The following is a 222,963-nucleotide window of genomic DNA, read 5'->3' as shown; positions in this document are numbered from 1 at the left end:
GCTCATGCTCGCGCTGCGCGACCAGGAGTGGATCGGCAACTCCAGGAACAACGCCGATGAGATCGCGATCGGCGTGCTCGCATCGCTCGCCGACTACGAGCCGAACGTCACCCACCAGTCCGACGACCTGGCCCTCGTCGAAGACCTCATCGCCGCCGAGTTCGGGGTCGGGATGCTGCCCCTCACGAGGCAGCAGCGCGACAACGTGCGGATCGTGCGGATGCAGGACCCGCCCATGCTGCGCGCATCCGCCGCGTACCTCCGCGGCACCGCGGAGTGGCCGCTGCTGCGCCACGTGCTCGACCGGCTCACCCCCGGCTGACCTGGTTGCGCCCGCTCCTGGTGGCCTTCCGTCCGCAGTCCGCCCGGTGTTCGCTCCGCATCCAGGCCCCCTGGCCCCTGGCCCCCTGGCCCCCTGGCTCTCGGGATGGGTTCCACGCTTCGGGATGGGTTGCAAGCCATCTGCGTGCGTTGGAGCCATCCCGAAGCGTCGGTGTCCTCCTGACCTGAGTCCGCGGTCGCCGACGGCCGACCGGATTGGCGCGGCGGACCGGACGCGGTTCCGCGAATCTCCCTCGCGCGTGGGTGTGGCTGCTGTTTCGCGATGGGTTCCACGCCTCGGGGTGGGTTGCAAGCCATCCCGAGGCGTGGAACCCATCCCGAAACGGGGTGGTGGGTGGCCGATCCGCCGCGCTGGAGCCGCCGCGCTAGATCCAGCCGCGCTCGCGGGCCACGACGGTCGCCTGCTGCCGGGTCGAAACGGCGAGCTTGCCGAGCGCCGACGACACGTGGTTGCGGACGGTGCCGGGGGAGAGGTGCAGGGTGCGGGCGATCTCCGCGATCGTCTCGCCGCGCTGCCCGGCCCGCAGCACGTCGAGCTCTCGGTCGGTGAGGGGGCTGCGTTCGTCGGCGAGCGCATCCGCGGCGATCTCCGGGTCGACGTAGCGTCGGCCAGCGGCGACGCGGCGGATGATGTCGGCCACCTCCTCGGCGCGGCGGGACTTCGGGATGAACCCCTCCACCCCGGCGGAGAGCGCCCGACGCAGGACCCCGGGCCTCGCGTGCCTCGTGACGACGATGCACCGAACCTCGGGCAGCCCCTGCAGGCGCTCGGCGACTTCGACACCGTCGAGGCCGGGCATCTCGAGGTCGAGCAGGCAGATGTCGGGCTTGAGGCGCAGGGCCGTCTCGACGGCGGCCGTACCCGTGCTGCACTCGGCGATCACCTCGAGGTCGTCCTCGAGGCGCAGGAGCGACGCGAGCGCCGTGCGGATCATGTCCTCGTCGTCGGCGAGCAGGACCCGGATCATGCGTGTCCCTCCGCGCTCGCCGCAGCCTGCTGGGCGGCGATGGGCAGTCGCACCTGCACCGTGAAGCTCGTGCCGTCGTTCCAGGCTTCGACTTCACCGCCGCTCGACTCGAGGCGCTCGCCCATGCCCGTGAGGCCGCTGCCCCAGGCGATGTCGGCACCGGCGTGAGCCCCGGAATGAGTACCGGCCCCGGCCCCGACCCCGCTGCTCTCACTGCCGCCGGCGGCGTCGTTCACCATCCGGTAGAGCCACGTGTCGCCGTCACGGCTGAGCTCGATCCGAGCGCGGGCGCCGTCGCCGTGCTTGAGCACGTTGGTGACGCTCTCGCGCACGATCGGTCCGAGCACGGCGGCTGGGGCGGATGCGGTGCCCGGTCCCACGTGCATCCGCACGTCGTGGCCGGCGGCGCGCAGCAGGTCGGCCGCGTTCTCGAGCTCGTCGGGCAGGGGCACGCCTCGGAAGCTCGTCGCGAGCGCTCGGGTGCCGGCGCGCGCCTCGTCGACGGCGCCCTGGGCGGCGCGGATCTGCTCTGCAGCCGCCGCCGGGTCCTTCGCGAGGAGCCGCTCGGCGAGCTCGAGCTGCAGCGCGATCACCTGCAGGTGGTGGCCTTGCAGGTCGTGGACGTCGTTGGCGAGGCGAAGGCGCTCGCGGGTCGCGGCGAGCTGGCTCTCGGCGGCGCGGGCCCGGTCGAGTTCGAGGACGATCTCCCACCACCAGAGGGAGAAGGCGGTCATGGTGGGGAGCATCACAATGAAGAACGCGGGTGCCGTGAACGCGTTCGAGGGAATGCCCTGCCTCGTGAAGCTGGACGCCTCTACGAAGACGAGCGCGGTGACGAGCACCGTCGCCCCGACGACGACACGCCACCGCACGCCGGGGGTCCACGGCCGGACGGCCAGGACGAACCCGACAACCCCGACCGCAGCGAGTACGGACGACGTGCCGACTCCGAGCAGCAGCGCGCCCAGTGCGGCGAACGCGAACCCGGTCATGTTGAGCGGCGACCGCGGGTGCCGTTCGCCGTCACGGGCGGCGTGCACGCTCGGTCGGTAGTCGAGGAGCAGGAAGATGCTGGATGCGATCCACGCGGCCCCGCCGGCGATCGCGACGGGGAGCCGCCAGGGTGCGTCGAGCGCCGGCGACGCCCAGGCCCATAAGGCCCAGAACATGCCCGTGAACGCCACGAAGGAGACGACCCCAACCGCCGTGTACCACCAGGTGGCGGTCACGCCGCGGGCCAGCGCGATCTCGCCGATGCGTGGAGTGCTCATCCCTCCACGGTAGGCCAGCGGCGGGTGCCCGACCCGTGACATATGTCACGAACCGGCACGCGCATCCTCACGAGGAGTGGTGACGCGGTGACACTGCCGCTGCGCGAGCATCCCGACTGGAATGGAGTCATCACCGCGGTACTCCGACGCGGCAGCCCAGATCTCAGCTTCGAAAGGCCACACCATGAATCCCATCGCAGAGCTCATCCTCGGCTTCCAGAACCTGATGGCGCAGCTGCCCGAGTGGCTTCAGCCGCTCATCGTGGCGCTCGCCGGCGCGGTTCCCTTCATCGAGGGGGAAGGTGCGGCGACGATCGGCATCATCGGCGGCATCAACCCGGTCATCGCCGCGGTGGCGGGCGCCGTCGGGAACTTCATCGCGGTAGCGCTGGTCGTGTACCTGGGTGCTGCCATCCGGGCCCGCTTCGCGAAGTCACCGGCGGATGCGAAGCCGAAGACCGCGAGCCGCGAGAAGTTCCAGCGCGCGTTCAACCGCTACGGGGTCGCCGGTGTAAGCCTCCTCGGCCCACTCCTGCTCCCGACGCACTTCACGGCCGCCGCGCTCGCGGGAAGCGGCATCGCGAAGGGGCGTGTGCTGGTGTGGCAGGCGGCCGCGATCGTCCTGTGGACGACCCTGCTGACGCTCATCATCACGGGCGTCATCCAGTTCGCGGTCTGACGGCTCGCTGTTCGAGCCGACGCCACGTCAGGCTGAGGATGGCGGCTGGCGCGGGTCAGCTCTGAGGGGTCCACCCGAACGGGGTGGGTCCCTCGAGCGTCGCGCGCTCGCGGTCGGCTGCCGCTGACCAGCCCTGGGCCGCATCCACGGCGTCGAACCCGCCGCGCGCGACGCGGAACCCGACGTCCTCGTGGTGCATGCGGGGTGCACCGCCGCGGCGAACGGAGGCGCGGACGCTCCAGGTGTCGTCGGCGTAGCCGCCGCCTCTGAACACGCGGTAGTCGTCGTAGCGGGCCGGGTCGAGGTGATCCCAGCACCATTCCCACGTGTTGCCGAGGGTGTCGAACAGGCCGTTGAGGTTGGGGTGCTTGCCGCCGACGGGCTGCGGACTGGTGACACCGTCGAGGCTCGTCCAGGCGACGTCGGCGAGTGGCCCGTACTGGGCGGTGGTCGACCCGGCGCGGCACGCGAACTCCCACTCCGATTCGGTGGGGAGGCGGATGCCGTCGGAGTCGACGTGCCACGTGACCTGCTCGCCGTCGTACGAGTAGGCGGGGTCGAGCCCTTCCCATTCGGAGGCGGCGTTGCAGAAGCGGATGGCGCGCAGCCAGCTGACGTCGGTCGCTGGCCGTTCGGGGTGGCTGGTCCCATCGTCGGTGGCTTCGCCGAGGAGCTCGCCGAGCTGCGACTGGGTGACGGCGTAGACGCCGATCTCGAACGGCTCCAGCTCGACGCGCCTGCGCAGCTTCCGTCGGGCGTCGTGCAGCTCGACGGTGCCGCCCTCGATGGCCGAGAATTCGATATCCATTGGGGCCATCCTCGCACCGGAGGCTGCCACTGGCGCCTGTCGGGTGGTTGTCGGGGCGTGAGAGCATGCCGGGATGATCGACTCCGCCGCTTTCTTGACCACCCCCGACGGTCGTCGCCTGCGCACGTTCGCGAGCGGGCCGCTCGATGCAGGCACGGTGGTCGTGCTCGAGGCGGGCCTCGGTGCGAGCGGCCTGTACTGGGGGCTCGTGCACCTGATGCTCGCGGAGCGCGTGCGGGTCGTCGCCTACGAGCGTGCCGGGTATGGGGAGAGCACACCGGATCCCGCCCCGCGCACGCTGGAGCGGCTCGCGGATGACCTCGACGCGGTGGTGAACGCGCAGGAGCCCGCTCGGCTGGTGCTCGTCGGCCACAGTTGGGGTGGGCCCATCGTGCGGCGCTTGGCAGCACGTCGCCTGGCGGCGGGTGCGCCGATGGATGGGGTTGTGCTGGTCGACCAGAGCGACGAGCACGCGGCCCTGTATTTCCGGCCCTCGACGCGGCGGCTGTTCGCGTTCTCGGCCGCGGTGCTGGAGCCCGCCGCCCGACTCGGCCTGCTGCGTGTGCAGCTGCGGAGCCTCGTCGATGGGATGGACCCGATCGCGGCGGCGCAGGCGCTGGATGCGTCGACGAACCCGGCCGCGGCACGGGCCGCCGCCGCAGAGCAGCGAATGGTGGGGAGCGAGCTCGCCGGGTTGCGATCGCGCCCGCCGCGGCTTGGCGACCTGCCTATGCGGGTGATCTCGGGCATGCAGGAGACACCGGCGGATCGCACGCGTGGCCCGCTGATCACGGCGCACCTCGAGACGGTCGCCGCGCATCCTGGGGCCGTGCACGTGCGGGCGGAGCGGTCGGGCCACGTGATCACCGCGTCCGAGCCAGAACTGGTGGCGCAGCAGGTGCTCGAGTTGGCGCTGCACGCCGGCGATCGCGGGGTCGACTCGCGTGCATCCGGAGACGATTCATCGATCTGAGGGCCAAAGGGACGCGGTCGCCAACGCCCCCGAGCCCGCCAGGATCAGCGGCGCGGTCTCACGGTTCCAGAGCATCGAGGATCGTGGCGATAGGCCCCTCTTTCGCCTCTCGCCAGCCCTGTCCTGCCCAGAGGTTGACGAGCGTGCTGTCGCCCGCGGCCGTGGCTTTCGCCCGCATGGTGCGGGTCAGGTGATGCAGCGCTGGGTACCCCACTGGCGCATCCACGTGGCTTTCGACGAAGGCGTTGACGAGCGCACGTGCGGGTCGACCGGTAAATGCCCGCGTGAAGGCCGTCTCGGTGTACTGCTCATCTGCGAGCGCGGCCTTGTGCACCGCAGATGCTCCGCTCTCGTCTGACCGAAGCACCGCGGTGCCGACCGCGACCATGTCAGCGCCTGCGCCGAGGAGCTCGAGCACCTGCTCGCGACGCGTGATCCCGCCCGATGCGATCAGTGGCAGGTCCGTGACCGTCCGGACGCGCTCGATGAGCGTCGCGAGCGCGATGTTCTCGGGGAAGGTGTCCGGATCCCACACGCCGCTGTGTCCGCCGGCGTCGTGCCCCTGAACGGTGAGGGCGTCGGCGCCGGCTGCCGCGGCCTGTCGGGCCTCATCGACGGACGTCACCGTCTGGATCGTGAGGACCCCTGCCGCCTGCAGCCTCCGAAACGTCCCCGCAGAGGGGAGCCCGAACGTGAAGCTCACCACCGGCGTCCGGCTGAGGATGACCGCATCCAGCTTCTCGGACCATTCGTCGTCGTCTTCCAGTCTGGCGGCCATGGTCGCGGCATCATCGTGCGTCGACGCGTGCTCGCGGATGTTCTCCCAGTACGCGGCGTATCCCGCTTCGTCGATGGGGTGGGGGTTGGGGACGAAGAGATTGACGCCGAACACCGACACCCCGGCCTCGGTCACCTCGGCGATCTGTGCGTTCAGCGCCGCCGCCGTCTTGTACCCGCCGGCGAGCTGCGCGAAGTGTCCTGCGCGGGCCGCGGCGACGACGAGACCAGGGCTGTTCGGGCCGCCAGCCATGGGTGCGACGGCAACGGACTTGAGTGTGTCCAGTGGGGAGGGGAGCGTCATGGTCATGCCTTTCCGCGGGTGTGCATTGGTTCGGTGATGCGGGTCACAGTGGCCCCATGAGGGACCCGTGCGTGTGATGGATGTGCGCGCGGAGCTCGGCGAGGAACGCGCCTCGATCCCCGGTGCGCACGTGCTCGACGAGGCGTCGGTGCTCCGCGATGAACTCCGACCACCGGCCAGCGACGTCGTCGTAGGTTCGGAGCGTCATCGCCGCCTGACGCTGTCGGAGCTTGTCGTAGAACTCCAACAGGATCGGGTTCCCTCCTGCTTCGACGAAGATGCGGTGGAAGTCGATCGTGAGCTGCACGACGCGGTCGTAGCTGCCCTGCTCGAGCTCGGTCAGCTGATCCTGGATGGACTTCTCGAGCCGGATGCACAACCGCTGCCGTGCCTCGACGGACAGGGAGTCCAGGGCGGCAGACTCGAGTACCTGCCTCGCGTCCGCGACGGCTCGCGCTTCCTCGGCCGTGAGGGTGCGGACCAGCGCCCCGCGCTGCGGGAAGATCGTCACCAGCCCATCTGCTTCCAGGCGACGGAGGGCGCCTCGCACCGGAGTGCGGCTGACCGCCAGGCGCTTCGACAGGTCGTTCTCGCTCAGCATGCTGCCTTGCGGGAGTGTGCCGTCGCGCAGCCACGCGAGCATCTGCTGGTAGGCCACCTCGGTCGCGGTGGGTGGTAGTGGCGTCTTCATGGGCCGAGTGTACAACTGGGATCCCAGTTGTACGGGAAGTTCAGCTGGGATCAATACTCCGAGGCGGCCACCCGGGTCAAGCCGTCACCGGTTTTCGGCGGTCGTTCACGCCCCGCAGGTAGTCTGCTTAGAGCGGTTGGGCCTCCTTGTGTGTCGCCGACCTTTCCGCGGTTCCCCCATTCGAAGGATGTTCATGAGTTCCCAGCCCTCCCCAGGACCGAGTCGTCGGGCCGTCGTCACCACCGCCGCCTGGGCGTTGCCGACCGTCAGTGCCGCGCTCGCCGCGCCCCTCGCGGTCGCCTCGACCGCGCCGGCTCCAGAACCCCTGACGCTGGGTCCTGATGGGGCGGTCGTCTCCGACGGTGAATCCACGGTCTCGCTGCGCGGGTTCGCGGCCACGACAGAGGCGGGGACCCGTCCGCAGACCGTGCAGCTCGCATACTCTTCGCCGATCACGGGCCCATCGAGCGCCGCCGTCGATTCCGAGACGGGTGAGTTCGAATTCACGGTCAACGTGAGCGGCTTCTATGCGGGGGCGAGCTCGGGCCAGGAATTCACGGGCACCGTCTCCGCTTCGATCACTGACGGCGCGTCGGTGTCGGTGACGGTGGACGTCATCGCCCCGCGCACCGCGCCCGGAGAGACGACCGGCACCATCAACTTCTCCCCCAACCAGTACCGGGGCAGCGAGGTCGACGGGGTCACGATCTTCCCGACGCTCACCGGCGTCGTCACCGTCAATCGCGGTGCGCTCCCGGCCGAGGTCATCCTCAGCTTCTCCGACGTCAGCGAAGGGCGCGTGGATCTGCGCCGCGACGCGGGGCTGATCGTGCCGATCAACCCGACCACGGGCGCGTTCAGCGTAGACGGCGTGTACAACGCCATCACCGGCGGAGAGAACCCGTTCGGCTTCATCTACGCGGGCGTCAACAACGCCGCGAATGTCACCTACGGCCTCGCGGTTGCGGAGCTCGACGGGTAGTCGAGCGCCCAACTCCACGCGCACTGAACTCAGCCCCTGACTGCCAAGTCGGGGGCTGATTCGTATGCCAGGCCAGGCCAGGCCAGGCCAGGCCAGGCCAGGCCAGGCCAGGCCAGGCGGGGCTCAGCTCGACTCAGAGGGAGTGCCCGTGCGCGTGGGCTGCTCAGGCTAGGCGCGAGGGTGCGCTTCCGAGGAGCTCGGTGATTCGCGCGAGGTCGGACTCGTCGATATTGGCGAACGGCGAGCTGGTCGAGGCGAGCTCGACGATCGCGTCGCGAGCTGCACGGCCCTCGGGCGTGAGCTCGATGACACGCTGTCGGAGGTCGGTCGGGGACGGTTTTCGAGTGACGAGACCCTTGGCCTCGAGCTGGTGGCACATGAAGGTCACGTTCTGCGGGGTGCAGTGCGTTCGTTCGGCGGCCGTGCGCATCGACGGTGCGGGCGCGTCGGGGTCGATCACCCAGAGAAGGTGAGCGGTGACTGCCGTGAGTCCGAACTCTGCAAGTGCCGGCTCGAGCGCATCGTTCGTGCGCGCGACGACGTCGTATGCGGCGAAGAGGGCCTCCGACAGCTTCTGTGCGCGTTCGTCTCCCATGTGCACACCCTAGCACTTGCTACAAGACTTGAAGCTTCTGCTACAGTAACTTCAGAACTTGAAGGAAGTGGGTGGTTGGTGTGCAACAGAAGACACGAGTGCTGTGGGTAGTGGCCCTGGCGCAGGCGCTGATCGCGGTGGACAGCACCGTCATGAACGTCGCTCTGCCGACGCTGCAGGCCGCCCTGGGATTCGACGAGACGGTGTCGCACTGGGTCATCACGTCGTACGCCTTGGCCTTCGGTGCGTTCCTCCTCCCCGGTGCCCGCGTCGTCGCTCGCATAGGAGCCCGGCGAGGGCTGGTCTGGGGAGGAATCCTGTTCGGGATGGCATCGCTGGTCGGGGGACTCGCTGGGTCCTTCGAACTGCTCATCCTCAGCCGTGGCGCGCAGGGCGTCGCGGCCGCACTCATCGCTCCCGCGGCACTGACCGCCCTGGGGGAGAGCTTCCCGTCAGGCGTCGAACGAGTTCGCGCGTTCGGCGTCTACGGAGCCGTCGGCGTCGCCGGCATGGCAGCAGGCCTCTTCTTGGGAGGTCCACTTGCCCAGTTCCTGGGCTGGCGTTCGGCCTTGCTGTTGCTCGCGGTCCTCGCAGGAGTCCTCGTGGCCGGAGCAGTTGCGTCCGTTCCCAGATCGGTGCAGAGCAGGTCCCGGCTGCTGCCCGCTCGCAGCGTCATCCTCAGCGTCAGCGGGGTGTTCCTGGTCGTGCTCTCACTCGCGATCCTGGAGACCGCCGGGGTCACGGCTGGACTCCCGCTGCTCGCCCTTGGCCTGCTGCTGCTCACCGTGCTCACCTGGTCCGAACGACGCGAGCGAGATCCGCTCATCCCACGCGTGGTCTTCGCCAACCGGGATCGAGTCGCGTCGCTTGCCGTGCTCGGTCTTGGCACAGCGGGGCTGTTCGCGGTGTTCCTCTTCGTCGTGTACTACCTCCAAGGGCCTCTCGGCCTCGACCCGGTCGGATCGAGCCTCGCGATCCTGCCCTTCCCGATCGTCGCGGCGCTTGGCTCCGTCTTCCTCGCGCCTGTCCTTGGTCGCATTCTGGGACCACGTCTCACGCTCGTCGCAGCTGCTGCCCTCGCCGCCGCGGGCATGGGATGGATCGCGGTGGAAGCAGCGGACGCGAACAGCGTCGTCGCGCTCATGCCGGGCATCGTGCTGACCGCAGCCGGGATGGGAGCCATCTTTGCGATCGCCCCCGACCGCGCGACGCTCGGACTCGATGACGGGGATCGGGCAGCTGGATCCTCGCTCGTCCACGCCGTGCAGCAGATCGGCGGAGCCGCCGGGCTTGCGCTGCTCAGCCTTCTCGTCTCCGTCAGTGGCGTTGGCTCATCTCCTGCCGTCTACCAGCTCGTCTTCACTGCCACGGCAGTCATCTTCCTGGTCGCCGCGGCGGCAGGTGCAGCTGCCGCTTGGCTACCCCTCAAACGCAACCAATTGCGCGCCTCCGCGCCTGAACAGAAAGCCTGAGCAATGGACACACCACGACTCGATGGACAGTCGATCATCGTCACCGGCGCAACCAGCGGCATCGGCTTCTTCGTCGCGGAAGGGCTCGCTCGCCTCGGTGCGCAGATCACCGTGGCAGCCCGCTCCGCGGAGAAAGCGCAGAGCGCCATCGCACTCCTCCCGGAACCCGCCCGCCACCGCCACCTCGAACTCGACCTCGCGGACCTCGAATCCGTTCGCGCAGCCGGGTCGCGCATCGGCGCCGGTCCGCCGGTCCACGGTCTCGTGATGAATGCCGGCGTCATCGCCGCTCACCCCACCTACAGCGAAGGTCCGTTCGGGGTCGAGTCCACGGTCGGAGTCAACGTCCTCGCGCACCTCGAGTTCCTGAGATTGAGCTTTCCTGCGCTCACGTACGCGCCTGAGGCGCGGGTGATCAGCACAGGCAGTTTCCTCACGAAGAAGATCCCGTTCGATGCGGACGGCTGGCTCGCTCCGTCCGCGTATCGTCCTCGCGCCGCCTACGCGATGTCGAAGCATGCCGCGGAGATCGTCGGATTCGAGCTCGACCGACGTCTCGTCGCGCGCGGTTCTCGCGTGAGATCGGTTGTCAGCCACCCCGGTTCCGCGATCGACGCGTTGACGCCGGACCGGCCCCCACTGCATCAGCGCTCCGCGCTCGTCCGCACGCTCGCGACAGCCCTTGCTCCAGTGTTCTCGAGGGTGGTGCAGGGCAAGGATGCGGCTGCGCAGCCGGCGATCGCCGCGATGACGACACCCGTGCTCCCAGCCGCCGCCTACTTCGGCCCTCGGACGGGAGCCACCGGTGCGCCGATCCTCGCGACCCCGGTGCCGACAAGCCTCAATCCTGAACTCGGTCGAAGCGTCTGGCAGCAGGTCGAAGAGCGTCTCGGAGCTCCGATCATCTTTGAGTGATGAACGCGCGCGCGCCATCGCCGGAGCCGATGGAGGAGAGCAGGAGTTGGCCACACGTTCACCCTTCGTTCGGTCGCAAGCTGGGCCTCGGACTCGTCGCTGTAGTGGGCGCCATGGAACCTGAGCGAGGCCCGAACATCTCGGGTCGAATCTTCTGAGGGGTATCCGTGTCTCGCGAATCCGTGTCTCCACAGCGACCACGCTGGTTTCGGCATCTGTATGTCTGGGTGCTCGTCGGAATGATCGCCGGCATCATCGTCGGATTTCTCGCCCCCGAATTCGGGGCGTCCCTCGAACCGGTCGGCGATGCGTTCATCGCACTGATCACGATGCTGCTCGGTCCGATCATCTTCTGCATGGTCGTCGCGGGCATCGCCGCGGTCCGTGATCTGCGCAAGCTCGGCGCGGTGGCGCTGCGCTCGCTGATCTACTTCGAGATCGTCACGACCATCGCGATGATCTTCGGGCTCGTCGCCGTCAACATCGTCCGTCCCGGATCCGATCTTCGGGTGGATCCCGCGTCGATCGAGGTGTCCGCTGCGGCCGAGGAACGGATCGATGCTGCGACGGGAATGCACTGGTCGGACTACTTCACGCAGCTCATCCCATCGAACATCGTCGAGAGCTTCGCAACCGGTTCGATCCTGCAGATCCTCGTCTTCTCTGTGCTATTCGGGATCGCGCTCACCGTCGTCGGAGAACCGGCGAAGGCAGTCGCACGAGGCGTGGAGCGGCTCAGCACGGTGCTGTTCACGATCGTGCGATTCGTCACCTACCTCGCGCCGATCGGCGTCTTCGGAGCGATGGCGTACACGGTCGGAGCCCATGGCGCGGCGGTGATCGCCGGGCTGCTCAAGCTCATCGCCACGTTCTACACGACCTCCGCGCTCTTCATCGTCATCGTCCTCGGCGGTGTCCTGCTCCTGGTGCGCTTGAACCCGTTCCATACCCTGCGCTATTTCCGGGAGGAGGTGCTCCTGGCGCTCGGAGCGTCCTCCTCCGAGGTCGCCTTGCCCGGGATCATTCGCAAGCTCGAGCGCATCGGCGTCGACAAGGGAACGGCTGGCGTCACCGTCAGCGCCGGCTATTCCTTCAACCTCGACGGCACCTCGATCTACTTGTCACTCACGACGGTGTTCATCGCGCAGGCGCTTGGGATCGACCTCGACCTCGGGGAGCAGCTTCTGCTGCTCGTGATCATGCTGCTGTCCTCGAAGGGCACGGGAGGCGTCACCGGTGGCGGCTTTGTGATGCTGAACGCAACGGTCGCGTCCACGGGGCTGGTGCCCGTCGCGGGAACCATGCTCGTCCTCGGCATCGACCGGTTCATGTCGGAGTGCCGGGCCGTGGTCAACTCCTTGGGCAACGCGGTCGCGGGTCTGGTCATCGCTCGCTGGCAGGGGGAAGTCACCGCGCCCTCCGCCAACGCGATCATGAGTGGCCGCGACACGGGTGCCACCGGAGATGAGCACGACGATCAGCATGACGATCGTCCTGCGATCGGGCCGATCGGGGCCACCACGGCAGAGCGGAGCTCGCAGTGACGATCAACCTGCAACGACTGCAGACGTTCATCTGTGTCGTCGACCTCGGCGGTGTCACGGCTGCCGCACGCGCTCTTGGCGTCGCCCAGTCGTCCGTATCCGCAGCGGTCAGCCAGCTCGAATCAGACGTCGGGGCGCGATTGATCGCACGAGAGGCGCGGCGCCTCCAGGTCACGGAGGCGGGTCGCGCGCTCGTCGACCATGGCCGAACCCTGCTCCTGAGCGCTGAGGAGGTGCTGGACAGCGTCATGCGCGCGCGCGATGCCCCCGTCGGCGGCCTGCTGCGGGCTGGAGCGACGACCACAGCCGCGGAGCACGTCCTTCCCCAGGCGCTGGCGGGGTTCCTCGAGAGCTATCCGGATGTGGATGTGGATGTCACCGTCGCCCGCACCGAGCAGATCATCGGGCACGTCGTCGACGGCGTTCTTCCGTTTGCGCTGATCGCGGGCGTCAGCGATGACCCGCGCCTCATCTGCGAGCCGATAGCGATGGAGGAGCAGGCGGTCATCATCGGGCCCGAGCATCTTCTGGCCGGTCAGAAGATCGATCCGTCTGTGCTGCGCGGTACTCGCCTCCTCCTCCGCGAACGCGGCTCAGCGACGCGTGAGCAGCAGCTTCATCTCGCGGGGCAGTGGCAGATCCCGGGCGTGCAGCACAGCACCCTCACCGGCACCTCCGCGATCCTCGCCGCAGTCTCACATGGACTCGGGATCACCTGCCTCTCCCGATCCGTCATCGAGGTCCACCTGCGGGCGGGCGCCGTGGCCGAGATCGAATTCCCCATCCCGGTTCCGGCGCGTGCCATCTCGCTGGTCCGACGTCCACGCCACACACCACACCTGCTCGAGGAGCTCTTCCTCGCGCACCTGAAGAAAGGCCGCTCCGCATGAGCATCACTGTCAACGACCGCACCTATAACGCCCCGGAGCGCACCGTCGTCGTCTTCACCGTCGACGGTGGAGACCCCCGCTACTTCGACGATGCCCTCAGGCGCGACACCATGCCGCGCCTGGCCGCGATGCTCGCCCATGGCGGCTCCTACGCCCTCGGCGCCTCCGAGATGCCAAGCCTCACCAACCCCAACAACATCTCCATCGTCACCGGCGTCTCTCCGGCGATCCACGGCATCCCCGGCAACTACTGCCGCCTCTCCGACGGCACGCTCGAGCTGCTCAACGACCCTCGCTTCCTGCGGGCGCCGAGCATCCACGCAGCGTTCGAGGCGGCGGGTGTGCCCACGCTGATGGTGACGACGAAAGACAAGCTGCGTCTGCTGCTCGGGAACGGAGGGGTGCCCTCGGTCAGTGTCGAACGCGCAGCGGGCGCCAGCCTCGAGGCCTACGGGATCGAGGATGTCGAGGAGCTCGTCGGGGAGCCCGCGCCGGGGGTCTACGAACCACGGGCGAGCCACTACGCGATGCGCATCGGCCTTGCAGCCTTGGAGCGCACCCCCCAGCTGAAGCTGATCTACGTCTCGCTCACCGACCGCGTGCAGCACGCATCCGCACCGGGGGAGCAGCTCTCCGACGAGTTCTTCATCGAGTTCGACAGGCTGCTCGGGCAGTACCTCGATGCCGGATGCCTCGTCGCGATCACCGCCGATCACGGCATGAACAGCAAGCACGACGAAGCTGGCGAAGCGCGCGTCGTCTACCTCGAGGACACGCTGCGTGCCGCAGGTATCGCCATCGACGAGGTCGTGCTCCCGATCACGGACCCGTACACGAAGCACCACGGGGCGCTCGGCTCCTTCGCCTGGATCTACCTCGACGACGCAGACCGTGAACGCGCTCGCCGGGCGCTCGCGGCGACCCCGGGTATCGAGGAGGTGTGGGACCGCGAGGCCTCGGCCACGATCTACGAGCACCCCATCGATCGGATCGGCGATCTCGCCGTCACGGCCGCCGCGGACACCGCCTTGGGCCGCACCGCCTCCGCCCATGACCTCACGCAGCTGCACAGCGCCTTGCGTTCGCACGGTGGTCGCTACGAGCAGCTGGTCCCGCTGATCATCAGCGAGCCCGTGACGGGACCACTCGCGGAACGCTACGCCGCGAACGTGCTCCGCAGCCGCGACATCCACGACCTGGTCCTCAACAACACCTGACCGGATGAGCGTGCCCTCGAGGCTCCCCGAAGGGCACGCGTCGTCGTCTGCGGCTGCGGACGGCGACCGCAGGGGGACGGTACTCGCTGAGGTGCACCGCAGGGCTCGGTGCACCTCAGCCCGCTCCTCGGCACGCTCGGCGTGCGCCCGAGCGTACAGGTAAGGCTATCCTTAGCGAGCCAGTCGGCAGACTCGACTCGATCCAGGGAGCCCATGTGCGTCAGCGCGCCACCTTCAGCCTCGTCCTCACCGCCGCAGTCGTCCTCGGGCTCTCCGGATGCGGAGCGTCGGAGGCGGTCGAATCCAACTCGGCTGCGAGCGCGGGAGACGGGGCGACGCAGTACCCGCTGACACTCGACAACTGCGGAACGCAGGTGACGATCGACGCGGCCCCGGAGAGGGTCGTCTCGCTCGACCAGAACTCGACGGAGATCCTCCTGTCGCTCGGGCTCCAGGACCGCATGGTCGGCACGGCATCCTGGACCGACCCGGTCCTCGAATCGCTGGCTGACGCCAACGCCGCCGTCCCGAGGTTGGCCGACAACGCCCCCACCTACGAGGTTGTTCTCGGCGCGGACCCCGACTTCGTGACCGCCTCCTTCGGCCGGCACTTCGCTGAAGGCGGGGTCACCTCGCGCGAACGATTCGCTGAGACGGGCGTCAACAGCTACCTCTCGCCGACGGACTGCGACAACGGGACCAGCATCAACGGCGGAGGGACGCGGACGACACCGCTCGAGGTCGATGCGCTGTACGCGGAGATCACGGAGCTCGGTGAGGTCTTCGACGTCGCAGATCGCGCGGCCGAGCTCGTGAGCGATCTGCAGACGCGCGCGGCAGCGGCGACCGAGGGCGTCGACTTCGATGGCGCGAGCGCTGCGTACTGGTTCGCCGACACCAAGACGCCCTACGTCGCGGGTGGCCTGGGTTCTGCCGCCATGCTCGGATCATCCACGGGGCTCACGAATGTCTTCGCGGACCTCGACGACGACTGGCCCGCGACGACCTGGGAGGACATCGTCGATCGGAACCCGCAGGTGCTCATCCTGGGCGACCTGCAGCGAGACCGATTCCCTGGCGACCGTCTGGACGAGAAGGTCGCGTTCCTGGAATCCGACCCGCTGACCAAGACGATGGATGCCGTGCAGAACAAGCGCTACATCGACTTGCACGGGGCGGAGCTCAACCCCTCCATACGCTTCGTGGACGGCCTCGAGAAGATCAAGGCGTGGTGGGACGAGCACGGGGAGGAACTCTGACCTCCGCCACGGGCCAGCGTTCCGTCGAACGCGTGAGCACCGAATCTTCGCGCGCGCCCCGGCCGCGACGCGTGCTGATCGCGTGCGCCCTGGTGCTCGCCGGTCTGCTTCTGCTCGTCGTCTCGGTCGGGACTGCGATCACGCTCGGACCGGCGGATATCCTGCCAGTCAACGTCCGTGACATCGTCACGAACCACCTCGGCCTGACCGACATCCCGGTGAAGGTGTCGAAGGACGCGATCGTCTGGGAGGAGCGGCTTCCTCGCGCCTTCGTGGCCGCCGCGTGCGGAATCGGCCTCGGGCTCTGCGGCGTGGTCATGCAGTCGCTCCTGCGCAATCCGCTCGCCGACCCCTTCATTCTCGGCATCTCATCCGGCGCATCGACGGGTGCCGTCGCAATCGGTGTCCTCGGGCTCGGTGGCGCCGCGATCGGGCTCTCCGGTGGCGCGTTCATCGGCGCACTCGTCGCGTTCGGGCTCGTCCTCCTGCTCTCTCAGCTCTCCGGCGGCGGGACCGACCGAGTTGTCCTCGCGGGGGTCGCGAGCACGCAGCTGTTCTCCGCCTTGACATCGCTGATCATCTTCGCCTTCGCGGATTCCGACGAGACGAGGGGCGTCATGTTCTGGATGCTGGGCTCCCTGGAAGGGGTGAGGTGGGATGACGTCGTGCTCTGCGTCGTCGTCGTGGGCGCCGGGACCGTGCTCTGCGCGAGGTACGCCCACGCCCTCGACGCCTTCGCGTTCGGGGCAGACGTCGCGGCGTCCCTCGGTATCCATGTCGCGCGTACTCGAGCCGTCCTCCTCGTCGCGACCGCCCTCATCACCGCCACGCTGGTCAGCGTCGCGGGAGCCATCGGATTCGTCGGCCTCGTCCTGCCGCACGCCGCCCGGCTGCTCGTCGGCCCGCGACACTCACGCCTCATCCCGGCGACCGCAGTCATCGGAGCGATCTTCATGGTCTGGGTCGACGCCGGATCGCGAGTCGCGTTCTCGCCCACCCCGCTCCCCGTCGGTGTCGGCACGGCCCTCGTCGGGGTGCCCGTCTTCATCGCGCTCCTCGCCCGGAAGAGGAAGCGCACGTGACGATCAACGCGGAGGGCGTCTCGTGGAGTCGAGGCGGAGCGCTCGTCGTGGACGGCGTCAGCCTGCACCCCCAGCCGGGCCAGACCGTCGGACTGCTCGGACCGAACGGGTCCGGCAAATCGTCGTTGCTCCGAGTGCTGCACGGGTTCGTGAAACCGAGCGCTGGCCTCGTGACCCTCGACGGCGTCGACATCAGCACCGTCGGGCGTCGTCACATCGCCCGGTCCGTGGCGTCGGTGACCCAGCATGCGGACACCGACGTGGACATCACCGTGCGCGACATCGCGCGCCTCGGACGGATCCCGCACCGCTCAGGACTCGGAGGAGACACCGCCGCCGACGATCGCGCGGTCGACCGCGCCCTCGACCACGTCGGTCTGCTCGAGCAGGCCAACCGCTTCTGGCACACCCTCTCGGGCGGCGAGCGCCAGCGCGCCCAGATCGCCCGCGCCCTCGCCCAGGAGCCCCACGAACTGCTCCTCGACGAGCCGACCAACCACCTCGACATCCGACACCAGCTGGAGCTGCTGGAGCTCATACGCGCACTGCCGGTCACGACCATCATCGCCATCCACGACCTCAACCTCGCGGCCATGTACTGCGACGTCCTGGTCGTGCTCCGGGATGGAGCCGTGGTCGCCGCAGGCACGCCGACCGAGGTGCTCACCCCTGAGCTCATCGAAGACGTCTACGGCGTGACCGCCGAAGTCTCCGTCGACGCCCGCCGGCAGACCCCCGTCGTCACCTTCACGAGACCGGGCTGAGCGGGAGCGTTCGGCGGTGAGTCGCAGAACGCTCGGCGCGTGAGGCGCCCGACAGCACCCCACCCCGGTACCGGACTGCCTCGATCGCTACCGCGCTCGCCACTGCCCTCGCAGCTCGTGCCCGAGGATCACCGCGTGGACCCTGTCGCGCAGGTGCAGCTTGGCGAAGATGCGGTTCACGTGGGTCTTCACCGTTGCGGGGGAGAGGTGGAGCGTCTCGCAGATCTCGCTGTTGGAGAGCCCGGCGACCATGCACCCGAACACGTCACGCTCGCGCGGGCTGAGCTGGCCGAGCGGGTCGGCGTTCTCGGAACCCATTGAGCGCCCATGCGGTGACCCGCCGGAGGCGTAGTGATCGATCAGCTGTCTCGTGATTCTGGGTTCGACCACGGCCTCGCCCGAATGGACGGTCCTCACCGCCTCACGGAGCCGATCTGGCGGGGTGCTCTTGAGGAGGAAGGCGCTTGCCCCCGCGTCCAGGCCGCCGAAGGCATACTCGTCGACGTCGAACGTGGTGAGCACGAGCACCCTCGTGCTGGGGTGCACGGTCGTGATGATCCTGGTCGCCTCGATGCCCCCCATGCCGGGCATCCGCACATCCATCAGCACGACGTCGGGCTTCAGTTCCCGCGTGCGGCGGATCGCCGACTCACCCGTGTCTGCCTCGCCGACGACCTCAATATCGTCGGCGGCGTCGAGGGTGAGAGCCGTACCCATCCGAACGAGCTCCTGGTCGTCGACCAGTAGGACCCTGATCTTCGGCGAACTGCGGCCGGTCATGTTCTGGTTGCCTCGTCGATCTGCAGGGTGGCTCGCGTCATCCAGCCGCCGCCCGGGCGCGGGCCAGCTGCGCTCGTCCCGCCGTACGTCGCGGCACGCTCAGCGACGCCGAGCAGGCCACGGCCGGTCCCCTGGCTCCGGGCCCTGCCCGAGTGCGGTCCGGCGCAGCCGTCGTCGGTGACCTGCACCGTGACCGTGCCACCTGCGACGTCGATGCTGACCTCGACTCGTGTGGCTCCTGTCGCGTACCGCAGCACGTTGGTGAGCGACTCCTGGACGATCCGGTACACCGTCGTCGCCAGTGTGGGGCTGTCGGGCATCGTCTCGCCGGAGCGGGCGAGTGTGACGGGCACGCCGGTGCCGCGAAAGACCTCGACCACCTCCTCCAACTCCGGCACGTTGTGGCCCGAGCGTTGGAGACTCTCGTCCAAGACCGCGTCCTCCCCCCGAAGCACCCGCAGGACCCTGTTCATGTCGGCAAGTGCGCTTCGCCCGACGTCGCCGAGCCTGCCGAGCGCGAGAGCCGACCGCTCCGGGTGCGTTTCCCAGCCCTTCGATGCACCGTCGGCGAGAGCGATCATCGTCGAGAGCGAGTGAGCGACGATGTCGTGCATCTCTGCCGAGATGCGCTGCCGCTCCACGACCCGAGCCGTGCTGAGCCGTTGGTTCACCAACTCCGCGAGCGCCTCTCGGCGCCGCGCTGCGCTGCGGACGGCGATACCGAGAGCGAGAGCGATCAGCGCCAGGGGGTCGAGGAGCGACGGTGCACGGGGGACTCCCGTCGTCAGGAACATAAGGAGCATGCCTGCTGCGGGCAACCCCACGGCGACTGCGTACCCCAGGAGTGCGGTCGTGATGGGAGTCAATGAGGCCAGGGTGTACAGCGCGACGGCGGCGGGCAGTCCGAGGAGCGCGACCGGGGTGGGGAGGAGCAAGCCCGCCGTGCTCACCGAGGCGACTGCCGCGAGGATGGTGCGGGGAAATCGTCGCCGCCACAGGAGGAGGCCGCAGGAGAGTGGCACGAGGAGCAGGCCGGCGGAGGGATTCTGGGCACCTGGGAGCACGAGGACGAGCATCTGGGCTCCCAGGCACAGCAGGGCGACGACCGCGTCGACCGTCCTGGGGTGAGCGCCGAACCAGAGCAGGAGCCGCGTGCTGAGGACGCGGTCGACCTCCGCGGCATCCACCCCTGGCGGTGATGAGCGAGCACTCATACCCCGACCTCCATCCCGAGCTGTGCTCCCATTCTCGCTGCCAGCCCGCCCATGAGCGTGCTCAGGCGTCGCGGCGCTTGAGCACGATGGCTGCGCTCACGAACAGCGCCAGCGCCCAGAGCAGCAGGACGGCAGAACCGCCCCACGGTCCCATCGGGTCAGTGCCGGCGGGCGCCAGGAGCAGCGAGCCGGCTTGGATCGGGAAGAAGCGCATGATCTCAGTGCCGTACTCGGAGAACATCTGCGGGATCACGGGCACGATGATGAGGAAGACGATCGTCGCCAGTACCGCGGCGATGACGTTGCGGATGATCGCGCCGAGCGCGATGCCGATGACGCTGATGGCAGCGAGGTAGAAGCCCGAGCCGACGACCAGCCGGAGCAGGTCGGGTGTCTCGAGGACGTAGCTGTACCCACCACCGGCGAGGATGGGCGGTGCGAGCGCGAACCCGATCGCTGAGCTGACGACGCCGATGACGAAGGCGACGCTCGCGATGATCGCCGCCTTCGCGAGCAGTGCCGGCGTCCGGCGCGGAACCGAGAGCAGCGTGGTGCTGATCTGCCCGGAGCGATACTCGTTCGTGACCATCAGCACCGCGAGCACGGCGAGCACGATGCCGACGTAGCCGGTCTTGTCGACGACCATCTCGGGGTACGCGTCGTAGTTCGCCTGGGGTGAACCGCGGTCGCGGAAGACGTACGCCCATGGCATCGCGATGCCGTTGGCGACCAGGAGGAGGAACGTGAACCCTGCGAGGACGTTGTTCGAGGCCAGCCCGCGGAACTTGATCCATTCGGAGCGGACTGCGCCGCCCAGGCTGACGTTCCGCACGGGGAACTGGCGCACGATGCGGGGAGGCGTGGCGGTTGTGATGGTGCCCATGAGGATGGTCCTTTCGTGAAGCAAGCGAGATCAGGCTGAGGCGTACTCGACGGAGTCGCGCGTGAGGTGGTTGTAGGCCTCTTCGAGGGTTTGCCGCAGGGGCGTCAGCTCGGTGATGAGCACCCCCGTCTCGCGGGCGGCGCGGGCGATCTGCTCGGCGGTGAGGCCTTCCACCTCCAACAGCTCGGGCTCGCTCGAGACGATCCTCACCCCCGTGCTCGTCATTCGGCGAGTGAGCGTGAGCGCATCCGGCGTGCGCACGCGGACGCGGAGGCCGTTCTGCTCGGTGAGCGCGCTGAGCGGTGAGTCCGCGATGATCTCGCCGCGGCCGATGATGATGACGTGGTCCGCGATGAGCGCCAGCTCGCTCAGCAGGTGCGATGAGAGGAAGACCGTTCTCCCCTCGGCCGCCAGCCGCGCCAGGAGTTCGCGGACCCAGGTCACGCCCTCGGGGTCCAGGCCGTTGACCGGCTCGTCGAGGATGAGCGTGCCCGGGTCGCCCAGCAGCGCCGCGGCGATGCCGAGACGCTGCCCCATGCCGAGGGAGAACCCGCCGACCTTCTTCCGGGTCACGGCGCTGAGGCCGGTGGCCTCGAGGACCTCGTCGACGCGCGAGCGCGGAATCCGGTGCGTCGCCGCGATCGAGGTGAGGTGGTTCAGCGCCGTGCGGGACTTGTGCGCCGCCTTCGCGTCGAGCAGAGCACCGACCTCGCGCAGCGGCGCCGCGAACGCCCGGTACTCGGTGCCGTCGATGCGTGCACGCCCGGAGGTGGGGTGGTCGAGGCCGACGATCGAGCGCATGGTCGTGGACTTGCCTGCCCCATTCGGGCCAAGGAACCCGGTGACCTTGCCCGGCTGGACCGTGAAGCTCACATCCCGCACTGCGTGCTTTCCCTTGTAGGTCTTGGTCAGGGCCTCAACTTCGATCGTCATCTCGTCGCGCTCCTCGTCATAGCGGTTGTCTCGTGCTCACGACGCTACGGACGAGGGGGTGGTGGCGGATGCCAACCAGGGGTTGAACTGCGGATGATCGCGACCGGCGGGTCGAAGCGGTCTCAGCAAACTCGCGGGCACCCCGCTTCTCATTTAGCTAGGTTAACTAGATAAATATCTGCAGGGCTCGAGGGAGAGCGGCCAGCTCCGACCCCCTCACAGAGAGAGGGTCGCCATGTCGAACTCAGGTCGGTGCACGTCGAGCTGTGGCCCGGTGCGAGGCGGCGCGCGATGAGCGCGGTCGTGGCAGAGCGGCCACGTGCCGACGGGGGATCGGAGTCAGGAGACGAGAGGCTGGATGCAGATCTCGTGCTCGTGGGATCCGGAGACCGTGCAGCGCTGTCTCGTCTCTACGACGCCCTGAGCCCGACGATGTTCGCGCTGGCGCTCAGACTCCTCAATCGGGAAGATCGAGCACAGGAAGCCACCACCCACGCCTGGTTGACGATCTGGCAGTGCGCGCCTCGTCTTCCGCAGGGGCGTGCGCGGCAGACGATCCTGGCCGCGACGGTTCGATCGGTCTCGAAGTTGGCAGAGGTCAAGTGACCCCGAGCGCGAGGAGAAGCTCCAGCTGCTCGACCTGCTCATCGCCACCGACAGCGGGTTCGACCTGTCCGGTGCCGAGTTCGATCTCTACGACGAGGACTCGACCGCCGACGCGTGGGAACGGGAGATGACAACGGCGTTGGCCGACGTCACCGCGAGCGACGTCTTCCGAGGGGCAGACACGGCGCCATTGATTCACGTCCGGTGGCGATAGCACCGTGGAGCGTCAGTCTTCCTCCGCGTCGTCATGCGGGGAGAGCAGGCGGTGTGCGTAGGGCGGCAGCTCCGTGACCAAGACCACCACGACATCCTGCAGCTTCCAGTCGAGACCCCGGCACGCTTCGGTGAGCTGCGCGCATTCGATCAGGCCCACACCGGCCGGGGCGCGGGGGACGACGAAGACTTCCGCATGCAGCTCATGACCCTGATCCCGCAGCCGGCACCCGGTGTGCTCGACCCAGTCGTGGGCCGCGACAAGGGTGTTGAGTTCCGCGGCGAGTGGGTGGGGACGTTTCCCGTCGTAGGTGCGCGCCTGCTCGTCCATGAGGTCGAGCACGGCGATGCGCAGGTTGCGCACACCGTCCCACATGATGCTCCCGGAGATGAACAGAGCGGCCACCGAGTCGAGCCACCACAGACCGATTCCGATGCCGGCCACGCCGACTGCGGAGCCGACCGCGGTCTGCCAGTCGGCCTTGTTCATGTCCGCGTCGGCGTAGAGCACCTTGTCGTGCAGCTTGGCGGCGAGCTTGATCTTCTTGCGTCCGATGATCACCGGGGGCCAGGCGATGAGGAGCATGACGGCGATCATGAGCCACCCCAGCCACACCCGCTGCTCGAAGATCTCGATCGTGCCGATCGTCGGGTGTTCGGCACGAAGCAGCCCGCTCCCGGAATCGACGATGAGGAACACCGCCATCGAGGTCAGCGCGATCCCGGACACAAGGTGACCGATGGCGACGGCACGGTGGAAGCCGTAGGGGTGACTGATCGTCGCGGCTCGTCGACTGACGCGAACGGCGATGAGGAAGGCGATGGGCGGGATGAACGAGAGCAGGTCCTCGAGCCAGGCGGCTTTCATCGCCTGCGAGTTCCCGAGCACGAGGTAGACCAGGGTCACGGTCACCGCGAGGAAGGCGATCGTTATCCACTCGAGCCGGATGGCCTTGCGTCTTGCCTCGAGGTGTTCATCTGGGAGGTGCGTCATCGCGTGGCCTTGGCCAGATAGATCTCGAGTTCCGTCAGGAAGGCGTTCTCGCCGGCCGGGACGAGCATGACGTGGCGCACGGGTGAACCGTCGGGTGCCAGCGTCTCCAGGTACGTGTCTGTGGCCCCCACCTCGTCCGTGTAGGGGGAGTCGTCACGAAACCCTGCGACGGCGAGGTCGAGGTTTCCGTCCTCGAGTCCCTGGACAAGCGCAGCTTCCGATCCCGAGGTCCAGACGACGGTCGACTCGAGCTGATTCGCGAATCCGCGCACCAGGTCCGCCTCGATCCCGGTCGGCTCGGCATCCGCCTCGAGAGCGGTGAGGGGTGGGTTGTGGGAGATGCCCACGCGCAACTCGCCGGCACGCACCCGATCGAGTGTGCCGTCGGGGTCGCTCGGCACACTGATGGAACATCCGGCGAGAAGGACAACGCTCAACGCCAGAAGAGTCCAGGTCCGCAACAGCGACCTCACCGTCTGCACCATGCCCCGAGCATAGAACTTCCGACACAAGGCAGCAGCCCGCGGATCGGTGTCAAGCCCTAGGTCCCCTGGAGAGTACAGCTCTAGCGTGTCCGGATGACGAAACACGACGATCGGGAACTTGTCGAGCTCATTGCTGACCGGCTGCAGGCGAGAGGGTTCTCGTTGGCCGCTGCTGAGTCGCTGACCTGCGGACGGCTGGTCTCATCGCTGGGCCGTGGGCCGGACGCGAAGACGTGGCTTCGCGGTGGGATCGTGGCCTATCAATCCGAAGTGAAGCAGCAGGTGCTCGGGGTCACACCGGGACCGGTCATCACGGCCCGCTGTGCCGAGGAACTCGCCGTCGGCGCGGCGAGGGTGTTCGCGGCCGACCTGGCGATCACCACGACCGGTGCGGGTGGACCAGGGCCCGAGGAGGGGGAGCCGGCAGGGACGGTCTACCTCGGCTGGAGTGTCGAAGGAGCTGTGGGCAGCGAACGCTTCGAGTTCGATGGGGACCCCGACGACATTCTGAGCCAGACGGTTTACGCCGCGCTCCAACAGCTCGAGGTCCTGCTCCGCACTGAATGAACCGTATCCGCGCCGCGCACCACGAGAATGCGAGCGCCGACGCCGCCTCCTACGAATCGGACCCGTGGGATCCGCCCGAGTGGCTCAGTTGGCTCTGTGACTGAGGCCTCCCCGCCTTCGCAGGGGGTCTGCGTTGGCTGAGGTGTGCCGCAGCACGCTCGGTCTGCGGTTCCGGAGTGAGGCGCATCCCGGCGTGCGAATCAGCCGTATCGATGATCGCCCGCAGCCAATCGGCATTGACATTCGGAAGCCGACTGCCGAGGAACCGGAACCGCAGCTCGATCGACGGCGATATCCACAGCGTTTCGCGACCCCCACCCCGTGACACAGGGCGCGGGTGGGAGAACGCGAAGCTCTGCCCTGCACGGAGCAGACCCGTCATCGCGATCTTCAGATGTGCGAGCGCGCGATCGTTGATCTCCACGGAGTGGTCGCTGCTGCCGTAGTAGAGAAAACCCAAGACCAACCCTTTCCACCACCCTCAGGAACCAGACAGGTCGAGAGCCCGTCCGCTTGGAGCGTTCGCTGAGGCCAGCATGGCCGTAGCCAGTGCTGCTGCTTCTTTCTTCGATCAATTCTTGCGCTCAGCGGCAGAATCGCCTGGAGTCTTGACCTTTCGCCGCAAGGCCCACTCAGATACGCGCGGCGGCCGCGGCCTTCGCCTCATACTCCCGGTGTCGGGCTTCGTCAAGCACCGCGTCGGATCGGAGGGTGCGTGCGTATGGTCCAGATCATGAGCCAATACGACAAGAAGAACCCTGTCGACCTCTACCCGATTCCGCCGTTTCCAGAACAAGAGCAGTCGCTCCCGGGGCTCGCGCAGAAGATGACTCCGAAACCGGACCACGGTGAGCAGAGCTACGTGGGGCTCGGGCGCCTCAAGGGCTTTCGTGGTGTCGTGACCGGTGGAGACTCCGGTATCGGCAGGGCCGCGGCCATCGGCTTGAGCCGAGAGGGTGCCGATCTCGTCATCACCTACCTGCCGAGCGAGCAAGCTGACGCGGAAGAAGTGCGCGATCTCCTCGAGGGCGAGGGGCGCAAGGTCGTGCTCATTCCCGGGGACATCAGCGACGAGGAGTTCTGCCGGGCCCTCATCGATCAGGCGGTCGAAGAACTCGGCGGCCTGGACACACTGGTCATGGTCGCAGGCCACCAGGAAAGCCACGGCGACATCGCCACGATGACGACCGAGAGCATCGACCAGACGCTGAAGACGAACGTCTACTCCCTGTTCTGGCTCACCCAGGCCGCGCTGCCGCACCTCGAACCGGGATCCTCGATCGTGACGACGGGTTCCATCCAGGGCGCGGAACCGTCTCCAGACAAGCTGGACTACGCGCTCACGAAGGGTGCGATCGGTGTCTTCACGGCAGGACTCGCGCAGCAGCTCGCCCCGAAGGGCATCCGCGTCAACTCTGTCGCACCTGGCCCCATCTGGACGCCACTTCAGCCTGCCTCTCAGGACGGGCAGCGGGTCGCGCACTTCGGCGAGGAATCACCGTATGGCCGGCCTGGGCAGCCAGCGGAACTCGCGGCTGCGTACGTGCACCTCGTGAGTCCCGAGTCGAGCTACACGAGCGGAGCGACGATCACGGTTGCCGGAGGGACACCCGCTTTCTGAGTCGGCCTGAATGCGACGGTGTGGGCGGGACCAGGTCGACACGGTGCTGCGCCTGCCATGCGTGCTCGGCCAGCTCAAGTCCTTCCGGTTTTCAGAGGCCTTCGAGACGCTGCGCGTCGACGGACGAGGAGGTCCACATGGAATCTCACCAGCCTCAGGCGGTCGCGGGAGCGCCAATCCAAGACTGCGTTCCTGGCGTCGCCGACGTTAACGTGGAAATGTACGCACTGACCGGAGTCAGCCCACTTCTTCGCACTCGAAGGGAGCTTTCATGACCTCTCCTGAAGCAACGTCCACTTCTCGGCCCTCGATCCGCCAGCTCGACCAGCCCGGGGACCTCGCCTGGGTACTGCTCACTCACAAGGTCTTCTCGGACTCCTTCGAGGATGGCCGCACCTACGAACGTCTTGTCGCGCACGCCATCGAGGGCTATGCCGCCGTCGAGGAACGCGAGCGTGAAGGGGCATGGATCGCCGAGCTCGACGGAAGACGCGTGGGGTGCATCTTTTGTATGCCAGGGGAGGACGGCGAGGCCGCCCTCTTGCGGCTGCTGATCGTCACACCCGACGCGCGGCGCCTCGGCATCGGCCGGGCACTCGTCGAGACTGGCATCGACTTCGCCCGGCGACGAAACGCGCCAAGTGTCGAGGTCTGGAGTGCCCGGGAATTCACTGCCGCCGCTGGTTTCCTCCAGAGCGCTGGCTTCTCCCTGCTCTCCCAGGAGCTCGACCCGCGATTCGAACGGGACGTCGTCGGGCAGCGATGGGCTCGCCCCCTCGAGGCCTTCTCCACTCGCTGAGCGGCGGATGTTCCCCGCGACCGAGCGTCGCGGGGTGTCGACGGGCACATATTGGTGTCGGGAGAGAATGAGACACTGCCGTGATGACTGAGCAGACCCCGCATCTCGTGACTCTCGACCTGACCGACGAAGATCGCCACTCCGTCCTCATCAACGCACTCCAGGAGTACGCCGACGCCGCCCTCGACAAGGTCGAGCGCCCGGAGAGCACCACCGCGGAGCGCGACCACTTCCAGATCGTGGCGACCACCGCCCAGGGCTTCGTCGACGAGATTCTGGCCGCAAGCGGTCATGCAGCTCCGGTCCCGGCACCTGATCTGTCCTCGACCTGACGATCGCGCGGACCCGGAGCCCCGAAGGCCGCTGACTGGCCGCGTGGGCAGGCGCGACTGTTCGCATGGATGGGGTGCCAAGCGGCGCGTTTCGTCACGCTGGATGCATGGAAACGCAACGAACCGCAGACGCACACCCCACCGATCCAGCAACGAACGTTCGAAGCGGCAAGCCCAGGAAGGCGACCGCAGTGATCGCCGCTGCCGGCGTGCTCGCCGCCGGCGCGATCGGCGTCGGTGCGTGGTCGAACGCTGCCAACGCCGACGCCAGTCCGGATCCGCACGAGGCGACGATGCAGGCGCTCGTCGACGCGGGATACCCCGGCGTGCTCGCATCCGTCACCGACAGCGAGGGCAGGACCTCGAACCTCGCTCTCGGAAAAGGGGACATCGCCACGGGGGAGGCGCCGCCCCTGGACGGGGAGGTGCGCATCGGCAGCAACACGAAGATGTTCGTCTCGACGATCGTCCTCCAGCTCGCCGATGAGGGGCAGGTTGCCCTCGACGAGCCGATCGACACGTACCTGCCCGGTCTCATCACGGGGGACGGGGTCGACGGCACGAAGATCTCCGTGCGCCAGCTCCTCCAGCACACCGCTGGCCTGCCCGAGTACGCGGACAAGATCGCGGCGGACGCGTTCGGCGCGCAGGAGACGTACATCTCTCCCCGGGCCATGCTCGATGTCGCGTTCGAGCGGCCCGCGGCGTTCGCTCCAGGGGAGCGGTGGGGATACAGCAACACCAACTACCTGGTGCTCGGACTCATGATCGAGGCCGTCACGAAACGGGCACTCGCCACCCAGATCGACGAGCGCATCGTCGCGCCGCTCGGCCTCGAGCACACCTACCTGCCCGCGCCAGGCGAACGGCAGCTGCGCGGCGAGCACCCCCGCGGGTACCACGCTGAGACGGCCGGCGACCTCCGGGACATCTCCGAGCTGGACCCCGCGTTCGGCTGGGCCGCCGGCGCTCTCGTGTCCACGCCGTCCGAGCTCAACACCTTCATGCGCGCCCTCCTCGACGGCCGACTCCTGAGCGAGGCGGCGCTCGCGGAGATGCAGACGACCGTCCCCGCCGGGGATGAGCTGACCCCTGGTGCCGCGTACGGCCTCGGCCTGCAGCGCTACCCGCTGTCCTGCGGCGGAGTCGCCTGGGGGCACGGGGGAGACATCCCCGGAACGCAGACCCGCAACGCCATCGGCCCGGACGGCACCGCCGTGACGATCGCCGTCACCGCGCTCCCCTGGGCGGTCGTCTCGCCCGACGACAACGAGCGGCTTCTCGCGCAGTACCGCATGGTCATCGATGCCCTCGACGAGACGCTGTGCGGGCAGTAGCGGACGACGAGTTCGCGCCGGGTGATGGCCTCGTCAGGGGCCACCACCCAGCGTGGTTGAATCGGGTCATGCGCTCATCGCCGCGGAACTCGGCCGTGATGGTCGCCCTCTGGTCGGTGACGCCCAGTCTCCTCGTGCTGGCGGGTGCCGTCGGATTCCTTGCGATCGGCACCTGGGATCGCGCCCTCTTCGCGTCGGTCCCCGGAACCGGGTCACCGCTGGTGCTGGCGAGCCTCATCGCCGTCCAGGCGCTGCTGCTGTGGCCGAGCCGCTTCCGCCCGCTGCCCGTGTTCGCGGCGATCGTCGGCATCGATCTCGCGATCCTCGGCACGACGGCCGGGGAGCTCGGCATCGGCGCGCTCGCCGTGGGCGTCGCGTCGTACCGGGTCGTGCGGCAGCTGCCCCTCAGGGCGGCGCTCATCGCACTCGGCGTCGGGGCGGCCGCGACGACCACGGTCGGTGGCGTCGCAATGCTGCTCGGGTCACGCGAGGCGCCGCTCGTCCTGACCGCCACGCTTCTCCTGCGCATCCTGCTCCTCTACGTCCTTCCCGCGGGCATCGCCGACTACGTGCTCGGTCGGGAACGCTTGACGGATGCGCTCCGAGAGCAGGCGCGCATGGCCGAGCAGCGTCAGGCGGAACGGGCCCGCGGCGAACTCAGGGCGGAGCGCGCTGCCCTCGCACGCGAACTCCACGACATCGCCGGCCACCACCTGTCGGGCATCATCGTCAGCGCGCAGGCGGCAACCACCCTGACCCGCTCCGACCCTGACCGGGCGAGGGCCATGATGCAGGGCATCCAGGACGACGCACGCACGACGCTCGTCGATCTCCGGCGCACCGTTGGACTGCTGCGCAGCGACGACGATGACGAACGCACGGGCGGCCCTGAGCGCCCGAGCCCCACCCCGAACCTGGAGGGGATCGCGACGCTCGTGGATGCCGCGCGGGAGCGTGGTCAGGCCGTCGACTTCCGTGTAGCCGGTGCGCCTCGACTGCTCGGCCCGCTGACGGAGGCCACCGCGTACCGCATGGTGCAGGAGTCATTGGCGAACGCGGCACGTCACGCCCGGGGTGCACGCAGCGACGTCAGCGTGCGGTTCGGTGACGACGGCGTGGAGATCATCGTCGCGAACGCGCCAATCAGGCCCGGAGCGGATGCGGTCGTGCCACCTGCGCCCGCGCAGCCGGGGTACGGGCTCTCCGGCATGGCCGAACGAGCCGAGCTCGTGGGTGCGACCCTGAGCACTGGACCGACGAGCGACGGCGGGTGGCGGAATGCACTCACGATCCGTGGCACGTGCCAAAGCCCGAACCGTGACAGGGAGATCTCATGATCCGTATCCTCATCGCCGACGACCAGGCGGTCGTGCGCGCCGGGCTGTCGGTGATCCTCGGCGCGGAGCCCGACTTCGACGTCGTCGCCGAAGCCGTCGACGGTGCAGAGGCGGTCCGGCTCGCTCGCGAGCTGAGCCCCGATGTGGTCTGCATGGACATCCGCATGCCGGGAACCGACGGCATCGCTGCGACGCGGATGATCGCTGCAGAACCGTCGCTCGACGCTGCGGTGCTCATCCTCACCACCTTCGACGTCGATGCGGACGTGTTCGCGGCGCTCGAGGCCGGGGCGGCCGGGTTCCTCCTCAAGGGCGCGGATGAGGCGACGCTGCTCGCCGCGGTCCGCTCGGTCGCCGCAGGGCACGGGACGCTCGACCAGCGCCTCACCAGGCGCATCCTCCACGAATTCGCCGAGCGGCGGCGGCCCGTGTCGCAGCCAGCCCCGACGGCCGGGGTCGAGTTGACGGAGCGGGAACTCGACGTCCTCGGGCTCCTCGCGCGCGGCCTGTCCAACGCGGAGATCGCCGGTGAGCTGTTCGTCGAACCCACCACGGTGAAGTACCACCTCGCGGGGCTCCTCCAGAAGACCGCGTCGAGGGACCGCCTGCAGGTCGTGCTCTGGGGCATCCGCGCGGGCCTTCTCGATGTCCGCTGAGCCCAGTCGCAGCGAAGCGCGGATGACGTGCCCTGACGGCTGCCAGGTTGCAACACGGTGACGTCGTCCCGCGCCGGGGAGCCGTGCGGTACCGACTGGGTAGACTGGCGGCAGATCGTGAGGAGCGAACGATGACGATGCAAGTGGGGCCTACAGCAGTCCCGGAACGCCTGTGGATGTCGATGATCGCCCGCGCCGTGCCCGCGCTCATCATCGCCGCCGTCATCACCTTCTCCCAAGACCACTCTGCGGCGTTCGGGTTCATCACGTTCGGTGCGTTCGCGCTCGCATCCGGCGTGCTCATCGGCTTCGAAGCCGTCGGCTTCAAGGACCACCCGGCGCGCGCGCTCACGTTCGCGCGAGCCGTCGTCTCAGCGCTCGCCGGAGGCTTCGCGCTCTTCATGGGCACCGCAGAGACCGAGCACGCGACCGCCGCCGCGTTCATCGCGACCGTCGCCACCTGGGCCCTCGTCACGGGAGCGCTCGAACTCATCAGCGCCCGCGTGGGCCGCGCCACCAAGTTCTTCTCGCGCGAGGTGCTCATCACCGGCGCCGTCACCGTGCTCCTCGGACTCCTCGTCGCGATCATCCCGCCAGACCTCCGCGTCGACTACGGCGGAATCGAGCAGGTCGAGGGCACCCTCACCGCATCCGTGCAGACCGTCGGCTACGTCGGCGCCTACCTCGCAGTGCTCGGCGTGCTGCTGGTCATCGAGGGGATCACCCTCCGCGGCATCCTCGCGGATGCGCCGGCCGCCGAGCCAGAACTCACCAAGAAAGCCTGATTCCCCAGTGACACAACCCAAGCGCCGCGCGCTCATGAAGCCCTTCGAGCTGCTCGGCATCTCCGCCGTGATGGCGGGCTTCGTGCTCCTCATCCTGCTGCTCACGACACAGGACTTCCTGCTCGGCATCATCTTCGCCGGTGTCGCCTTCATCGTCTCGATCCTCGTGCTGGCGATGCTCGTGCTCTCCTACTCGCCGAACCCCGAGAACGAGATCTACCTCGACCGCTTCGAGAACGCAGAGCAGGGCGTCTCCCGCAGCGACGAAGGCGAGCAGAGCCGCGCGGCCACGCAGGCGGCGGCCGCAGACGAGACGGTACCCGTCGTCGACGAGGCTGCAGCCGAAGCGGAGCCCTCGGAGCGCATCGACGCACCGGAGCAGGCCGCGGCGACCGAGGAGCCCGCAGCCACGCTCCCGGCAGATGCAGAAGAGGCCCCGCTCGACGAGACGACGTCGAACGAGGCCCCAACCAGCAAGTAGCTGGAGAACCAGCGGGCGTTCCGCCCGCGCGCTCAGCTCAGGTGGTCGACGAGACGCGACGAGGCGCCCGTGTAGCTGCCGGGCGTGAGGGCGAGGAGTGAATCCTTCGCCTCCTGGCCGATGTCGAGGCCCGTCACGAACTCCACGAGATCGGCCTTGCCGATGCGGCGGCCGCGCGTCAGGTCCTTCAGCACGGCGTACGGGTCGGCGATGGATGAACGACCAGCGACGATCTCGGCTCGGATGACGGTCTGGATCGCCTCGCCGAGCACCTCCCAGTTGCCGTCGAGCTCGTTCGCCAGCAGCTCCTCGTCGACGGCGATCTCGCGCAGTCCACGCGTCACGTTGTCGAGCGCGAGCAGTGAGTGGCCGAACGCGACACCGATGTTGCGCTGCGCGCTCGAGTCGGTGAGGTCGCGCTGCAGGCGCGAGGTGACGAGCGTCGAGGCCAGCGAGTCGAGGAGAGCGCTCGAGATCTCGAGGTTCGCCTCCGCGTTCTCGAAGCGGATCGGGTTGATCTTGTGCGGCATCGTGGACGAGCCCGTCGAGCCGGCCTGCGGGATCTGACGGAAGACACCGCGCGAGATGTAGGTCCACACGTCGGTGCAGAAGTTGTGCAGGATGCGGTTGAAGCGCGACACGTCCGAGTACAGCTCGGCCTGCCAGTCGTGCGACTCGATCTGCGTGGTCAGCGGGTTCCAAGTGAGGCCGAGGCCGCTCACGAACTCGTCGGCAAGCGTCTCCCAGTCGGTGTCGACACTTGCCGCCTGGTGCGCGGCGAAGTTGCCCGTGGCACCGGCGAACTTCCCGAGATACGAGGTTTCCTCGACGCGCTTCAGCTGGCGGCGCAGTCGGTGTGTGAACACGGCGAGCTCCTTGCCCAGCGTGGTCGGCGTCGCCGGCTGGCCGTGCGTGAGCGACAGCAGGGGCACATCCCGCAGCTCGACGGCGAGCTCCGCGATGCGGTCCGCGAGACCGGAAGCCGAGGGGAGCCAGACGTCGGTGACGGCGTCGCGGATGGTGACCGCGTACGAGAGGTTGTTGATGTCCTCGCTCGTGCAGGCGAAGTGGGTGAGCTCGGCGAGCTCGCTCAGCCCGAGCTCCTCCAGGCGGGCGCGCACGTAGTACTCGACGGCCTTCACGTCGTGACGGGTGCGAGCCTCGACCTCGGCCAGCTCGTCGATGTCCTTCTGGCCGAAGTCGGTGACGAGGGCACGCAGTGCTGCGGCCTTGTCTGCATCGATCTTGTGCGAGCCGAACATCTCACGGTCGGTGAGGAACAGCAGCCACTCGACCTCCACGTGCACGCGGGCACGGTTCAGCGCGGCCTCGGAGAGGTGCTCGCCGAGACCTTCGACGCTCTTGCGGTAGCGCGAGTCGAGGGGGCTCAGCATCTGGGGAGGGAGGGGGCTCATTGTGCTCCTTGGGACGAGGACGATCCGGCGCGCGCCGTCAGCGCTGCCCGGACGACCGGCTCGATCTGACGAAGAAGCTCCTCGCACGCGCTTGTGATCATGTCGCGCACGTGGTCGAAGAGCTGATCGTTGCCATAGTACGGGTCTGGGACTTCCGTGATCCCGCCCGGGGGCGCCGGGTGGAAGGTGAGGAGGGGCTGCACGAGCGAGCGTTGCTCGTCGTCGGAGGCCCACGCCTTGAGGATGCGCCGCTGGCCGCGGTCGAAGGTGATGATGAGGTCGAACGTGTCGAACCAGTCGACCTCGAACTGCTTCGCGCGATGGTTCTCCGCCGTGAACCCGGCCCGCTCGAGCGCGGACTGCGTGCGGGGGTCCGCCTTCTCGCCCACGTGCCATTCGCCGGTTCCCGCCGAGCTGATGCTCACGGCGCTGCCGAGGCCGATCTGCTCGACCATGTCGCGGAAGATGACCTCCGCCATCGGGGAGCGGCAGATGTTGCCGGTGCAGACGAAGATGATGCGAAAGACCGCGTCCTTGCTGTTTTTCGCCATGACGCCCATTGTCACGCATTCAGCACCGGTTCGCGTGCGTGTTCACCCGCTCTTTCGCTGCCCGTCGGAGCGAAGCCGCACTCTGCAGGCATCCGGCCTGTGGATGCGCGTCCCTCCACACCCGTGGGCGTGCATGCGTCGCCGCTTCTCCTGCCGCCGCAGGATCGGAGTCTCCGACGCACGAGAGGACCACCGCGAATGCCAGAGACCACGTCTTTCGTTCCCATCGCACCGTCGACGATCGGCCAGACACTGCCGTTCGTCGATGCCGCGAGGGAGCAGATCATCCACGCCCTGCAGCTCATCGCCCTCGACAACGCTCGCGCCCTGTACGCCTTCGGCTCGGGCACCACCGATATCTGCACGGGCCTCAGGCTGCTCGCGGTCTCCGACGCGTGGAGCTCGCCAGCGCAGCGCTGCCTTGCCATCGAGGCCGAGCTCCTCGCCGACGCGATCGGACTCGTCGCGACCGCCGCAGGGCTCGCCGAGGCCGAGTACCGCCGAGCGCATGGGGCATTAGGTCTCGAGCTCGAGGCGTTGGGGGCCCGATGAGCGGCGAGCTTGTCGTCGTCGGGCCCAGCGACGTCCGCGCCGTCGCCGTGCGCGCCGGGCTCTTCGCCGACGACTTCGAAGCGCTCCGCACGATCCTCGCCGGTCAGGAGTGGCTGCCGCCGTCCGTATGGCTGAGCGGCTCGGGCCTCACATTCGCTGCAGCGGCGGCGCAGGCCGAGGTCGCCTTCTTCGGAGGGGCGCCGCTGGAAACCCAGCTGTCCTCGCTGGGCGAGCGCATCCAGCTTGCCGCCGAGCTGTACGAGCGGGCCGAGGCGGTCTCCGCGGCCGTCGTCCAAGCAGCGGGCGCAAGCGCCGCCAACTTCCTCGGACGCTCGTTGCCGCTGACGGTCGCGCTCCTCGGCCCGGCGGCTGGAATCGTGGCGCTCGCGGCTCTTGCGGGGGAGGCTCCGACGCTGAGCGACCCGCGGGTGCAGGAGCTCATCCGCGTCACCGTGGAGAACGCCGACGACTTCGCGCTCGGGATGCTCGGCCTCCCGCCGGTCCCCGGCGCCGACGGCAGCACTCTCGTGTCGTGGGCGCTCGCCGGGGCAGGTGTGGCGGGGCTGACCCCGAGCGATCGCTTCAGGGTGGGGAGCGCCAGCGCTCCGCTCGATGGCAGAGATGCGGCTCCCACGGGACTCCAGTCGCTGGTCGCCGCCATCCCTCCCTCGGTCGACGGAGGGCCGCAGGTGCGCGTCACGAGCTACGTCGACGCGGCCGGAGCCCAGCTCTACGAGGTCGCGATCACGGGCACCTCGAACCAGTCGTACGGCACGACGGGGAACCCCTTCGACCTGGCCGGCAACCTCGCGGCGTACGCGGGGATCGACTCGCAGTCGGTGTCCGCCGTCCTCGCTGCGATGGCAGAGGCGGGTATCGAGCCGGGCGATGCCGTCGTGTTCGCCGGCTACTCGCAGGGTGCGCTCGTCGCTGCGTCGATCGCCGGGCTGGGGAGGTTCGACACGAAGGGCCTCGTCTCGATCGGGGGTCCCATCGACGCCGAACGGCTGAGGGCGCAGCTGCAGCACCAGCAGGCTGATGGTCGGGGCGATGATGCGTCGCCCGGGAGCCGAGCCCCGATCATCGAGATCCAGCACCGGGAAGACCCGATCGTCGGCCTACAGGGGCTCGCCCCAGACGGCGAGGATTCAACGGTCGTGCTCGCCGAGGCCGATGCGGTGACGCCGTTCGACGACGACCCGCTCGCCGCCCACGCGCAGACGCGCTACCTCGAGACCGCCGGCATGGCCGACGCGAGCGGGGTGCCTTCCCTGGATGCGGCCCGCACGGACCTCCTCGACGTCTACGACGGCTTCGAGCTCGACGAGTCGAGGCTCTACACGGTTGACCGGCTCGACCCGCTTCCGGAACCCGGTGAGGCCATCGACGAGGTGAATCGTCTCATCGAGGAGAAGTTCGCGCCCATCACGAGCAACCTCAAGCCAGACGACATCAAGATCTGAACGCCTCGATCAGGCTTCCCGACGGCGACGCTCATCGCTCTTGAGCTTCGAGTCGGCACCGCGCACCCAGCCGCCGAGCACCGCGGTGACCACCGACATGATGAGCGCTGCGAGCACCGCCCACCAGAAGCCGGAGACCTCGATGCCGAAGCCGATGCTGTCGCTGATGACCCCGACGAGCCAGAACAGGAAGCCGTTGACGATGAACGAGATGAGGCCGAGCGTGAGGATGTAGAGGGGGAACGCGACGACACGCACGACCCCGCCCACCACGGCGTTCACGACGCCCCAGATCAGCCCGAACAGTGCGAGCGTGCCGATGACGCCCCAAGTCGACTCCTCGAACGGGATGACCTGGACATGCGCTTGCAGGATGAGGGTCACGACCCAGAGGGCCACGGCGTTGATGAGGATGCTCAAGATGGCTCGCATGCCCCCATTCTCCCCGATCCTGCGGTGAAGCGGCTGGGGCGCTCGCCCGCCTCGTGTCGTCGATGCCGTGCAGGGTCGGCCCGAACTGTTGGAGGATTTCTCCTGAACGGCCATGGGGTGGAGAACTAGACTGGCGAAATCTCGGGCAACCGCATGCGAGATCGGAACAGCAGGAAGGCGCCACACGACGTGACTCCAGGCGACGAGACCGTGCAGATCCTCACTCCAGAGGGAGAGGTGAAGCCGACGAAGGCCGCCGAGCCCTTCCTGGAGCAGCTTGAGCTGCTCACCACGGAGGACTACCTTCGCGCCTATCGCGACATGAGCTACGTGCGGGCGTTCGACCGTGAGTCGACCATGCTGCAGCGCCAGGGACAGCTGTCGCTGTACGTCCCCGCCGAGGGACAGGAGGCCGCCCAGATCGGCTCCGCCTACGCCATGCGCCCGCAAGATGCGGTCTTCCCCTCTTACCGCGAGCACGGCGTCGCCTTCGTGCGCGGCGTCGACCTCGTCGACGTGCTGCGCCTGCTGCGCGGCGTGACCCACAGCGGATGGTCGCCGGAGGGCCACGGCGTGCGCCCCTACACGCTGGTCATCGGCTCGCAGACCCTCCACGCGACGGGCTACGCGCTCGGCCAGAAGTTCGACGGCGCCACCGGCACCGGCGACCTCGACAAGGACGAGGCGACCGTCGTGTACTTCGGCGACGGCGCGACCAGCCAGGGCGACACCAACGAGGCCTACATCTTCGCGACGAGCTACCAGGTGCCGCTCGTCTTCTTCCTGCAGAACAACCAGTGGGCCATCTCCGTGCCCGTCTCCGTGCAGGCCAACAACCCGCTCTACAAGCGCGCGGGCGGCTTCGGCATGCCCTCGACGCACATCGACGGCAACGACGTCATGGCGAGCTTCGCCGTCACGCGCGCGCACCTCGAGCGGGCGCGCGCCGGCGGTGGCCCCGGCTTCATCGAGGCTGAGACCTACCGGATGGGCGCCCACACGACGACGGACGACCCCACCAAGTACCGCACGAGGGACGAGGAGGAGTCGTGGCGCCGCCGCGACCCGATCGCCCGCCTCGGCGCGTACCTGCGCGCGCAGGACGTGGGCGAGGACTTCTTCACCGGCGTCGACGAGGCAGCGAAGGACTACGCGGCCGACGTGCGCCGCGGCGTCTTCGAGATCGAAGAGCCCGACAACGACTCCATGTTCGAGAACGTGTACAGCGACGCGCATCCGCAGCTCGAGGAAGAGAAGCAGTGGCTGCGCCGGTACGAGGCGTCCTTCGATGACAACGCGAGCCAGGAGGCAGCCCGATGACCGACGTCGCCACGAGCACCACAACGCCCGAGTCGCAGACGGATGCGCCAGAGACGGTCACCATGCCGCTCGCGAAGGCCATCAACGCGGGGCTGCGCCGCGCCATGGAGGACGACGACAAGGTCGTGCAGCTCGGTGAGGACATCGGCACGCTCGGCGGTGTCTTCCGCGTCACCGAGCACCTGAAGCGCGACTTCGGCGAGAACCGCGTGCTCGACACCCCGCTTGCGGAGTCCGGCATCATCGGCACCGCCATCGGCCTCGCCATGCGCGGCTACCGGCCCGTGTGCGAGATCCAGTTCGACGGCTTCATCTTCCCCGGCTTCGATCAGATCACGACGCAGCTCGCGAAGCTCACGAACCGCAACGAGGGCCGCCTGCAGATGCCGGTTGTCATCCGCGTGCCCTACGGCGGGCACATCGGCGCCGTCGAGCACCACCAGGAGAGCCCTGAGGCATACTTCGCGCACACCGCCGGACTCCGTCTCATCTCCCCGTCGACGCCGAACGACGCGTACTGGATGATCCAGCAGGCCATCAAGAGCAACGACCCCGTCATGTTCTTCGAGCCGAAGAGCAAGTACTGGCAGAAGGGCGAGGTCAGCCTCGCCGCCCCCGCTGCTGGGATGCACGCGAGCCGGGTCGCCCGCGTCGGCACCGACGTGACGCTCGTCGCGCACGGCGCCATGACCGCGGTAGCGCTGCAGGCGGCGGCGGTCGCCGAGGCCGAGGGCATCAGCCTCGAGGTCATCGACCTGCGCTCACTGAGCCCCATCGACTACGCGCCGATCGTGGAGTCCGTGCGCAAGACGGGTCGCCTCGTCATCGCGCAGGAAGCCCCCTCGAACGCCAGCATCGGCTCCGAGATCGCCGCGACCGTGCAGGAGCGAGTGTTCTTCTCGCTCGAGGCGCCCGTGCTTCGCGTGTCGGGCTTCAACGTTCCCTTCCCGCCAGCGAAGCTCGAGGCGAGCTACCTGCCGGACGCAGACCGCATCCTCGAAGCCGTCGACCGCTCGCTCGAGTACTGAACCAAGCCCGCACAGATAGAGGCAAGCACACCAATGAGCACCGAGAACTTCGAACTCCCCGACGTCGGCGAGGGACTCACCGAGGCCGAGATCGTCTCCTGGCACGTGAAGGCCGGCGACAGCGTCGAGCTGAACCAGACGCTGTGCGAGATCGAGACGGCCAAGTCGATCGTCGAGCTGCCCAGCCCCTTCGAGGGGCGCGTCGTCGAGCTCTTCGCGAGCGAGGGCCAGACCGTCGACGTGGGCAAGCACATCCTCTCCATCGAGACCGCAGGCTCCTCGAGCAGCTCCGAGGTGCCCGCCGCGCCTGAGGCACCGGCTGCCGACCTCGAATTCGATGCGGCACAGGCGGATGCGGCTTCCACCGTCTCCAGCGAGGGCGCCGAGTCCGGCGCCAACTCGGTGCTCGTCGGCTACGGACTCGGTGACGCGCCCACGACGCGCCGACGCAAGAAGTCGGCCGTACCAGCCCAGCCGACGCGCCCCGCGCAGATCCCCGCCCCGGCTCAGCCGTCGCATCGCCCGGCCGCGCAGGCTCCCGCTCCAGCGTCTGGGGTAGCGCGGACGCAGGTCCGCCCAGGGTCGGTGCCCGCCGCATCCGCGTCGCCGATCATCGCGAAGCCCCCGATTCGCAAGCTCGCGAAGGACCTCGCCGTCGACCTGTCGCAGGTCGAGCCAACCGGGCTCGCCGGTGAGACGACCCGCGACGACGTCATCCGCCACGCGCAGCAGGCGAGTGTCTTCAAGAACCTCGAGACCCCCATCTGGGGCGAGGTCCGCGAGGAGAAGCACCCCGTCAAGGGCGTGCGCAAGGCAACGGCGAACGCCATGGTCTCGTCGATGTTCACGGCACCGCACGTGACGCTCTTCACCGACGTCGACGCGACGCGCACGATGGAGTTCGTGAAGCGCCTCAAGGCGTCGCCCGACTTCGCCGGCGTGAAGGTGTCGCCGCTGCTCATCGTGGCGCGAGCCGTGATGTGGGCGATCCGCCGCAACCCGATGGTCAACGCCGCGTGGACCGACGAGGAGTACACGGTCAAGCACTACGTGAACCTCGGCCTCGCCGCCGCGACCCCGCGTGGGCTCATCGTGCCGAACATCAAGGATGCGCACGCCATGACCCTGCACCAGCTGGCGCAGGCCATCGAGCAGCTCACGTATCGCGCCCGCGACGGGAAGACGCCGCCGACAGAGATGCGCGACGGCACCTTCACGATCACCAACATCGGGGTGTTCGGGATGGACACGGGCACGCCCGTCATCAACCCCGGCGAGGTGGGCATCCTCGCGCTCGGCACGATCAAGCTGAAGCCGTGGGTGTTCGAGGATGAAGTTCGCCCCCGCATGGTGACGACGCTCGGCGCTTCCTTCGACCACCGCCTGGTCGACGGGGACGTCGCGAGCCGCTTCCTCGCCGACGTCGCGACGATCGTCGAGGAGCCTGCGCTGCTGCTCGACTGAGCCCCGCTGGCCGCGGTCGGACGCGTCCGCCCGCCCGCCCGCGCCCGCAACGGCGGCCAGAGTTGTGGCTAAACGCTGTTCCGCGTTCGCCAAGGCGCACTTCGCCACAACTCTGGTCACTGGTTGCGCCGGCTCCGGGGAGGCGTGCCCCTCGCGCGTGCCCCTCGCGCGTGCCCACCGCGTTGCACAGAGTTGTGGCGGGGTGTCGTTGGCGCGGGTCTTAGCAGCGTCTATCCACAACTCTGTGCCCAGTTACCGAGCTACCCAGCCGCCGGGGCGCCCGGGCGCGGGCTCGGTTCCCGGCCCGTGAGGTGAGGGCGGATGGGGAGATCCGCGCTCGCCGCGTTGCACAGAGTTGTGGCGGGGTGTCATTGGTGCGGGTTGCAGTAGCGTCTATCCACAACTCTGTGCCCAGCCACCCAGCCACCGAGCTGCCGGGCTGCCGGGCCGCCGGGCCGCCGGGCTGCCGGGCCGCCGGGCTGCCGGGCCGCCGGGCAGCCACGGGACCCACCGAGCTACCGACCGCAATTCCCAGCCCGCGCAATTGACATTGATTCTCAGTACGAATTACACTCCACGGGTGAACCTTCGCTCTCCTGCCCTCATCGCCCTCGCCGGCCTGTCCACCCTTGCGCTCGCGGCCTGCTCCGGTCCGACCGCGGCAACCGACAGTGCCGCGGCACCCACCGCGGAGGGCGAGTCGTTCACCGTCGTCGCGACCACCACGCAGGTCGCCGACTTCACCCGCGAGCTCACCGAGGGCCTGAACGTCGAGGTCACGCAGCTGCTGCAGCCCGGCATGAGCGCGCACAGCTTCGAGCCGACCCCCGCCGACCTCGTCGCGCTCGGCTCGGCCGATCTCGTCGTCTCGAGCGGCGCTGGACTCGAGGAGTGGCTCGACGCGGCCGTCTCGTCGAGCGGCTACTCGGGCGAGGTCGTGGATGCCTCGGCCAACGTCACGCTGTCGGGCAGCCACGAGCACGAGCATGGTGAGGAAGAGCACGCCGAGGACGAGCACACGCACGCCGAGGGCGAAGAGCACAGCCACGAGGAGGAGGCGCACGCAGAGGGTGAGGCGCACACTGAGGAGGCGCACGCCGAGGGCAACCCCCACACGTGGACCTCACCCGCGAACGCGAAGCTCATGGCGGCTGAGATCGCCACGCACCTCGAGGAGCTCCCCGGCATCGACGCCGCCGCGGTGCAGGCGAACGCCGACGCCTATGACGCCGAGCTGACCGAGCTCGACACGTGGATCGCAGCGAACGTCGACGCCGTCCCCGAGGCCGAGCGGGTCATCGTCACCAACCACGACGCGCTCCACTACTACCTCGACCAGTACGGCATCACGTTCGTCGGCTCGATCATGCCGAGCTTCGACGACAGCGCCGAGCCGAGTGCCGCGGAGATCGACTCCCTCATCGCCGAGATCAAGGAGCACAACGTGAAGGCCATCTTCACCGAGACGCAGCTCTCCCCGCAGAATGCGGAGACCATCGCGGCGCAGACCGGAGCGAAGGTGTTCTCGGGTGAGGAGGCGCTGGCGACGGATGCGCTCGGCGAGCCGGGAACCCCGACGGGCACGTATGTCGGTGCGACGGTGCACAATACTCAGATGATCATCGATTCCTGGGGCGCCACCGCGACCGACGTGCCTGAGGTGCTCGCGCAGCAGTGACGCATCCAACCCCGCTCGTCTCGTACCGCGACGCCTCCATTGCCTATGGCAGGGAGGCGCCTGCGTTGACCGGTGTGTCGTTCGAGCTGGGTGAGGGCGACGCGGTCGCGCTGCTCGGCCCGAACGGCGCGGGCAAGTCGACGCTGCTGCAGTCGCTGCTCGGTCTCCTGTCGACCAGCGGCACCGCGGAGGTGCTCGGCTCGGCTCCGGGGTCTCGCGCGTCGGAGGTCGGCTACCTGCCGCAGTCGACGCACATCGACCCCGACTTCCCCGTCTCGCTCCGCCAGGTCGTGATGATGGGCCGCTACCGGCGCATCGGGCTGCTCCGGTGGCCGCGAGCAGCTGACCGCGAGATCGTGCGTCGCGCCATCGAGACGGTCGGGCTCACCGAGCTCGCCAACACGACTTTCGGGGAGCTGTCGGGGGGTCAGCGGCAGCGCGGCCTGCTCGCTCGGGCGCTCGCCACCGAGCCGAGGCTCATCCTCCTCGACGAGCCGTTCAACGGCCTCGACCGCGCCAATCGGGATGCGCTCATCGCGACCCTGCGCCGCCTCCGAGAGACGGGGGTCGGCATCGTCGTCTCCACGCACGACCTCGAGCTCGCGCATGAGGTGTGCTCCCACGTGCTGTTGCTCAACGGCAGGCAGATTGCCGGCGGGCCCATCTCGGAGGCGTTGACGGATGCGGCGCTCGCGGCGGCGTTCTCCGGCACGTCCGCAGACACCGAGGCGCACGGCGGCGCCCACGGCACGGTCTGCGCGCCGGGCGGCGACGACAGCGACGATCACGAGCGGGCCCGGGTGTGACCGATCTCTCCGTCCTGCTGCAGCTGCCGTTCGTGCAGAGCGCGGCCGTCGCCATCATCGTGCTCGCGGTCGCGAGTGCCATCGTCGGCACGGCCCTCGCGTTGCGCGGCCTCGAGTTCCTCAGCGATGGCCTGGTGCATTCGGTGTTCCCCGGCGTCGTGATCGGCTTCATTGCGGCGGGCACCGACGGCGTCTACGTCGGCGCCGGCATCGCGGCCCTGATCGCGACGGTTGCACTGACCATCGCCTCGGCGCGTGGCATCGGCTCAGACGCGACCATCGCCGTGGTCCTCGCCGGTGCGTTCTCCCTCGGCATCGTCATCGTCTCGCGCAGCGTCGACTACGCGTCAGGACTCGAGCATCTCCTCTTCGGGCAGCTCCTCACGGTCTCGAGCGCTGACATCGTCGCGATCTGCGTGCTCGGCGGCGCCGCCGTGCTGCTGGTCCTCGGCACCTGGAAGGAGCAGCTGCTCGTCTCCTTCGACCGCAAGCAGGCGCAGGCGTCCGGCATGCGGGTGCTCGCCTACGAGCTGGCGCTGAACATCGCGATCGCGCTCGTGGTCGTCGCAGCCGCACGTGCGGTCGGCAACCTGCTTGTGCTCGCCCTCCTCATCGTGCCGGTCGCCGTCGCTCGCCTCGTCACGCGTCGGGTCTGGGCGATCGCCGTGGTTTCGCTCCTCGTGTCGGTCGGCTGCGGGCTCGTCGGCCTCTGGGCTGGCCTCTGGCTGTCGCTGGATGCTGGCATCCAGGCTTCCCCGAGCGCCGTGCTCGTGCTCGTGCTCGTCGCGCTGTACCTCGTGGTGGTCATCGTGACGAGGCTCACCGCGTTCGCCGCCGCCCGCCGCCGAGCCGCCGCCGCCGCTGCTGGCCGTGCCCCCGCATCCGCTGCCGGGGTGGTCTCGTAGCCATGGACTACTTCGCTCTCGCGCTGCTCACGGGCACGCTGGTCGGCCTCCTCAGCGGTCTCGTCGGTGTGCTGGTGCTGCTGCGCCAGCGTGCCTTCTACACCGTCGCCCTCACGCACGCGACGTTCCCCGGCGGTGTCTTCGCGGCCGTCGTGGGCATCAACATCGTCGTGGGCGCATCCATCTTCAGCCTGCTGCTCGTGGCGCTCATGGCCGCGCTCTCGCGAGTGCCGCGGCAGGGCAAGCAGGTGGCGGCCGGCATCATCCTGAGCTTCGGCTACGCGCTCGGCATGCTCTTCGCGTCGCTCAACCGCGGCCAGTCGGTGCGCGTCGACTCGTACCTGACGGGGTCGATTCTCGCCATGAACCCCACCAACGTGTGGCTGCTCGGTGCGGCGCTCGTGATTGTCCTCGGCGTGTACGCGCTCTTCGGCAAGCAGTTGCTGTTCTCGAGCTTCGACGCCCGCGGCTTCCGCGCGGCCGGCTTCCGCGAGGGAGTCTGGGATCTCGTGGCGCTGGCGCTCATCACGCTCACGGTGGTCGTCGCGATGCCGGCGATCGGGTCCATCCTCGCGATCGCCATGATCGCGGCTCCCGCGGCGGCGGCCAGGCTCCTCACGAAGCGCATCGGGTGGATGCTCGCCCTGTCCTGCGCGTTCGGCGTCACCGCCGCCGTGGTCGGCCTGCAGGTGTCCCGCACCCTGTCGTTCGCGGCCGGCGGGTCGATGGCGCTCACCGCGGTCGCGATCTTCGTCATCGCGCTGCTCGCGAAGGGCGTCGTCGACCGGTTCGCGCAGGGCGTCTCGCAACGCGCATCCGCCCCCGGTATGGTCGGCTGATATGAGTGACGAGACGAACGTCGAGGGCGGCGCGACCGCCGGTGCTGCCGCGGCCCCCGTCAAGAGGAACACCCGTCAGCGCGAGGCCGTGCGCCGCGCTCTGGCCGAGTCGTCGGAGTTCGTGAGCGCCCAGGTGTTGCACCAGCGGCTGTCGGCGGCTGGCGAGCGCATCGGGTTGGCGACCGTGTACCGCACGCTTGGCACGCTGAGCGAGAGCGAGGAGGCCGACTCGCTGCAGAACGCCGAGGGGGAGGTCGTCTACCGCGCCTGCGTCATGGGCGAGCACCACCACCACCTCATCTGCCGCAACTGCGGAGCGGCCGTCGAGATCACGGCTGACCCCGTCGAGCAGTGGGCGTCGAGCGTCGCCGCGAAGCACGGCTACACGCAGGCGAGGCACGTCGTCGACATCTTCGGCCTGTGCCCGAAGTGCACGGCTGCAGCTGCGGCGTCCGCCTAAACCGCGCGGGGCGACCCCGCAGTGGAGCCGCCCGCGAAGCCGCTCACCACCGGGCGTGGACCGTCTGGCGGAAGAACCGGTCGTAGATCTCGTGCACGTTCGCGTCGAGATCCGCGGGCAGCTCGAGCGAGGCGGCGGATGCGTTCGACTCCGCCTGCGCTCGGTTGCGTGCGCCGGGGATGACACTCGTCACCCCGTCTTGCGCTGCGACCCAGGCGATGGCCGCCGCGGTGGAGGAGATGCCCTCGGGAAGCGCCGCGGTAAAGGCCCGGGCCGCCTCGACGCCGGTGCCGAAGTCGACGCCTGAGAAGGTCTCCCCGACGTCGAAGGCGCTGCCGTCGCGGTTGTAGGTGCGGTGGTCGTCGGCCGAGAAGGTCGTTTCCTTCGTGTACTTGCCGCTCAGGAGGCCGGAGGCGAGGGGCACTCGGGCGATGATGCCGACGCCAGCCTCGCGCGCTGCCGGCAGCACGAGGTCGAGCGGCTTCAGGCGGAACGCGTTGAAGACGATCTGCACGGACGCGGTTCCCGGCCTGGCGATCGCGGCGAGGGCCTCATCCGCGGTCTCGACGCTGACGCCGTAGGCGGCGATCGCACCTTCAGCGACGAGTGTGTCGAGAGCGTCGTAGACGGCATCGTTCGAGAACACGGGGGTGGGCGGGCAATGCAGCTGCACCAGATCCAGGGTGTCGACGCCCAGGTTGCTCCGCGAGCGGTCCGTCCAGGCCCGGAAGTTGTCGAGTGTGAACTCGGCGGGGTCCTGTGGGCCCCTGCGTCCCATCTTCGTGGCGACGAAGACGTCGGCGTTCGGGTTCTCGCGTCGGAACGTCCCGATCAGCGTCTCGCTCCGACCGTCACCGTAGACGTCGGCGGTGTCGAAGAAGGTGACGCCGCTCTCGACGGCGGCGCTGAGGACGTCGAGCGCTGCGTGCTCTTCGACGTCACCCCAGTCGGCGCCGAGCTGCCAGGTGCCGAGGCCGACGATGGACACTGGGCGGCCGGTACGGCCGAGGGTTCGCTGAAGCATCCCCGATGCTAACGCGCCGCACCTGACCTAGGCCCGTATGACCCGTGGCCGCAGCCGACACCCGCGGCCGACTCGTCGACGTCGCGTCCAGTTGCCGCTCGTAGGGTTGTGGGCATGAAGCCCGAGCAGGAAGCCGCTCCCCAGCAGGTCGCCGTCTGGTACTTCGTTGCCGCCACCTTCATCTTCGCCGGCCCGGCGCTCATCGCGGATCTTCCCGTCTGGGTGCGCATCGCGTCGCTGGTCGTCGGCCTCGTGCTCGTCGTCTTCGGCGGGCGGCAGCTGGGCCGCGAGACGGCGGCCCGCCGACGGTCGAGGGATGCGGCGCGGCCCGAAACCCAGGACGGCTCGGCGTCCGACCCGATCGGGCCGACGAGCGACCGGTAGGCGTGCAGCTGGCCGAGATGTGCGGGGCTAGCGGAAGTCGCGGAGGTCCTTCAGGTACGTGTTGACCTCGCGGGACTTCGCCACCTCCGAGGGCGTGACCTCAGCGCTCAGCAGCTCGGTGTCGTCGCGACCGGCGATGGCGAGAGTGTTGCCGTAGGGGCTCGCGATGCAGCTGAGCCCCGTGAATCCCGGACCCGAGTGGTTCGCGTAGGCGATGTACAGCCCATTCTCGAGGGCCCGCACGGGCACCATGTGCGTCGAGATGACCTCGGCGTTGTACGAGTGCCCCGGCTGGTCGCCCGCGACGTCGCCCGTCGACGGGACGGCCGTCGGGATGAGCAGTGCCTCCGCGCCCGCGACCGCGGCACGTCGAGCGATCTCGGGGAACTCGATGTCGTAGCAGATGGCGAGCGCGACCCTGAGGCCCGCGACCTCGACGACCTCGGCGGCGGCATCCCCGAGGTCGAAGACCCGCTGCTCCTCAGCGCCGAAGAGGTTCGACTTGCGGTAGCGGGTGAGTTCGTTGCCGTCGCTCGCGAAGAGCGAAGCCGAGATGAAGCGGCGCTCGGTCGTGGCGTTGGCGGCGAACCCGGCTGAGCGTTCGATGGTGTGCTCGACCGTGGATGCGACGATCGCGATGCCGGAGTCGGCGGCGATGCGTGCGATCTGCTCGCGGATGGCCGAGCCGTCCTCGCCGGCGACTCGCTCTGGCGCATAGCCGGTGGCGAAGAGCTCTGGCGTGACGAGGATGTCGGTGCCAGCCTCGGCCGCTCGCCCGGCGAAGGAGCGGAGAAGGTCGAGGTTCTCCTCGACGGCGCCGACGGCGCCCTGTGCCTGCAGTACGGAAATCAGCGCCATTGCCAGCCTCACATCGTCGTCGTGGTCGCTCGGATCTCGAGCCTGCCGTGTCTCTCGAAAAGTAGTTCTTGACATGGCCGGGGGAGCAGCCTCAGGATAGCCGAAACCGAAAGTAATTCGGTTCTTCTGGATTCGACGACGAAGGCTGGACCCATGGACATGCGCGACCCGGAGATCACGGCAGATCTCGCGAGACGACTCGACTCTATCGCGACCGCCGAAGCCGGCGACATCGCGCACGAACCCCTGAGCGGCCGTGACATCGGCCTCTTCGCACTCACCTGCGTGGCCCTCGTGGCCGCTGGCGCCCTCGTGGTGATCCTGTGAGCGGCGGCGCCGGGCGAAAGGTCGAGGGTGCGTCCACCGAACTCGACCAAGCGGCGACGTTCGGCTCGCTGCCGCTCCTCAAGAAGGAGCGCATCTGGTCCGGCTGGGACTACAGCTGGGTGAACCTGAGCCTCGCGATCGCGACCTGGGCGTTCCTCGTCGGCGGTTCGACCGCGCTGCTCGTCGGCTTCCAGGACGGCATCGCCGCGATGGTCATCGGCAACGCGATCGGCCTCGGCATCATGGTGCCGGCCGCCACGGCGGCGAGCGCACGCTTCGGCGTCGAGCAGTACACGATCCTCCGCCCCGTGTTCGGGCTCATCGGCGTGGGCGTGCTCGTCTTCACGGTCATCCTCGTCACCGAGATGGGCTGGTCGTCGCTCCTCGCCATCATGGTCGGCCGCGCCGTCACGCAGGTCGCCAACGGTGCCGCAGGCACCGACTTCGGCTCTGGCAGCCTCCTCGTCACGGTTGTCGGCCTCGTCGCGATCCTCATCGCGTGGCTCATCCTGTCGCGTGGCCCCGTCACGATCGGCAAGCTCAACCGCTTCGTCGCCCCGGGCCTCGTGCTCGTCACGGTCTTCATGCTGTTCTTCCTCGTCTCGAACACGTCCTGGGAGGCGCTCTTCGCAGCCGAGCCCCTCGCGCCGTTCGAGGAATCGCAGCTGAACTTCATGCTCGCCGTCGAGTTCAACGTGGCCGTCGGCTTCTCCTGGTACCCCGTTATGGGCTCCATGGCGCGCATGACCCGCTCGCCCAAGGCGGCGCTCTGGCCCGCGTTCACCGGCCTCATCGTCGGCACGCTCGTCGCCCAGGTCGTCGGCATGGCCGCGGCGCTCACCCTCGGCGACTCCGACCCGACGGTGTGGATGCTCCCCCTCGGCGGTCCGATCCTCGGCGCGTTCATGCTGCTGTTCATCTCGTTCGCCAACATCACGAGCATGTCCTCCATCGTCTACTCGACGGTGCTCGCGATCAGGCAGGCGAGCGGCAACCTCCTCGGGCGCGTGCCCTGGCCGCTGCTCTGCGGCTCGTTCTTCGTGCTCCCAGCGATCCTCACGTTCTTCCCGGACTTCATGTACCAGCAGTTCATGGTGTTCGTCACGATCTCCGGCGCCTTCCTGGCCGCCATGTGCGGGGCGATCCTCGCCGACTACTTCGTGCTCCGACGCCAGTGGGTTCGCCTCCCCGACCTCTACCGGCTCCGAGGCGAGAGCGCTTACCACTTCACGGGCGGCGTCAACTGGGCCGGCATCATCTCGGTTGTCGTCGGTGCGGCGTTCTACCTGTGGATCTACAACCCGGTGACGCTCGAGACGCATCCGCTCTTCCTGATCCTCACCGCCTCGGCTCCAGCCACCGTGCTCTCGGGCGGCGTGTACCTGCTGCTCGCCCAGCTGCTCTACCGGCGCCGCGGCGTCGGCGCGTTCTCGGACACGGAAGCCACGACCACTCACCAGACGACCACCCGGAAAGGGGTCTGACCATGCGCGCACAAGCGGCAGTTCACTTCGAGGGAAGCAACCAGCTCGAGATCCGCGAGATCGAGGTCGCTGAGCCGGGGCCGGGCACCGTGCTCGTGAAGCTCGGCGCGTCCGGCGTCTGCGGCTCCGACCGGCACGTGCTCGACGGCGACTGGCAGCTGCCATCGCCCACCGTCATGGGCCACGAGGGTGCCGGCGAGGTCATCGCCATCGGCGAAGGCGTCGTCGACGTCGAACCGGGCGACCACGTCATTCTCAGCTGGTTCTACCCCTGCCGCCGGTGCACCGCCTGCCTCAGCGGTCGCGCCTACGTGTGCACGGGCAGCCGCAGCGAGGAGTGCCTCCTCCCCGACGGCACGACGCCCCTGTCGCTCGACGGCGAACCCGTGTACCCGTACCTCACGGCCGGCACGATGAGCGAGTACGCGGTGGTGCCGGAGTCGGCGGCCATCAAGGTTCCCCGTGAGGTGCCGTTCGACGTCGCGAGCCTCATCGGCTGCTCGATCGCCACCGGCATCGGCACGGTCGTCAACGACGCCTCCGTCGACGCGGGCGAGTCAGCGGTTGTCATCGGCGCCGGTGGCGTCGGGCAGAGCATCATCATGGGCCTGCACCTCGTGGGAGCGAACCCCATCATCGCCATCGACCTCAACGAGGACAAGCTCGCCGCGGCCCGCGAGCTCGGGGCGACCCACACGATCGTGCCTGGGCCCGATCTCGCCGCCCAGGTGGCTGAGATCACGGGTGGCGGCGCCGAATACGCGTTCGAGGCCATCGGACGCGTGCAGACCATCGAGTCCCTGCCCAGCCTCATCGCGCCGGGCGGCACCGCCGTCATCGTCGGACTCCCGCCGGTCGACGCCCCGGTCTCGATCGACGCCCTGATGCTCGCCGAGACCGGCAAGCGCCTCATCGGCACGAACTACGGCTCCACGGTGCCCGGCCGCGACTTCCCGAAGCTCGCCGCGCTCTACCTCGCCGGGCGCCTGCCCGTCGACAAGCTCATCAGCGAACGCATCCAGCTGAGCGACGTCAACGACGCGTTCGATGCCATGCGGAGAGGCGAGCGCGCGAGAAGCGTCATAGTCTTCTAGACCGATCCATCTCCACGCTCTGCCGTGGATCGAGAACTGGGAGTGTGACCATGGCTCGTCCGCGGGTACCGATCCTGTCGCCCGAGAAGATCTGTCTGGCTGCGCTCGACCAGATCGACCGAAAGGGTGACTTCTCCATCCCGGTCCTCGCGAAGGAGCTCGGCGTGAGCGCTTCGTCGATGTACCACCACGTGCAGGGGCGGGCGGGCATCGTCAACGGCATCCGCAGTCTCATCAGCACCGAGCTCTCGCTCGCGATCGGGCTCGAGGATGCCACCGACGAGGACCTCGCGGCGCTCGCCGCCCTGAGCTGGCAGGACCAGGTCCGACGATGGTCGAAGGACTACACCTCGGCCCTCGCGAAGCATCCGCTCGCCCTGCCGATCATGGTGCAGGAACCCGTGAGCGACGAGGAGACGCTCAACGTCTACGAGGCCATCGCGATCACGTTCCGCGCGGTGGGGTTCACCGACGAGCAGGCGCTCGTCGCGATCGCCGTGCTCGAAGGGCTCACCTTCGGGCGAGTCGTGGATGCGGCATCCCCGCCCATTCCGTGGCCGGCCGACCCTGTCGCGCACCCCGTCCTCCACGGCGTGACGACGTCGCTCGAGCCGTCGCGTCGCCTCGAGCTGGCCTTCGACTTCGGACTCGAGGCGATCATCACGCGACTCGAGAGCGTCTTGGAGGCGAACGCTCGTGGCTGAGGCGCGAACGGTCGTCATCACGGGCGGCTCGGACGGGATCGGAGCTGCGGCGGCGCGGGCCCTCGCAGCCAAGGGGTGGCGCGTGGTCGTCGTCGGGCGCAACGCGGAGAAGACAGCCACCGTCGCTGAAGCGATCGGGGCCGAGCGCTTCGTCGCCGACTTCTCCCACCTCGACGAGGTGCGGGAGCTCGCGGCGAGACTCGTCGAGCAGGTCGGCCCGATCGACGTGCTCGCGAACAACGCCGGCGGCATCTTCGGCGACCGAACGCGCACCGTCGACGGCCACGAGTTGACCCTGCAGGTGAACCATCTGGCGCCGTTCCTGCTCACGAACCTCCTGCTCGACCAGGTCACCGTGGGGGCCGTCGTGAACACGGCGAGCATCGCGGCACGGCTCATGGGCCGCATCGACCTCGACGACCTCAACAACGACGCCCGTTTCAGCGCGAACAAGGCCTACGGCGACGCGAAGCTCGCGAACATCCTCTTCACCAAGGGGCTGCACCGAGGCCTGGCGGGGCGGCCCGTCGCGAGCGTCGCCTTCCACCCCGGGGTCGTCGGCACGAACTTCTCCTCCGACTCGACGAGCCTCATGCGCCTGCTCTACCGCACACCGCTCGCGAAGCTCTTCACGATCAGCGCGGCCAAGGGCGGCGAGACGCTCGAGTGGTTCATCGCCGGGCAGCCCGGCGTGACCTGGCAGGCGGGGGAGTACTACGACGAACGGCACCACGCGACCAACGTGAATCCGCAGATCTTCGACGAGGACCTCATCGAGGGCCTGTGGAAACGCAGCGCGGAGCTGGTGGGCCTCGACGCCCGGTGACGAGCAGGGCCGTGGACCTGTGCGCGGTGGTTCTCAGCTCAGCTCAGCTCAGCTCTCGGTCGCGGGGCTCAGCCTGCGGCGAGCTCGACCGCCTTGCGCACGCTTCCCTCAGCCTCGGTGAGCAGGGCGGCGGCCCGCTGCGCGTCGCAGTCGGCGAGCAGCATGACCACGGCGGTCTTCGCGTGATCGCTCGCCGATGCGAGCGCAGCGTCGGAGTCGGCGCGTGACGCCCCCGTCGCCTCGGCGACGATGCGCTGAGCCCGGTCGACCAGCTTGGCGTTGGATGGGCGGACGTCGACCATGAGGTTGCCGTAGGCCTTGCCACCGCGGACCATGCTGGCCGTCGAGAGCATGTTGCACACGAGCTTCTGAGCGGTGCCGGCCTTGAGTCTGGTCGACCCCGTGAGGACCTCGGGCCGGGTCACGACCTCGATCGCGATATCGGCTTCCGCGCTGATGGGCGCGCCCGCGTTGCAGGCGATGGAGATGGTCGCGGCGCCGCGGCGCCTGGCGGCCTTGAGCCCGCCGATGACGTACGGCGTGCGTCCGCTCGCTGCGAGTCCCACGACGACGTCCTCTGCCCGCAGGGCGACCGCGTCGAGTTCCCGCTCAGCCAGTTCGGGGTCGTCCTCGGCGCCCTCGACGGCGCGCACGAACGCTTGCGACCCACCGGCCATGACGCCGAGGACATCCTCGGGGGAGGTGCCGAAGGTCGGAGGGCACTCGACCGCGTCGAGGAGGCCGATGCGGCCGCTGGTGCCAGCGCCGAGGTAGATGAGTCGCCCGCCGGCACGCCGCGCCTCCGCGATGCGATCGGCGGCCTGGGCGATGACGGGGAGCGCGGCGCGGACGGCGCCGGCGACGGTCGCATCCTCGTCGTTCATGAGGCGCAGGATCTGCTCGGTTTCGAGCGTGTCGAGCTCCATGCTGCGCGGGTTGCGCCCCTCGGTCGAGAGTGCCGCGAGTGTCGAGATCTCTGTGTCTGGCATGCTCGTCTCCGGTCCTCGGCTCGCCACCGTGCGATCCTGAGTTATGAAAGTACACGAGATGCGGTGGGTAAGTAAATAAACTTCCGCGGCGCGGCGCGGTCGAGCCTCGCTACGCTGTCCTCGGAAAGCAGGTGGATCGTGAGCACTCAAGGCACTGAGGCGAACTCTCGCACTGTACTGGTCGAGCTTCGGGCGCTGCTGCCCTCGCTCCGGCCATCGGAGCGTCGCATCGCCGAGGCGCTCCTCGCCGACCCCGAGGGTTTCGCGTCGAAGTCGATGGCGGAGATCGCGGAGCTCGCCGACACCTCGACGACCACGGTCGTGCGGTTCACGCGACGTGCCGGATACGCGCGCTTCCGGGATCTGCGTCGCGACCTTACCGAGCAGAACCTGCGAGAGCGCCTCGCCTCGAGCGGAGGTGTTGCCCCGGCGGCAGACATCTCACCGAGCGATTCGCTCGCCGACGTCGTCGCCAAGATCGCGATGAACGAGACGCTCTCGATCGCGGACACCGCCGAGGTCCTCGATATCGACTCCCTGGCGGACGCCGTCGCGGCCATCGCGGGCGCCGCCCGTGTCGACATCCACGGGATCGGGGCGAGTTCCGTAGTCGGTGTCGACCTGCAGCGCAAGCTCTCTCGAATCGGGCGCATCGCCCTCGAGTGGCCGGAGGCCCATGCGGCATGGACGGCCGCGGCTGTGCTCGACGATCGGTCTGTCGCGATCGCGATCTCGCACTCAGGCGAGACCGCTGGGGTGGTCGAGTTCCTCCGCATCGCGAAGTCGACGGGAGCGACGACGATCGCGATCACGAACCATGAGCGGTCATCGCTTGCCGGTCTCGCCGACATCGTCCTGCGCACCGCTGCCCGGGAGACTCCGTTGCGTTCCGCGGCGCTCGGCAGTCGAATCGCGCAGCTCATGGTCGTCGACTGCGTCTTCACCGGGGTCGCGCAGGTCGACTACGAGGGTTCTGTCGCGGCCATCGAGAAGACGCATCGGGCGGTCCCGCGGGGCTGAGGTTCGGCGACGAGCGTGAATGAGGTCGCAGGGGCCCGTCGCGCCGTGGTGGATCGCGCTGGCTCACGCCGACGGAGGGAACTTTTTTACCTTTTCTTCGATCATCCTGGTACTGTTCTTCAGAATTCGAGCAACGTCGCGAGAAGAGGATGCCCATGAGCGCAAACGACGATCTCGCCAGCGAGCTGCTGAAGCTGCTCGGTGGCCCAGGCAACATCGCCGGCGTCGAGAACTGCATGACGCGGATGCGGGTCTCTCTCGTCGACCGCGACCTGGTCGACGACGGCGCGATCACATCGCTCTCCGGCGTGCTGGGCGTTGTCGATGACGACACCTACCAGGTCGTGCTCGGACCAGGCAAGGTCACCAAGGTGACCGACGGGTTCCGTCGAGCGCTCGGTGCCTCAGGTGCTGACGCCGAGGCCCTCGCCGCGCGTGGCGCGGCCATCAAGGCTGGTCAGAAGCAGCGCAACAACACCCCGTTCAAGAACTTCATCCGCAAGATCGCCAATATCTTCGTGCCGCTCATCCCGGCGCTCATCGGAGCCGGCATCGTGGCCGCCGTTCGCGGGCTCCTCGTCAACTGGGTCACGGTCGGGACGGCTCCTGAGTTCGTCGAGGCGGTGGTTCCGGCTCTCACCGTCATCGGCTCGGCGTTCTTCGCGTTCCTGCCGATCTTCGCCGGCATCAACGCCGCCAAGGAGTTCGGCGGCACACCCGCGCTCGGTGGCGCCGTCGCGGCGATCATCGTCTTCGCCGGCATCAGCGACGTGCAGTACAGCCTCCCCGTCCTCGGCGACATCGTGCTCGCACCCGGGCAGGGCGGCGTCATCGGGGCTATCTTCGCCGCCGGGCTCTGCGCCTGGATCGAGCGCAGTCTGCGCGGGAAGATCCCGGATGCCATCGACATCCTCGTCACGCCGACGCTGGCTCTCCTCATCTCCGGACTCGCCACGATCTTCGTGTTCATGTTCGTCGCGGGCAACATCGCGACTGCAATCGGCACGGGCGCGATCTGGCTGCTCGACAACTCCGGTCTCCTTGCCGGGTTCGTGCTCGGCGGGCTCTTCCTGCCGCTCGTGATGCTCGGCCTCCACCAGGCGCTCATCCCCATCCACGCGACGCTCATCGAGCAGGTGGGCTTCACGCCGCTCCTCACGATCCTCGCGATGGCGGGAGCGGGACAGGTCGGCGCCGCGCTCGCGATCTACTTCAGGCTGAACCGGAACAGGTCCCTGCGGACGACGATCAAGGGTGCCCTCCCGGTCGGCATCCTGGGCGTCGGGGAGCCGCTGATCTACGCGGTCACGCTGCCGCTGGGGCGCCCCTTCCTCACCGCCTGCCTCGGCGGTGCCGTCGGCGGTGCAGTCGCTGGGGCCTTCAACCAGTTCGCGGGTGCCTTCGGCGCGACGGCGATCGGCCCCTCTGGGTGGGCGCTGCTGCCGTTGCTGCAGAGCGACAACGGGCAGGGATACGCGATCCTCGCGTATGTCGTCGGGCTCCTCGCCGGGTACATCTCCGGTTTCCTGATCACCTACTTCTGGGGCTTCACGCCGGCGCTCCTCGCCGAGCACAACGCGAATCAGGGCGACGAGAAGAACAAGCTGCTCGGCGACGAGGCCGCGCTGGAGGGCGCTGCGGCCACGGCCGGCGTGACCGGCGGGGCTGCTGGCATTGCAGGCGTTGCGGGCCAGCGCATCGACGTCCTCGCCCCGGTCGAAGGAACGGTGATCCGCCTCTCCGACGTCGAGGACGAGGCGTTCTCCGCTGGCACGATGGGTGACGGCTTCGCGGTCGAGCCGACGTCCGGCGACTTCCGCAGTCCCGTATCCGGAACCATCACGGCGTTGTTCCCGACCGGCCACGCGTTCGGCGTCACGACCCCCGAAGGGCTCGAGGTCCTCGTGCACATCGGCCTCGGCACCGTCGACCTGCACGGCGAGGGGTTCGACCTCAAACGAGCGGAGGGTGACGTCGTCGAGGCCGGTGACGTGATCGTCAAGGTGGATCTCGACGCCGTGCGTGCCCGGGTCCGCTCGCTCGCCACCCCCGTGGTGGTGCTGAACGGCGCAGCATTCCCGATCGTGGAGCGCCGATCCCAGGGCGGCCCGCCGCTCACCGTCGAAGCGGTTGCCGCCGCCACGTCAGCCCGAAGCTGAAACGTGAGGTGGCCGGTGCTCAGTGCTGGCCACCCACCTCGACGAGCAGCACCCCGGCGCCGATGAGGGCGATGCCGGCCGCCATCATCCACGTGAACGGCTCCTTGAAGATGAAGTGGCTGAGCACGGCGGTGAGTGCGACGCCGACGGCCGCCCAGATGCCGTAGGCGACGCCGAGCGGGACCCCCTGCGCCAAGGTCAGCGACAGCAGCGTGAAGGCGGTCACGTAGCCGACGGCGACGGGCAGGTACCAGAGGCGGCTGCCGTCGACGGTCTTCCGCAGGGAGAGCGTGCCGCCGACCTCGGTGAGGATCGCGCCGGCGAGGAAGAGCCAGCCGAGCGTCACGCGGACACCCCGTCGGCCCTCTGCGTCTGATCCTTCAGTCGTTCGGCGCGGTCGTGCGCGCGCTGCGATCCCAGCTCGACGAGCAGCACGCCGCCGATGATGAGCACGATGCCGAGGCCCATGAGTGCGGTGAGCGGTTCGGCGAAGAGCGCCGCCGACAGCAGGGCGGTCAGGGCGACCCCCAGGGCACCCCAGATGCCGTAGGCGACGCCGAGGGGCAAGCCGGCGCGCAGCACAAGTGCGAGGAACGCGAACGAAGCCAGGTACCCGGTGACGACGACCGCGTACAGAGCGGGGGCATCCAGTGCCCCCTTGAGGGAGAGGGATGCGGTGACCTCGCACGAGATCGCCGCGGCCAGGAGCAGCCATTTGCGCATGCGCGGATTCTCGCAGGTTCGGATGGCGGACAGAAGCGGCAGCTCCCGGGGCTCTCGGACCTGGGCTCGATAGCGTGGGGTGAGGGCGGCAAGTGGTGCGGGCGACGATGGAGCGGAGGAGCGACATGGGTACTGCAGCGAACGGCAGGTTCGAGCGTCTGCCGGAGCGGGTCGACCCGAGTGGCTACTCGATCGACGTTCCTGCGTCCGACCCGGCGAGTGTGACGGAGCAGCTCCCACCGGCCGGGTCACCGGAGCTGATAGCCGCGACGCAGCTCGCGCAGACATCGAGCAGCATCGGCTCGCGGCGACGTCCGCAGATGCGCATCGGTGTCGCCGTGCTCGCGGCTGTCCTGGGCGGAGTCGCGCTGCTCGCCGTCGTCCAGATCCTCTTCTAGCCCCCTGCCCCTTCTCTCCCTCGTCTTCTAGCCCCTCTTTCTTTCTATCCCGCTCCTCTTTCGGCCCCTCCGTGTTCGACGCGCTGGCGTTGGTGCGGTGACGTCGGCGCGACAACATCCACCCGGTGATGTCTGCTCGGTGAGGTTGACCCGCCGGTGCTCGGGATGCGGCGTCTTGTCGTTCTCAGTCCGTCACGGCGTCGACGACGGCAGCGGCGAGTTCTGCGGGCTTCGTGAGCTGCGGCCAGTGGCCCGTCGGGAGTTCGACGATGCGAACTGAGCGTGCGCGAGCGAGTTCTGCGACGTAGGGGTGGCCGCCCTCCATGAACTGCCGGAGCAGTGGTTCCGGCATGGTGCTGGTGATGACGACAGCTGGCACGTCGTAGCGGCGTTCGTCGCTCAGCTGCTGCTTCTCGGTCGCGACGCCGGCGGGTTCGGGCACGGCGATTGCCTCGAGCCGTTTCCAGACCTCCTCGCTCATGTCGACCAGCTCGGGCTCTCCGAAGGCGCTGCGGTCGGGCAGCGGGAGGGTGGTGCCGGACGCTTCCAGTTCGTCGTTGATGACGCCGCCGTCTGCGAGCGGGCCGGAGTCGACGTAGACGACCTTCGCGACGCGATCGGGTCGCGCATCCACGACGCCGTAGGCCACGGCTCCGCCGCCGCTGTGCCCGACGACCGCGACGTTGCCGTCGAGCGAGTCGACGAGCGCGATGACGGCCTCGATGTGGGTGCGAAGGCCGACGCCGGCTTGGTCCTCACCGGGGCCCTTGCCAGGCAGGGTCAGAGGATGCACGGTGTGGCCAGCCGCTTCGAGCGCCTGTGTGACGGGGGCCCAGGAATCGCCCGTGAGCCAGAAGCCGGGAATGAGGATGATGTTCATGCGGCGACGCTAACGGCGACCACCGACAAAGTCGGATGAGAGTGGATGACGTCAGTCGAGAACCCGGGAGTCAGCTTCCTCGTGCTCGCCGATCCAACCGACGCAGTCGTTCGTTCAGGACTGTGAGCGGGCCGGCTTCCGAAGCGCGACGAAGCTCGCGATCGGCCCGATCGCCAGCACAACAAACGCGTACTGCCAGCCGACGACGCTGGCCAGAGCTGCGACGAGGGCGATCGCACCGATGCTGAGGAAATACCCCAGACCCATTTGCGTGGCGATGGCGCTGCCGACCTGCTGCGGGGGAGCGGCGTCCCCGACCATGGCGGAGTAGAGGGGGGAATCGGCGATCGCGGATGCACTCCAGACGGCGAGGATCACGAGTGCGAATGCGACCGGGAGTGCGACCAGAGCCGGCGTCGCGAGGGCGCAAGTGGCCGAGATCCCAACTGACCAGCGCGCCGTGACTCGCTTGCCGTAGCGGCTCGCGACCACCCCGCCGATGACGCAGCCGACAGCGCCAGCCAGCCCGACGATGCTGAACGCCCAGAGGCCTATCTGCTGTCCGATCCACCCGGGAAGGGTGAGAAGCAGCGCCGGAAGCCAGACCCAGAGTCCGTAGACTTCCCACATGTGGCCGATGTAGGCCAAGGTGATGCGTTGCTGCTGTCGCGAACCGAGGGGCGAGGTTGTGAGGGCGCTCGCTCGCTCGCACCTCTCCGTTGGCACGTCGCCAGCGGATGAGCGCCGAGCTGCGTGGCCTCCCGTCCGCAGGGTGAGGCCGAGGAGCGCTGCAACGGTGGCTGAGGCGCTGCAGGCGACGAGCACACCTCGCCAATCCTCAACCGGCGTTGCCTCAAGCAGATGCGGCGCTGCAGTCCCCAGCGTGAGTGCGGCGACGACACCTGAGACCGCCAGGCCCCGCCAGCGCGGTGTCGACCAGGACACGGTTGCACGCATCCCTGCGGGGTAGACGCAGGAGAGTGTGACGCCGACAAGCACTCGAGAAGCCACAAGCAGCGCGAGGCTCTCGGAAGCGAGCAACGGCAAGAGCGTGACAAGCGCGGTAGCGAGCGAGCCGACAGGGATCAGGAGCTGGGGGTCGAGACGATCGGTGATGCGAGAAAGCCCTACGGCAACCGCGCCCAGCGCGAACCCCGCCTGCACCGCGGCGACCAGCAGCGTCCGCCCCGTCGCATCAAGATCGAACTCGATGGTGAGCGATGGGACGGCGGCGGCTGTAGCGAACCAGCACGAGATCGCCAGGATCTGGACGACGATACCGATCGAGATCTGCCAGAGCGCGATGATCAGTCGAGGCTGGTCCACACCGTCTTCGTTTCGAGGTAGGACTCGAGGTTCGCATGCCCCATGTCGCGGCCGTAGCCGGACATCTTGTACCCGCCGAAAGGGGCGGCCGCGTCGGTGGCGCCGTACATGTTGATGTACACGGTTCCTGCTTGAAGGCGCCGAGCGAGGCGATTCGCTCGGCCGATGTCGCGTGTCCAGATTCCAGCCGCCAATCCATAGGGGGAGTCGTTGGCGCGCCTGGCGATCTCGTCGACGTCGTCGAACGGCTGCGCGACGACGACGGGACCGAAGATCTCTTCCCGAACTGCCGTGAAGGTGTCGTCGACATCCGTCAGGATGGTCGGCCGCACGTAGTAGCCCGCCGAGTCGACGCCGTCGGGAAGCTGCGATCCGCCCGCGGCGGCTGTGGCGCCCTGCTGCAGGGCGCCGTCGATGAATCCGAGGACGCGCTCGTGTTGCGTGCGACTGATCAGCGGACCGAGTTGCGACTGCTCTACAAGACCGTGACCGACACGCAGCGACTCGGCGATCGTTGCGAGCTCGCCGACGACCTCCTCGAAGATGCCGCGCTGGATGTACAGGCGTGAGCCTGCTGAGCAGGATTGTCCAGCGTTCGAGAAGATCGCCGATGCGGCGCCTCGCGCGGCCTCCGGTACCGGGCTGTCGTCGAAGACGATGTTCGGGCTCTTGCCGCCGAGCTCGAGTGTGACGCGTTTGACCATGGGGGCCGCCCGCTGTGCGATCCGAGTTCCGACTGCCGTTGAGCCGGTGAAAGCGACCTTGTCGACGCCGGGATGATCGACGAGGGCTTCCCCGGCTTCAGCCCCATATCCCGTCACGATGTTGAGGACGCCCGGCGGAATGCCCGCTTCGAGCGCCAGTTGACCGAAGCGCAGGGCGCTCAGCGGAGTGTTCTCGGCTGGCTTGAGGATGATGGTGCACCCGGCGGCCAATGCGGGGGCGATCTTCCACATGGCCATGAGAAGTGGGTAGTTCCACGGCACGATCTGCGCGACGACTCCGACGGGTTCTCGCTCCGTCCTCACCATCGCGTCTGGGATCGATACGGGGATCGTGTTCCCCTCGATCTTGGAGGTCCAGCCTGCGAAGTAGTCGAGATGACGGATGGCGAGCGGGAAGTCGCCGGCTTCCACGTCACGGCGAAGCTTGCCTCCGTCGATGACCTCGAGGTCGATGATCTCTTCGCGGTGTTCCTCGAGAATGCGTGCGAAGCGAGAGATCGCGAGGCCTCGATCCAGCGCGCTCATTCGGCGCCACGGTGAGGTGTCGGCAAAAGCCCGGCGAGCCGCGCGGACTGCACGATCCGCATCCACTGCATCCGCGGCAGCGGCTCGAGCGATCACGCGCCCGGTGCCCGGGTCGACGACGTCCGTCGTGCGAGCAGAGTGCGCTTCCACCATCTCGCCGTCGATCAGCAGGCGAGGGGGTGCAGCGAGGAAGACACGCGTGGCACTGCTCAGGTCGGGGCCAAGCGCGGTTTCGAGGTTCGGGGCCTGCTGGTTGAGGTGCGTCATGAAGTCCTCCAGTTGTCTTGTCCGGTCACGCGTGGTGCAATGCGGCGAATGCGTCGGCCGGCATCGTGGTTGTCGTATCTCCAAGGAGAAGCGCCCTGTACGTCGCGGTCGCTGCCTCCTCGAGGTTCAGTGCACGGCGGTAGGCCATGGAGATGGTCTCCCCGAGCGCAGAGCAGCCGTGGTTGCCCATGACGATGCAGTTGTGGGATTTTGCCTGCTCAGCAGCGGAATCGGCCAGTTCGTCGGAGCCGTTCGGGTAGTACGGCGTGGTGCCGATCGAGCGGACGTAGTACGCGTGGTCGAGTGTGATGAGCCGAATCTCGTGGCCCAGCGCGTCGAGGAGAACAGCGTGCTGGGGGTGAACGTGCACGACGGAGTTGATGTCCTGGCGCTCCTCGTACGTCCGCTGGTGCAACTTCCATTCGCTGGACGGAGAAGGGTTGCCGGCTACGACTTCTCCGGCGAGGTTCATCACAGTGAAGTCGTCGGGGGTGAGTCGGTCGAGCCAGGTGCCTGACGCGGTGACGACGAAGGTGGTGTCGTCGACGCGTGCCGAGAGGTTGCCTCCGGAAGCGAGGGCCAGGCCCCGCTCGACGACGCCGAGTCCCGTTTCGCTGAGTTCTGCAGTGAGCGCTTCGACGCGCTGTTGTGTGGTCATGTGTCACTCCGAGTTTTGGCGAGATGTGGATGGATCAGGTGGCGATGGGGGCAGGTGTCGATGAGGCGGACGACATCTGGTCCGCCGTGACGCCTGGCTTCGAGGGCTTGAGCATGAACGTCAGGACGAACCCGACGAGGTACAGGCTGGCGATGACCCAGATCGTTCCCTGGATCCCGATCGGGGTCACCAGTCCGGCGATCACTGGGCCGATGAACTGGCTGAGTCCAGCGCCGAGGTTGAGGATGGCGACCGCAGCCGCCTTGTGCATGGGGGCGAGGAGGGGAACGATCGCCGAAAGTGGCACGAACATGCCGAGCGCGAGTCCGTAGGCGATCGCGATGGCGATGGTGACTGCGAAGTTCGGCCCAATGGCGGTCGGCACGTAGTACAGGGCAAGGATCGTCACGAAGCAGCCGATGCCGCCGGCCCAGGCGACGACGTTGACACGCCCGATCCAGTCAGACAGGTAGCCGGAGATGAGGTTGGCGGCGACGTTGGCGGCGAGCATCGTGCCCCAGATGACCTGCCACTCGGCGACTGCGAACCCGACGTCTCGAACCATGTACGTCGTCAGGAAGACCACGAACGCGTAGAACGAGAGGGTATTGATGAGGCGCACGATGCCGCCGATGCCGATCTTGGGGTTCGTGCCGACGATCGTGATGCTGCTCACCACACCCCGAAGGCTGTTCGCGACCGTGACCTTCTTGCTGACTGGGTTGCGGAGGAGGAGAGCGACCATGAGGCCGCCGACCGTGACGAATGCAAGCGAGAGCCAGAGCGTCGCCAGCTCTCCGATGACCGGGATGATCGCCCCGGCGAAGTAGGAGCTGAGGACGCCGAGGCCGAGGGTGGAGAAGAACCAATACCAGCCGACCGCCTTGCCCATTACGTTCTCCGGCGTTCCCATCGTGACCCACACGAGGAATCCGTACGCGAACATCGGGTAGCCAAAGCCCCTGATGCCGAAGGCCAGCAACATGATGCTGAAGTTCTCGGCCATTACTCCGAAGACGAGGAAGAGCACCTGGAAGACGACCCAGATACCGAAGCCGAGCATCATGACTCGCTTCGGACCCCAGGCTTCAGCCAGCGCACCGCTGAGCCAGGCGGCTGCGGCGACGACGATGCCGTACGTCGCCCAGAGTGCGGTGATCTGTCCGGCGTCGAAGCCCTGCTGATCAAGGTACGGCGAGAGGAAGCCCGCCTCGATGCCGTCGCCGATCATGAAGATCGTCAGCGCGACGAATCCCCACGCGATGGGGCGAGCGATGCCCTGCGTGCGCAGGAGCCGCGCGAACCGACTCTCGGTACTGGAGGGAGAACTGATTGCCATAGGGAGACTCCTCATTGAGTACGTACTGGCTAGTGGTGTACATTTGTTCACAACAGTGAACTTATGCTCCACACATAGTGGGCGTCGAATCCGGCCGTGTCAAGTACTCGATCGAGAACGAGATCGGCGACCGTGGCGGAGCTCCATGGGAGGATTGCGGCATGCTGCTGGGACGCGTTGCACGGATGTACTACGAACACGGCCTCACTCACCAGGAGATCGCGAACGCGCTCGGCCTGTCTCGAATTCGCGTCACCAGGTTGCTCGCAGAGGCGCGCGAATCCGGCCTCGTCGAGATCGTCGTGCACGTTCAGGACTCCCTCTTCGCTGACGAAGAGCGTGACCTGGCGGCACGCTACGACCTTCGCCAGGCGTGGGTCGCACCGAGTGTGGCCGATTCCGCGAAAGCCGACCGGGCCTTCGCGGCCGTCGGCGCCGAAGCGCTCGTCAGCGTCATCGAGAAGGATGCGGTCGTCGCGCTCGGGATCTCGACCGCTGTGGCGCTCGTCGCCGCCCAGGTGCCGGAGCAGGCGCTCGGTGCCAAGTTCGTGCCGATCGCCGGAAGTGGCGGCGGTCTCGTCAATGGCGCGAACCCGCATGAGCTCGCATCGACGCTCGGTCGACGAACCAGTGGACAGGCATTCCACTTGCCCGCCCCGCTCCTTGCGGCGTCAGCTGACGCGGCGAAGAGTGCGTACGCCGACCCCGGCGTGCAAGAGGTGCTGCGTCTTGCGTGCGGGGCGGGTGTGCTGGTCGCGGGTCTCGGTGGAACCGAGGCGAACCAGGGGCTCCTGCTCAAGTCGCTGGATGCTGATGCGAGGGCCGCGCTCACGGCGCAGGGTGCTGTCGGAGACTTGGCTGGTCGATTCTTCGATGCGCAGGGTGAGGCCGTCCTCGGCGCTCTCGATGAGCGCATCGTCGGGCTGACGCTCGAGCAGATGCGCACGATCCCGCGGAGGCTCGTCATGGCGCATGGCGTGACGAAGCTGCCTGCGCTCCGTGCTGCGCTCGGCAGTGGCCTGATCAACATGCTCGTGACCGACTCGGAGACTGCCGCGGCGCTTCTCCGCTGAGTCGGTGAGAAGCGCCCTCCGTTCAGCGTGCGAACGGAGGGCGCACGAGGGTGTCAGGATGCGGTTGCCGTCGTGAGAGCCTTGGCGTTCGCGACGCCGGGGAGCGGCTCTCCGGCGAGCCAGAGCTGCAGAGCGTGGGCCGCGATGCGCGAGTGCTCGGCGATGACATCGTCGGAGGCGCCGGCAATATGAGGTGTCATCGTGACGTTGTCGAGCGCGAAGAGCTCGGAGTCGTAGGGGAGTGGCTCTTGGTAGAAGACATCGAAGCCTGCGCCCGCGATGCGGTGCTCGCGGAGGACCGCCATCAGCGCCTGTTCGTCGATGATCGCCGCACGACCCGCGTTGATGAGGAACGCATCGCTCTTCATCAGCGCAAGCTCCCGCGCGCCGATGAGTCCTTCCGTCTCTGCCATGAGGGGCACGTGGACCGTCACGATGTCCGAGGTCGACATCACCTCGTCGAGGGTGGCGACTACCGCGTCTGATCCGAAGGCGTCAGCTGGGAGGAATGGATCGTAGACCTTGACCTTCATCCCGAACCCGAGTGCACGTCGGAGCATTCTGCGGCCGACTGCTCCGCCGCCGAGAATTCCGAGCGTTCGCCCGCCCAGGCCGATGCTCCTGAAGCGTTCGTAGGGTTCGAAGACATCGCTCTCTGTCCAATTCTTGGCGCGTAGCCAGCGCTCAGACGCTGACACGTGGCGCACAGTCGCCATGAGGAGGGCGAAGCTGAGGTCGGCGGTCACCTCTGCATTGCGGCCGGGTGTGGTGATCACGGGGATTCCCCGGGAAGAGCACGCGTCAAGGTCGACGTTGACGGGTTTCGCCCTGCAGGAGACCACGGCCGCGAGGTTCGGTGCAAGGGCCAGTGTCGCCTCGTCGATGAGGTCGAGCTCTGCGACGATCACCTCCGCGGCCGCGAGCTGCTCGTCGATGCCTCTCTGGGCCAGAGAGGTGCCATCCATCGAAGGGGCGATGCTGGTGACCTCGAAGCTGGTCCGCAGCAGCGCCAGCTGGTGCGCGTCAAACGGTGCGGTGATCAATACGGATGGGCGGGAGTCGGTCACAGGGATCCTCCTTGGTGGACGTGCGTGCTTCTGGTTGGGTGGCTGGGCGCGGGTCGTGGTGGCTCGGATTTCGGATACTCGGTGGACACGGCGAGAGCCGTTGATCGCTCGCGCAACGCGCGCAGCTGGGGCCAGACCGGCCTCAGCGCATCGCGCGTCTCGATGAAGGTCGTGTAGGCGTCTCGGTAGATCTCGGCTCGCTCACGGGAAGGGGTGAAGGTGCTCGAGGCGGGTGCCAACATGTGGACGGCGTCTTCCAGGCTCGATGCGTGTTCCCCCGCGAGAAGCGCCAGGGTGGCGGCGCCCCGGGCTCCGACCTCTGGGGCCTGCTGTCGGATGATGCTGCGACCGCTGACATCGGCCAGGACCGAGCAGAGCAGGTTCGATTCCGACCCACCACCGCAGACGAGAAGATCACCGTCGAGGCCGAGCATGTCGAGACACTCCGTCAGTGCATACGCCAGGCCCTCGTAGACGCTTCGGAGGAGTTGCGCGGGAGTTGTGGTGATGCTCATCCCGAGCCAGCCGGCCGAAGCCGCCGGGTCGAAGAAGGGTGCGCGTTCGCCGCTCGGGGCCCCGTATGGAAGGTAGATGACACCGCCGCTGCCCGGAGGGACGACGTCGGCCTGCAACTCCACGGCCGCCCAGTGCTCGTGGGTGAGTCCCAGCGTGTCTCTGACCCAGTCGAGGTTCGGTGTCCCGGTCATTGGGGCCATCGATTCCAGCACTTGGCCGCCGCGTCCGGTGAAGAGCACGATGCTCTCGCGGGTCCTCACTTCGGTGCGGGACGGGTGGTTCACGCCTATGAACCCGGTTGTTCCCAGGATCGCGTAGCCCTGGCCGTCGCCGATCGCACCGAGTCCGACCCCTGCGGCGGCCGTGTCGACAAGGCCTATGGCGACGGGAATTCCGGCGGGAAGGCCGAGCTGTTCCGCGACCTGGGGGAGGAGCGTCCCACCGACTGATTCTGGCGGTTGCACCGGAGGTAGGGCGTTCCGGAGCCGTTCGTGGCTCAGGGCTCTCAGGAGTTCATCCGAGTAGGCGCCAACGGCTGTGTCGAGGTAGGTGCGGGAAGCTTCGCTGGGGTCGGTGGCGACGATGCCAGTCAGGTTCCAGCGCAGCCAGTCCTTGCAGTTCAGGTGGTACCCGAGGCGGTCGTTGTCGAGTGCACCGGTTTCCTGGAGCTCGTCGACGAGGAGGGGGAGTGCACCGGCGAAGAGGGGGGAGCCGGTGATGTCGTTGACGGTCGCTGCCCGACCGTCCTCGAGCCAGTCGGCGAGGCGTGCGTTCGCCCGTCCATCGAGCCAGAGTGCTGCGGGTCGCATCGGATGGAGGTCGCTGTCTACCAGCCAAGCGCCATCGCCTTGGCCGGTGACGCCGATCGCGATGACGTCGGTGTCTCCGAGCTCGTGGACGACTTCGGTGATGGTCGCGGACGCGGCCTGCCAGACGAGGGCCATATCGACCTCGGCGCGGCCGTCGTCGTCTCTGTGGATGCGAACACTGGATTTCGCATCGGCAAGGATCGTGCCGTCGAGGGCGAAGGCGACGGTCTTCACTGAGGTGGTTCCCGCGTCGATTCCGAGGATGGCTTGGATGCGTCCTTGCATTCGTAGCTCCGAACATTAGTGCGTCATTGCGATCAGATGTTCAGTATGGACGAAGTCGACATGTCCCGCAACCGCTGTGGCCTCCGGATAGCTCTCGGCGCCCCCGGTTCAGAGCGCGCGGTTCGCAGCCTCCGCGCTCGCGGGATCCGGATGCGTCGACGCCCAGTTCGACAGCAACTGCAGGCGCTCGTGGGATGCGCTCCCCGGCTCCGCGGAGAACACGAGCATGAGCAGTCCGCGGTCAGAGGCGAGATCCATGCTCTGGTAGGTGAGGTCGAGGTCGCCTACGACGGGGTGGTGCACGCGCTTCAGCCCGTCGCGGTGCTCGCGCACGTCGTGAGCTCCCCAGAGCCTGCGGAAGAGCTCGCTGCGAGTGGAGAGCTCGCCAACGAGGTTGCTGAGGTTGCGGTCGTGCGGGGAGCGGCCAGCCTCGGATCGGAGGAGTGCCACGATCTGACGCGTGTTGCCCTCCCAGTCGCGGTAGAAGTCATGCGAGCGCTCGTCGAGAAAGAGGAACCGGGCCGCGTTGACAGGCGAGCGGGCATCCTCGAACATCGGGGCGAACAGCGCACGACCGAGCGTGTTGGTCGCGATCGCGTCGAGTCTGCCGTTCTGGATGAACACGGGCACCGTCGACATGGCGTCGATGGTCTGCTGCATGGCTGCGCTGAGCTGCTGCTTCTTGGTGCGGCGCTGTCGCTGCGGGCGCGTGCCCTCATTGGCCGCCCTCACCAGTTCGTGCAGGTGCGCATGCTCGGCCTCGTCGAGGTGCAGGGCACGGCTCACGCCGTCGAGCACGGCCTCGGAGACACCGCCGGCGTTGCCTCGCTCGAGTCGCTTGTAGTACTCGGCGCTCATCCCCGCGAGCAGTGCGACCTCCTCGCGGCGAAGCCCAGGAACGCGGCGTCGACCACCGAAGTCGGGCAACCCCGCCTGCGACGGCGTGAGCTTCGCGCGTCGGGAGGTGAGGAACGCGCTCAGGTCGTCATGGATGTCCATGCCAGCGACCATACGCCGCAGCTCGCTGCCCAGAGGGGCCCTGTCAGTGCACCTCACATCAGGGCCGCGCTGTCGTCGATGGATGCGGATTGACTGCTTTCCATGAAGCACATCACTCTCGGAGGCCTCGAGGTCTCCCGCATCGGACTCGGCGCCATGACCATGGCGGGTACCTACACAAGCGAGGGCGCACTCGACCACTCCGAATCGATCGCGACCATCGACCGAGCCCTCGAACTCGGCGTGACCCACATCGACACGGCAGAGATCTACGGCCCCTTCCTCAGCGAGGAGATCGTCGGCGAGGCGATCAAGGGGCGCCGCGACGAGGTCAAGATCGCGACGAAGTTCGGTCTCTACTCCCACGCCGAGCGGCGGCCGGGTGTCGATAGCAGCCCAGAGAACATCCGTGCCGCCGTCGAAGGCTCGTTGCGCCGACTCGGCACCGACCACATCGACCTCTACTACCAGCACCGCGTCGACCGGAACACTCCCATCGAGGACACGGCGGGTGCCGTCTCCGAGCTGGTCGCCGAGGGCAAGGTCCTGCATTTCGGGCTATCGGAGGCATCCCCCGAGACGATCCGGGGGGCGCACGCCGTGCATCCCGTCACCGCGCTGCAGACCGAGTACTCGCTGTGGACGCGTGACGTGGAGGCTGAGATCCTCCCGCTGCTTCGAGAACTCGGCATCGGATTCGTGCCGTATTCCCCGCTGGGCCACGGGCTCCTCACCGGTCAGATCCGTTCGGTCGCCGATTTCGCGGACGACGACTGGCGCAAGTCGAACCCGCGATTCACGGGCGAGAACTTCGAGCGCAACCTGCGCATCGTCGACGAGGTCCGTGCGATCGGGGAGGAGATCGGCGCGACGCCAGCCCAGACGGCGCTGGCCTGGATCCTCACGCGCGGCGACGACATCGCCCCCATCCCGGGTACACGCCGCGTGAGCCGCGTCGAGGAGAACACCGCCGCCGACGCGATTGAGCTCACCGAGTCGCAGATCACTCGCCTCGATGCGCTCGAGCCGGCCGCGGGTGCCAGGCACGACGCCGCGAACATGGCGTCCATCGACCAGTGAGTCGTACGCGGTGAGGAGCGGGGTCGTGAGAAGCCGGGCATACGTGGCTCGCCGCGGCCCCGCTGACGCGAATCGACGAGATCGTAGGGTGGAAACATGAGCAGCGTCGCCCGCGGAGGTCAAGGCACGCGAAGTCTGCGCGCCAGCGTCTCGCTTGCCGTGGTTGCCGCACTCGCGGTGGGGCTCTCCGGGTGCTCCGCAGCTCCGGAGCCGACGCCCAGTCCGCCCTCGCCAGTGAGCCCGGCCGGGCTCGTCGAAGAAGCCGCGCACATCCTGGAAGAGCACGGCCTCTACTCGGGCGGAGATTGGTCGCTCGAACGGGATGCCCTCATCGCGGCGGGCGCGCAGGCGGAAGACCTCGAGGAGGTGTACGAACTCATCGCGGCAGCTGCCGGCGACGCCGGAGGAAGGCACGCGAGGTTCCTCCCCGCGGACGAGCGGGATGCTCTGTACGCGGAAGCACCGAGCGCCCCGCCGACGGTCAAGGCAACTGACGGACGCACCGTCACGATCACCGTGTCGCCAATCGGGCACGACGGTCAGCTCGCCGAGGAGTATGCGCGCGCCGGTGTCGAGGGGCTGGCCGCGCTCGCGGACGCGGAGACGTGCGGCTTCGTCGTGGACCTGCGCGGCAACTGGGGCGGCAGCGCATTCCCGATGCTCGGCGCGGTCTCGCCGCTCTTCGACACGAACGACGTCGCGGGATTCGTGGACCGCGACGGCACACGCAGCGCGATCACCGTGACCACGGAGAGCGCGACGTCAGACGACGGTTACGAGCTGCGCTTCGACTCGGAAGTGGACATCGACACGAACGTCTTCGACGGCAAGCCGATCGCCGTCCTGCAGGATTTCTACACGGCCTCCGCTGCTGAGATGGTGCTGACCGCGTTCACCGGGCAGAGCAACGTGACGACCTTCGGGGAGAAGAGCAACGGCCTCGCGACCGGCGTCGACGGCTTCATGCTCGCCGACGGCTCAGAGATCCTCCTCACGACCTCCCGCTACACGGACCGAACCGGCGCGGTCATGCCAGAGCCCATCCAGCCGGACGTGTCCGCGCTCACGGGTGAGGCCCCGGCGCTGGCCCACGACTGGCTTGCGGGGCAGTGCGCGGCAGTCTGACTGTGTCTCGGTCGCGCCCGGCGACCAGCAGCGCCACCAGCACGATCAGCATCAGGTGCACGACGGAGGCGGTGCCGCCTCTGGTCAGCCAGCCTTCGATCCACGGGGCCGGCCCGGTGTTGAGGTCCAGCACCTCGAAGCGCTGCGAGAGCATGACGAAAGCCGCACCGACCAGGACAGCCGTCGCTACCGCGAAGCCGAGCCGCACCGCGAAGCCGAGCCGCAGCGCGAAGCGGGCGGCAGGGTCCAGGTTGCGCACGCCTCGGGTGAGGACGAGGAGCGCGCCGCCGCCGACGTGATTGTGCTCACCGAGTCGCAGATCGCCCGTCGCGACGCGCTCCAGCTCACCGCGGGTACCAGGCGCGATGTCGCGAACATGGCCTCCATCGACGAGTGCGGCCTCCATCGACACTCGCCACGACGGCCTGTCCGTGCACTGCGCACGAGAGGTGCTGGGTCCGGTGCCATGAGCCGCTTTTCCAGGGCGGGAGCACCGGTTTGACGTTGCGGAGCCCGAGGGGGAACGAGCCGTGCTCCTGTCCCGTGACGACTGGGCTGCGTCCCAGTGGGAGGTGTCACCTCGTGCTGGGTGCTCGCAACGGTGACGGGTTCTGCGGATGCGCGTGCGGGGTTTCGGCAACCGGTGATGGGTAAAAACCCATCACCGTTGCGAAAAGTCCGCACGGCCGGGCAGACCAGGTGCGCGGCGTCTCGACGCCAGGTGCCGTTCCCGCATCGCGAGGAACAGCGGCAGGGCGAACGCGAACGCCACGCCGAAGCACAGGATGTATACCCACAGGCGCCGCATGCCCTGGCGGCGGCCCTCGACGATGATGAACACGACGCCAACCGTGGCGGCGACGAGCACGTCGATCACGATCGACGTGACGGCGGGACCGCTGCCGAAGTAGTCGCCGATGAAGGCGCTGCCCTCCATGCCGGCGATGACGTTGAAGGTCCACGTCACGGCACCGCCGACGATGGCGAGAAGGAGGTAGACGATCGCGAGGGGAGTCCAGGTGGATGCGCGCATGCGGCAAGAATCGCACGCCCGGCCCCGCGCACCCCGAGCCTGCCCCGACCTCATCCCGGCCCTCGATGCGAGTCCCGCGGCCGAGGGCTGAATTGTGGTCGTCAAGACTTGCTGGAAGCGACCATAAGTCGGCTCTGGGCGGTGGGGGACGGCCCGGCCGCGCGCATCCCGAACGTGTCCCGAGCCCGCGCATCCCGAACCTGTCCCGACCTCATCCCGGGCCTCGATGCGAGTCCCGCGGCCGAGGGCTGAGTTGTGGTCGTCAAGACTTGCTGGAAGCGACCACAAGTCGGCTCTGGGCGGTGGGGGATGGCCCGGCCGCGCGCATCCCGAACGTGTCCCGAGGCCGCGCACCCCGAACCTGTCCCGACCTCATCCCGGGCCTCGATGCGAGCGCGGCGGCCGAGGGCTGAGTTGTGGTCGTCAAGAATCGCTGGAAGCGACCATAAGTCAGCTCTCGGCGGTGGGGGATGGTGCGGCCTCGCGCATCCCGAACGTGTCCCGAGCCCGCGCATCCAGAACCTGTTCCGACCTCATCCCGGGCCTCGATGCGAGTCCCGCGGCCGAGGGCTGAGTTGTGGTCGTCAAGAATCGCTGGAAGCGACCATAAGTCGGCTCTGGGCGGTGGGGATGGCCCGGCCTCGCGCATCCCGCGTCTGCGCATCCCAAATCTGTCCCGAGGCCGCGCACCCCGAACCTGTCCCGACCTCATCCCGGGCCTCGATGCGAGCGCGGCGGCCGAGGGCTGAGTTGTGGTCGTCAAGACTTGCTGGAAGCGACCACAAGTCAGCTCTCGGCGGTGCGGGATGGTGCGGGCAGGCGGCGCGGTGGGGGATGGTGCGGGCAGGCGGCGCGGCGCGGGCAGGCGGCGCGGCGCGGGCCGGCGTGGGGCGGGGCGCGCCGGCGCTGCGCGGGCTGGCGGCGCAGACGCAGAACGGGCGCCCGCTCCCGGAAGCCCGCTGGGGGTTCCGAGGGCAAGCGCCCGTTGATCGTTGCGGCGCTGCTAGCTGCGTCGTTCCGCGTCCTGCAACGTCGCGCCTTCGAACTCGTCCTGCTCGCGGTCCGACGTCGAGGCGGTGGAGCGCTTGATGGTCTCCTCCACCTCCTCGTCGGTCTCGTCGGAGAAGGCGACGTCGCCGCGGGGCGCGTTGTAGAGCTTCTCGTTGAGGATGCCCTCGCGCTTCGCGACGATCATCGGCACGAGTGCCTGGCCGGCGACGTTGGTCGCGGTGCGGCCCATGTCGAGGATCGGGTCGATGGCGAGCAGCAGGCCGACGCCCTCGAGGGGCAGGCCGAGCGTCGACAGGGTGAGCGTGAGCATGACGGTCGCACCCGTCGTGCCGGCCGTCGCGGCCGAACCGACGACGGAGACGACCACAATGAGGATGTACTGCATGATCGACAGCTCGATGCCGAAGAACTGGGCGACGAAGATCGCGGCGATGGCCGGGTAGATCGCGGCGCATCCGTCCATCTTCGTGGTCGCGCCGAACGGCACGGCGAAGGATGCGTACTCGCGGGGCACGCCGAGGTTGCGCTCGGTGACGCGCTGCGTGAGGGGGAGCGTGCCGATGGACGAGCGGCTCACGAACGCGAGCTGCACGGCCGGCCACACGCCGGAGAAGAAGCGGCCGACCGAGAGGCCGTGCGCCTTCACGAGGATCGGGTACACGACGAACAGCACGAGGGCGAGGCCCACGTAGATGGCGATCGCGAACCAGGCGAGGCTCGTGAGCTTCTCCCAGCCGTAGTCGACGACGGCGCTCGCGATGAGCCCGAGCGTGCCGAGTGGGGCGATGCGGATGATCCACCACAGGACCTTCTGGATGACCGCGAGGGCAGAGGCCGTGAACTCGAGGAACGGCTCGGCGCGCTTGCCGAGGCGAAGGGCCGCGATGCCGATGACAACAGCGATGACGATGACCTGCAGCACGTTGAACGCGATCGTCGAGGTCACGTCGCCCGTCTCGGCGTCGACGCGCGAGCGCACGCCCATGCCGAGGAAGTTCTGCGGCACGAGGCCGGTGAGGAAATTCCACCAGGTGCCGACGGAGGAGGGCTCGCCCGTCTCGAGCTGCGACTGGTCGACGCGGTTGCCCGGCTGGATGGTGACGCCGAGCGTGATGCCGATCGTCACGGCGATGAGTGCCGTGATGCCGAACCAGAGCAGCGTCTGGCCCGCGAGCCTCGCCGCGTTCGTCACGAGGCGCAGCTGCGCGATGCTCGAGATGACGGCGGTCAGGATGAGCGGGACGACGGCGGCCGTCAGGATCGTGACGTACGAGCTGCCGATGGTGTCGAGTGTCGCCGCGAGCCCGTTCGGGTTGCCTTCAGCGTCGTCGCCGAGGTTGCGGGCGACGAGTCCGAGGACAACACCCAGAACGAGGGCGGCGAGGATCTGGAATCCGAACGAGGTGAGGAGCTTGCGCGCGCGACTCTTGGGGCGCGGCGTGTCCTCTGCTCCGGTGGCGTTGGATGCCACCTCGGAGGTGGGGGTGCCTGGGGTGTTGGCCGACATGGAAGATCTCCCGATGCGATTTCTCAGCTCGCGAGATTTCTCACGAACTGAGCGAGGCTACGCCTGGACCATCGGTCTGGCCAGGGTGTGACGCTTCGTGACACGCAACAAATGGTGCGCCGGAGGATGTCATGAGCGGTCAGGGAGGGAATGAAACGGCACCATCACCTCGTTCATCTCGGCCTCGAAAGTAGTTAAACAATTGAGCAAAGTTCCAGAATCGCGGGCGTAGTCTCACCTCGTCCTCCTCGTTCCACAGCAGAAGAAGTGAGCATCATGGCGGAGTCAGCGCGTCGTCGGTGGGTTGGTCTGGTCTTCATCAGCGTCGCGGTCGCGCTCATCATCGTCGACTCGACGATCGTGAACGTCGCCGTGCCGTCGATCGTGACGGAGCTCGGCATCACGTCGACCGAGGTCCAGTGGGTGCAGGAGGCGTACACGCTGGTGTTCGCGTCGCTGCTGCTCCTGTTCGGCAGCCTCGCCGACCGCGTCGGGCGACGGCGGCTGATGCTGATCGGGGTCGTGATCTTCGCGCTCGCCTCGGTGGCTGCCGCGCTCGCGCCGACCGGCGGGCTGCTGATCCTCGCCCGCCTCGTGCAGGGTGTGGGCGGCGCCATGATCCTGCCGACCACGCTGTCGATCATCAACGCGACCTTCCGCGGCCGGGAGCGGGGCATCGCGTTCGCCGTCTGGGGGTCGACGATCGGCGGCATGGCGGCCGTCGGGCCGCTGCTCGGCGGCTGGCTCACGACTGCGTTCTCGTGGCGGTGGGCGTTCGGCATCAACGTGCCGCTCGGCATCATCATCGTCGTCGGCGTCCTGCTCTTCGTGAACGAGTCGCGGGAGCCGACGCAGAAGCGCCTCGACCTCGTCGGCGCGGCCCTCTCCGTGGTCACGTTCGGGGCGCTCGTCTTCGGGCTCATCGAGGGGCGCACCTACGGCTGGTGGGCGGTCGACGAGACGTTCACGATCGGGTCGTTCGAGTGGCCCCTCCCCATCTCGCCGGTGCCGGTGGCGTTCGCCATCTCGGCCGTGGCGCTCGCCCTCTTCATCGTGCGAGGCGTGTCCCGTTCCCGTCGGGGCGAGTCGACGCTCCTCGAGTTCTCCCTCTTCCGCATCTCGTCGTTCCGCAACGGCAACGTGGCGGCGCTTGTCGTCGCCCTCGGGGAGTTCGGCATCATCCTGTCGCTGCCGCTGTGGCTGCAGTTCGTGCTCGGTTTCGATGCACTGCAGACCGGGTTCGTGCTCCTGGCGCTCGCGGCCGGCTCGTTCGTCGCGAGCGGCTTCGCGGGGGCGAGCAGTGGCAAGGTGAGCGCGGTGGTCATCGTGCGCGTCGGCATCCTCGCGGAGATCGTCGGCATTGCCTGGGCGGGGTTCATCATCGCCCCGGATGCGCAGTGGGGCTGGCTCATCCCCGCCTTGTTCGTGTACGGCTTCGGTGTCGGGCTCGCCACGGCGCAGCTGACGGGTGTCGTGCTGCAGGATGTGCCCGTCGAGCTCTCCGGGCAGGGGTCCGGCACGCAGTCCACGTCCCGGCAGGTGGGCTCGGCGCTCGGCGTCGCCATCCTCGGCACCATCCTGTTCACCACGACGGGCGCCTCCCTTGGCGCTTCGCTCGACGACGCCCAGGTGCCCGCCGAGCAGCGAGATCAGGTGGTCTCGGCGGTCGTCGACTCTGCCGGCGGCGCGATCGCGGGCCTCGGCGAGAACCCAGCAACGGCCGACTTCGCCGACGACGCCAAGGCAGCGCTCTCCGACGGCACCCGCGCGTCAGCGTTCACCGCCGCCGCGTTCCTGGCCCTCGGACTCGCCGCGACGATCCGGCTCGGATCGGGGAAGCGAGAGGACGAGGAGTCGTCTCAGGCGGAAGCTAGCCCGCCGTCACGTAGCTGAGGTCGTGGATGCGCCTCCCGGCCTTCTCGGCCTTCCGCTCGAACACCGTGAGGGTCCTGCCTTCGAAGCGCGGGGCCCAGCTGCCCGGGTGCTCGCTCGTGAACTCGGGAGCCGCATCCAGCACCTCGCGCATCTGGAACGCGTAGTCCTCCCAGTCCGTCGCGAGCCGCATGCGGCCGCCGGCGCGGAGGGACCTTGCTGCGACGGCACCGAAGCCATCGCGCACCAGCCGACGCTTCGTGTGCTTCGCCTTATGCCACGGGTCGGGGAAGAAGATCCAGAGCTCCTCGACACTGCCCGCGGGAAGCATGTGCTCGAGCACCTCGACGGCGTTCGCCTCGACGAGTCGCACGTTCGAGAGCCCCGCGTCCTCGACGCGCCGAAGGGTGCGCGCGAGACCCGCCACGAACACCTCGACCGCCAGGAAGTTCCATTCGGGATGCGCGGCGGCCGCCGCCACAACCGCTTCACCGGTGCCCGAGCCGACCTCGACGACAAGCGGCGCATCCCGGCCGAACAGCTCGGCCGGGTCGACCCGGAAGGTCGGGCTCACGGAGAAGTCCAGCTCCGCGCGCTCGACCTCGACGAGGTACTTCGGGCCGAGCGACTCCCACGACGTCTGCTGGCCGTCGGTGAGGCGGCCGCTGCGTCGCGAGAACGAGAAGATCGGTCGATGCGAGGGATCCTGCGCCGGCTGGGTGGTTGCTTCGTCTGACACCCGACCAACCTAGGCGATGCGGGCGGCGGCCCGAGAGTCGGCGCCTTCGAAGGCTCCCCGACGCGGCAAAGTGTGCCAGCCTCCGCCAGGGGCAGGCGGGAAGGCGGTGAAGACGCCGCGGATGGTGGATGCTGGGGAGTGGAAGAGATCACCCCGGTTCGGAGGTTCAGGATGCCGTATCGCAGCAAGGAAGTGCTCGAGTCATGGGCTCGCGAGTTCGAGGGCCTCGGCTATGTCGAGCCCGGGGTCGTCAACGTCATCGTGCAGGACGGCGATGAAGGGCACGACACCGGCCTCGTCCGGGTGCAGCTGACGCACGTGCCCACTGACGTCTACCTGCAGCCGGGCACGCGGGAGAGCCCGCGCTGGTCGGTCACCATGGAACCGCGCGAGCACACGCTCCACCTGTCTGCCGCCGACGTGCACGCGCTCTCGCAGGAGCTCGCGGTCGTCTCAGCGCTCTGCACCTTCCTGCAGGCGAAGTCGATCGTGCTGGTCGCCGAACTCCACTCGCAGACCGGGCGCACTCCCGTGTCGGCTGAGGCGACCTCCTAGCTCTGGCCAGGTGCGGCGGCGTCTGCGCCGGCATCTGCGCTCGATTCGTTGCCGACGCTGAGGGCGTGTGTCAGCAGCTCCGCCAGGCGCAGGAGCGTCTCTGGCTCGGCCTCGGCCGCGATGGCCGCGGCGAGGTCGCGGTCGAATTCGCCGAGGCGATTCCACGGCTCCGCGTCGAGGTCGACGATGACGGTCAGCAGGCTCGCGCGGCGGTCGCTCGGGTCGATGTCGCGATGGATCGTGCCCCGCTCGATGAGGCGGTCGCACAGGGTGGAGACACCGGCGGACGTGAGCCCGAGGTGCGCGCGAAGGGCGCTGGGCCTGGCGCCCGGGTTCTCCGTGAGGTAGGCGAGGGCACGAGCATCCATCTCGCCGATGCCGAGCGAGCGGCGTGCCCCGCTCTGCGACGCGGATCGTGCTTCGGCATACTTGGTAAGCGCCATGCTCAGCAGCAGCGCCGGGCTCTGCTCGGCCGTCGGGGTGGGGCTCTGGCCGTCGTCCTGGCCGTCGCGCTCGGCGGCAGAGATGTTCGGCATGGCAGCGCTCCCCTTGATCTCCGTGGTGCCGCCCAGAGTACACGCAGGGAGCATGCGGCCACCCGTCACGGTCAGGCGCCGGTCAGCCCCCGGTCAGGCGCCGCCAGCCGGTCGCTCAGACTCTGCCGGCTGCGTCCCACTCCAGGGTGAGCAGCGCGAGTTGGACGCGGTTGGTGACGTGGACCTTCGAGAACAGGCTCGCGAGGTGCGTCTTGACCGTCGCCTGGCTGACGTAGAGCGCGGCAGCGATCTCCGCGTTGGTCATGCCCTGTGCGACGTAGCGGGCGATCTCCCGCTCTCGGCTCGTGACGCTCGCGAGGAGCTCGTCGCCCCGTGCGTCGCGAGCCGGGCGCTGACCGCCGCCGCTGCCTCTGTGGTGAGCGCCATCCTTCGAGCCGTTCGCGGCCGCGCGAACGAGCCGGTCGAGGGCGCTCGGCGAGAAGACGGCCTTGCCTCGCGCGGCGTCGAGCACCGCCCCGACGATGTCCTCGGGTGGGGCGTCCTTCAGCAGGAAGGAGACCGCGCCTGCCCGGAGCGCATCCAGGAGGAACTCCTCGGTGTCGAACGCCGTGAGCATGACGACCTTCGCCCTCGAACCGGAGGCGGTGAGTCGCTCGACGGCGTCGATGCCGGTGAGCCCGGGCATCCGAACGTCCATGAGGATCACGTCGGCGTGCTGTTCGGCGGCGAGCGCGAGCGCCTCTTCGCCGTTGGTGCCCTCGCCGACGACACGAATGCCCTCTGCGCCATCGATGAGCAGGCGCAGGCCGAGACGGATGCCCGCCTCGTCGTCGACGATGAGCACGCGGATGCTGTCGGGGTTCACCACGGGAGCCTCACCTCCACCACGAAGTCGCCGTCTGCGCGAGTTCCTGCCTCGAGCGTGCCGCCCACGAGGTGGATGCGCTCCCGAGCGCCGATGAGTCCGTAGCCGGTGCCCGGCGCGGGAGCCTGCCCCTGCTGGACGGCGTTCGCGACCGAGATGGCCATCTCGGTGTCGCCGCCGGCGAGCTCGACGCGCACCTCCGCTCCCGGTGCGTGCTTCCCAGCGTTGACGAACAGCTCGGAGAGGGTGCGGTGGAGCGCGCGGATGCGCTCCTCGGAGAGCTTCGAGAGGTCTCCTGGCCCGACGGTGAGCCAGGTCATCTGAGGCGGCGCGTGTGCGGGGATGCCGTCGACGAGGAGGGACGCGAGCCCGTCCAGGTCAGGGAGTGGCGTGTCGTCTCGCCCGGTCTCGCTCGGCTCGCGCATGCCCTGCAGCACCTCCCGGAGTTGCGTGTTCGCTCGCGCAGCGGACTCGCGAACCGTGGCGGCCGTCTCCCTGACCAGCTCGGGTGACAGATCGCTGCGGTAGGCGAGCGCGCCGGCCTGCGTGGCGACGACCGCGAGGTCGTGGGAGATGGAGTCGTGCATGTCGCGGGCGATGGCGGCGCGCTCCTCGGCGCGTGCGCGCTCGATGTCGGAGGCGCGGCTCTGGGCCAGGGCCGCGCGTTCGCGCTCAGCCGAGGCGGCCTGGGCCCGCAGCGACGTGATGAGCGCGGCTCGCGTGCCCCGTGACCGGCCGAAGAGCAGGGCGATGATCGTCGAGAGCGCGACGACGACGATGTAGAAGATCGGTGCGTCCATGGGCGCGCGGCCGGAGATGCTCGATTCGAACCAGTCCCAGAGGATGCCGCCGACCACGACGATCGCGACGACCGAGACATCCATGGGCAGCGAACGCCTGGCTCCGAGGCGCATGACGGCGACGAGCCAGGCCGCGAAAGCGAGCGAGCTCGCCATGCCGACGGCGACGATCCACAGGTTTCCGGCGCGCGACCCGCGAACCGGGCCGATGGCGATGCAGGCCGCGAGGCCGACGACCACGTTGACGATCAGGAACCCGACGAAGGCGCCAGATTCCGAGTCCGTTGCGGGATCCTCCACCTGGACCGCGAGCGTGAGCACGAACAGGAGCGCCCCGCCGAGGAACGAGCCGAGCGAGATGGTCACCGCGCGCATCCACGGCTTCCAGCGTCGGTTCTCCACCGGAGCTTCAGCCGACCGCAGGTCGCTCTGCGTCAGCCCACCGGCCGTCTCCACGCCGTCGAGGGCCAGTTCGTCCACGAGGGGCGGAGCTTTCGGCAGCGGAACGGTCATGCAGCGAGTCTAGGAACCACCACCGACATGCGGATCGGCCGTTCGGTTGAACTCGGGCAGCCCGACTCAGGTGCCGCAGAAGGTGCGGTAGGCGCCGAAGTCCGCCGGCGCCCCGGCCGCGTAGCGCTCGCGGCCCGCTCGAATGTCGTAGGGACTGGTCACGACCTCGAGGAGATCGGCGAGCGGCTGGAGGTCGTCGGCGTCTGCGGCGGCGAGGGCCTCCTCGACAAGATGATTGCGGGGGATGTACACGGGGTTGACCTGATCCATCGCGCCCGCGCTCGGCGCGAGCGCCAGCCAGGCCTGAGCCCAGGTGCGGAACGAGGGGGCAGCCTCACCGAACGCGGCGAGAGCGGGTGCGCGGTCGCCGCGCGCGTACGCGCTGAGCGCACGGAAGGTGGAGGTGGAGTCGGCCCCGCTCTTCTGCAGCAGCGCGAGCAGCTCGGTGACGAGACGATCGCTCGCCTCCGAGTCGACCTCCTCGCCCAGGCCGAGCTTGCGCCGCATCCCTGCGTTCCAGGCATCCTCGTAGGCAGGGCCGAACGCTGAGACGCTGCGCTCAGCAAGAGCGATGGCCTCGTCCTCGTCCTCGGCGAAGAGTGGCAGGAGGGCTTCCGCGAACCTCGCGAGGTTCCAGGCAGCGGCCGGCGGCTGGTTCCGGAAGGCGTACCGCCCGCGGTGATCGATGGAGCTGAAGACCGCCTCTGGATCGAACGTGTCGATGAACGCGCACGGCCCGTAGTCGATCGTCTCGCCCGAGATCGTCATGTTGTCCGTGTTCATGACCCCGTGCACGAAGCCGACGAGCATCCACTGCGCGACGAGCCTCGCCTGTGCGGCCACCACCTGCTCGAAGAACTCGAGATAGGGGGCCTCGGCGCCCGCCACGGACGGGTAATGCCGGGCGATGGCGTGATCGGCGAGGCGACGCAGCAGCTGCAGGTCGTCGGTGGCCCGCGCGTACTGGAACGAGCCCACGCGCAGGTGGCTGCTGGCCACCCTCGTGAGCACCGCGCCAGGCTCGATGTCGTCGCGCTGGACGTGGCGTCCCGTCGCGGTCACCGCGAGCGCGCGGGTCGTCGGGATGCCGAGGGCGTGCATCGCCTCGCTCACGAGGTACTCGCGCAGCATGGGACCAAGCACGGCGCGCCCATCGCCGCCGCGAGAGAACGGGGTGCGGCCGGAGCCCTTGAGGTGGATGTCGTGCAGCCGTCCGCGCACATCCGTCACCTCTCCCAGGAGCAGCGCACGGCCATCGCCGAGGCTCGGCGAGTACTGCCCGAACTGGTGGCCCGCGTAGGCCTGCGCGACCGGGGTGGCCCCTTCGGGAACGGAGGTGCCGAGCAGGATCGCGACGCCGTCCTCCGAGCTGAGGAACGCCGGCTCGAAGCCGAGCTCCCCGGCGAGGTCCTCGTTGAGGAGCAGCAATCGCGGTGCAGGGGCTGGTTCGGCCTCCCAGGGAAGGGCGAGCTCGGGGAACTCGCGCGCGAAGCGATTCCCGAAGAGGAGGCCCTCGTGCGTTGTCGCAGTCATGCGGGACACAGTAGGCGCAGCGGCGGGGTGCTGCGTGGGAGCGCGCGGCTGGGTGGCGCTGAGAGCTGCGATCGGCAGGCCGCCTCGAGGGTAGCCCGCCTGCCTACTTCACACCCCACTCATTGGCTCCGGGCGTACGGTCGCGCTCCCCTGCGCAGCCCCCGCTGCGGCACAGTGCCACGCTCCGTCTCGGAGCACGAGTGAACGCTGAACCGAGGTCCGGAATGCACGATCGATGCGACGTCCGCCACTCCTGCACGTCCCTCCGCGCGTGGTGAGCGCCTGGGAGGACTCGGGCGAGCAGGTGTTCGTGGTCAGGAACGAGCACCGGCAGCACTCGCTCTGGCCGGACTTCGCCCAGACCCCCACCGGGTGGGTCCGCGTCTTCGGCCCGGCGACCGCGGAGGACTGCCGCGCCTACGTGGCGAGACAACCGCCGGGTCGCGACTACCGGACCTCTTCGAACTCGTAGATGCCAGCAGGCCCAAGGGCAAGCAGCTCCTGTCGGTACTCGTCCGAGAAGAGCTCAGGCTCGATGCCGAGGATGTTGCGATTTAGCTCGACGTCCATGCGAGCGGAGACGAGCCCCTTGTCGTTCTCCATCCAGACGGACAGGATCGCCAGGTTCGACGTGCAGAGCTCCGCGTAGGAGTACTCGACGAGCTCCGGTGCGAAGGATGCGCCCTCCGCTTCGATGCCGGCCGCGGCGGCCTCCACTTCCGGTGATGCGTCGCGCAGCGCCGTCCATGCGGCTGCAGCCTCGTCGCCGGCCTCCGCGGATCCGACGACGAAGACGGATACCGTGCCGCGCGGGCTGAGGTCGGCCGCGACGTCCACGTTGTCGAAGCCGCCGACCGCATCGGGCAGGAGGAAGAGCAGCTCCTGCTCATACGCCGAGATGCGCGTGTACAGGTCAGGCGACGTCGTGCCCGCGGGAAGGTCGATCCACTTCGCGTGCTGCGTGAGGCACTGCGTCATCTGCACGGACACCGGCTGCTGGGTCATCTCCTGCATCGGGATGCCCTCGAGCGACGCCTGGGAGGGGGCAGTCTCCGAGGGCGCCGACTCGACACTGGCGCTCGCGGTCTGCGCCGGGGTGGATGCGGAACCCACGACGCTCGGGGCGTCCGCGGGCGCGCATCCGACGAGCAGCACCGCGAGCGCGGCGCAGACGATCGTCGCTGGAGTGAGACGGCGAGAAGGCATGAACCGACCCTACGAACCCGGCGGCCCGCATCCGGTCACGGAACCCTATCGACCCTCATCGCGAGCATCACGATTCGGAATCGGCGCATGGCGCCCCTCGCGCATCGAGGGCTACATTCGGAGCACCGAGCCAGCACGCCCACCGGGGAGAGCACCGTGATCCTGACGTTCCAGTTCCAACCCGTCGACGACCTCGAAGCCGCCGTGCAGCACTACCTCGACCTCGGCTGGGAGGAGGCGTGGCGCGAGGGCGAGCACACGGTGTCGCTGCAGATGCCGGAGCTCGAGATCGAGCTGATGCTCGACGACGAGCCCGGTTGGGGCGCAGCGGGCCCCATGTACTTCGTCGACGACGTGGCTGCGTGGCGAGCCGAGCATCCGACGGTTGTGACGGGCGAGCCACGCGACATCCCGGGCGGGAGGGTCGTCGAGGTCTCGGCGCCCGGCCACACCTACTACGTGTTCTCGGTGATCGAGCCCGGGCCATGACCCTGGACGCAGCGATCCGCCCAGGTGTCAGCTGACTCAGACCGTCCCGACGGGCCGCACCGTCGCAGTGAAGCCCGCCATAGGAGCGCCCACCGGCAAGCTGAAGGGCAGAAGTCCCCTCTCCCTGGATCAGACGTCGTCTTCCGCAGTGCACTGCAGCCAGTAATTGGCGACACAGGTGAACGGGTCGTCGCCCCGCAACCAGACCTTCCCGGTGTACAGGCACAACGGTGCGTTGGAGGGCATGTCGATGCTGCCGCCGAGGATGAGCTCTGCTCCCGGCGGAAGATCCAGCGTGTACAGGCCGATACCGGTCTCGATGGCGATCGTCTCGAAGCTGACGCACGCACCACTGGCGAAGGCATGGCTCCACGATGCCGTCTCCGGCAGGAACGGAGTGAACTCCGTGAGCTCGCCGAACGTGTCCCTGACGGTGAAGGTGACCGGCTCGCTTGACGAGTAGTGCCGCAGCTCGACGCGTTGTCCAACGTCGGTGAGATTCCGAATGCCGATCTCGTTGATGCCAGGCGGGTCGGTGACGAACGCGAAATCGACGTTGCACACTCCCGTGCTGAAGTCGTTGCAGCCGCCACCGGTGCCGGCACTTGCCGCCGCTTGCGGCGCCGCCGCCGCGACGGCGAGCACCGGGACGCCCCACGCTCCGGCGTGCAGCACGGCGCGACGATCTGAAGCCGCATCGGTCATGAGAATCCCCCCGAATTCGCGAACCCCCCGTCGATGCGTCGGCGTCGAGGCCCCGACGCCGAGTCTGTCAGGATTCTCAACAGCGAGTGAGCCCAGCGGGAGTTAACAAATATTCTTCGATCTGTTGAGGAATATTCCTCTTTCGCTGGATCACTTTCCGCACAGCGGCAGCCGCTCCAGCTGGGTCAAGGGGCTCGCGATTCGGAAACGGCGCACGGCATCGCGATAATCGGACCGTGATCATCGGGTCCGGGACGCTCTTGAACGTCGCACTCATCCTCGTCGGCGGCCTGCTCGGCATCCTCCTCGGCGACCGCCTCAAGGACCGGACGAAGGCGACCGTCACCGCCGTCCTCGGGCTGTTCGTGATCGTCCTCGGAGGGATGAGCGTCGCCGACATGGGCTCTCAGGCGCTCGCGGACGCGGCTGGTCCGTTCGCGATGATCGTCATCCTGCTGTCGCTCGTGTTCGGCGCGCTCTTCGGCTCCTGGCTGCGCATCGAGGACCGGCTCGAAGGCGTCGCCGGCTGGGTGCGACGCCGCCTCACCTCGGACGCGAACGGCGACGGTCGCTTCGTCGACGGGATGGTGACTGCGACGCTGCTCTTCTGCGTCGGTCCGCTCTCCATCCTCGGATCCATCTCCGACGGTCTGGGACTCGGCGCCGACCAGCTCTACGTGAAGGCCGTGCTCGACGGCTTCGCTGCGATGGCCTTCGCCTCGACCTTCGGGAAGGGCGTGCTCTTCGCCGCCATCCCGGTCGCGATCCTGCAAGGCGCGTTCACGCTCGTGGGATTCCTCGCGGGCGACGTCTTCAGCGACGCCCAGATCGACGGGCTTTCGGCGGTGGGTGGCCTCATCCTGATCGCGCTCGGCGTCCGCCTGGTCCCCCTGAAGCCGATCCCCGTCGGCGACCTGCTGCCAGCGCTGGTCATCGCCCCCGTGGCCCTGGCCTTCCTCTCCTAACGGTGCGCGCCCCGTGGGCTGCGGTCAGCGCCCGCGGGTCGCGAGGCGCCGGAAGGTCGCAACCCCGGGAATGCTGTCGGTGCCGGTCGGCAGGGTTCCGCGGGCGAAGTCGCCCCAGACGGCGCGCAGCCGCTTGCCCTCGCGATCGATCTCCGCCCAGCTCGCGCCGCGCACGAGCGGTGCCCGATGCCACGTCTTCTCGCTGCCGAACAGCAGCGGCAGCTCGATCATGTGGCAGGCACCCCACACGTTGTGCGGCGCCTTCCAGCTCACGACGTACGTCGATGCTCGGCCGCCTGCGCGCACGTGCCGCTTCGCGAACGTCGCCGCGTCGCGTCGGTAGACGAGCCACGTGAGCGCAGCGACGACGGCCCTCGTGAGCGGCTTCCCGACGATCGGCAGCTCGCTCAGGCGCTTGGTGGCCGGGATGCGCGGCACGAAGAGGAGTGCCTCCTCCGCGGTGAAGCCGATGAGCAGGTCGATCGCCGCAGCGTTCGCGTCCCGCCCGGCGAGCACGCCGGCATCGTCGGGCAGCGGATGCTGACCGTGCTGCGGGCTGAACGACATCGCCCCCTGCAATCCGTACGCGGACGAGGCACGCAGCGCGGCTGCTTGCGCCCGCACCACCTCGCTGACAGGGCTCGCGGTCGTGAGGTCGTCCGTCGCGTCGAGCATCCTGCCCTGCATCTCCTCCCGCCCGCCCGCCACGTTGAGGGGCGCGCTCTGGATGATGGCCCGCCGGAACAGGCTCGCCGCCTCCGGCAGTGCCATCAGCTGCACGATCGCGTGCGCGCCGGCCGACTGCCCGTAGGCGGTCACCTGACGCGGATCGCCGCCGAACGCCGCGATGTTGCGCTGCACCCAGCGGAACGCCTCGAGGATGTCGAGCAGCCCCAGGTTCGCGGGGCGCGCATCCGTGCCCCCGAGGAACCCGAACAGGCCGAGTCGGAACGTGACGTTGACGGCGACCACACGCTGCTCGGCGACGATCGGTGCCGGGTCCATCGCCGCAGCGTCGCCGGCGGCAGAGACATACGAGCCGCCGTGGATCCACACCATCACGGGCAGCTGCTCCCCGGGCCCCACATCATCGGGCAGCGTGATCGACAGCCGCTGGCAGTCCTCGTCGACGCCGAGCTCGTCGATGCCGCTCCCCAGCACCTCCTCGAGCACGGGCATGGGCGCCTGCGGGCACGCGGGCGCCCAGCTCGTCGCAGCGAAGGTCTCGCCGTGGTCGGGTTCTGGCCGCGGGGCCCCGAACCTGTCGGCCCTCGCGTAGCGGATGCCCGTTGCCCGCACGATCTGCCGGCCACCGGGCCAGTCCTCCGTCCAGCCGGTGATCGGGCCGCAGGGAGGGGAGAAGCCGGGGGAGGAGACCATGCTCGAGTCTTGCATCCCGTCGCAGCGCTTCTCCTGATGCAGGCTTGCGCTTCCCCGGGCGTGTCGCCTAAGCTCGACCCTTGGTGCGCCGGGGTTCCCCTCTGGCGCGACCGTGTTGGTGTGCAACCGCCATCGACGCAGACAAGAGATCTTGGGCGGGGCCTTCTGGTTCCCGCGGTATCTACGGAGGAAACAATGGCAGCAGTGTGCCAGGTGACCGGGGCGGTTCCCGGATTCGGTCACAACATCTCGCACTCGCACCGACGGACCAACCGTCGGTTCGACCCGAACATCCAGAAGAAGAAGTACTTCGTGCCTTCCATGAAGCGCACGATCACGCTGACGCTTTCGGCTAAGGGCATCAAGGTCATCGACGCACGCGGCATCGAGTCCGTCGTCGCTGAGCTTCGTGCGAAGGGAGTCAAGTTCTAATGGCGAAGAAGAGCCAGGACGTACGTCCGATCATCAAGCTTCGCTCCACCGCTGGAACGGGCTACACCTACGTGACGAAGAAGAACCGTCGCAACACGCCTGACCGCCTCGTGCTGAAGAAGTACGACCCGGTCATCCGCAAGCACGTCGAATTCCGAGAGGAGCGCTAAACATGGCCAAGAAGAGCAAGATCGCCAAGAACGAGCAGCGCAAGGTCATCGTCGAGCGCTACGCGGAACGCCGCGCAGAGCTGAAGAAGGCGCTTGTCGACCCGAACGGCACCGACGAGTCGCGCGAGGCAGCTCGCGTCGGCCTCCAGAAGCTTCCCCGCAACGCTTCGCCGGTCCGCGTTCGCAACCGCGACAGCATCGACGGACGCCCCCGCGGCCACGTCTCGAAGTTCGGCATCTCGCGTGTCCGCTTCCGCGACATGGCACACCGTGGCGAGCTGCCAGGAATCACGAAGTCGAGCTGGTAACCACCGGCCCGCCAGCAATGGCGTAGTGCTTTCCGAAACCCCCGAGCGTCTTCGCTCGGGGGTTTCGTGCGTGCGGGGGATCGGGTCGCTGGAGTTCCGTGAGTGCTGGTTTTGCGTGCTTGGGCGCGGAACGGCGGGGGTGCGTGCGTGCGGGGGTGCGGAACGGCGGCCCGGTCGCGTTTTTCGGTCTCGTGCCCGGGGCTCTCGCATCCTGGCCTGGGCAACTCTCGGGCCCCCTCCCGCCACTTGCGACCCCTCGCGGGCTCACGCACGTTCCCTGTCGGGCTCACGCAGCCCTCCGGCGCGCCGCGTACCTCCGGCGCGCCGCGTACCTCCGGCGCGCCGCGTACCTCCGGCGCGCCGCGTACCTCCGGCGCACTCTCGCTCTCGGGATGGCTTGCGCGCCTCCGGATGGGTTGCAATGCATCCGGAAGCGTGGAGGGCATCCCGAAACGAGCTATGAGTCCGGGGTTGCGCATCCAGCCATATCGTTTATCGTTATGCATATCGAGAAACGATATGGAGGAAGATCATGAACGCACGACAGAACGCAACAGGTTCGGACCGCGAAGCGAAGGAACTCGGCTACCTGTGGCCGCTCGGCATCGCCGCCGCCGGACTCGTCGTCCTCAAGCCGCTCGAGAACGTCATCGGCTTCCTCATCGACGGCCAGGTGCGCGTCAACGCATCGTTCGAGGGGGCGGCCGTTTCGCTCCCCACTCCTGTCGGTGCCGACGTCCCGCTTGACGGGGCCTCGACGATCCTCGTCGCGAGCGACCTCATCCCCACCGGCGCCCTCGTGCTGCTGCTCATCGGCCAGGTCATCGGTGCGCTCCTGAGCCTCGCCGCCGTGTGGATGCTCCTCCTCTTCGCCAGGAACCTCGCGAAGGGCGACTTCTTCGGCGGCAAGAGCATCCGCCTCCTCGACTGGTCGTCGGGGCTCGTCATCGCGGCCCTCGCCGCACCGGGGTTCTTCGAACTCCTTGGTACGAACTGGACGATTGCGAAGCTCGGCTGGGACGGACGAGACGCCCCGGAGCCGACGGTCCTCGACCAGACGTGGACGTTCCTGCTCATCCTCGTGATCGTGCTCGTCGTGAACCTCATCATGCGCCGCGGCGCTCGCCTGCAGCAGGACCAGGAAGGGCTCGTCTGATGGTGCCGGACCCCTTCGAGGAGCCGAACCACATCGTGTGCCACCTCGGGGAGATCATGGCGAGGCGCGGGATCACGCTCGTGGAGCTCTCGGAACGTGTGGGGATCAGCGTGGTCAATCTGTCAGTCCTCAAGAACAACCGCGCCAAGGCGGTGCGCTTCGAGACGCTCGCGAGGCTCTGCGCGGTCCTCGAGTGCAAGCCGGGCGAGCTGCTCGACTACCTCCCGCCAAGCTGAGCCCCGCCACCCCGCCGCCTCATCCGGTCCGCGGGTCCGCGGGTCCGCGAGTAGGGCGGTTTCCTCCCGTTTCGGGCGCGGGGATGGGGCGAAGCTGCCCTATCCCGGCCCGTCCTGCCCCGCCCGGTCCGTGAGTGGGGCAGTTTCCTCCCGTCCTGGGGGCGTGGATGGGAGGAAGCTGCCCTATCCGCGCCGCGCCCCGCCGCGCCGCGCCCCGCCGCGCCGCGCCCCGCCGCGCCGCGCCTCCCGCGGTCCGTGCTCCCGCCGCGTCGGGTCCGCGAATGGGGCAGTTTCCTCCCGTTTCGGGCGCGGGGATGGGGCGAAGCTGGCCTATCCCGGCCGCTCTCGCGCCTCCGCGGTGTCGGGTCCGCGAATGGGGCAGTTTCCTCCCGTTTCGGGCGCGGGGATGGGGCGAAGCTGCCCTATCCCGCCCCGTCCTGCCCCGCCCGGTCCGTGAGTGGGGCGGTTTCCTCCCGTCTCGGCCTCGTGGGTGGGAGGAAGCTGCCCTATCCGCGCCCCGCCCCGGCCCGCCGCGCCCGGCACCTCCCGCTGCGTCCGCCACGCGAATGGGGCAGTTTCCTCCCGTTTCGGGGGCGTGGATGGGCGGAAACTGCCCTATCAGAGCGAAGGTCTTTGTCGGCGGGGTGCGTGAGAATGGCACGCATGTCAGAAGTTCGAGGCGCAGACGCCTTCCGCAGCGCACGTGACCAGCTGCTCGCCCTCCGCACAGACGCCGGGCGCGCGAGCCGGGAGTTCGAATGGCCCGAAGTCGGAGACAGCTTCAACTGGGCGCTCGACTGGTTCGACCAGATCGCCGAGGGCAACGACCGCACCGCGCTCTGGATCGTGGAGGACGACGGCAGCGAGGCGAAGTACAGCTTCGACGACCTGCGCCGGCGATCCAACCGGGTCGCGAACTGGCTCGAGGCGCAGGGTATCCGCCGCGGTGACGTCGTCATGCTCATGCTCGGCAATCGCCGCGAGCTCTGGGAGGCGATGCTCGGCGCGCTCAAGCTCGGCGCCGTCATCCTCCCCACGTCCGTGGTGCTCGGCCCGCACGACCTCGACGATCGCGTCGAACGTGCCAGGGTGCGCCTCGTCATCGCCGAGGAGGCCGACGCGGTGAAGTTCGACAACGTCCTCGGCAGCTACCGCATCGCGCAGGTGGGTGCTGGCCTGGAGGGGGCCGCGCGGGAGGCGTGGCTCGACTTCAACGACATCTACGACACGTCGGATGCGCCGATCGAGAAGCGGACGGCAAGCGACGACGCCGCCCTCATCTACTTCACCTCCGGTACGACGAGCCACCCGAAGATCGTGGTCCACTCGCACCGCTCCTACCCCGTCGGGCACCTCTCGACGATGTACTGGATCGGCGTCGAGCCGGGCGGCGTGCACCTCGCGATCAGTGCGGCGGGCTGGGGCAAGCACGCATGGAGCAGCTTCTTCGCGCCCTGGAACGCCGAGGCGACGGTCTTCGTCGTCAACTACCAGCGCTTCGACGCGGCCCTCCTGCTCGACCAGCTCGACAAGGCGGGCGCAACCTCGTTCTGTGCCCCGCCGACGGTGTGGCGCATCCTGGTGCAGCACGGCAAGTCAGCGAAGCCCCGGGCGATGCGGGAGCTGCTCTCAGCCGGTGAGCCACTGAACCCCGAGGTCATCGCGCGCATCCACGCCTGGTGGGGGCTCGAGATCCGCGACGGCTACGGCCAGACCGAGACGACCGCCCTCATCGCGAATGCACCGGGCGATGTCATCAAGCCGGGTGCCATGGGGCATCCGCTGCCCGGGATGAACGTGGTGCTCCTCGACCCGGTGACGGGCGTCGAAGGCGACGAGGGGGAGATCTGCCTCGACATGCGTGGTGAGCGCCCCGTGAACCTCATGACCGAGTACCTCGGCTCACCCGCGGCGACCGACAACGCGGTGCGCGACGGCTTCTTCCACACCGGTGACGTCGCGGTGCGCGATGAGAACGGATGCATCACCTTCGTCGGGCGCACCGACGACGTGTTCAAGTCGTCCGACTTCAAGGTGTCGCCGTTCGAGGTTGAGAGCCTCCTCCTGGAGCACGATGCCGTCGCGGAGGCGGGCGTCGTCGGGGCGCCGGACGCGACGAAGCTCAACATCACGAAGGCCTACGTGACGCTCGCGGCTGGCTGGGAGTCGAACCGGCAGACCGCGCTCGAGGTGCTCCGGCACGCCCGCGCGGTCATGCCGCCGTACATGCGGGTTCGGCGTCTCGAGTTCTTCGAGCTGCCGAAGACGGCGTCCGGCAAGATCCGTCGCGTCGAACTCCGCAATCGCGAGATCGAGGCCGATGGCACCCGCCTCGCCGAGGAGTGGCGCGACGACGACTTCCCGGAGATCAAGCGGCGCTGAGTGGTCTCCGTCGCTGCTGGGGCGACGCCACCACTTGGGCCCATCAAGCGCCGATACGGGCATCGATCCGGTCCAGAACGGCCACGAACCGGTGAATTCCGTGGCAAGACGCGGCGTGTCAGGCGAATCTGCAAGCGAGAGGCCCTGGTTTTGGTAGGTTGACGAAGGTCCTGCCGCGGAATCCCGCGGAACTGCAGGACTTCTGAACCCAACATGCTGCACTCGCAAGGGCGGGGCTGCGTCCTAAGGAGGACATATGGCAGACAAGACTGTGAACAAGACCGAACTCGTTGCCGCGATCGCGACCGAGACCGGCCAGAGCCAGGCTGTTGTTGGAAGCGTCCTCGACGCACTCTTCAGCGAACTCGCCTCGAACGTTGCCAAGGGCACGAAGGTCACGATCCCGGGCTGGCTCTCCGTTGAGCAGACCGCTCGTGCCGCGCGCACCGGCCGCAACCCTCAGACGGGTGAAGCCATCCAGATCGCCGCCTCGAAGGGTGTCAAGATCTCGGCTGGCTCGAAGCTCAAGGCCGCAGCTAAGTAGTCTTCGCGCCTGAATGCACGCGGGGTCGCTTCCACTCGGAAGCGGCCCCGCGTTCTTGTCCCAGCCGGTCGCTTCCCCTGTGGATGACAAGCCCGAGCGCCAGCGACGATCTACACTTGATGATCATGCCTACGCCCCTCGATTCCGGTTCCACGATCGAGGCGGCGGCAACTGCGGATAGGGGCGGCAGCAAGGCCGAGCGCAATCGCGCGAGCGCCGACTCCTGGTCGCTGCACACGAAGCGCATGATCGTGCTCGGGCCGGCGATCTTCCTCCTCGCGGCCCTCGTGGCGGTCATCTGGGGGCTCGCCTACGGTGGCGGAGCGACCCCGCTCATCGTCTCCGACCCTGGACCCATCGTCATGTGGGGTGTGCCGGTTGCGCGTCTCGCGCTGAACCTGTCGGCCTCGGTCACAATCGGCGCCCTGGTGCTGGCGGCGTGGGCGGCGAGTCGCAAGCAGCCCGAGTTCGAGCGGGCCATGACGATCGCCTCGTCCGGTGCCGCGGCCTGGGTGGTGTCCACGGCGGCTGCGGCCTTCCTCACCTACCTGCAGATCTCCAACGCCGCGTTCTCGCTCGACGCCGCCTTCGGGCAGGGACTGCTCTTCTTCTTCACCTCGCTCGAGCTCGGCCAGGCGTGGGTGCTGGCGCTCGGCATGGTGCTGCTGCTGTCGGTTGTGGTGTTCGCGAGCCGCAGCCCGTGGATGGTCGGGCTCTCGGCTGCGTTCTCGCTCTTCTGCCTGTGGCCGCTCGGGGCGCAGGGTCACGCCGCGGGCGCCGCGAACCACGAGACCGTCGTGGGTGGCATCACCCTGCACTACATGGGCGCCGCGCTCTGGCTCGGTGGCCTCCTCGTCGTCGCGATCCTCGCGCCGCGCATGCCGGACGTCCGTCGCCTCGCAGTGATCGAGCGCTACTCGTCGCTCGCCCTCGTCGCCTTCATCGTGGTCGCCGCATCCGGTGTCGTCGCGAGCGTCGCCAACATCGGCTCGTTCGCCGAGCTCGCCTCGCCATACGGGGTCATCGTCATCGTGAAGGCGGTTGTGCTCGTGGTGCTCGGCTTCATCGGCTGGGCGCAGCGGCGGGGACTCATCAACCGGATGCGCGCTGCCGTCGAGCAGGGAGCATCCACCCGCAAGCCCATGGTGTGGCTCATCTCGCTCGAACTCGCCTTCATGGGCATCGCGTCCGGTGCCGCCGCGGCGCTCGGTCGTACCCCGTCGCCCGTCACGGAGGTCACGGCCGACCAGCTCGCGGCCCCGACGCCGGCGCAGCTGCTCACGGGCGAGCTGCTGCCTCCTGAGTTCGAGCCGTTCCGTCTGCTCACCGAGTGGCGTCTCGACCCGATGTGGACAACGCTGTGCCTCTTCGGCCTGTTCTTCTACATCGCCGGGGTCCTGCGCCTGCGTCGCCGGGGCGACGAGTGGCCGCTTGGTCGCACGATCTCGTTTGTCCTCGGCATCGTGATCCTGCTCTACCTCGTCAACGGCTCGCTCATCGTCTACGGCAAGTTCGTCTTCAGCTTCCACATGACGCAGCACATGTTCCTCACCATGCTGGTGCCGATCATGTTCGTGCTGTCGGCCCCCATGACGCTCCTCCTGCGCAGCGTGCACGCGCGCCACGACGGCAGCCTCGGCACGCGCGAGTGGGCGCTCAAGTTCGTGCACTCGAGGTGGGCGAAGTTCTTCTCGCACCCCATCGTGTCCGCCGTCGTCTTCGCGGGCTCGCTGCTCGTCTTCTACTACACTCCGCTGTTCCGCTGGGCGGTGACCGACCACGTCGGGCACATGTGGATGATCGCCGACTTCCTTGTCGTCGGCTACCTCTTCGCCAACGCGCTCATCGGCATCGACCCGATCGGCACGCGCGCCCCCTACCCGATGCGCCTCATCGCCCTCGTGCTGGTCATGACGTTCCACGCCTTCTTCGGCCTCAGCATCATGAGTGGCACGGGCCTGCTGCTCGCCGACTGGTATGGCGCGATGGGCAGGCCGTGGGGAGCTGATGCCATCACCGACCAGCAGATCGGCGGTGCCATAGCTTGGGGTGTCGGCGAGGTGCCGACGGTGCTCCTCGCGATGCTCGTCGCCTACTCGTGGTCCCGGTCCGACGACCGGGAGGCGAAGCGGCGCGACCGGAAGGCCGACCGTGACGGCGACGCGGAGCTCGAGGCGTACAACGCGCAGCTCAAGGTGATGGCCGACCGCACGGAGGCGCTGGAGAAGCGCAAGCAGGAGCGGCTCCAGCGCGAGCAGCAGCAGGAGTCCACCAAGTGACGATCGTCCTCACCCCGGAGCAGCAGGGTGTGTTCGACGCCATCGAGCACACGCGCGAGCACCTGTTCGTGACGGGGCGCGCCGGCACGGGCAAGTCGACGCTCCTCAACCACCTCGCGTGGCACACGTCGAAGCAGCTCGTCATCGCGGCACCTACGGGAGTCGCGGCCCTCAACGTGGGTGGGCAGACCATCCACTCGCTCTTCAAGCTGCCGATCGGCGTCATCGGGGATGCGCCCATCGAGCAGAACGGGGATGTGCGGAAGCTGCTCAACAAGATCGACACGCTCGTCATCGACGAGGTGTCGATGGTGAGCGCCGACCTCATGGACGCCATCGACCGCTCGCTGCGGCAGGCGCGCCAGCGGAAGAACGAGGCGTTCGGCGGCGTGCAGCTCGTGATGTTCGGCGACCCGTTCCAGCTGGCGCCGGTGCCGCCGTCGGACCCCGATGAGCGCGCGTACTTCCGCGACCACTACCGTTCGCTGTGGTTCTTCGACGCGAGGGTGTGGCAGGAGGCGGAGCTGCGCATCCACGCCCTGCGCGAGATCCACCGGCAGCACGAGGACGAGTTCAAGAACATCCTCACGGCCGTCAGGTACGGGCAGGTCACGGCCGACATGGCGAACCGCCTCAATACGGTCGGCGCGAGGCCCGCCCCGGCCGACGGCACGATCACGCTCGCGTCGCGCAACGCGCAGGTCTCTCGCATCAACGCGCAGAACCTCGAGCGCCTGCCCGGGGCGTCGATGACCGCGAACGCCGACATCTCGGGGGAGTTCGGCGGCCGCAACTTCCCCGCGGATGAGCGCCTCGATCTGAAGGTCGGCGCGCAGGTCATGTTCCTGCGCAACGACTCTGACGGGCGCTGGGTGAACGGCTCGATCGGCGAGGTCACGCGCATCGACAAGACCGTCTACGTTGAGATCGATGGCGACGAGCACGAGGTGGAGCCCCTCGTGTGGGAGAAGCTGAAGTACTCGTACTCGCCGGATACGCGGGAGCTGTCGCGTGACGTCGTGGGGGAGTTCACGCAGTTCCCGCTGCGGCTCGCGTGGGCGGTGACCATCCACAAGTCGCAGGGGAAGACCTACGATCGCGCCGTCGTCGACCTCGGGGCGAGGGCCTTCTCGCCCGGGCAGACCTACGTGGCCCTGTCGCGCATCCGGGCGCTCGATGGGCTGCATCTGTCGCGGCCGCTGCAGCCGAACGACATCTTCGTGGATGACAATGTGCTGCGGTTCATGAAGTCGGTCAGCGACGCCGCGAAGCAGCAGCAGGGCTAGCTCGGACGGCTGGCCGCCGAGGCTGTCGTCCCGTTTCCCAAAGATTTCCCTGGGCGTCGGAATACCGTCACAGTTCTATGCGTTTGAATAACTTGTATCCGCAACAATGTGTTACGTTGTCCAGGACTTGACCGAGACAGCACCCAACGACCCTTCAGGAGAAGACATGAGCATCAGCGCAGCAGACATCAACGGCTGGACCGCCGGCACCTGGAACATCGACCCCACGCACACCGAGGTCGGCTTCGTCGTTCGCCACCTCGCGATCAGCAAGGTCCGTGGCGGCTTCGAGACCTTCTCGGGCACCATCACGACGGGTGAGACGATCGAGGAGTCCACGGTCAACGCCGAGGTCGAGGTCGCATCGGTCAACACGAAGCAGCCTGCTCGTGACCAGCACCTCGCGACCTCCGACTTCTTCCTCGCCGAGGAGTTCCCGACCTTCACGTTCGCCTCCTCCGCCACGCGCGTCGAGGGCGACTCGGTCAAGGTCGACGGCGAGCTCACGCTCCGCGGCGTCACCAAGCCCGTCACGTTCGATGTCGAGTTCGGTGGCATCACGACCGACGGCTACGGCCAGAAGAAGCTCGGCTTCGAGGCTGTCACGAAGATCAACCGCAAGGACTTCGGCGTCAACTGGAACGCACCGACCGAGGCCGGCGGCCTCACGCTCGGTGACACCGTCACGATCAACCTCGACGTGCAGGCGACGCTCGCCGTCTAAGGACGAACCAGGTCGCTTCGGCGGCCGAGGCGCGATCCCCCGATCGTGCTGCGCGTCTCCCCTGAACGCGCACAAGATGGCCGGACACCCTGCGTCCGGCCATCTTCGTGTCTCCGCCGCCGACCGCCCCGGGCGAGCTCGAGCGGCACCAGGGCACCAGGGCACCAGGCCAGCGAGGGCCAGCGAGTGCCGGAGGGCGAACGTAGGGTTCCAGAGTGTCAGCTCCTGCAGGATCCCCGGAATTCCCCCCTCGGCGTGTGCTGATCGCGGGTGCCGCCGGCGTCGGGAAGACGGCGGTTGCGCGCCGGGTGGAGCGCACAGCGAACCTCCCGCACACGGAGATCGACGCCCTGTTCCATGGCCCGGGATGGACGGTGCAGCCCGGGTTCCTCGAGTCCGTCGACGCGTTCACCAGCGAGGAGCGCTGGGTCACGGAGTGGCAGTACGCGACTCAGCTCGGTGACCTGCTCACGAGCCGGGCCGACACGCTCGTGTTCCTCGACTACTCGGTCTGGACGCACATGTCGCGGCTCGTGCGGCGCACGCTCCGCAGAAGGCTGCGGCGCGTCGAACTGTGGAACGGCAACATCGAGCCTCCCCTGCACACGATCCTCGTCGACCCGGAGCACATCGTACGGTGGGGGTGGAAGGGGCGCGCCAAGATTCGCCGGAGAGTGGACGCGGCCGAGCGGGCCTGGCCGAACCTCCGCGTGGTCCGTCTCCGGTCGCAGGCCGAGGCCGACGACTGGCTTCGGAGCCTGCGCCCGCATCGCTGACGTGACGAGCCCCGCGTGTTGCGATGCACGCCCCGTAGGCTCTGCCCATGGGAACGACGAACTACGCGAGCACGTTCATCCAGATCGCCGACGACTGCCCCGTCGACGAGGCTGAGGCGCCGCCCGAGTCGGCGAAGGGGCCGACCATCGCGAGCCTCCAGCACGCCCTCATCGCCGCGCACCCGTACGAGTACACGTCCGACGATGTGCTCTTCGAGACCTACGCCGTGCGCAACGCGGTACCGGCTGAGGAGCGGGACGCGGCCAGGGTCGCCTTCTTCGCCAAGGACCAGGCGTGCCTTCGCGCGTCTCCCCTCGGGAAGCGCTGGGGGTGGGGCATCCACTCCGACGATGAGGCGCGAGTCGCGCTCGTGCCGCTCGGCTCGGACGAGTACGAGGAGAAAGCGGGCGACGCGTCGCTCACGCAGCTCAAGGCGATGCGCTCGAAGCGCGCATGAGCGGCGCGAACCGAAGTGGCGTGCTTGTCGTCGGGAGCGTCTCCGCCGACCTCACCGCCTTCTCCGCCCGGCCGCCGGAACCCGGCGAGACGCTGCGGGGCGACAGCTTCAGCCTGGCCCTCGGGGGGAAAGGGGCGAACCAGGCCGTCGCGGCCGCCCGCGCTGGCGCATCCACCTCGTTCATCGCGTGCGTCGGCGACGACACGTTCGGCACGATGGTCACGCGCGAGCTCGTCGACGCCGGCGTGGGTGTCGACAGGCTGCGGACGGTGTCAGGGGAGACGGGTATCGCGCACATCCGCGTGGATGCGAGCGGCGAGAACTCCATCGTCATCGTGCCGGGAGCGAACGACGCGCTCGATGAGGCGACCGTCGTGCAGGGCATCCGCGACTCCGCGGCCACGAGCTCGGTGCTGCTCACCCAGCTCGAGACGCCCGCGCGGCTGACCGCGAGCATCCTGCGCACGGCGCGGGATGCCGGGATCACGACGATCCTCGACCCGGCGCCCGCCGCACCTCTCGACGAGGAGGTGTGGGGCCTCGTCGACCTCGTCACCCCCAACGAAACGGAGGCGCGGATGCTCACGGGCATCGTCGTCGACTCGGAGGCGAGCGCCGTCGAGGCCGGACGGTGGTTCCTCGACCGCGGCGTCGGGGCGGTGCTCATAACGCGCGGCGGGGACGGGACGACGCTCGTGACGCCCGAACGCGCGGAGACGTTCCCCGTGATCGAGGTCGACGCCGTCGATACGACGGCGGCCGGCGACGCCTTCGCCGGTGCGCTCGGGGCTGCGCTCGCTGGCGGGGGATCGCTGGAAGCGGCGATCCGGTTCGGGGCGGCCGCTGGTGCTCTCGCCGTCTCGAAGCGCGGGGCCTCGCCGAGCATCCCGACGGCCGCCGAGATCGAGAAGTTGCTCGCCAGCTGATGCGGCCAACTTGCGTGATGGATCGGCGCTCGCCGCGTTGAGAGTAGCGTCTTGGCCTCGTTGATCACGGAAGTTGGCCGCCGGGCGGCGCGCGCGGCAGGGTGTGGAGCGGAGCCCACCGGCTGCCGTCGAGCGCCCCGGCTGCGCAGTCGCTGTCCAACTTCAGTGCAATATCGGGCCGAGCGGCGTCAAAACAGCGCTTTCGGCCCAATATCGCACTGAAGTTGGTCAGCGGACCCCTGCGCTTACGCGGACAGCGCCGCGCTTCGGTCCTGCACGTGCCACGGCGAACCGTAGCCGGCGGGCTCCGCCGAGCCGAGCAGCTCCAGGAACGGCTTCGCGTCGAACGCCTCGGGCGCGAGCACGCCGGCACCAGACCAGACGCCCGTCGCGAGCAGCTCGAGGGCGATGACCGGGTTGATAGCGGTCTGCCAGACGACGGCCTGCGAATTGTCCTTCGCCATCGTCTGCTCGTTGTCGGCCACGTGGTACAGGTACACCTGCTTCGGCTCGCCGTCCTTGCCCTTGCCGGTCACGAGGAGGCCCGCGCAGGTCTTGCCGCGCATCCGGTCGCCCAGCTTCGCTGGGTCCGGCAGCACCGCGGCGACGACATCGCGAGGCGACACCTGCTGGCCCTTGACGCTGACCGGGTCGGTGCTGTCGAGGCCGAGCATGTGCAGCGTCTTGAGCACGTCGATGAACTCCTGGCCGAGTCCGTACTTGAACGTGACGCGCTTCGCGTCGGTCCACCGCGGCATGAGGAGCACCTCCTCGTGCTCGACGTTGACGCACTCGACGGGGCCGATGCCCTCGGGGAAGTCGAACACCTCAGCCTCGCTGAAGGGCGGCGTCGTGTACCAGCCGCGCTCGCGCTCGAAGATGACGGGCGGGTTGAGGCATTCCTCGATGGTCGTCCAGATCGAGAAGGACGGGGCGAAGTCGTAGCCCTCGACGGTCAGGTTGGCGCCGTCGCGCACGCCGAGCTCGTCGATCTCCGAGAACAGCTCATCTTCCGCATAGCGGGCGAACACGTCCGAGAGGCCCGGCTCGACGCCGATGCCGCACAGCGCCAGGACGCCGCGCTCCTTCAGTGCCGCATCGTGCTCGAACTGCTCGTCGCCGAGCTTCACGCCGGTCTGCTCGTGCGGATGCTCGGGGTGCGGCTTCGAGAGGCTCATCGCCATGTCGAGGTAGGTCGCGCCGGCACCGGTGACGCCGGTGAAGATGGGCATCACGAAGCGGGGGTCGACCGCGTTGAGGACGTGGGTGATGCCGTTGTCGCGCACGAGCGCCTCGACGGCACCGGGGTCGGACGCATCCACCTGGGCCGCGCGGAATCGGTCGTCGCCGAGTTCGGCGACGAGATCCTGCGGGCGGGAGGGGTCGTAGTCGGCGATGAGGCAGGAGTCGAAGAAGCTGCGTCGCTTCGCGATGCGGGCAGCGGCTGCGCCGACGCCTCCGGCACCGATGATGAGGATATGCACGAAAGGCCTTTCTCTGATCACGTGCGGTGGATGTGCTGCCCGGTCCACGGTGTGGACCTTGCGGTTGGTAGGTCGTGCGGTGCGGCTCGAGTGCCCAGCCGAGAGGCGGGACGCCCTGGCCGCGGGTCAGTCTTCCGGGGCGAGGATCGCCGAGTGGCGGTTGATGGTGCGCTTCTCGAAGTAGTCCTTCGAACCTGGCATCGCGGCCCAGACGAACATGAGGATGAAGCCGATGACAAACGAGCCGATGCCGATGACGAACGCGCTGCCGAGGCCGAAGAAGGTCGTGTATCCGTATTCGGGGTTGGCCATGTCGATCGCCGACTGGAAGAACGCCCACACCATGAACACGCCGCCGAGCAGCGGGAACAGGAACCGGTAGAGGAAGTTGCGGGTCGACGTGAAGAGGCTCGTGCGGAAGTACCAGATGCAGGCGAAGCTCGCGATGCCGTAGAAGAACGCGATGGCGAGGCCGATCGAGAGGATCGAGTCCTGCAGCACGCTGTTCGACACGAAGCTCATGCCGACGTAGTAGACGATCGCGACGATGCCCATGAGGAGTGTCGAGAACGTCGGGGTCTTCGACTTCTCGCTCACCACGGCGAAGCGCTTCGGCAGGGCCTTGTACACGCCCATCGCGAAGGTGCCGCGGGCGGTGGGGAGGATCGTGGTCTGCGACGACGACAGCGACGAGACGGCGACGGCGAGCACGAGGAACCAGCCCCACGGGCCCATCGCGAGGTCGGTGAGCACCGAGAAGACGTCGTCCGCGTTCTCCTCGTTGGCGAGGCCCGTGCCGGTCTCGCCGAGGCCGGCGTACATCATGACGACGATCGTGATGCCGACGTACGTGATGAGCAGCAGCACGGTCGAGAGCACGGCGGCGCGGCCCGGGGTCTTCTTCGGGTCCTTCGTCTCCTCGGTCAGGGCGAGGCAGGTGTCCCAGCCCCAGTAGATGAAGAGCGCGAGGATGATCGCCTGCACCATGCCGGTGCCGTCCGCGAGGAACGGGTTGAACCAGTCGATGCTGACGGGCGTCGGGTCGGGCGCCGTGCCGTTGAAGTAGCCGACGAGGCAGCCGACGACAAACGCCGCCATGGCCGCGTACTGGATGACGAGCAGGACGACCTGCATCTTCTCGCCCAGTTCGATGCCGCGCATGGAGATCCACGTCATGACGGCGATGATGACGGCGCCGAAGAGTGTCACGACGACCCGGTTCTCGGCGAGCGATCCGTCTCCGACGAGCAGCAGGATGTAGACGGAGGCGATCTCCGCGAGGTTCGCCATGACCAGGATCCCGGCGACCGCGAGGGCCCAGCCCGACATCCAGCCGGTGCGAGGGCCGAAGGCCTTGGCCGCCCAGGTGAAGACGGTGCCGCAGTCGTTGAGCTCGTTGTTGAGCTCGCGGTACGCGAAGGCCGTGAACATCATCGGGATGAACGCGAGGATGAACGCGATGGGCGCCTGCTCGCCGACGGCGATCACGACGAAGCCGAGGGTCGCGGCGAGGGAGAAGAGGGGCGCCGTCGAGGCGAGGCCGATGACGGTCGACCCCCAGATGCCGAGTCGAGCTGGGGCGAGCCCCTTGCCGATGGGCGTCTGGGTGGCGAGGGCCTCGGTAATGGGGCCAGGCTGTGCGTTGGTCATCGTTGTCTCCCGCATCAAAGGGCCTGCCGCGTTCGCGGAGTGAGCACGAACTTACCATTTGGTCGGTGATGCGCCGAGAGTTTTCCCGCATCCCGTCGTAACGGTTGTGTTTCCGCGCAGGACGCTGCAGTCGGCGGGAGCGAGAGACCCGCCCCGCCCCGCCCCGCCCCGCCCGGCAGGCTGCGCTGCTGCTGGCCCTAGGCGCGCAGCTGCGCGATCGCGTCCATGATCTCGGCCGTCGACTCCGCGTTGATGAACTTCTCGTTCTCCGAGTCCACGCTGAGCAGCGCGTTGTGGTTCATGCCGTCACCGACGAACAGTACGAGTCGAGCGACCGAGGCGTCGCCGATAGCGCGAACCAGGGCGTCGAACCAGCCCTCGCGGCACTGGCGGAGCACGTCGAGCGCGTCCTTGTCACCGGTCTGCGCGAGGCGGTAGACCGCTTCCACGAGCCGTTCGAGGAGGCTGTCCCGATCCTGCGAGGAGACGATGTAGTACGAGACGGCGTTGTCGAGGTCGGCGAGCATGTTGTCGGCGTCGACCCGCGCCTGCCCCCGCAGCTCTTCGAGGAGCGCATCCCCGAGCGCCTGCTTCGACGAGAAATGGTGCAGCACCCCGGCCTTGGAGAGCTTGCAGGTGGTGCCAACGGCCTCGAGGGTCGTCCCGCGCACGCCGGAGTCGACGAGCAGGTTCATATATGCGGTGAGGATCTTCTCCCGCTGACCGGAGACGGTGAGCATTCCGCCATGGTACCGAGGAAAGCGCCCGGGTTGAGTGCGGGTAGCGTGGGGTCATGACTGACGTTGACGTGCTCATCATCGGCGGCGGCGCGATGGGCCTGTCGACCGCGTGGCAGCTGGCGAGGCGCGGCAGGCGCGTGCGCCTGCTCGAGCAGTTCCAGCCCGGTCACCACATGGGCGCATCCCACGGGGCGACCCGCAACTTCAACACGTCGTACACGCAGCCGGATCTCGTCGCGATGCTGCACGAGTCTCGGGCGCTGTGGGGCGAGCTCGAGCTCGACTCGGGCCGCCAGATCCTCGACCTCGTTGGTCTCGTGAACCACGGACCGGGGGCGGCGAGCCCCGAGGTGCACGGCGCGATCTCCGCGAGCGGCGAACCGGCCGAGCTGCTCTCGACGCAGGATGCGGGCGAACGGTGGCCTGGCATCCGCTTCGACACCGAGGTGCTGCACCTCCCGAGGGCGGGACGCGTGCGGGCCGCGGATGCGCTGACGAGCATGGCCGAGCTGGCCGCTGCGAGCGGCGCGGAGCTGAGCTGGGGCATGCGAGCAGTGAACGTCGTCGAGCAGGCCGAACACGTGGTCGTCGAGGCGCACTCCTGGGGTGAGGAGGCAGAGCATCGCGGTCACGCGCGCGAGACGATCACGGCGAAGGTCGTCGTCTCTGCGGTGAACGCGTGGACCCGCACGCTGCTCGGCGGGGCCGTCGAGCTGCCGCGCCTGCGCGTCACGCAGGAGGCGCCCGTGCACTTCCGCGAGTTCAACGGGTACGTCGACTGGCCGAGCTTCAACCACCTGCCGGCGCTCGGGAGGCCCGGCTACGAGGGGTGGCTCTCGCCCGTGTACGGGATGCTCACCCCCGGCGAGGGGATCAAGGCGGGATGGCACGGGGTCGGGCCCGTCGTCGATCCGGACTCGCGGGACTTCCTGCCGGTGTCCGCGCAGCTCGACGCCATCAGGCAGTACGCGCGGGACTGGCTGCCCGGCGTCGACGCGGACAGCGCCGACCCGATCAGCTGCACCTACACGACGACCGACGACGCCAGGTTCGTGATCGACCGGGTCGGCCGCATCGTGGTGCTCGCTGGCTTCGCGGGGGAGGGGTTCAAGTTCGTTCCCTCGATCGGCCGCCTCGGGGCCGACCTCGCCGAGAACGGTGCCGGTGCAGCTCCCGAGCTGTTCTCGATCAGCCGACCGCGCTCGCTCGCCCCGCAGCCCCTCCGGTAGCAACCGTGCGCATCCGTCGCGGGGCCGTCGGACCCGCAACCCGCGACCGTCTGCGTCTGCGTCTCCGGGTGGGTTTCGCGCCTGCGGATGCTCTGCAAGCCATCCGCAGGCGCGAAACCCATCCCGAAAGAGAGGGTCGTCGTGGCGTGAGCCGGACCGTCGACCAGGCCCTCGGCCAGACCGCGGGGGAAGCTGCTCAGGTGGCGCCGCCTACGCGGTGAGGGTGCGGAGCGTCTCGGCGAGCGTCGTCGTGGGGCGTCCGGACACTCGGGAGAGGTCGCCGGTGGTCAGGGCGAGCCCTCCGTCGCGGATGTTCGCGTCGAGGCCCGTGATGAAGCCGATGGTGCCTTCGTCGAGCCCGTTCGAGGTGAGGGCGGCCTTGTGCTCCTCCGTGGTGAGGGCGCGGTACTCGACGTCGCGGCCGATCGCGTCGGCGAGGGTCTTCGCGAACTCCTCGAAGTCCCAGGCCTTGTCGCCGGAGAACTCGTAGACCTTGCCTTCGTGGCCGTCTTCGAGGGCGATCGCGGCGATGCCGGCGGCGTAGTCGGCGCGGGAGGCGCTGGCGACGCGGCCCTTGCCTGCGCTGTTGACGATGACCCCCGTCGTCTCGCCCTGGGCGATGTCGGCGACGTAGTTCTCCGTGTACCAGCCGTTGCGCGCGATGGTGGCGGGAAGGCCGGATTCGCGGATGAGCGACTCGGTCGCGACGTGCTCAGGCGCGAGGATGAGGGCATCCGGGTCGCCGCCGAGGACGCTCGTGTAGACGATGCGGGCCGCGCCCTTCGCCTTCGCCGCGTCGATGACCGCTTCGTGCTGCGCGACGCGGGTGCCCACTTCGCTGCTGGAGATGAGCACGACGGTGTCGCCAGCGTTGATGGCGGCGGTCGCGGTGTCTGGCTTCGAGTAGTCGATGGTGGCGGTGCGAACGCCCTTCGCTGCGAGCTGCGCGAGTCGCTCGGCGTTGCGGCCGCCGGCGACGATCTCGGTGGGGGTCGCGCCGCGCTCGAGGAGGCTGTCGATGACGAGGGTTCCGAGCTGTCCGGTCGCGCCGGTGATGACGATTGCCATGCTTGCTGTTCCTTCCGAGAAGTGGATGCTTGCAGCTACAACAACCGATGGGGTATCCGGCGTATTCCGAACGCGCTGGGAAGTCGACGGAGCAGATCACCCGGGCCTGAGTCTGTGCATCCGCTGGTCATCTGCCCCGAATCCTGGCGTGCCCTGAGGGCGGCCAATAGCCTCGAAACACTGCGTAACAGAGACGTTCGCAGGGTTGCACCGTCGTGTGCACCGCATGCAGAACCCGCTCAACTCAAAGGAGAGATCATGGCGAGTAACAGAGCCGTCGCGTACAAGGGGCCGAACGAGGTCGAGGTCATCGACATCCCGTATCCCGAGTTCGAGCTGAAGGATGGACCGGGCGTGAACCCGGCGAACGTGGGCCGTCAGGTGCGGCACGGGGCCATCCTGCGCACCGTGACAACGAACATCTGCGGGTCCGACCAGCACATGGTGCGCGGGCGCACGACCGCTCCGGTCGACCTCGTGCTCGGTCACGAGATCACGGGTGAGGTCATCGAGGTCGGCCCGGACGTCGAGTTCATCAAGGTCGGCGACATCGTGTCGGTTCCGTTCAACATCGCGTGCGGGCGGTGTCGCAACTGCAAGTCGGGCAAGACGGGCATCTGCCTCAACGTGAACCCGGACCGCCCCGGCAGCGCCTACGGCTACGTCGACATGGGCGGCTGGGTCGGCGGGCAGGCGGAGTACGTGCTGGTGCCGTACGCCGACTGGAACCTCCTGAAGTTCCCGGACCGTGACCAGGCGCTCGAGAAGATCCTCGATCTGACGATGCTCTCCGACATCTTCCCGACGGGCTTCCACGGTGCCTACACCGCGGGGGTCGGCCCAGGGTCGACGGTCTACATCGCCGGCGCCGGTCCGGTGGGACTCGCTGCGGCAGTCAGCGCGCAGCTGCTCGGCGCCGCGTGCGTCATCGTGGGCGACCTCAACGAAGAGCGCCTCGCGCAGGCGCGGTCGTTCGGCTGCGAGACGGTCGATGTCTCGAAGGGCGACCCCGGTGAGCAGATCGAGCAGATCCTCGGCGTGCCGGAGGTCGAGTGCGGTGTGGATGCTGTGGGCTTCGAGGCTCGCGGGCACGGTTCCGATGCGGGGCACGAGGCGCCGGCGACGGTGCTGAACTCGCTCATGACGGTGACGGAGGCTGGTGGTGCCCTCGGTATTCCCGGCCTCTATGTGACGGGTGACCCGGGCGGAGTGGACGAGGCGGCGAAGGTCGGCTCGCTGTCGATCCGGCTCGGCCTGGGCTGGGCCAAGTCGCTGTCGTTCACGACCGGACAGTGCCCGGTCATGAAGTACAACCGGCAGCTCATGCAGGCGATCCTCTTCGACAAGGTGAAGATCGCCGACGCCGTGCAGGCGACGCCGATCACCCTCGACGAGGCCCCGAAGGGCTACGCCGACTTCGATGCGGGCGCGCCGAAGAAGTACGTGCTCAACCCCAACGGCTACGTGAAGTAGCCCGGCGCGGGGACACCAGACCGCGACAGAGCGTGGAGGGCGGCGGGCCCCATGCTGCAGGGAGGACTGCAGCGTGGGGCCCGTCGTGTGCGTGGGGTTGCCACCACACGAGATCGGTCAGATCGCCGTGTACCCGCCGTCGATGACGATCTGCTGCGCGGTGAGGTAGCTCGACGCGTCCGAGGCGAGGAAGCGAACGAGGCCGGTGAGGTCTGCGGGGGTGGCCATGCGGCCGAGCGGGATGCGGGAGACCCAGTCCTCGAGGAGTTCCGGCTCGCGATCGATGATCTGCTGGGTGAGGTCGGTGAGGACGTAGCCGGGCGCGATCGAGTTGACGCGGATGCCTGCGCTGGCCCATTCGACAGCCAGGGATTTTCCGAGATGGGAGACTGCTGCCTTCGACGAGTTGTAGGAGGCGGCCCACTGCGGCACGTTGACGATGGAGCCCGACATGGATGCGATGAGGACGGCGCTCCCCGGAAGCCCCGACTTCAGGAGACCCGCGCCGAAGGCCTGCGCGGAGAAGAACGTCCCCGTCAGGTTCACATCGATGACCTTCCGCCACTGGGCTGCGGTGACGTCGATCGAGTCGCCGTTGATCTCGATGCCGGCCGCTGTGAGGAGAATCTGCGGGGTGCCCAGCAGTTCCGTGACCTCCGCGAAGACGGTCGCTGTCGCGTCCTGATCGATGACATCGAGTCTCCGCCCGACGGCCTTGACGCCGAACTCGTCTGCGAGCTGTGCTGCGGTGTCCTCGACACTGTCGAGAAGATCGAGGAGCGCGACGTCGGCACCGTTTTCGGCAAGTGAACGGGCGACGGTGAGCCCGATCCCTCGGCCTCCACCCGTTACGACTGCGGTCCTGCCTGCCAGTTCTCTGCTCATGTTCTGTCTCCTTCGTTGTGGTGGACGTGCCGGGGTGCGGCGAGTGCCTCGTCGAACCCCTGTCTGGTGGATGCGATGAACGTGCGAGCTGCGTCCGACCGGTCGTGCGCACCGAGCACGCCACTCGTCGATCCCGTGCCGTCCGCGCCGGCGGCCATGATGTGCCTGGCGATGGTGGGGGAGGCGACGCCTCCCGCGTGCATCATGAGAACTGCCCCGCCGGTGTCGCGGACCGCCGTATTCGCTTCGGGGATCCAGGAGCGGCTGACGGCACCCGAGGTCCCGATGAGTGCGGGCGGTTCGAGGAGGATCGCCGTCGGGTTCAGAAGCGAGAGGCGAACGGCATCGCCGATCGTGCCAGCGCAGACGATGGTGAGCAGCCCGACCTCGTGAGCGCGGGACACGGTTTCGTCGAGTGTTCCTGGGTCGAGTTGGCGGCTCTCGTGATTGAGCATGACGCCGTGGGCGCCCGCGTCGACGAGCGCCTCCGCGGTCGTGGAACCGAAGGTGGCGCCGATCGTGTCCGCGTCCATGGCCTGCGCGAAGACGAGCACGCCTGAATCGAGCTCTGCGGTTCGCGTGACGAGTGCGTTCGGGACGGTCAGGACGACGTCGACTTCGTGTTCGGCCCCCGCCGCTCCCGCTGCGACGGCCAGCGCCTCGATCTCGGTCTGACGCAGCAGGTTCTTCGGTCCGATCTCGAAGAACGGCGGAGTGAGGAGCCTGTTCATGCGTCGATCAGTGCCCGCAGGAAGCGGGCTGTCTCCGGCAGGCTCCGCTCAGGATCGCCGTGAGTGGAGCATTCGAGATTCAGCGAGCCCGTGTATCCGATGTCTCGGAGGGCTCCGATGATCGAGGGCCAGTCGAGCGAGCCATGACCTGGAAGGAGTCGGTTGTTCTCCCCGAGGTGCACCTGCTTGACGTGGCCACCGCAGTGACGCAGCGTCGCGGCGATGTCCGCTTCCTCGATCGACATGTGGAACGTGTCCGGGAGGAGGCCGGCGCTCGGATGGTCGATCATCTCGAGGAGGTGGACGTTGTCAGAGGCGCGGTTGAGGTACCGGCTCTCGTACCGGTTGAGCGGTTCGAGGAGCACGCGCCCGGTGGTCCCGTCAACGACGTCGAGCATCTCGGCGTAGAAGTTCAGGAAGCCCTCCTGCTGGCGGGAGTCGAGCTGCAGGAACGGGTCGAAGAGGGGCAAGGGATTCTGGGCGCCGTACTCGAACTCGATCTCGGTGACGAGGCCAAGCTCAGCGCAGACCGATGCCGCCTCCAGGTACATCCCTCGGCATCGGCCCCGGAGATCCGCGTCTGGGGACATGGCGTTGCCGTAGACGTCGTCAGTCAGTACGAACTCGACTGGGCGCACCCCGGTCTGCGACTCGAGCTCGCCGAGCTCCGACCGGATGTCGTCGTTCCAATCGGCGAACGGCTGGAAGATCGCGATCGTGTCGTACCCCCAGGCCGAGAGGCGTTCCGCCTTCTCCGTGAGAGTCGCGCCGGGAACCATCGGCGACGAGCAGCACAGTTTCATCTTCACTCCATTTTTCTCGACCTCGTGTGAGGTGGTTTTCAGGTCGTCGTCTGCACGCTGGTGCAGGTGTCAGGTCGCGTAGAGGCGCTGCAGGGAGTCTTCGAACAGCGCGTAGCGCTCGGCACGGTTGACGAGTTCGGTCCTGGACCGCCCGTGAGACGGCTGGTAGCGCGCGGTCAGCGGTGGGTTGAGTTTCGCCGCGTCGTGGATGCTCGCGAGCTCTCCTGCCGCGACGAGGGCGAGCACCGCGGCGCCTCTGCAGGTCGCCTCCCGCTCGTTGGGGACGACGACGTCCACCTCGCAGACGTCCGCCTTGAGCTGGTTCCTGAAGGTCGATGCAGTGCCACCGCCGGTGGACACGATCTGCTGCGCACGCGCTCCAGTGAAAGAGTCGATGTTGCGTTTCAACAGGTGGGCGAGGCCTTCTTCGACCGCGTAGGCGAGGTCGAAGCGGTCATGGCTGAGAGAGATGCCCACGAAAGCTCCGCGAGCATCCGGAAGGTAATCGGGCGGATTCAGGCCTGTCAGGTAGGGCAGGAAGACGGGCACGCCCAACGCCGATCGGGAGGTGAGCTCGCGTTCGAGCTCTGCATGGGAGAGGTTCTGGAGACCTTCCCTTCTGAACCACTCGAGAACAACCCCTCCGCTGTCTGCGCCGTTGAAGAGGACGATGTCGTCGGGGTGGAGTCCGGTGTGGAACGAGATCCTGCGGCTGGGATCGAAGCGCCAGTCGCTCGCGAGCATCGAGAGCGAGAGCACCGTTCCGGCGGATTCGCTGATGATGCCAGCCCGGTAGGAGCCGGTTCCTGCCATCGCACAGAAGTGGTCGAGCGCCCCCACGTTCACCCGATACGCGACAGCTTCCGGCAGCTGAGCGACGACATCCCGCATGACTGGGCCGACATCGGAGCCGGCAGCGGCGACCTCCGGCAGCTGGTCCGAGGTGATGCCGCAGAACTCGAGCATCTCTGCCCAGTACTCGGATCGTCGGACATCCCACAGGTACGTGAAACCACGTGTCGAGACCTCGCCGACGCTGCGACCAGTGAAGCAGCGGATGAGATAGTCCTTCACCATCAGCACCTCGTGGGTTCCCGCCATCGTCTCCGGCTCGTGTGCTCGGAGCCAGCGCAGTTTGGCGGCGGGCCAGGCAGCTGACGCGAATGGCTGCCCGCTGGTCTCGAACGCGGCGTCAGCTGAGAACGACGCAGCCATGAGCTCGGCCTCGACACCGGCTCTGCTATCCAGCCAGGAGAGGGCTGGACGTACGGGACGACCGGAGGCATCCACGAGAACCAGCGACTCCGCCTGTCCCGTGAACGCGAGTACTGCGTCGTGCTCACGAGTTGTCACCGCCGCGCGCCGCGCGCAATCGGCCACGAGCGCCAGGATGGTCTGGAACAGCGCTTCGGCATCGAACTCGACGCGGTCGCCTGACCTTTCGTAGCTCACGGGCCCGGATGCGCTCGCAAGAACCGCGAGCCGCTCGTCATAGAGCACGACCTTGAGGTTGGTGGTGCCGACGTCGATGGCGTAGACGAGCATCGTCATTCACCCATGAACTGGAAGTGCACGACGCGTGTGCGCGGGCGCACACCGTCGAGATCGCCGAAGTAGATGCGTCCGAACTCACCGAGTACGGCCGCGCCATCGACGACGGGAATGACCTCGGAACGGCCGAGGATCGACGAGATGATGTGACCGTCGGTGTTGAGGCCCCATTCGGGCAGCTCATCGCGCAGCGCGGCGGCGTTCTTGATGTGGATTGGCCCCGGATGCAGGTACTGGCCCTCATGGCGAGTAGGGGGAGCGATCTTCGCGAGGACGTTGAGTGTGTCCTGCAGAATCAGCTGCGTGCCGTAATACGTCACGTCTTCGGACTCCTCCTGGAGGAAGACCGTGCAGCTCGTATGCGCCGTGTAGGCGGTGAGGAGTCCATTTCTGGCACCGAGCTCGGCGAGGAACGTCTGCGCCTCGTCGGTGATGTCGAAGAACTCCTGCCGCGCGGGTGTGTCGATCGAATGCGACCCGCTGTGAACGCCCATGTTCTGCTCCTCAAATGAAGTCGTGTGAGTGACTTCATCCTGATCTCGAATCTCTCCGAGCGGAAAGACGAAGCTACGATGAGTTCATAAGCTGCATCTATCACTGACTCTTGGAGGAGCGATGACCGGAGACGTGACCCTGCGGCAGCTTCGCTACGTCAACGCGGTCGCAGCGGACCTGAACTATCGGCGAGCTGCCGAGAAGCTCTTCATCACCCAGCCCGCCCTCTCCTCCGCCATCCGTCAACTGGAGGAGCAGCTGGGTGCGAAGGTCTTCGACCGCGACACCCGGTCCGTCACGCTGACCGCATTCGGACGCGAGTGGCTCCCCCATGTGCGTGCGGCGCTGCGCGCTGTGGACGAGACTCTCGACATCGCCTCGACGCTCATCGATCACGCCGAAGTGCGCATCGGGTATCTCATCGGGACGGGAGCGGATCTCCTCTTCACCCTGCTCGAGGACGTGGAGCGGGACCTGCCGGGCATCACGATCGAGATGACGGAATACGACTTCGCCGACCCGACGGCCGGGCTCGCGAGTGGGAAGTCCGACATCGCGCTCATCCGCCCTCCTGTCGGGGCGTTCGGGCTGGAGATCGCAGTGGTGGAGGAGGAGACCTGGGTGGCCTGTCTGCCGAGGGCGCACCGGCTCGCGGGCAAGAGCGAGCTGCGGATCGAGGAGCTCCTCGACGAGCCGCTGATCGTCGCCCCCGAGTCGGCAGGAGCCTGGCGAGACTACTGGATGGCTGCCGACGCGCGACACGGCAAGCCAGCGTTGATCGCCGGTGAGGCTGCGACCTACGAGACTGAGACGACGATGGTCTCGCGCGGCATCGGCGTGAGCTTCACGACCTCGTCGATGACCAGGCTCTACGACCGGCCGGGCATCACGTTCGTCCCCATCGTGGACAGACCCGTCAGCTACTCCGCGCTCGCTTGGCACCCCGACCGGGTGTCACCCTCTGCGCGAAGGCTCGTCCAGCGCATGCTCGACCGGGCGCAGGTGCGGCAATCGGACTCGGACCGATAGACCAGAGTTATCAATCCATAAGAGGACCGGACTTCCAGAGTGCTGGGCCACTGGGTTCACTGTCTCCAAGGACACGGCCGGATCATGGTCGTTCCACGCAAAGAGGCGAGGAGATGCAGTGATAAATCCACTGAAGAGGTCCAGGCGTGATCCTCTGCCTGAACCATCGAGTTCAGGCACGGACGAGGATGCGCGGCTCGCGGAATTCGGGTATGACCAGAAACTCGATAGATCTGTTGGGAAGATCGCATCCTTCGCAATCGGATTCTCGACGATCAGCGCGACCACGGCGGTCTTCTCCGGATTCGCGGCCGGCTATTCAAATGCGGGAGCTCCATTCATCTGGACCCTGTTCATCGCGATCCCGGTATTCCTGCTCTGGACGCTCATCGCGGCTGACATCTCGGCCAAGATCCCCCTCGCCGGCTACGCCTACCAGTGGACAAGCCGACTGAACGGGCCGGTATTCGGCTGGTTCACCGGCTTCGCGGCGCTCATCGGCTGGACCAGCGGCATGACCAGCCTCGGCTACGTGTTCGCCGGCTATCTCGGCAGCGTCTTCGGCTGGGAGCTCTCGCAGCCCAACCAGATCTTCCTCGCCATCGCGGTCGTCGTCGTATGCGTGCTCATCAACGCCTACCGAGTCAGGCTCGCGACGCTCATCAACAACATCGGGGTGGGCCTGGAGTTCGTCGTCACCATCGGCGTCACACTCGTGATCGCGTTCGTGGCCTTCGTCATCCCTGGCAACGCGCAGCCGTTCTCGTCGCTGTTCGAGGGCAACAGCCCCGATGACGCGACTCCGTACCTGCTGGCATGGCTCGCCGCATCCCTCGGGCCGTTCTTCGGACTCGTCGGGGTGGAAGCGGTCGCCGACGTGGCGGAGGAGACGAAGGACGCGCGCCGCGTCATCCCCCGCACCATGTTCTACGCGTTCGCGGCGTCCTGCATCATCGAGTTCGCCATGTACCTCGTGTACACGCTCGCGATCAAGGACCCTGCGGGAGTGCTCGCCTCCTCGGCGCCCATCGACGAGATCATCTCGCAGCAGCTCGGCCCCGTCGTCTCGAAGATCGTCATCGCCATCGCGCTCACCAACATCCTCGTGTGCCTGCTCGCCAACGTCTTGGTCGGCACCCGGCTGCTCTACTCGATGTCGCGAGACAACATGATGCCCTTCTCGAAAGCGCTCCGCCACGTGAGCCCCACCCGCAAGACCCCATCCACAGCAGTGCTCACGCTCGGGGTGGTCTCGGTGCTCCTGCTCCTGTCTGCGCTCGTCAGTCCCGCCGCCTTCAACTACTTCCTCGGCATCGCGACTCTTGCGTTCTTCAGCACCTACGTCCTGCAGACGATCGGTCTGTTGATCGCGTCGTACAAGGGCCGTATCCCGGCGCCAGAACCGGGCACCTTCGACCTCGGGCGCGCCAGGCGGCCGCTGCTCATCATCAGTCTCGTGGTGTTCCTGATCGTCGAGATCGCACTGCTGTTCCTCCCCGCGTTCGCTGGCAACGGCTTCGTGTTCGCAGGAGCTCTCGGGCTGGCATTCCTCTGGTGGCTGCTGGTGCTCAGGAAGCGGTTGAGCACGGGCCACGCTGGTTCCAACTACGCGCGTGAGCACCCAGACGAGGAACTGGCTGCCGCTCGGTAACGAGGCGAGGAGGAAACGCCTCAGACGGGCCGCGAGGGTGCAGACTTGCCTCGCGGCCCGCATTCGCTGGAGGGCCGACGGCAGCGCTCAAGGGTGAGGGAGCAGGAACATGGTCGCAGCAGAAGAGCCGGGCACGGGCGGGGTTCGCGTCGATCGCGAGACGGTCCTGTCGGCGGATGGAACGCGCATCGCCTACGAGATCCGCGGCTCGGGGCCCGTGGTGCTCATCGTGAACGGCGCGTTCTCGACGGCGCGTGACGTGACGGAGTTCGCGCTGGCACTCGTCAGGGCCGGCTTCGCGGCCGTCGCCTATGATCGGCGTGCCCGCGGCGACAGCGGTGATACGAAGCCGTCGGCGCCAGAGCGTGAAGCGGAAGATCTTGCCGCCGTCATCGGCGCGGTCGGTGGCCAGGTGAGCGTGGTGGGGCATTCCTCCGGGGCCGTGCTTGCGCTCTTCGCCGCCTCCCTCGGTGTTCCCGTGCAGCACCTGTTCCTGTCGGAGCCTCCGTTCCGGTTCGGGCAGCACGAGCCGGCGCCCGACCTGGCCGAGCGCCTGCAGCGGCTCGTCGACGACGGCGACTCGGCAACCGCGGTGTCGACGTTCCAGCTCGAGGGGGTTGGACTCGACCCTGCCCTCGTCGAGCAGATTCGGCAGAGCCCGATCTTCCCCGGCCTCATGCCGCTCGCGCAGTCGACGGTCTACGACGCGCAGCTCGTGCGGCAGGTGTCGACGCCGACGGCGGCGATGGTCGACGTGCAGGTGCCCGTGACGATCGTCGTGGGCGGCGACACGTTCCCGTTCCTCGCGAGCGCCGCGAGGCGGCTGGCCGAGACGCTGCCTGGGTCGGAGCTCGTCGAGGTCGCCGAGTCGGTCGGGCACCGCGTGCATCCCGAGGCGACGGCGAAGGTCCTCGCGGAGCGGCTGCTGTGACCCCGGCCTCGCAGCGCGATCAGCAGCTCGAGCGCGTGATCCTCGACCTGCTCGCCAAGCGGGCCGAGGGCGCCACCATCTGCCCGTCCGAGGCGGCGCGAGCCGTCGGGGGAGACGAGTGGCGCGGCGAGATGGACGCGGCGAGGGCAGCCGCGCTGCGCCTCGTGGCGGCCGGCGACGTCGACATCACCCAGGGCGGCGAAGTCGTCGACGGCGCCTCGGCGAAGGGGCCGATCCGCATCCGCCGCCGAGCCTGAGGCCCCACCGCCCAGGGTGGCGGGCGCTTCCCATGGCGAAGGAGATGCTCGCTTCAGCTGTCGAGCTTCTCCAGTCGAACGACGATCGACTTCGAGGTCGGCGTGTTGCTGACATCGGCGGTCGAGTCGAGCGGCACGAGCACGTTCGTCTCCGGGTAGTACGCGGCGACGCAGCCGCGCGGGGTGGAGTAGACGACGATGCGGTGGCGTTCGCTGCGGCGCTCTTCGAGAGACCCGTCGCGGCCGGGCCACTCCGACACGATGTCGACGTGGTCGCCGTCGGCGAGGCCGCGGTCCCGTGCATCCGCCTCGTTGACGAAGACGACCCTCCTGGCGCTCTTCACGCCCCGGTACCGGTCGTCCTTGCCGTAGATGGTGGTGTTGAACTGGTCGTGCGAGCGCAGCGTCTGCAGTAGCAGGCGCCCCTCGGGGACCTTCGGGTACTCGAGCTCGTTGGCTGTGAACTTCGCAGTGCCGCCGATGCTCGAGAAGTCGCGGCCGTCGCGCGGCCCGTTCGGCAGGACGAACCCGCCGGGCTCGTCGATCTTCGCCTCGAAGTCCTCGAACCCGGGAATGACCCGGGAGATGGATGCGCGCACGTTCGCGTAGTCGGCGCGCAGCTCGGCCCAGTTCACCTGCGGCACGTTCGGGCGCGAACGGGTGAGGACCCGCTCGGCGAGCATCGTGACGATGGCGACCTCGCTGAGCAGTTCATCGCTTGCCGGCTCGAGCCGCCCGTGGGAGGCATGCACGGCGCTCATGGAGTCCTCGACGGTCACGCGCTGCGTGCCGCCCGCCTGCCGGTCGCGTTCCGTGCGGCCGAGGGTGGGGAGGATGAGCGCTCGGCGCCCCGTTGCGACGTGCGAGCGGTTCAGCTTCGTCGATACCTGCACCGTAAGGGCAAGCGACGCCATGGCCGCCTCCGTCACCGCCGTGTCGGGTGTCGCCCTGGAGAAGTTGCCGCCCATGGCCATGAAGACGCGGGCCTTGCCGTCGCGCATGGCGCGGATCGCCTCGACCGTGTCGTAGCCGTGCTCGCGGGGAGACGCGAACGAGAACTCGGCGTCGAGCTTGTCGTGGAACGACTCCGGCATCCGCTCGAAGATGCCCATCGTGCGGTCGCCCTGCACGTTCGAGTGCCCGCGCACGGGGCAGACGCCCGCGCCGGGCTTGCCGATGTTGCCCTGCAGGAGCAGCAGGTTGACGCAGTCGCGCAGTGTCGGCACGGAGTGCTTGTGCTGGGTGAGGCCCATCGCCCAGCAGACGATCGTCGATTTTGAAGCGAGCAGCAGCTCACCGGCCTCGCGGATCTCCGCCTCGCTCAGGCCGGTCGCGGTCTCGACCTCGGCCCAGTCGAGCGTGCGGAGGGACTCGAGGTACGCATCCACGCCCGACGTCTTCGCGGCGATGAAGTCGTGGTCGAAGACGGTGCCGGGGTTCGCCTCCTCTGCGTCGAGCAGGATGCGGCCCAGAGCCTGGAAGAGCGCCTGGTCGCCGCCCAGCTTGATCTGCAGGAACAGGTCGTTGAGGGCGGTGCCGCCGAGCACCATGCCGCGCACAGTCTGCGGGTTCTCGTACCGCATGAGCGCCGCCTCGGGCAGCGGGTTCACGGCGATGATCTTGCCCCCGTTGAGCTTCGCCTTCTCGAGCGCGGTGAGCATGCGCGGGTGGTTGGTGCCGGGGTTCTGGCCGGCGATGATGATGAGGTCGGCCTCGTGGAGGTCCTCGAGGCTCACCGAGCCCTTGCCGATGCCGAGCGTCTCGCCGAGTGCGGAACCGCTCGACTCGTGGCACATGTTGGAGCAGTCGGGGAGGTTGTTCGTGCCGAGGCCGCGCACGAACAGCTGGTACACGAACGCCGCCTCGTTCGAGGTGCGGCCGGAGGTGTAGAAGATCGCCTCGTCTGGGCTCGACATCTGCGCGAACTCATCGGCGATGATGTCGAACGCGTCGTCCCAGCTCACGGCCCGGTAGTGCGTGCCGCCCTCCTCGAGGAGCATCGGATGCGTGAGGCGGCCCTGCTGGCCGAGCGAGTAGTCGTCCCAGGTACGCAACTCCTCGATGGAGTGCTCGGCGAAGAAGCTCGGGGGAACGCGCCGTTTCGTGGCCTCCTCGGCGACGGCCTTCGCGCCGTTCTCGCAGAACTCGGCCGGGCTGCGGTGCTTGCCCTCCGGCCACGCGCATCCGGGGCAGTCGAAGCCGTCCTTCTGGTTGATGCGCAGCAGGGTGCGGGCTGTGCGGGCTGGGCCCATCTGCGCCGTCGTCACCTTGAGCGAGTTGAACACTGCGGGGATGCCGACGGCGGTGATCTTCGGCTCGGAGAACATGGCCGCGGTCTCGTCGATGTTCTCGACGATGCGCGCCACGCCGGCTTCCGGCTTCGCGCGCTTCTCTGGATGCTTCGGTTCGGGCATCGTTGCTCCTCCCGGTGAATCCGCCCAGTCTACGCGTGCGGCGCGGGGCACGGGCTGAGCCATCTTGACAGTTAGAACTCTAACTGTCATAGTTCTAACTATGTCGGATGCAGCCCCAGCCCCACGCACGCCCCTCGAGTTCGTCCGATGGATCAGCTGGGCGCAGATGAAGGCCGGGGAGGACTGGACACGTGAGCGCGAGCTCACCCGGCCGCAGAGCTTCGTGCTCGGCTACCTCGTGCAGAGCCCAGGGGCGAGCCAATCGGAGCTCGCTCGAATGAGTCGCACAACCCCGGCGAGCGTCTCGAGTCTGCTCCGCGGCCTCGAGGGGCGAGGGCTCATCGAACGCCGAACCGAGGGCGGCGACGAGCGCACCAAGCGCGTCTACGCCACGCCCGCCGGGGCCGAGCTCATCGCGGGCTTCGAGGAGGCCATGATCGCCGCAGACGAGACGATCCTCGCGCCGCTCGATGCCGATGAACGAGTCGCGTTCCAGGCGCTCCTCGCCAAGATCACGGCTCAGCTCCCGCAGCCAGTGCGCGACTAGCCCTCCGAGGCGCGCGACCGAGTCGCGCATCCCCTCACGTGCCGACGAGTGTCGGCGCGCGCTCCGTCCTGCCCAGAAAGAAGCAACCATGAGCACACCACCAGAAACACAAGCCACGGCCGATCTGTCGACAGCCCGTGACGCCGCCCCGGATGCGGTGCACACGAACCGCTGGTACCTCTCGTCGGCACCGATCGTCAGTGCACTCCTGCACCTCTGCGTGCCCATGGCGGCCGCGATGATCGTCGGAGCGATCTACAACCTCACCAATGCGGGGTTCATCGGCTCGCTCGGGGACACGGCCCTGCTGGCCGCCATCACCCTGGGCTCGCCGGTCCTCATCCTCGTCATGGGGGTCGGGAACGTCTTCGGGGTCGGGGGAGGGGCGCTCGTGTCGCGCCTCCTCGGCGGGGCCGAACGCGACCCCTCGAAGGCGGCGACCATCAAGCGGGTCGCGTCCTACTCGCTCTGGGGCTCGGTGGTCGTGGGGGCCGTGGTCGCCGCCATCGGGCTCGTGTTCCTCTCGCCGCTCGTCTCGCTGCTCGGCGCCGACGCATCCGTCGCGGCGCCCACGGCTGCCTTCGTCGGGGTACTGCTCGGCTTCGTGCCCGTCCTCGCCGCGGCGGTCTGCCTCGAGCAGCTCGTCCGGGCGGAAGGCGCGGCGAAGCAGGTCATGGTCGCGCTCGTGCTCTCCGCCGTCGTGAACCTGGCTCTCGACGCCCTGTTCATCCTGGTGCTCAACTGGGGCGTGGCGGGGGCGGCCGTGGCGACGGGGCTCGCGAACCTCGTCGTCGTCGCGTACTTCGTTCTCTGGCTCACGCGCAACAGCGAGCACGTGAGTCTCTCTCCTCGCTGGTTCACCCTCGCGGGCTCCGTGCAGAAGCCGGTCCTCGGCGTCGGCATCGGCACGCTGCTGCAGTCGGCGTTCCTCATCGTCACGGCGCTGGTGCTCAACAACCTCGCCGCAGCCTACGGTGAGGGGCCGCTCGCGGCGATGGGCGTCGCCGTGCGTATCGCCCAGGTGCCCGAGTTCCTCATCATGGGTGTCACCCTCGGCGTGCTGCCGCTTCTGGCCTACTCGTACGGCAAGGGCGACGGCGCACGCTTCGGGTCGGCGCTGCGAGCATCCGCCATCACGGTCGGCGCGGTCGCCGCGCTCGCGGCCATCCTCCTGCTGTGCTTCCGAGAGCAGGTGTTCGCGCTCTTCGTGGTCGACGCATCCGTGCTCGCGATCGGCGTCGTGGTGCTCGCGGCGCAGCTCATCGCGATGATCGCGAACGGCTTCACCGGCCTCATCACGTCGCTGTTCCAGGCAACCGGCCGTGCCCTTCCCGCGACCATCATGTCGGCCGCCCAAGGGGTGCTGTTCATCCCCGTGGTGATCGCGGGGAGCATCTGGTTCGGCCTGCCCGGCATCATCTGGGCGCTCACCGTGACCGAGGTCGCGGTGCTCGCTGTCGGGGTGGTCCTGTGTGTCGCGTTGGCTCCGGCCCTCAAGCGCGGCCTTGCGGAGGGCAGCGCGGAGCGTGCGGAGGAGGCGCTCGAGATGGCGGCGGCCTGATCGCGCCTCGCGCCTCGAGGCGCATGCCGGCGAGCTCGAGGCGTCTGGTCCAACCGGGCAGGTCTGCGGAGTGACCCCGCTTGACTCTCCTCCTACGGGAGGCGGCAGGCTTGAGGCATGCTCACCATCGGGGAATTCGCGAACACGACCGGCATCAGCGTGAAGGCGCTGCGTCACTACGACGAGACGAAGGCGCTCGTCCCGTACGAAGTGGATGCGGTGACCGGGTACCGCAGGTACGCCGAGTCGCAGGTGCGCGACGGCGCCCTCCTGCAGGCGCTGCGGGCGGCCGGGGTGCCGCTGCCCTCCGCCGCGAGGGCGCTCCGAGACGGAGACGCAGCCGACGTGCTGCGTCACCATCGTGCCGAAGTGGTGCGGAAACGTGACGTCGAGGATGCAGCCATGACGGCTGCGGACGCCGTGCTCACCGCATTCGCGCGCCCGGTTCTCGTCGAGGAGCGGCGACTCGGGGCCACGCCGTTCGTCGCGCGCGTCATTCCGCTGCCCGCTGACCTCGATGCGGCCGGCGGGGGCGTCGCTCGCGGGGACGGCGCCGGTGCGGCGCCGAGCGATGAGGACGCGAACCGGGAATTCGCCGAACTGCATCGGCGCAGTGTCGAGGCTGGGCTCGAGCCGGGGCCCGGGTTCTGGACGTCCTTCCGGGAGGCCCCCGGCAGCACGGCACGAGCATCCGAGCTGCAGATGCTCTTCTGCTGGCCGGTCGCGCGCCTCCCGGAAGCCGACGACGAGTCGTGGCACGACGGGCGCATCCTCGCGGATGAGCTGCCGCCGCGAACCGACCTCGTGGCCGTGTGGCGCTCGCACGGTGCCGATCTGCCGGAGGGGTCCGTGCATCCGGCCGTCGTGGCCCTCTTCGACGCGCTCGCGGAGCGCGGGGTGGCGCTCACATCGCCCGAGGTGCGCCAGCGTGTCATCGGAGAGGATGCGAACGACGTCGTCGTGGAGGTCGCCGTCACGCTGCGGTGACGCTCGCGTGAGCCGGTGTCCGGGCGCGCCCACTAGCATTGCGAGTTCGGAGGTCACCATGGCGAGAGCGTCGCTTGTTCAGTCGGTCAGCGACCGGCTCCTCGATGACATCATCTCGGGGGCGCTGCCCCAGGGGGCGCCGCTGCCGCGTGAGATCGACCTCGCCGAGCGGCTCGGCGTGAACCGCCTCACGCTGCGCGAGGCCCTCAAGACGCTGCAGGCGCAGGGAGTCGTTCAGCCGGTTCCCGGGACTCGCGGTCGCGTGCTTCCCATGGAGGACTGGACCGGCATCGAGCCGCTCCTGCGCGCCGCGACGTCGACCGGCGGCAAGGCGCAGGCCTCGGTGCAGCTCGTCCAGCTTCGACGGATGATCGAGACGGGTGCCTGCGAGCTCGCTGCCCCGTTGCGCACCGCCGACGACCTCGAGAAGCTCGAGGGGTACCTCGAGGAGATGCGCGCGGCGAGCGCCGCGAACGACGTGCACACCTTCGTCACCGCCGACATCGCGTTCCACGATGTCGTGCTGCGGGCGAGCGGCAACCCGTTCCTGCGCGTGCTGCTCGAGCCGCTCGGGAAGTTCATGTACGAGCGCCGCTACGAGACCTCCGCGGTGCCGCAGGTGCAGGTGAATGCCATCCGCGAGCATGCGGGGATCCTCGAGGCGCTGCGCTCCGGCGACGGCCCAGCCGCGCGAGCGGCGATGGAGTCGCACATGCAGCAGACGGCGGACGACCTGCAGGAGTACGTGCTCACCCCTCGAGCCTGATCGCCGCACTTCCTTCCGGCGGCGGTGCGTCGCAGGCGTCACCCGGTTCCCTCCCTCGAGATATCAGATATCTCCTTGACAACACCCTTTGGCGGGCGCAAGATATCTGATATCCGATTACAAGGGAGTTCTCTGATGGATGAAAGCCGACTGCTCGAGCAGTACCCCGCCCCGGTGCGCGTCGACGCTGCGGAGGTCGCCGACCGGGTCCGCGAATCCGGAGTGACCCTCATCGTGCTCGACGACGATCCCACCGGGACGCAGTCAGTCGCCGATCTTCCCGTCCTCACCCGCTGGGAGCAGGACGACCTCGTCTGGGCCCTCGAACAGGGCCGCGACGCCGTGTACGTCCTCACGAACACGCGCAGCCTCGACGCCGAATCCGCCGCCGCACGCAACCGCGAGGTCGTGACGGCAGCCCTCGCCGCGGCGGAGCGCCTCGAGCGCCGAATCGCCTTCGTGAGCCGCGGCGACAGCACGCTGCGCGGCCACTTCCCCCTCGAGACCGACGTCATCGCGGCAACGCTCGCCGAGCTCGGCGGCCCGGTGCCGGACGGCGTCCTCATCGTTCCCGCATTTCCCGACGCTGGAAGGGTCACGATCGGGGGCATCCACTACTACCGGCAGAACGGCGAGCTCGTGCCGGTCGCCGAGACGGAGTTCGCGAAGGATGCGACGTTCGGCTTCCGCAGCTCCGCGCTGCCCGAATGGGTCGAGGAGAAGACGAAGGGCCGCTGGGCCGCCGCAGATGTGACGGTGCTCTCGCTCGATATCATCCGTCGCGGCCCAGAAGCGGTCGCAAGCGTGCTGCAGGATGCGCGCGACGGTCAGCCGATCGTCGTCGACGTGCTCATCGAGGACGACATCCGCATCGTCGCCCTCGGGCTCGAGCTCGCGGAGGCCGACGGCAAGCAGTTCCTCTACCGCGTCGGGCCGCCGTTCGTGCGAGCCCGCATCGGGCAGGAGATCGCCTCCCCACTCGCCCCGGCGCAGCTGGCGCGCGACGGGGCGACCGGGCCCGCTGCCGGCGGCCTGATCGTCGTCGGCTCGCACGTCGACCTCACGACACGGCAGCTCGCAGCCCTCCGGGCCGAGCATCCCCACCTGCCGACCGTCGAGCTCTCCGTCTCGGCGATCATCGACGCGGACGCCCGAGACGCGCACATCGGCGAGGCGAAGGCTCGCGTCGTCGAAGCGCTCGCGAGCGGCGACGTGATCCTCCACACGAGCCGCGAGCTCGTGAAGACCGACGACGCGGACGCTTCCCTCGCGATCTCCAGAGACGTCTCTGCTGCCGTCTGCGAGGTCGTCGCGCACGCGCTCCGCGTGACGCCGCCGAGCTTCGTCATCGCCAAGGGCGGGATCACCTCGAGCGACGTCGCCACGAACGGCCTCGAGATCCGTCACGCCGTCGTCCGCGGCCCCATGCTGCCCGGCATCGTCTCCCTCTGGCAGGCGGTCGGGGGACCGGCCGACGGCATCCCCTACGTCGTGTTCGCCGGGAACGTCGGCGACGAGGACTCGCTCGCGCGGGTCGTCGAGAAGTTCCACGCGAGCGCCGCTGTCGGCGTCGACGCACCTGCATCCGCACCCATTCCCGCATCCAACTGATCAGCAACAGCGCTGAGATCTCCACACGCACCGAGAAACGAGCAACCATGACCTCCTCCACCTACTCCGTCGCCGTCCTCGGGCTCGGCGCGATGGGCCTGCCGATGGCGACCCGCCTCAGCAGCCAGCTCACGGTCAACGGCTTCGACATCGCGCAGCCGCGCCTCGACCTCGCGGCCGCCGCGGGCATCGTGCCGCACGCCTCCGCGGCCAGCGCGGTCGCCGGCGTCGACGCGGTCCTCCTCGCCGTCCGCAACGGCGAGCAGCTGCACGAAGTGCTGTTCGGAGAGAACGGCATCGCCGACAAGCTCGACGAGGGCGCAGTCGTGATCCTCACGAGCACCGTCGGAACCGACGGCATCGCCGACGTCGTCGCTCGCCTCGAGCAGCACTCGGTCGAGCTCGTGGATGCGCCCCTCTCCGGCGGCCCCGTCCGCGCGGGCGAGGGCGACCTGCTCATCGTCGTCGGTGCGACGCCGGCAGCGCGAGAGAAGGCGCAGCCCGTGCTCGGCCTCCTCGCATCCACCCTCACCGTGGTCGGCGACCGCCCCGGCGACGGTCAGGCGCTGAAGACCGTCAACCAGCTGCTCTGCGGCGTGCACATCGCGGCCGCAGCGGAGGCGCTCGCGCTCGCCGAGCGCCTCGGGCTCGACCCGGCCAAGACCCTCGAGACGCTCGGCGCCGGAGCAGCGGGCTCGTTCATGCTCGCGAACCGCGGCCCCCGCATCCTCGAGGCGTACGACGAGGACGGCGCCGAAGTGCTCAGCCGCCTCGATATCTTCGTGAAGGACATGGGCATCGTCGGCAAGGCGAGCCGCGCCGTCGGACTCCCGACACCGGTCGCCGCCGCCGCCGAGCAGCTGTACCTCCTTGGCCAGGCACAGGGACTCGGTGCGTCCGACGACTCAGCCGTCATCCTCGCCCTCGCCCCGAAGACCACCGACTCGTAAGCAAGAGCCCCCGCTCTCACCCAAACAACGCGCTCGTCAGCGTCCTCGTCAGCGCTTTCGTCGGCGCCCTCGTCAAAGGAGACGGACTTGTCTACATTCCTACTGCTCGCGATCGCAGCCGGAGGCATCGGCCTCCTCCTGCTGCTGATCATCAAACTCAAGGTGCACGCCTTCCTGGCCCTGCTCATCGTGAGCGTCCTCCTGGGCCTCGCGACGGGACTGCCGCTCGTGACGGTGCCCGAGACGGAACTCGAACCGGCACGCGTCGGCATCATCGAGTCGATCATCGCCGGAATGGGCGGTGTGCTCGGGTCGGTCGCGATCCTCGTCGCGCTCGGCGCGATGCTCGGGAAGATCATCGAGATCTCCGGCGGTGCCTCCAGCCTCGCCGGGCGCTTCACGAAGCTGCTCGGGCCGAAGCGCGTCGCCGGTGCCCTCACGGCCGCCGCGCTCGTGCTCGCGATCCCCGTCTTCTTCGACGTCGGGTTCATCATCCTCGTGCCGATCATCTACGGCTTCTGCAAGGCGGCAGGCGTCGACCCGGTGAAGTTCGGGCTGCCGATCGGCGGCATCATGCTCGCCGTGCACGTCGCGATGCCCCCGCACCCCGGAATCGTCGGAGGCGCCGGAATCCTCGGCGCCGACCTCGGTTGGGTGACCATGATCGGCCTCCCCATCTGCCTCCTGCTCGCCGTCGTCTCGCACTTCTTCTCGAAGTGGCTCAACCGCAAGAACTTCACGATGCTGCCGGCCACTGCCAAGTCGTTCGCTGAGTTCGGCACGGAGAAAGCGACTGCGATTGTCGCCGACGCCGAAGGGGCGTCCGGCTCGGAAAGCGGCGCGTCCGGCGCGTCCGGCACAGCCACCAAGGCCCGCACGGTCGCGCCGCCGAGCGCAGGCATGGTCATGGCGCTCATCGTCACGCCGCTCATCATGATCGCCCTCGGCACGGTCGGCGCCACGCTGCTGCCGGTCGGCGACCCCATCCGCAACGTGCTCGCGTTCATCGGAGCGCCACTGTTCGCGCTCCTCGTGACGGTGCTCCTCGCGAGCTTCTTCCTCGGCATCCGCCGCGGCTGGAGCGCATCGCAGCTCGGCGACGTCGTCGAAGCGGCGCTGCCCCCAGTTGCGGTCGTCCTCCTCGTCACGGGTGGTGGCGGCGCGTTCGCCCGCGTCCTCACCGAGAGCGGGATCGGTACGGCACTCAGCGAGACGCTGCTCGCCACGGGCATGCCGCTCATGATCATGGCGTACCTCATCTCGCTCGCGCTGCGCGCGGCGCAGGGGTCGGCGACGGTCGCGATCCTCACGACGGCTGGCCTCCTCAGCGCGTCGATCCTCGGCGGCGGATACTCGACGATTCAAGTCGCGCTGCTCGCCCTCGCCATCGCCTTCGGCGCGCTCGGCCTCTCGCACGTCAACGACTCCGGCTTCTGGGTCGTCACCCGCTACCTGGGCCTCGGCGTCGCGGACGGTCTCCGCACGTGGACCGTCCTCACGACGGTGCTCGGCCTCGTCGGCTTCCTGCTCTGCTTCGTCGTCTGGCTGCTCGTGGGCGTCGCCTAGCGACGGCTTCGGCAACACCACTGCGATCGCTGCCAGCCGATGTGCCCTTCACCGAGTTCGGGAAGGGGCACATCGGCTGGCAGCGATCGGCGTCCGCGCTGAGGTCTCTCGCGTCAGTAGCCCGAGTTGTTGCCGTGATCGAAGCGGATGCTCGTCGGCGCCGGGCCCGGGTTCTCGGCCCGTCGGCGCCGTTCGTCTGGGGAGAGCTCGGAGTCGCGCGGTGGGCGAGGGGCGGCGCGCAGCATCCACACCAGGAGGAGCGTGACCGCCGCGAAGCCCAGCGCGATGACGGCAACCACCAGGGCGGGGTTCTCGGTCATGGGATGCTCCGCTCGCTCAGGCGCCGCACGCGCGTCTTCCGGGGAGTCCCCCACGCCGGCCGGGGAAGCGCTCGCTGCTCGCTGCTCGGTCATCCTCGCTGGCCCGTGGCGGCCAAGCGGTCGTCGAGGGCCTGGGTGCCAACGCTGCCAGCCAAGTGCCCCTTCCGCCGGGCGTGTTGCTGGCCACTTGGCTGGCAGCGTTTGCCTGCGCGGACGTGGCAGCGGACTCGCCTCAGGTGGCGGCGGTTGGCCTGCTGGCCCGCGCTACGGCGCCTGCGGGCCCTTCTGCACGGGGATGATGCCCGTGCGTGCCGGCGGGTTCGGGAAGAACCAGAGGATCGCGCCGGAGAGGATCCAGATGATGGCCATCCCGGCGATCAGCCAGCCGGCGTCGAAGCCCGCGATGAGCCCGGCGATGGCCGCGCCGACGGCGGCCGCCGTGACCCGCAGGCCGGCGCCGATCGTGAAGACCTGCGAGCGCACGTTCGGCTTGCTCTCCTTGTCGCGGAGCAGCATCATGGCGGCGTTCGCGGGTGCCGCGAAGAGGCCCGAGATGAGGACAGCCGCGAACGCGAACCCGATCGGCAGCGCCGGCACCGCGATGAGGAGGAAGACACCCGTCGCGACGAAGCCCATCCCCATGACCCAGACCGGGCCCCGGGTGGTCCAGGTCCTGACCGCCATGAAGAGGGCGCCGGCGAGGCCGCCGATCGCATAGGCGGTGACGAGCCAGGCGGCGGGCGCCTCGGAGCCGGTCCGCTCCAGGGAGATGGCGATGGCGGCGATGCCGAGCGCGCCACCGGCGACCTGGCTGACGGTGCCGGCGATCGTGACGATCGCGATCGGCTTGTGCTTGACGAGGTACGTCATGCCGCGAGCGATCGTCCGCCCGAGGCCTTCCACCGGGCCGTTCTTCGCGTGCATCCGGATGCCGAACCCGGCCACCGCCCCGATGAGGGCGAGGCTCGCGAGGAGCACCATCGCGAGTCGTGCTGAGCCCGCCAGTGGGATCGCGAGCGCCGCCAGCGCCGGACCACCGACCGAGGCGATCGTGTAGGAGAGCGCGTCCTGCGCGTAGGCCTTCCTGGCCGGCTCGATGTTGTCGGTTGCGAAACTCGAGAGGCCGCCCATATAGGCGGGGGTCACGAACCCGGCGACCGCGAGGATGACGGCGATGACGCCGATCGGCAGCGTGCCCAGCTGCGAGGCGAAGAGGTAGGCGGCCGCCGTGATCGTCCCCCCGATGATGAGGAGCAGCTTCGGGCGGCGCATCCGGTCGAGGAGGGCGCCAACGAGCGGTGCCGCGATGACGCTCGGGAAGAGGGCGACGGCGACGAGGAAACCGCCGACGGCGACGTCCCCGAGCTGCTCGACGGCAAGCAGGGGAAGAGCGACAACTGCTCCGGCGTTCGCCAGTCGAAGGGGGATCGAGGTCGACTGGTACCGCCAGATGCCGCTCATCCGTGAACCGAACTCCTCACTGCAACGCCGTCGAGAGACGCGGCAGAGCATGCCGCGCAGGCAAGCCTACGTCGCGTTCGAGCCACCCGTCAGCGGCCGGAATCGAGCCTCGCGGGAGGGCGACATACCTTGTTATCGGCGGTTCGCGGGGCGGCGGAGTCCACCGCACGCCTGGGCAGCTGGTGCCGGAATTCCGACGTTCAGTCGCCGAGCTTCTGGTCGAAGTCCTTCGGTGCAAGCGAGAGGTTCTTCGCTTCATCGCGGTTGCGCTGCTCTGCCTCGCGGCGGGACTTCCGCGAGTTCAGGAGGTAGTGGATGCTCGTGGGCACCACGGTCGCGAGCACCGCGACGATCAGGATCACGTCGATGTACTCGCGGATGAAGTCGCCGAGTACCGGCACATAGCCGAGGAGGTAGCCGGCGAAGGTGAGGCCGGCGCCCCAGATGAGCGCGCCGATGAGGTTGTAGATCGTGTACTTGCGGTAGTCCATCTTGCCGACGCCCGCGGCCACCGGAGCGAAGGTGCGCACGACAGGAACGAAGCGGGCGATGATGACCGCGAGGCCGCCGAAGCGCTCGAAGAAAGCGTTGGTCCGTTCGACGTTCTTCACGCTGAAGAGGCCGCTCTCCTTGCGCTCGAAGATCCTCGGCCCCGCTTTTCGCCCTATCAGGTAGCCGACCTCGCCGCCGAGGAACGCGGCGAATCCGATGGCGAGGCACACCCACCAGATGTCGAAGCCGATGCCCGGGTAGAACGCGAGCAGTCCCGTGATGAGCAACAGTGTGTCGCCGGGCAGCAGGAAGCCGACGAGGAGCCCGGTCTCCGAGAACACGATGAGGCACACGACAAGAAGCGCCCAGGGGCCCGCACCGTGAATGATCGTTTCAGGGTCGAGCCAGGGGAAGAGTGTGGGAGCCACGGAAGGATGCGTCCAGTCGCTGAGATGCAGGGGCGGTAAGTGAAGCAGAGGTGATCGAAAGAGTATCCCGCGCGCGCCCTGGGAGGAACACAGCTTGGACGGGGCACCCGCGGGGTGCTCTCGCCCGCCGAATGTCGGCGGCCAGAAGTAGCGTCGAAGGTGTGCTGGGAGGCGCGCGGGCTCGCCTGCGTTGCTGGTGATTCCAGCGTCCGGTTACTGTTCTGTGACGTGGAATTTCTCCACAGAGCACGAATATATGTTCGATGCACGATAGGCTGGGACTGGCTTCGGGGGAAGCCAGCTCGGCACGCGAATCCGCAGGCAGAAATGCCTTGGGTGGAGGGTGCCGGGACAATGAGGGGGGATTCGATGGGCGACGACGAACACGCATTGGGTGGAGTATCTGGTGCTGGTGCTGGTGCTGGGGCAGGGGCTGGAGTCCTCGCGGGTCTACCGGCGAGCGTTGCTGCTGCCGAGCGAGAGTCCGGCATCGCAGCCACGGCCGTCGTCACGGCGCTCGTCGACGGGCGACAGCCCGTCTCGTCGGTGCTCGACGCCGAGTTCTTCGCCGCGTTCGAAGAGCTGGCCGCTCGCAAGCGGATGCTCGACGCGACGATCTTGGAGATGACGGCCGAGCTGCTCGGGCGAGACGAGATCACGCCGGTGGCCTTCTCTGGTTCTCTGGTGCGTCGGGGTGGGTACCGGTCCGTGCACGAGGCCGTGCGGCAGACCTTCGGCCTTCGCCGAGCCGAGGCGGCCAAGCTTCGCGAGGTCGCCGAGGCGACGCGCGAGCGCATCAGCATGACGGGCGAGGCGCTTCGGCCCACACGGAGCCAGGTCGCGGTCGCGGTCGCGGAAGGGCGGGTGACGCTCTCGCAGGCGTCTGCGATCGTCGCAGGGCTGCGCGAAGCGGGCGGCAGCGTCGATATCGGCGACCTCGATCGCGCAGAGTACGAGCTCGTCCAGGCCGCGTGCGGGCTCACCCAGGAGGACGACGAGCCGGCGTCGCCGGAGCGTCTGGCCAAGCAGGCCGCCATGTGGGTGGCCTTCCTCGACCCAGACGGCGCGGAGCCCAACGCGGAACGTCAAGCCGCGAAGCGAGGACTCTCCTTCACCCGTCGCGCTGACGGCATGGTGCAGGGCAGGCTCCTCGCGACCCCGGAGCAGGGCGAGACCATCATGCGCGTCCTCGACGCGTATCTCTCGCCGCGGCGCGACCACGCGTGCGAAGCAGGTGACGAGCCCAGCGGCACCCTCGCTCCTCAGGAGGAGCCGCAGATCCGGGACGATCGCAGCTTCTCTCAGCGACGCATCGACGCGCTCGTCTCGGTCTTCGCTCAGCATGCCGAGTCCCCAGGCGCGCCCCGGACCGGTGGCGAAGCGCCCACCCTGGTCATGACCGTCACGCGGGCCGGTCTCGCGGGAGCCGCCGAGACGCCGGCGGACATCTCGCGGCTCGAGCACAGCGGCGAGCCTGTCCCGGTCGAGGCGGCCCAGCGCATCCTCTGCGATGGCATCATCCGGGTTGCGCTCGTCGACGACGACGGCGAAGTCCTCAAGCTCGGCCGCAAGCGAAGACTCTTCAGCCCGGCTCAACGGAGAGCGGTCTTCGCCCGAGACGGCGGGTGCAGAGCGCCCGCGTGCGAGCTCCCCTTCGACACCGTCGAGATCCACCATGTCACCCCGTGGTCGAGAGGTGGACGCACCGACACGAGCAACGGCATCGCGCTCTGCACCTTCCATCACCACGAAGTGCACCTGGGTCGGCTCACCATCTCGCCCGCGCAGAGCCGGACGTGGAAGGTCGAACCCGCAACCGGCCCCAGGGTGGCTCGCACGCGCATCCGCGAGACACCGGGCGCGGTCCAGTTCCAAGCAACACCCAGCAGCGCCGAGGAGGCGCTTGGAAAGATGAGCGCATGACCGCATTCCGAACTCGGCAGTTCCCCACCATCGAGGTAATCAGGGGGCGTTGGGCGCTCGCTGCGGCCATCGAGACCGCGATCCTCGGCGAGGGTGGCGACAACTCCCGCGCCGACGAGCACGGCTGGTTCTACTCCGACGGGGGTGGCAGCTGGGCTCGGCTCACCCCGCTCCCCGACGGCCGGGCCGTCCTCGCCGGCATCGACCGCGACCACTCCGAGACGTACAGGCGGGGCTTCGACCTCATCACCGGCATGCCCGAGTGGGGAGTGGCGCACGCCGAAGCCGCCGTCAGCTCGGAATCGGGACGCCGCTGGGTGGCAGGCGGGGAGCAGCCCTGGCTCGGATTCGTCTACTGGCGCGAGAACGCGGGGGAGGCCTGGCGCACCGTCGACCTCGGCGTCGTCGACGGACTCGACCGGCATCTGCTCCCCGTGCTCAGCGAGGAGCAGATGCTCGCCGCCGCCGCCGACTGGTTCGAGGGTGCCGTCATGGACCTCGACGACCCGGAATCAGCCCCCGAGCAGGTCGACGCGGAAGCCGTCCAGCGAGGCGCAGAGCTGGGCCCGGAGCTCACCGGAGAGGCTCTCACTGCGGTCCTCCCCTTCGAGGGGATGCAGGTCGAAGCAGCCCTCCGCGCGGCACGCGCGTTCTCGACGGCACCCCGCTAGTCGCGGCTCCTCGGCCCGTTTGAGTTGAGCTTCTTCGGCTCCACGCCCGGGGTGGCACCATCGCCCGCCTCGTGGTTCTCCCGACTCTCCCGAGCTGCCGCGTCGAGCTGTTCCGCCTCTTCCCCGCCGACCGCCTCGCCACGAGCCACAAGCCCGGCAACATCAGAGAGGGGGATCTGCTTCAGGAAGAGCGAGAGCAGGAACGCGAGCGCGATGAACGGCACCAGGTACCAGAAGACGGGAGCCAGAGCGTCGGCGTAGGCCGTGACGATCCCGTCCCGAACCTCGTCCGGCAGCTGTGAGAGCGTCTGCGGGTCGATCGTGGAGGTCGCCGTCGCAGCATCAGCCGGGCTGGCGCCGCTCGCCGTGAATACCGAGGTGAGGTTCTCCGTCAGTCGCGTCGTGAAGATTGCACCGAACACCGCCGTGCCGAGCGCCGCCCCAACCTCACGGAAGTAGTTGTTCGTACTCGTCGCCGTGCCGATCTCGGCCGCTGGCACCGCGTTCTGAACGACCAGGACGACAACCTGCATGATGAGCCCGAGCCCCGCCCCGAAGAAGAACAGGAACACGCAGATGAGCCAGATGGGCGTATCCGCCGTCAAGGTGGTCATCGCCACCATCGCGAGACCGGTCAGCACCGTGCCCACGATCGGGTAGATGCGGTACCGCCCCGTCTTCGAGATGAGGATTCCCGAAGCGATGGACGTGCCCATGAGGCCCACCATCATCGGCAGCATGAGCAGTCCCGAGGCTGCGGCCGACGTGCCAGACGACATCTGCAGGAACGTCGGGACGAAGCCGATCGCCGCGAACATGCCGATGCCGAGCGTCAGGCCGATGGCCGTCGCGTTCACGAAGATCGGGTTCTTGAAGAGGCCCAGCGGGATGATCGGATCCTCCGCGCGCGACTCGACGAAGACGAACATCGCCGCCGCCACGAGGAGGCCGAGGCCCCATGCCCACGTGACCATCGACGCCCACCCGTGCTGCGCATCCGCACCGAAGTCGGTGAAGAAGATGAGGCAGGTCGTCGCAGCAGACAAGAAGAGCACGCCGAGGTAGTCGATGCGCTTCGTCGCCTTCTTGCTCGGCAGCTTCAGCGCCACCACGGCGATGACAAACGCCGCGATGCCGACCGGGATGTTGATGTAGAACGCCCACTGCCACGTCAGGTGGTCGACGAAGTAGCCACCCAGCAGTGGGCCACCGACGGCCGAGAGCCCGAAGACCGCGCCGAGCGGGCCCAGGTACTTGCCGCGTTCGCTGGCCGGCACGATGTCGGCGATGATCGCCTGCGACAGGATGATGAGCCCGCCGCCGCCGAGGCCCTGGATGGCGCGGAACACCACGAACGCCCAGAAGCTGTCCGCGAAGGCGCAGCCCACCGACGCGAGCGTGAAGATCGCGATCGCGATGAGGAAGAGGTTCCGTCGCCCGAGCACGTCACCGAACTTGCCGTAGATCGGCATGACGATGGTCGTCGCGAGGAGGTAGGCGGTCGTAATCCACACCTGGTGGTCGACCCCGCCGAGCTCGCCCACGATCGTCGGCATCGCTGTCGAGACGATCGTCTGGTCGAGGCTCGAGAGGAGCATGCCGGCGATGAGGGCGCCGAAGATGGTCCAGATCCTGCGCTTCGTGAGCAGGAACTGCGGCGCAGCTGGCGCCGGTGCACTGGTGGTCATGCGTGGGTCCATTCGAGGAGTGCGGTGCGGGAAGAAGAGGGAAGGAAGAGAAGGGTGGGGGAGAGAGGAAGGCTGGAGAGCGGGAGGAGGCGTGGCCGAGAAGAGGGGCAGGTGCCGCCCTCAGCGCTGCACTACGGCGCGCATGGCGGCGACGCGTCTGGAGACGACCGTCTCCATGTCGTCGGTGTTGTCGGTCGTGAAGAACTCGAAGGCACTCGCCCGCATGATGGACATGAGGAGCTGCACGGCTGCGGAGGCGCGAAGGTCCCCGGTCGGGAGCCCCTCTCGACGCTCGACGAGGGCGACGTCTCGCTTCTCGTCGCTCGACATGTGCTCGAGCACCCGCTTGAAGAGCTTCGGCTCCTGGTCGATGACGGCCATGACTTCGCGGATGTCGCCGGAGTTCGGCTCCGGGTCGGACTCGCGCCACCGCTCGAGTGCCAGGTGTGTCAGCGCTTCGAGGAGGTCAGGGCTCAGCTGCTCGCTCCCGGGGTCGCCGCCGGCCACGAAGCGCTCGTCGAGGTGGGTCGTGTCTCGTCGGGCCGAGATGCCGAGAACGGCGTCTTCCTTCGAGGCGAAGTAGTTGAAGAACGTCCTTCGGGAGATGCCGACCTGCTCGCAGAGCTCCTCGATCGTGAAGCCGGGAAGGCCGACATCGAGGGCGCGGCGTCGGGCCATCGACGAGATGTCGCGGCTCGTCCGCGCCATCTTGCGAGCCCGCAGATTCGTTGCACTATCAGTCACTAGTGCAGTATTGCACTAATCGAGGAAAGTGCAACAATTTCTGGGCGCGGATGCACGTCCCGCTCACGCCCATCCCTTGGCCTACGCTGTCCCCTAGTACCCCGAGGAGACCCGATGGCCGAGATCCCGCACATCACGATCAGCGCTGGCTTCATCTTCGCGATCATCGACCTGATCATCCGAGTCATCGCGATCATCGTCGTGCCACGCAACCGGAAGCCGAGCGTCGGCATCGCCTGGCTCATGGCGATCTTCCTCATCCCGTACGTCGGCGTCATCGCGTTCCTGCTCCTCGGCAGCTTCCGTCTCCCCGCGAAGCGCATGGAGCGCCAGCAGGAGGTCACGACCTTCATCAACATGGCCGTCGGGAGCGTCGAGGTCGAGCCGACCAAGCACAGCGACCCGGCCTGGTTCGACTCCGTCGTCGCCCTCAACCGCACGTACACGGCCATCCCCCTCATCAGCGACAACGAGGTCGTCCTGCAGGGCGACTACGAGGAGACCATCGTCGCGATGGCCGCCGAGATCGATACGGCAGAGAAGTGGGTGCATGTCGAGTTCTACATCCTCGCCTGCGACCACACCACGCTGCCGATCTTCGATGCTCTCGACCGAGCGGTCGCCCGAGGCGTGAGCGTTCGCATCCTGCTCGACCACATCGCCTCCATCCGCGTGCCCGGCTACCGCAAGCACACGCTGTCGCGGCTCAAGGCCCTCGAGCGGGCCGGCGCCGAGTGGCACTACATGCTCCCCGTCCGCCCCTGGCGCGGCGAGTACCAGCGGCCAGACCTGCGAAACCACCGCAAGCTCCTCATCGTCGACGGCAACTCCGCCTACCTCGGCTCGCAGAATGTCGTCGACTCGACGTACAACAAGCGCGGCAACATCCGCCGCGGCCTCCACTGGCACGACCTCATGGTCCGCCTCGAGGGGCCAGCCGTGCACGCCGTCAGCGCCGTCTTCATCACCGACTGGTACTCGGAGTCGGGAACGATCATCCCGGAAGACCTCACCGACGTCGAGACGATGCCGCAGGAAGCGCGGATGGACTGCCAGATCGTGCCGAGCGGCCCCGGGTATCCCAGCGAGAACAACCTCCGCCTCTTCCTTAACCTCCTCTACGTCGCCCAGAAGTCGATCATCATCACGAGCCCCTACTTCGTTCCGGACGAGTCGATGCTGTACGCCATCACGACCGCGACGGCACGCGGGGTGGTCGTCGAGCTGTTCGTCTCGGAGATCGGCGACCAGGCCATGGTCTACCACGCGCAGCGCTCCTACTACGAGGCCCTGCTGCTCGCGGGGGTGCGCATCTGGATGTACAAGTCGCCGACCATCCTGCACGCCAAGCACTTCACGATCGACGACGAGGTTGCCGTCATCGGGTCGTCCAATATGGACATGCGCTCCTTCTCGCTGAACTTCGAGGTGTCGCTCATGGTGCGCAGCGCGGACTTCGTGGAGGACCTCCGAGAGGTGCAGCAGGACTACCGCGAGCAGTCACGAGAGCTGACGATGTTCGAGTGGCGGAAGCAGCCGCTGCGCTCGACCGTCCTCGACAACCTCGCGAGACTCACCGCGGGTCTGCAGTAGCCGAACCCTGGGTGTTCGCTCCCACTCGAGCACGAGGCTCGCCGCCGTTGTCGGGGGTCGGGAGTAATTTTGCGAGTGGGCCCGACCGGGCTCAGATCGACCGACGCGTGCAGGAGCAGCGAGTCATGCAGAAGATCATCCCGAACCTCTGGTTCACCAAGAATGCCGAAGAAGCCGGCGAGTTCTACGCTTCCAGCTTCCCCAAGACGACGACGTCCGTGGAAGCCCGATACCCCGAGACCGACCTCCTCGACTTCCAGAAGGACTTCGCGGGCCTGCCGCTCGTCGTGGGCGTGGAGATCGACGAGTACCGGTTCACGCTCATCAACGCCGGCGACCAGTTCAGGCCGAACCCGTCGGTCTCGTTCATGCTCAACTTCGACCCGCGCGTGCTCGGCGGCGACGCGGCGTCGGTGCGAGCGAGCCTCGACAAGCTCTGGACTGCGCTCAGCGATGGCGGCAAGGTGCTCATGCCGCTGCAGGAGTACCCCTTCAGCCCGCACTACGGCTGGGTCGAGGACCGCTACGGCGTGAGCTGGCAGCTCATGTTCGTCGATCCCGCCGGGCTGAGCACGGCCGACGAGGCCCGGCCGTTCATCGTGCCGAGTCTGCTCTTCGGCGGAGCGGCGCAGAACAGGGCGCGCGAGGCCATCGACTTCTACGTCTCCCTGTTCCCGGATGCGCGCATCGGCACGGTCGCCGAGTACCCGGCGCCTTCGGGTCCCGCTCCGGCGGGTGCCGTCATGTACGCCGACTTCCAGCTCGCCGGGCAGTGGTTCGTCGCGATGGACAACGGGGCCGGCCAGGAGTTCGGCTTCGACTGCGGCGTCTCACTCGAGGTCGACTGCGCCGACCAGGCGGAGATCGACCACTACTGGAACGCGATGAGCGCCGTCCCGGAGGCCGAGCAGTGCGGCTGGCTGGCGGACAGGTTCGGAGTGAGCTGGCAGATCGTGCCCACGAACATGGGGGAGCTCATGGCGAAACCGGATGGCTACGAGCACATGATGCAGATGAAGAAGCTGGTCATCGCCGACTTCTGATACCTACCACCGTGTGGCATCGAGGGCGCTCGGGTTCGAACACATCTTCCCAGGATTCGTCGGGTCGCCAGCCAGGCGAGCCGCCTATTCTCGCCGGTATGGCAGAGACACACGAAGGTGAAATGCTCGGAGCAACCGAGCCCGATGAGAACGGCACGGAGAAGGACCCCTCGAACTGGGTCACCGGCGACGAGCCGATGACCGGCGCGCAGCGCAGCTACCTCGACACGCTTGCCCGCGAGGCTGGCGAAGAGATCCCTGCGGACATCACAAAAGCCGAGGCGTCGGAGCATATCGACCGCCTCCAGCAGAAGACAGGTCGCGGCGAGAGCTGACCGCGGCAAGAGAAAGGGCCAGGCCAGGTCGCGTCCAGCGACCGGCCTGGCCTTTTTCGTGGAGCGGATGACGGGAATCGAACCCGCGCTATCAGCTTGGGAAGCTGAAGTTCTGCCATTGAACTACATCCGCGCATTCAGCACCCTTGGGCGATGAACTCCACCATCGTACAACGAAGCCACCTGGGGGTGGTGGCGGCGCGGCCGTGAGGGCCTGCCTGAGGTGCCCACCCAACTCCCCGGAATGTTGCGGTCCAATCGGCAGTCTGTCATCGTGGACTGCACATCGCAGTGAGGCCAGACGTAGGGGAATGTCGGTTCACTGTTCAGCAACTCCGGGGGGAAACATGAGCGATATTCTGCGCGCCGAAAAACAGGGGCCGAGTCGACGGGCGGTCGCATCCGCGGCGGCGTGGGCGCTGCCGACGATCGCCATCGCGGTCTCCGCTCCAGCCCAGGCGAGCTCAGAAATACCGGCGCAGCCGGCGGGTCTGAACGGGTGGATCGCCTTCAGCTGGCCGCAGGCGGGGCGTGGCACCTACGGCATCGAGGGGCGCCCCGGTCAGAAGCACATGTACGGACGCTACGGGCTCTGGGTGACGAATACGACGAGCAAATCCGTCATTGCGAACACGCGAATCGTGGTGCACTACCTTCCCGGTCCGAGCTCATGGTCGCCGAGCGTTTCCTCGTCCTGGAGTGATCTCGAACCGATCGGCACACACGACTTCCCTGAGGGCAGGCACGAGAGCTACCAGATGACCTACCTGCGTACGATCGTGCCGACGGAGGGTGTCACGAACCTCGTCAGCGACATGGTCTTCAAGGGCGACGTCCGCGTTGACGGCAACAAACCGTCCATCTACATCGACAGGTACGTGACGGTGGATGGTGTGGAACTCGCGTTCCGACGGAAGATGGGCACGAACGTGTACACGCCGCTCAACGACAACACCCCACCGAACATGCCGAACACTCCTCGTGACCAGCGCGCATTCAGCGCACCCGACGAGGAACTCGAGGCGAACGTCATCCCCGCCTGAGGCTGCGCTCCTGAGGGGGAGTGACCGAACTGAACCTCTGAACCCGACCGGCACCGCGCCGGTCGGGTTCAGTCGCGTTTGGCGACGAGCGCGCGGATGACGAAGAACACGATGACGGCAACCACGGCGACGATGCTCAGTCGAGCCACCATCCAGGCCAAGTGGAAGAGCACGTCGACGAGCCACCACGCGATCACGACGGCCACGATGACGCCGATGACGGTCCACACGTTTCTGCTCACGTCATCAGCCTAGCCTCGCGCATCCGCCGACCAACTAGGCTGACGACGTGCTTCTCAGCGATCGCGACATCAAGCAGGGCGTCGAAGCGGGCCGTATCGGCCTCGAGCCGTACGAGCCCGGGCTCGTGCAGCCCTCGAGCATCGACGTGCGCCTCGACAGGTACTTCCGGCTGTTCGACAACCACAGGTACCCGTTCATCGACCCGGCAGAGGAGCAGCCGGAGCTGACGAGGCTGGTCACGTCGAAGCCAGACGAGCCGTTCGTGCTGCACCCAGGCGAGTTCGTGCTCGCCTCCACGTTCGAACGCGTCACCCTCGGCGACGATGTCGCTGCTCGGCTCGAAGGCAAGAGCTCGCTCGGCAGGCTCGGGCTGCTCACGCACTCGACAGCCGGATTCATCGACCCCGGGTTCACGGGGCACGTCACGTTGGAGCTGTCGAACGTCGCGACGCTCCCCATCAAGCTCTGGCCCGGCATGAAGATCGGCCAGCTCTGCTTCTTCCAGCTCTCGAGTGCCGCGGAGCACCCCTACGGCTCCGCGATCTACAGCTCCCGCTACCTCGGGCAGCGCGGCCCGACCGCTTCGAGGTCGTTCATGAACTTCACCCGCGCCGACGTCTCGGTCACCGAGGCGGGCGCGGCCGGCGAGTAGCTCGAGAGGGGCGGCGAGGCGCTCCGCTCCGGTGCGCCGAACTTCTCTGCGAGGTTGCGGAAACCGGGGCGTGCGCACGTAGCGTTGGGGCAACGTTGTCAACGATGCCCGTGCTCCATTCGGGCTCGAGGCGTCCCCACGAAGGATGCATGGCCCATGCCGCAGACACCACCCCCGCAGCCGCAGCGCGGGCCCGGAACCGGGGATCTCTCTCGCGAGCCGAGCGCTGCCGACATTCGCCGCTGGCGCCGCTACCTCGCCGATGAGCGCGCCGAAGGGTCCGTGTACCGAGACCTCGCGGCGAAGCGCGAGGGCGAGGAGCGTGAGATCCTGCTGGGTCTCGCGAGCGCCGAGGTGCGGCACGAGGAGCACTGGCTGAGCCTCCTCGGCCCGGCGGGCGACGGCGGGGTGCGCGCGCAACTCGGCACGCGCCTCTTCGGCTGGTTCGCGCGCCGCTTCGGCTCTCTCTTCGTGCTGGCGCTCATCCAACGAGCAGAGTCACGTTCGCCGTACGAGCGCGAAGCAGACGCGACCCCCGAGATGGCGGCAGACGAGCGCATCCACGAGGAGGTCGTGCGGGGCCTGGCAATGCGCAGCCGCTCCCGCATGTCTGGCGGCTTCCGGGCGGCGGTGTTCGGCGCCAACGACGGGCTCGTCTCGAACCTCGCCCTCGTGCTCGGCATCGGCGCGACCGGTGCGCCCACGGTGATCATCCTCGCGACGGGCCTCTCCGGGCTCCTCGCCGGAGCGTTGTCGATGGCGGCGGGCGAGTACGTGTCCGTCCGTTCGCAGCGTGAGCTCCTTGAGGCGTCGACGCCAAGCCCGGATACTCCCCAGACCATCCAGCGGCTCGACGTGAACGCGAACGAGCTGGAGCTCGTCTACCGTGCCCGCGGCATGGGCGAGGACGAGGCTCGCAGCTACGCGCACCGCGTGTTCGCGCTGCAGGGCGCCGACCCGGAATCCGGTCCGATCTCGCTGCAGTCCGCCGAGGAAGAGCACGAGGAGCTCGGTACCGCATGGACCGCGGCCCTCTCCAGCTTCTGCTTCTTCGCCGGCGGCGCGCTCCTCCCGGTGCTTCCCTACATCTTCGGAATGAGCGGGATCGCCGCCGTGGTGGTGTCCGCGGCGGTCGTCGGAGTCGCGCTTCTCTCGACGGGCGCCATCGTCGGCGTGCTGTCGGGCGGTCCGCCGTGGCGTCGCGCCGGACGCCAGCTGCTCATCGGCTTCGGGGCCGCGGCCGTGACGTACGTGCTCGGCCTCGTCTTCGGAGTTGCGGTTGGATAGGGCCCATGCCCATTCCTGAGTTCGTCGCCGAGCTGCGCGCCAAGATCGGGCCGGAGCATCCGCTCTGGCTTGCTGGTTCGACTGCCGTCATCATCCGCCCCGCGATGGCACCCGCTGGTGTGCCCGCTGCCAGCGGTGAGGAGGTGCTGCTCGTGCGGCGTTCCGACAATGGGGTGTGGAGCCCGGTGACGGGCATCGTCGACCCGGGCGAGCATCCGGCGACGGCTGCCGTGCGGGAGAGCCTCGAGGAGGCGATGGTCGAAGTCCGCGTCGAGCGGCTCGTGCGCCTCAGCGTCTCGCCGAAGATCGTGCACGCGACGGGTGACCGCGCCCAGTACTGCGACCTGGTGTTCCGCTGCTCCTGGGTGTCCGGGGAGGCGGCGGTCGGCGACGACGAGTCGGTGGATGTCGCCTGGTTCCCCGTGGATGCCCTGCCCGAGATGCCCGAGCATCTCGCCTCCCGTGTGGCCGTCGCCGTCGCGGACCGGCCCGAGTGCGAGCTGCTCGTGGACGGGGTGCCGCTGCCGATCGTCGGACCCGGAGGCTCTCGGTAGGCGTTCTGGCGCCGGTCGCTGGTGCTCGTCCTGGCGCGCGCCCGTGTGAGTGCGGGGTGCGGGGTGCGGGGTGCGAGGTGCGAGGTGCGAGGTGCGGGGTGCGGGTGGAGTTTCCCCTGCCGGGCTACTCCGGGGCGCCGACGACGACCTGGCCGTCGGCTGACGAGACGGTGACGGTCACGGACTGCTCCTGCTCGGCGTACGTGAACGTGCATTGGAACTCGGCGCCTTGATCGGCCTTGACCTGCTCTGGGCAGACGACGTCGGTCACCTCGACGAGACCGAAGTCGTCTTGCAGCACGCGCGTGACCTCAGCCTGCAGCGGCTCCGCGGCGAGCACGCTGCCGTTGCTCTGTCCGATGAAGTAGCCACCGAGACCTGCGATGAGCGCCGCCGCGGGAATCGCGAGGATCAGGAGCAGACGAGAGTTGCGCTTCGGCTTGCCTGCCGGAGCCAGCCCTGGCCCTGAACCGAACTGCTGGCCTTGGACGCCGGGCCCTTGGGTGCCTGGTCCTTGGGTGCCTGAGCCTGGGTAGCCAACCGGCGGCTGCTGGTAGCCGAAGCCCTGCTGTGTCGAGGATGCGGGAGCTGGCACCCCGTAGGTGGCGCTCGGAACACCGTAGGCGGCGTTCGGGGTCGCATACCCGGAGCCATACCCGGAGCCGTACCCGGAACCATCTCCAGGTCCGAAGCCGGACGCCGATGCCGCGTGAGCGCCGGAACCGTACGCGCTGGGGGTTGACCTCGCGCCTGGTGCCGTCCCGAACTGGCTGGTCTGGTTGGTCTGGCTGGTCTGGCCGGCCTGACCGGCGTTGCTCGCACCTGGCGTCGCCGATGCGGCCGGGTACCCGGGCTGGGGGTACGGCTGGCCGTACTGCGAAGGCTGCTGATGCTGTGCCGGCTGCTGGCCCTGACCCTGCTGGCCCGGCGCATATTGCTGGTTCTGGCCCTGGCCCTGGCCCTGGCCCTGGCCCTGGCCCTGGCCCTGGTTCTGGTTCTGACCGTAATGCTGTTCCGGCCCCGACCCCTGGCCGGGCCCGTGCGGTCGATGAGCCTGCTGCCCCTGCTGCGGGTCGCGCGGATCGTTGGGGTCGCGCGGCCTCTGCGGGCCGCCCTGCGGTGGGAAGGTCATCGTGGTTCCTCCAGCTTGCTTGCTGCGACGTGCATGAGCGGGCCCGGCCTAACCGGTTCTCGCGTTCCCGATCGCATCCCAGAACGCGCTCGCCTGATCTGCAGTCACATTGGTCACGTACTGGGGCGCGAGCGACGCGGGGTCATCCGGCAGATCGTCGGCAGTCGGCGTGCCCGTGATCTCGAATCCGAACTGCACCTCGACGTCGAGCGATGCCGCATCCATCGTGCCGTTCACCTCGATCTTCTGCACGATGCCATCCGTGCCGACCCACACGTGCAGGGGAAGCAGCGTGCCGAGCTCATCGTCGCTGAGCTGCGAGCGGAGATCGTCGCCCAGCGTGTACAGCCCGGCCTCCTCGAGCGAGTCGAACGTGACCGCCGACGTGAAGTGCTTGCTGCCATCTGCCGAGACCTCGAGCTTCTCGGGAAGCTCCTCGCCGTTGCTCTCCTTCGACAGCTGCCATGCCTTCACCAGATTGCACATGTAGATGACGGTGCCGAGGATGCACGTGCGCTGCGGGTCGTTCGCGCGGTCGAGGTCGCCCATCGGCAGGCGTGCCCACGGGGTCGAGACGACCGTCGTGTATGCGCTGCCGAAGAGGTAGTAGGTGTAGTCGCTGCCAGCGATGTGGACCTCGTCGATGGAGGTTCCCGCCTCGGCGGTCGACTCCTTCGTGACGTAGGACGCGCCGACCACGCTCGTCTCGTGCTGTGTGCTGAGCGTTGCCCCGGTCGAGGCCTTGCCGTGCGTGTAGGCGGTGGCGGAGAAATTCTCGACCTTGGCGAGGCCCTCGACGAGGGAGTCGCCGAGCAGCTCCGCGCCGGTGTCGGCGTGGTACTCGAGCTTCGCCTCGTGGTTCGCGACCGCTGTCGGGGTCGTCGTCGCGCATCCGGAGAGCACGAGCCCGACGAGCAGCGCGGTCGCACCTGCGATGAGGCGTTGGGTGCGCATCAGGACCCCCCGAGCTCGTTGTACAGCGACAGCGCGGTCTGGCCGAGCACCGAGCCCTCCCACCGGAACGGCGGGTTTGCCGACGAGAGGACTGTCGACGAGGTTGCGGCGACGTAGCCGGCCCCGATCGCCGTGTCGTAGTAGACGAGCCAGGCCCCACCCGAGCCTCCGGGCGTCATGCTGCACATGTGGGTGTACCCGCCTGCTGAGCCCTCCCGCCACTGGCTGGAGGCGCACATGTACTCCTCAGAGCCGTCGTAGGGGCTCGCACTCGGATAGCCGACCTGCGTGATCGCCTTGGCCGGGACCCCGAAGGCGATGCCCTGCCCGCCCGTCACGTCCTGGATGCGCTTGCCGTCTTTCTCCTCCATCACGAGGAACGCGAAGTCGTTGTTCCAGCCCTCCCCGTACACGCCCTGGTCGCCGTAGTTGGCGTTATCGAGGAAGTGCTGCGGGATGCTGTAGTCGGTGGCTGCCCAGCGACCGTACGGCTGCTCGGCCCCGTCGCCGCGGTCGCCGGGGATGAAGACGACGTTGCTCGCGATGGCCTTGTTGCTCTCGAAGTCGACGAGGCAGTGCGCCGCCGTGACGACGATGTTGCGCTCGCCGGAGTTCACGACCGTCGCCGAGCACACCGCGAGACCGCTCGCGAACGACATGTACAGGCGACCGAAGGTGGATGCGCCGAGCCCGGCACGGTCGTAGGGCACCGCCTCCGAGACATCTCCGTAGCCGTTCGCCGACTCGGCAGCGGGCACCGGGGTGGTCGGCGGGACGAACGCGCCGGTCGCCGGGTCGCCGACGCCGACCGTGATGCCGTTGTCTGGTGCCGTGTAGTCGAAGCCCTCGGCGTTCTTGAACATGTCGGGGTCTGACCAGAAGTCGTGCGATTCCTGCGCCGAGGACTCGAACGAGTCGCGCAGGCTGACCGTGCCGCCCTCGATGGGCGCGTCGACGGCGTCGTACCCATTTGCCGAGGGAGTCGCCGTCGCGCTCACCGAGCACCCCGCGAGCAAGGCGACCGCAGCGAGCGCGCCGATGCTCGCGAGCAGAGCCCGTGGTCGGCGGCGGTGTCGGGTCATGGGATCTCCTTCGGCACGCTGGGTATGCCGTTCGTTGTCATGCTACGCAGAGCCACCGACACTCAGGCCGCGAACCTGCCGAAAACCCCGGTGGTGGGGACTTCTCCCCGTGAGGCTGCCGAGGCCATCCAGGAATAGCGGCGGGATGGTGCGCGTTGCCCCGACCATGCCAGGAACGCCCACGCTCTCCGTGCTCGACCTCATCCCCGTTGCCGAAGGGCAGTCGAGTGCCGACGCCGTGGCCGCATCCGCCCGCCTGGTGCGGCGAGCCGACGAGCTCGGGTACCACCGCTACTGGGTCGCCGAGCACCACAACACCGAACTCGTCGCCTCGACGACACCGCCCGTGCTGCTCGCGGCTCTCGGCGCGGGAACGCAGCGTATCCGCCTCGGCTCGGGCGGCGTCATGCTGCCGAACCACGCACCCTTCGTCATCGCCGAGCAGTTCGCGACCCTCGAGTCGCTCTACCCCGGGCGCATCGACCTCGGACTGGGCCGCGCGCCCGGCACCGACCCGTTCACCGCCGCCGCGATGCGTCGCGATCTCTCCCGTGATCGCGTCGACGAGTTCCCCAACGACGTGCTCGAGCTCATGGGCTACCTGGGCGATGTGAGGGCGGAGCACGACCGTGAGGTGCTCAATCGCCTCCGAGTCAGCCCGGGGGCGAAGACGAATCCCCAGATCTGGCTCCTCGGCTCGAGCCTCTACGGGGCAGAGCTGGCCGCCGCCTTCGGCCTGCCGTACACCTTCGCGCACCACTTCGCGATGCACGCTGACCCGAAGGCCGCCGCCGACCACTACCGCGACCACTTCGTGCCGTCGCCCGTGCTCGCCGAACCGCACTTCATGGTGTCGGTCTCCGCGATCGCCGCGGAGACGGTCGATGAGGCCACCCGCCTCGCGCTCCCCAGCAGGGCGGCCATGCACCAGATCCGGTTCGGCCGCCCCACGAGGGTCCTCTCCCCAGAGGGCGCCGCCGCGTACGCGGACCGGATGCAGGACCGCTCCCTCTACGACGCGACGACCGGCACGCAGCTCGTCGGGACCCCCGAGATGGTCGCCGACGGCATCGACCGCCTCATCGAGCGCACGGGGGCCGACGAGGTGATCCTCGCCGCCACGACGCACGACGTGGAAGTGCGGATCCGCACGATCGAGGCGATCGCGGAGCTGCGCGATCCGGCAGCCTGGGAGCCGCGCGCGACTGTCGGTGCACATCCGCATAATTGACGGGTGACTTCCCACGCGCGCCATGCCTCTTCCGCCTCCACTCCTGACGACTTCACGTTCGACGACCCGAGCGACGCCCCCGACAGCACCGACGAGGCGCTGCTCCGCGCGCTCGCGGTGACATTCGCCGGCGCTGGCTTCACCGTCGACGGGGTCGAGTCGCGTCTGGGGGCCGAAGCGGCGGATGCGCTGCACCGCGACCTGCTCGAGCCTGCGTCGTTCGCCCTCTCGCGTGAGCCGGACGACGCGCTCTCCGCGCTCATCCGCCTGTTCGTGCTCGCGGAGACCGTCGAGGCGGGCGACGTCCCGGCACTCGACAAGTTGCTCGCGGCCCGCCTCGTTGCTCGCGTCCCGCGCCTGAGCCCCACGGAGTCGGCTCAGGAGGCCAGCGCCGAGGAGCTCGCGGACGAGCTCGTGGTCGCACTCGTCGACGTGCGCCCGTACGCGAGCGAGGGCGTCAACGGCAGCGTCGAGATGTGGGTCGCTTCCGACCTCGGCGGTGTGCAGCTGGGCCGCGACCAGCCGCTGCGCCGCGACCACGTCGTCGGCATCGGGCCGGCGACGACGCTGCTCGCCCAGCTCACCCCGCGGGAACCCGTCGCCCGCGCCCTCGACCTCGGCGTCGGCATGGGCGTGCAGACCATGCACCTGCTCGCCCACACCAGGCACGTCGTCGCGACCGACATCTCGGAGCGCGCCCTCGCGTTCGCGAAGTTCAACCTGCTGCTCAACGCCGAGGCGCTCGGCATCGCCCCCGGCGGCCTCGAGGACCGCGTGAGCCTGCGCCTCGGAAACATGCTCGAGCCCGTCGCCGGCGAGCACTTCGACCTGTTCGTGTCGAATCCGCCGTTTGTCATCACGCCCCGACGCGAGGGCGAAGGCGGAAGCGACCAGTACACGTACCGTGACGGTGGCAAGCCGGGTGACAGCATCGTCGAGGGGCTCGTGCGCGACCTCGGCACGGTGCTCGCTCCGGGCGGCGTCGCCTGCATGCTCGGCAACTGGGAGGTGCGGGAGGGCGACGCCAACTGGCACTCGCGCCTCGAGACGTGGCCCGCGAACGATGTCGACCTGTGGGTCGTGCAGCGCGAGGACGCGACACCGGTGGAGTACGCCGACATGTGGTTGAAGGATGCGGCTGAGAACGCCGAGCTCTCGAGCTGGCAGCACGCCTTCCGCCGCTACCTGCAGGACTTCGCGAGCCGCGATGTCGAGCGCATCGGCATGGGCATGTTCTTCCTCCGCCGCACCCACGAGGGCGCCGTCGGCGGTCCGCTGCGCCGATTCGAGCACCTCACGCACGCGCTCGGCCACCCGCTCGCCGCGCACATCCGCGACGGCTTCGAGGCCATCACCTGGCTGCGCGGGGTCGACGACGACGAGCTCTTCGACGAGCCGCTCGTCGTGGCCGCCGACGTGACCGAGGAGCGCCACTCGCGGCCAGGCGACGAGGACCCGAGCATCATCATGCTCCGCCAGGGCGCGGGGTTCCGCCGCACCATGTCGATGTCGACGGAACTCACCGGCTTCGTGTCGGTGTGCGACGGGGAGCTCGTCGGGTCGCAGATCGTCACCGCCATCGCATCGCTCGTCGATGTCGAGGAAGAGGCCCTGCGCGCGAGCCTCGTGCCCGACGTGCGCGAGCTCGTGGCGCTCGGCTTCCTCGAGCCGCGCTGGCGATAGGAGGTCAGCCGGGCCGGCGACGCCGAGCGTGCTCGCTTCCCGCCGTCATGGGTGCGCCACGACGTTCTCCGGCGCCTCGCCGGCCAGAAGCGCGCGCAGCTGGCGGTCGATGAGTGCGACCATGCGCGGATGCATCGCCGAGGAAGCGCCCCCGACGTGCGGGGTGATGAGTGCGCCGTCGAGATCCCAGAGCCGGTGCCCCGGCGGCAGCGGCTCGGGGTCGGTGACGTCGAGGGCGGCCCGGATGCGGCCGGCCTCGAGCGCGGCGATGAGCGCCTCCGAGTCGATGACTGGTCCGCGCGCGACGTTCACGAGGAGCGACCCCTGTCGCATCGCGGCGAGGAAGCTCGCATCGACGAGGTGTCTGGTCTCGTCGGTCAGCGGCACCGTGAGGATCACCACGTCTACCCCGGGGAGCAGCGCCTCGAGGCTCGAGATGGGGTGCACGCGGTCGGGCCCGCCATCGGCTCCGCGGGCGGAGCGCGCGAACCGGAGCACGTTCGCCTCGAAGCCGCTCAGTCGATGCTCGATGGCCTTGCCGACGCCGCCGTATCCGACGATGGCCACCGTGCGGTCGGCGAGGCTCTGGCCGGGCTGCTGGTGCCACACGTGCCGCTGCCCCGCCGTCGTGTACTCGGGGATGCGGCGGAGCGACGCGAACGTGAGCCCGAGTGCGAGCTCGGCCGTCGAGGCCTCGTGCACGGAGCGCGCGTTGGCAACCGTGTGACCAGCGGGCAGGTGGGCGAGCACGTCCTCGTACCCGATCGTCTGGGCCTGGACGAGTCGCGTCGTCGTGCGCCCGAGGCTCGCGGTGAGGCTCGGGTCCTGCTGATAGGGGAGCACGACGAGGTCGATGTGCGGGGCGGGTGACGGCGTCGTCAGATCCCAGGTGATGCACTCGAGGCTGGCGGCGATCTCGAGCTGCGTGATCGAGGCCGCGAGGGCGGGGGTCGGCACCGAGACGAGGAGCTGTTCGCTGCGGGTCACGATACGGGCTCTTGCTTACATAATGAGTTCATGCACATAATGTAAGCCAGACGCGGTCCCAGGCCAAGCAACTCCTGTTCTCCCCCAGCGAGGCCGAGACCGCGCGAGACCCCACCTCGATTGGACGACAATGACGTCAGAGATCATCACGATCATCCACACGGCGATCGCCATCCTCGGCGTCGTCGTGCTCATCACGCGCTTCCGGCTGAACCCCGCCGTCGCCCTCGTGATCGGCTCCCTCTACCTGGGACTCGCCACGGGGCATCCGCCGACCGAGACCATCGGCACGATCACCGGCGGCTTCGGGGAGATCATGGCCGAGGTCGGCCTCCTCATCACCTTCGGCGTGCTGCTCGGCTCGATGCTCAGCGAGATGAACGCCATCCAGCGACTCGTCTCGCACCTGCTGCGCATCTTCGGCCCCAAGGGGCTGCCGTACGCGATGGGGCTCACGATCGGCACCGTGCTCCAGTCGATCTTCCTCGACGTGCTCCTCGTGATCTCCGCGCCGCTCGCTCGCAAGATGGCGCCGCTCATCGGCAAGCACGGCACGCCACGCATCGCGACGGCCCTCGCCATCGGCCTCGAATGCGGGATCGTCTTCATGGTGCCCGGCGTCGCAGCCCTCGCGCTCGCGGGCGTGCTCGGTGTTCCCCTCGGACAGATGCTGCTCTTCGGCCTCATCGTGATCGTGCCGACCATCGTCATCTCGATCTTCATCATGACGCTGCTGTTCCGCATCGGCTTCTGGAAGGAGAAGCTGGACGAGACGCAGCCCGTCGAAGGTGAGGACGGAGCGGACGACAGCATCGACGCCTCCCCAGAGCCCGTCGCGCCCCTCAAGACCGAGAGCATCCCAGTCGGCGACCGACTCAGCAAGGTCGGCGGCGTCCCCCGCGGCGTCGCCGTCGCCGAGCGCACCACGACCTCCGAGCCGAAGCTCATCCTGCTCTTCGCGCCGCTCCTGCTCTGCCTCGGCCTCATCGCGACGGGCGCGATCCTGCAGATCGTCGGCGTCGAGATCGACGCGCTTGTCCTCGTGACCGACCCCGTCTTCGCGCTGCTCCTCGCCGTGCTCGGCACGAGCATCATCGGCAGGCTCACGGTCGGCGGCAAGGCGGTCGAGAAGTCGGTTGTCGCGGGCTTCCGCGAAAGCGGTCAGATCCTCATCCTCACCGGGGTGGGCGGTTCGCTCGCGGCGACCGTCGCGGCGACCGGCCTCGGCGACATCCTCGGGCAGGCGTTCAGCGCCAACAGCTTCGCGCCGCTCCTCATCGTCTGGGCCATCGCGGCCGTGCTGCACATCGCCGTCGGCTCGGTGACGATCTCGGCGATCACCGCCGCAGGCATCCTCGCGCCCATCGCGTCCGTCATCGGCCTCGACCCGATCCTCATCGCCCTCGCGGCGGGAGCCGGCTCGCTCTTCGCGGTGCACGTCACCAGCAACACGTTCTGGCTCCTGCAGTCGTTGCTCGGACAGACGACACGGGGCACGCTCAAGACATGCACCGTCGGTGTGTCCGTCGCCTCGGTGGTCGCGTTGCTCGTGACCCTTGTCCTCAGCATCTTCATCTGACCCGCACGCACCGACCGATCACGTCCGGAAAGGACCGACATGCACACCAACGCCAAGATCGCCCCGCTCGCGGGAGTCCGCGTGCTCGAGCTCGGGAACTTCATCGCAGCCCCGACGGCAGGGCGGATGCTCGCCGACTTCGGCGCCGAGGTCGTCAAGGTCGAGCGGCCCGGAACGGGAGACGAGCTGCGCTCGTGGCGCCTGCATCCCGGTGCGACGACGTCCATGCTGTTCCACACCATCAACCGCAACAAGAAGTCGATCACCCTCGATCTCCGGACCGAGGAGGGGCGGGATGCGGTGCGCGCGCTCGCCGCCGACTGCGACGTGGTCCTCGAGAACTTCCGTCCGGGCACCATCGAGCGGTGGGGCATCGGGCCGGACGTGCTCAACGAGATCAACCCGGAAATCGTCATCGGCCGTATCTCCGCTTTCGGGCAGACGGGGCCCCTCTCGAGCCGGCCGGGGTTCGCCGCCGTCGCGGAGGCCATGGGCGGGTTCAGGAACCTCGTCGGCGACCCCGACCGCGCCCCGGTCCGCGTCGGCGTCTCGATCGGCGACTCCATCGCGGGCGTGTACGCCGCCTACGGCGTGATGATGGCGATGTTCCAGCGTGAGCAGCGCCGCGGCGCCGGCCTCGAGCCGGCCCCGCTCGAGGAGCGCGTCATCGACGTCGCCCTCAACGAGGCCATGTTCTCCATGATGGAGTCGCTCATCCCGGACTACCAGGCGCACGGGGTGGTGCGCGAGCGGGTCGGCGGGCGCATGGAGGGCATCGCCCCCACCAACGCGTACGTGTGCGGGGATGCGAAGAGCGTCGTGATCGCGGGCAACGCCGACGCGATCTTCGTGCGCTTCATGGGCATCATCGGGAGAGACGACCTCGCTCGCGACCCGGGCCTCGCGACCAACAATCTCCGCTGGGATCGGCGCGACGAGCTCGACGCCGCGATCGGCGCGTGGACGGCGACGCTCCCGGCCGAGGAGGTGCTCGACATCCTCGACGACGCCGGCGTCCCCTCTGGCCCGATCTACACTGCCGAGGACATCAGCGCGAGCCCGCAGTACGCGGCCCGCGACATGATCCAGAAGTTCGACGTGACCGACGGAGACACCACCGTCGAGGGTGTCGGCTTCCCCGGCATCGTCCCGGTCCTCGGCGGCGCCTCCCTGCCGATTCGCACGCTCGCCCCCGGGCTCGGCCAGGACACGGAAGCGGTGCTCGCGGCCTACGCGGGCCGCAGCGGGCAGACCCAGACCGACGACAGCAGCAAGGTGGACGCACGATGAGCCAGAACCCGATCACCTCCGCGCGTCTGCGCGACGTCACCCTGCGCGACGGCCTGCAGCTCACCGGCAAGCTGCTGTCGACCCAGCGCAAGGTCGAGCTCGCGCGCGAGCTCTTCTCGGCCGGGGTGCCAGAGCTCGAGATCGGCTCGATGGCGCGCGGCGACCTCGTCCCGCCCATGGCCAACACGCTCGAGGTCATCGAGGCGCTCACCCCGGAGGAGCTCGAGCACAGCTGGGTGTGGGTCGCGACCCCGCGGCACATCGAGAAGGCCGCGGCCGCCGGGGCGAAGAACTTCCAGTACTGCTTCTCGGTCTCCGACGCCCACAACCAGGCGAACATCGGGCGTACCACCGACACGAGTCTCGCGGCCATGCCGGACGCCGTCGCCCTGACCCGTCAGGCCGGCGGGCGCATCCAGCTGTGCCTCGCGACCTCCTTCACGTGCCCCTTCGACGGGCAGGTCGACCCGGACCGGGTCATCCGGATCGCCAACGACCCCAGGGCCGAGGGCGCTGAGGACATCGTCATCTGCGACACCCTGGGCCAAGCGCACCCCGGACAGGTGTCCTCGCTCATCTCCAGGGTCGTCGCCGAGTCGCCGAAGCGGGAGATCGTGTTCCACGGCCACGACACCTGGGGTGCGGGCGTCACGAACTCGATCGCGGCGGTCCTCGCGGGTGCGAGCGTCGTCGACGGCGCGCTCGGAGGGCTCGGCGGATGCCCGTTCGCTCCGGGGGCCAGCGGCAACACGGCCACGGAGGACCTGCTCTTCGCGATGCGCCCCGAGTGGCTCACTCCGGCGGCGTTCGCCCAGATCGTCCGCGAATCGGAGGCGCTGCTCGTCGACCTCGAAGAGCCGAACCGGTCGAAGGCCCGCCAGGGTGCTCGCTCCAAGGCCCCCGCGTTCGAATGGGTCGTGCCGGCGTAGGCTGCGCCGCTACTCGGCGGGAGCGCGACCGCCGATGAGGCGCGTCGCGCGTTCGGCCGTCTCGACGAGCATCGGAGCCCAGTCCTCGAGCATCTGGGGCTGGATGCGGGCGGCCGGCCCGCTCACCCCCAGCGCCATCCGCACCCGACCGCTCGGCTCGAACACCGGGGCCGCCACCCCGACGAGCCCGTCGATGCGCTCGTTGCGGGTGATCGCGAACCCGTCGTCCCTGGTCTGCTCGAGCACGGCACGCAGCTCGACCGGGTCGGTGATGGTGCTCGCCGCGAGGTCCGGGATCGGCCCGGCGAGGATGCTCTCGCGGAGGTCCGCGTTCCAAGCGAGCAGGACCCGGCCCGCGGAACCGACCGTGAGCGGCGCGACCTTGCCGACGTGCACATCCTGCTTCAGCTCATGCCGCGTCTCGTCGACGGCGATGCAGACGCGGTAGTCGTCGTCCGCCCGGAAGAGGGTTGCGCTCTCGCCGGTCGCCTGACGCAGCTCGCGCAGGAGCGGCGCGAGCAGGTCGATCGCCTTGATGCCGCGAACGGCTGGCGCAGACCAATACGCCATCCGCAACCCGATCCGGAACCGGTCGTCGTCGCGGTCGAGGAAGCCCTGCGCGACGAGATTCGTCACGAGGCGCTGCGTCGTGGAGGTGGGGAGACCGGTCTTCGTGCGGATCTCCGCGAGCGACAGTGAGGGCGACTCAAGCGTGAAGCTGTCGAGGATGTCCGTGATCTTGCCGAGCACCAGCAGCGGAGCGACGCCCGAGTTTCCGGTGGCTGGCGGGGCTGCGCTGCCGGAATCAGTCATACATGGAATCTAGAGCATCGGCTCGCTCGATCGCCCACGACGGCGTGGTTCAGCGCTGGCCCCGAGCGTCGTCGCGCCGGAACGGGGTGAGCAGCTCGCGCCGGTCTCGCCACGCGGCGGTCGACCAGAGCGCCAGCGCGATGAGCAGCACCTGGAACGGCAGGCGGATGAGCCGGGCCGCGTCGGTATCCAGGCCGAATGCGTCCGTCCCCGTGACGTACTGGGAGATGTTGCCGGGGAAGACCGCCAGGAAGAACGCGGCGACGACGAAGCCGACGGCGACCCGCCAGCGGCCCGCCGCAATGAGCGCCAGCCCCAGCAGCACCTCGACGACGCCGGAGGCGAGCACGACGAAGTCCGCGTCGAGCGGCAGCCACGTCGGCACCTGCGCCTGGAACTCGGCGCGTGCGAACGACAGGTGCGCGGCCCCCGCGAACAGCAGGAATCCGCCGAGCACCACGCGGGCGATCGTCCGCGGCACCGAGGTCCGGGGCGTGCGCCCCGCGTGCGTCGTGCGCGCGTCCTGTGGCGCGCTCGGCGGCACGCTGGAGCCGGCCGGTCGGTGGTCTGCTGGCGGTGAAGTCTGCATCCGCCAAGTCTGCGCCCTCCGCTACGGGTGCACCTGCGGGTTGACCTGGTGCAGCTGCGGCGCCACCCGCGCCGGCGCGGGCTTGGGCGGCGTGAACTGCTTCGTCGCGAGGAGCACGGCCACGAAGATGAGCGGCACGATCCATCCGGTCCAGCCGAGGATCGTGGCCTGCGTCGTGTCGACCCGCTCGCCGGCCGCGGCGAACAGCAGGTACGAGCCGGCTGCGGCGTTGAAGGCACCGTGCGCGAGCGCGGCCGGCCACACCGATTCCGAGCGTATGCGCAGCCACGCGAACACGGCCCCGACGAGGATGCACATCCCCGTCATCATGGTCAGCCCGAGCCATCCTGGCGCATCCACGTAGTTGTAGCCGAGGAGGATCAGCGGTGCGTGCCAGAGGCCCCAGATGACGCCCGAGATGAGCAGCGCGGGGACGGTGCCGAGCCTCAGAAGCTTCGGGAGCAGCCAGCCGCGCCACCCCAGCTCCTCGCCGAGGGCGGGGATGAGGTTGAGGAACGCGCCGACGGGGATGCTCACGAGCTGCAGCAGCATGAGCACGGCAACCGGGAGGGGGAGCTCGAGGTTGCCGACGCCCTCGGCGGCGAGCTGCTCGTCGAGCATCGCATGGAAGCCGGAGAAGTTCACGAGGTCCATGGAGTAGACGCCGAAGAGGGCGCCGATGGGCAGGGCGGCGAAGATGAGGGCAACCGGGACGACGACGGCGAGCGCCAGGTACGCGATGAGTCTGCCCGCCGGCTTCAGCGGCACGAGGCCGAGCGCGCGCCACGGCCGTGCAGGGCGTTCGACGGCGAACACCGTGACGAGGGCGGCGATGGCCGGGGTCAGCATCATGGCGATCGAGATGACGGGGAACCAGGGGTTGGCGAGCCCATCGCCGAGCCAGAGGGGGAGCGCGACCAGCCAGGAGAGGCCGAACGCCAACGCCAGGAAGACCCCGACGGAGAGCTTGTCGCGGGTGGACGGTCTGGTCGGCGTTGTCGTCTGCACCGTTCCAGCCTGTCGTCACCGAACGCGTCCTGTCAAAGAAACGCGAGCAACGCGGCGAGAAGCGGCGGTGGATGCGGCAGCGGATGCGGAAAAGGGATGCTCCCGCCCGTTTCCGAGCGGGAGCATCCCTTCTGCGGGATCGAAGCGGCGGGCTACGCGGCCGCGGAGGTCGCGTTCACCTCGCCGACGAGCACCTCGAGGACGTCCTCGAGGAACAGGAGACCCGTCACCCTGCCGTCGGTGTCGAGCGCCTTGGCGACGTGCGCGCCGCGGTCGCGGAGCACCGCCATGGCGTCCTCGAGTTCCGCGTCGCGCGACACGGAGACGAGGCTCCGCAGTCGCTTCTGGGGGATGGGCGACGTGAAGGCGTCAGCACCCATGAGGTCCATGACGTCCTTCATGTGGATGTAGCTCGTCGGCTCTCCTCGCTCGTCGGTGACGACGTAGCGGGAGAAGCCGTGCTCGGCGACGGCCTTCTGCACGTCGATGGGGCGCGCGCCTGCCGGCAGGAGCACCATCTCGGCGATGGGCACATCCACGTCGCTGACCTTCTTCTCGGTGAACTCGAACGCGCCAGCGAGCGTGCCGGACGTGTCGCTCAGCGTTCCCTCTCGGGTCGACTGCTCGACGATTCCGGCCACCTCCTCGAGCGTGTACGTGCTCGTCGCCTCGTCCTTCGGCTCGACCTTGAAGAGGCGCAGCACGCCGTTCGCGATCGTGTTGAGGCTCCAGATGATCGGGTTGAAGATCTTGGAGACCACGACGAGCGGCGGGGCGAGAAGGAGCGACGCGCGGTCAGGCACCGAGAACGCGAGGTTCTTGGGGATCATCTCGCCGAACACGACGTGCAGGAACGTGACCAGCACGAGCGCGACCGCGAACGCGATCACGCTGATGGCCTCGGCCGACAGCGCGGTGAGCCCGAGCGGGATCTCGAGCAGGTGGTGGATGGCCGGCTCGGAGACGTTCAGGATGAGCAGCGAGCAGACGGTGATGCCCAGCTGGCTCGTCGCCAGCATGAGCGTCGCGTGCTCCATCGCCCACAGGGTGGTCTTCGCGGCGCGGCTGCCCCGCTCGGCGAGGGGCTCGATCTGGGATCGCTTCGCCGAGATGACGGCGAACTCGGCGCCGACGAAGAAGGCGTTGCCGATGAGGAGGACGAACAGCCACAGGATTCCTGGCAGGTACTCACTCATTGGTCATCACCTCCTTGACTCGGTCGTGGGCTCTGTCGAGCGCAAGCTCCTGGTTCGTCATGAGGCTCTGGTCGCCGTCCGGTTCGTCGGGCAGGTAGCGGACCCGCACGATGCGCGTGCCGTCGATGCGCTCGACGCGCAGCATGCCCGACTCGATGGCGACCTCGTCGCCCAGTTCGGGGAGACGCTCGAGGGTGTCGGTGATGAATCCGCCGACGGTGTCGTAGTCGCCGTCCTCCGGCACCTCGATGGCGAGGCGGTCGAGGACTTCGTCCGGGCGCCAGGAGGCGTCGAACGTGACGGACCGGCCGCGCCGGATAAACCCGGTCTGGTGTCGGTCGTGTTCGTCCTCGAGCTCCCCGACGATCTCCTCGACGAGGTCTTCGAGCGTGACGATGCCAGCGGTGCCGCCGTGCTCATCCACGACGACGGCAACCTGGTGGCGTTCGGCGCGCAGGAGGGTCAGCAGGGCGGATGCGCCCATCGACTCCGGCACGCGGAGCGCCTCGGTCTGCAGCTCGCCGGCGGTGACCTCGGTCTGGCGCTCCACGGCGACCGCGAACGCCTGTTTGGCGTGCACGAACCCCGTGATGTTGTCCGGGGTGCCGTCGACGACCGGGAACCGGGAGTAGCCGGTCTCGATGGCGAGGGCGATGATCGCCTGCGCCGTGTCGTCGACCTCCACGCTCGCCATGCGCACGCGGGGCGTCATGACGTCGGACGCGTCGTGCTCGGCGAACTTGAGGGTGCGTCGCAGCAGGGCCGCGTCGTCTTCCTCGAGCAGGCCGGACAGCGCGGAGTGGCGAATGAGGTACGACAGCTCGTCGGCGCTTCTGGCACCGGAGAGCTCCTCCTTGGGCTCGATGCCCATGGAGCGGATGATGGCGTTCGCGGTGTTGTTCAGGAGCAGGATCACGGGCTTGAACACCGTCGTGAAGAGCGCCTGGAACGGGATGACGACCTTCGCGGTCGCCCTGGGGAGGGCGAGTGCGAAGTTCTTCGGGACGAGCTCGCCGATGATCATCGAGAACAGCGTCGCGAGGATGATGCCGACGATGGCTCCCGCTACGGGCACGAGGCCCGCGGGAACGCCGACTCCGGTGAGGGGTTCCTCGAGGAGGGAGCTGACGGCCGGCTCGAACGTGTATCCCGTGAGCAGGGTCGTGAGCGTGATCCCGAGCTGCGCGCTGGAGAGGTGCGTCGACGTGATCTTCAGGGCCTTGATGGTGGGCCCGAGTCGCTTCTCTCCGCGGCTTTGCCGTTTTTCGAGTTCGTTTCGGTCGAGGTTGACGAGCGCGAATTCACTCGCGACGAACAACCCGGTTCCTACTGTGAGAACGAGGCCGATGCCGAGCATCACCCATTCGTTCATGCGTGGTGCCTCCAGACTGTGGCGGCCGAGGGTTCGGCCGGAACGTCGAGAGGCTTGGGACTATGACTGGGAGGGTCTTCCATGAAGAGAGATTCTAGTTGCCCTTCGTTTGCCCGCAACTCGCCAAGCTGGGGATCCGCCTGGTCAGGATCGGGCGAGCTGGGCCTCTTCCCGGCCCTGGGAGGTCCAGGCGGGGTCGGCGGAGCGGTGGCCGACGACTCGGTCGGCGAGCGCGTCCAGCTGCTGCAGCTGCTCGACGTTCAGCTCGAGGCCGATGGCACGCAGGTTCTCGTCGACGCGCTGCGGGCTGCGGGTTCCGGGAATGGGGGAGACGCGCACGCCGAACTCCGCCGACTTCGCGTAGACCCAGGCGAGGGCGACCTCGGCGACCGAGACGTGGCGGTCGTGCACTTCGCTGAGCTGCTGGGCGACAGCGGCGACCTCGCCGGCAAGCGCGCGATTCACGGGCAGGTTCTCGGGGAAGAAGCGGGGGAAGTTGGCGCGCACATTGGGGGAGACGGCGTCGAGCTCCGCCCACGAGTCGGTGAGCAGGCCGCGGCTGACGGGCGAGTAGGGCACGAACCCGGCTCCGACCTCGCGGATGGCGGGGATGACGTACGCCTCCAGGTCGCGGCTGAAGATGCTGTACTCGCTCTGCACCGCGGCGATCGGGTGGATGGCGGCCGCGCGGATGATCTCGGCGCCCGTCGGCTCGCTCAGCCCGATGTGGCGGACCTTGCCTTCGGCGACGAGCTCGGAGACGAACCCGACCGTGTCCTCGATCGGCACGTTCGGGTCGACGCGGTGCTGGTAGTAGAGGTCGATGTGGTCGGTGCCGAGGCGCGTGAGGGAGAGCTCGACCTGCTCGCGGACGTGCTCGCGGTCGCCGCGCACTCCGCGCTTGCCGACGCCGTCGCCCTTCGTGATGCCGAACTTCGTGGCGAGCTGGATGCGCTCCCGCTGTGCCGGGAAGATCTTCGCGATGGTGCGCTCGCTGCGGCCGTCGCCGTAGATGTTGGCGGTGTCGAGGAACGTGATGCCCGCATCCACCGAATGCTGCAGCGTGCGCAGCGCCTGCGCGTCGTCGATGGGCCCGTAGGCATCGCTGAGGCTCATCGCGCCGTAGCCCTGCACGGTCGTAACGAGGCCGTCGCCGAGGAGTGTCGTGGGGAGCTGGCCTTCCGAGCTGTTCGTCATGGCGTCAAGTCTTGTGCCGACCACCGACATTTCGCCACCGAGTTGCGCCCCGGGGGTAACACTCGGGGCGCGGCTCGCTACCTCGCCACGTTGAAGGCGACGAGCCGAGCCGAGCCGTCGTGCTGCACGTCGATCGCCGTGAGGCTCGGCGCGGCGACAGGCTCGATGAGGTCCGCGGTGAGACCGATGTAGCGCGCGAGGACCGCGCGGATCGTGCCACCGTGGGTGACGACCAGCACGGGTCCTGGCCGCCTGGCGGCATCGGCGACGGCGCCCTCGATGCGGGCTCGAAGCGCCGGCGCCGACTCTCCGCCAGGCGGCACGAGCCGCCCCGCACGCCACTCGGCGTAGTCCGGCCCGATCTCCGCTGGCACGCGCCCCTCCCATTCGCCGAGCGTCGCCTCCGCCCAGCGCTCGTCGATCGACGGCTCGAGGTCGCTGAGGGCCGACGCTGTGGAGCGAGCACGGAGCAGCGGCGAGGCGACCACGCTGGAGGGTGCCCACAGCGAGACGGCATCCCGCAGCGCCGCCGCATCCGCCCGGCCCTTGGCGGTGAGGTCGATGTCGGTGCGCCCCTGCAGGCGGCGCTCGGCGGTCCATGAGGTCGCGCCGTGGCGAACCAGCAGCAGCGCGGTCATCGGGCCGCCCCCGCGAGCTCGGTCCCCGCCGCATCCCCGGCGGCCGAGAGCCGCGAGCCGTCCGCCGAGAAGATCGCGTCCGGATGCTCCGGCGGCTGCAGGCGCGTCGCCTCGCCAGGCTGGTGGGCCCGGTCGGTGACGATCGAGAGGCGGTCTGCGCCCGCGAGGCCCGTCGTGATCCATCGTCCTGCGACCGGGGTCGACTCGAGCACCTCGAACTCGAGGAGCCCGCCGGGCCCGACCGAGATCGACTCCGGCGCGTACATGGCGTGCAGCGTCGCCCCGTCCGGGACGCCGGGCACCTCGGCGAGCGGGGCCACGCCCCGGAAGAGGCGCCCCCGCCCGACCTCCCCGCGGAGCATGACCTTCGCGGGGCTCCCCAGGAAGGAGGCGACGAACGCGGTCGCGGGCCGATCGAGCAGCTCCTGCGGCGTGCCGAACTGCTCGATCGCCCCATCACGCATCACCGCGATGTGGGTCGCCATGGCAAGCGCCTCCACCTGGTCGTGCGTGACGTACACGCTCGTCGCACCGCTCAGCCGGTGCACATTCACGAGCTCGGCCCGCGTGTCGAGCCGCAGGCGCGCGTCCAGATTGGAGAGGGGCTCGTCGAAGAGGAGCACGCCGGGCTTCGGCGCGACGGTGCGGGCGATGGCGACGCGCTGCTGCTGGCCGCCGGAGAGCTCGGCGGGGAAGCGATCGGCGAGGCCGTCGAGCTCGAGCATGCCGAGCACCTCGGCGACTCGAGCGTCACGCTCTGCGGAGCCCCAGCTGGCGACCTTGAGCGGCCAGCCGATGTTGTCGCGCACGCGCATGTGCGGCCACAGCGCGTAGCTCTGGAACACCATGCCGAGCCCGCGCTTGCTCGCCGGCACGGACGCGCCCGTGTCGCCGTCGGCGACGACCCGGTCGCCGAAGCAGATGCGCCCCGCCGTCGGCTCCTCGAGCCCCGCGAGCATGCGCAGCGTCGTGGTCTTCCCGCATCCGGAGGGTCCGAGCAGCACGACGAAGGCGCCGTCCGGGATATCGAGATCGATGTCGCGCACCGCGCTCTGGCGGCCGAACGCCTTCGCGAGGCGGTCGAGGGTGATGGCGGTCACGTGGTGCTCCCGGCGTTTCGGTCGCCCTGCAGTCTGCGGGCGAGGAGGGTGGCGGCCACCGAGATGGCGGCGATGATGAGGGTGATGGCGTTGGCGTGCTGGGTGAATCCCTCGGAGGCATACCGGAAGGTCATGGTCGAGAGCAGCGGGGTGGCTGGCGTGACGAGCAGCACGACAAGCGACAGGTCGCGCACCATGGTCACGAAGACGAGCACGCCTCCGCCCACCACGCCCCTGGCCGAGAGGGGCAGCAGGATGCGCGCCAGCCGTCGCGGTCCACGGGCCCCGGCGACGGTCGCTGCCTCCTCGAGCTCGCTCGAGACCTGGCCGAGCGCGGCCCGTGAGGTCTGGAACGCGAACGGGACGCTCGCCGCGACGCCGGCGAGGATCAGGATCCAGAAGGTGCCGTAGAGCGAGGGGAGCGGGCCGATCGGCGTCCCGAACTGCGCGATGAACGCGGCCCCGAACGCGACGCCAGGGATGAGGAAGGGCACGTACGACAGGAACGAGATCGTCCCGGACGTGACGCGCGCTCGCGGGAGGCGACGCAGCACGTAGGCGCCGAGCACGCCGAGCACGATCGCCCCGACCGCGACGGAGGCCCCGAGCGCGAGGGTGCCGCCGAGCGCGGTGATGACGGTCGGGTCGGTGAGGATGCCCCGAACGCCCTGCGCGATGCCGGGGTCGGACCCGCCGGTCCAGAAGTGCAGCGTGAAGCCGCCGTCGACGCGCCCCGTGCGCCGCAGCACGGTGCTCACGGCGAGCACGATGCCGGGGACGATCGCCGTGACCAGCACCAGCGAGGATGCGGCGACGAGCAGCGGGATGCGCCAGACGCCGGTCCGCACGGCGCGGGCCCGCGTCGCCTTGCCGGTGAGCGTCGCGAACGAGCCGCGCCCCGTGGCCTTCGTGCCGAGGAAGAGCACGGCCGCCGCGATGACGACGAGGAGGATCGAGAGCACGTAGCCACGTTCGACGTCGCCCGTCGAGATGGACCCGTAGAGGCGGGTGCTCAGGGTCTGGAAGCGGACAGGCAGGCCGAGCAGGGCTGGCACGGCGAAGTTGCTGACCCCTTCGGCGAAGGCCAGCAGGAACCCGGCGAGGAGCGCGGGGGCGACCGAGGGCAGCGTCACGCGCAGGGCGATGTGCAGCCTGGAGGCCCCGGTCAGCTCGGCGGCCGCGAGCAGGTCCCCGCCGACGTTCGCGAGGGCTGCGGCGACGACGAGGAAGGACAGCGAGAAGTAGTGCGCGACGAGCGTGAGCGTGATCGGCACGGCTCCCCAGGCCAGCGCATCCGGAACCGCGATGCCGAACGACTGGAGGAGGCCGGGGGAGCCGCCGATGCGGTCGTTGCGGAAGACCGTCTCCCAGGCGAGCGCGATGGCGAAGCTCGGCAGGGCGAAGGGCACGGCGGCGAGCGCGCCGATGATCGTCCGGCCGGGCACGTCGCTCATGACGACGACCCAGGCGAGGAACGCGCCGATCACGGTCGAGAGGAGTCCCGTTCCGAGGCCGACGAGCAGCGAGTTCCCGAGCGGCTGCCAGAAGAGGTTGCCCGCGATGCGCCCGACGAACACGTCGCCCCATGCGCCGGCACCCCGTTCGCCGACGGTCGCGGCGACGAGGCCGCCGAGGGGGAGCGCCACGAGGACGACGAGGATGGCGATGACGACCGCCGCGAGCACGCCGATGCGGCCTCGCGATGCGACCGTCCGCCAGCCGCGGCCCCGCGAGGGGGTGGGGCGGCGGCCGACGGACGTGGTGAGGAGCGTCACTGGATGCTGAGGAGGAAGTCGGCGATCTCGTCGCGGCGCTCGGCGGACGATTCCGGCTCGATGCGCCACGCGCCGAGCTCGTCGAGCGAGACGGCGTCGGCTGGCGCGACCACGTCGCTGCGCGTCGGGTAGTCGCCTGCGACGTAGAACGGCTCGAAGCCCTCTCCGCCCGTCTCGGTGTCATCGCCCATCATGTAGTCGATGAGGAGTCGCGCGGCTGCCGGGTTCTGGGCGTTCGCGGTAACGCCGAGCATCGCGGGGAACGCGATGCCGGGCGACGGGGCGACGTTCGCGGCCACCTGCAGCGCCCATCCCTCGTCCTCGTTGTCGCGGCGGTCGGAGTACGAGGTGAAGCCGACGGGAGGGTTCGCCTGGCCGGTGGCGCCGATCGCGGCGTTGACCGTGTCGGTGTCGTCGACGAGCACGACGTCGTTCGCGTAGAGCTCGGAGATGAACTGCAGGCCCGCGTCGTCCACGCCCTCGTCGAGCACGACCGGCGTGCCGAAGTGCTCCTCGTAGGCGGCGGCCATCTCGTCGGCGCGCAGCGACATCTCGGTCACGAGGTCGAGGTAGTCTCCGCGCACGTTCGGGTCGACCATGACGACCTTGCCCGCCCACGCCGGCTCGGTCAGCTCCCACAGGTTGTCGACCGGGGCGCCATCCGGATGCGCCTCCTCGTTGTACATGAGCACCTTCGTCGAGAGGCGGTTCGCGACGAGGGGCGCCTGGAACTCGGCGGGCAGCGACTCGGCGACGCGCGGCGGCACGTAGGGGGTCAGCACGCCGTCGGCGAGCAGCTCGGTGACGACGACCGGGGCGTCGCTCACGTAGGCGACATCCGCGGTCGTGCTGCCCGCGGTGTGCTCGCTCGCGAGTCGCTGGATGAGCTCGGTCGAGGAGAGGTCGCTCGAGACGACGTCGATGCCGGGGTAGGCGGCCTCGAAGCTCTCCTCGATGCTCGCGACGCGGCTCGTGAAGGCGTACACGGAGACCGTGCCCTCCGCTTCGGCCATCGCGACGAGCTCGTCGTGGCTGAGGGAGTCCCAGTCGACTGCGGATGCCGCGTCGTCGCCGGTGGTCGGGGTGGTGGAGCATCCGGCGAGGAGCGCGAGGGCGGTGAGCGCCGCGGCGGACGTCACGAGAGGGCGGGCGGGGAAGCGCATGGGTGTTCCTTCGTTGTCTGTGGAGCGCAGAGCGGTGAGGGGTGGATGCGTCGAGGCGCATCCGGGTGCGAGGTGAAGCTGGTCGTGGTGCAGGTCAGGAGTCGAGGCGGTCGAGGAGCGTGCCGAGGCGGTCGAGGGAGCGCAGGGAGGGCTCGGCACGGCGGGCGATGGTGAGGATGAGTGCGTTGCTGATCGCCATCGGCACGGTCAGGGAGAGGTAGTCGTCGCTGCCGCCGCGGGGCGCGGCGATGATGGTCGACGGGCGCGGGGCGGGCCACACGACGGTGTCGGTGATGAGGGCGCTGTGCGCGCCCGCCTCCGCCGCCACGTCGAGCAGCGGCCCGAGCACGGCGGGCGCCCGGCGGAAGGCGAAGGCCAGGAGGAGGTCGCCCGCCGAGAGCCGCGCGATCCGCTCGGCGATGTCGCGGCGCGACCCCGTGAGCTGCACGGTGCGCATCCCGAACCGCTGCAGGCGGCGGCTCATGAGGTCGACGAGCACGGTCGCGTTGCCCTGCGCGAAGAGGTGCACCTCGCCGGCGCGCAGCACCTGCTCGGCGAGCGCATCCAGCTCGCCCTGCTGGACGTGGCGGGGGAGGTCGGAGAGCGCAGCGAGCTCGTCGTCGACGAATCCACCGAGCACGTCGCTCGCCTGATGGCGCTCGAGACGACCCCTGATGCGCTGCGAGGGGCCATCGCCGCCGTGGTAGTCGGCGCGCAGCGCATCCCGAAGCTGCGGGTAGCCCTCGAAGCCGAGACGCTGCGCGAGCCGGGTGGCCGCGGACTGGTGCAGCTGCAGCGGGCCGGTCAGCTCGGCCGCGCTCCAGAAGGTGGCCTCGAGCGGCTGCGACTGCAGGGCCGACACGAGCCGACGGTCGGTCGGCGTGAGCAGGTGACCCTGCTGCTTGGCGAGGCTGATGATGAGCACGCGAGGAACGCTAAGTGCAAAAGAACTTGCAATGGGTGCAAGTCCTGCACGTTCACGTGCCGTTCATCGAGTGTCCGATTCGGCGTTCCCTGAGGCGCCGCCGGAGTGCCGCCGGAGCGCCGCGGAGTCCGCGCTACGCGCTCGCCTGCTTCACCTTGCTCGGCACGGGCAGCATCATGAGGAAGCCGACGGCGAGCACGATGCCGATGCCGATGATGCCCATCTTCGGGTTGCCGGAGAGGAACACGAAGAGGCTGAACAGGGCGGGCGTGATGAAGCTCGCGACGCGGTTCGTGGTGGCGTAGAGGCCGAACAGCTCGCCCTCGCGCCCGGGAGGCGTCGCGCGCGACAGGTAGGAGCGACTCGCCGCCTGCGCGGGACCCACGAAGAGGCACAGGGCGAGGCCGAAGATCCAGAACACGGTCTGCTCGGACGGCAGGAAGAGGAGCACTACGGAGAACGCGGTGAGCGACACGAGCGACGCCATGATGACGAGCTTCGGGCCGAAGCGGTCGTCGAACCAGCCGGCAGCGAGCGTGCCGAGGCCGGCGACGAGGTTCGCGGCGACCGCGAAGTAGATGACCTCGCTCGGCGCGAAGCCGTACACCTGCGCCGCGAGGATCGCCCCGAACGCGAAGATCGCCTGCAGGCCGTCGCGGAAGACGGCGCTCGCGGCGAGGAACAGGAGGAGCTTCGGGTCGCTCTTCGCGAGCTTCCCGATCACGCGGAAGAGAACGCCGTAGGAGGCGAGGAAGCCCACCTTCGGGCGGTTCTCGTCCTTCGCGATCTCCGGCACCTTGAACATGACGGGGAGCGCGAAGACGACGTACCAGACGGCCGCGAGCACGATGGCGAAGCGGATGTCGAGCGCGCCCCCATCCACCCCGCTCGGCACCCCGAGCACCCCGTTCCTGCCCTCCGCGCCGAACGACTGGATGAACAGCACGAGCAGCAGCACGAGCAGCACGATGCTGCCCAGGTAGCCGAGGCCCCAGCCGATGCCGGAGATGCGGCCCACGTTCTTGGGCGTCGACACCTGCGAGAGCATGGCGTTGTAGTTGACGCCGCTCAGCTCGGCGAAGATCGTGCCGACCGCGAGCAGCAGCGCGCCCCAGAACAGGTACTCCTCGCCCGGCTGGATGAAGAACATGGCGAGCATGATGAGCACGGTGATGCCCGTGAAGATGCCGAGCCACAGCTTGCGCTTGCCTGAGCCGTCCGAGCGCTGTCCGAGGACCGGCGCGATGAGTGCGACGAGCAGGCCCGCGACGGTGCTCAGGTTCGCGATGACGTTCGTGGATGCGGCCTGAGCCGCCAGGTACTGCGGGTCGAGCGGGTTCGCCTCCCCGAGCGCCGCGATCTGCGGGTCGATGAAGAGGTCGCTCGCGAGGTAGGTGGCGAAGACGAACGTGACGACGACGGCCTGGAAGGCGGAGTTGCCCACGTCCCACAATGCCCAGGCGGTTGCACGCTTCTTGAGTTCCTTCGGCGTCACCGCCGCCCCGCCGTCGACGGTCTCGACCCGCCCGCTCGGGGTCGCATCGCTGAGGGAGGTGGCGCCGTCGTCGGCGCGGCCGGGGAGTGCCATGCGCGGAGTCTATGCGCGGGAGGCGGCGCGCAGGCGAACGCGCGGACGGTGGGGTCCGCGTGGACGTCGGCCCATCCCGGCCCGGCCAACTTCCGTGATGGTTCGGGGCTGCCCGCCCGGATGGACGTCAGCCGGGCCGAAGCATCACGGAAGTTGGCCAGTGCAGTGCCTGCGTGCAGGCGCGCCGCCGGCGGAGTTCGCCCGGAGTTCGTCTGCAGTGAACCGGCCCGTGACCTGCGCGTGGCACCGTTGGGAGAAAGGGAGAGGTTGGCGCATGCGGATCACAACGAGAGTGTCGCTGGCCGCCGTCGTGCTCGTCCTGATCGGCATCGCGCTCGGTGTCGCGACGCTGTTCAGCTGGATGGTGAACGAGACCCACTTCGATCGCCCGACCGCGCAGTTCGACGAGTTCGCGGACCGCGTCGAGGCGCTGCCGGGCGTCAGCGACGTCCAGCACGAGCGCTGGGTCGAGGCGCCGCTCTTCGTCGACCCGATCTCGTGGGTCGGGGTGGACGTCGAACAGGAGCACCTGCCCGGCCTCCTGGCCGAGCTCTGCGCATCGGCCCATCCCGAGGCGATCAGCTGGTCGATCGACGTCGCGGCGGCCGCTGGGGGCGAAACGTCACTGCACAGCCAGACCGACTCATCGAGACGATCGCTGTCCGGAGGTGTCTGTCCGAGCTTCGGGTTCGACGCCGTGCCGCTTGTCGACGCGCTCGACGCAGTCGTGCCCGGCCTTGCCGTGCAGCCGTCGATCTGGGAGAACGGCCGCTTCGCCCTGGTGTCGATAGCGGAGGCGCCGAACGGGTATCTCCATCTCCTGCCGCTCGTCGAGAACACCGAGGCGCTGCTCGCCGCAGCGGGCCTGGAGCAAGACCAGGAGCTCGAGATCAACTCCACGACGCTCGGCGCCTCGATCCTTCCCGGTCAGCAGGAGCCCTACCTCGCGCTGCTCACCGAGCTCGCCGAGCGTCACGAGGTCAGCTTCTTCTGGGCAGACGGCGGCGGCACGCCCATCGACGGCGTCGAGCGCGTCAATATCACCGCACCCGCCTCGCAGCACTCGGCGATCGAGTCCGCGATCGGCGCATCCGGTCTGCACATCGCCGACTTCCCGGTGGAGTTCCAGGAGCCGTGAGGTGGCCGGCCGCCGAACCACGGCGGCACCTGCGCCCCACGTTCCGCGGTCGCGCCGACATCGTCCGCTGGCGCCGAGAGGTCTCGAACGCCTTCACGTTCACCGCGAGGCTCCTCGACTCGGAGCGCGACGGGTTGCGCGCCGCCGTGACGGAACGGCTCGAGGGAGATTTCCCGGGAGGACGGGTGGACCTCACGAGCACCTTCGACCTCGGGTCCGACGGACTCATCGAACGGCTGGTTATCCGGGTCGCCTGATGGTGCTGGCCTCTGTGCGCAGACTTGAGTCGTTCCCACTCAACTCTCAGCCGCCCAGCTTGACGCGTGCACCGTGCTGAGTAAACTTGAGCGCAGACGGCTCAGGTCTTCATGCCTCCGATTCGGAGCACAGAACCAGAGCCGACGAAGACTCAGAACAGACAAGCACTACAAAAGGAGAACCACACATGTCACGTGCTGTTGGAATCGACCTCGGAACCACGAACTCCTGCGTCTCGGTCCTCGAGGGTGGTGAGCCCAAGGTCATCGCAAACGCCGAGGGCTTCCGCACCACCCCGTCGATCGTCGCATTCACGAAGGACGGCGACGTCCTCGTCGGCGAGACCGCCAAGCGCCAGGCCGTCACGAACGTCGACCGCACCATCGGATCCGTCAAGCGCCACATGGGCACCACCTGGACCCAGGCCATCGACGACAAGAAGTACACCGCGCAGGAGATCTCCGCGCGCATCCTCGGCAAGCTCAAGCGCGACGCAGAGCAGTACCTCGGTGACAAGGTGACCGACGCGGTCATCACCGTCCCCGCGTACTTCAACGACGCCGAGCGCCAGGCCACGAAGGAAGCCGGCGAGATCGCCGGCCTCAACGTGCTCCGCATCATCAACGAGCCGACCGCCGCCGCACTCGCGTATGGCCTCGACAAGGGCAAGGAAGACGAGCTCATCCTCGTCTTCGACCTCGGTGGCGGAACGTTCGACGTCTCCCTCCTCGAAGTGGGCAAGGACGACGACTTCTCCACCATCCAGGTGCGCTCCACCGCAGGTGACAACCGCCTCGGCGGCGACGACTGGGACGACCGTCTCGTCAAGTACCTCATCACCGAGTTCAAGTCGCAGACCGGCGTCGACGTCGCGAACGACAAGATCGCGCTCCAGCGCCTCAAGGAAGCCGCTGAGCAGGCGAAGAAGGAGCTCTCCAGCTCCACCAGCGCCAGCATCCAGCTGCCGTACCTCTCCCTCACGGAGAACGGCCCCGCGAACCTCGACACGAGCATCACGCGTGCGAAGTTCGAGGACCTCACGAAGGACCTCCTCGAGCGCACCCGCAAGCCGTTCGAAGACGTCATCCGCGAAGCCGGCATCAAGGTCGACGAGATCGACCACGTCGTCCTCGTCGGTGGCTCCACCCGCATGCCCGCCGTCGCCGAGCTCGTCAAGAAGCTCAGCGGCAAGGAGGCCAACAAGGGCGTCAACCCGGATGAGGTCGTCGCAGTCGGCGCCGCACTCCAGGCTGGCGTGCTGAAGGGCGAGCGCAAGGACGTCCTCCTCATCGACGTCACGCCCCTCTCCCTCGGCATCGAGACCAAGGGCGGCATCATGACCAAGCTCATCGAGCGCAACACGGCCATCCCGACCAAGCGCAGCGAGACCTTCACGACGGCCGACGACAACCAGCCGTCCGTGCAGATCCAGGTCTTCCAGGGCGAGCGCGAGTTCACCCGCGACAACAAGAACCTCGGCACCTTCGAGCTCACCGGCATCGCACCGGCCCCCCGTGGCATGCCGCAGATCGAGGTCACGTTCGACATCGACGCCAACGGCATCGTGCACGTCTCCGCAAAGGACAAGGGCACGGGCAAGGAGCAGTCGATGACGATCACCGGCGGCTCCAGCCTCGGCAAGGAAGACATCGAGCGCATGGTCCGCGAAGCTGAAGAGCACGCGGAAGAAGACAAGAAGCGCCGCGAAGGCGCCGAGCAGCGCAACATCGCCGAGACCACGGTCTACCAGGTCGAGAAGGTGCTCACCGAGAACGACGACAAGCTCCCCGCCGACGTCAAGAACGAGGTCCAGGGCGATGTCGACGCGCTCAAGACGGCCCTCGCAGGCGACGACGACGCGGCCGTGAAGTCGGCGCTCGACAAGCTCAACACCAGCCAGACGAAGCTCGGCGAGGCCATCTACGCCGCAGCCCAGGCTGAGCAGGCAGCAGAGGCCCCCGCGGCCGACGCACCCGCCGGAGACCAGGCAGCCGACGATGACATCGTCGACGCCGAGGTCGTGGACGACGAGGACGACAAGGACAAGAAGTAACCATGGCTGAAGAGCGAAACGAGTCAGAAGCACGCGGCCCCGAGAACTCGGGAGAAGCAAACGAGCCGATCATCAACGACAAGCGTCGGATCGACCCGGAGACTGGCGAAGTTCGCGACCTCGGCACGGCTGCTGGGGCCGAGTCGGCGGAGTCCACACCGGACGACGCCGACCCGGCCGCCGGCCAGGCTGCTGAAGCCGCGGCTGAAGGCCTGAGCGTCGAGGATCTCGAGAAGCTCCTCAGCGGCGAAGGTGCAGAAGACGCGCCAACGGAAGGCACCCCCGGCGAGAGCGATCTCGCAGTGGAGCGCCTCCACGACCTGCAGCGCGTCCAGGCGGAGTACGCCAACTACCGCCGCCGCACCGACCGCGAGAAGGCCGAGGCCTACGACGCCACCAAGGCGGAAGTGCTCCGGTCCCTCCTCCCCGTCCTCGACGACCTCGACCGTGCCCAGAAGCACGGCGACCTCATCGAGGACACCCCGGTCGCCGTCATCGCGAACAAGCTGCGCACCGCAGTCGAGCGCCTCGGCCTCACCGCCTACGGTGAAGCCGGAGAGGCCTTCGACCCCCAGCGGTACGAGGCCATCGCACAGCTGCCGAACCCCGAGGTCACGAGCGACACGATCGCTGACGTCGTCGAACGCGGCTACACCATCGGCGAGCGCGTCGTCCGCGTCGCGAAGGCAGCCGTCTTCGTACCCGCTTCATAAGCACCGCGATCGGCGCATCCGCCCGATCGAACACGGGAGGGGGCACCGCAGCTGCGGGCCCCCTCTTGTCTTCATCCGGAAGACACGTGCTCATCCCTAGGAACAGAAGGACCATATGGCCAGTCAGGATTGGTTTGACAAGGACTTCTACGCGGTGCTCGGCGTATCGAAGGACGTAGACGAAAAAGACCTCAAGAAGCAGTACCGGAAGCTCGCGCGTCAGTATCACCCTGACTCGCACCCGGGCGACACTGCCGCAGAGGCGAAGTTCAAGGAGATCTCCGAGGCCTACTCGGTCATCTCCGACCCAGAGCACCGCGCCGAGTACGACCAGATGCGCGCCATGGGCTCGGGTGCCCGCTTCCAGCAGGGGCCAGGCGGTCCAGGTGGCGCGGGATTCGAGGACGTGTTCGGCGGCATGTTCAACGGTGGCGGCGGACGCCGCGGCGCGTCGAACGCCGACTTCGAGGATCTCCTCGGTTCCATGTTCGGCGGCGGGGGCGGCGGCTTCGGGGCAGGCAGCTTCGGCGGCGGCGCCGGTGGGCCCGCCGGGTTCCAGACCGGACCGCAGAAGGGTCGCGACCAGAGCGCATCCACGACGCTCAGCTTCATGACCGCGATCCACGGCGACACGGTCGAGCTGCAGGGGCAGGATGGGCGGGTCGTGAAGGTCCGCGTTCCCGCCGGCGTCGAGGACGGGCAGAAGATCCGCCTCCGCGGCAAGGGCGGGCAGAGCCCGAACGGCGGCGAAGCCGGAGACCTCATCCTCACGGTCGCCGTGCGACCCGACCCCGTCTTCACGCGCTCGGGCCTCAACCTGGAGGTGACCGTGCCGGTCTCCTTTGCTGAGGCAGTCCTCGGCGCCACCATCGAGGTGCCGACCGTCGACGGCAAGACCGTGCGCGTCAAGGTCGCGCCGGGGACGCCGAACGGGAAGACGCTCCGCGTGAAGGGCAGAGGCATCGAGTCGAAGAAGGGCAAGGGCGACCTGCTCGTGCACCTCGAAGTGGCCGTGCCGAATCACCTGTCGAGCGCGCAGGAGAAGGCGCTCGCCGACTTCGTCGCCGCATCCGGAGACGAGAGCCCCCGCGAGGACCTGCTGCGTCTCGCGCGCCAAGGCAGGTAGGGGACGCCCATGGCATTCCCCTCCGACCTCGACGAGGACGCCCCGATCTTCGCGATCGCCATGGCGGCGGAGCTCGCGAACATGCACCCGCAGACGCTTCGCCAGTACGACCGGATGGGCCTCGTCACGCCTCGGCGCACGGCCGGGCGCGTGCGGCGGTATTCGCTTCGCGACGTCGCGCAGCTGCGTGAGATCGCGGTGCTGTCGAACGAGGGCGTGAGCCTCGAGGGCATCGCCCGCGTGCTCGAGCTGCAGCGCGAGGTGCTGGGACTGCGCCGCCGCGTCCGGGCGCTCGAGGCGGAACTCGCCGACGAGCGCCTCACGAGGCTCGGTGGTCGCATCTTCGCGGCCGGGGAGCGCGGCGATGTCGTGCCCCTCGCCCACGGTCGCCGCACGGCCCGCCGCACCGAGGTCGTCGTGTGGCGGCCGGCGCGCATCCACGATGCCGAGGACGAAGCCGACGCCGACGCCGACGAGCGGCGCCCGAAGCGCACCCGCGCGAAAGCCTCGGCACCGCGTACGCGCGCTTCCCGCGCCAAGCGCCCGCCGGAGGCCTAACCCCGCGCCGCCCGCGCCCGGGCTCCCGCTGCGCCTGCGCCCGCGCCCGGGCTCCCGCTGCGCCTGCGCCCGCGCCCGGGCTCCCGCTGCGCCTGCGCCTGCGCCCGCGCCCGCCGTGCCCGTGCCCGCGCTCGCTTCGCGCCCGCCGCCTCCCGCTACCCGCATCTCGCGCGCCGAAAAGGTCAGTTTGGCCCCATCCTGAGGCCCAGGATGGGGCCAAACTGACCTTTTTCGGCGTTCGCGCCGCTTCGTGCGCCGCACGCGCCGCTCCCGAGCCGCGCTGGCTTCCGCGCCGCGCGCGCCGGCCGCTTCGCGACCGCCGCCTTCCGCGCCGCCTCCCGCTACCCGCGTCTCGAGCGCCGAAGAGGTCAGTTTCGCCCCATCCTGAGGCCCAGGATGGGGCGAAACTGACCTCTTCGCGTCGGGGTGGGTGCGCGGGGTGCGGGGCGCGGGCGCGGGTGTGGGGGCGGGGAGCGCGGGGTTAGCGGGCCCCGTTGCCGCCGTCGACGCGCCACTGCGCGCCGGTCACGAACGACGCCTCGTCGGAGCCCAGGAACACGACGACTCGAGCGATATCCAGCGGCTCGGCGTAGCGGCCCATCGGGATAGCGGCCTGGAACCCGGCCTTCGCGGCCTCCGTGTCGCCGCCGCCGAAGCCCTCCTCCAGCCGCCGAACCATCTGCGTGTTCACGCCGGACGGGTGGATGCTGTTGACTCGTACCCCGGTCGGGGCGACCTCGAGCGCGGCGGACTTCGTGAAGCCGACCACGGCGTGCTTCGACGCGACGTAGGCGGAGACGCCGGGCGCCCCGTCGAGGCCCGCCTCCGAGGACGTATTGATGATGCTGCCGCTGCCGCGCTCGGTCATGACCTTGAGGACATGCTTCATGCCGAGGAAGACGCCGCGCACGTTGACGGCGAAGACCTTCTCGTAGTTGTCGACGCTCGCTTCCGTGAGCGGGCCGACGGCGCCTTCGATGCCCGCGTTGTTGAAGAACACGTCGATCGTCCCGAACGCCTCGACGGTCTCGGCGACGTAGCGCTCGACGTCGGCCTCGTCGGTGACATCCGCGGCGATCGCGATGACCTCGCCGTGCGCCGAGAGGCGTTCGCGCGCGGCCTCGAGGGGCTCCGGGAAGAGGTCGACCAGGGCCACGCGTGCGCCCAGCTTGAGGAACTCCTCAGCTGTCGCCGCGCCGATGCCGCCCGCGCCGCCGGTGATGACCACTGAGCGTCCGGTGAAATCTGTCATGTCGCAACTCCTTTGTCGTCTGGTTGTCCGCGTGACGTCGCTCGCCCGCGGCAGTCGTCGACCGCCGGAGCTGTATCTCCGACGGCGCCGCCAGGTTAGGTGCCACGCATGCGCATCCACTGTGTACCGACACAGCGAATGCGCCGAAAGCATGCGCCCCGCCCCGCCCCGCCCCCCGAGCAGGGTCACGGCCACCGCAGAGTTGTGGCGTGACGTCGTGGCGACGTCGCGCAGCAGCAACAAGCCACAACTCCACGGCCTGGGCGCGCGCGTTCGGGTGCAGGGTGCCGGGACGCGGGATGCGGGACGCCGGACGTTCGGGTGCCGGGCGCCGGGCGGCGGACGCTGGGTGCCGGACGCCGGGTGTCAGGCGTCGGCGGTGAGGCGCTGCGTGCCGATGACCGAGAGCAGCTGCAGCCGGTCGTAGCTCTCCGTGCCAGGCGTGGCCGTCAGCACGAGCAGCGTCTGGTGCTGCGCGGGGTCGATGAGGAACTGGCAGTGCACCTCCATGACCCCGAGCTCGGGATGCTGAACTCGCTTCTCGAGCTCGTGCGTCGCGTTGATCTCGTGGTCGGCCCAGATTGCGGCGAACTCCGGGCTCTCGGCGAGGAGCGCATCCACGACCCGCTGCGCTCGAGAGCCTGGACCCTGCTGGGCGGCGAAGCTGCGAGCATCCGCAGCGAACGCTCGAGACAGCTTCTCGTGGTCGGTCGACGGGTAGACGTCGCGGGCGCTGGGCGCCGTGAACCAGCGGTAGACGACGCTGCGGGCGTTGCCGACGAAGCGGGTCTCGTCGCCGAAGAGGGCACGCGCAGCCGGTGTCTGCACGAGCGTCTCGCCCATGGCCGTCATGACCTGCGCCGGGGTATCGGCCAGGCGATCGAGGATGCGCATGAGGCCGGGGGCCACGTGCTCACCGCTGATGGCACGCCGCGGTGCCTGGTGGCCGGCGAGGTGGAAGAGGTGGTCGCGTTCCGCGGCCGTCAGCCGCAGCCCACGGGCCATGGCGGCGAGCATCTGCTCCGACGGCTGGGGGCCGCGGCTCTGCTCGAGGCGACTGTAGTAGTCGACCGACATGTCGCTGAGCGCAGCGACCTCCTCGCGCCGCAGCCCCTGCGTGCGTCGGCGGGGTCCCTTCGTCAGGCCGACGTCCTCGGGTTGGAGCGCCTCGCGGCGGCTGCGAAGGAAATCGGCGAGCTGGGCTCTGTCCATGAGGCGAGGCTAGCGGGCGACGTGCTCGGCGACGAGCTGCTCGGAGAGCTCCCACAGGCGGCGCGCATCCGCTTCGCTCGCGACGCGCGAGTAGAGCTTCTGCTCGGCCGGGCGGCCGCCGATGTGGCCTGGGCCCTTCGGGCCGTAGAGGCGGCCACCCTTCGCGCCGGGGCTCGTGGCCGCGAGGACTGCGGGGAGGGCGGCGCTCTGCGGGGTGCCGGTGATGCCGACCCGCGAGAGGAGGCGGATGACCTTGACCTCGGTGGTGTCGCTGGCTCGCCCCATGCCCGGCTGCGCGGCGAGGAGGTTCGTGGGGGAGACGCCAGGGTGTGAGAGGTTGCTCTGGATGCCCCAGTCGTTCGCCTCGCTGAGGCGGTGCAGGTGCATCCCGAGCAGGCCGGTCGCGATCTTCGACGAGCTGTACGACCCCATCTTGCTGTAGCTGCGCTCCCAGTTCAGGTCGTCCCAGTGCACGGCGCCCTGGTTGGCGGCGATGCTGATCTGCGTCGTGACGTGCGCCTTGCCCTCCGTGAGGAGGGGGAGCAGGCCGGTCGTGAGGGCGAAGTGGCCGAGGTGGTTGGTGCCGAACTGCAGCTCGAAGCCGTCGCTCGTGGTGCGGCGCTCTGGTGGTGTCATCACCCCGGCGTTGTTGATCAGGATGTTGATGGGGCGCCCGTCTTCGACGAGTTCATCGGTGAGGGTCGAGACCGATGCCAGCGAGGAGAGGTCCAGCTGGCGCAGCTCGAGCTTCGCATTCGGGTTCGCGCCTCGGATGCGCGCCGCCGCCTTCTCGCCCTTGGCGCGGTTGCGGACCGGCATGATGACCGTCGCGCCGGCACGGGCGAGCCTGGCGGCGACGTTGATGCCGATGCCGTCGCTCGCACCCGTGACGAGGGCGCGCTTGCCGGTGAGGGATGGGGCTGGGATGTCGCTGTTCTTGGGCACGGGATGCTCCTGAGTGGTGTCGGTGTCGAGATCGCTTCACCGGTGAGGCGAAGGTGCAGTCTGGCTGCTGGAACCACTCTGCTGGGTTGATCTTCTTCGATTCAGGGCTCGCTCATCCAGGGATCGGTGATCCCTGGGTAAGGCTGGTTGACAGAATTACTGAGTTAACTCAGAATTGAGTAAGCTCGGCAAATGCGGAGCGATTCAGCAACTCGATCCCCGAATCCGGAGCCTCACCCATGCGAGCGTTCACCTTCTCCACGCACAAGACGTCCCTGCGAGAGGCCGATATCCCGGAGCCGATCATGGGAGAGCACGACGTGCTTGTCCAGGTGCAGGCCGCCGGCGTGAACCAGCTCGACGAGAAGATCCGCATCGGCGAGTTCAAGCAGATCCTGCCGTACAAGCTGCCGCTGACCCTCGGGCACGATGTCGCAGGCACGGTGCTGCGGGTCGGCGCCGCGGTTCGCGGGTTCCGTCCGGGAGACGAGGTCTACGCGAGGCCCCGCGACCACCGCATCGGCACGTTCGCCGAGCGCATCGCGATCGACGAAGCGGATGTGGCGCCCAAACCGTCCTCCATCTCCATGGAAGAGGCGGGTTCGCTCCCGCTTGTCGCCCTCACCGCCTGGCAGGCGCTCGTCGAGATCGGCAACGTGCAGCGTGGGCAGAAGGTCCTCATCCACGCCGGCTCGGGTGGTGTCGGATCCATCGCGATCCAGCTCGCCAAGCACCTCGGAGCAGAGGTCGCCACCACCGTCAGCGCATCCAGCGCGGCGTTCGCTCGCGAGCTCGGCGCCGACCACACGATCGACTACCGCAATGAGGATTTCGAGCAGCTCCTCAGCGGCTACGACTTCGTGCTCGACAGCCTCGGCGGCGAGAACCTCGAGAAGTCGCTCCGCATCCTGGGGCCTGGCGGAATCGCCGTCGGCATCTCCGGTCCCCCCACCCCCGACTTCGCCCGGAGTGCCGGCCTGAACCCCGTGCTGCGCCTCGCGATCACTGGGCTCAGCGGCAAGATCCGCAAGCAGGCGAAACGACTCGGCGTCGACTACCGCTTCCTCTTCATGCGCGCGAGCGGCGAGCAGCTGCGTGAGATATCCGCGCTCATCGAGCGTCGAGCGATCAAGCCGATAGTGGGGCGAGTCTTCCCCTTCGAAGAGACCGTGCGCGCGCTCGAGTCGCTGAGGGACGGCGGCCTTCGCGGCAAGGCAGTCATCAGCAGCCGCTGACCATCGGCGGTCACACCCCACCAACCCCCTCAAAGTTCCAAGAGAGAACATCATGAGCACTGCATCCAGTGAGCCCGTCGTCACCTCCTACACGCTCGCCCCGGCGAAGAGCATCACCGTGGGCGGCATCAGCTACGCCTACCGGGAGCTGGGCCCGAAGGAGGAAATCCCCGTCATCTTCTTCGTGCACCTCGCGGCCACGCTCGACAACTGGGACCCCCGCATCGTCGACCCCATCGCCGAGAAGCGCCACGTCATCACCTTCGACCAGCGCGGCGTCGGCGCCTCGACGGGCGTCGTCCCCGGCACCATCGAGGAAGCTGCCGACCACGCGTACGAGTTCATCACCGCGCTCGGCTACGACAAGGTCGACATCTTCTCGTTCTCCATGGGCGGGATGATCGCGCAGGACCTCGTCGTCAAGCACCCGGACCTCGTGCGCCGGCTCGTGCTCACGGGCACCGGTCCGCGCGGCGGCAAGGACATGGACAAGGTCGTCGGCGTCACCTACCTCGACCTCGTGCGCTCCATCCTCACCCGCTCCGACATCAAGGAGTTTCTCTTCTTTAACCGAGACGACCGAGGCAAGCGGGCTGCGAAAGCGTTCGTCGCCCGGTTGTCCGAGCGCACGGTCGACCGCGACACGTCGATCAGCTTGAAGGCGTTCCAGACGCAGCTGAGGGCCATTCAGCGCTACGGACGCTCCGCACCCTCCGACCTCTCGAAGCTCGCGCAGCCGACCCTCATCGCCAACGGAGATAACGACCGCATGGTGCCGTCGGTGCTCTCCAACGACCTGCACAGGCGCATCGCCGGCTCCGAGCTCGTCATGTACTCCGACTCGGGCCACGGCGGCATCTTCCAGTACCACCACCAGTTCGCCCCGGTCGCCGTCGAGTTCCTCACCCGCTGATTGCAGCGGGTGGACAGTCCTAGACCCGCAGGACAACAGCACGCGAACCCTCGACCGTCCCGATGCGGGGAACATTGGACGCGAGGCATTTATAGGTAGGTGCCGGATCTTGCGGCCGAGGCCTGCGGCTAGCGGACCTGCTAGTCGTCGAGACGCCTTCGAGTCGTCTGCTTCGTTGCGCGCGGCTCAAGCGAGGGGCGTTCTCGCTCATCGAGAGGGGAGTAAGGATGGCGGTGGCTTCCAACGAGTGCGTTGTCGGAAGCCACCGCGGGACACCTCACCGAGCTGGACGTTGCGCGCACTTTGTCCCCTGACGCGTGTGCCGCATGCGACGGTCCGCACGAGGTTCCCCAACCGGTGCCGCTGAGTGAGGTGGGCCGTGGCCAGCATTCCGCGTTGGTGCGGCGCTGGTTGAAGGGTGGTTAGCCGTTGAAGATGTTGTAGTTCCAGAGCGGGGTGCCGGAGCCCTGGGTCGCGGAGGAGCTCTGCGAGCGTCCGTTGACGACGAGTCGGGAGTTGAGCGATGTGCCATCGCACGAGTTGGGCAGGGCAACCTGTGCGACCGGGAAGTCGGCATTGCCGTTGTAGGACGTCGAAGATCGAGCGAAGCTGGTGATGGTGATGGTGGTGTTGGCTGGAATCGGCTGCGTCGTCGTGTACACCATCACCGGGTTCGTCGACGTCACGTCTGCAGGAGAGGTCAGGCTCCCGGCTGGCGCTCCGCTGATGGATGTCTGACCGAGAGTGATCTGGCGTATGGCGTCTGCATATTCGACGTTGATTCGTGAGCCGACCGGGAGCGGCTGCGGTCCGGTGTACGTGAAGGTGGTCGTGATGGCGATGTTGGTGTTGGTGGGGACGCGATAGATCTCGCCTGAACCGAGGCCGTTTTCGCGAGGGAAGTTCCGCGCACCGGTGCTGGCGATCGTGTAGGCGTACTGGCTCGCGTTTGCGGCGGGGATGCAGTTCGACGCGGCGTACGCAGGCGCGGCGACCGCGGTCGCGATCACTGGGAGGGACCAGGCAGCGCCTTGGACGATTGATCGGCGGGTGACTGTGGACTGCTGCTGCTGCTCGGGGGAAGGCACGGGGAGTATCACTTTCTTGAGTATGTGAGGTAATACAAGTGTTGTGCGGCTTCGATGTTGAAGTGAACGCACAGCCGCTGGCTGAGCATAAGCACATACGGACCCCTCTGTGGGGAGCATAAGACAGTCACACCCAGGACATCAGGGGCCATAAGAGGCATTTGATCTGGTGTTTCTCTCGACTAGCGCACCCATGAGCGCGGCGGTACGATCTTCATTCTGCTTTGCGACCAAAATCATTCTTGCCCGCAAGCGGCAGTTCGCGTGTTCTCGGAATCCCATGCCAAGGAAAGGAACTACTGGACTTCTCGTCGCGAAACGCCTGGCGTTGCCGCGTCGTAGTGTCTCTCCTTGGTCGGGAGCGAAAGAAAGATAGCGGTGGCCTCCGACAAATGCGCTGTCGGAGACCACCGCGTGGCACCTCACCGAGCGGGACGTCGCGCGCATGCCCCCAGAGAACTGCGCTGAGTGCGACTGCCCGCACGAGGTTCCCCAACCTGTGCTGCCGGGTGAGGTGGTTTGTGGCCGCATCGAGGCGGCAACTCCACGGGAACGCTGTGGTCCCGCGCGCGTTGCATCGTCGAGGGCTGCGCGACCTCAGAGGCGGTGAGCCCTCCGGAGGAAGGAGGTTCCGGGTGCTTGCGCCTCGAGGCTGCTCCTAGTTCGGGTAGCTCTGCTCGACGAACTGAGGGTAGTTCGGGTTTCCGTTGTTCGTGACGGTGGCGTAGGCCGCTCCGTCACAATGGAGTGACGACGTGGCGCTGGCCTCAACGGGGATCGAGCCCTGGTAGCCAGATGGTGCTGTGGCTGAGGCCGTAAAGGTGCGCGTCTCACCCGGAGCGATGGGTGTGGTTGATGTGAAAGTCCACGCCTGCGTGCGGTTGCTGAGCTCCCCGAGCGTCGAGGTCAGGACGAATCCGGTTGGTGCGGCGTACGTCGGCCCTCCCCACGGGATTACGTTCTTGCCAATCCGGATTGTGACCACCACGCCGGCTGGAATCGGAGCGCTCCCGGTGTTCTGAACGGGGAACGCCCACGTCACTCGCGTGCCCGCCGGGTACCCCCACCGGAGTGCGTTCTGGGTGGTTCGTCCGCCGGTCGCGGGGGCGTCGTTCCTCGTAACGAGGAGCGTGCTCTTCTGCGCATCCGTCAACGGGCGGCACGACGCGGCCTCGGCGGGCGCGGCGACCGTCATCGCGATGACGGGAATGGACCACGCGCCACTCTTGACGAGCGTTCGGCGGGTGACGGAGAACTGCTGATCTGGGTTGGACAAGGAGCTACCACTTTCTTCAGTGCGGGGACAAGACGGTTGACGTGCGGCGCACGCCACGAAGTGAACTTGAAGCCGCGCCGAGAGCATAGGCACAGGTCGTCCGCTCGTTGAGCGTCAAAATGAACGTCATTTACCTCAGCTTGGAGCTCTTTTACGCCACTTGATCTGGGGTTTTCGTTTGCTTTGACGGCCAGAAGCCTCCCAATGCCATTTCCTCTCCGGCGATCGGCCAAAATCCTTCAGATGGATGGCCCGGTGGGGGCAGCATTCTTCGCTGGACAACTTTCGTTCTCGCGGTGAACGGAAATCGTTCAAGAGAACGCTGGAGCGCGCTGTGTGATCCGCTATTTCCAGGGCCGCAAGAGGGGTTATCCGGGGATTTGTTGGCGGTGCGCGCGTCACTGACGGGAGTCGGCGTCCCATAACGTGACAAAAGACCCTTTGACCTCGTCTCATCTTCGAGCCGAGCAACCGCTAAAGCACTGCCGCCCGATGTGTCGTCGTGCGTTCTGGCTTCTCCCCCTCACCTCCGACGATTGGAGTTTCTGTGTCCCGACAGCCCAAGAATTCCGAATACGAACCTCGTGAAGGCGCCGTGCCCGCAGAGCTCGCGCGGGTGATGTCGCTTTCGGTCGATGAGGTTGGTCAGGCTGCGGTGGAGACGGCGCGAGCCTGGGGTTGGCACATTCGATCGCCCGGTGAGGGGTTCGAACTGCATGGTGACGTGGTGAAGAGTGAGACCTTCGCGCTGAGTCGATATCGACACACGGCAGCGTCGTTCCGCTACGTGGTCCCGCGGGTGTTTGCGGGGGGAGCTGCTCGGTTGCTCCTGGCGTGTCTCGAGGGCGAGCTCGAGGTCGAGGTGGCTGGGCGCACCGAGCGGCTGACGCCTGGCCGCGTGCTCTTCGCGAACCCCGAAGACATCGTCAGCAAGCGTGCCGAGCTGCCGGTCAGCAACCTGATGGTGCTCTTCCCTCGCCCACAACCGGTCACGGACAACTATGTGAGCGTTTCCGCTGCGTCGGAGGCGTACCTGCAGATTCTGATCGCTGCCTCAGCGTCGATTCTCGACAGCCGAGCGAGCCCGCAGGACGAGGCCTTCAAGCGCGTTGGGCTGGCCCTCGAGGCGCTGATCTGGGCGCTCGCGACCCACACCGAGCTTCGCTCGCTGTCGGGTGCGGACAGTGAGCTCGCTCGCGTCTACAACGAGGCTGTGAAGTATGTCGCCCTGTTCGCGGGAGATGCGGCGACCACGGTGTATTCGATGGCGACCGCGCTCGGGGTCTCGCAGCCGCATCTCTATCGCGCTTTCGCCGCAACTGGCGAGACCCCGTCGGTTTATCTACGACGCGCGCGGGTACGTCTTGCTGAGCGATTGATCGCAGGTGGTGTGACTCCTGACATGGCGGCGAGAGGGGCTGGCTTCGGAACTGTCAGGCGCATGAGAAGCGCACTTGCCGGCAGATTGAATTCCGACCCCAAAGACGGTGTGCCTCATTAAACGAGTCCTACTCGCGCAGGGTCTGCGTGACTGCTCTCTCCGGCGACTCGCGCGGCCACTGCTCCACCGCATCTTGGAGATTGGCATGTCCGCTGGGCTCGAACGTCACACCACTCTGCGGTTCTGCCGCTAGCTGGTCGCCCGGCTGAGCTGCGGGTAGACCGCTTCGAGCGGGGCGCTGAGCCCTGCCCTCAGCTGCACCGACGTCTCGTCGGCGAGCACCTCGTACTCGCCGGCCTCGGTCGCGTCGAAGACCTTCGAGACGAGCACGGCCGGGTCGGTCTTCGGGTCATCGGTGTGCGCCGCCATCGCCGTGTCGACCCAGCCGACGTGGACGCCCACGACGTGCACGCCGGCTGGCTGGAGTTCGAGGCGCAGCGAGTTCGTCGCCGACCAGAGTGCTGCCTTCGTGGCGCTGTAGATGCCGTTGACGGCGTACCAGCTGAGTGCCGAGTGCACGTCGATGATGGCTGCGCCCTCACGGTTCGAGAGGAGCGGCGCGTAGGCGCGCGCGAGGAAGACGGGTCCGAGGAAGTTGGTCGCGACGTTCGCCCGGATCTCCTCGTCGCTGTGCGACAGGATGCCCGGGGACGAGACCGAGGCCCCGGCGTTGTTGATGAGCACGGTCACGTCGGGTGCCGCCTCGACGACGGCGGCGATGGATGCCGAGTCGGTGACGTCGAGGGCGAGGGGCACGACCCGCTCGTCGTCCCAGGTTCGTGGCGTGCGGGCCGTGGCGTAGACCTTGGCGGCGCCGCGGGCGAGGGCCTCGCGGACGAAGTTCGTGCCGATGCCCCCGTTCGCGCCGGTGACGAGGACAACTGCTCCGTTGAGGGAAGGCATGTGGGGTTCTTTCTAGTCGGTGGATTGTCGCGGACCTCGGGCAGCGGATGGGTGCTGCGGCGGCGTGGAAGAATCGGCACGGGTACCGAACCCAAACGTTAGCGACTAAACTCATAACTGAGCATGCTCACGAATTATTCCCGGGGAGATCTGGATGACCACCGACGCCCGCCCGATGGGTCGCCGCGAGCGAAACAAGCTCGACAAGCTCGAGCGCATCACGGCGGCTGCTGGCGAGCTCTTCGCCGAGCGCGGGGTCGATGACGTCACCACGCAGGAGATCGCGGACCGCGCCGACATCGGCACCGGAACGCTGTTCCTCTACGCCAAGACCAAGGGCGAGCTGCTGCTGCTCGTGCAGAACTCCATGTACGAGGCTGCGCTCGAGGAGGGTCGGGCGGCTGTGGCCGAGACGACCGGCGCGCTCGACGGCGTGCTTGCCGTGCTTCGCCCCGTCGTCGCCTGCAACCGCAAGCAGATCGAGAACGGGCGAACCTACCTGCGGGAGATGGTCTTCGGCGACCCGGAAGAGCCTCGGCATGCAGAGGCGCTGGCACTGACGAGCCAGACCCAGGACCTGGTCGCCGACGTCATCGAGCGGGAGACCGCCGCCACGAACGACACCGCGCGCACGCTTGCGCAGGTCGTCTCCGCCATCATGTTCACGACCATGGCCGCGTCGATCAACGCCTCGTTGTCCGACGACGACCTCGTCGAGCAGGTGCGCGCGCAGGTCCGGGCGGTGCTGCCCGCCTGACTCGACGTGCCGGTCCGCGAATCCCCGGACCGGCACGTCGCCGGCGCTCCGCTCGCCCTTCGCGCTCTCCGTTAGCTCTTCGCGTTCTGCACGAGCCCGCCGAGCGCCGCCTCATCGAGTGGGCTGCCGGGGAACGCAGCTACTCGCCCGAGCGGCATGGAGCCGAGCATCTTGAGCATCTCCGGGTCGGCCAGCATTCCGGTCAGGCCGCTGTCGCCCTCGAGCAGTGCGGTGCGCAGCAGTGGGCCACCCCGCTCGTCGTCGAGCCACTCGGCGATCGTCGAGGTCTCGTCGAGGGGGAGCGCGAGCTCGTCACCCGCGACCGCTACCTGCGTCGAGGCGCGGAGGTCGCGGCTCGAGGCACCAACCTCGACGAGGTACTCGCCGCCCTCGACCGTCCACTGCCCGGCGATCGGGTGGAAGTAGGCGAGCTCGGAGCGAGGCACCTCGATGGTGACGGGGACCGTCGAGCCGGCAGCCACCTCGGCGACAGCGAACGCAGCGAGCGAGCGCGTCGCGCGCGGCACGGCGGAGTCGGGGAGGCCCGTGTAGACCTGCACGACCTCGCGGCCGTCCCTGCTCCCCGTGTTGGTGAGATCCACCTGGATGCGCAAACCGCTGTCGTCGACCGCGACGGCGAGGTTGTCGTAGGCGAAGCTCGTGTACGACAGGCCGTGGCCGAAGGGGAACGAGACCTCGCTGTTCCGCGCGTCGTAGCCGCGGTAGCCGACGAAGATGTCCTCGCCGTAGCGCACGTGGCCGAACGCGCCGGGGAACCCGACGTGCGCCGGGGAATCCTCGAGGCGCACGGGAACCGTCTCGGCGAGGCGCCCGGACGGGTTCACGACGCCGAAGAGCACGTCGGCGATTGCGCCGCCGCCTGCCTGCCCGAGGAGCCAGCCCTCGACGATCGACGGGGCGAGGTCCTGCCACGTCGAGGTGCGGACGACGCCGCCGTTGGAGAGCACGACGACGACGTGCTCGTTCGCCGCGTGCACGGCCTCGAGCAGCTCGAGCTGGTCGGCGGGGAGGTCGATGTGCGCGCGGTCGAAGCCCTCGGACTCCTCGTGCGCGGGCAGGCCGAGGAAGAGGAGCGCGACGGATGCGCTCGCGGCGGCCTCGACCGCATCCGCTCGCAGCGCGTCGGCGTCGCCGGAGTCGTCGAGCGTGAAGCCGGGCGCGAATCGGACCCGGTCGCCGGCGACCCGGCTCAGCTCCGTGAGGGCGTCGTCGAGCCGGGTCGGGTTGATGAGCGAGCTGCCGGCGCCCTGGTAGCGGGGAGTGCGCGCGAACTCGCCGATCACCGCGATGCTCTCGCTCGAAGCGGGGTCGAGTGGCAGCAGCTCGCCCTCGTTCTTCAGCAGCACGATGCTGCGCCCGGCGGCCTCGCGGGCAAGCGCGTGGTGCGCCTCCGCGTCGTAGCTTGCGGATGCGTCTGCGCCCGCGACGATCTTGTCGACGAGCTCCAGCGCGCGGCGGGCGGCGGTGGTCACGTGCTGCTCGTCGAGATCGCCGGAGCGCACCGCATCCACCAGCTGAGCGTCCGTGCGCCCGCCGCTGGCCGGCATCTCGAGGTCGAGCCCGGCCGCGATGCCGGTGACGCGGTCGTCGACGGCGCCCCAGTCGGAGACGACGAGGCCCTCGTAGCCCCATTCCTCGCGGAGGACGGTGGTGAGCAGCCAGTGGTTCTCGGAGGCGTAGACGCCGTTGATCTTGTTGTAGGAGCACATGACGGTCCACGGCTGCTGCTCGGTGACGACGCGCTGGAAGGCGCGCAGGTAGATCTCGCGGAGGGGGCGCTCGTCGACGTCGGCGCTGATCCGCAGCCGGTCGGTCTCCTGGTTGTTCGCGGCGAAGTGCTTGAGCGACGACCCGACGCCCTGGCTCTGCAGGCCGCCGACGAGGGCAGAGCCCATGACGCCGCTCACGAGCGGGTCCTCGGAGAAGTACTCGAAGTTGCGCCCGCACAGCGGGGACCGCTTGATGTTGATGCCGGGGCCGAGCAGCACGCCGACACCCTCCGCCTTGGCCTCCTCGCCGAGCGCGACACCCACGCGGCGGACGAGGTCCGCGTCCCAGCTCGAGCCGAGCGCGACGGCGGGCGGGAAGCACGTGGCCGGGACGCTGTCGGCGAGGCCGAGGTGGTCGCCGCCCTCCCGCTGCAGGCGCACCCCGTGCGGCCCATCCGTCAGCGTCACGGCCGGGATGCCGACCCGCTCGACCGCCTTCGTCGACCAGAAGCTCCCGCCGCTCGTCAGGGAGGCCTTCTCCTCGAGGGTGAGGTCGTCGAGGTGCTCAGCGTGGGTCATCGTCGTGCTCCGATCTGTCGTGCGGGGGAGTGCTCGCGGCCCGGAGATCAGGGCGCGTGGCGTTCCAGATAAGCGTAGATCTCGCTGTCGTCGACGCCTGGGAACCGGCCAGCGGGGAGGGATGCGAGGATCTGCGCGTGCAGGCGGGCGCTCGGCCAGGCGCGCCCGGACCAGCGTGCCGCGAGGGTCGGGTCGGGCCGCCGGCAGCAGGTCTCGTCGGGGCAGCGCGACACCTGGCGGTTCTCGGTGTCGCGGCCGCGGAAGTACTTCGCGTCGTCGAAGGGCACCCCGAAGGTGATCGAGAAGGCGCCCTCGGCGGACCTGCCCGTCTGGATGGTGCTCCAGAACGTGCCGGCGGGCGTGTCCGTGTACTGCCAGAACTCGGTCGTGCGGTGCTCGATCTCCGTCGCACGCCTCGCCCCCCAGCGGCGGCAGACGATCTGCCCCTCGACGGCGCCGGTCACGTCGAGCGGCAGGGGGAGATCGTCGTTCTCGTAGGCCTTGTAGACCTCCCCGACGGCGCCGACGCGCAGGAAGTGCACGCGCATCCCGAGGTGCTCGGTCATGAGGTTCGTCATGCGCAGGGCGGCCGCCTCGTGGGTGACGCCGAACGCATCGCGGAAGTCCTCCACGGCGAGGTCGCGGTCCTTCTTGCGGGCGCTCAGGAAGTCGACGGCCTGCGTGCGCGGGATGAGGCAGGCGGCCGCGAAGTAGTTGATCTCGAGCCGCTGGCGCAGGAAGTCGGCGTACGAATCGGGAGGCGTGTGGCCAAGGATGCGGTGGGCGACGGCCTGGAGGGCGATGGATCGCAGCCCGTGCCCGCCCGGGATCGACTCCGGCGGCAGGTAGATGCGCCCGTTCTCGAGGTCGGTGATGCTGCGCGTGGAACGGGGGAGGTCGTCGGCGTAGACGATCTCGAGGCCGAGCTGCTCGACCATGAGGTGCACCTCGCGGTGCGTGAGCGCCCCCGCGACGTGCCCGACCTGGCGGAGGCGCTCCTCGGCGACCGCCTCGATCTCCGGCAGGTAGTTGTTGCGCTCCCGCATCCACGCCCGCTGCTGTGTGTTGCGGATGCGCGCCTCCTCGGGCGTCGCAGAGGCGGCCTGTGCGCGTCGCTCGAGTTCCCGGTGCAGGCCGACGAGTGTCTCGAGGGTGTCGTCTGGCATGCCCTTGCCCCCGCGCAGCTTGGGGAGCCCGAGCCCCGCGAACAGCGGGGACGACTGGGCGCGCTTCAGCTCGAGCTCGAGCGCGGCGCGGCTGTTCGGCGCTTCGGCGCGCACGAGGTCCTCGACCGTCACCCCGAGGGCCCTCGCGAAGGAGGGGAGCTCCGAGGGCTTCGGCTCGCGGCGTCCGTTCTCGATGAGCGAGATGCGGCTGGGGCTCGTCTCGAGCTGTGCCGCGAGGTCGTCGAGAGTGAGCTTCGCGAGCGAGCGGTAGTGGCGGATGCGGGCTCCGAGCACGGAGGCGGTGTACACGTCGGCGGGCATGGCATGACGGTAGCGCAAGAACAGCACTTCTTTACACGCATTTTCACGAAAGAGTGCTTAATTCGCGACGAATACTGAGTTCATCCCGTCAACAACCGTCAACGACGACACCCAAGGACTCACCATGACGCTGCTCCACGAACCCCCGACCTCCGCAGACGCATCCGCGAGCAACGAGGCGTACGTCCTCCCCTTCAGCGCGGTGCGCCTCTCGGACATCCCCGAGGTTGGCGGCAAGAACGCCTCGCTCGGCGAGCTCATCGCGAACCTCACGGACGCCGGAGTGCGTGTGCCGGACGGCTTCGCCACGACGGCGAGCGCCTTCAACCGGCACCTGCGCGAGACGGGCATCGACTCGTGGATCCGCGGTGAGATCGTGGGCCTCGACGTCGACGACGTGGCGCGCCTCGCGATCGTCGGCGCCCGCATCCGTGCCCGCATCGAAGCCGCCCCGCTCGCCGCGGAGCTCGAAGCAGCCATGCGCGAAGCCTTCGCCCGTCTGGACGCCGAGACCGACGGCCAGCTGCTCGTCGCGGTGCGCTCGAGCGCCACCGCGGAGGACCTGCCGGACGCGTCGTTCGCGGGGCAGCAGGAGACGTTCCTCAACATCGCGAGCATCGAGAACGTGCTCGCCGCCACCCGCAAGGTCTTCGCGTCGCTGTTCACCGACCGCGCCATCGCCTACCGCGTGCACCAGGGCTTCGCGCACACCGGCATCGCGATCTCCGTCGGCGTGCAGCGCATGGTGCGCTCCGACGAGGGCGCAGCCGGGGTCATGTTCAGCATCGACACCGAGTCGGGTTACGACGGCGCGGTGTTCGTGACGAGCGCCTACGGGCTGGGCGAGGGGGTCGTGCAGGGCGCGGTCAACCCCGACGAGTTCACGGTGCACAAGCGCACGCTCCGCGAGGGGCGGCCCGCCGTGCTGTCGCGCAGAGTCGGCAGCAAGGCGACCCGCATGTTCTTCACGGAGGACACCCGCGTCGGGCGCACCACCGAGTTCGTCGAGACGTCACTGGATGCGCAGCGCCAGTTCTCCGTCACCGACGCCGAGGTCACCGAGCTCGCCGAGGCGGCGCTCGCGATCGAGGAGCACTACGGGCGGCCCATGGACATCGAGTGGGGCAAGGACGGTATCGACGGACGCATCTACATCCTGCAGGCCCGCCCGGAGACCGTTGTCTCGCGGCGATCTGCCGGCACGCTCGAGCGGCACAGCCTGCTGGAGCGCAGCGCGACGCTCGTCGAAGGCCGGGCGATCGGGCAGCGCATCGGCGCTGGCGTCGTGCGCCTGCTCACCTCCCCCTCGCAGATGAGCGAGTTCCGCCCGGGTGACGTGCTGGTCGCCGACATGACCGACCCTGACTGGGAGCCGATCATGAAGCGCGCATCCGCGATCGTCACGAACCGCGGCGGCCGCACCTGTCACGCCGCGATCATCGCCCGCGAGCTCGGTGTCCCTGCCGTGGTCGGGGCCGGCGACGCGACCGAGCGCCTCGCTGACGGCGACGAGGTCACCGTGACCTGCGCCGAAGGCGAGACGGGCGCCGTGCTCGCCGGCATCCTCCCCATCGAGGTCGAGCGCATCGAACTCGACTCCTTCCCGGAGCTGCCGGGCAAGATCATGCTCAACGTCGGCAACCCGGACGCCGCGTTCACGCTCGCCGCCCTGCCGAACGACGGCGTGGGGCTCGCGCGCATGGAGTTCGTCATCTCGCGCCAGATCGGCGTGCACCCCCGTGCGCTGCTCGAGCTCGACGACCAGGAGGCGAGCATCCGCGCCGCCATCGACGAGCGCATCGCCGCCTACGACTCTCCCGCCGACTTCTTCGTGCGCCGCCTCGCCGAGGGCGTCGCGACGCTCGCCGCCGCGTTCGACGGGAAGCCCGTCATCGTGCGGCTCTCCGACTTCAAGTCGAACGAGTACGCGGGGCTGCTCGGGGGTGCCCGCTACGAGCCCGTCGAGGAGAACCCGATGCTCGGCTTCCGCGGTGCCGCGAGGTACATCTCCGACGACTTCGCCGAGGCGTTCGCGCTCGAGTGCGAGGCGATCAGGGTCGTCCGGGACGACATGGGGCTCACGAACGTGAAGGTCATGATCCCATTCGTGCGCACGGTCGAGGAGGCCCGCGCGGTTGTCGAGCGCCTCGCGGAAAACGGGCTGCGCCGCGGCCAGAACGGCCTCGAGGTGATCATGATGTGCGAGGTGCCCTCCAACGCGCTCCTCGCAGAGCAATTCCTGGAGCTCGTCGACGGCTTCTCCATCGGCTCGAACGACCTCACGCAGCTGACGCTCGGCATCGACCGCGACTCCGGCCTCATCTCCGACAGCTTCGACGAGCGCAACCCCGCAGTGCTTCGCCTCATCGACCTCGCGATCGACGCCTGCACGAAGCACGGACGCTACGTCGGTATCTGCGGGCAGGCGCCGAGCGACCATCCCGAACTCGCCCAGTACCTGTTCGACCGTGGCATCTCCTCGCTGTCGCTCAACCCGGACAGCGTCGTGGAAACGTGGACGAGGCTCGCCGCGAACCTCTGAGGCGGAGGGCTGGCGTGCCGCCTTCGAGCGGGACGCCAGCTCGCCGTCACAAGCGGTGCCGCTCGCGCGGCTGACACAATCGGTGGATGATGAGCGACGAGAGCCTGCCCAACGTGTTCTCCTGGCGCGGGAGGACCGTGCGCTGGGACAGCTTCGGGGAAGGGCCAGCCCTCGTCTTCCTGCACGGCACCCCGTGGTCGTCGGCGCTGTGGCGGCCGATCGCGGAGGCCCTCTCCGCGCAGTTCACCGTCTACCTGTGGGACATGCCCGGCTACGGCTCCTCGTCGAAGGACCCGTCGCATGCCGTCGACCTCGGCGTGCAGGGCGAGCTGTTCGCCGAGCTGCTCGACTTCTGGGGCCTCGACCGGCCGCACGTCGTCGCCCACGACTTCGGCGGCGCGGTGGCACTGCGTGCTCGACTGCTCCACGGGGCCGCGTACGCGTCGCTGGCACTCGTCGACGTCGTCGCCCTCTCGCCGTGGGGTTCGCCGTTCTTCAACCTCGTGAAGGAGCACGCCGCGGTGTTCGAGCAGCTGCCGCCCGCGGTGCATCGCGGCGCCGTGGAGGCGTACATCCGCGGAGCCAGCCACAAGGGCCTGAGCGCGGATGACCTCGCCATGTTCGTGGATCCGTGGGCGGATGCGGAGGGGCAGGCGGCGTTCTACCGGCAGATCGCGCAGGCCGACGAGCGCTTCACGGCGGAGGTCGAACCGCGCTACGGCACCCTCACGGAACCCGTGCACATCGTGTGGGGGCGCGAGGACACCTGGATCCCGAGCGACCGGGCGCAGCGGCTCGGCGCGCTCATCCCGAACGCCTCGGTCACCCTCATCGACGGCGCAGGCCACCTGATCCAGCTGGACGCTCCCGCAGCGCTCGCGGCTGAGCTCACGCGGTGGACAAGTGCTGTACGGCGCTGACCTCGCGCCCTCTGATTGAGGGAACTCTCACGCTGGCGGTGAAGGCTGGGGCAGGTCGTGTGGACCAGCCCGCTTGTCGTGGATCTGGTCCACGGGGTCATCACAGGTCCACCGAGGAGAGGAAGAAGTCATGAGACTGCGCCAGAAGCTCGCGTCCGCCGTGATCGCGTTCGGACTCGTCGGGGGTGCGGGGGTTGCCCTCGCGCCCGCTGCAAGTGCCGCCACGCACCGACAGATGATCTACGGCAGCACGCTGCAGAATTGCCAGATCACCTTGAACAACGCAGCCAACACCTACGCGGCTGCCGGCAAGAAGATCACCGCCGTCGACAGCTGTGTGCGAAACACCCTGACACCAGGCGGGTTCAACAACTACTACGGATCCGTCAGCTGGGACATCTGACTTGACGCGGGGCACGCAGAAGCGGCAGCCGACTCGGTCGGCTGCCGCTTCTGCGTGTTGGTGAGCTCTACTTCTTGAAGGCGTCCTTGACGTCTTCGCCCGCCTGCTTCACGTTGGCCTTGGCCTGGTCGGCCTGGCCCTCTGCGACGAGCTTGTCGTTGTCGGTGGCCTTGCCGAGGGCTTCCTTGGCCTTGCCGCCGAACTCTTCCGCTGCGTTCTTGATCTTGTCTCCTGCGCTCATGGCAGTTCCTTTCTCGTTGTGCGGCTCTGGAAGAGCCGCGGTTCTGTTCCTTCGGTGGGTGTGGGGGCTTCGGGCCGTGCCATGCGGGCCGCGGCGTCTACTGGAGGCGCGTCGACTGCTGCACCTTGGCGCGGAACCCGCCGCTGAGCTGCAGCAGGACCGGTACCTTCTGGCCGAGGAGCGCATCGAGCGCCTCGAGGTTCTGTTCGACGATCGCCGTCGCGTCCCTGGGCGAGACGCCGCGTCGGCAGGTCGCCGAGACCTTGAGCATGGGGGCCCGCTTCACCGAGTAGGCCGAGATGCTGGTCGAGAGGAACTCGTCACGTTCGCCGAGTGCGTCAGCGAGGGCGTCGCGTGCGACGGACACGTCGACGATAGTGCGTCCCGTGTCCGAGCTGCGGTCGTGGATGAGGGTTCCCGTCCGCCCCTGCCCCTGTCGGAGGCTGAAGGCGAGGAGCAGGATGATGCCCACCACGAGGACGGCGACGACGGCGATCATCAGCCAGCTGAAGTCCGTGCCGGGGAACGGTGTCTGCTGGAGCCAGCTCCCGACCTGCGTGTTCACGGTCTCGGAGATGGGGGTCCAGGTGTCCTTCGCCCCGGGCAGCCAGGCGCCGAGTGCCGCAGCTGCTCCGACGATGAGCAGGAGCAGACCTGTGGCGACGATGAGGAGCCGGTTCAGGCCTCGATTCGTGCTGTTCATGCGCCGACCTTCCCGTTCTCTGCGACGCGCACCTTGGCGGTGACGCGCGGGGTGAGCTCGTACTGCTCGAGCTGCCGGGTGACGGCCGCTTCGATGGAGGCGGCGTCGACCGGCACACCGGAGGCGGGCACGAGGCGGACGTCGGCGCGACGGTGCGAGACCGAGACGGTGACGTTGTCGGGGCTGACGTGGCCAGCTCGAGCCGCGTGGCGGGCGAGCGCCGAGGCGATGACCGCGTTGTCCGCGACGGTCGCGGTCCGCGACGAGCGCAGGACGTGGCGGGAACGGCGACCGGGGGCGAGGCCTGCGATGAGCAGGATCAGCCCGATGATGGCCACGATGACGCCGGCGGGGCCGACGACCTGGGCGGGCTGCTCGAGCACCCCGAGCGTGGAGGTGAACATGTCAGCCGGTGCCACGAGGAGCGCCGGGAGGGCGAGGAGCGCGAGCACCACCTCGGTGCCGACCCAGGCCGCGACGACGATGAGCAGCACGGCGAGGACGATCGCGAGCGCCGACCGAGGCGAGTGCGTCTCGCGTCGGGAGACGCGGGAGTAGAGCGACGTGTGGCTGCTCATCTGACTCGCTCCTCTGGTTTGATGTCGAGCCCGGTCACCCGCACGGTGACCTGGTCCACGTGGGAGCCCGTGAGGCTCTGCACGCGGTCTCGGATGGTTGTCTTGGCGTTCTCGACTCGCTCCAGAAGTGGACCGCCGCTGCGCGCGAGCGCATTCGGCTGCTCACGGATTCGGGCGAGCGACGGAACCCGGATGGGGGTCCGCACACGGAGCGCGAGGTTGCCGTTGTGGTCGTCGAGGTCGACGTTGACGCTGCCTGCGTCGACCCCGAGGGCGTCACCGGCGACAGCTGACGCGACACGAGTCAGGGCCTTCGCGGTGAGTCGTGTTGTGCCTCGCTGCGCCGCGCCGTGGTGTGTCGTCGCGGCTGCGCTCATGAGGAGGTGTTCCGTCCTCGGATGACGTCGACGAGGGCGCTGGCGTCGAGCTTTCCTTCGAGGATGCGTCCGATGACGCCGCCGATGATCATCGCGATCGCGACGAAGAGGAACGCCCAGAAGCCGAGGATGATCCAGGTGAGCGCGAGGACTGCGCCGATGAGGATGCCGGTTCGGGTGAGGGATGCGGTGTTCACTGGACTCGCGCTTCTTCCGTCTTGTTGGTGTCGTTGTCTTCGGAGGGGAGGTGGACGTCGTTGACGGTGACGTTGACCTCGGTGACCTCGAGGCCGACGATCGTCTCGACGGCCCGGATCACGTCGGCGCGCACACCGTCTGCGACGTCCTGCAGCGCGACGGGGTAGTCGGCGACGATGGTCACGTCGACGGCGACCTGCTTCTCGCCGACCTCGACGCTGATGCCCTGGCCCTGGTCGGTGGCGTTGATGGCGTTGCGGATGGCACCGATCGCGCGGGCCGCGCCGCCACCGAGGTCGTAGACGCCACGGGCGTCGCGGGCCGCGATACCGGCGACACGAGCGACGACGCTGTCGACGATCGTCGTCGTGCCGCGTCCGTTCGAGGTCGTCGGGACGACGCTGCTGGACGTCTGAGCCGTGCCGTGGGCGGAAGTCGTGTTGGGTGTGGTGTTCGCCATGATGCTCTTCCTTCTGTCTTTCTGGTCTCTGCCCCCGGTGCAGATGCACCGTGTGGGCTTGTACAGGTGAGACGCAGACGACCCCTGATGTGTCACAAACTCGTTTTCGGCTCTCAGCTTGCGTACAGGTTCGGCGCACGAGGTCGCGTTTTACCCACGTTTTTCCCCGGGGATCGGGGAGATCTCGCGGATGCGAAGGCCGATGTTAAGGGCATCCGGACAGGGCTTCGTCCGTACCTACAGTGAGGTCTCACCGAGTCCAACGGCATCGCGACTCGTGTGGCACCGCAGCCCCCGCCCGGTGCTCTTCTCGAATTTTCCGAGGCCCCCGCCTCGACAAGGAGTCCCCTATGAGCGCGCTCGAAACCGAAGCCAAGTCCGGCTTGACTCGTCGTTCGCTGGTCACCGGTGCAGTGTGGTCCGTGCCGATCATCGCGGCCGCCACGGCCACCCCCCTCGCCTCCGCATCGCAGTGCACGGCCGGAACCCTCGACTGGGCAGCACTCGCGGCTGGCGCGAACGTCACGACGGTGACCGTTCCCGGCACCGCCCCCAGCACCACCGCGACCTTCTCGATCACGTACTCGTCTGGGGCCACTCCGTCGGCGGCCAGCGGTCGGGTTGCGGCGGGCCCCCAGGGCGGCGTCACCGGCAACTACTACCGCATCGAGTTCTCGAACCCGATCCCGAACAACTCGGCGACGGTCCGCATCGCCTTCAACCGCCCGGTGACCGGCCTCAGCTTCTCCCTCCTCGACATCGACGCCACGACAAACGGCTACCGCGACAACGTCGAGGTCCTGACGACAGGGTTCACCGCCGCGCGCCAGGCGCGCGTCATCGGCGCCGGCACGGCGGGGGATCCCTTCCGGATGGATACGCCGTACGGCAACATCGCACCGACGTCCAACCAGGGCAACGTGCAGCTCACCTGGGCAGCGCCCGTCTCGGCCGTCGAGTTCCGCTACTTCCAGCCAGGCGACTCGACCAACTCGCAGAACATGGTCATCGGACTCGGCAACCTCGCCGTGAACCCCTGCTAGCGCTCGGCGGGGACTAGGCCCTCCGAGGGCGCCTCGAGAGCGGCGGCTTCGCCGTCGCGCGCGATCAGTGTGCTCCACAGCTGTGCGACCATGCTCACGCAGCACTCGCGCTCGCTGCCCCCAGCACCGGCGCGACCCCAGCCGACACGAGCGTCCATCCCCGGAAGCGTCCGAACACCGTGAACCCGTCCCCCCAGCAGGAACCGCGCAGTGACCGACTCCGAGCACTGCTCGGTTCCGCCAGCACGTCGCGGGCTGTCGTGATCCGCGCCCCATGGGGCTTCGGGAAGTCGAGGGTGCTCGACGGGTGGGATGAGGGCGACGGTCGCCACGTCGTCCGCGTCGTCATCGATCCAGGGGGCGCGACCCGCGAGAGCTTCTGGCATGACGTCGCAGCGGCCCTCCCCGGGCACGGGTCCGAGCGTTCCTCGCTTGGCGACGCCCGTCCGGCCGAGGCGCTTGTCGAGGACGTCCTCCTGGCGCACCCCCTGACGCTGGTCGTCAACGGGTTCGAGTATCTCGACGAGCAGCCGAGCGTGGAGGCGGATCTGATCTCGCTGCTGACGCGCGCGCTCGGTGTCCGGGTCGTGATCGCCAGTCGACGGGAGACGAGCTTCGAGGACGCGCGCACGCGCATGTCGTTGGATGTGCAGGTCATCGCGGCCGAGGAGCTGCTGTTCACGACCGAGGAGATCGAAGCCGAGCTGCGAAGCGCCGGAATGGGCGCCCCAGCTCTGAGTGCCGTCGTCGAACGCGCTTCGGGGCGCGTGCCAGCGCTCGTGAAGCTCAGCCTGCTCGAGCTCTCCGGAGGGGGCCATCCGAACACGGTCGACGTGCTCGAGCGATGGCTGACCCAGCGGCTCGGCGACTACGTCGCTGCGACGATCCTCCGCGGTGACGACGACCTCGCCGCGCTCGCCATCGGCGCGGACCTCCTCGACGAGACCCTGGCGGGTCAGCTCACCGCCCGCCCCGGAGCCCAGGTGCTGGACGAGTTCGAGCGCCGGGGGCTCGGCGCACGAGAGCGACTCGTGCTGGAGGACGGCCAGAGTCAAGCGGTGTTCCGCTTCACACCGACCACCGCGCGGGCAGGTCGTGCGTCGCTGCGGGCCAAGGACGCGAAAGCCCTCTTCGGCCAGCGCCGCTCCTTCGCCGCCTGGGCCAAGGAGCGAGGCCAACCGCACGCGGCGCTGACCGCCGCGGTCGATGGATCCGACTACGCGCTTGCCTCGAGCATCGTCATGGACCACTGGTTCGAGCTGGGTGACGACCGTCCCCAGGTGGTAGCAGCGCTCGAACGGCTTCCGCGCGTGACGATCGCGCGATGGCCGCTCCTCGGAGTGGAACTCGCCCTCTGCTACCTCGCGATGAAGGACCACCAGTGGCGAGCCGCGGAGGTCTTCGCGCTCAGCCTGACCGGGATCGGGCTTCGACGGGGAACCGCATCTGCCACCGAGCAGCTCATGTACGTGCTCCTCGAGATGGTCGCCGCCAGAACCGTGTTCGGGTCGTACAAGCAAGCCAGGCACCACGCAGATCGCCTCTCGAGGATGCTCTCCGAGTTCCCCGCAGCCGAGTACGAGCACGCCCACCGCGTCATCCCGCACGCGATCTCCCAGCTCGCCGCCACGCAGCTCTTCACCGGGGCGACCCAGGACGCGCTCCAGACGCTCATCTCCGGCACGGCGACCGCGCGCCGCCTGCGCGCACCGCTCCGCGCCCAGTACTTCCCGCTCTCCCTGCGCGCGGGCGCCCACGCGATCGCGGGGGAGCTCGCCGAAGCGCAGCTGGCGATCGTGGAATCGGACAGCGTCCCCGGCCAGGAGCATCGGCACGATGACTACAGCGGCTCGCCCGCTCGCCTCGCTGAGGCCTACCTGCACCTGGAGGCGGGCCGCTACGAAGCAGCCCTGGAGGTGCTCGCGCGGCTCCACCCCCACTACGGCACCATCGAGAACATCCACCTCCTCCTCGAAGCCGAGACCTGGGCGCACATCGGACTGGACCCCGCCCAAGGGCTCGACCGCATCCTGGAGATCAGGAAGCTCGCGGAGCGCCAGCGCCGACTCCCGAGCTACGTGACCGCGCACCTCGACCGTTCGACAGCGCACGTCGCGCTCGCCACCCATCGCGTCGCCCTCGCCGCGCAGTACTCCCGCGGCGTCGACGTGCTCGGGCGTGTGCCGGCAGCCACCCTTCGCGCGAAGGTCGACCTCGCTCGCCAGTCAGACACCGATGCCCTCGGCGTGCTGCTGCGCTATCCGCCCGTGCGCGACACGACCCTGCGCGACCGCATCGACCACGAGCTCACCCTCGCAACTGCCCACCATCGGACCGGACACCGCGACTCCGCGGTCACCCTGCTCCGGAGCGCCGCGGCGAGCCTCACGAACGCCGGGCTGACGCTCCCGCTCCTCGGCCATCGCTCGATCGGACACGCCGAGCTCACGTCGCTCGCGATGGAGACCGGCATCCTCCTCCCGAGCCTGCCGGACAGCCTCACCGCGCCGGAAGAGTCCCAGCACGCCGCGCCGCCGAAGCTCACGCCGAGGGAGATCGCCGTGCTGCGGGAGTTGATGGACAACGCCAGCTACGCAGAAGTCAGCGCGCGCCTCGACGTCAGCATCAACACAGTGCGCACCCAGGTGCGTTCGCTGTACAGCAAGCTCGGGGTGCGTTCACGCGAAGAGGCGATCAACGCCGCGCTCACCATCCATCTGCTCGACGACCAGCGGCGCCCCGGAGGGCGATCAGACCAGGCCGGCCGAACGCAGTTGTGAGCGCAGGCGTCGCATCAGCGCGCCGAGAGTCGTGTACGTGAGCACGCGGATGCAGAAGAGCAGCGCCACGAGCCCGGGCGTCGCTGCGCCAGGGGCGAGGACCAGGAGCGACATCGCGGCGATCGCGGTCCCGCCGGCAGCGCACGCGAGCAGCCACGTCGTCCACGGCGCGTCGGTCGTCGTCGCCTCGGCACCTGGGCGGGACCTCCGAAGGACGAGGCGTCCGAGGAGCAGGACGAGCTCCATCACCAGCGCGGGCAGGGAGAGGGCGACGATGGCGATGGCCCCGAGCGGGGTGATCATGAGGAAGATGCCGGTACAGAACGCGACGATGATCGCGCTCCCGAAACGGGGCACGAGCAGCGCTGCGAGCATCGGCAGCATCATCGTCATCGACGCGACGACCGCGTAGGCGGGCGGGTTCACCGTGGCCAACACCGTCGTCACGGGTGCCAGGGCCAGAGCGACCACCGCATTCAGGGCAGCGAGGGCGCCGAGGCGAAGCAGTGCAGAGCTCGCCCAGCGAGTCGGTGCACGTGATGTCCGCGAGTTCATGCAGGTCGTCCTGTCCGTAGCCGAGTGTCTGCTGCCATTCTCCAACCCGGCGGGCCGTCCAGGTCACCCCAGAGGCTGACGCGGGTCCATCCGGCGGAGGACGCGAGCCGTCACGCCCCCGCCCGATGATGGGTCGTCGCGTCATGCCCGAGATCCGGGCCGCGCCGCGAAAGGCATGTCTTGACTTCCCCCTCCTCCTCAGAAGGCGCACCCGCTGCACCTGCACCTGCCCGTGGCCGAATCGCCGCCCTCGACGTCATCCGTGGTGCCGCACTCTGCGGCATCCTCTTCGTCAACATCGCCCCGCTCGTGCACTTCGGCTCCGACACCGGCGTGCTCCAGCCCGCCGACCTCGGCGACCCGAGCGGCTGGCTGCAGCTGTTCGTGCAGCAGCGCTTCTTCCCGATCTTCTCGCTGCTCTTCGGGATCGGCTTCGCGCTCTTCTTCGATTCCGCCGCGCGACGCTCGCGCCGACCGAGGCTCGTGCTGCTCAGGCGCCTCCTGATCCTCCTCGCCATCGGCATCCCCTTCGAGTTCCTGCAGAGCGGCTCCGCGCTGTGGCCGTACGCCATCGCCGGCCTGCTCGTGCTGCTCCCGAGCACCTGGCTGCCGCGCTGGGCCGTCGCTGTCGGCGCCGCCGTGCTCATCGTCGCGAGTCTCGCGCTGACGGGTGGCGGCATCACCCTCATCCCGGGCGTCTTCCTTCTCGGCGCCGCCCTCGCTCGGTACGGCATCGTGCAGTCGATCGGCCGCTCGCGTGGCGGCTCCGTCGTCGCGCTCCTCGCCTTCACCGCGGCCTCGATCCCGCTCGCGATCTGGCAGGCGGGGGACATCCGGATGTCCGGCTTCGACCTCGCCTCCGGGCTCGCCGGATTCGCGATGGCCGGCGCGTACATCGCGCTGCTCTCACTGCTCATGACGACCCGCGCCGCGCGTGTCCTGCAGGCCGTCTTCACGCCGCTCGGAAAGATGGCGCTCACGAACTACGTCGCTGCAGCCCCGCTGATGCTCGCCGCAGGTGCGCTCTTCGACCTGCCCAACAGCACCTCGTGGACGCTGCTGCTCAGCATCGTCGTCGGCATCCTCGTGCTGCAGTGGATCGCGAGCACGCTCTGGCTGCGTGCCTTCACGCAAGGACCGCTCGAATGGCTCTGGCGTTGGGGCACGTGGGGTACGCGCGGGCCCCTCCGGCGAGACTCGGTTCGGAGCGGCGACATGCGCGACACGGAACGCAGTGCTGAGCGGGCGGACACAGCAGCGTGGACGAGCGCTCCTCGACCATGAGCGTGGTCACCGGGCAACCGGGTCGCTGACGTGCTGCTCGTCGTCGCTTGCTGGACCGCCGTCGATCTCGCCGGGGCGTTCGCGGAGAAGGGGCCCAGGGAGGCCTCGTAGTGTGCACGCCATGGACGTGATGCACCTCGATGGCTCGTCGGATCCCGCCCGAGTCGAGGACCTGCCTGCGCTGCTCGCCGAGCTCGACGATGCGAGTGATGAGGAGCCGGACGTCGGCGCCGGCGACCCGTACGGCTGGTTCGTGACTGCCTTCGCATCCGGAACCGTGGTGCTGTCGCATGCGGCACGACCGCACGATCCGGAACTCGTGCTCTCCGATGTCCCCAGGGATGAGGCCCTCGTGATCTTCACCGAGGTCGTCCGTGGAGAGATGGACGCCGTCCTCGCGCGCCCCTGGGTCGAGGACTGAGCCCTCGGCGCTCCCCGGTCAGCACGGACGCAGGGAGCGCCGGAGACGCAGCGACCGTCAGCGCTCGGCCGGCGAACGCAGCAGCGTGAACGAGCCCTCCTTGACCATGAGCGTGGTCACCGGGTCGCTGACGCGCTGCTCGTCGTCACTCGAGAGCGCCAGCTCCCAGGTGCCGTGAGGTGCCTCTGGAACCGTGAACTCGACGGCGTTCTCCGCCGCGTTCAGCAGCAGGGCGAACGAGTCGGCGCCGACGTGCGAGAACACGAACGCGATGGAACGCGCATCCGGGTTCTCCCAGTCCGCGTCGTCGAAGCCACGCGCGTCGGAGCGCAGTACGTCCACGGTGTCATCGGCACCCGTATCCGGTGCCTGGCGGAACCAGACCGGCCGCAGTGCGGGATGCTCGGCGCGCAGCGAGAGCAGCGTCCGCGTGAACTCGAGCAGCTCGGCGTCGACCGCCTCCCAATCGAACCAGGAGATCTCGTTGTCCTGGCAGTAGGCGTTGTTGTTGCCGCCCTGCGTGCGGCCGAGCTCGTCGCCGCCGAGGATCATGGGCACACCCGCCGAGAGGAGCAGCGTCGCAAGCAGGTTGCGGCGCTTGCGCGCGCGGCGCTCGTTCACCGCCTCGTCCTCGGTGGGACCCTCCGCACCGCCGTTCGCCGAGCGGTTGTCGCTCTCACCGTCCTGGTTGTCCTCGCCGTTCGCCGCGTTGTGCTTGTCGTTGTACGCGGTGAGGTCGGCGAGCGTGAACCCGTCGTGCGCGGTGATGAAGTTCACGCTCGACAGCGGCGAGCGGCGGCTCGCCTCGTACACGTCAGGTGAGCCGAGGATGCGCTGCGCCGTCGTGCCGAGGGTCGCGTCGCTGCCGTTCCAGTAGTCGCGGGCGTCGTCGCGGAACTTGCCGTTCCACTCCGACCAGTCCGCGGGGAACCCGCCCACCTGGTAGCCGGCCGTGTCCCACGGCTCGGCGATCATCTTGACCGGCGCGAGCACCGGATCCTGCTGGATGAGCGTGAGGAAGGCGCTGTGCAGCTCCGCGTCGCCGCCCTGACGTGTGAGGGTCGTGGCCAGGTCGAAGCGGAACCCATCGACGTGCATCTCGCTCACCCAGTACCGCAGCGAGTCCATGATGAGCCCGAGCGCCGCCGGGTGGCCCACGTTCACGCTGTTGCCCGTTCCGGTGGTGTCGAAGTAGTGGCTCTCATCGCCCTCCACCAGGCGGTAGTAGGCGGCGTTGTCGATGCCCTTGAACGACAGCGTCGGCCCCAGGTGGTTGCCCTCAGCCGTGTGGTTGTAGACCACGTCGAGGATTACCTCGAGGCCAGCGGCGTGGAGGGCCTTCACGAGCTCCTTGAACTCGGCGACCTGGCCGCCGCCGTCGCCAGCCGCCGCGTAGTCGCCGTGCGGGGCGAAGAAGCCGATCGAGTTGTAGCCCCAGTAGTTGCGCAGCCCCTTCTCCTCGAGGTGGCTGTCCTGCACGAACTGCTGCACGGGCAGCAGCTCGACCGAGGTCACGCCGAGGTCGACGAGGTGCTTGATGGCCGCCGGGTGCGCGAGGCCCGCGTACGTTCCGCGGATCTCCTCAGGCACCTCCGGGTGCAGCTGCGTGAAGCCCTTGACGTGCACCTCGTAGACGACCGTCTTGTCGAGGGGGACACGCGGCGAAACGTCGTCGCCCCAGTCGAAGCTGGGATCGGCGACGACGCTCAGGGGAACCGAGCCTGCCGAGTCGGTGTCGTCGCGCCGCTCCGGCTCGTTCATGTCGTGGCCGAACACCGACTGCGACCACGCGTACTGGCCCTCGATCGCCGTGGCGTGCGGGTCGAGGAGCAGCTTGTTCACGTTGTGGCGGAGGCCACGCTCCGGGTCCCATGGGCCATCGACGCGCAGCCCATAGCGGGAGCCGACCTGCAACTCGTCGACGAAGCCGTGGAAGACGTGGCCCGTGCGGTGCTCGAGGCGCGTCCGGGTCTCAGCCCCAGACTCGTCGAAGGTGCACATATTCACAGAATCTGCGGTCTCGGAGTACACCGCGAAGTTCGATCTGCCGTCGACGGTGCTGAAGCCGAGCGGATACGGGCGGGAGGGTGCGGAGTTCGACAACGGGGGACCTTCCAATGGCGGGGGAGCTGGGGCCCGGCACGGATCCCCGCCGCTGAGAGTAGGGCAGGCGATCGGCGTCGCTGCCGACGTTCTCCCAGGTACGAGCGACGCGCATCCACGCACATCACCCTTCTCCCAGCTGACGGGGCGACGCTTCCCGTCTACCCACTCGCTATTCGTCGAAGGAAGACCACCATGAAGGCAACTGTCAACGGAACCGTCATCGCCGAAGCGCCCGAGTCGGAGCTCGTCGGCATCGAAGGCAACCACTACTTCCCGCCGTCGTCGTTGCACTCCGAGTCGTTCACGAAGAGCGACACGCAGTACACCTGCCCGTGGAAGGGGCACGCGCAGTACTGGGACGTCGTCGTCGACGGCGCCACGCACCGCGACGCGGCCTGGAGCTACCCGGAGCCGTTCGACGGCTCGACCGAGCGCGTCGGCCACGACTTCGCCGGCTACGTCGCCTTCGACAAGTCGCAGGTCAGCCTCGGCTGACCGCGCCGCGCCCGCGCGCCGCCCCGCGCCCGCGCGCCGCGCCCCGCGCCGCGCCGCGCCCCGCGAAAAGGTCACTTTAGGCCCTTCGGAGGGCTGAGGATGGGCAGAAAGTGACCTTTTTCGGGGCGGTGGGACCGCGAGGTGAGCCCCGGCCCGCGTGACCGCCGAGCCGCGTCCGCCTGCCTGTCCGAGTCCGAGTCCGCCTGCCTGTCCGCGTCCGAGTCCGCACCCGCACGCGCACCCGCACCCGCATGCGCGTCCTCGTCCGCACCCGGATCCCCATCCGCCTCCGGACGCGCCTTGGCATCCGCGAAAAGGTCACTTTCGACCCTTCGGAGGGCTGAGGATGGGCGGAAAGTGACCTTTTCGGGGCGGTGGGACCTCGAGGTGAGCCCGGCCCGCGTGACCGCCGGGCCGCGTTCGCCTGCGTGCCCGACTCCGCACCCGCCTTCCTGTCCGCGTCCGAGTCCGCACCCGCACGCGCACCCGCATGCGCGTCCGCGTCCGCACCCGGATCCCCATCCGCCTCCGGACGCACCTCGGCACCGCGAAAAGGTCACTTTCGACCCTTCGGAGGGCTGAGGATGGGCGGAAAGTGACCTTTTCGGGGCGGTGGGACCGCGAGGCGAGCCCGGCCCGCGTGACCGCCGGGCCGCCTCCGCACCCGCCTCCGCCTGCGGCCTTCAGCCGGCGGGCCCGCGGCTCGTACCCAGGTATGAGAAATCGAGCCTTCGCTCAATTCCCGCCCGCGAATTTCTAGCGTGAGGGGATGCTTGCGCACAGACTCACCGAAGCAGAGCGGACCCCCACGACGCCGACCGCGATGTGGCTGTCGGCCGCGATCCTCCTCGTGAGCGTGGCGACGATCTGGTTCACAAGATCGCAGGTGACGGAGCAGGTGTATGTCAGCGGATTAGGTGCCACGGGCATGCCAACGGCCGACGTCTTCAACACCGCTCTGCTCGGAATCGGCGTCGGCGCGCTCCTCGGGGCCCCGTCGTTGCACGGCATCCGATCACGGCTGCGCTGGTTGAGCTGGAGCGCATCCGGCACCCTCGTCGCCACGGCGCTGGCGTTCGTGGGGGCATCCCAGGTGACCTGCACGTACGGCTGCCCCATCCCGTTCACGCCGGGCTCGACGCTGCAGGACCTCGTTCACATCGTCTTCGCCGCGACGGGCTTCACCGGGGCTGCCGTCGTCATGGTGCAGCTCGCGACGAGCTCGCTCCCGCGCCTGACGCGGCTCGTCGCCTGGGGAGCTGCGGGCGCGACCGGCCTCGTCGCGGCCGCGGGCGCATCCCTCTCGCTCCTGCGGTTCCGGACGGATCTCGGCGCGACCCTCGAGTTCGTCGCCATGACCGTCGGGGTCGTCTGGCTGGCTGGCGTCCTCGTGCGACAGGCTCTCATTCCCGCCGAACGAGCCCGCGCTACGGTGTTGCCCGTGAGCGTGCTTTCGTGACCGGGCCCAGCGAGGGGCAGCCGACCAGGGCGTCGCGATTCACGCTCGGAGACGCCGCGCTGCTGGCCGTGTACGTGCTCTTCAACGGGTCGATCCTCGGGTGGCAGGCCCTGTACGTCGGCATCCCCGTGGGTGCTCTCGCCCCCGAGCTCGTCATGCTCGCGGTGGGGTGCATCGCCATCTCCCTGCGCCGCGCCGCGCCCGCCGTCGCGATCTCCGCCGCGGCCCTCACCTTCGCGCTGGCGGTGCCGCTGCAGCTCCCCGCCGACCTCTTCGTGCTCGCCGTCGTGACCTACTCGATCGCGGCGGGCGGCACGCCCCGCGTGGGGATCTTCTCGTGGGTCGGCCTCAGCCTCGTCGCCGCGATCAGCGCGTCCACCCTCCGGCTCGTCGTCGACGATCCGCCGCTCGTCGGACGCTGGCAGGTCGACCTCCTCCTCATCCTCGGCGTCGGGGTCGCGGCCCTCCTCATCGGTCTCGCGGTCGGGATGCGCCGCAGGTTCATCGCCTCCCTCATCCAGCTCGCCGAGGAGCTCACTATCGAACGGGACCGCTCCGCTCAGCTCGCGACGCACGCCGAGCGAGCCCGCATCGCCCGCGAGGTGCACGACATCTTCTCGCACGGCCTCCAGGTGATCGTGAGCAGCGCCGACGGCGCCTCGGCGGTCCTGGACCGCGACCCTGACCAGGCTCGAGGGCTGCTGGCCGCCATCTCCGACACGGGGCGACGCTCGATGCGCGAGGCGCGTACCGTGTTCTCGCTGCTCAACGATGCCGAGACTCCGGCCGATCCTGCACCGCAGCCGTCGCTGGACGCGCTGCCTGAGTTCATCGATCGCTCCCGCGACGCCGGGCTCGACGTGCTCTTCACGGAGGAGGGCACTCCTGATCTCGACGCCACGCGCCAGCTCGTCGCCTACCGGGTCACGCAGGAAGCGCTCACGAACACGCTCCGCCATGCTGGTCGCGACGCTCGTGTCGATGTGACGCTGACCCACTCGCCGTCCGGTTCGTGTCTCGAGGTCGTCGACGACGGGCCGCCGAGCGGAGCGCCGCTCGGCGCAGCGAGCCGCGGCTCGGGCTCCGGCCTCATCGGGATGCGGCAGCGGCTGGACATCGTGGCAGGCATGCTCGAGGCCGGCCCCCGAGCGCATCATCCCGGCTGGCGCGTTCGGGCCGTGATCCCGTCCGTCGCCGCCTCTGCGGGGAAGGGGCTCCCGTCGTGAAGATCCGCGTCGCTCTCGTCGATGACCAGGACCTGGTCCGAACCGGCTTCCGCCTCGTCCTCGAAGCGGACGGCGACTTCGCCGTCGTCGGTGAGGCATCCGGTGGCCGCGCGGGTGTGGCGCTCGCCGCCCGAACGCGGCCGGATGTCGTGCTGATGGATGTGCGGATGCCCGACCTCGACGGCATCGCCGCGACCCGAATGATCGTCCGCGACAGCCCGGTACGCGTGATCGTCCTGACCACGTTCGACAGCGACTCTTCGGTCACGCAGGCGCTGCACGCCGGCGCGAGCGCCTTCCTGCTGAAGGATGTGCGCCCGGCCGAGCTCATGCAGGCCATCCGCGACGTCCACGCGGGCGACTTCGTGCTGCCCCCGGCGCTGGCGCGGGACGTCGGGGAGCTCACAGACCCCGATGCCGCTCGCACGCTTCCTCCCGGCGGGGCACCCGAGCTGAGTGTGCTCTCGCCGCGAGAGCTCGAGGTGCTCATCGCGATCGGCCAGGGGCTGAGCAACCCCGAGATCGCGGTCGAGCTGTTCCTCAGCGAGTCGACCGTGAAGTCGCACGTCGGACGCATCCTCGCGAAGCTCGAACTGCGCGATCGCGTCCAGGCCGTGATCCTCGCGCACCGCGCCGGCCTCGTCGGCGGTGGTGCCTAGGTTCGGTCGATCCGGCGCTGGTTCCCATCCATCCGCCGACCCGCCGACCCGCCGCGCCCCGCCGCGCCCCGCCGCTTCATCCCGCCATCCCGCGAAAAGGTCACTTTCCGCCCTTCCGAGGGCTGGGGATGGGCGCAAAATGACCTCTTCGGGGCGGTGAGATCACGAGGCGTGCCGAGGGCGTGCCGAGGCGAGGCGCTGCGGTCGTCGTACCCGGGTCCGGACGCGATGGGATACTGGCGGGATGGCACGCGTCAGTGGTTCAACAGCTCTCGAGGGCGTTCGCGCCCTCGCCGCATCGCTCTCCCCGGGCGAGTTGCTGCCGTCGGAACGCACGCTCTCAGCACAGCTGGGGGTGGCTCGCATGACCGTCCGAGCGGCGATCGATGTCCTCGAGCGTGAGGGGCTCGTCCGCACGAAGCGCGGTATCGGCACCGAGAAGCTCGCCCCGCCCGTCTCCCTGCAGGTTCGGCTGCGGTCGTTCGCAAGCGCCGTCCGCGAGCACGGGATGCGTGCCGAGACGCGGGTGCTCTCGTTCGTGCGCAGCACGGAGCGCCCGGACGAGGTGGAAGAGCACCTGCAGCTCCCGCCGGAAGCTGAGACCATCCACCTGCGCAGGCTGCGACTCGGCGATGACCGTCCGCTCGCGCTCGAGGACGAGTGGCTGCCCGCGGCCCTGGTGCCGCAGCTCGACGAGGAGACGGCCAAGGGGAGCCTCTACGAGATGCTCGAGACGCTCGATCTGCTGCCGACGGAGGGGGTCGAGGTCGTCACGGCCACGCTGCCGAGCCCCGAGGAGATCGAGGTGCTGGGCATCGCGGCGAGCTACCCGGTCCTGCGTCTCACTCGCGCCGCGATCGCCCGCGGCCTGCCCATGTCGTACTCGCGTGCGACGTTCCCCGCGGATCGTTTCGAGCTCACGTTCCCGCTCCAGGAGCGCCTCACGCTGCCCTTCTCCTGACGCAAACCGAACCACCGGCGAACTCTGGTCTATACCAGGGCGGATTTTCCAAGTAGAGTCCCCCTAACTTTTCCTTTGACCATGGAGTCACGCCATGAAATATCTCCAGAAACTCGGCAAGTCGCTCATGCTGCCGGTGGCTGTCCTGCCGGTAGCGGCGATCCTGTCCGGTATCGGGTACTGGATCCTCAACACGGCAGGCGAGAACTTCGTTCAGGCCTTCTTCACCGCTGCAGGTGGCGCGCTGCTCGACAACCTGCCCCTGCTCTTCGCGCTCGGCGTGGCAATCGGAATGGCATCGAAGCCAGACGGTACCGCCGCGCTCGCGGGGCTCGTGTCGTGGCTCGTCGTCACGCGGCTCCTCAGCCCTGAGACGGTCGCGACGCTGCAGGGCATCCCGGTTGAGGATGTCAACATCGGCTTCGGGCGCATCGAGAACGCCTTCGTCGGCATCATCTGCGGCCTCATCGGCGCGTACTGCTACGACAAGTTCAAGGACGTCCAGCTGCCCGCGGCCCTGTCGTTCTTCTCGGGCAAGCGCTCCGTCGCGATCGTCACGACCGGTGCATCCCTCGTCGTCGCACTCGTGCTCTACTTCGTGTGGCCGGTGCTGTTCGGCGGCCTCGTCTCGTTCGGTGAGTGGATGGTCGGGCTCGGCCCGGTCGGCGCCGGCCTCTACGGCTTTTTCAACCGCCTGCTCATCCCGCTCGGCCTCCACCACGCGCTCAACGCGGTGTTCTGGTTCGACGTCGCCGGCATCAACGACCTCGGCAACTTCCTGAACGGCACGGGCACGGCAGGCGTCACCGGCCAGTACATGACCGGCTACTTCCCGATCATGATGTTCGGTCTGCCCGGTGCGGCGCTCGCGATGTACCTCACGGCCAAGACCAACCGCCGCAAGGTCACCGCCGGCATCCTGCTGTCCGGCGCCTTCGCGTCGTTCTTCGTCGGCGTCACCGAGCCGCTCGAGTTCGCGTTCATGTTCCTCGCGCCAGCCCTGTACGTGGTCCACGCGATCTTCACCGGCATTTCGATGTTCATCATGGCGCTGCTGCCGGTGCGCATGGGCTTCGGGTTCTCCGGCGGGTTCATCGACCTCATGCTCGGCTGGGTCAACCCCCTGGCGCAGAATCCGTGGGCGATCTTCCTGGCCGGCGCCATCTGGTTCGTCATCTACTTCGTCTCGTTCTACTTCATCATCAAGCGCTTCGACCTGAAGACGCCGGGTCGCGAAGACGAGGAAGTCGAAGTGGATGAGACATCGACAGGGTCGTCGAAGTTCCTCAACCAGGCATCCGCGATCCTCAAGGGGCTCGGTGGCAAGGACAACGTGCTCGAGCTCGACAACTGCGCCACGCGGCTCCGCATGGAGATCGCCGACGTGTCGAAGGTGGATGATGCGGCCATCCGTCGTGCTGGTGCCGCCGGCATCATGAAGCCGGGCGGAAAGTCGGTGCAGGTCATCTACGGCCTCGAGGTGCAGTTCGTGAAGGATGCGATGGAGGACCTCATCGCAGGCCGAGTCGAGGCGCCTTCCGCGCCCGTCGCGGTGGCGGACGCCACGGTGGCCGCGCCTTCGCAGGGTGGCGTCGCCACGAAGACCGTGCTCACCGTGCGCCAGCCGGTTGCCGGTCGCGTCGTTCCGCTCTCCGAGGTTCCGGATGCGACGTTCTCCCAGGGGATCATGGGTTCTGGGGTCGCGGTCGAGCCCACGGGCGACACCGTGTGGGCGCCGGCAGACGGCACCGTCGCGCACATCTTCCCGACGAGTCACGCGGTCGCGTTGAAGCTCCGTGATGGCACCGAGCTGCTGGTCCACGTCGGTGTGGACACCGTGGAGATGAAGGGCGAGGGATTCGAGACGCTTGTCGCTGTCGGCGACGAGGTCGTGGAGGGCACGCCACTCCTGCGGTTCGACCTCGACGCCATCCGCGCGGCTGGGCATCCTGCCGTGACTCCGGTCATCGTGCTCGGGGGTGGCGACGTCGAGCTGAGGCTGCGCCAGGACTGAGTTCTCGCTCTGATTCGTGGGGTGGGCTGCTTAGTCGCGGCTCACCCCATTGCCCTCGGTGGACTAGACCACGCATCGGTTTCCCGGTATTGTGATGCGCAACACGCCTCGCCGATCCGGCCGCACGTCCAGACTGGACTGAGGCGCCCCGATCGCCTTCGATCTCTAGGAGCAGCGCATGGAAGTTGTCATCATGGCCGGGCCGGCAGAGGTCGGCGCCTTTGCAGCTGGACGCATCGCGGACGTCGTCGCGGGCAATCCGGAAGCGGTGCTCGGCGTCGCCACCGGTTCCAGCCCCCTGGAGACCTACCGCTCGCTCGCTGCCCGACGCGCTGAAGGCCTCGACTTCAGCCGAGTGAGCGCCTTCGCCCTCGACGAGTACGTCGGCATCGCCAGGTCGCACGCCGAGTCGTACCACGCCGTGGTCGGCCGTGAGGTGGTCGAGCCGCTCGGCCTCGACCCCGCGCGGGTGCACGTGCCGGATGGCCTCGCGGCCGACCTCGACGCCGCCTGCGAGGACTACGAGGCCAAGATCGCCGCCGCTGGAGGCGTCGACGTGCAGCTCCTCGGCATCGGGGCGAACGGGCACATCGGATTCAACGAGCCCACGTCCTCGCTCTCCTCCCGCACACGCGTGAAGACGCTCGCCCCCAAGACGCGCACCGACAACGCACGCTTCTTCGACAAGCCGGAGGACGTGCCGGTGCACTGCCTCACGCAGGGGCTCGGCACCATCCTCGATGCGCGCAGTGTCGTGCTCGTCGCGCAGGGTGCGTCGAAGGCGCGCGCGGTCGCCGCGATGGTCGAGGGGCCCGTCTCCTCGATGTGGCCGGGTTCCGTGCTGCAGCTGCACCGCCGGGCGACGATCGTCATCGACGAGGCCGCGGCCGCCGAGCTCACCATGGCCGACTACTACCGGTACACGGTCGAGCACCGAGCCGGCGTCCAGCCCGAGGCGTAGCCCTCGAGGGCGGCCGCCGCGCCCTATCGTCCGCTGCGACGAGGTTCGCCGTCGGCGTCGCGAACGTGGCGTCGCGGAAACCTCGGCTTAGCGTCGGCCTATCGGCCTATCGGCCTATCCGCCTATCGGCTTATCCGCCTATCGGCTTATCCGCCTATCGGCTTATCCGCCTCTCGGCGGGGATGCGGCCGCGGTGCATCCGCCGCTTGCTCTGGCGCGCGTGGTCGAGTGACGCTGATGGGTTTTGGCGACGCTGATGGGTTTCTCGGATGCGCGTGATGGGTTTTGCCGACCGGTGATGGGTAAAAACCCATCACGGTCGCCGAAACCCATCACGCGCCTCAGGATGACGGGGTCGCCGCCGACGCAGCGCGAAGGTGGCACGGGTGGGAACCTCGGCTTTTCGGCGGCTGCGACCGGGTGACATTCGGGTGGCAGCTGCGGCCTTCACTGCTCCCTCGGTGGGGCGACATCCGGGGACAGATGCGGCACTCGGCTGATTCGGCTGGCTGGGCGAGAGCCTGGGGACATTCGCGGCCTTGCGCTCCCTGGGCGGGAAACGGCTGCGGTGCATCCGTTGCCTGCTCTGGCGCGGCAGGTCGCGCGTGGTCGAGTGACGTTGATGGGTTTTCGCGACGCTGATGGGTTTCTCGGATGCGCGTGATGGGTTTTGCCGACCGGTGATGGGTAAAAACCCATCACAGTCACCCAAACCCATCACGCGCCTCAGGATGACGGGGGTCGCCGCCGACGCAGCGCGAAGGTGGCAGGGACGGCAGGATCACCGCTGGCAGGTGCGGCAGGGTGGTGCGCGCGGTGCCTGCGGTGCCCGCAGTGCCTGCGGTGCCTGCGGTGCCCGCAGTGCCTGCGGTGCCTGCAGTGCTTGCGGTGCCTGCGGTGCCTGCAGCGCCGGCGGCCACCGCTGCGTGGGGGCGGGCGTCGCTCAGCGAACCCACTCGCCGCGACGCATGACCCGCTGCACGCCGAGCGACTGGTCCAGTACGACGAGGTCGGCCGAGTATCCCGGCAGCAGCGACCCGACCTTCTCGAGGCCCAGGGCAGTCGCCGGCGTGGTCGACGCAGCCCGCACGACGTCGACGAGCGGCAGTCCGGCCACGGCCACCGCGTACTGCACCGCGCGCGCCATCGTGAGCGTCGATCCGGCAATCGCGCCACCCCGCGTGAGGCGGGCGACCCCGCCGCGCACCTCGACGTCGAGCGAGCCCAGCGTGTAGTCGCCATCGTGCATGCACGCGGCCGACATCGCGTCGGTGACGAGCATGAACTGGTGCGGTTTCGCGACTGCGGCGAGGCGGAGGGCCGCAGGATGCACGTGGGTGCCGTCCGCGATGAGCTCGATCACCGCATCCGGGTGCTCGAGCAATGCTGTGGCGGGGCCGGGTTCGCGGTGGTGCAGTCCGCGCATCGCATTGAAGAGGTGCGTGCCGACCGTTGCACCGTTGTCGAGCGCTTCGCGGGCGATGTCGTAGGAGGCGTCGGTGTGTCCGATGGCGGCGACGACCCCGGCGTCGGTCAGCGCCTTGATGGTGTCGAGACCACCGGGCAGCTCGGGTGCGAGCGTGACCATGCGCACCTGCCCGCGCCCTGCCGCCAGCAGCGCAGCGAGATCGCGACTGTTCGGCTCGATGAGGTGCTGCTGCGCGTGGGCGCCCGGATGCTCGCGGCTCAGCCATGGCCCCTCGAGGTGGATGCCCGCGAGGATGCCCTCCTCCACGAGGGTCGCGAGCGCCGCGACCGAGTCGCACATCGCGCCGATCTCGTCGGTGACGAGGCTCGCGACGAGCGAGGTGGTGCCCTGCTCGAGATGCGTGCGCACCGCTGTCTTCGCCGCGAGTGCGCCGCGTCCGTCGCCCGCGCCGGCGTCGTCGAACCCCGCGCCGCCTCCACCGTGCACGTGGCCATCGACGAAGCCGGGCGCGATCGTCGCTTCCCCGAGTTCGACGATGTCGCCGGAGTCCGCGGGGGGCCGCCCCGAGCCCACACGCTGCACGACGGTTCCCTCGATCTGCACCCACCCGGGCGAGAGTTGGCTGTGCGGCGTGATGACGTTCGCGGCGCTGACGATCATTCTGCTCGCTCCGTCTGTTCGGTCCTGCTCACTGGTCTGTACCAGTTGTACTTTTGCTCGTGTGGACCTCGGTGTCAAGTCGGGAAGAGGAGGAGCGCGGCTCTTGGGCGGCGTCGACAGCGACCGCCGAGGCCAGCGTTTCCCGGCCTGCGACGAGCCCGCGGATCTCGGCGAGGCGTGCGCGCTTTCGCCCGCGCCTTCCAGTAGCGGAAGTGCCGCCGCATCTGCCATTCTTGGCTCCAGTTCCATCAGCACCATCAGCTCCTGTTCCAGCCCCGCTCCTGTTTCAGTGCCTACTCCCTGAGGTGACTTGGTGAATTCTGCTCGTACTCTCCCGCGCCTCACAGCTGCTGTCGTCGCTGCCGGACTCGTCTTCGGCGGATTCGGGGTCGGAGCAGCGTCGGCTGCCCCGGCGACCGATGACAGCGACAAGCTGTCGGGAAGGCTGACCGCCCTGGCGGCCGTCGACGTGTCCGCTGACCCTGCGGCAGCGGAACAGCAGCTCGCAGCGGCCACGCCGACGCAGCTCGCGCTGCCGGAGTCTGGCCCGGCGAGCCTGCAGCTGAGCGGCGGCAGCGTCGCGGTCACCGTCTACTACTCGACACCCCCGCTGGCCGCCGATATCGACGCACTCGCTGCGCTCGGCACCATCGACGCGGTCGCCGCGAAGTACCTCGTGATCGGAGCGACGGTTCCGGCGGGCAATCTCGAAGCCGTCGCAGGGCTTGCGAACGTGCAGTCGGTGCAGGAGACTCTCTCGCCGGTGTCCAGCGGTTCCGCGTGGGATGCGGCCAACGCTCTGACGGTGGCGGAACCGACGGCGGAACCGACGACGGAACCGACGACGGGACCCGCTGTGGAACCCACCACCGAACCTGATGCGGACCCCAGCGCATCCGCTGACACCTGCCGCGCGGTGCCGGCCAACCTCACCGAGCCCCTCAATGTTCCCCTCGCGCGAGACCTGTATGGCGTGGATGGTGAGGGGGTGCGCATCGGGATCATCTCCGACTCGTACGACCATGCGACCGTGACGCTGCCGTCGACACCGGACGAGGATGTGGCCGCGGGCCTGCTCCCGGGAGCCGGCAACCCGTGCGGCTACACGCAACCCGTTGAGGTCGTGGTCGAGAGCGCGGCCCCGAGCACCGACGAGGGGCGCGGCATGGCCCAGCTGGTCCACTCCATCGCACCCGGCTCGACGCTGCTGTTCGCGTCCGGCAGCGGAGGGCAGGCTGGCTTCGCAAACGCCGTCGAACGTCTCTCAGAGGCCGGGGCCGACATCATCGTCGACGACCTCGGATACTACGACGAGACGATGTTCCAGGACGGAGTCGCCGCCAACTCCGTCAACGATGCGGTTGCGCTCGGCATCCCCTTCTTCACCGCCGCTGGCAACGACACGATCGTCGGCAGCCTCGGCGAGAGCGAAGGTCGCGTCATCTCCTCATGGGAGGCACCCGCCTACCGGCCGACGGCCTGCCCGGCTGCTGTCGCCGAGAACCTCGACCAGTTCGACATCACCAGCGCCGACTGCATGGACTTCGACCCGGGCGCGGGCGAGGACCCCACGAACACGCTGACCTACCCGGACCTCGCCGCCTACGACGTCAACGCCCTGTTCATGTTGCAGTGGGCTGAACCCGCTGGGGCCGCCACCAGCCGCCTCGTGGTCGCCGTCACCGACGCCGCCGGCGAGCTCGTCGCAGGCAGCCCCCTCCCCGCGGCAGGCTCGCCCGTGCAGCTCGCGGGCTTCAAGCCCACCGGCGGCGACTACAACTACACGATCGTTCGAGACACCAGCGATGGTGTACCGGCTCTCAACCCGCGGGTGAAGACGATCTTCCCGAGCAGCTACCTCCGGGCCGCCGAGTACTCCGCGGGCACCGGCGGCGACATCGTCGGGCCCTCGATCTACGGACACGCCGGCACGCCCCGAGCGTTCAGCGTCGCGGCCGCCAACGCTGCCACACCGACGGAGCTCGAGAACTTCAGCGGCACCGGGCCCATGACGCTGTACTTCGAAGCGTTCCCGAGCACAGACGCGCTGCCCGAGCCCATCTCTGGTGCGCCGACGCTCACCTCGCTCGACGGAGGCTGGACGAACTTCTTCGGAAGCGCAGTCCAGGGCGCTGAGGGCGTCTACTCGTTCACCGGCACCTCGGCTGCTGCACCGTCAGCGGCAGCAGTTGCGGCGCTCGGGATGCAGCTCCGCCCGGGCATCACGGAGCAGGAGCTGCGGGCCGCGATGACGACGACCGCCGAACCTATCGGCAGCATCCATGAGTTCGTCAGCGTCGCGGACTCGGCCGGGTCCGGGCTCGTCGACGCGGCCGCGTTCCTCGCAGCGCTGCCCGCGCCGACTCCGACTCCGACTCCGACTCCGACGCCGACGCCGACGCCGACTCCGACCCAGACGTCGACTGCCGTCCCGGTCACGCCGACGGCGGTGCCGGTTCCCGGAGTCGAGACCCACACTCCCGTGGCGACGAGTGCGACCTCGACTCCAGTGGCCACCGGGGAGCTCGCGCAGACCGGCGTCGACTCGTCGCCTGCGCTCGTGGCTGCCATCAGCGCCCTCGCGATCGCGATCGGCATCGCCGTGACGCTCGCGAGCGCCCGCAGGAAGCTCGACAACAGGTAGGGCCCGCCGCCGCGAGTCCCGCATCCCACCGCTACGCCGCCGCATCCCACCGCCGGAGTCCGAGCAGAGTTGTGGCGCGGTGCTGTTCGTGAGCGCGCGCGCCGCGCTTTGCCACAACTCTGGTGGGGAGTGGCGGGTGCGGCAGCTGCGGGGCGGCGGCGGATGGGGGCAGGCGCGGATGGGCGTGGGGGATAGCGGACCGGCGGCTGGGTGGGCCGGGGGTTGGCGCGGTCACCGCTGGACTCGGCGCGGTGAGCGTGGGATTCGGCGCGGTTGTCGCAGTGAGGCGCAAGCGTTGCGACGAGAAGTAGTGGGTGCCCGCGCTCCGTCGCGCGCGGACGGATGCTCGAGGAGTTGTGGCGGAGTGCTGTTCGAGAGCTCTCGGGCAGCACCCCGCCACAATCTTGCCGGACGGCTGCAGAGACGGAGGGAGGGAGGAGGAGGCGGATGGGTGGGGCGGTGACGCGGAGCCGCGCCGGGCGACCCGGCGGCGCGAGCCGCACGCGGGCTACCCGGTGACGAGGCGGTGCTCGTAGGCGAACACGACGATCTGGGCGCGGCTCGACAGCTCGAGCTTCGCGAGCACGTTGCGGACGTGCGTCTTCACGGTCGCCTCGCTCACGAACGCGGCGGCCGCGATCTCGCTGTTGCGCAGCCCCTTCGCGGCGAGGAGGAAGATCTCCCGCTCTCGAGGGGACAGTGCGGCGATCGCGACGTCGGGGCGTGGGGCGATCGTGGTCGGTTCCGGGGCCGGAGACGCCCCGCGAGCGATGCGCCCCACCGGCATCGCCGGGGCATCGCCCGCGTGCACGGCGCGGATCGTGTCCAGCAGCATCTCGGGCGTCGCATCCTTCGTGACGTACGCGCTCGCGCCGTTGTGCATGGCCTGCAGCACCGCCTCGTCCTGCCTGAACGTGGTCAGCATGACGACGCGCGGGCGCGGGCCCGTCTCGTCGGCGTACGGGGCTGCCTCCAGGATGCGCCTGGTCGCGGCGATTCCGTTGAGGCCGGGCATGCGGATGTCCATGAGCACCACGTCGGGGCGTTCTCCGACGACGAGCTCCACGGCTTCCTCGCCGTCGCTTGCCGTGCCGACCAGCTCGAGGTCGGGCTGAGATTCCACGAGCATGCGCATGCCGTAGACGAACAGCTCCTGGTCATCGACGAGCGCGATGCGGATGCGCGGGGCTGAGCCTGATCGAGCGGCGCGGATGTCCACGGGCTGGGTGGCGGTGTCGTCGCTCACTGCGCGTCCTCCTTGCGGCTGGCGGCGAGGTGGGTGTCCTCAGTCGCAGCGACCCGCGGCACGATGTCCTGCGTCGGGATGAAGGCCGTCACCACGAAGACCTGGCGCTCTTTCGCCTCGCCGTCGCTCGGCTCGGCCCCCGCGGTCAGCCAGCCGCCCGCGAGGCGCGCACGCTCGCGCATTCCCGTCAGCCCGAGGCCGCTGCGCTGCGGCGGATCCTCTGCGGAACCCGAACTGCTGGCCCCGGTGCTGACGATGTTGAGGGAGAGCCCGGCGCCGCGCCAGTCGAGGGAGACCGTTGCCGACGCTTCGGAGCCCGCGTGCTTCATCGCATTCGTGAGGCTCTCCTGCACGATCCGGAACACGCTCAGCTCCTGCACCTGGGAGAGCCGCTTGCGTTCGCCGAGGTGTCGCAGCTCGACCTCGAGCCCGGCGTCGGAGGCCTGATCGATGAGGGCGCCCAGCTCTTCGAGCTTCGGCTGCGGGGCTGAGCCCGCCCCGCCGATGTCCTCGAGGAGACCCTGCAGTTCGAGGAGCGTGCTCCGAGCGTTGTCGGCGATCTTCTGCAGGTCGTCGGCGGGTTCGCCGCGCGACTCGCGAAGCAGCCTCGAGCCGTCCGCCATCGAGATCGTCACGGTCAGCGAGTGCGCGAGCACGTCATGCACTTCGCGAGCTATGCGGGACCGTTCGTGCAGCACGAGGACCTCCGTGGAGGACGCAGACAGCTCCTCCGTCAACGCGGTGCGCATGGCGCGTTCGCGCGCCCACTTGATCGCGAACTGGGTCGAGGTGCCGAGTGCCCAGGCCAGGACGGTCAACGCGACGAACACCAGCGCCAGCTGGGCAGCCGACGAGAGCAGGAGCTCGGGCATGGGTGGCGCGACCGTCACGCCGGCGATCTGTCCGTCTGGCCCGGTCATCAGCTGCACCATGCTCTCCTGCATGGTCAGGTCGATCTCTCCGAGGCCCAGGTTCCGCGCCATATCCTGGGCACCGTCCTGGAAGAACAGCTCACCGCTCGCGGAGTAGCGTTCGACACCGGCTCCGTAGCTCCCGGTCCAGAGCAGCCACTGCCCGAGGTAGACCAGCATGAACGCAAGACCGGCCGCATGGGCCACGCCTGCTGCAAGCGATCCCCAGGTGAGTGCGCCTCGCGAGCGAACGGTAACGAGGAACACGATGAGGGGCATGGCGAGGTGCACGGGCCAATCGTTTGCCGAGGCCATGGGCAGCATCCCCGACAGCTGCAGGACCGGGACCAGCAGCCCCATGCCCAGGGCGACCCGCGGGAAGCATCGCGAGATGCCGATGGCAACGCCGTAGATGACCGGTGCCGCGTAGAACGGCAGGTGGCTGTTCCACCGCCCAACCTCCGCGAAACACCACAGTGCGACGAAGAGCGCACCCACCGCGGGCTCGAGAAGCCAGCGCAGTCGGGCGGTGGAGAGGCGATCGAGGATTCGGAGCATGCTCACCAAGCTAGGGGCGATTCCGGTTGGGGAGGGCGACGTGGGCGCCTGCGGTGTCCCGTTTCATCCGAAGGGGTGAGCGGGCGCGGTGCTCGCGGCGCTGATGCCGTGCATCCGCACCCGTGATGTGCGCTTCGGGCCGTCGGCCGCCAAGCTGGAATCGCCAGCGTCGGCACCGGCGCGCCCCGCGAACCGAAGGTCGTGACCCCACCGATGACTGATAACCGCGCCGCATTCGAGCACTTCGTCGAGCTGTTCTATACGCGCAAGCGCGTGGCTGACGCCTTCGACTCCCTGGTCTCCTCCGACTACCGCCAGCACAACCCGAACATCGCCGACGGGCCCGCGGCTGCCGTCGAGGCGCTCACGCCGAAGTTCGACGGGTCACCGGATGCGACGTTCAGCGTCGAGCGCATCATCGTCGACGGCGACCTGGCCATGGTGCACGTGCGTGCCTCCCGCCCCGGAGCCCCGGACGCGGCCGTTGCGGACATCTACCGCTTCGAGGGTGGCCGCATCGTCGAGCACTGGGACGTGCTCCAGCAGGTGCCGGCCACGAGCATCCACGACCACCCCATGTTCTGAGGCTCAGACCACGCCGGAGGTGCCGAGCAGCGAGCCGATCAGGAACGTCGCGCCGAGCGCGAGCGCGCCTCCGGCGACGACGCGGATCGTCGGTCGCAAGGGTGGGCTCTGCCCGATGCGAGCGCTGAAGTAGCCGGTCGCTGCTAGGGCGAGCAGTACGACGGTGAAGGTCCCTGGCACTCGGATGCTCTCGGGCAGGAGCAGGATCGACAGCAGTGGCAGCAGTGCGCCGGTCGTGAAGGCGAGTGCGGATGCGCCGGCCGCGGCGAGCGGGCTTGCGACGGCTTCCTCACTCAGTCCGAGCTCGGTCTCGAGATGGGCGGCGAGCGCGTCTCGTGCCGTGAGCTCGATGGCCACCTGCTGCGCGGTCTCCGGGGTCAGCCCCTTCTGCTCGTAGAGGCCCGCGAGCTCGGCGAGCTCCTCCTCGGGCTCCTCCTCGAGCTCGCGACGCTCCTTCGCGATGAGCGCGTGCTGGCTGTCGCTCTGGCTGCTGACGGACACGTACTCGCCGAGCGCCATCGAGATCGCGCCGCCCACGAGTCCCGCGGCCCCCGCCGTGAGGATCGCGGGCGTCGCGGTGGTGGCCCCGGCCACGCCGACGACGAGCGCCGCGACCGACACGATGCCGTCATTCGCGCCGAGGACTCCGGCGCGTAGCCAGTTCAGGCGGCCGTGGATGGACGCGTCGTGCGGTTCGTTCGCGTGGGCGCCGGGGGCAGGCGCGGCGGGTGCGGTCATGGGCGTCATCCAAGCACGCAGGATGCCGTGTCTGAGCGGTTCGACGGTGGCGTTCTGGTGAGTGCGACCTTCGAAGACCTCGTGCCTACTCGGCTGCGCGCGGGTCGATGAGGATGTCGAGCTCGTTCCACAGCCGCTCGGCGGCGTCGATGCGCACCTTGGTGGCCTCTGGGTCGAGCTGCGCGAGCGTTGCGACGAGGCCCTGCTGCACCGCCATGGGAACGGTGAGCGACGGGAAGAACGATGTTCCCTCTGCGGGGATCTTGATGAGGTCGTCAACGGCGCCCTCGAGCTGCGGGGGCAGGTAGTCGGTGAGTGCCACGACCGTCGCGCCCTGCCGGTGGGCGGCGTTCGCGGCCGCAACGATGGTGCGGTAGTGCCGCCAGTAGCTGCACACGATGAGCAGGTCCCCGGCCCCCATCTGGGCGACGCTGTTCGAGAGCGCGCTGTCGCGGTCGAGGAGCGCGTGCACGTGGTAGCCGGCGATCTGCAGGTTGTGGACGAGCGCCTGGCCAACCGCGGCGAAGCTGCCCATCGCCGTGACGTGCACGCGCTTCGCCGACTGCACGGCCGACGCGACGCGGGCGATCGCGACGTCGTCGATGTCGCGCATCGTGGCCGCGAGCAGTGCGGCGTCGTTGCGCAGCGCGTTCTGGAACGGAGCGTCCGTGAGGCCGTGGATCTCGGCGATGTCGACCATCGAGAGCTGTGCGAGGTAGCGGGTTCGCAGGGCCTGCTGCAGGTCCGGCCAGCCCTTGAAGCCGAGCTGCTGGGCGAGGCGCGTCGTCGTGGACGCGCTCACCCTCGCCGACGCCGAGATCTCGGAGGCCTGCGCGTAGCTGGCGGCGTTGATGTTCGTGACGAGGTAGTTCGCCAGCTTCTGGCTGGTGGGGCCGAGATTGCTGCCGGCGAGGACGCCCCGCAGCCACGCGTCGGGGGAGAGTCGCGTCTCGTCGTCGGTGGGCGGTTCGACGGCTGGCATGTGTTCATTTCAGCACGAATCCGCTGGGGGTTGCGTGCCGCGGTTCGGTTCCCCGGACAATCTTGCAAGAGATTTCGCGCGGGTTACATTTCTGCAATCTCTGTTGCATGATGGATGCGGCTGGATCATGCTTTCTCGAACACCGACGTTCCGATCCCTCAGGAGACCCCGTTGTCACTCACAGCACGGCTCGATCGCCTGCCGATCAGCAAACCCCACTACGCGCTCCTCCTCATCGGCGGGCTCGGCTACACCTTCGACGGCATGGACGGCGCGATCGTCGCCTTCCTCATGCCGAGCGTCCGCGACGTCTTCAGCCTCGAGGCCGCGCAGCTCGGCCTCGTCGGCTCCGCCGCCCCCTTCGGGTTCCTCTTCGGGGCCCTCCTCGCCGGCTACCTCGGCGACAAGATCGGCCGCAAGAAGGTCATGATGTGGTCGCTGGTGCTGTACGCGGTCGCATCCCTCGTCGCGGCCCTCTCCTGGAACTTCGAGATCTTCCTCTTCATGCGCATCCTCGCCGGAATGGGAGCCGGAGCCGAGAGCGCCATCATCGCGCCCTTCCTCTCCGAGTTCGTGCCCAAGCACCGACGCGGCTGGTTCGTGGGCACGCTCGCAGGGTTCTTCTCCTTCGGGTTCGTCGCCGCCGCACTCATCGGGCGCTTCGTCGTCCCCGCGTCGGAGGACGGCTGGCGCTGGGCGCAGGTCCTCACCTTCCTGCCCATCGTCATGCTCCTCTGGTGGCGACGCTCGCTCCCCGAGTCGCCGCGCTACCTCGCCAGCGTCGGCAGGCACGCGGAAGCGGAAGCGGTGGTCGCGAGCTTCGAAGACCGAGTGCGTGCATCCACCGGCAAGGACCTCCCGGCCGTCGACCCGAACGCGCCAGAAGAGGAAGCACCCGTCAAGTTCGGCTTCATCAAGGCCGTCAAGTTCCTGTGGGGCCGCACGATGTGGCGCATCACGGCGACGACCTGGCTCATCTGGTTCGTCATCACGTTCTCGTACTACGGCTTCTTCACCTGGATCCCGACGCTCCTCGTCGACCGCGGCATCGATGTCACGACGAGCTTCACATACTCGCTCTACATCTACCTCGCACAGATCCCCGGCTACTTCAGTGCCGCGTACCTCAACGAGAAGCTCGACAGGAAGTTCACGATCGCGCTCTACCTGATCGGCTCCGCCGGTGCGGCACTGTGGATGAGCCAGGCCAACGACCCGATCATGGTCACGGTCGCCGGCATCGTGCTCTCGTTCTTCCTCAACGGAACCTACGCCGGCGTCTACGCCTACACGCCGGAGGTCTTCCCGACCTGGCTGCGCGCGACCGGCGTCGGGATGAGCTCGTCGTTCGGCCGCATCGGCTCGATCACGGCCCCCATCATCATCGGCACCTTCGCCGCCCAGTGGGGCTTCGTCGGAGTGTTCGGCATGACCACGACCGTGCTCGTCATCGGCGTCGCCTGCACGCTCCTCTTCGCCGTCCGCACCGCCGGGCGCTCGCTCGAGGACATCACGGGAAGCGGCAAGGGCACGGACAAGCAGGCAATCGAGAAGAAGGAGAGCAACGCATGACCCCGAATGGAGAACGAGTGCGCAACGGAGAACTCGGACGGAACAGCGAGGTGGCACTGGAAGCGGTGGATTGGGCGAGCATCCACCACACGATCGAGCAGGAGGTGGGGGTCGTGCTGTTCACGGTCCTCCGCTTCACCGAGGGCGGGGCCGTCATGGAGCGCATCTACTCGTCGCACGCCGACGAGTACCCGGTCGGCGGCACGAAGCAGGTCGCGACGCAGGTGTCCCCAGACTGGGTCGCCGCCTGCCGCGACTCGGGGGAGCCGTTCCTCGGTGCCACCCCGGCAGACCTCGACCGCATCTTCGACGACGCGAGCACGATCAAGGCCCTCGGCTGCGGCTCCATCCTCAACGTGCCCATCCCGGGCCCGGACGGCACCCCGCTCGCCACCGTCAACATGTGCGCCCCGGAGGGCACCTACACGCCGACGGCGCAGGAACGCGCCGTGCAGATCATCGACACCGGCGTGGAGAGCGCCGAGCAGCAGGGAGCATCCGCATGACCTCGAACCTGATCATCCGCAACGCCACGTGGCTCGACGTCGACGCGGGGGAGTACCGCACGGGCGACCTCTCGATCCGCGACGGGCGCTTCGAACGGGTCGGCGGGCAGATCGCAGCGCAGGACGGCGTCGAGGAGCTCGACGCAGCCGGTCGATACCTCCTGCCCGGCCTCATCGACTGCCACGTGCACGTCACCGCCCACACGGCAGACCTGCCCTCGATGGGTGAGGAATCGCCGAACTACGTCGCGCTCCAGGCGGCGAAGCTCATGGGCGAGATGCTCGACCGCGGCTTCACGACCGTGCGCGACGTCGCCGGCGCCGACTTCGGCCTGCACGACGCGCAGGTCGACGGCCTCGTGCGAGGCCCACGGCTCTTCTTCGGCGGCAAGGCGCTCTCGCAGACCGGCGGGCACGGCGACCCGCGCTCGCGGGGCCGCGACAGCCATGACGGCGAGTACACGTGCTCCCACATCGGCAGGGTCGTGGATGGCATCTCCGCCGTCCGGCACGCGGCCCGAGACGAGATCCGCCGCGGCGCGCACCACATCAAGATCATGGCCGGTGGCGGAGTCGCCTCGCCCACCGACCGCGTCGACTCCACGCAGTTCTCCGTCGAGGAGATCGAGGCCGTCGTCGAGGAGGCGACCGCCGCCAACCGCTACGTGACCGCACACGCCTACACCGCGCGCGCCATCAACCGGGCCCTCCGGGCAGGCGTGCGCGGCATCGAGCACGGCAACCTCCTCGACGACGAGTCGATCGAGCTCTTCCTCGAGCACGACGCCTACCTCACCATGAACCTCGTCACCTACTGGGCGCTCATGGAGGAAGGTCGCGAGCACGGCCTGCCGCAGGACAACTGGGTGAAGGTCTCCGACGTGCTCGAAGGTGGCAAGGTCGCGCTCGAGAAGGCCCACAAGGGCGGCGTCAACCTCTGCTACGGCAGCGACCTGCTCGGCGGCATGCAGCGCCACCAGGCCCGCGAGTTCGAGGTGCGCGCCGAGTTCATGCCCGTCATCGACATCATCCGCAGCGCGACGACCACGGCCGCCCGCCTGCTCCAGCGCGAAGGTGAGCTCGGCGTGATCGCGCCGGGCGCACACGCCGACCTGATCGCCGCATCCACCGACCCGCTCGACGACGTGAGCGTGCTCGCCGAGTCGCGCCTCGACTGGGTCATGCAGGGCGGGACGCGCGTCTAGGACGGCGGGCGCCGGCCGGCCCGGCGGTTCGGGGCTCGAGAGTTGTGGCGGAGTGCTGTCCGGGCGTCGACCGGATGCACTTCGCCACAACTTCGGATGCGAAGGACAGCCCGGGCGCGCGCGGGTACCCGGACGCGCGTCAGCTGTCTAGCGAATCTCGCGCACCTCGAACTGCATGCGGGGGTTCGCGAACGCATCCTGAGCCGCGACGATCTGCAGCTCGCGCTCGCCGGAGTCGAGCGTGGTCTGCAGCAGATCGAAGACACTCGAGACGGTCGCGGAGAGCGCCTCGGCGGCCGAGCCCGACGTGCGGTAGTGCGCCGTGAAGAGGGCCGACGTGACATCGCCGGAGCCGTTCGCCTTGAACGGCAGGTACGGGGTCTGCACGATCCACGCCCCCGAATCGTCGACGGCCATCATCTCGATCGTGCCCTCAGGTCGGTCGGGTCGCTCGACGCTCGTGACGAGCACCGTGCGCGGCCCGAGGTCGCGGGCGCGTTGCACCGAGTCGAGGGTCTCCTCGATCGTCGCGGGTGTCGTGCGCGTGAGGAAGCCCAGCTCGAACTGGTTGGGGGTGAGGATGTCGGCGACCGGCACGACCCGCTCACGGATCAGCTCCGGGATCGCGGGAGCGACGAAGCAGCCCGACTTCGCGTTGCCCATGACGGGGTCGCACGTGTAGCTCGCCGCCGGGTTGAGCTCCTTGGTGCGCTTGACCGCGTCGACGACGACATCCACGATCTCCTCGCCACCCAGGTAGCCAGACAGCACCGCGTCGACCTGGGCGAGCGCGCCGCGCTCCTCGATGCCGAGGATGACGTCGCGCACATCGGACGCAGGAAGGAGCGGGCCGCGCCACGCGCCGTAGCCCGTGTGGTTCGAGAACACGACCGTCGAAACCGGCCACACCTCATGTCCGAGGCGCTGCAGCGGGAACACGGCGGCCGAGTTGCCCACGTGCCCGTAGGCGACCGACGACTGGATCGACAGGATCTTCATCCCCCGATCTTGCCACGCCGAGCGCTGCAGCGCGCTCGGGCGACGCCATGCGACGGGTTCGGCTGCTCGCCGCATCTCCCACGTGGGGCGGATGCATCTCCCGCCCACGGCCGAGGCCGGTGTCGGTGGCTGCCCATAGCGTTGGAGGACGGGACAGGAACACGGCCGAGAACTGGGGAAGCGAATGTCACACGAACGTCAGCAGGAGCACCCTGCCGGGTCGCCGCAGATCGCGGAAGCACCGCGAGGTCCGGCGAAGCGCATCCTCGTCAGCGCAGCACTCGTGGCAGGGATCGTCGCGGTGGTGCTCGGCATGGTGGTCGGCCCGCAGCATCAGTCGCTCGGCACGCAGGTCACCGGCGATGAGGCGCTCGCGGCCAGGGTCGTGGATGCGGTGGGCGGGCACGGCGGCTTCCGCTCCGTCGTCGTCGCCGAGGTCACACCGGAGAGCACGACGTGGGCCGGGGTGGGCAAGACGGGTGATGGCCGCAACGGGTCGGCGCCCACCAACGAGACGCTCTACGAGCTGGGTTCGGTCACGAAGACCTTCACCGCCGCGCTGTTCGCCGATGCGATCGAACGCGGGGAGGTGGGTGCCGAAGACCCGCTCTCGACGCACATCCCCGAGCTCGAGGGAACTCCGGCCGGCGAGGTGACGCTCGCGAGCCTCGCCCAGCACAGCTCAGGCCTCCCACGCCTCGGCCCCGCCTTCGCCATCGAGTCGCTCGCGGCTTCCCTCTCCGGAGGCAACCCCTACGGCCCGCAGACGCGCGACGTCATGATCGCCGACGCGGCCTCCGCTCCCGTCGACCCCGCGCAGGGCCCCGTCTACTCGAACCTCGGAGTGGCGCTCCTCGGCACGGCACTCGTCAACGCGTCTGGCGCCGAGAGCTACCCGTCGCTGCTCGAGGAGCGCGTGCTCGGGCCCGTCGGCATGCAGTCGACGAGCATCGCCACGACCGAGGCCGAGGTGCCGGCCGAGACCACCCCAGGCTTCCTCACCAACGGCGCTTCGACCGATCACTGGTGGGGCGAGGGGTACGCGCCGACCGGATCCTCGACGACAACCGACATCGACGACCTCGCCGCGTGGGCTGCCGCCAACCTCGACGGCTCCGCACCTGGCGCGTCGGCGCTCGAGCCGACTGCTCAGTTCGCCGAAGGCAGCGACATCGGCTGGGTCTGGCAGAGCACGCAGGTCACGAACCCCACGGCCGACTCGAACCCGACACTCACCTGGCACAGCGGCGGAACCGGTGGGTTCGCCTCCGTCGTCATGATCGACCGCGAAGCGCAGAAGGCGGTCGTCGTGCTGGGGAACACGCAGCAGGTCGTCGACCCCATCGCCGTGTCGCTGCTCAGCGGAGCCGAGGTGCCCGACCTCGGCGCGCAGGGCTCGCTCCTGCTGTGGGTGACGTTCGGATTCGCTGTGCTCGCCTCGGGTCTCGCCCTGCTCTTCGCGTTCCGCTCGAAGGCGGCGCTGCCCATCGTGAACTGGCTGCTGCTCGCCGCCGCGGGCCTCGTCAGCCTCTGGTTCGCTGGACCATGGGCGAGCGTCGGTGGCTGGGCGTTCGGGCTCGCCCTGGCGCCAGCGCTCGCGGCGGTCGCGGTCGGCGTGCTGCGCTCTCCAGCGCTCCGCTTCCAGCCCAAGAGATGGGCCTGGCTCAGCTGGGTCGGCCTCGCCGTGGTGTTGCTCATCCTCGGGTCGACGCTGCTCGTCATCTGAGCTGAGACGTCGGGAAACCGGCGGGCCGCACTGGACCAGCCCGGCGTGCCCTGGGGTCGCTCCTTACGTGCAGTCCTCGAGCACGTCGCGCATCGCATCGTGCTCGGCCTGCGTCACCCAGAGGCGGTAGGTGGCCTTCACGACGATCTGCCGTGCCACGTAGGTGCAGTGGTACGACTCCTCGGGTGGCAGCCAGTTCGCCGCATCCTGACTCTTCTTGTCGTCGTTCACCCACCCCGCCGTCGCCTGCAGGTTCATGGGGTCGTTCGACAGCTCCACCCGCTCCTCGAACGACAGATCCTTCGCGCCAGTGCGCCACGCGTTCGCGAGCGCCACGACGTGGTCGATCTGCACGAGCGGGCTCGTGTCGGGACCCCGCTGGAAGTCGATCTCGTCCCCCGAGTACGGGTCCACGAAGACGCCCGTGTCGACTCGGCAGCCGTCTCGGTTGCGGTTGACCTCGGTCATGGATGCGGCCAGTGCGTCGTTGCGAGCGTCGCAGCCGTTGCCGTCCGGGTCCTGCCAGCCCTCGCCGAACGAGCCCTCGCGGTCGAACTCCTGCCATTCGTCGCGCGGAGCGACGTCGAGCTTGCCGAGCACGTCGAGGGCATCCTCGGCGAACGATGTCGGATCGTCGCCCTCGGCGGCGGCCGCCTCGACCTCGCCGGCGAGGTCGACAAGCTGGCTGGACTCGGGAGCGGCGCTGCCGTCAGCGGGCGACGTCGCCTGAGGAGCGAGCGGCGTGCATCCCGAGAGCAGGGCCGCGACGCCGATGAGCGCTACGGCCGCGAGCGCACGGCGGCCGGAACGGTGAACGGAACGGCGCGCGGCGGGTGAGGAGGTGGGAGGCACTTGGAGCTTTCTCGAGCGGGTCTGCCGCTCAAGACTGCCACAGGGCGGGGCAACGATCGCGAAGCTCACCTCCTCTCCTCGTGCGCGGACTCAGAGGGAGCGCCTGGCATGACGGTGGCAGAATGTGGGAGCCGCGGCTGCCCGCGGTCACACGCCGCACACCCCCGGGGGAACATCCATGACTGAAGTAGGCCAGGCCGGCTCACCCGCTGGGTCCGAAGGCGACTCCCAGCGACCTGTTGCACTCGTCACGGGCGCAACGCGCGGCATCGGAGAGGCCATCGCGCAGGAGCTCGGTCGCACCCACCACGTCCTGGTCGGCGGCCGGGAGCCGCGCGCGGTTGCCGAAGCCGCAGCGCGCATCCCCGGAGCCACCCCGTTCGTGGCCGACCTCTACGACGAGCGTCAGCTCGCCGAGGCGACCCGCAGCATCCGCCGTCTCGACGTGCTCGTGCATTCCGCAGCCGTGCTCGGCGGGCATGACGCGATCGCTGACAGCTCGCGCGAACGCTTCCGCCGCGCCTTCGAGCTCAACGTGTTCGCGGTCGCCGACCTCACCCGCCTCCTGCTGCCTCTCATCCGCTCCAGCGAGGGGACGATCGTCATGATCAACTCGGGATCCGGCTACGCGAGCGGCGCGGGCACGAGCGTCTACAGCGGCACGAAGTTCGCGCTTCGCGCGCTGACGGACGCGCTCCGCGAGGAGGAACGCGAGCACGGTGTCCGGGTGTCGAGCATCCACCCGGGGCGCGTCGACACCGACATGCAGCGGGAGCTGCGCCAGCTCGAGCATGGCAGCTACGAGCGGGAGCGCTACCTGACCCCTCAGGCCGTCGCCCAAGCCGTGCGCCTCGCCGTCGACACCCCAGCTGGTGGGGCGGTCGACGAGCTCAAGATCCGCCCGATGCGCTGAGGACGCGCACCAGACCATGGGCGGTACCAGTCAGATCTTCACCATCGTCGCGTTCGCGCTGCTCGTCGTGCTGGTGCTCGGCCTCGGCCTGCTCGTCGCCATCTTCGTGCAGCGACACCGCGCGAAGAAGGCGAAGGTCGCGTCGGAGCTCCGGAAAGCTGAGCGCCGCAGGGCTGTCGACGCGGGCATCGCCGGCCTGCACGAGGACACCGACACGAGCGGCGGCATCTCCCTCCTTGGGCTCTCTGTGCAGCATGCGGTGCCGGATGCGCCGAGCAACACCGCCGCCAAGCCTTCGCCCTGGGCGGCGGCGCCCCGCCCTGCCGAACGGCAGGCCGCCTGGCTGTCGGCTTCAGTGCAGCGCGCGTCTGGAACCCCGGGGTCTGGGTTGCCGGGGTCTGGCGTGCCGGAGTCTGCGGTGCCGGAGTCTGGGGTGCGCGGGCCTGGAGCGCCGGTGCCCGGAGCTCCGTGGTCTGGAGGACAGGGAGCTGGAGGACAGGGAGCTGCAAGAGAGGGAGCTGCAGGACAGGGGTTCGCGGTGCGCGCGCCCGGCGTCGCGGAGTCCGGAGTTCCGGGGCTCACGGCCCATGGCGGAGGGGCGCAGGACCGAGGGGCGCAGGCTCCTCCAGCCCCGCCTCGGTACGCGCCAGCTCCGCCCGCTCCGGTCGAGTCTGCTCAACGACCTGCCGCGCCTGACCTTGCCCCTCCTGCGCCAGCGCCTGCCGCAGCGTCTGATCCGGAAACCTCCGCTCCAGCGCCGCACCAGTACGGCTCGACCTTCAGCGGCCGCGGACCCCGAAGCAGCTGACCCCACTCCCGC

Annotated in this window: 216 protein-coding genes and 1 tRNA gene (1 of these 217 only partly in view); 121 read left to right on the top strand and 96 right to left on the bottom strand. The window is 68.7% G+C overall.

Annotated elements, in window-relative coordinates; genetic code table 11:
* A protein-coding gene (locus tag C5E07_RS14850) for a LysR substrate-binding domain-containing protein (RefSeq protein ID WP_104300298.1) crosses the window boundary here: on the top strand, window positions 1-322 show its end. The gene continues 575 nt to the left of window position 1, outside the view; 322 of the gene's 897 nt are visible here — the last part of the coding sequence; the start codon falls outside the window, past its left edge; it ends in the stop codon at window positions 320-322.
* 385 nt (window positions 323-707) lie between these two features.
* Here the strand turns inward: C5E07_RS14850 and C5E07_RS14845 are convergent, their stop codons facing one another.
* Together C5E07_RS14845 and C5E07_RS14840 are read right to left on the bottom strand one after the other, a co-directional pair.
* Window positions 708-1,310 (bottom strand): response regulator transcription factor, encoded by a 603-nt coding sequence (locus C5E07_RS14845; protein WP_104243958.1) that lies wholly within the window; start codon window positions 1,308-1,310, stop codon window positions 708-710.
* A complete protein-coding gene (locus C5E07_RS14840; RefSeq protein ID WP_181058068.1) occupies window positions 1,307-2,581 on the bottom strand; it encodes a sensor histidine kinase in 1,275 nt (424 codons plus the stop codon). The genes C5E07_RS14845 and C5E07_RS14840 overlap by 4 nt, the downstream gene beginning before the upstream one ends.
* 184 nt (window positions 2,582-2,765) lie before the next feature.
* Between C5E07_RS14840 and C5E07_RS14835 the strand changes: the two genes are divergently transcribed.
* Window positions 2,766-3,260 carry a small multidrug efflux protein gene (locus C5E07_RS14835; protein ID WP_104300294.1) on the top strand — a complete coding sequence of 165 codons (495 nt, stop codon included), beginning with the start codon at window positions 2,766-2,768 and terminating at the stop codon, window positions 3,258-3,260.
* Between the two features lie 55 nt (window positions 3,261-3,315).
* On the opposite strand, the gene C5E07_RS14830 is transcribed toward C5E07_RS14835, so the two are convergent.
* Window positions 3,316-4,068 carry an SUMF1/EgtB/PvdO family nonheme iron enzyme gene (locus C5E07_RS14830; RefSeq protein WP_104243952.1) on the bottom strand — a complete coding sequence of 251 codons (753 nt, stop codon included), beginning with the start codon at window positions 4,066-4,068 and terminating at the stop codon, window positions 3,316-3,318.
* Between the two features lie 73 nt (window positions 4,069-4,141).
* Between C5E07_RS14830 and C5E07_RS14825 the strand changes: the two genes are divergently transcribed.
* A complete protein-coding gene (locus C5E07_RS14825) occupies window positions 4,142-5,041 on the top strand; it encodes an alpha/beta fold hydrolase (RefSeq protein WP_104300292.1) in 900 nt (299 codons plus the stop codon).
* A gap of 58 nt (window positions 5,042-5,099) precedes the next feature.
* On the opposite strand, the gene C5E07_RS14820 is transcribed toward C5E07_RS14825, so the two are convergent.
* Both C5E07_RS14820 and C5E07_RS14815 read right to left on the bottom strand, forming a co-directional pair.
* On the bottom strand, window positions 5,100-6,122 hold the full coding sequence (locus C5E07_RS14820; RefSeq protein WP_104300623.1) for a nitronate monooxygenase: 1,023 nt from the start codon (window positions 6,120-6,122) through the stop codon (window positions 5,100-5,102).
* A gap of 43 nt (window positions 6,123-6,165) precedes the next feature.
* Window positions 6,166-6,813, bottom strand: coding sequence for a GntR family transcriptional regulator (locus C5E07_RS14815; protein ID WP_104300290.1), 648 nt, complete (start codon window positions 6,811-6,813; stop codon window positions 6,166-6,168).
* 193 nt (window positions 6,814-7,006) lie between these two features.
* On the opposite strand from C5E07_RS14815, the gene C5E07_RS14810 reads away from it, so the two are divergent.
* Window positions 7,007-7,795: a hypothetical protein gene (locus C5E07_RS14810; RefSeq protein ID WP_146080615.1), complete on the top strand. Its 789-nt coding sequence runs from the start codon at window positions 7,007-7,009 to the stop codon at window positions 7,793-7,795.
* A gap of 163 nt (window positions 7,796-7,958) precedes the next feature.
* On the opposite strand, the gene C5E07_RS14805 is transcribed toward C5E07_RS14810, so the two are convergent.
* On the bottom strand, window positions 7,959-8,390 hold the full coding sequence (locus C5E07_RS14805; protein ID WP_104300286.1) for a MarR family winged helix-turn-helix transcriptional regulator: 432 nt from the start codon (window positions 8,388-8,390) through the stop codon (window positions 7,959-7,961).
* An 80-nt stretch (window positions 8,391-8,470) separates the two neighbouring features.
* Here C5E07_RS14805 and C5E07_RS14800 point away from each other — a divergent pair, with 80 nt between their 5' ends.
* The 8 genes from C5E07_RS14800 (at window position 8,471) to C5E07_RS14765 (ending at window position 17,533) form a co-directional block, all read left to right on the top strand.
* On the top strand, window positions 8,471-9,862 hold the full coding sequence (locus C5E07_RS14800) for an MFS transporter (protein ID WP_146080614.1): 1,392 nt from the start codon (window positions 8,471-8,473) through the stop codon (window positions 9,860-9,862).
* Window positions 9,863-9,865: 3 nt separating this feature from the next.
* The gene (locus tag C5E07_RS14795; protein WP_104300282.1) at window positions 9,866-10,777 is read left to right on the top strand and encodes an SDR family NAD(P)-dependent oxidoreductase; all 912 of its coding nucleotides are present in this window, start codon (window positions 9,866-9,868) and stop codon (window positions 10,775-10,777) included.
* Between the two features lie 227 nt (window positions 10,778-11,004).
* On the top strand, window positions 11,005-12,321 hold the full coding sequence (locus C5E07_RS14790) for a cation:dicarboxylate symporter family transporter (protein WP_104300280.1): 1,317 nt from the start codon (window positions 11,005-11,007) through the stop codon (window positions 12,319-12,321).
* A complete protein-coding gene (locus C5E07_RS14785; RefSeq protein WP_104300278.1) occupies window positions 12,318-13,211 on the top strand; it encodes a LysR family transcriptional regulator in 894 nt (297 codons plus the stop codon). Before C5E07_RS14790 ends, C5E07_RS14785 begins: the two co-directional genes overlap by 4 nt.
* Window positions 13,208-14,428, top strand: coding sequence for an alkaline phosphatase family protein (locus C5E07_RS14780; protein WP_104300276.1), 1,221 nt, complete (start codon window positions 13,208-13,210; stop codon window positions 14,426-14,428). The genes C5E07_RS14785 and C5E07_RS14780 overlap by 4 nt, the downstream gene beginning before the upstream one ends.
* 215 nt (window positions 14,429-14,643) lie before the next feature.
* A complete protein-coding gene (locus tag C5E07_RS14775) occupies window positions 14,644-15,687 on the top strand; it encodes an ABC transporter substrate-binding protein (RefSeq protein ID WP_104300274.1) in 1,044 nt (347 codons plus the stop codon).
* 74 nt (window positions 15,688-15,761) lie between these two features.
* The gene (locus tag C5E07_RS14770) at window positions 15,762-16,769 is read left to right on the top strand and encodes a FecCD family ABC transporter permease (RefSeq protein ID WP_374953205.1); all 1,008 of its coding nucleotides are present in this window, start codon (window positions 15,762-15,764) and stop codon (window positions 16,767-16,769) included.
* Window positions 16,766-17,533: an ABC transporter ATP-binding protein gene (locus tag C5E07_RS14765; RefSeq protein ID WP_104243935.1), complete on the top strand. Its 768-nt coding sequence runs from the start codon at window positions 16,766-16,768 to the stop codon at window positions 17,531-17,533. Before C5E07_RS14770 ends, C5E07_RS14765 begins: the two co-directional genes overlap by 4 nt.
* Before the next feature lie 87 nt (window positions 17,534-17,620).
* Here the strand turns inward: C5E07_RS14765 and C5E07_RS14760 are convergent, their stop codons facing one another.
* The 4 genes from C5E07_RS14760 to C5E07_RS14745 all read right to left on the bottom strand — a co-directional run bounded on the left by C5E07_RS14760 (window position 17,621) and on the right by C5E07_RS14745 (window position 21,343).
* The gene (locus C5E07_RS14760) at window positions 17,621-18,313 is read right to left on the bottom strand and encodes a response regulator transcription factor (protein ID WP_104300270.1); all 693 of its coding nucleotides are present in this window, start codon (window positions 18,311-18,313) and stop codon (window positions 17,621-17,623) included.
* Complete coding sequence (locus C5E07_RS14755) at window positions 18,310-19,527, bottom strand: sensor histidine kinase (protein ID WP_104300268.1); 1,218 nt, start codon at window positions 19,525-19,527, stop codon at window positions 18,310-18,312. The genes C5E07_RS14760 and C5E07_RS14755 overlap by 4 nt, the downstream gene beginning before the upstream one ends.
* A gap of 61 nt (window positions 19,528-19,588) precedes the next feature.
* Entirely contained in the window at window positions 19,589-20,410 is an 822-nt protein-coding gene (locus C5E07_RS14750) for an ABC transporter permease (RefSeq protein ID WP_104300266.1), read from the bottom strand.
* A gap of 30 nt (window positions 20,411-20,440) precedes the next feature.
* On the bottom strand, window positions 20,441-21,343 hold the full coding sequence (locus tag C5E07_RS14745) for an ATP-binding cassette domain-containing protein (protein ID WP_104300264.1): 903 nt from the start codon (window positions 21,341-21,343) through the stop codon (window positions 20,441-20,443).
* A gap of 541 nt (window positions 21,344-21,884) precedes the next feature.
* Here C5E07_RS14745 and C5E07_RS19230 point away from each other — a divergent pair.
* The gene (locus tag C5E07_RS19230; RefSeq protein ID WP_104341984.1) at window positions 21,885-22,163 is read left to right on the top strand and encodes a hypothetical protein; all 279 of its coding nucleotides are present in this window, start codon (window positions 21,885-21,887) and stop codon (window positions 22,161-22,163) included.
* A gap of 12 nt (window positions 22,164-22,175) precedes the next feature.
* Here C5E07_RS19230 and C5E07_RS14730 read toward each other — a convergent pair whose 3' ends face one another.
* Together C5E07_RS14730 and C5E07_RS14725 are read right to left on the bottom strand one after the other, a co-directional pair.
* Window positions 22,176-23,156 (bottom strand): cation diffusion facilitator family transporter, encoded by a 981-nt coding sequence (locus C5E07_RS14730; protein ID WP_104300258.1) that lies wholly within the window; start codon window positions 23,154-23,156, stop codon window positions 22,176-22,178.
* Window positions 23,153-23,593, bottom strand: a complete 441-nt coding sequence (locus C5E07_RS14725) for a transporter substrate-binding domain-containing protein (RefSeq protein WP_258063976.1) — start codon at window positions 23,591-23,593, stop codon at window positions 23,153-23,155. The genes C5E07_RS14730 and C5E07_RS14725 overlap by 4 nt, the downstream gene beginning before the upstream one ends.
* 141 nt (window positions 23,594-23,734) lie before the next feature.
* Here C5E07_RS14725 and C5E07_RS14720 point away from each other — a divergent pair, with 141 nt between their 5' ends.
* Window positions 23,735-24,208 carry a CinA family protein gene (locus tag C5E07_RS14720; protein ID WP_104300253.1) on the top strand — a complete coding sequence of 158 codons (474 nt, stop codon included), beginning with the start codon at window positions 23,735-23,737 and terminating at the stop codon, window positions 24,206-24,208.
* A 49-nt stretch (window positions 24,209-24,257) separates the two neighbouring features.
* Here C5E07_RS14720 and C5E07_RS14715 read toward each other — a convergent pair whose 3' ends face one another.
* Complete coding sequence (locus tag C5E07_RS14715) at window positions 24,258-24,668, bottom strand: ATP-dependent DNA ligase (RefSeq protein ID WP_146080613.1); 411 nt, start codon at window positions 24,666-24,668, stop codon at window positions 24,258-24,260.
* A gap of 273 nt (window positions 24,669-24,941) precedes the next feature.
* On the opposite strand from C5E07_RS14715, the gene C5E07_RS14710 reads away from it, so the two are divergent.
* The 8 genes from C5E07_RS14710 (at window position 24,942) to C5E07_RS19560 (ending at window position 31,556) form a co-directional block, all read left to right on the top strand.
* A complete protein-coding gene (locus C5E07_RS14710) occupies window positions 24,942-25,829 on the top strand; it encodes an SDR family oxidoreductase (RefSeq protein WP_104300621.1) in 888 nt (295 codons plus the stop codon).
* A gap of 271 nt (window positions 25,830-26,100) precedes the next feature.
* Window positions 26,101-26,628 (top strand): GNAT family N-acetyltransferase, encoded by a 528-nt coding sequence (locus C5E07_RS14705; RefSeq protein ID WP_104300249.1) that lies wholly within the window; start codon window positions 26,101-26,103, stop codon window positions 26,626-26,628.
* A gap of 83 nt (window positions 26,629-26,711) precedes the next feature.
* Window positions 26,712-26,960, top strand: coding sequence for a hypothetical protein (locus C5E07_RS14700; RefSeq protein WP_104243911.1), 249 nt, complete (start codon window positions 26,712-26,714; stop codon window positions 26,958-26,960).
* Between the two features lie 107 nt (window positions 26,961-27,067).
* Entirely contained in the window at window positions 27,068-28,297 is a 1,230-nt protein-coding gene (locus C5E07_RS14695; protein WP_104300247.1) for a serine hydrolase, read from the top strand.
* Between the two features lie 68 nt (window positions 28,298-28,365).
* On the top strand, window positions 28,366-29,634 hold the full coding sequence (locus C5E07_RS14690; protein WP_104300245.1) for a sensor histidine kinase: 1,269 nt from the start codon (window positions 28,366-28,368) through the stop codon (window positions 29,632-29,634).
* On the top strand, window positions 29,631-30,290 hold the full coding sequence (locus C5E07_RS14685; RefSeq protein WP_104300243.1) for a response regulator transcription factor: 660 nt from the start codon (window positions 29,631-29,633) through the stop codon (window positions 30,288-30,290). Before C5E07_RS14690 ends, C5E07_RS14685 begins: the two co-directional genes overlap by 4 nt.
* A 131-nt stretch (window positions 30,291-30,421) precedes the next feature.
* The gene (locus tag C5E07_RS14680) at window positions 30,422-31,075 is read left to right on the top strand and encodes a hypothetical protein (protein ID WP_146080612.1); all 654 of its coding nucleotides are present in this window, start codon (window positions 30,422-30,424) and stop codon (window positions 31,073-31,075) included.
* Between the two features lie 7 nt (window positions 31,076-31,082).
* On the top strand, window positions 31,083-31,556 hold the full coding sequence (locus C5E07_RS19560) for a hypothetical protein (RefSeq protein WP_181058064.1): 474 nt from the start codon (window positions 31,083-31,085) through the stop codon (window positions 31,554-31,556).
* Window positions 31,557-31,588: 32 nt separating this feature from the next.
* On the opposite strand, the gene purB is transcribed toward C5E07_RS19560, so the two are convergent.
* Together purB and C5E07_RS14665 are read right to left on the bottom strand one after the other, a co-directional pair.
* Complete coding sequence (gene purB / locus C5E07_RS14670; RefSeq protein ID WP_104300241.1) at window positions 31,589-32,971, bottom strand: adenylosuccinate lyase; 1,383 nt, start codon at window positions 32,969-32,971, stop codon at window positions 31,589-31,591.
* A complete protein-coding gene (locus tag C5E07_RS14665; RefSeq protein WP_308471370.1) occupies window positions 32,968-33,522 on the bottom strand; it encodes a low molecular weight protein-tyrosine-phosphatase in 555 nt (184 codons plus the stop codon). The genes purB and C5E07_RS14665 overlap by 4 nt, the downstream gene beginning before the upstream one ends.
* 198 nt (window positions 33,523-33,720) lie before the next feature.
* Here C5E07_RS14665 and C5E07_RS14660 point away from each other — a divergent pair, with 198 nt between their 5' ends.
* Window positions 33,721-34,074, top strand: a complete 354-nt coding sequence (locus C5E07_RS14660) for a hypothetical protein (RefSeq protein ID WP_104243897.1) — start codon at window positions 33,721-33,723, stop codon at window positions 34,072-34,074.
* Window positions 34,071-35,537 carry a hypothetical protein gene (locus tag C5E07_RS14655; RefSeq protein WP_104300237.1) on the top strand — a complete coding sequence of 489 codons (1,467 nt, stop codon included), beginning with the start codon at window positions 34,071-34,073 and terminating at the stop codon, window positions 35,535-35,537. The genes C5E07_RS14660 and C5E07_RS14655 overlap by 4 nt, the downstream gene beginning before the upstream one ends.
* A 9-nt stretch (window positions 35,538-35,546) precedes the next feature.
* On the opposite strand, the gene C5E07_RS14650 is transcribed toward C5E07_RS14655, so the two are convergent.
* On the bottom strand, window positions 35,547-35,969 hold the full coding sequence (locus C5E07_RS14650) for a phage holin family protein (protein WP_104243893.1): 423 nt from the start codon (window positions 35,967-35,969) through the stop codon (window positions 35,547-35,549).
* Between the two features lie 189 nt (window positions 35,970-36,158).
* Between C5E07_RS14650 and C5E07_RS14645 the strand changes: the two genes are divergently transcribed.
* The 8 genes from C5E07_RS14645 (at window position 36,159) to C5E07_RS14610 (ending at window position 44,469) form a co-directional block, all read left to right on the top strand.
* Window positions 36,159-37,289: a thiamine pyrophosphate-dependent dehydrogenase E1 component subunit alpha gene (locus C5E07_RS14645; protein WP_258063975.1), complete on the top strand. Its 1,131-nt coding sequence runs from the start codon at window positions 36,159-36,161 to the stop codon at window positions 37,287-37,289.
* Between the two features lie 62 nt (window positions 37,290-37,351).
* Window positions 37,352-38,317 (top strand): alpha-ketoacid dehydrogenase subunit beta, encoded by a 966-nt coding sequence (locus C5E07_RS14640; RefSeq protein ID WP_104244172.1) that lies wholly within the window; start codon window positions 37,352-37,354, stop codon window positions 38,315-38,317.
* 33 nt (window positions 38,318-38,350) lie between these two features.
* On the top strand, window positions 38,351-39,781 hold the full coding sequence (locus tag C5E07_RS14635; protein WP_104300232.1) for a dihydrolipoamide acetyltransferase family protein: 1,431 nt from the start codon (window positions 38,351-38,353) through the stop codon (window positions 39,779-39,781).
* A gap of 580 nt (window positions 39,782-40,361) precedes the next feature.
* Window positions 40,362-41,459 (top strand): metal ABC transporter substrate-binding protein, encoded by a 1,098-nt coding sequence (locus tag C5E07_RS14630; RefSeq protein ID WP_104300230.1) that lies wholly within the window; start codon window positions 40,362-40,364, stop codon window positions 41,457-41,459.
* Window positions 41,456-42,265 carry a metal ABC transporter ATP-binding protein gene (locus C5E07_RS14625; protein ID WP_104243885.1) on the top strand — a complete coding sequence of 270 codons (810 nt, stop codon included), beginning with the start codon at window positions 41,456-41,458 and terminating at the stop codon, window positions 42,263-42,265. The genes C5E07_RS14630 and C5E07_RS14625 overlap by 4 nt, the downstream gene beginning before the upstream one ends.
* The gene (locus tag C5E07_RS14620; protein ID WP_181058062.1) at window positions 42,262-43,170 is read left to right on the top strand and encodes a metal ABC transporter permease; all 909 of its coding nucleotides are present in this window, start codon (window positions 42,262-42,264) and stop codon (window positions 43,168-43,170) included. The genes C5E07_RS14625 and C5E07_RS14620 overlap by 4 nt, the downstream gene beginning before the upstream one ends.
* Window positions 43,171-43,172: 2 nt before the next feature.
* Window positions 43,173-44,009 carry a metal ABC transporter permease gene (locus tag C5E07_RS14615; RefSeq protein ID WP_104300226.1) on the top strand — a complete coding sequence of 279 codons (837 nt, stop codon included), beginning with the start codon at window positions 43,173-43,175 and terminating at the stop codon, window positions 44,007-44,009.
* A 1-nt stretch (window position 44,010) separates the two neighbouring features.
* Entirely contained in the window at window positions 44,011-44,469 is a 459-nt protein-coding gene (locus tag C5E07_RS14610) for a Fur family transcriptional regulator (RefSeq protein ID WP_104300224.1), read from the top strand.
* 43 nt (window positions 44,470-44,512) lie between these two features.
* Here C5E07_RS14610 and C5E07_RS14605 read toward each other — a convergent pair whose 3' ends face one another.
* Window positions 44,513-45,493 (bottom strand): aldo/keto reductase, encoded by a 981-nt coding sequence (locus C5E07_RS14605; protein WP_104300222.1) that lies wholly within the window; start codon window positions 45,491-45,493, stop codon window positions 44,513-44,515.
* A gap of 114 nt (window positions 45,494-45,607) precedes the next feature.
* On the opposite strand from C5E07_RS14605, the gene C5E07_RS14600 reads away from it, so the two are divergent.
* Complete coding sequence (locus tag C5E07_RS14600; protein ID WP_104300220.1) at window positions 45,608-45,877, top strand: hypothetical protein; 270 nt, start codon at window positions 45,608-45,610, stop codon at window positions 45,875-45,877.
* Between the two features lie 27 nt (window positions 45,878-45,904).
* Here the strand turns inward: C5E07_RS14600 and C5E07_RS14595 are convergent, their stop codons facing one another.
* Complete coding sequence (locus tag C5E07_RS14595) at window positions 45,905-46,735, bottom strand: nitrilase-related carbon-nitrogen hydrolase (RefSeq protein ID WP_104300218.1); 831 nt, start codon at window positions 46,733-46,735, stop codon at window positions 45,905-45,907.
* A 153-nt stretch (window positions 46,736-46,888) separates the two neighbouring features.
* Between C5E07_RS14595 and C5E07_RS19555 the strand changes: the two genes are divergently transcribed.
* The 5 genes from C5E07_RS19555 to C5E07_RS14575 are packed head-to-tail and all read left to right on the top strand — an operon-like array spanning window position 46,889 to window position 51,170.
* Window positions 46,889-47,062, top strand: coding sequence for a hypothetical protein (locus C5E07_RS19555; protein WP_181058060.1), 174 nt, complete (start codon window positions 46,889-46,891; stop codon window positions 47,060-47,062).
* Window positions 47,059-48,546, top strand: a complete 1,488-nt coding sequence (locus tag C5E07_RS14590) for a cytosine permease (RefSeq protein WP_104300216.1) — start codon at window positions 47,059-47,061, stop codon at window positions 48,544-48,546. The genes C5E07_RS19555 and C5E07_RS14590 overlap by 4 nt, the downstream gene beginning before the upstream one ends.
* A gap of 2 nt (window positions 48,547-48,548) precedes the next feature.
* The gene (locus C5E07_RS14585; RefSeq protein WP_104300214.1) at window positions 48,549-49,640 is read left to right on the top strand and encodes an alcohol dehydrogenase catalytic domain-containing protein; all 1,092 of its coding nucleotides are present in this window, start codon (window positions 48,549-48,551) and stop codon (window positions 49,638-49,640) included.
* A gap of 50 nt (window positions 49,641-49,690) precedes the next feature.
* Window positions 49,691-50,344 carry a TetR/AcrR family transcriptional regulator C-terminal domain-containing protein gene (locus C5E07_RS14580; RefSeq protein WP_104300212.1) on the top strand — a complete coding sequence of 218 codons (654 nt, stop codon included), beginning with the start codon at window positions 49,691-49,693 and terminating at the stop codon, window positions 50,342-50,344.
* Window positions 50,337-51,170, top strand: coding sequence for an SDR family NAD(P)-dependent oxidoreductase (locus C5E07_RS14575; protein WP_104300210.1), 834 nt, complete (start codon window positions 50,337-50,339; stop codon window positions 51,168-51,170). The genes C5E07_RS14580 and C5E07_RS14575 overlap by 8 nt, the downstream gene beginning before the upstream one ends.
* A gap of 68 nt (window positions 51,171-51,238) precedes the next feature.
* Here C5E07_RS14575 and murQ read toward each other — a convergent pair whose 3' ends face one another.
* Window positions 51,239-52,159 carry an N-acetylmuramic acid 6-phosphate etherase gene (gene murQ, locus C5E07_RS14570; protein ID WP_104300619.1) on the bottom strand — a complete coding sequence of 307 codons (921 nt, stop codon included), beginning with the start codon at window positions 52,157-52,159 and terminating at the stop codon, window positions 51,239-51,241.
* A gap of 138 nt (window positions 52,160-52,297) precedes the next feature.
* Between murQ and C5E07_RS14565 the strand changes: the two genes are divergently transcribed.
* Both C5E07_RS14565 and C5E07_RS14560 read left to right on the top strand, forming a co-directional pair.
* A complete protein-coding gene (locus C5E07_RS14565; RefSeq protein ID WP_104300208.1) occupies window positions 52,298-53,179 on the top strand; it encodes a MurR/RpiR family transcriptional regulator in 882 nt (293 codons plus the stop codon).
* 155 nt (window positions 53,180-53,334) lie between these two features.
* The gene (locus C5E07_RS14560) at window positions 53,335-55,338 is read left to right on the top strand and encodes a glucose PTS transporter subunit IIA (protein ID WP_219820096.1); all 2,004 of its coding nucleotides are present in this window, start codon (window positions 53,335-53,337) and stop codon (window positions 55,336-55,338) included.
* Between the two features lie 19 nt (window positions 55,339-55,357).
* On the opposite strand, the gene C5E07_RS14555 is transcribed toward C5E07_RS14560, so the two are convergent.
* Both C5E07_RS14555 and C5E07_RS14550 read right to left on the bottom strand, forming a co-directional pair.
* Window positions 55,358-55,684: a multidrug efflux SMR transporter gene (locus C5E07_RS14555; protein WP_104243859.1), complete on the bottom strand. Its 327-nt coding sequence runs from the start codon at window positions 55,682-55,684 to the stop codon at window positions 55,358-55,360.
* Entirely contained in the window at window positions 55,681-56,061 is a 381-nt protein-coding gene (locus C5E07_RS14550) for a multidrug efflux SMR transporter (protein WP_104243857.1), read from the bottom strand. The genes C5E07_RS14555 and C5E07_RS14550 overlap by 4 nt, the downstream gene beginning before the upstream one ends.
* Window positions 56,062-56,186: 125 nt before the next feature.
* Between C5E07_RS14550 and C5E07_RS14545 the strand changes: the two genes are divergently transcribed.
* The gene (locus tag C5E07_RS14545) at window positions 56,187-56,459 is read left to right on the top strand and encodes a hypothetical protein (RefSeq protein WP_104300204.1); all 273 of its coding nucleotides are present in this window, start codon (window positions 56,187-56,189) and stop codon (window positions 56,457-56,459) included.
* 184 nt (window positions 56,460-56,643) lie between these two features.
* Here C5E07_RS14545 and C5E07_RS14540 read toward each other — a convergent pair whose 3' ends face one another.
* From C5E07_RS14540 to C5E07_RS14520, 5 genes are all read right to left on the bottom strand, one after another.
* Window positions 56,644-57,339, bottom strand: a complete 696-nt coding sequence (locus C5E07_RS14540) for an alpha/beta fold hydrolase (RefSeq protein WP_104300202.1) — start codon at window positions 57,337-57,339, stop codon at window positions 56,644-56,646.
* A 114-nt stretch (window positions 57,340-57,453) separates the two neighbouring features.
* Window positions 57,454-58,665: an MFS transporter gene (locus C5E07_RS14535; RefSeq protein WP_104300200.1), complete on the bottom strand. Its 1,212-nt coding sequence runs from the start codon at window positions 58,663-58,665 to the stop codon at window positions 57,454-57,456.
* On the bottom strand, window positions 58,647-60,182 hold the full coding sequence (locus C5E07_RS14530) for an aldehyde dehydrogenase (RefSeq protein WP_104300198.1): 1,536 nt from the start codon (window positions 60,180-60,182) through the stop codon (window positions 58,647-58,649). The genes C5E07_RS14535 and C5E07_RS14530 overlap by 19 nt, the downstream gene beginning before the upstream one ends.
* A gap of 25 nt (window positions 60,183-60,207) precedes the next feature.
* Window positions 60,208-60,840: a class II aldolase/adducin family protein gene (locus tag C5E07_RS14525; protein ID WP_104243846.1), complete on the bottom strand. Its 633-nt coding sequence runs from the start codon at window positions 60,838-60,840 to the stop codon at window positions 60,208-60,210.
* A 34-nt stretch (window positions 60,841-60,874) separates the two neighbouring features.
* Window positions 60,875-62,179, bottom strand: a complete 1,305-nt coding sequence (locus tag C5E07_RS14520; protein ID WP_104300196.1) for an MFS transporter — start codon at window positions 62,177-62,179, stop codon at window positions 60,875-60,877.
* Window positions 62,180-62,340: 161 nt separating this feature from the next.
* On the opposite strand from C5E07_RS14520, the gene C5E07_RS14515 reads away from it, so the two are divergent.
* Window positions 62,341-63,252, top strand: a complete 912-nt coding sequence (locus tag C5E07_RS14515; protein WP_146080611.1) for a sugar-binding transcriptional regulator — start codon at window positions 62,341-62,343, stop codon at window positions 63,250-63,252.
* 53 nt (window positions 63,253-63,305) lie between these two features.
* Here C5E07_RS14515 and C5E07_RS14510 read toward each other — a convergent pair whose 3' ends face one another.
* The 3 genes from C5E07_RS14510 to C5E07_RS14500 form a co-directional block, all read right to left on the bottom strand.
* The gene (locus C5E07_RS14510; protein WP_181058058.1) at window positions 63,306-64,319 is read right to left on the bottom strand and encodes an NAD(P)-dependent oxidoreductase; all 1,014 of its coding nucleotides are present in this window, start codon (window positions 64,317-64,319) and stop codon (window positions 63,306-63,308) included.
* The gene (locus C5E07_RS14505) at window positions 64,316-65,929 is read right to left on the bottom strand and encodes an FGGY family carbohydrate kinase (RefSeq protein WP_104300192.1); all 1,614 of its coding nucleotides are present in this window, start codon (window positions 65,927-65,929) and stop codon (window positions 64,316-64,318) included. Before C5E07_RS14505 ends, C5E07_RS14510 begins: the two co-directional genes overlap by 4 nt.
* Window positions 65,930-66,037: 108 nt before the next feature.
* Entirely contained in the window at window positions 66,038-66,928 is an 891-nt protein-coding gene (locus tag C5E07_RS14500; protein ID WP_104300617.1) for a helix-turn-helix transcriptional regulator, read from the bottom strand.
* Window positions 66,929-67,030: 102 nt separating this feature from the next.
* Here C5E07_RS14500 and C5E07_RS14495 point away from each other — a divergent pair, with 102 nt between their 5' ends.
* On the top strand, window positions 67,031-68,008 hold the full coding sequence (locus C5E07_RS14495; protein ID WP_104300190.1) for an aldo/keto reductase: 978 nt from the start codon (window positions 67,031-67,033) through the stop codon (window positions 68,006-68,008).
* A gap of 96 nt (window positions 68,009-68,104) precedes the next feature.
* Window positions 68,105-69,133, top strand: a complete 1,029-nt coding sequence (locus C5E07_RS14490) for a S41 family peptidase (RefSeq protein ID WP_104300188.1) — start codon at window positions 68,105-68,107, stop codon at window positions 69,131-69,133.
* On the opposite strand, the gene C5E07_RS14485 is transcribed toward C5E07_RS14490, so the two are convergent.
* From C5E07_RS14485 to C5E07_RS14475, 3 genes are all read right to left on the bottom strand, one after another.
* Complete coding sequence (locus C5E07_RS14485; RefSeq protein ID WP_104300186.1) at window positions 69,072-69,539, bottom strand: hypothetical protein; 468 nt, start codon at window positions 69,537-69,539, stop codon at window positions 69,072-69,074. The two genes, C5E07_RS14490 and C5E07_RS14485, sit on opposite strands and share 62 nt — an antisense overlap.
* A gap of 255 nt (window positions 69,540-69,794) precedes the next feature.
* On the bottom strand, window positions 69,795-70,166 hold the full coding sequence (locus C5E07_RS14480; RefSeq protein ID WP_104243830.1) for a DUF2834 domain-containing protein: 372 nt from the start codon (window positions 70,164-70,166) through the stop codon (window positions 69,795-69,797).
* 1,003 nt (window positions 70,167-71,169) lie between these two features.
* Complete coding sequence (locus C5E07_RS14475) at window positions 71,170-72,684, bottom strand: dicarboxylate/amino acid:cation symporter (RefSeq protein ID WP_104243828.1); 1,515 nt, start codon at window positions 72,682-72,684, stop codon at window positions 71,170-71,172.
* A gap of 276 nt (window positions 72,685-72,960) precedes the next feature.
* On the opposite strand from C5E07_RS14475, the gene C5E07_RS14470 reads away from it, so the two are divergent.
* Window positions 72,961-74,577, top strand: a complete 1,617-nt coding sequence (locus C5E07_RS14470; protein WP_104300184.1) for a DHA2 family efflux MFS transporter permease subunit — start codon at window positions 72,961-72,963, stop codon at window positions 74,575-74,577.
* Here C5E07_RS14470 and trmB read toward each other — a convergent pair.
* Window positions 74,555-75,295 carry a tRNA (guanosine(46)-N7)-methyltransferase TrmB gene (gene trmB / locus C5E07_RS14465; protein WP_104300181.1) on the bottom strand — a complete coding sequence of 247 codons (741 nt, stop codon included), beginning with the start codon at window positions 75,293-75,295 and terminating at the stop codon, window positions 74,555-74,557. The two genes, C5E07_RS14470 and trmB, sit on opposite strands and share 23 nt — an antisense overlap.
* 171 nt (window positions 75,296-75,466) lie before the next feature.
* On the opposite strand from trmB, the gene C5E07_RS14460 reads away from it, so the two are divergent.
* Window positions 75,467-75,850 carry a hypothetical protein gene (locus tag C5E07_RS14460; protein WP_104243822.1) on the top strand — a complete coding sequence of 128 codons (384 nt, stop codon included), beginning with the start codon at window positions 75,467-75,469 and terminating at the stop codon, window positions 75,848-75,850.
* Here the strand turns inward: C5E07_RS14460 and C5E07_RS14455 are convergent.
* The 4 genes from C5E07_RS14455 to C5E07_RS14440 form a co-directional block, all read right to left on the bottom strand.
* Window positions 75,847-76,386: a MarR family winged helix-turn-helix transcriptional regulator gene (locus tag C5E07_RS14455; protein ID WP_258063974.1), complete on the bottom strand. Its 540-nt coding sequence runs from the start codon at window positions 76,384-76,386 to the stop codon at window positions 75,847-75,849. The genes C5E07_RS14460 and C5E07_RS14455 overlap by 4 nt on opposite strands.
* Before the next feature lie 115 nt (window positions 76,387-76,501).
* The gene (locus C5E07_RS14450; protein WP_104300179.1) at window positions 76,502-77,215 is read right to left on the bottom strand and encodes a response regulator transcription factor; all 714 of its coding nucleotides are present in this window, start codon (window positions 77,213-77,215) and stop codon (window positions 76,502-76,504) included.
* Window positions 77,209-78,525, bottom strand: a complete 1,317-nt coding sequence (locus tag C5E07_RS14445) for a sensor histidine kinase (protein WP_104300177.1) — start codon at window positions 78,523-78,525, stop codon at window positions 77,209-77,211. The genes C5E07_RS14450 and C5E07_RS14445 overlap by 7 nt, the downstream gene beginning before the upstream one ends.
* Window positions 78,526-78,591: 66 nt before the next feature.
* The gene (locus C5E07_RS14440) at window positions 78,592-80,058 is read right to left on the bottom strand and encodes a YdiU family protein (protein WP_104300175.1); all 1,467 of its coding nucleotides are present in this window, start codon (window positions 80,056-80,058) and stop codon (window positions 78,592-78,594) included.
* Window positions 80,059-80,293: 235 nt separating this feature from the next.
* Between C5E07_RS14440 and C5E07_RS14435 the strand changes: the two genes are divergently transcribed.
* Window positions 80,294-80,530: an MbtH family NRPS accessory protein gene (locus tag C5E07_RS14435; protein WP_104243814.1), complete on the top strand. Its 237-nt coding sequence runs from the start codon at window positions 80,294-80,296 to the stop codon at window positions 80,528-80,530.
* Here C5E07_RS14435 and C5E07_RS14430 read toward each other — a convergent pair.
* Window positions 80,506-81,264 (bottom strand): hypothetical protein, encoded by a 759-nt coding sequence (locus tag C5E07_RS14430; protein ID WP_104300173.1) that lies wholly within the window; start codon window positions 81,262-81,264, stop codon window positions 80,506-80,508. The two genes, C5E07_RS14435 and C5E07_RS14430, sit on opposite strands and share 25 nt — an antisense overlap.
* A 156-nt stretch (window positions 81,265-81,420) precedes the next feature.
* Between C5E07_RS14430 and C5E07_RS14425 the strand changes: the two genes are divergently transcribed.
* Window positions 81,421-81,753 (top strand): VOC family protein, encoded by a 333-nt coding sequence (locus C5E07_RS14425; RefSeq protein ID WP_104300171.1) that lies wholly within the window; start codon window positions 81,421-81,423, stop codon window positions 81,751-81,753.
* Between the two features lie 129 nt (window positions 81,754-81,882).
* On the opposite strand, the gene C5E07_RS14420 is transcribed toward C5E07_RS14425, so the two are convergent.
* Window positions 81,883-82,458 carry a hypothetical protein gene (locus C5E07_RS14420; RefSeq protein ID WP_104243808.1) on the bottom strand — a complete coding sequence of 192 codons (576 nt, stop codon included), beginning with the start codon at window positions 82,456-82,458 and terminating at the stop codon, window positions 81,883-81,885.
* Window positions 82,459-82,694: 236 nt separating this feature from the next.
* Here C5E07_RS14420 and C5E07_RS14415 point away from each other — a divergent pair, with 236 nt between their 5' ends.
* Window positions 82,695-83,423 (top strand): DUF554 domain-containing protein, encoded by a 729-nt coding sequence (locus tag C5E07_RS14415; RefSeq protein WP_104300169.1) that lies wholly within the window; start codon window positions 82,695-82,697, stop codon window positions 83,421-83,423.
* Between the two features lie 24 nt (window positions 83,424-83,447).
* Here C5E07_RS14415 and C5E07_RS14410 read toward each other — a convergent pair whose 3' ends face one another.
* The gene (locus C5E07_RS14410; protein ID WP_104300613.1) at window positions 83,448-84,803 is read right to left on the bottom strand and encodes a carboxylesterase family protein; all 1,356 of its coding nucleotides are present in this window, start codon (window positions 84,801-84,803) and stop codon (window positions 83,448-83,450) included.
* 195 nt (window positions 84,804-84,998) lie between these two features.
* On the opposite strand from C5E07_RS14410, the gene rpmB reads away from it, so the two are divergent.
* The 13 genes from rpmB (at window position 84,999) to rbsK (ending at window position 96,480) form a co-directional block, all read left to right on the top strand.
* Complete coding sequence (gene rpmB / locus C5E07_RS14405; protein ID WP_068483927.1) at window positions 84,999-85,235, top strand: 50S ribosomal protein L28; 237 nt, start codon at window positions 84,999-85,001, stop codon at window positions 85,233-85,235.
* Window positions 85,235-85,405, top strand: coding sequence for a 50S ribosomal protein L33 (rpmG, locus tag C5E07_RS14400; protein ID WP_068483925.1), 171 nt, complete (start codon window positions 85,235-85,237; stop codon window positions 85,403-85,405). The genes rpmB and rpmG overlap by 1 nt, the downstream gene beginning before the upstream one ends.
* A gap of 2 nt (window positions 85,406-85,407) precedes the next feature.
* The gene (gene rpsN / locus C5E07_RS14395; RefSeq protein ID WP_068483923.1) at window positions 85,408-85,713 is read left to right on the top strand and encodes a 30S ribosomal protein S14; all 306 of its coding nucleotides are present in this window, start codon (window positions 85,408-85,410) and stop codon (window positions 85,711-85,713) included.
* A 532-nt stretch (window positions 85,714-86,245) separates the two neighbouring features.
* A complete protein-coding gene (locus C5E07_RS14390; protein WP_104300167.1) occupies window positions 86,246-86,869 on the top strand; it encodes a DUF2975 domain-containing protein in 624 nt (207 codons plus the stop codon).
* Entirely contained in the window at window positions 86,869-87,105 is a 237-nt protein-coding gene (locus C5E07_RS14385) for a helix-turn-helix transcriptional regulator (protein WP_104300165.1), read from the top strand. Before C5E07_RS14390 ends, C5E07_RS14385 begins: the two co-directional genes overlap by 1 nt.
* 663 nt (window positions 87,106-87,768) lie before the next feature.
* Window positions 87,769-89,487, top strand: a complete 1,719-nt coding sequence (locus C5E07_RS14380) for an AMP-binding protein (RefSeq protein WP_104244162.1) — start codon at window positions 87,769-87,771, stop codon at window positions 89,485-89,487.
* Between the two features lie 256 nt (window positions 89,488-89,743).
* Complete coding sequence (locus C5E07_RS14375; protein ID WP_068483913.1) at window positions 89,744-90,031, top strand: HU family DNA-binding protein; 288 nt, start codon at window positions 89,744-89,746, stop codon at window positions 90,029-90,031.
* 125 nt (window positions 90,032-90,156) lie between these two features.
* Entirely contained in the window at window positions 90,157-92,310 is a 2,154-nt protein-coding gene (locus tag C5E07_RS14370; RefSeq protein WP_258063973.1) for a bifunctional copper resistance protein CopD/cytochrome c oxidase assembly protein, read from the top strand.
* Complete coding sequence (locus C5E07_RS14365; RefSeq protein ID WP_104243800.1) at window positions 92,307-93,596, top strand: ATP-dependent RecD-like DNA helicase; 1,290 nt, start codon at window positions 92,307-92,309, stop codon at window positions 93,594-93,596. The genes C5E07_RS14370 and C5E07_RS14365 overlap by 4 nt, the downstream gene beginning before the upstream one ends.
* A 166-nt stretch (window positions 93,597-93,762) precedes the next feature.
* Complete coding sequence (locus C5E07_RS14360) at window positions 93,763-94,320, top strand: YceI family protein (RefSeq protein ID WP_104243798.1); 558 nt, start codon at window positions 93,763-93,765, stop codon at window positions 94,318-94,320.
* A gap of 215 nt (window positions 94,321-94,535) precedes the next feature.
* The gene (locus C5E07_RS14355; RefSeq protein WP_104300163.1) at window positions 94,536-95,096 is read left to right on the top strand and encodes an AAA family ATPase; all 561 of its coding nucleotides are present in this window, start codon (window positions 94,536-94,538) and stop codon (window positions 95,094-95,096) included.
* A 47-nt stretch (window positions 95,097-95,143) separates the two neighbouring features.
* Window positions 95,144-95,554 carry a DUF6157 family protein gene (locus C5E07_RS14350; protein ID WP_104300161.1) on the top strand — a complete coding sequence of 137 codons (411 nt, stop codon included), beginning with the start codon at window positions 95,144-95,146 and terminating at the stop codon, window positions 95,552-95,554.
* The gene (gene rbsK / locus C5E07_RS14345) at window positions 95,551-96,480 is read left to right on the top strand and encodes a ribokinase (protein WP_104300159.1); all 930 of its coding nucleotides are present in this window, start codon (window positions 95,551-95,553) and stop codon (window positions 96,478-96,480) included. Before C5E07_RS14350 ends, rbsK begins: the two co-directional genes overlap by 4 nt.
* Window positions 96,481-96,725: 245 nt before the next feature.
* Here rbsK and C5E07_RS14340 read toward each other — a convergent pair whose 3' ends face one another.
* The 3 genes from C5E07_RS14340 to C5E07_RS14330 all read right to left on the bottom strand — a co-directional run bounded on the left by C5E07_RS14340 (window position 96,726) and on the right by C5E07_RS14330 (window position 100,354).
* A complete protein-coding gene (locus C5E07_RS14340) occupies window positions 96,726-97,964 on the bottom strand; it encodes a saccharopine dehydrogenase family protein (RefSeq protein WP_104243791.1) in 1,239 nt (412 codons plus the stop codon).
* Between the two features lie 126 nt (window positions 97,965-98,090).
* Window positions 98,091-99,614 (bottom strand): APC family permease, encoded by a 1,524-nt coding sequence (locus C5E07_RS14335; RefSeq protein ID WP_104243789.1) that lies wholly within the window; start codon window positions 99,612-99,614, stop codon window positions 98,091-98,093.
* A gap of 197 nt (window positions 99,615-99,811) precedes the next feature.
* Window positions 99,812-100,354 carry a TetR/AcrR family transcriptional regulator gene (locus tag C5E07_RS14330; protein WP_104300157.1) on the bottom strand — a complete coding sequence of 181 codons (543 nt, stop codon included), beginning with the start codon at window positions 100,352-100,354 and terminating at the stop codon, window positions 99,812-99,814.
* A gap of 53 nt (window positions 100,355-100,407) precedes the next feature.
* Here C5E07_RS14330 and C5E07_RS14325 point away from each other — a divergent pair, with 53 nt between their 5' ends.
* Entirely contained in the window at window positions 100,408-101,583 is a 1,176-nt protein-coding gene (locus tag C5E07_RS14325) for an FAD-dependent oxidoreductase (RefSeq protein WP_104300154.1), read from the top strand.
* Window positions 101,584-101,793: 210 nt separating this feature from the next.
* Here the strand turns inward: C5E07_RS14325 and C5E07_RS14320 are convergent, their stop codons facing one another.
* The gene (locus tag C5E07_RS14320; RefSeq protein ID WP_104300152.1) at window positions 101,794-102,651 is read right to left on the bottom strand and encodes an SDR family oxidoreductase; all 858 of its coding nucleotides are present in this window, start codon (window positions 102,649-102,651) and stop codon (window positions 101,794-101,796) included.
* 258 nt (window positions 102,652-102,909) lie between these two features.
* Between C5E07_RS14320 and fdhA the strand changes: the two genes are divergently transcribed.
* Window positions 102,910-104,124: a formaldehyde dehydrogenase, glutathione-independent gene (fdhA, locus tag C5E07_RS14315; protein WP_104243781.1), complete on the top strand. Its 1,215-nt coding sequence runs from the start codon at window positions 102,910-102,912 to the stop codon at window positions 104,122-104,124.
* Between the two features lie 117 nt (window positions 104,125-104,241).
* Here the strand turns inward: fdhA and C5E07_RS14310 are convergent, their stop codons facing one another.
* The 5 genes from C5E07_RS14310 to C5E07_RS14290 all read right to left on the bottom strand — a co-directional run bounded on the left by C5E07_RS14310 (window position 104,242) and on the right by C5E07_RS14290 (window position 108,588).
* Window positions 104,242-105,009, bottom strand: coding sequence for an SDR family oxidoreductase (locus tag C5E07_RS14310; RefSeq protein ID WP_104300149.1), 768 nt, complete (start codon window positions 105,007-105,009; stop codon window positions 104,242-104,244).
* Window positions 105,006-105,740 (bottom strand): triose-phosphate isomerase, encoded by a 735-nt coding sequence (locus C5E07_RS14305; RefSeq protein WP_104300147.1) that lies wholly within the window; start codon window positions 105,738-105,740, stop codon window positions 105,006-105,008. The genes C5E07_RS14310 and C5E07_RS14305 overlap by 4 nt, the downstream gene beginning before the upstream one ends.
* Entirely contained in the window at window positions 105,737-106,543 is an 807-nt protein-coding gene (locus tag C5E07_RS14300) for a sugar phosphate isomerase/epimerase (RefSeq protein WP_104300145.1), read from the bottom strand. Before C5E07_RS14300 ends, C5E07_RS14305 begins: the two co-directional genes overlap by 4 nt.
* Window positions 106,544-106,612: 69 nt before the next feature.
* Window positions 106,613-108,094 carry an L-fuculokinase gene (locus tag C5E07_RS14295; RefSeq protein WP_104300143.1) on the bottom strand — a complete coding sequence of 494 codons (1,482 nt, stop codon included), beginning with the start codon at window positions 108,092-108,094 and terminating at the stop codon, window positions 106,613-106,615.
* Entirely contained in the window at window positions 108,091-108,588 is a 498-nt protein-coding gene (locus C5E07_RS14290) for a YjbQ family protein (protein WP_104300141.1), read from the bottom strand. The genes C5E07_RS14295 and C5E07_RS14290 overlap by 4 nt, the downstream gene beginning before the upstream one ends.
* A 121-nt stretch (window positions 108,589-108,709) precedes the next feature.
* Here C5E07_RS14290 and C5E07_RS14285 point away from each other — a divergent pair, with 121 nt between their 5' ends.
* From C5E07_RS14285 to C5E07_RS14270, 4 genes are all read left to right on the top strand, one after another.
* Entirely contained in the window at window positions 108,710-109,618 is a 909-nt protein-coding gene (locus C5E07_RS14285) for a LysR family transcriptional regulator (protein WP_104300139.1), read from the top strand.
* A 118-nt stretch (window positions 109,619-109,736) separates the two neighbouring features.
* Window positions 109,737-111,269 (top strand): APC family permease, encoded by a 1,533-nt coding sequence (locus tag C5E07_RS14280; RefSeq protein ID WP_219819530.1) that lies wholly within the window; start codon window positions 109,737-109,739, stop codon window positions 111,267-111,269.
* A 109-nt stretch (window positions 111,270-111,378) separates the two neighbouring features.
* Window positions 111,379-112,200: an alpha/beta fold hydrolase gene (locus C5E07_RS14275; protein WP_104300137.1), complete on the top strand. Its 822-nt coding sequence runs from the start codon at window positions 111,379-111,381 to the stop codon at window positions 112,198-112,200.
* Entirely contained in the window at window positions 112,197-112,457 is a 261-nt protein-coding gene (locus C5E07_RS14270) for a DUF3253 domain-containing protein (RefSeq protein WP_104300135.1), read from the top strand. The genes C5E07_RS14275 and C5E07_RS14270 overlap by 4 nt, the downstream gene beginning before the upstream one ends.
* Window positions 112,458-112,510: 53 nt before the next feature.
* Here C5E07_RS14270 and C5E07_RS14265 read toward each other — a convergent pair whose 3' ends face one another.
* A complete protein-coding gene (locus C5E07_RS14265; RefSeq protein WP_104300609.1) occupies window positions 112,511-114,784 on the bottom strand; it encodes an FdhF/YdeP family oxidoreductase in 2,274 nt (757 codons plus the stop codon).
* 187 nt (window positions 114,785-114,971) lie between these two features.
* On the opposite strand from C5E07_RS14265, the gene C5E07_RS14260 reads away from it, so the two are divergent.
* The 7 genes from C5E07_RS14260 to C5E07_RS14230 all read left to right on the top strand — a co-directional run bounded on the left by C5E07_RS14260 (window position 114,972) and on the right by C5E07_RS14230 (window position 122,859).
* Window positions 114,972-115,418 (top strand): MarR family winged helix-turn-helix transcriptional regulator, encoded by a 447-nt coding sequence (locus C5E07_RS14260; RefSeq protein ID WP_104300133.1) that lies wholly within the window; start codon window positions 114,972-114,974, stop codon window positions 115,416-115,418.
* Between the two features lie 88 nt (window positions 115,419-115,506).
* On the top strand, window positions 115,507-116,979 hold the full coding sequence (locus tag C5E07_RS14255) for an MATE family efflux transporter (RefSeq protein WP_104300131.1): 1,473 nt from the start codon (window positions 115,507-115,509) through the stop codon (window positions 116,977-116,979).
* A gap of 117 nt (window positions 116,980-117,096) precedes the next feature.
* On the top strand, window positions 117,097-117,966 hold the full coding sequence (locus tag C5E07_RS14250; protein WP_104300129.1) for a MerR family transcriptional regulator: 870 nt from the start codon (window positions 117,097-117,099) through the stop codon (window positions 117,964-117,966).
* A gap of 58 nt (window positions 117,967-118,024) precedes the next feature.
* The gene (locus tag C5E07_RS14245) at window positions 118,025-118,732 is read left to right on the top strand and encodes a FadR/GntR family transcriptional regulator (protein ID WP_104300127.1); all 708 of its coding nucleotides are present in this window, start codon (window positions 118,025-118,027) and stop codon (window positions 118,730-118,732) included.
* Window positions 118,733-118,864: 132 nt separating this feature from the next.
* Window positions 118,865-120,343, top strand: a complete 1,479-nt coding sequence (locus C5E07_RS14240; RefSeq protein WP_104300607.1) for a four-carbon acid sugar kinase family protein — start codon at window positions 118,865-118,867, stop codon at window positions 120,341-120,343.
* A gap of 47 nt (window positions 120,344-120,390) precedes the next feature.
* Entirely contained in the window at window positions 120,391-121,293 is a 903-nt protein-coding gene (locus C5E07_RS14235) for an NAD(P)-dependent oxidoreductase (RefSeq protein WP_104243750.1), read from the top strand.
* An 87-nt stretch (window positions 121,294-121,380) separates the two neighbouring features.
* Window positions 121,381-122,859 (top strand): GntP family transporter, encoded by a 1,479-nt coding sequence (locus tag C5E07_RS14230; RefSeq protein WP_104300125.1) that lies wholly within the window; start codon window positions 121,381-121,383, stop codon window positions 122,857-122,859.
* A gap of 113 nt (window positions 122,860-122,972) precedes the next feature.
* Here the strand turns inward: C5E07_RS14230 and C5E07_RS14225 are convergent, their stop codons facing one another.
* The 3 genes from C5E07_RS14225 to C5E07_RS14215 form a co-directional block, all read right to left on the bottom strand.
* Window positions 122,973-123,179: a hypothetical protein gene (locus C5E07_RS14225; protein WP_104300123.1), complete on the bottom strand. Its 207-nt coding sequence runs from the start codon at window positions 123,177-123,179 to the stop codon at window positions 122,973-122,975.
* Between the two features lie 264 nt (window positions 123,180-123,443).
* Window positions 123,444-124,640, bottom strand: coding sequence for an MFS transporter (locus C5E07_RS14220; protein ID WP_104300121.1), 1,197 nt, complete (start codon window positions 124,638-124,640; stop codon window positions 123,444-123,446).
* Window positions 124,641-124,840: 200 nt separating this feature from the next.
* Window positions 124,841-125,560 (bottom strand): DedA family protein, encoded by a 720-nt coding sequence (locus C5E07_RS14215; RefSeq protein ID WP_104300119.1) that lies wholly within the window; start codon window positions 125,558-125,560, stop codon window positions 124,841-124,843.
* Between the two features lie 369 nt (window positions 125,561-125,929).
* Between C5E07_RS14215 and C5E07_RS14210 the strand changes: the two genes are divergently transcribed.
* Both C5E07_RS14210 and C5E07_RS14205 read left to right on the top strand, forming a co-directional pair.
* Window positions 125,930-127,483 carry an HNH endonuclease signature motif containing protein gene (locus C5E07_RS14210; protein WP_181058054.1) on the top strand — a complete coding sequence of 518 codons (1,554 nt, stop codon included), beginning with the start codon at window positions 125,930-125,932 and terminating at the stop codon, window positions 127,481-127,483.
* Complete coding sequence (locus C5E07_RS14205) at window positions 127,480-128,154, top strand: hypothetical protein (RefSeq protein WP_104300115.1); 675 nt, start codon at window positions 127,480-127,482, stop codon at window positions 128,152-128,154. The genes C5E07_RS14210 and C5E07_RS14205 overlap by 4 nt, the downstream gene beginning before the upstream one ends.
* Here C5E07_RS14205 and C5E07_RS14200 read toward each other — a convergent pair.
* Window positions 128,151-129,842 (bottom strand): MDR family MFS transporter, encoded by a 1,692-nt coding sequence (locus C5E07_RS14200; protein ID WP_104300113.1) that lies wholly within the window; start codon window positions 129,840-129,842, stop codon window positions 128,151-128,153. The genes C5E07_RS14205 and C5E07_RS14200 overlap by 4 nt on opposite strands.
* Before the next feature lie 120 nt (window positions 129,843-129,962).
* Entirely contained in the window at window positions 129,963-130,586 is a 624-nt protein-coding gene (locus C5E07_RS14195; protein ID WP_219820094.1) for a TetR/AcrR family transcriptional regulator, read from the bottom strand.
* Between the two features lie 114 nt (window positions 130,587-130,700).
* On the opposite strand from C5E07_RS14195, the gene cls reads away from it, so the two are divergent.
* The 3 genes from cls (at window position 130,701) to C5E07_RS14180 (ending at window position 133,557) form a co-directional block, all read left to right on the top strand.
* Complete coding sequence (gene cls, locus C5E07_RS14190; protein WP_104300109.1) at window positions 130,701-132,179, top strand: cardiolipin synthase; 1,479 nt, start codon at window positions 130,701-130,703, stop codon at window positions 132,177-132,179.
* A gap of 125 nt (window positions 132,180-132,304) precedes the next feature.
* On the top strand, window positions 132,305-133,222 hold the full coding sequence (locus C5E07_RS14185; protein ID WP_104300605.1) for a VOC family protein: 918 nt from the start codon (window positions 132,305-132,307) through the stop codon (window positions 133,220-133,222).
* A gap of 98 nt (window positions 133,223-133,320) precedes the next feature.
* Window positions 133,321-133,557, top strand: coding sequence for a DUF3072 domain-containing protein (locus tag C5E07_RS14180; RefSeq protein ID WP_104243732.1), 237 nt, complete (start codon window positions 133,321-133,323; stop codon window positions 133,555-133,557).
* Between the two features lie 59 nt (window positions 133,558-133,616).
* Here C5E07_RS14180 and C5E07_RS14175 read toward each other — a convergent pair.
* A tRNA-Gly gene (locus C5E07_RS14175) sits at window positions 133,617-133,690 on the bottom strand.
* Between the two features lie 214 nt (window positions 133,691-133,904).
* Here C5E07_RS14175 and C5E07_RS14170 point away from each other — a divergent pair.
* Window positions 133,905-134,600, top strand: a complete 696-nt coding sequence (locus tag C5E07_RS14170; RefSeq protein ID WP_104300107.1) for a hypothetical protein — start codon at window positions 133,905-133,907, stop codon at window positions 134,598-134,600.
* Window positions 134,601-134,668: 68 nt separating this feature from the next.
* On the opposite strand, the gene C5E07_RS19550 is transcribed toward C5E07_RS14170, so the two are convergent.
* The gene (locus C5E07_RS19550) at window positions 134,669-134,842 is read right to left on the bottom strand and encodes a hypothetical protein (RefSeq protein WP_181058052.1); all 174 of its coding nucleotides are present in this window, start codon (window positions 134,840-134,842) and stop codon (window positions 134,669-134,671) included.
* A 47-nt stretch (window positions 134,843-134,889) separates the two neighbouring features.
* On the opposite strand from C5E07_RS19550, the gene dcd reads away from it, so the two are divergent.
* From dcd to C5E07_RS14155, 3 genes are all read left to right on the top strand, one after another.
* Complete coding sequence (dcd, locus tag C5E07_RS14165; RefSeq protein WP_104300105.1) at window positions 134,890-135,495, top strand: dCTP deaminase; 606 nt, start codon at window positions 134,890-134,892, stop codon at window positions 135,493-135,495.
* Window positions 135,496-135,651: 156 nt separating this feature from the next.
* A complete protein-coding gene (locus tag C5E07_RS14160) occupies window positions 135,652-136,782 on the top strand; it encodes a VIT1/CCC1 transporter family protein (protein WP_181058050.1) in 1,131 nt (376 codons plus the stop codon).
* Window positions 136,783-136,787: 5 nt separating this feature from the next.
* Window positions 136,788-137,336 (top strand): NUDIX domain-containing protein, encoded by a 549-nt coding sequence (locus C5E07_RS14155; RefSeq protein WP_104300103.1) that lies wholly within the window; start codon window positions 136,788-136,790, stop codon window positions 137,334-137,336.
* A 124-nt stretch (window positions 137,337-137,460) separates the two neighbouring features.
* On the opposite strand, the gene C5E07_RS14150 is transcribed toward C5E07_RS14155, so the two are convergent.
* Genes C5E07_RS14150 through C5E07_RS14140 form a run of 3 tightly spaced genes read right to left on the bottom strand, consistent with a single transcriptional unit; the run spans window position 137,461 to window position 140,504 of the window.
* Window positions 137,461-138,468: a DUF4333 domain-containing protein gene (locus C5E07_RS14150; RefSeq protein WP_104300100.1), complete on the bottom strand. Its 1,008-nt coding sequence runs from the start codon at window positions 138,466-138,468 to the stop codon at window positions 137,461-137,463.
* Window positions 138,469-138,516: 48 nt separating this feature from the next.
* Window positions 138,517-139,422, bottom strand: a complete 906-nt coding sequence (locus C5E07_RS14145; protein ID WP_104300098.1) for a hypothetical protein — start codon at window positions 139,420-139,422, stop codon at window positions 138,517-138,519.
* A complete protein-coding gene (locus C5E07_RS14140) occupies window positions 139,422-140,504 on the bottom strand; it encodes a serine protease (RefSeq protein WP_104243700.1) in 1,083 nt (360 codons plus the stop codon). Before C5E07_RS14140 ends, C5E07_RS14145 begins: the two co-directional genes overlap by 1 nt.
* A gap of 145 nt (window positions 140,505-140,649) precedes the next feature.
* Here C5E07_RS14140 and C5E07_RS14135 point away from each other — a divergent pair, with 145 nt between their 5' ends.
* A complete protein-coding gene (locus C5E07_RS14135; protein ID WP_258063969.1) occupies window positions 140,650-141,735 on the top strand; it encodes an LLM class flavin-dependent oxidoreductase in 1,086 nt (361 codons plus the stop codon).
* Between the two features lie 3 nt (window positions 141,736-141,738).
* Window positions 141,739-143,418, top strand: coding sequence for a methyltransferase (locus C5E07_RS14130; RefSeq protein WP_104300096.1), 1,680 nt, complete (start codon window positions 141,739-141,741; stop codon window positions 143,416-143,418).
* Between the two features lie 45 nt (window positions 143,419-143,463).
* Here C5E07_RS14130 and C5E07_RS14125 read toward each other — a convergent pair whose 3' ends face one another.
* Window positions 143,464-144,405, bottom strand: coding sequence for a 2-hydroxyacid dehydrogenase (locus C5E07_RS14125; protein ID WP_104300094.1), 942 nt, complete (start codon window positions 144,403-144,405; stop codon window positions 143,464-143,466).
* Window positions 144,406-144,535: 130 nt separating this feature from the next.
* Between C5E07_RS14125 and C5E07_RS14120 the strand changes: the two genes are divergently transcribed.
* The 3 genes from C5E07_RS14120 to C5E07_RS14110 are packed head-to-tail and all read left to right on the top strand — an operon-like array spanning window position 144,536 to window position 148,203.
* A complete protein-coding gene (locus C5E07_RS14120) occupies window positions 144,536-145,984 on the top strand; it encodes a GntP family permease (protein WP_104300092.1) in 1,449 nt (482 codons plus the stop codon).
* Between the two features lie 39 nt (window positions 145,985-146,023).
* Window positions 146,024-147,274 carry a CaiB/BaiF CoA-transferase family protein gene (locus C5E07_RS14115; RefSeq protein WP_104300090.1) on the top strand — a complete coding sequence of 417 codons (1,251 nt, stop codon included), beginning with the start codon at window positions 146,024-146,026 and terminating at the stop codon, window positions 147,272-147,274.
* Window positions 147,271-148,203, top strand: coding sequence for a hydroxymethylglutaryl-CoA lyase (locus C5E07_RS14110; protein WP_104300088.1), 933 nt, complete (start codon window positions 147,271-147,273; stop codon window positions 148,201-148,203). The genes C5E07_RS14115 and C5E07_RS14110 overlap by 4 nt, the downstream gene beginning before the upstream one ends.
* A gap of 9 nt (window positions 148,204-148,212) precedes the next feature.
* Here the strand turns inward: C5E07_RS14110 and C5E07_RS14105 are convergent, their stop codons facing one another.
* The 12 genes from C5E07_RS14105 to C5E07_RS14050 all read right to left on the bottom strand — a co-directional run bounded on the left by C5E07_RS14105 (window position 148,213) and on the right by C5E07_RS14050 (window position 161,567).
* The gene (locus C5E07_RS14105) at window positions 148,213-149,016 is read right to left on the bottom strand and encodes an IclR family transcriptional regulator (protein ID WP_104300085.1); all 804 of its coding nucleotides are present in this window, start codon (window positions 149,014-149,016) and stop codon (window positions 148,213-148,215) included.
* A 49-nt stretch (window positions 149,017-149,065) separates the two neighbouring features.
* Entirely contained in the window at window positions 149,066-149,605 is a 540-nt protein-coding gene (locus C5E07_RS14100) for a hypothetical protein (RefSeq protein ID WP_258063967.1), read from the bottom strand.
* A gap of 21 nt (window positions 149,606-149,626) precedes the next feature.
* Window positions 149,627-150,613, bottom strand: a complete 987-nt coding sequence (locus C5E07_RS14095) for a CPBP family intramembrane glutamic endopeptidase (RefSeq protein WP_104300083.1) — start codon at window positions 150,611-150,613, stop codon at window positions 149,627-149,629.
* A gap of 152 nt (window positions 150,614-150,765) precedes the next feature.
* Window positions 150,766-151,809, bottom strand: coding sequence for a hemolysin family protein (locus C5E07_RS14090; RefSeq protein WP_104243684.1), 1,044 nt, complete (start codon window positions 151,807-151,809; stop codon window positions 150,766-150,768).
* Window positions 151,802-153,181 (bottom strand): hemolysin family protein, encoded by a 1,380-nt coding sequence (locus tag C5E07_RS14085; protein WP_104300081.1) that lies wholly within the window; start codon window positions 153,179-153,181, stop codon window positions 151,802-151,804. The genes C5E07_RS14090 and C5E07_RS14085 overlap by 8 nt, the downstream gene beginning before the upstream one ends.
* A gap of 144 nt (window positions 153,182-153,325) precedes the next feature.
* Window positions 153,326-154,378: an aldo/keto reductase gene (locus C5E07_RS14080; protein WP_104300079.1), complete on the bottom strand. Its 1,053-nt coding sequence runs from the start codon at window positions 154,376-154,378 to the stop codon at window positions 153,326-153,328.
* A gap of 77 nt (window positions 154,379-154,455) precedes the next feature.
* A complete protein-coding gene (locus C5E07_RS14075) occupies window positions 154,456-155,016 on the bottom strand; it encodes a histidine phosphatase family protein (protein WP_104300077.1) in 561 nt (186 codons plus the stop codon).
* On the bottom strand, window positions 155,013-156,116 hold the full coding sequence (locus tag C5E07_RS14070; RefSeq protein ID WP_104300075.1) for an ABC transporter ATP-binding protein: 1,104 nt from the start codon (window positions 156,114-156,116) through the stop codon (window positions 155,013-155,015). The genes C5E07_RS14075 and C5E07_RS14070 overlap by 4 nt, the downstream gene beginning before the upstream one ends.
* The gene (locus C5E07_RS14065) at window positions 156,113-157,891 is read right to left on the bottom strand and encodes an iron ABC transporter permease (protein ID WP_104300073.1); all 1,779 of its coding nucleotides are present in this window, start codon (window positions 157,889-157,891) and stop codon (window positions 156,113-156,115) included. Before C5E07_RS14065 ends, C5E07_RS14070 begins: the two co-directional genes overlap by 4 nt.
* Entirely contained in the window at window positions 157,888-159,054 is a 1,167-nt protein-coding gene (locus C5E07_RS14060) for an ABC transporter substrate-binding protein (protein ID WP_104300071.1), read from the bottom strand. Before C5E07_RS14060 ends, C5E07_RS14065 begins: the two co-directional genes overlap by 4 nt.
* A gap of 94 nt (window positions 159,055-159,148) precedes the next feature.
* Entirely contained in the window at window positions 159,149-159,979 is an 831-nt protein-coding gene (locus C5E07_RS14055; protein ID WP_104243669.1) for a MurR/RpiR family transcriptional regulator, read from the bottom strand.
* Window positions 159,980-160,112: 133 nt separating this feature from the next.
* On the bottom strand, window positions 160,113-161,567 hold the full coding sequence (locus C5E07_RS14050; RefSeq protein WP_104300069.1) for an MFS transporter: 1,455 nt from the start codon (window positions 161,565-161,567) through the stop codon (window positions 160,113-160,115).
* Between the two features lie 274 nt (window positions 161,568-161,841).
* On the opposite strand from C5E07_RS14050, the gene C5E07_RS14045 reads away from it, so the two are divergent.
* From C5E07_RS14045 to C5E07_RS14020, 6 genes are all read left to right on the top strand, one after another.
* Complete coding sequence (locus C5E07_RS14045) at window positions 161,842-162,705, top strand: hypothetical protein (RefSeq protein ID WP_146080606.1); 864 nt, start codon at window positions 161,842-161,844, stop codon at window positions 162,703-162,705.
* The gene (locus tag C5E07_RS14040; protein WP_104300064.1) at window positions 162,702-162,962 is read left to right on the top strand and encodes a hypothetical protein; all 261 of its coding nucleotides are present in this window, start codon (window positions 162,702-162,704) and stop codon (window positions 162,960-162,962) included. Before C5E07_RS14045 ends, C5E07_RS14040 begins: the two co-directional genes overlap by 4 nt.
* Before the next feature lie 188 nt (window positions 162,963-163,150).
* A complete protein-coding gene (gene dnaK, locus C5E07_RS14035) occupies window positions 163,151-165,016 on the top strand; it encodes a molecular chaperone DnaK (RefSeq protein ID WP_104243663.1) in 1,866 nt (621 codons plus the stop codon).
* Between the two features lie 2 nt (window positions 165,017-165,018).
* Window positions 165,019-165,729 carry a nucleotide exchange factor GrpE gene (locus tag C5E07_RS14030; RefSeq protein ID WP_104300062.1) on the top strand — a complete coding sequence of 237 codons (711 nt, stop codon included), beginning with the start codon at window positions 165,019-165,021 and terminating at the stop codon, window positions 165,727-165,729.
* 115 nt (window positions 165,730-165,844) lie between these two features.
* Window positions 165,845-166,855, top strand: coding sequence for a DnaJ C-terminal domain-containing protein (locus tag C5E07_RS14025; protein WP_104243659.1), 1,011 nt, complete (start codon window positions 165,845-165,847; stop codon window positions 166,853-166,855).
* Between the two features lie 9 nt (window positions 166,856-166,864).
* On the top strand, window positions 166,865-167,413 hold the full coding sequence (locus C5E07_RS14020; RefSeq protein ID WP_104300060.1) for a heat shock protein transcriptional repressor HspR: 549 nt from the start codon (window positions 166,865-166,867) through the stop codon (window positions 167,411-167,413).
* Between the two features lie 481 nt (window positions 167,414-167,894).
* Here C5E07_RS14020 and C5E07_RS14015 read toward each other — a convergent pair whose 3' ends face one another.
* The 3 genes from C5E07_RS14015 to C5E07_RS14005 form a co-directional block, all read right to left on the bottom strand.
* Window positions 167,895-168,665 carry an SDR family NAD(P)-dependent oxidoreductase gene (locus C5E07_RS14015; protein WP_104300058.1) on the bottom strand — a complete coding sequence of 257 codons (771 nt, stop codon included), beginning with the start codon at window positions 168,663-168,665 and terminating at the stop codon, window positions 167,895-167,897.
* Window positions 168,666-169,031: 366 nt separating this feature from the next.
* Complete coding sequence (locus C5E07_RS14010) at window positions 169,032-169,877, bottom strand: helix-turn-helix transcriptional regulator (RefSeq protein WP_104300056.1); 846 nt, start codon at window positions 169,875-169,877, stop codon at window positions 169,032-169,034.
* 9 nt (window positions 169,878-169,886) lie between these two features.
* Entirely contained in the window at window positions 169,887-170,822 is a 936-nt protein-coding gene (locus C5E07_RS14005) for an SDR family oxidoreductase (RefSeq protein ID WP_104300054.1), read from the bottom strand.
* Window positions 170,823-171,061: 239 nt separating this feature from the next.
* On the opposite strand from C5E07_RS14005, the gene C5E07_RS14000 reads away from it, so the two are divergent.
* Both C5E07_RS14000 and C5E07_RS13995 read left to right on the top strand, forming a co-directional pair.
* Entirely contained in the window at window positions 171,062-172,057 is a 996-nt protein-coding gene (locus C5E07_RS14000) for an NADP-dependent oxidoreductase (RefSeq protein WP_104300051.1), read from the top strand.
* A gap of 52 nt (window positions 172,058-172,109) precedes the next feature.
* Window positions 172,110-172,970, top strand: coding sequence for an alpha/beta fold hydrolase (locus C5E07_RS13995; protein ID WP_104300049.1), 861 nt, complete (start codon window positions 172,110-172,112; stop codon window positions 172,968-172,970).
* Window positions 172,971-173,392: 422 nt separating this feature from the next.
* Here C5E07_RS13995 and C5E07_RS13990 read toward each other — a convergent pair whose 3' ends face one another.
* Both C5E07_RS13990 and C5E07_RS13985 read right to left on the bottom strand, forming a co-directional pair.
* Window positions 173,393-174,070 (bottom strand): hypothetical protein, encoded by a 678-nt coding sequence (locus C5E07_RS13990; RefSeq protein ID WP_146080605.1) that lies wholly within the window; start codon window positions 174,068-174,070, stop codon window positions 173,393-173,395.
* A 646-nt stretch (window positions 174,071-174,716) separates the two neighbouring features.
* Window positions 174,717-175,334 (bottom strand): hypothetical protein, encoded by a 618-nt coding sequence (locus C5E07_RS13985; RefSeq protein ID WP_104300045.1) that lies wholly within the window; start codon window positions 175,332-175,334, stop codon window positions 174,717-174,719.
* A gap of 547 nt (window positions 175,335-175,881) precedes the next feature.
* Between C5E07_RS13985 and C5E07_RS13980 the strand changes: the two genes are divergently transcribed.
* The gene (locus C5E07_RS13980) at window positions 175,882-176,835 is read left to right on the top strand and encodes a helix-turn-helix domain-containing protein (protein ID WP_146080604.1); all 954 of its coding nucleotides are present in this window, start codon (window positions 175,882-175,884) and stop codon (window positions 176,833-176,835) included.
* A gap of 129 nt (window positions 176,836-176,964) precedes the next feature.
* Here the strand turns inward: C5E07_RS13980 and C5E07_RS13975 are convergent, their stop codons facing one another.
* Window positions 176,965-177,678: an SDR family oxidoreductase gene (locus tag C5E07_RS13975; RefSeq protein WP_104300042.1), complete on the bottom strand. Its 714-nt coding sequence runs from the start codon at window positions 177,676-177,678 to the stop codon at window positions 176,965-176,967.
* Window positions 177,679-177,832: 154 nt separating this feature from the next.
* Here C5E07_RS13975 and C5E07_RS13970 point away from each other — a divergent pair, with 154 nt between their 5' ends.
* Complete coding sequence (locus C5E07_RS13970) at window positions 177,833-178,435, top strand: TetR/AcrR family transcriptional regulator (protein WP_104300040.1); 603 nt, start codon at window positions 177,833-177,835, stop codon at window positions 178,433-178,435.
* 71 nt (window positions 178,436-178,506) lie between these two features.
* On the opposite strand, the gene C5E07_RS13965 is transcribed toward C5E07_RS13970, so the two are convergent.
* Both C5E07_RS13965 and C5E07_RS13960 read right to left on the bottom strand, forming a co-directional pair.
* A complete protein-coding gene (locus tag C5E07_RS13965; protein ID WP_104300038.1) occupies window positions 178,507-180,744 on the bottom strand; it encodes a beta-glucosidase in 2,238 nt (745 codons plus the stop codon).
* Window positions 180,745-180,791: 47 nt separating this feature from the next.
* On the bottom strand, window positions 180,792-182,231 hold the full coding sequence (locus C5E07_RS13960; protein WP_104300036.1) for a helix-turn-helix domain-containing protein: 1,440 nt from the start codon (window positions 182,229-182,231) through the stop codon (window positions 180,792-180,794).
* 124 nt (window positions 182,232-182,355) lie between these two features.
* Here C5E07_RS13960 and ppsA point away from each other — a divergent pair, with 124 nt between their 5' ends.
* From ppsA to C5E07_RS13945, 3 genes are all read left to right on the top strand, one after another.
* Complete coding sequence (gene ppsA / locus C5E07_RS13955) at window positions 182,356-184,773, top strand: phosphoenolpyruvate synthase (protein ID WP_104300034.1); 2,418 nt, start codon at window positions 182,356-182,358, stop codon at window positions 184,771-184,773.
* Between the two features lie 86 nt (window positions 184,774-184,859).
* Window positions 184,860-185,693 carry an alpha/beta fold hydrolase gene (locus C5E07_RS13950; protein WP_104300032.1) on the top strand — a complete coding sequence of 278 codons (834 nt, stop codon included), beginning with the start codon at window positions 184,860-184,862 and terminating at the stop codon, window positions 185,691-185,693.
* 130 nt (window positions 185,694-185,823) lie between these two features.
* Window positions 185,824-186,096 carry a hypothetical protein gene (locus C5E07_RS13945; protein WP_104300030.1) on the top strand — a complete coding sequence of 91 codons (273 nt, stop codon included), beginning with the start codon at window positions 185,824-185,826 and terminating at the stop codon, window positions 186,094-186,096.
* Between the two features lie 67 nt (window positions 186,097-186,163).
* Here the strand turns inward: C5E07_RS13945 and C5E07_RS13940 are convergent, their stop codons facing one another.
* The 6 genes from C5E07_RS13940 to C5E07_RS13915 all read right to left on the bottom strand — a co-directional run bounded on the left by C5E07_RS13940 (window position 186,164) and on the right by C5E07_RS13915 (window position 188,653).
* On the bottom strand, window positions 186,164-186,337 hold the full coding sequence (locus tag C5E07_RS13940) for a CsbD family protein (protein WP_104243312.1): 174 nt from the start codon (window positions 186,335-186,337) through the stop codon (window positions 186,164-186,166).
* A 97-nt stretch (window positions 186,338-186,434) separates the two neighbouring features.
* Entirely contained in the window at window positions 186,435-187,040 is a 606-nt protein-coding gene (locus C5E07_RS13935; RefSeq protein WP_104300028.1) for a hypothetical protein, read from the bottom strand.
* Window positions 187,037-187,618, bottom strand: coding sequence for a DUF6286 domain-containing protein (locus tag C5E07_RS13930; protein ID WP_104300026.1), 582 nt, complete (start codon window positions 187,616-187,618; stop codon window positions 187,037-187,039). Before C5E07_RS13930 ends, C5E07_RS13935 begins: the two co-directional genes overlap by 4 nt.
* On the bottom strand, window positions 187,615-187,995 hold the full coding sequence (locus tag C5E07_RS13925; RefSeq protein WP_104300024.1) for a hypothetical protein: 381 nt from the start codon (window positions 187,993-187,995) through the stop codon (window positions 187,615-187,617). Before C5E07_RS13925 ends, C5E07_RS13930 begins: the two co-directional genes overlap by 4 nt.
* Window positions 187,992-188,192 (bottom strand): DUF2273 domain-containing protein, encoded by a 201-nt coding sequence (locus tag C5E07_RS13920; protein ID WP_104300022.1) that lies wholly within the window; start codon window positions 188,190-188,192, stop codon window positions 187,992-187,994. Before C5E07_RS13920 ends, C5E07_RS13925 begins: the two co-directional genes overlap by 4 nt.
* Entirely contained in the window at window positions 188,189-188,653 is a 465-nt protein-coding gene (locus C5E07_RS13915; protein ID WP_104300020.1) for an Asp23/Gls24 family envelope stress response protein, read from the bottom strand. The genes C5E07_RS13920 and C5E07_RS13915 overlap by 4 nt, the downstream gene beginning before the upstream one ends.
* A 350-nt stretch (window positions 188,654-189,003) precedes the next feature.
* Here C5E07_RS13915 and C5E07_RS13910 point away from each other — a divergent pair, with 350 nt between their 5' ends.
* Window positions 189,004-189,696 carry a hypothetical protein gene (locus C5E07_RS13910; protein ID WP_104300018.1) on the top strand — a complete coding sequence of 231 codons (693 nt, stop codon included), beginning with the start codon at window positions 189,004-189,006 and terminating at the stop codon, window positions 189,694-189,696.
* A 179-nt stretch (window positions 189,697-189,875) separates the two neighbouring features.
* Window positions 189,876-192,476 (top strand): LuxR C-terminal-related transcriptional regulator, encoded by a 2,601-nt coding sequence (locus tag C5E07_RS13905; protein ID WP_104300016.1) that lies wholly within the window; start codon window positions 189,876-189,878, stop codon window positions 192,474-192,476.
* Here C5E07_RS13905 and C5E07_RS13900 read toward each other — a convergent pair.
* The gene (locus C5E07_RS13900) at window positions 192,447-193,031 is read right to left on the bottom strand and encodes a hypothetical protein (protein WP_104300014.1); all 585 of its coding nucleotides are present in this window, start codon (window positions 193,029-193,031) and stop codon (window positions 192,447-192,449) included. The genes C5E07_RS13905 and C5E07_RS13900 overlap by 30 nt on opposite strands.
* Before the next feature lie 180 nt (window positions 193,032-193,211).
* On the opposite strand from C5E07_RS13900, the gene C5E07_RS13895 reads away from it, so the two are divergent.
* Window positions 193,212-194,315: a DUF418 domain-containing protein gene (locus C5E07_RS13895; RefSeq protein WP_104300012.1), complete on the top strand. Its 1,104-nt coding sequence runs from the start codon at window positions 193,212-193,214 to the stop codon at window positions 194,313-194,315.
* Between the two features lie 121 nt (window positions 194,316-194,436).
* Window positions 194,437-194,736: a hypothetical protein gene (locus C5E07_RS13890; protein WP_104330328.1), complete on the top strand. Its 300-nt coding sequence runs from the start codon at window positions 194,437-194,439 to the stop codon at window positions 194,734-194,736.
* A 57-nt stretch (window positions 194,737-194,793) separates the two neighbouring features.
* Here the strand turns inward: C5E07_RS13890 and glgX are convergent, their stop codons facing one another.
* Window positions 194,794-196,839, bottom strand: coding sequence for a glycogen debranching protein GlgX (gene glgX, locus C5E07_RS13885; RefSeq protein WP_104300008.1), 2,046 nt, complete (start codon window positions 196,837-196,839; stop codon window positions 194,794-194,796).
* 195 nt (window positions 196,840-197,034) lie between these two features.
* Between glgX and C5E07_RS13880 the strand changes: the two genes are divergently transcribed.
* The 7 genes from C5E07_RS13880 to nagB all read left to right on the top strand — a co-directional run bounded on the left by C5E07_RS13880 (window position 197,035) and on the right by nagB (window position 204,617).
* Window positions 197,035-197,337 (top strand): DUF427 domain-containing protein, encoded by a 303-nt coding sequence (locus C5E07_RS13880; RefSeq protein ID WP_104243600.1) that lies wholly within the window; start codon window positions 197,035-197,037, stop codon window positions 197,335-197,337.
* Between the two features lie 769 nt (window positions 197,338-198,106).
* Window positions 198,107-198,796: a DUF998 domain-containing protein gene (locus tag C5E07_RS13865; protein ID WP_104300004.1), complete on the top strand. Its 690-nt coding sequence runs from the start codon at window positions 198,107-198,109 to the stop codon at window positions 198,794-198,796.
* Window positions 198,793-200,022: a sensor histidine kinase gene (locus C5E07_RS13860; protein ID WP_104300002.1), complete on the top strand. Its 1,230-nt coding sequence runs from the start codon at window positions 198,793-198,795 to the stop codon at window positions 200,020-200,022. Before C5E07_RS13865 ends, C5E07_RS13860 begins: the two co-directional genes overlap by 4 nt.
* Window positions 200,019-200,681, top strand: coding sequence for a response regulator transcription factor (locus C5E07_RS13855; protein WP_104300000.1), 663 nt, complete (start codon window positions 200,019-200,021; stop codon window positions 200,679-200,681). The genes C5E07_RS13860 and C5E07_RS13855 overlap by 4 nt, the downstream gene beginning before the upstream one ends.
* A 244-nt stretch (window positions 200,682-200,925) precedes the next feature.
* Window positions 200,926-201,642, top strand: a complete 717-nt coding sequence (locus tag C5E07_RS13850; protein ID WP_104299998.1) for a GntR family transcriptional regulator — start codon at window positions 200,926-200,928, stop codon at window positions 201,640-201,642.
* 94 nt (window positions 201,643-201,736) lie between these two features.
* Complete coding sequence (nagE, locus tag C5E07_RS13845) at window positions 201,737-203,656, top strand: N-acetylglucosamine-specific PTS transporter subunit IIBC (protein WP_104299996.1); 1,920 nt, start codon at window positions 201,737-201,739, stop codon at window positions 203,654-203,656.
* 178 nt (window positions 203,657-203,834) lie between these two features.
* A complete protein-coding gene (gene nagB / locus C5E07_RS13840) occupies window positions 203,835-204,617 on the top strand; it encodes a glucosamine-6-phosphate deaminase (RefSeq protein ID WP_104244669.1) in 783 nt (260 codons plus the stop codon).
* A 943-nt stretch (window positions 204,618-205,560) separates the two neighbouring features.
* Here the strand turns inward: nagB and nagA are convergent.
* The gene (gene nagA / locus C5E07_RS13830) at window positions 205,561-206,706 is read right to left on the bottom strand and encodes an N-acetylglucosamine-6-phosphate deacetylase (protein WP_104299994.1); all 1,146 of its coding nucleotides are present in this window, start codon (window positions 206,704-206,706) and stop codon (window positions 205,561-205,563) included.
* Between the two features lie 313 nt (window positions 206,707-207,019).
* Between nagA and C5E07_RS13820 the strand changes: the two genes are divergently transcribed.
* Window positions 207,020-209,350: a S8 family serine peptidase gene (locus C5E07_RS13820; RefSeq protein WP_181058048.1), complete on the top strand. Its 2,331-nt coding sequence runs from the start codon at window positions 207,020-207,022 to the stop codon at window positions 209,348-209,350.
* Between the two features lie 508 nt (window positions 209,351-209,858).
* Here the strand turns inward: C5E07_RS13820 and C5E07_RS13815 are convergent.
* Window positions 209,859-210,485 carry a response regulator transcription factor gene (locus tag C5E07_RS13815; RefSeq protein WP_104300597.1) on the bottom strand — a complete coding sequence of 209 codons (627 nt, stop codon included), beginning with the start codon at window positions 210,483-210,485 and terminating at the stop codon, window positions 209,859-209,861.
* A gap of 107 nt (window positions 210,486-210,592) precedes the next feature.
* Window positions 210,593-212,065 carry a sensor histidine kinase gene (locus C5E07_RS13810; protein WP_104299988.1) on the bottom strand — a complete coding sequence of 491 codons (1,473 nt, stop codon included), beginning with the start codon at window positions 212,063-212,065 and terminating at the stop codon, window positions 210,593-210,595.
* Between the two features lie 213 nt (window positions 212,066-212,278).
* Between C5E07_RS13810 and C5E07_RS13805 the strand changes: the two genes are divergently transcribed.
* Window positions 212,279-212,650: a nuclear transport factor 2 family protein gene (locus tag C5E07_RS13805; RefSeq protein ID WP_104299986.1), complete on the top strand. Its 372-nt coding sequence runs from the start codon at window positions 212,279-212,281 to the stop codon at window positions 212,648-212,650.
* Between the two features lie 3 nt (window positions 212,651-212,653).
* Here C5E07_RS13805 and C5E07_RS13800 read toward each other — a convergent pair whose 3' ends face one another.
* Entirely contained in the window at window positions 212,654-213,388 is a 735-nt protein-coding gene (locus tag C5E07_RS13800) for a VIT1/CCC1 transporter family protein (protein ID WP_104299984.1), read from the bottom strand.
* 85 nt (window positions 213,389-213,473) lie between these two features.
* Window positions 213,474-214,370, bottom strand: coding sequence for a MurR/RpiR family transcriptional regulator (locus C5E07_RS13795; protein WP_104299982.1), 897 nt, complete (start codon window positions 214,368-214,370; stop codon window positions 213,474-213,476).
* Window positions 214,371-214,541: 171 nt separating this feature from the next.
* Here C5E07_RS13795 and C5E07_RS13790 point away from each other — a divergent pair, with 171 nt between their 5' ends.
* The 3 genes from C5E07_RS13790 to C5E07_RS13780 are packed head-to-tail and all read left to right on the top strand — an operon-like array spanning window position 214,542 to window position 217,653.
* The gene (locus C5E07_RS13790) at window positions 214,542-215,942 is read left to right on the top strand and encodes an MFS transporter (RefSeq protein ID WP_104244687.1); all 1,401 of its coding nucleotides are present in this window, start codon (window positions 214,542-214,544) and stop codon (window positions 215,940-215,942) included.
* Complete coding sequence (locus C5E07_RS13785) at window positions 215,939-216,448, top strand: hypothetical protein (RefSeq protein WP_104299980.1); 510 nt, start codon at window positions 215,939-215,941, stop codon at window positions 216,446-216,448. Before C5E07_RS13790 ends, C5E07_RS13785 begins: the two co-directional genes overlap by 4 nt.
* Window positions 216,445-217,653, top strand: a complete 1,209-nt coding sequence (locus C5E07_RS13780) for an amidohydrolase family protein (protein ID WP_104299977.1) — start codon at window positions 216,445-216,447, stop codon at window positions 217,651-217,653. Before C5E07_RS13785 ends, C5E07_RS13780 begins: the two co-directional genes overlap by 4 nt.
* 147 nt (window positions 217,654-217,800) lie before the next feature.
* Here C5E07_RS13780 and pdxY read toward each other — a convergent pair whose 3' ends face one another.
* Entirely contained in the window at window positions 217,801-218,652 is an 852-nt protein-coding gene (gene pdxY / locus C5E07_RS13775; RefSeq protein ID WP_104244693.1) for a pyridoxal kinase PdxY, read from the bottom strand.
* Window positions 218,653-218,836: 184 nt separating this feature from the next.
* On the opposite strand from pdxY, the gene C5E07_RS13770 reads away from it, so the two are divergent.
* Complete coding sequence (locus tag C5E07_RS13770; RefSeq protein WP_104299975.1) at window positions 218,837-220,378, top strand: serine hydrolase; 1,542 nt, start codon at window positions 218,837-218,839, stop codon at window positions 220,376-220,378.
* 63 nt (window positions 220,379-220,441) lie between these two features.
* Here the strand turns inward: C5E07_RS13770 and C5E07_RS13765 are convergent, their stop codons facing one another.
* The gene (locus tag C5E07_RS13765; RefSeq protein WP_104299973.1) at window positions 220,442-221,230 is read right to left on the bottom strand and encodes an HNH endonuclease family protein; all 789 of its coding nucleotides are present in this window, start codon (window positions 221,228-221,230) and stop codon (window positions 220,442-220,444) included.
* 178 nt (window positions 221,231-221,408) lie between these two features.
* On the opposite strand from C5E07_RS13765, the gene C5E07_RS13760 reads away from it, so the two are divergent.
* Together C5E07_RS13760 and C5E07_RS19225 are read left to right on the top strand one after the other, a co-directional pair.
* Entirely contained in the window at window positions 221,409-222,143 is a 735-nt protein-coding gene (locus C5E07_RS13760; RefSeq protein ID WP_104299971.1) for an SDR family oxidoreductase, read from the top strand.
* A gap of 16 nt (window positions 222,144-222,159) precedes the next feature.
* Window positions 222,160-222,951, top strand: coding sequence for a hypothetical protein (locus tag C5E07_RS19225; RefSeq protein ID WP_146080603.1), 792 nt, complete (start codon window positions 222,160-222,162; stop codon window positions 222,949-222,951).
* The last annotated feature ends 12 nt before the right edge of the window (window positions 222,952-222,963 follow it).

It is taken from the genome of Pseudoclavibacter sp. RFBJ3 (assembly GCF_002931375.1).
Taxonomy (GTDB): Bacteria; Actinomycetota; Actinomycetes; order Actinomycetales; family Microbacteriaceae; genus Pseudoclavibacter.
Note: the sequence above shows the minus strand (reverse complement) of the source record. Positions and strands in the feature narration are given on the sequence as shown.

Excerpts from the sequence above, each read along its gene's own strand:
- C5E07_RS14700 (WP_104243911.1), top strand. The coding sequence starts at position 26,712 with ATGACTGAGCAGACCCCGCATCTCGTGACTCTCGACCTGACCGACGAA.
- C5E07_RS14090 (WP_104243684.1), bottom strand. The coding sequence starts at position 151,809 with ATGAGTGAGTACCTGCCAGGAATCCTGTGGCTGTTCGTCCTCCTCATC.
- rpsN (WP_068483923.1), top strand. The coding sequence starts at position 85,408 with ATGGCCAAGAAGAGCAAGATCGCCAAGAACGAGCAGCGCAAGGTCATC.
- C5E07_RS13795 (WP_104299982.1), bottom strand. The coding sequence starts at position 214,370 with ATGCCAGCCGTCGAACCGCCCACCGACGACGAGACGCGACTCTCCCCC.
- C5E07_RS14295 (WP_104300143.1), bottom strand. The coding sequence starts at position 108,094 with ATGACGATGCTCGTCTACGCCATCGACGTCGGCACCACCAACCTCAAG.
- C5E07_RS14685 (WP_104300243.1), top strand. The coding sequence starts at position 29,631 with ATGATCCGTATCCTCATCGCCGACGACCAGGCGGTCGTGCGCGCCGGG.
- C5E07_RS14820 (WP_104300623.1), bottom strand. The coding sequence starts at position 6,122 with ATGACGCTCCCCTCCCCACTGGACACACTCAAGTCCGTTGCCGTCGCA.
- C5E07_RS14440 (WP_104300175.1), bottom strand. The coding sequence starts at position 80,058 with ATGACTGCGACAACGCACGAGGGCCTCCTCTTCGGGAATCGCTTCGCG.
- C5E07_RS14455 (WP_258063974.1), bottom strand. The coding sequence starts at position 76,386 with ATGCCGAACATCTCTGCCGCCGAGCGCGACGGCCAGGACGACGGCCAG.
- C5E07_RS14220 (WP_104300121.1), bottom strand. The coding sequence starts at position 124,640 with ATGAGCGGCATCTGGCGGTACCAGTCGACCTCGATCCCCCTTCGACTG.
- purB (WP_104300241.1), bottom strand. The coding sequence starts at position 32,971 with ATGAGCCCCCTCCCTCCCCAGATGCTGAGCCCCCTCGACTCGCGCTAC.
- C5E07_RS14250 (WP_104300129.1), top strand. The coding sequence starts at position 117,097 with ATGCTCACCATCGGGGAATTCGCGAACACGACCGGCATCAGCGTGAAG.
- C5E07_RS14460 (WP_104243822.1), top strand. The coding sequence starts at position 75,467 with ATGCCGTATCGCAGCAAGGAAGTGCTCGAGTCATGGGCTCGCGAGTTC.
- C5E07_RS14200 (WP_104300113.1), bottom strand. The coding sequence starts at position 129,842 with ATGACCACCAGTGCACCGGCGCCAGCTGCGCCGCAGTTCCTGCTCACG.
- C5E07_RS14015 (WP_104300058.1), bottom strand. The coding sequence starts at position 168,665 with ATGACAGATTTCACCGGACGCTCAGTGGTCATCACCGGCGGCGCGGGC.
- C5E07_RS13915 (WP_104300020.1), bottom strand. The coding sequence starts at position 188,653 with ATGGCGAACACCACACCCAACACGACTTCCGCCCACGGCACGGCTCAG.
- C5E07_RS14045 (WP_146080606.1), top strand. The coding sequence starts at position 161,842 with ATGCGGATCACAACGAGAGTGTCGCTGGCCGCCGTCGTGCTCGTCCTG.
- C5E07_RS14520 (WP_104300196.1), bottom strand. The coding sequence starts at position 62,179 with ATGGCAATCAGTTCTCCCTCCAGTACCGAGAGTCGGTTCGCGCGGCTC.
- C5E07_RS14375 (WP_068483913.1), top strand. The coding sequence starts at position 89,744 with ATGGCAGACAAGACTGTGAACAAGACCGAACTCGTTGCCGCGATCGCG.
- cls (WP_104300109.1), top strand. The coding sequence starts at position 130,701 with ATGGCCGAGATCCCGCACATCACGATCAGCGCTGGCTTCATCTTCGCG.
- C5E07_RS14665 (WP_308471370.1), bottom strand. The coding sequence starts at position 33,522 with ATGGCGAAAAACAGCAAGGACGCGGTCTTTCGCATCATCTTCGTCTGC.
- C5E07_RS14360 (WP_104243798.1), top strand. The coding sequence starts at position 93,763 with ATGAGCATCAGCGCAGCAGACATCAACGGCTGGACCGCCGGCACCTGG.
- C5E07_RS14780 (WP_104300276.1), top strand. The coding sequence starts at position 13,208 with ATGAGCATCACTGTCAACGACCGCACCTATAACGCCCCGGAGCGCACC.
- C5E07_RS14430 (WP_104300173.1), bottom strand. The coding sequence starts at position 81,264 with ATGCCTTCTCGCCGTCTCACTCCAGCGACGATCGTCTGCGCCGCGCTC.
- C5E07_RS14290 (WP_104300141.1), bottom strand. The coding sequence starts at position 108,588 with ATGGGCGTTCACAGCGGGTCGCATTCGATCGACACACCCGCGCGGCAG.
- C5E07_RS14650 (WP_104243893.1), bottom strand. The coding sequence starts at position 35,969 with ATGCGAGCCATCTTGAGCATCCTCATCAACGCCGTGGCCCTCTGGGTC.
- C5E07_RS14515 (WP_146080611.1), top strand. The coding sequence starts at position 62,341 with ATGCTGCTGGGACGCGTTGCACGGATGTACTACGAACACGGCCTCACT.
- C5E07_RS14115 (WP_104300090.1), top strand. The coding sequence starts at position 146,024 with ATGCACACCAACGCCAAGATCGCCCCGCTCGCGGGAGTCCGCGTGCTC.
- C5E07_RS14305 (WP_104300147.1), bottom strand. The coding sequence starts at position 105,740 with ATGAACAGGCTCCTCACTCCGCCGTTCTTCGAGATCGGACCGAAGAAC.
- C5E07_RS14830 (WP_104243952.1), bottom strand. The coding sequence starts at position 4,068 with ATGGATATCGAATTCTCGGCCATCGAGGGCGGCACCGTCGAGCTGCAC.
- C5E07_RS14435 (WP_104243814.1), top strand. The coding sequence starts at position 80,294 with ATGCGACGTCCGCCACTCCTGCACGTCCCTCCGCGCGTGGTGAGCGCC.
- C5E07_RS14020 (WP_104300060.1), top strand. The coding sequence starts at position 166,865 with ATGGCATTCCCCTCCGACCTCGACGAGGACGCCCCGATCTTCGCGATC.
- C5E07_RS13890 (WP_104330328.1), top strand. The coding sequence starts at position 194,437 with ATGGACGTGATGCACCTCGATGGCTCGTCGGATCCCGCCCGAGTCGAG.
- C5E07_RS14380 (WP_104244162.1), top strand. The coding sequence starts at position 87,769 with ATGTCAGAAGTTCGAGGCGCAGACGCCTTCCGCAGCGCACGTGACCAG.
- C5E07_RS13805 (WP_104299986.1), top strand. The coding sequence starts at position 212,279 with ATGACTGATAACCGCGCCGCATTCGAGCACTTCGTCGAGCTGTTCTAT.
- C5E07_RS13880 (WP_104243600.1), top strand. The coding sequence starts at position 197,035 with ATGAAGGCAACTGTCAACGGAACCGTCATCGCCGAAGCGCCCGAGTCG.
- C5E07_RS14505 (WP_104300192.1), bottom strand. The coding sequence starts at position 65,929 with ATGCAAGGACGCATCCAAGCCATCCTCGGAATCGACGCGGGAACCACC.
- C5E07_RS14180 (WP_104243732.1), top strand. The coding sequence starts at position 133,321 with ATGGCAGAGACACACGAAGGTGAAATGCTCGGAGCAACCGAGCCCGAT.
- C5E07_RS14745 (WP_104300264.1), bottom strand. The coding sequence starts at position 21,343 with ATGACGATCGAAGTTGAGGCCCTGACCAAGACCTACAAGGGAAAGCAC.
- nagB (WP_104244669.1), top strand. The coding sequence starts at position 203,835 with ATGGAAGTTGTCATCATGGCCGGGCCGGCAGAGGTCGGCGCCTTTGCA.
- ppsA (WP_104300034.1), top strand. The coding sequence starts at position 182,356 with ATGACGCTGCTCCACGAACCCCCGACCTCCGCAGACGCATCCGCGAGC.
- C5E07_RS14010 (WP_104300056.1), bottom strand. The coding sequence starts at position 169,877 with ATGGACAGAGCCCAGCTCGCCGATTTCCTTCGCAGCCGCCGCGAGGCG.
- C5E07_RS13970 (WP_104300040.1), top strand. The coding sequence starts at position 177,833 with ATGACCACCGACGCCCGCCCGATGGGTCGCCGCGAGCGAAACAAGCTC.
- C5E07_RS13780 (WP_104299977.1), top strand. The coding sequence starts at position 216,445 with ATGACCTCGAACCTGATCATCCGCAACGCCACGTGGCTCGACGTCGAC.
- C5E07_RS14530 (WP_104300198.1), bottom strand. The coding sequence starts at position 60,182 with ATGACGCACCTCAACCAGCAGGCCCCGAACCTCGAAACCGCGCTTGGC.
- C5E07_RS14580 (WP_104300212.1), top strand. The coding sequence starts at position 49,691 with ATGGCTCGTCCGCGGGTACCGATCCTGTCGCCCGAGAAGATCTGTCTG.
- C5E07_RS14475 (WP_104243828.1), bottom strand. The coding sequence starts at position 72,684 with ATGTCGGCCAACACCCCAGGCACCCCCACCTCCGAGGTGGCATCCAAC.
- C5E07_RS14635 (WP_104300232.1), top strand. The coding sequence starts at position 38,351 with ATGAGCACCGAGAACTTCGAACTCCCCGACGTCGGCGAGGGACTCACC.
- C5E07_RS14805 (WP_104300286.1), bottom strand. The coding sequence starts at position 8,390 with ATGGGAGACGAACGCGCACAGAAGCTGTCGGAGGCCCTCTTCGCCGCA.
- C5E07_RS14600 (WP_104300220.1), top strand. The coding sequence starts at position 45,608 with ATGAAGCCCGAGCAGGAAGCCGCTCCCCAGCAGGTCGCCGTCTGGTAC.
- C5E07_RS14100 (WP_258063967.1), bottom strand. The coding sequence starts at position 149,605 with ATGCAGACTTCACCGCCAGCAGACCACCGACCGGCCGGCTCCAGCGTG.
- C5E07_RS14300 (WP_104300145.1), bottom strand. The coding sequence starts at position 106,543 with ATGAAACTGTGCTGCTCGTCGCCGATGGTTCCCGGCGCGACTCTCACG.
- C5E07_RS13945 (WP_104300030.1), top strand. The coding sequence starts at position 185,824 with ATGAGACTGCGCCAGAAGCTCGCGTCCGCCGTGATCGCGTTCGGACTC.
- C5E07_RS14755 (WP_104300268.1), bottom strand. The coding sequence starts at position 19,527 with ATGAGTGCTCGCTCATCACCGCCAGGGGTGGATGCCGCGGAGGTCGAC.
- C5E07_RS13800 (WP_104299984.1), bottom strand. The coding sequence starts at position 213,388 with ATGACCGCACCCGCCGCGCCTGCCCCCGGCGCCCACGCGAACGAACCG.
- C5E07_RS14255 (WP_104300131.1), top strand. The coding sequence starts at position 115,507 with ATGAGCACACCACCAGAAACACAAGCCACGGCCGATCTGTCGACAGCC.
- C5E07_RS13965 (WP_104300038.1), bottom strand. The coding sequence starts at position 180,744 with ATGACCCACGCTGAGCACCTCGACGACCTCACCCTCGAGGAGAAGGCC.
- C5E07_RS14605 (WP_104300222.1), bottom strand. The coding sequence starts at position 45,493 with ATGCTTCAGCGAACCCTCGGCCGTACCGGCCGCCCAGTGTCCATCGTC.
- C5E07_RS14815 (WP_104300290.1), bottom strand. The coding sequence starts at position 6,813 with ATGAAGACGCCACTACCACCCACCGCGACCGAGGTGGCCTACCAGCAG.
- C5E07_RS14385 (WP_104300165.1), top strand. The coding sequence starts at position 86,869 with ATGGTGCCGGACCCCTTCGAGGAGCCGAACCACATCGTGTGCCACCTC.
- C5E07_RS14170 (WP_104300107.1), top strand. The coding sequence starts at position 133,905 with ATGAGCGATATTCTGCGCGCCGAAAAACAGGGGCCGAGTCGACGGGCG.
- C5E07_RS14145 (WP_104300098.1), bottom strand. The coding sequence starts at position 139,422 with ATGCGCACCCAACGCCTCATCGCAGGTGCGACCGCGCTGCTCGTCGGG.
- C5E07_RS13850 (WP_104299998.1), top strand. The coding sequence starts at position 200,926 with ATGGCACGCGTCAGTGGTTCAACAGCTCTCGAGGGCGTTCGCGCCCTC.
- C5E07_RS14350 (WP_104300161.1), top strand. The coding sequence starts at position 95,144 with ATGGGAACGACGAACTACGCGAGCACGTTCATCCAGATCGCCGACGAC.
- rbsK (WP_104300159.1), top strand. The coding sequence starts at position 95,551 with ATGAGCGGCGCGAACCGAAGTGGCGTGCTTGTCGTCGGGAGCGTCTCC.
- C5E07_RS13810 (WP_104299988.1), bottom strand. The coding sequence starts at position 212,065 with ATGCTCCGAATCCTCGATCGCCTCTCCACCGCCCGACTGCGCTGGCTT.
- C5E07_RS14410 (WP_104300613.1), bottom strand. The coding sequence starts at position 84,803 with ATGGTCTCCTCCCCCGGCTTCTCCCCTCCCTGCGGCCCGATCACCGGC.
- C5E07_RS14120 (WP_104300092.1), top strand. The coding sequence starts at position 144,536 with ATGACGTCAGAGATCATCACGATCATCCACACGGCGATCGCCATCCTC.
- C5E07_RS14485 (WP_104300186.1), bottom strand. The coding sequence starts at position 69,539 with ATGGAGGCCGCACTCGTCGATGGAGGCCATGTTCGCGACATCGCGCCT.
- pdxY (WP_104244693.1), bottom strand. The coding sequence starts at position 218,652 with ATGAAGATCCTGTCGATCCAGTCGTCGGTCGCCTACGGGCACGTGGGC.
- C5E07_RS14085 (WP_104300081.1), bottom strand. The coding sequence starts at position 153,181 with ATGAACGAATGGGTGATGCTCGGCATCGGCCTCGTTCTCACAGTAGGA.
- C5E07_RS14825 (WP_104300292.1), top strand. The coding sequence starts at position 4,142 with ATGATCGACTCCGCCGCTTTCTTGACCACCCCCGACGGTCGTCGCCTG.
- C5E07_RS14525 (WP_104243846.1), bottom strand. The coding sequence starts at position 60,840 with ATGACCACACAACAGCGCGTCGAAGCGCTCACTGCAGAACTCAGCGAA.
- C5E07_RS14720 (WP_104300253.1), top strand. The coding sequence starts at position 23,735 with ATGACGAAACACGACGATCGGGAACTTGTCGAGCTCATTGCTGACCGG.
- C5E07_RS14260 (WP_104300133.1), top strand. The coding sequence starts at position 114,972 with ATGTCGGATGCAGCCCCAGCCCCACGCACGCCCCTCGAGTTCGTCCGA.
- C5E07_RS13770 (WP_104299975.1), top strand. The coding sequence starts at position 218,837 with ATGTCACACGAACGTCAGCAGGAGCACCCTGCCGGGTCGCCGCAGATC.
- C5E07_RS14655 (WP_104300237.1), top strand. The coding sequence starts at position 34,071 with ATGAGCGGCGAGCTTGTCGTCGTCGGGCCCAGCGACGTCCGCGCCGTC.
- C5E07_RS14420 (WP_104243808.1), bottom strand. The coding sequence starts at position 82,458 with ATGACCGATGCGGCTTCAGATCGTCGCGCCGTGCTGCACGCCGGAGCG.
- fdhA (WP_104243781.1), top strand. The coding sequence starts at position 102,910 with ATGGCGAGTAACAGAGCCGTCGCGTACAAGGGGCCGAACGAGGTCGAG.
- C5E07_RS13815 (WP_104300597.1), bottom strand. The coding sequence starts at position 210,485 with ATGCGCATGCTCGTGGAATCTCAGCCCGACCTCGAGCTGGTCGGCACG.
- C5E07_RS14075 (WP_104300077.1), bottom strand. The coding sequence starts at position 155,016 with ATGACCGCGCTGCTGCTGGTTCGCCACGGCGCGACCTCATGGACCGCC.
- C5E07_RS14235 (WP_104243750.1), top strand. The coding sequence starts at position 120,391 with ATGACCTCCTCCACCTACTCCGTCGCCGTCCTCGGGCTCGGCGCGATG.
- C5E07_RS14155 (WP_104300103.1), top strand. The coding sequence starts at position 136,788 with ATGCCCATTCCTGAGTTCGTCGCCGAGCTGCGCGCCAAGATCGGGCCG.
- C5E07_RS14205 (WP_104300115.1), top strand. The coding sequence starts at position 127,480 with ATGACCGCATTCCGAACTCGGCAGTTCCCCACCATCGAGGTAATCAGG.
- C5E07_RS14750 (WP_104300266.1), bottom strand. The coding sequence starts at position 20,410 with ATGGGCACCATCACAACCGCCACGCCTCCCCGCATCGTGCGCCAGTTC.
- C5E07_RS14285 (WP_104300139.1), top strand. The coding sequence starts at position 108,710 with ATGACCGGAGACGTGACCCTGCGGCAGCTTCGCTACGTCAACGCGGTC.
- C5E07_RS13950 (WP_104300032.1), top strand. The coding sequence starts at position 184,860 with ATGATGAGCGACGAGAGCCTGCCCAACGTGTTCTCCTGGCGCGGGAGG.
- C5E07_RS13940 (WP_104243312.1), bottom strand. The coding sequence starts at position 186,337 with ATGAGCGCAGGAGACAAGATCAAGAACGCAGCGGAAGAGTTCGGCGGC.
- C5E07_RS14760 (WP_104300270.1), bottom strand. The coding sequence starts at position 18,313 with ATGACCGGCCGCAGTTCGCCGAAGATCAGGGTCCTACTGGTCGACGAC.
- C5E07_RS14835 (WP_104300294.1), top strand. The coding sequence starts at position 2,766 with ATGAATCCCATCGCAGAGCTCATCCTCGGCTTCCAGAACCTGATGGCG.
- C5E07_RS14275 (WP_104300137.1), top strand. The coding sequence starts at position 111,379 with ATGGTCGCAGCAGAAGAGCCGGGCACGGGCGGGGTTCGCGTCGATCGC.
- C5E07_RS13935 (WP_104300028.1), bottom strand. The coding sequence starts at position 187,040 with ATGAACAGCACGAATCGAGGCCTGAACCGGCTCCTCATCGTCGCCACA.
- C5E07_RS14640 (WP_104244172.1), top strand. The coding sequence starts at position 37,352 with ATGCCGCTCGCGAAGGCCATCAACGCGGGGCTGCGCCGCGCCATGGAG.
- dnaK (WP_104243663.1), top strand. The coding sequence starts at position 163,151 with ATGTCACGTGCTGTTGGAATCGACCTCGGAACCACGAACTCCTGCGTC.
- C5E07_RS13925 (WP_104300024.1), bottom strand. The coding sequence starts at position 187,995 with ATGAGCGCAGCCGCGACGACACACCACGGCGCGGCGCAGCGAGGCACA.
- C5E07_RS14840 (WP_181058068.1), bottom strand. The coding sequence starts at position 2,581 with ATGAGCACTCCACGCATCGGCGAGATCGCGCTGGCCCGCGGCGTGACC.
- C5E07_RS19555 (WP_181058060.1), top strand. The coding sequence starts at position 46,889 with ATGGACATGCGCGACCCGGAGATCACGGCAGATCTCGCGAGACGACTC.
- C5E07_RS14680 (WP_146080612.1), top strand. The coding sequence starts at position 30,422 with ATGACGATGCAAGTGGGGCCTACAGCAGTCCCGGAACGCCTGTGGATG.
- rpmG (WP_068483925.1), top strand. The coding sequence starts at position 85,235 with ATGGCGAAGAAGAGCCAGGACGTACGTCCGATCATCAAGCTTCGCTCC.
- C5E07_RS14445 (WP_104300177.1), bottom strand. The coding sequence starts at position 78,525 with ATGACCGTTCCGCTGCCGAAAGCTCCGCCCCTCGTGGACGAACTGGCC.
- C5E07_RS13865 (WP_104300004.1), top strand. The coding sequence starts at position 198,107 with ATGCTTGCGCACAGACTCACCGAAGCAGAGCGGACCCCCACGACGCCG.
- C5E07_RS14150 (WP_104300100.1), bottom strand. The coding sequence starts at position 138,468 with ATGACCTTCCCACCGCAGGGCGGCCCGCAGAGGCCGCGCGACCCCAAC.
- C5E07_RS14335 (WP_104243789.1), bottom strand. The coding sequence starts at position 99,614 with ATGACCAACGCACAGCCTGGCCCCATTACCGAGGCCCTCGCCACCCAG.
- C5E07_RS13760 (WP_104299971.1), top strand. The coding sequence starts at position 221,409 with ATGACTGAAGTAGGCCAGGCCGGCTCACCCGCTGGGTCCGAAGGCGAC.
- C5E07_RS14610 (WP_104300224.1), top strand. The coding sequence starts at position 44,011 with ATGAGTGACGAGACGAACGTCGAGGGCGGCGCGACCGCCGGTGCTGCC.
- C5E07_RS14495 (WP_104300190.1), top strand. The coding sequence starts at position 67,031 with ATGAAGCACATCACTCTCGGAGGCCTCGAGGTCTCCCGCATCGGACTC.
- C5E07_RS14845 (WP_104243958.1), bottom strand. The coding sequence starts at position 1,310 with ATGATCCGGGTCCTGCTCGCCGACGACGAGGACATGATCCGCACGGCG.
- C5E07_RS19225 (WP_146080603.1), top strand. The coding sequence starts at position 222,160 with ATGGGCGGTACCAGTCAGATCTTCACCATCGTCGCGTTCGCGCTGCTC.
- C5E07_RS14545 (WP_104300204.1), top strand. The coding sequence starts at position 56,187 with ATGGGTACTGCAGCGAACGGCAGGTTCGAGCGTCTGCCGGAGCGGGTC.
- C5E07_RS14730 (WP_104300258.1), bottom strand. The coding sequence starts at position 23,156 with ATGACGCACCTCCCAGATGAACACCTCGAGGCAAGACGCAAGGCCATC.
- C5E07_RS14160 (WP_181058050.1), top strand. The coding sequence starts at position 135,652 with ATGCCGCAGACACCACCCCCGCAGCCGCAGCGCGGGCCCGGAACCGGG.
- C5E07_RS14500 (WP_104300617.1), bottom strand. The coding sequence starts at position 66,928 with ATGGACATCCATGACGACCTGAGCGCGTTCCTCACCTCCCGACGCGCG.
- C5E07_RS14330 (WP_104300157.1), bottom strand. The coding sequence starts at position 100,354 with ATGCTCACCGTCTCCGGTCAGCGGGAGAAGATCCTCACCGCATATATG.
- C5E07_RS14000 (WP_104300051.1), top strand. The coding sequence starts at position 171,062 with ATGCGAGCGTTCACCTTCTCCACGCACAAGACGTCCCTGCGAGAGGCC.
- C5E07_RS14705 (WP_104300249.1), top strand. The coding sequence starts at position 26,101 with ATGACCTCTCCTGAAGCAACGTCCACTTCTCGGCCCTCGATCCGCCAG.
- C5E07_RS14470 (WP_104300184.1), top strand. The coding sequence starts at position 72,961 with ATGGCGGAGTCAGCGCGTCGTCGGTGGGTTGGTCTGGTCTTCATCAGC.
- C5E07_RS14030 (WP_104300062.1), top strand. The coding sequence starts at position 165,019 with ATGGCTGAAGAGCGAAACGAGTCAGAAGCACGCGGCCCCGAGAACTCG.
- C5E07_RS14265 (WP_104300609.1), bottom strand. The coding sequence starts at position 114,784 with ATGTTCTCCGAGCCGAAGATCACCGCCGTCGGCATCCCCGCAGTGTTC.
- C5E07_RS14135 (WP_258063969.1), top strand. The coding sequence starts at position 140,650 with ATGGTGCGCGTTGCCCCGACCATGCCAGGAACGCCCACGCTCTCCGTG.
- C5E07_RS13930 (WP_104300026.1), bottom strand. The coding sequence starts at position 187,618 with ATGAGCAGCCACACGTCGCTCTACTCCCGCGTCTCCCGACGCGAGACG.
- C5E07_RS14660 (WP_104243897.1), top strand. The coding sequence starts at position 33,721 with ATGCCAGAGACCACGTCTTTCGTTCCCATCGCACCGTCGACGATCGGC.
- C5E07_RS14560 (WP_219820096.1), top strand. The coding sequence starts at position 53,335 with ATGAGCGCAAACGACGATCTCGCCAGCGAGCTGCTGAAGCTGCTCGGT.
- C5E07_RS14225 (WP_104300123.1), bottom strand. The coding sequence starts at position 123,179 with ATGACCGAGAACCCCGCCCTGGTGGTTGCCGTCATCGCGCTGGGCTTC.
- C5E07_RS14550 (WP_104243857.1), bottom strand. The coding sequence starts at position 56,061 with ATGCGCAAATGGCTGCTCCTGGCCGCGGCGATCTCGTGCGAGGTCACC.
- C5E07_RS13900 (WP_104300014.1), bottom strand. The coding sequence starts at position 193,031 with ATGAACTCGCGGACATCACGTGCACCGACTCGCTGGGCGAGCTCTGCA.
- C5E07_RS13910 (WP_104300018.1), top strand. The coding sequence starts at position 189,004 with ATGAGCGCGCTCGAAACCGAAGCCAAGTCCGGCTTGACTCGTCGTTCG.
- C5E07_RS14390 (WP_104300167.1), top strand. The coding sequence starts at position 86,246 with ATGAACGCACGACAGAACGCAACAGGTTCGGACCGCGAAGCGAAGGAA.
- C5E07_RS14110 (WP_104300088.1), top strand. The coding sequence starts at position 147,271 with ATGAGCCAGAACCCGATCACCTCCGCGCGTCTGCGCGACGTCACCCTG.
- C5E07_RS13785 (WP_104299980.1), top strand. The coding sequence starts at position 215,939 with ATGACCCCGAATGGAGAACGAGTGCGCAACGGAGAACTCGGACGGAAC.
- C5E07_RS14370 (WP_258063973.1), top strand. The coding sequence starts at position 90,157 with ATGCCTACGCCCCTCGATTCCGGTTCCACGATCGAGGCGGCGGCAACT.
- C5E07_RS14810 (WP_146080615.1), top strand. The coding sequence starts at position 7,007 with ATGAGTTCCCAGCCCTCCCCAGGACCGAGTCGTCGGGCCGTCGTCACC.
- C5E07_RS13960 (WP_104300036.1), bottom strand. The coding sequence starts at position 182,231 with ATGCCCGCCGACGTGTACACCGCCTCCGTGCTCGGAGCCCGCATCCGC.
- C5E07_RS14795 (WP_104300282.1), top strand. The coding sequence starts at position 9,866 with ATGGACACACCACGACTCGATGGACAGTCGATCATCGTCACCGGCGCA.
- C5E07_RS14540 (WP_104300202.1), bottom strand. The coding sequence starts at position 57,339 with ATGAACATCATCCTCATTCCCGGCTTCTGGCTCACGGGCGATTCCTGG.
- C5E07_RS14060 (WP_104300071.1), bottom strand. The coding sequence starts at position 159,054 with ATGCGCTTCCCCGCCCGCCCTCTCGTGACGTCCGCCGCGGCGCTCACC.
- C5E07_RS13995 (WP_104300049.1), top strand. The coding sequence starts at position 172,110 with ATGAGCACTGCATCCAGTGAGCCCGTCGTCACCTCCTACACGCTCGCC.
- C5E07_RS14050 (WP_104300069.1), bottom strand. The coding sequence starts at position 161,567 with ATGGCACTCCCCGGCCGCGCCGACGACGGCGCCACCTCCCTCAGCGAT.
- murQ (WP_104300619.1), bottom strand. The coding sequence starts at position 52,159 with ATGCCAGACACAGAGATCTCGACACTCGCGGCACTCTCGACCGAGGGG.
- C5E07_RS14595 (WP_104300218.1), bottom strand. The coding sequence starts at position 46,735 with ATGGCGCTGATTTCCGTACTGCAGGCACAGGGCGCCGTCGGCGCCGTC.
- C5E07_RS14210 (WP_181058054.1), top strand. The coding sequence starts at position 125,930 with ATGGGCGACGACGAACACGCATTGGGTGGAGTATCTGGTGCTGGTGCT.
- C5E07_RS14025 (WP_104243659.1), top strand. The coding sequence starts at position 165,845 with ATGGCCAGTCAGGATTGGTTTGACAAGGACTTCTACGCGGTGCTCGGC.
- nagA (WP_104299994.1), bottom strand. The coding sequence starts at position 206,706 with ATGATCGTCAGCGCCGCGAACGTCATCACGCCGCACAGCCAACTCTCG.
- rpmB (WP_068483927.1), top strand. The coding sequence starts at position 84,999 with ATGGCAGCAGTGTGCCAGGTGACCGGGGCGGTTCCCGGATTCGGTCAC.
- C5E07_RS14310 (WP_104300149.1), bottom strand. The coding sequence starts at position 105,009 with ATGAGCAGAGAACTGGCAGGCAGGACCGCAGTCGTAACGGGTGGAGGC.
- C5E07_RS14245 (WP_104300127.1), top strand. The coding sequence starts at position 118,025 with ATGGCGAGAGCGTCGCTTGTTCAGTCGGTCAGCGACCGGCTCCTCGAT.
- C5E07_RS14490 (WP_104300188.1), top strand. The coding sequence starts at position 68,105 with ATGAGCAGCGTCGCCCGCGGAGGTCAAGGCACGCGAAGTCTGCGCGCC.
- C5E07_RS14710 (WP_104300621.1), top strand. The coding sequence starts at position 24,942 with ATGAGCCAATACGACAAGAAGAACCCTGTCGACCTCTACCCGATTCCG.
- C5E07_RS14140 (WP_104243700.1), bottom strand. The coding sequence starts at position 140,504 with ATGACCCGACACCGCCGCCGACCACGGGCTCTGCTCGCGAGCATCGGC.
- nagE (WP_104299996.1), top strand. The coding sequence starts at position 201,737 with ATGAAATATCTCCAGAAACTCGGCAAGTCGCTCATGCTGCCGGTGGCT.
- C5E07_RS14480 (WP_104243830.1), bottom strand. The coding sequence starts at position 70,166 with ATGCGCGCATCCACCTGGACTCCCCTCGCGATCGTCTACCTCCTTCTC.
- C5E07_RS14185 (WP_104300605.1), top strand. The coding sequence starts at position 132,305 with ATGCAGAAGATCATCCCGAACCTCTGGTTCACCAAGAATGCCGAAGAA.
- C5E07_RS14080 (WP_104300079.1), bottom strand. The coding sequence starts at position 154,378 with ATGACGAACAGCTCGGAAGGCCAGCTCCCCACGACACTCCTCGGCGAC.
- C5E07_RS14320 (WP_104300152.1), bottom strand. The coding sequence starts at position 102,651 with ATGGCAATCGTCATCACCGGCGCGACCGGACAGCTCGGAACCCTCGTC.
- C5E07_RS14585 (WP_104300214.1), top strand. The coding sequence starts at position 48,549 with ATGCGCGCACAAGCGGCAGTTCACTTCGAGGGAAGCAACCAGCTCGAG.
- C5E07_RS14695 (WP_104300247.1), top strand. The coding sequence starts at position 27,068 with ATGGAAACGCAACGAACCGCAGACGCACACCCCACCGATCCAGCAACG.
- C5E07_RS14325 (WP_104300154.1), top strand. The coding sequence starts at position 100,408 with ATGACTGACGTTGACGTGCTCATCATCGGCGGCGGCGCGATGGGCCTG.
- C5E07_RS14690 (WP_104300245.1), top strand. The coding sequence starts at position 28,366 with ATGCGCTCATCGCCGCGGAACTCGGCCGTGATGGTCGCCCTCTGGTCG.
- C5E07_RS14105 (WP_104300085.1), bottom strand. The coding sequence starts at position 149,016 with ATGACTGATTCCGGCAGCGCAGCCCCGCCAGCCACCGGAAACTCGGGC.
- C5E07_RS13975 (WP_104300042.1), bottom strand. The coding sequence starts at position 177,678 with ATGCCTTCCCTCAACGGAGCAGTTGTCCTCGTCACCGGCGCGAACGGG.
- C5E07_RS14615 (WP_104300226.1), top strand. The coding sequence starts at position 43,173 with ATGGACTACTTCGCTCTCGCGCTGCTCACGGGCACGCTGGTCGGCCTC.